204 protein-coding genes, 2 tRNA genes, 3 pseudogenes and 3 riboswitches (2 of these 212 only partly in view) are annotated in these 230,686 nt (G+C 46.9%); of the genes and pseudogenes, 140 read left to right on the plus strand and 69 right to left on the minus strand.

What is annotated here, in order from left to right:
- Positions 1–381 carry the beginning of a LysR family transcriptional regulator gene (locus C1T21_RS23900; RefSeq protein ID WP_103050009.1) on the minus strand. Its footprint begins 525 nt before the window's first position, so only the first 381 of its 906 coding nucleotides appear in the window; it begins with the start codon at positions 379–381; its stop codon lies off the left edge, out of view.
- Between the two features lie 226 nt (positions 382–607).
- On the opposite strand from C1T21_RS23900, the gene C1T21_RS23905 reads away from it, so the two are divergent.
- From C1T21_RS23905 to C1T21_RS23935, 7 genes are all read left to right on the plus strand, one after another.
- The gene (locus C1T21_RS23905) at positions 608–1,282 is read left to right on the plus strand and encodes a succinate dehydrogenase cytochrome b558 subunit (protein ID WP_103050010.1); all 675 of its coding nucleotides are present in this window, start codon (positions 608–610) and stop codon (positions 1,280–1,282) included.
- 93 nt (positions 1,283–1,375) lie between these two features.
- Positions 1,376–3,121 carry a succinate dehydrogenase flavoprotein subunit gene (sdhA, locus tag C1T21_RS23910; RefSeq protein ID WP_061830109.1) on the plus strand — a complete coding sequence of 582 codons (1,746 nt, stop codon included), beginning with the start codon at positions 1,376–1,378 and terminating at the stop codon, positions 3,119–3,121.
- Positions 3,122–3,140: 19 nt separating this feature from the next.
- The gene (gene sdhB, locus C1T21_RS23915) at positions 3,141–3,908 is read left to right on the plus strand and encodes a succinate dehydrogenase iron-sulfur subunit (RefSeq protein ID WP_013311795.1); all 768 of its coding nucleotides are present in this window, start codon (positions 3,141–3,143) and stop codon (positions 3,906–3,908) included.
- A gap of 171 nt (positions 3,909–4,079) precedes the next feature.
- On the plus strand, positions 4,080–4,889 hold the full coding sequence (locus C1T21_RS23920; RefSeq protein WP_103050180.1) for an AAC(3) family N-acetyltransferase: 810 nt from the start codon (positions 4,080–4,082) through the stop codon (positions 4,887–4,889).
- A gap of 65 nt (positions 4,890–4,954) precedes the next feature.
- A complete protein-coding gene (locus C1T21_RS23925) occupies positions 4,955–5,899 on the plus strand; it encodes a metallophosphoesterase (RefSeq protein ID WP_103050011.1) in 945 nt (314 codons plus the stop codon).
- Between the two features lie 105 nt (positions 5,900–6,004).
- Positions 6,005–6,745 carry a metallophosphoesterase family protein gene (locus C1T21_RS23930; protein ID WP_103050012.1) on the plus strand — a complete coding sequence of 247 codons (741 nt, stop codon included), beginning with the start codon at positions 6,005–6,007 and terminating at the stop codon, positions 6,743–6,745.
- Positions 6,746–6,796: 51 nt separating this feature from the next.
- Positions 6,797–7,405 carry a GNAT family N-acetyltransferase gene (locus C1T21_RS23935; RefSeq protein WP_103050013.1) on the plus strand — a complete coding sequence of 203 codons (609 nt, stop codon included), beginning with the start codon at positions 6,797–6,799 and terminating at the stop codon, positions 7,403–7,405.
- A gap of 348 nt (positions 7,406–7,753) precedes the next feature.
- On the opposite strand, the gene C1T21_RS23940 is transcribed toward C1T21_RS23935, so the two are convergent.
- From C1T21_RS23940 to C1T21_RS23960, 4 genes are all read right to left on the minus strand, one after another.
- Positions 7,754–8,632 (minus strand): NAD-dependent epimerase/dehydratase family protein, encoded by an 879-nt coding sequence (locus C1T21_RS23940; protein ID WP_103050014.1) that lies wholly within the window; start codon positions 8,630–8,632, stop codon positions 7,754–7,756.
- A gap of 395 nt (positions 8,633–9,027) precedes the next feature.
- Complete coding sequence (locus C1T21_RS23950; protein ID WP_103050015.1) at positions 9,028–9,768, minus strand: GTP pyrophosphokinase; 741 nt, start codon at positions 9,766–9,768, stop codon at positions 9,028–9,030.
- Positions 9,769–9,923: 155 nt separating this feature from the next.
- Positions 9,924–10,733, minus strand: a complete 810-nt coding sequence (locus C1T21_RS23955) for a histidinol-phosphatase (protein WP_103050016.1) — start codon at positions 10,731–10,733, stop codon at positions 9,924–9,926.
- A 60-nt stretch (positions 10,734–10,793) separates the two neighbouring features.
- Positions 10,794–11,696 carry a LysR family transcriptional regulator gene (locus C1T21_RS23960; RefSeq protein WP_103050017.1) on the minus strand — a complete coding sequence of 301 codons (903 nt, stop codon included), beginning with the start codon at positions 11,694–11,696 and terminating at the stop codon, positions 10,794–10,796.
- Positions 11,697–12,125: 429 nt separating this feature from the next.
- Here C1T21_RS23960 and C1T21_RS23965 point away from each other — a divergent pair, with 429 nt between their 5' ends.
- From C1T21_RS23965 to C1T21_RS23985, 5 genes are all read left to right on the plus strand, one after another.
- Positions 12,126–12,584 carry a chemotaxis protein CheX gene (locus C1T21_RS23965; RefSeq protein WP_061830098.1) on the plus strand — a complete coding sequence of 153 codons (459 nt, stop codon included), beginning with the start codon at positions 12,126–12,128 and terminating at the stop codon, positions 12,582–12,584.
- 39 nt (positions 12,585–12,623) lie between these two features.
- Positions 12,624–13,403, plus strand: coding sequence for an SDR family NAD(P)-dependent oxidoreductase (locus C1T21_RS23970; protein WP_103050018.1), 780 nt, complete (start codon positions 12,624–12,626; stop codon positions 13,401–13,403).
- A 122-nt stretch (positions 13,404–13,525) separates the two neighbouring features.
- Positions 13,526–14,917 carry a DEAD/DEAH box helicase gene (locus C1T21_RS23975; RefSeq protein WP_103050019.1) on the plus strand — a complete coding sequence of 464 codons (1,392 nt, stop codon included), beginning with the start codon at positions 13,526–13,528 and terminating at the stop codon, positions 14,915–14,917.
- Between the two features lie 18 nt (positions 14,918–14,935).
- A complete protein-coding gene (locus C1T21_RS23980; protein WP_013311782.1) occupies positions 14,936–15,682 on the plus strand; it encodes an ABC transporter ATP-binding protein in 747 nt (248 codons plus the stop codon).
- A 2-nt stretch (positions 15,683–15,684) separates the two neighbouring features.
- Positions 15,685–16,908, plus strand: a complete 1,224-nt coding sequence (locus C1T21_RS23985; protein ID WP_103050020.1) for an ABC transporter permease — start codon at positions 15,685–15,687, stop codon at positions 16,906–16,908.
- Between the two features lie 117 nt (positions 16,909–17,025).
- Here the strand turns inward: C1T21_RS23985 and C1T21_RS27585 are convergent, their stop codons facing one another.
- On the minus strand, positions 17,026–17,142 hold the full coding sequence (locus C1T21_RS27585; RefSeq protein WP_023990126.1) for a hypothetical protein: 117 nt from the start codon (positions 17,140–17,142) through the stop codon (positions 17,026–17,028).
- Between the two features lie 206 nt (positions 17,143–17,348).
- Between C1T21_RS27585 and C1T21_RS23990 the strand changes: the two genes are divergently transcribed.
- On the plus strand, positions 17,349–18,626 hold the full coding sequence (locus C1T21_RS23990) for a sensor histidine kinase (RefSeq protein ID WP_028541463.1): 1,278 nt from the start codon (positions 17,349–17,351) through the stop codon (positions 18,624–18,626).
- A gap of 101 nt (positions 18,627–18,727) precedes the next feature.
- On the opposite strand, the gene C1T21_RS23995 is transcribed toward C1T21_RS23990, so the two are convergent.
- On the minus strand, positions 18,728–20,026 hold the full coding sequence (locus C1T21_RS23995; protein WP_103050021.1) for an aminotransferase class I/II-fold pyridoxal phosphate-dependent enzyme: 1,299 nt from the start codon (positions 20,024–20,026) through the stop codon (positions 18,728–18,730).
- Positions 20,027–20,205: 179 nt separating this feature from the next.
- Between C1T21_RS23995 and C1T21_RS24000 the strand changes: the two genes are divergently transcribed.
- Positions 20,206–20,991, plus strand: coding sequence for a helix-turn-helix domain-containing protein (locus C1T21_RS24000; protein WP_061830088.1), 786 nt, complete (start codon positions 20,206–20,208; stop codon positions 20,989–20,991).
- A 187-nt stretch (positions 20,992–21,178) separates the two neighbouring features.
- On the opposite strand, the gene asd is transcribed toward C1T21_RS24000, so the two are convergent.
- Both asd and C1T21_RS24010 read right to left on the minus strand, forming a co-directional pair.
- A complete protein-coding gene (asd, locus tag C1T21_RS24005; RefSeq protein ID WP_061830087.1) occupies positions 21,179–21,976 on the minus strand; it encodes an archaetidylserine decarboxylase in 798 nt (265 codons plus the stop codon).
- An 88-nt stretch (positions 21,977–22,064) separates the two neighbouring features.
- Positions 22,065–23,192 (minus strand): YheC/YheD family endospore coat-associated protein, encoded by a 1,128-nt coding sequence (locus C1T21_RS24010; RefSeq protein WP_103050022.1) that lies wholly within the window; start codon positions 23,190–23,192, stop codon positions 22,065–22,067.
- Between the two features lie 205 nt (positions 23,193–23,397).
- Between C1T21_RS24010 and C1T21_RS24015 the strand changes: the two genes are divergently transcribed.
- Both C1T21_RS24015 and C1T21_RS24020 read left to right on the plus strand, forming a co-directional pair.
- Positions 23,398–24,561, plus strand: a complete 1,164-nt coding sequence (locus C1T21_RS24015; protein WP_103050023.1) for a glycosyltransferase family 4 protein — start codon at positions 23,398–23,400, stop codon at positions 24,559–24,561.
- Positions 24,562–24,674: 113 nt separating this feature from the next.
- Complete coding sequence (locus tag C1T21_RS24020; RefSeq protein WP_103050024.1) at positions 24,675–25,454, plus strand: WIAG-tail domain; 780 nt, start codon at positions 24,675–24,677, stop codon at positions 25,452–25,454.
- Positions 25,455–25,584: 130 nt separating this feature from the next.
- On the opposite strand, the gene C1T21_RS24025 is transcribed toward C1T21_RS24020, so the two are convergent.
- Positions 25,585–27,384 (minus strand): M4 family metallopeptidase, encoded by a 1,800-nt coding sequence (locus C1T21_RS24025; protein WP_103050025.1) that lies wholly within the window; start codon positions 27,382–27,384, stop codon positions 25,585–25,587.
- A 454-nt stretch (positions 27,385–27,838) separates the two neighbouring features.
- A complete protein-coding gene (locus C1T21_RS24030; protein WP_103050026.1) occupies positions 27,839–29,617 on the minus strand; it encodes a M4 family metallopeptidase in 1,779 nt (592 codons plus the stop codon).
- Positions 29,618–30,177: 560 nt separating this feature from the next.
- Between C1T21_RS24030 and C1T21_RS24035 the strand changes: the two genes are divergently transcribed.
- The 18 genes from C1T21_RS24035 to C1T21_RS24120 all read left to right on the plus strand — a co-directional run bounded on the left by C1T21_RS24035 (position 30,178) and on the right by C1T21_RS24120 (position 46,637).
- Complete coding sequence (locus tag C1T21_RS24035; protein ID WP_103050027.1) at positions 30,178–31,116, plus strand: glycosyltransferase family 2 protein; 939 nt, start codon at positions 30,178–30,180, stop codon at positions 31,114–31,116.
- Positions 31,113–32,048 carry a glycosyltransferase family 2 protein gene (locus C1T21_RS24040; RefSeq protein WP_103050028.1) on the plus strand — a complete coding sequence of 312 codons (936 nt, stop codon included), beginning with the start codon at positions 31,113–31,115 and terminating at the stop codon, positions 32,046–32,048. Before C1T21_RS24035 ends, C1T21_RS24040 begins: the two co-directional genes overlap by 4 nt.
- The gene (locus tag C1T21_RS24045; RefSeq protein ID WP_103050029.1) at positions 32,045–32,845 is read left to right on the plus strand and encodes a glycosyltransferase family 2 protein; all 801 of its coding nucleotides are present in this window, start codon (positions 32,045–32,047) and stop codon (positions 32,843–32,845) included. The genes C1T21_RS24040 and C1T21_RS24045 overlap by 4 nt, the downstream gene beginning before the upstream one ends.
- Positions 32,842–33,573 carry a sugar phosphate nucleotidyltransferase gene (locus C1T21_RS24050; protein ID WP_103050030.1) on the plus strand — a complete coding sequence of 244 codons (732 nt, stop codon included), beginning with the start codon at positions 32,842–32,844 and terminating at the stop codon, positions 33,571–33,573. The genes C1T21_RS24045 and C1T21_RS24050 overlap by 4 nt, the downstream gene beginning before the upstream one ends.
- A 72-nt stretch (positions 33,574–33,645) precedes the next feature.
- A complete protein-coding gene (locus C1T21_RS24055; RefSeq protein ID WP_103050031.1) occupies positions 33,646–35,106 on the plus strand; it encodes a glycosyltransferase family 2 protein in 1,461 nt (486 codons plus the stop codon).
- A 119-nt stretch (positions 35,107–35,225) separates the two neighbouring features.
- The gene (locus tag C1T21_RS24060) at positions 35,226–35,513 is read left to right on the plus strand and encodes a hypothetical protein (RefSeq protein ID WP_013311765.1); all 288 of its coding nucleotides are present in this window, start codon (positions 35,226–35,228) and stop codon (positions 35,511–35,513) included.
- Between the two features lie 29 nt (positions 35,514–35,542).
- Positions 35,543–35,875, plus strand: coding sequence for an alpha-helical endospore appendage domain-containing protein (locus C1T21_RS24065; protein ID WP_029518277.1), 333 nt, complete (start codon positions 35,543–35,545; stop codon positions 35,873–35,875).
- Positions 35,875–36,225, plus strand: a complete 351-nt coding sequence (locus C1T21_RS24070; RefSeq protein ID WP_103050032.1) for a hypothetical protein — start codon at positions 35,875–35,877, stop codon at positions 36,223–36,225. The genes C1T21_RS24065 and C1T21_RS24070 overlap by 1 nt, the downstream gene beginning before the upstream one ends.
- Complete coding sequence (locus tag C1T21_RS24075) at positions 36,173–36,532, plus strand: FliH/SctL family protein (RefSeq protein ID WP_180984647.1); 360 nt, start codon at positions 36,173–36,175, stop codon at positions 36,530–36,532. Before C1T21_RS24070 ends, C1T21_RS24075 begins: the two co-directional genes overlap by 53 nt.
- Positions 36,533–36,713: 181 nt before the next feature.
- Positions 36,714–37,805 (plus strand): CgeB family protein, encoded by a 1,092-nt coding sequence (locus C1T21_RS24080; protein ID WP_103050033.1) that lies wholly within the window; start codon positions 36,714–36,716, stop codon positions 37,803–37,805.
- A 33-nt stretch (positions 37,806–37,838) separates the two neighbouring features.
- On the plus strand, positions 37,839–38,972 hold the full coding sequence (locus C1T21_RS24085) for a CgeB family protein (RefSeq protein ID WP_103050034.1): 1,134 nt from the start codon (positions 37,839–37,841) through the stop codon (positions 38,970–38,972).
- A gap of 60 nt (positions 38,973–39,032) precedes the next feature.
- A complete protein-coding gene (locus tag C1T21_RS24090) occupies positions 39,033–40,694 on the plus strand; it encodes a glycosyltransferase (protein ID WP_103050035.1) in 1,662 nt (553 codons plus the stop codon).
- Between the two features lie 121 nt (positions 40,695–40,815).
- Positions 40,816–41,907 carry a non-hydrolyzing UDP-N-acetylglucosamine 2-epimerase gene (gene wecB, locus C1T21_RS24095; RefSeq protein ID WP_103050036.1) on the plus strand — a complete coding sequence of 364 codons (1,092 nt, stop codon included), beginning with the start codon at positions 40,816–40,818 and terminating at the stop codon, positions 41,905–41,907.
- On the plus strand, positions 41,900–42,886 hold the full coding sequence (locus tag C1T21_RS24100) for a polysaccharide biosynthesis protein (RefSeq protein WP_103050037.1): 987 nt from the start codon (positions 41,900–41,902) through the stop codon (positions 42,884–42,886). Before wecB ends, C1T21_RS24100 begins: the two co-directional genes overlap by 8 nt.
- Positions 42,883–43,737 (plus strand): dTDP-4-dehydrorhamnose reductase family protein, encoded by an 855-nt coding sequence (locus C1T21_RS24105; protein ID WP_103050038.1) that lies wholly within the window; start codon positions 42,883–42,885, stop codon positions 43,735–43,737. The genes C1T21_RS24100 and C1T21_RS24105 overlap by 4 nt, the downstream gene beginning before the upstream one ends.
- Positions 43,698–44,696 carry an SDR family oxidoreductase gene (locus C1T21_RS24110; RefSeq protein ID WP_103050039.1) on the plus strand — a complete coding sequence of 333 codons (999 nt, stop codon included), beginning with the start codon at positions 43,698–43,700 and terminating at the stop codon, positions 44,694–44,696. The genes C1T21_RS24105 and C1T21_RS24110 overlap by 40 nt, the downstream gene beginning before the upstream one ends.
- The gene (locus C1T21_RS24115) at positions 44,693–45,409 is read left to right on the plus strand and encodes a glycosyltransferase (protein ID WP_103050040.1); all 717 of its coding nucleotides are present in this window, start codon (positions 44,693–44,695) and stop codon (positions 45,407–45,409) included. Before C1T21_RS24110 ends, C1T21_RS24115 begins: the two co-directional genes overlap by 4 nt.
- A 28-nt stretch (positions 45,410–45,437) precedes the next feature.
- On the plus strand, positions 45,438–46,637 hold the full coding sequence (locus tag C1T21_RS24120) for a glycosyltransferase (RefSeq protein WP_103050041.1): 1,200 nt from the start codon (positions 45,438–45,440) through the stop codon (positions 46,635–46,637).
- Here the strand turns inward: C1T21_RS24120 and C1T21_RS24125 are convergent.
- A complete protein-coding gene (locus C1T21_RS24125; RefSeq protein WP_103050042.1) occupies positions 46,634–47,011 on the minus strand; it encodes a hypothetical protein in 378 nt (125 codons plus the stop codon). The genes C1T21_RS24120 and C1T21_RS24125 overlap by 4 nt on opposite strands.
- Positions 47,012–47,153: 142 nt before the next feature.
- Between C1T21_RS24125 and C1T21_RS24130 the strand changes: the two genes are divergently transcribed.
- The 4 genes from C1T21_RS24130 to C1T21_RS27500 are packed head-to-tail and all read left to right on the plus strand — an operon-like array spanning position 47,154 to position 51,112.
- Positions 47,154–48,428 (plus strand): sialidase family protein, encoded by a 1,275-nt coding sequence (locus C1T21_RS24130; protein WP_258012609.1) that lies wholly within the window; start codon positions 47,154–47,156, stop codon positions 48,426–48,428.
- A complete protein-coding gene (locus C1T21_RS24135; RefSeq protein WP_103050044.1) occupies positions 48,428–49,654 on the plus strand; it encodes a sialidase family protein in 1,227 nt (408 codons plus the stop codon). The genes C1T21_RS24130 and C1T21_RS24135 overlap by 1 nt, the downstream gene beginning before the upstream one ends.
- A 33-nt stretch (positions 49,655–49,687) precedes the next feature.
- Positions 49,688–50,908: a glycosyltransferase family 4 protein gene (locus C1T21_RS24140; protein WP_103050045.1), complete on the plus strand. Its 1,221-nt coding sequence runs from the start codon at positions 49,688–49,690 to the stop codon at positions 50,906–50,908.
- Between the two features lie 30 nt (positions 50,909–50,938).
- Entirely contained in the window at positions 50,939–51,112 is a 174-nt protein-coding gene (locus C1T21_RS27500) for a hypothetical protein (protein WP_180984648.1), read from the plus strand.
- A gap of 88 nt (positions 51,113–51,200) precedes the next feature.
- Here C1T21_RS27500 and C1T21_RS24145 read toward each other — a convergent pair whose 3' ends face one another.
- Together C1T21_RS24145 and C1T21_RS24150 are read right to left on the minus strand one after the other, a co-directional pair.
- Positions 51,201–51,596: a hypothetical protein gene (locus C1T21_RS24145; protein ID WP_103050046.1), complete on the minus strand. Its 396-nt coding sequence runs from the start codon at positions 51,594–51,596 to the stop codon at positions 51,201–51,203.
- A 25-nt stretch (positions 51,597–51,621) separates the two neighbouring features.
- The gene (locus C1T21_RS24150) at positions 51,622–51,969 is read right to left on the minus strand and encodes a hypothetical protein (RefSeq protein WP_103050047.1); all 348 of its coding nucleotides are present in this window, start codon (positions 51,967–51,969) and stop codon (positions 51,622–51,624) included.
- A gap of 236 nt (positions 51,970–52,205) precedes the next feature.
- Here C1T21_RS24150 and C1T21_RS24155 point away from each other — a divergent pair, with 236 nt between their 5' ends.
- From C1T21_RS24155 to C1T21_RS24165, 3 genes are all read left to right on the plus strand, one after another.
- Positions 52,206–52,853 carry a DUF1796 family putative cysteine peptidase gene (locus C1T21_RS24155; RefSeq protein ID WP_103050048.1) on the plus strand — a complete coding sequence of 216 codons (648 nt, stop codon included), beginning with the start codon at positions 52,206–52,208 and terminating at the stop codon, positions 52,851–52,853.
- Positions 52,846–53,472 (plus strand): DUF1796 family putative cysteine peptidase, encoded by a 627-nt coding sequence (locus C1T21_RS24160; RefSeq protein WP_103050049.1) that lies wholly within the window; start codon positions 52,846–52,848, stop codon positions 53,470–53,472. The genes C1T21_RS24155 and C1T21_RS24160 overlap by 8 nt, the downstream gene beginning before the upstream one ends.
- A 131-nt stretch (positions 53,473–53,603) precedes the next feature.
- On the plus strand, positions 53,604–54,536 hold the full coding sequence (locus C1T21_RS24165) for an NAD-dependent epimerase/dehydratase family protein (protein WP_103050050.1): 933 nt from the start codon (positions 53,604–53,606) through the stop codon (positions 54,534–54,536).
- 68 nt (positions 54,537–54,604) lie between these two features.
- Here the strand turns inward: C1T21_RS24165 and C1T21_RS24170 are convergent, their stop codons facing one another.
- The 5 genes from C1T21_RS24170 to C1T21_RS24190 form a co-directional block, all read right to left on the minus strand.
- Positions 54,605–54,931 carry a PTS sugar transporter subunit IIB gene (locus C1T21_RS24170; RefSeq protein ID WP_061830059.1) on the minus strand — a complete coding sequence of 109 codons (327 nt, stop codon included), beginning with the start codon at positions 54,929–54,931 and terminating at the stop codon, positions 54,605–54,607.
- A gap of 32 nt (positions 54,932–54,963) precedes the next feature.
- Complete coding sequence (locus C1T21_RS24175; protein ID WP_103050051.1) at positions 54,964–56,400, minus strand: glycoside hydrolase family 1 protein; 1,437 nt, start codon at positions 56,398–56,400, stop codon at positions 54,964–54,966.
- A 70-nt stretch (positions 56,401–56,470) separates the two neighbouring features.
- Complete coding sequence (locus C1T21_RS24180; protein ID WP_103050052.1) at positions 56,471–57,766, minus strand: PTS sugar transporter subunit IIC; 1,296 nt, start codon at positions 57,764–57,766, stop codon at positions 56,471–56,473.
- An 18-nt stretch (positions 57,767–57,784) separates the two neighbouring features.
- On the minus strand, positions 57,785–58,108 hold the full coding sequence (locus C1T21_RS24185) for a PTS lactose/cellobiose transporter subunit IIA (protein ID WP_250274013.1): 324 nt from the start codon (positions 58,106–58,108) through the stop codon (positions 57,785–57,787).
- A gap of 167 nt (positions 58,109–58,275) precedes the next feature.
- Positions 58,276–60,201 carry a BglG family transcription antiterminator gene (locus C1T21_RS24190; RefSeq protein ID WP_103050054.1) on the minus strand — a complete coding sequence of 642 codons (1,926 nt, stop codon included), beginning with the start codon at positions 60,199–60,201 and terminating at the stop codon, positions 58,276–58,278.
- Positions 60,202–60,359: 158 nt separating this feature from the next.
- On the opposite strand from C1T21_RS24190, the gene C1T21_RS24195 reads away from it, so the two are divergent.
- Positions 60,360–60,758, plus strand: coding sequence for an Rrf2 family transcriptional regulator (locus C1T21_RS24195; protein WP_103050055.1), 399 nt, complete (start codon positions 60,360–60,362; stop codon positions 60,756–60,758).
- 112 nt (positions 60,759–60,870) lie between these two features.
- Positions 60,871–61,776 (plus strand): NAD(P)/FAD-dependent oxidoreductase, encoded by a 906-nt coding sequence (locus C1T21_RS24200; protein WP_103050056.1) that lies wholly within the window; start codon positions 60,871–60,873, stop codon positions 61,774–61,776.
- A gap of 112 nt (positions 61,777–61,888) precedes the next feature.
- On the opposite strand, the gene C1T21_RS24205 is transcribed toward C1T21_RS24200, so the two are convergent.
- Complete coding sequence (locus C1T21_RS24205; RefSeq protein WP_103050057.1) at positions 61,889–62,917, minus strand: LacI family DNA-binding transcriptional regulator; 1,029 nt, start codon at positions 62,915–62,917, stop codon at positions 61,889–61,891.
- A 243-nt stretch (positions 62,918–63,160) separates the two neighbouring features.
- Here C1T21_RS24205 and C1T21_RS24210 point away from each other — a divergent pair, with 243 nt between their 5' ends.
- From C1T21_RS24210 to C1T21_RS24225, 4 genes are read left to right on the plus strand one after another with little or no spacing between them, the layout of a single operon-like run.
- A complete protein-coding gene (locus C1T21_RS24210; RefSeq protein ID WP_103050058.1) occupies positions 63,161–64,441 on the plus strand; it encodes a glycoside hydrolase family 140 protein in 1,281 nt (426 codons plus the stop codon).
- 32 nt (positions 64,442–64,473) lie between these two features.
- Positions 64,474–65,508 carry a Gfo/Idh/MocA family protein gene (locus C1T21_RS24215; protein WP_103050059.1) on the plus strand — a complete coding sequence of 345 codons (1,035 nt, stop codon included), beginning with the start codon at positions 64,474–64,476 and terminating at the stop codon, positions 65,506–65,508.
- A gap of 11 nt (positions 65,509–65,519) precedes the next feature.
- A complete protein-coding gene (gene eutH, locus C1T21_RS24220) occupies positions 65,520–66,626 on the plus strand; it encodes an ethanolamine utilization protein EutH (RefSeq protein WP_103050060.1) in 1,107 nt (368 codons plus the stop codon).
- A 5-nt stretch (positions 66,627–66,631) separates the two neighbouring features.
- Positions 66,632–68,482, plus strand: coding sequence for a beta-glucoside-specific PTS transporter subunit IIABC (locus tag C1T21_RS24225; protein ID WP_103050181.1), 1,851 nt, complete (start codon positions 66,632–66,634; stop codon positions 68,480–68,482).
- An 82-nt stretch (positions 68,483–68,564) separates the two neighbouring features.
- Here C1T21_RS24225 and C1T21_RS24230 read toward each other — a convergent pair whose 3' ends face one another.
- The 4 genes from C1T21_RS24230 to C1T21_RS24245 form a co-directional block, all read right to left on the minus strand.
- Positions 68,565–69,659 (minus strand): glycosyltransferase family 4 protein, encoded by a 1,095-nt coding sequence (locus tag C1T21_RS24230; RefSeq protein WP_103050061.1) that lies wholly within the window; start codon positions 69,657–69,659, stop codon positions 68,565–68,567.
- Between the two features lie 51 nt (positions 69,660–69,710).
- Positions 69,711–70,805 carry a tetratricopeptide repeat-containing glycosyltransferase gene (locus C1T21_RS24235; protein WP_103050062.1) on the minus strand — a complete coding sequence of 365 codons (1,095 nt, stop codon included), beginning with the start codon at positions 70,803–70,805 and terminating at the stop codon, positions 69,711–69,713.
- A gap of 58 nt (positions 70,806–70,863) precedes the next feature.
- The gene (locus C1T21_RS24240) at positions 70,864–71,955 is read right to left on the minus strand and encodes a glycosyltransferase (protein WP_103050063.1); all 1,092 of its coding nucleotides are present in this window, start codon (positions 71,953–71,955) and stop codon (positions 70,864–70,866) included.
- Between the two features lie 179 nt (positions 71,956–72,134).
- Positions 72,135–73,292 (minus strand): NTTRR-F1 domain, encoded by a 1,158-nt coding sequence (locus tag C1T21_RS24245; protein ID WP_103050064.1) that lies wholly within the window; start codon positions 73,290–73,292, stop codon positions 72,135–72,137.
- A gap of 503 nt (positions 73,293–73,795) precedes the next feature.
- Here C1T21_RS24245 and C1T21_RS24250 point away from each other — a divergent pair.
- The 4 genes from C1T21_RS24250 to C1T21_RS24265 are packed head-to-tail and all read left to right on the plus strand — an operon-like array spanning position 73,796 to position 77,962.
- On the plus strand, positions 73,796–74,911 hold the full coding sequence (locus C1T21_RS24250) for an ABC transporter ATP-binding protein (protein WP_246772843.1): 1,116 nt from the start codon (positions 73,796–73,798) through the stop codon (positions 74,909–74,911).
- Positions 74,908–75,630 (plus strand): ABC transporter permease, encoded by a 723-nt coding sequence (locus C1T21_RS24255; protein WP_029518315.1) that lies wholly within the window; start codon positions 74,908–74,910, stop codon positions 75,628–75,630. Before C1T21_RS24250 ends, C1T21_RS24255 begins: the two co-directional genes overlap by 4 nt.
- 5 nt (positions 75,631–75,635) lie before the next feature.
- Positions 75,636–77,027: a GldG family protein gene (locus C1T21_RS24260; protein WP_103050066.1), complete on the plus strand. Its 1,392-nt coding sequence runs from the start codon at positions 75,636–75,638 to the stop codon at positions 77,025–77,027.
- A complete protein-coding gene (locus C1T21_RS24265) occupies positions 77,024–77,962 on the plus strand; it encodes a DUF4340 domain-containing protein (protein ID WP_103050067.1) in 939 nt (312 codons plus the stop codon). Before C1T21_RS24260 ends, C1T21_RS24265 begins: the two co-directional genes overlap by 4 nt.
- Before the next feature lie 78 nt (positions 77,963–78,040).
- Here the strand turns inward: C1T21_RS24265 and C1T21_RS24270 are convergent, their stop codons facing one another.
- On the minus strand, positions 78,041–78,238 hold the full coding sequence (locus C1T21_RS24270; RefSeq protein ID WP_223822138.1) for a YvrJ family protein: 198 nt from the start codon (positions 78,236–78,238) through the stop codon (positions 78,041–78,043).
- Positions 78,239–78,430: 192 nt separating this feature from the next.
- Here C1T21_RS24270 and C1T21_RS24275 point away from each other — a divergent pair, with 192 nt between their 5' ends.
- Genes C1T21_RS24275 through C1T21_RS24285 form a run of 3 tightly spaced genes read left to right on the plus strand, consistent with a single transcriptional unit; the run spans position 78,431 to position 79,686 of the window.
- The gene (locus C1T21_RS24275; protein ID WP_103050068.1) at positions 78,431–78,787 is read left to right on the plus strand and encodes a hypothetical protein; all 357 of its coding nucleotides are present in this window, start codon (positions 78,431–78,433) and stop codon (positions 78,785–78,787) included.
- On the plus strand, positions 78,730–78,972 hold the full coding sequence (locus C1T21_RS24280) for a helix-turn-helix domain-containing protein (RefSeq protein WP_081330688.1): 243 nt from the start codon (positions 78,730–78,732) through the stop codon (positions 78,970–78,972). The genes C1T21_RS24275 and C1T21_RS24280 overlap by 58 nt, the downstream gene beginning before the upstream one ends.
- A gap of 54 nt (positions 78,973–79,026) precedes the next feature.
- On the plus strand, positions 79,027–79,686 hold the full coding sequence (locus tag C1T21_RS24285; RefSeq protein WP_103050069.1) for a hypothetical protein: 660 nt from the start codon (positions 79,027–79,029) through the stop codon (positions 79,684–79,686).
- 89 nt (positions 79,687–79,775) lie between these two features.
- Here C1T21_RS24285 and C1T21_RS24290 read toward each other — a convergent pair whose 3' ends face one another.
- Positions 79,776–81,353 (minus strand): esterase/lipase family protein, encoded by a 1,578-nt coding sequence (locus C1T21_RS24290; protein WP_103050070.1) that lies wholly within the window; start codon positions 81,351–81,353, stop codon positions 79,776–79,778.
- 195 nt (positions 81,354–81,548) lie between these two features.
- On the opposite strand from C1T21_RS24290, the gene C1T21_RS24295 reads away from it, so the two are divergent.
- Positions 81,549–82,526 carry a YhcN/YlaJ family sporulation lipoprotein gene (locus C1T21_RS24295; protein ID WP_103050071.1) on the plus strand — a complete coding sequence of 326 codons (978 nt, stop codon included), beginning with the start codon at positions 81,549–81,551 and terminating at the stop codon, positions 82,524–82,526.
- 105 nt (positions 82,527–82,631) lie between these two features.
- Here C1T21_RS24295 and nagA read toward each other — a convergent pair whose 3' ends face one another.
- Genes nagA through C1T21_RS24310 form a run of 3 tightly spaced genes read right to left on the minus strand, consistent with a single transcriptional unit; the run spans position 82,632 to position 85,445 of the window.
- A complete protein-coding gene (gene nagA / locus C1T21_RS24300) occupies positions 82,632–83,852 on the minus strand; it encodes an N-acetylglucosamine-6-phosphate deacetylase (protein ID WP_103050072.1) in 1,221 nt (406 codons plus the stop codon).
- The gene (gene nagB, locus C1T21_RS24305; protein WP_103050073.1) at positions 83,849–84,577 is read right to left on the minus strand and encodes a glucosamine-6-phosphate deaminase; all 729 of its coding nucleotides are present in this window, start codon (positions 84,575–84,577) and stop codon (positions 83,849–83,851) included. Before nagB ends, nagA begins: the two co-directional genes overlap by 4 nt.
- Before the next feature lies 1 nt (position 84,578).
- Entirely contained in the window at positions 84,579–85,445 is an 867-nt protein-coding gene (locus tag C1T21_RS24310; RefSeq protein ID WP_103050074.1) for a MurR/RpiR family transcriptional regulator, read from the minus strand.
- Positions 85,446–85,802: 357 nt separating this feature from the next.
- On the opposite strand from C1T21_RS24310, the gene C1T21_RS24315 reads away from it, so the two are divergent.
- The 12 genes from C1T21_RS24315 (at position 85,803) to C1T21_RS24370 (ending at position 98,152) form a co-directional block, all read left to right on the plus strand.
- Entirely contained in the window at positions 85,803–86,081 is a 279-nt protein-coding gene (locus C1T21_RS24315; RefSeq protein WP_013311713.1) for an acyl carrier protein, read from the plus strand.
- 49 nt (positions 86,082–86,130) lie between these two features.
- Positions 86,131–87,324, plus strand: a complete 1,194-nt coding sequence (locus C1T21_RS24320) for a radical SAM/SPASM domain-containing protein (RefSeq protein ID WP_061828875.1) — start codon at positions 86,131–86,133, stop codon at positions 87,322–87,324.
- A 52-nt stretch (positions 87,325–87,376) separates the two neighbouring features.
- Positions 87,377–88,753 (plus strand): preATP grasp domain-containing protein, encoded by a 1,377-nt coding sequence (locus C1T21_RS24325; RefSeq protein WP_103050075.1) that lies wholly within the window; start codon positions 87,377–87,379, stop codon positions 88,751–88,753.
- 17 nt (positions 88,754–88,770) lie between these two features.
- A complete protein-coding gene (locus tag C1T21_RS24330) occupies positions 88,771–89,016 on the plus strand; it encodes an acyl carrier protein (RefSeq protein WP_023990061.1) in 246 nt (81 codons plus the stop codon).
- A gap of 37 nt (positions 89,017–89,053) precedes the next feature.
- Positions 89,054–90,139 (plus strand): hypothetical protein, encoded by a 1,086-nt coding sequence (locus C1T21_RS24335; protein ID WP_258012610.1) that lies wholly within the window; start codon positions 89,054–89,056, stop codon positions 90,137–90,139.
- 70 nt (positions 90,140–90,209) lie between these two features.
- Positions 90,210–91,202 carry an ABC transporter ATP-binding protein gene (locus tag C1T21_RS24340; RefSeq protein ID WP_103050076.1) on the plus strand — a complete coding sequence of 331 codons (993 nt, stop codon included), beginning with the start codon at positions 90,210–90,212 and terminating at the stop codon, positions 91,200–91,202.
- Positions 91,192–91,998, plus strand: a complete 807-nt coding sequence (locus C1T21_RS24345) for an ABC transporter permease (protein ID WP_103050077.1) — start codon at positions 91,192–91,194, stop codon at positions 91,996–91,998. The genes C1T21_RS24340 and C1T21_RS24345 overlap by 11 nt, the downstream gene beginning before the upstream one ends.
- A 1-nt stretch (position 91,999) precedes the next feature.
- Positions 92,000–92,812 carry an ABC transporter permease gene (locus C1T21_RS24350; RefSeq protein WP_103050078.1) on the plus strand — a complete coding sequence of 271 codons (813 nt, stop codon included), beginning with the start codon at positions 92,000–92,002 and terminating at the stop codon, positions 92,810–92,812.
- 49 nt (positions 92,813–92,861) lie between these two features.
- Positions 92,862–94,394 (plus strand): hypothetical protein, encoded by a 1,533-nt coding sequence (locus C1T21_RS24355; protein WP_103050079.1) that lies wholly within the window; start codon positions 92,862–92,864, stop codon positions 94,392–94,394.
- 17 nt (positions 94,395–94,411) lie between these two features.
- Positions 94,412–95,572: a UDP-glucuronosyltransferase gene (locus tag C1T21_RS24360; RefSeq protein ID WP_103050080.1), complete on the plus strand. Its 1,161-nt coding sequence runs from the start codon at positions 94,412–94,414 to the stop codon at positions 95,570–95,572.
- Positions 95,569–96,657 (plus strand): Gfo/Idh/MocA family protein, encoded by a 1,089-nt coding sequence (locus C1T21_RS24365; protein ID WP_103050081.1) that lies wholly within the window; start codon positions 95,569–95,571, stop codon positions 96,655–96,657. The genes C1T21_RS24360 and C1T21_RS24365 overlap by 4 nt, the downstream gene beginning before the upstream one ends.
- 82 nt (positions 96,658–96,739) lie before the next feature.
- Complete coding sequence (locus tag C1T21_RS24370) at positions 96,740–98,152, plus strand: type III PLP-dependent enzyme domain-containing protein (RefSeq protein WP_103050082.1); 1,413 nt, start codon at positions 96,740–96,742, stop codon at positions 98,150–98,152.
- Between the two features lie 91 nt (positions 98,153–98,243).
- On the opposite strand, the gene C1T21_RS24375 is transcribed toward C1T21_RS24370, so the two are convergent.
- From C1T21_RS24375 to efeO, 3 genes are read right to left on the minus strand one after another with little or no spacing between them, the layout of a single operon-like run.
- Positions 98,244–100,067, minus strand: coding sequence for an FTR1 family iron permease (locus C1T21_RS24375; RefSeq protein ID WP_103050083.1), 1,824 nt, complete (start codon positions 100,065–100,067; stop codon positions 98,244–98,246).
- A gap of 24 nt (positions 100,068–100,091) precedes the next feature.
- Positions 100,092–101,456, minus strand: coding sequence for an iron uptake transporter deferrochelatase/peroxidase subunit (gene efeB / locus C1T21_RS24380; protein ID WP_103050084.1), 1,365 nt, complete (start codon positions 101,454–101,456; stop codon positions 100,092–100,094).
- Between the two features lie 4 nt (positions 101,457–101,460).
- Positions 101,461–102,339 carry an iron uptake system protein EfeO gene (efeO, locus tag C1T21_RS24385; RefSeq protein ID WP_103050085.1) on the minus strand — a complete coding sequence of 293 codons (879 nt, stop codon included), beginning with the start codon at positions 102,337–102,339 and terminating at the stop codon, positions 101,461–101,463.
- 306 nt (positions 102,340–102,645) lie between these two features.
- Here efeO and C1T21_RS24390 point away from each other — a divergent pair, with 306 nt between their 5' ends.
- Positions 102,646–102,873: a helix-turn-helix domain-containing protein gene (locus C1T21_RS24390; protein ID WP_007431813.1), complete on the plus strand. Its 228-nt coding sequence runs from the start codon at positions 102,646–102,648 to the stop codon at positions 102,871–102,873.
- Positions 102,874–103,466: 593 nt separating this feature from the next.
- Here C1T21_RS24390 and C1T21_RS24395 read toward each other — a convergent pair.
- Both C1T21_RS24395 and C1T21_RS24400 read right to left on the minus strand, forming a co-directional pair.
- The gene (locus tag C1T21_RS24395) at positions 103,467–103,868 is read right to left on the minus strand and encodes a retropepsin-like aspartic protease (protein ID WP_103050086.1); all 402 of its coding nucleotides are present in this window, start codon (positions 103,866–103,868) and stop codon (positions 103,467–103,469) included.
- A complete protein-coding gene (locus C1T21_RS24400; protein WP_023990050.1) occupies positions 103,865–104,125 on the minus strand; it encodes a hypothetical protein in 261 nt (86 codons plus the stop codon). The genes C1T21_RS24395 and C1T21_RS24400 overlap by 4 nt, the downstream gene beginning before the upstream one ends.
- Before the next feature lie 497 nt (positions 104,126–104,622).
- On the opposite strand from C1T21_RS24400, the gene C1T21_RS24405 reads away from it, so the two are divergent.
- The 3 genes from C1T21_RS24405 to C1T21_RS24415 all read left to right on the plus strand — a co-directional run bounded on the left by C1T21_RS24405 (position 104,623) and on the right by C1T21_RS24415 (position 106,281).
- Complete coding sequence (locus C1T21_RS24405; RefSeq protein ID WP_103050087.1) at positions 104,623–105,105, plus strand: hypothetical protein; 483 nt, start codon at positions 104,623–104,625, stop codon at positions 105,103–105,105.
- Between the two features lie 142 nt (positions 105,106–105,247).
- Complete coding sequence (locus tag C1T21_RS24410; protein ID WP_013311697.1) at positions 105,248–105,739, plus strand: hypothetical protein; 492 nt, start codon at positions 105,248–105,250, stop codon at positions 105,737–105,739.
- Positions 105,740–105,894: 155 nt separating this feature from the next.
- Positions 105,895–106,281, plus strand: coding sequence for a hypothetical protein (locus C1T21_RS24415; protein WP_180984650.1), 387 nt, complete (start codon positions 105,895–105,897; stop codon positions 106,279–106,281).
- Positions 106,282–106,353: 72 nt separating this feature from the next.
- Here C1T21_RS24415 and C1T21_RS24420 read toward each other — a convergent pair whose 3' ends face one another.
- The 5 genes and pseudogenes from C1T21_RS24420 to C1T21_RS24435 all read right to left on the minus strand — a co-directional run bounded on the left by C1T21_RS24420 (position 106,354) and on the right by C1T21_RS24435 (position 111,227).
- Positions 106,354–106,968, minus strand: coding sequence for a methyltransferase domain-containing protein (locus C1T21_RS24420; RefSeq protein WP_258012611.1), 615 nt, complete (start codon positions 106,966–106,968; stop codon positions 106,354–106,356).
- A 123-nt stretch (positions 106,969–107,091) separates the two neighbouring features.
- Positions 107,092–107,247, minus strand: a pseudogene (locus tag C1T21_RS28505) (putative RNA methyltransferase); the annotation flags it as partial.
- A 220-nt stretch (positions 107,248–107,467) separates the two neighbouring features.
- The gene (locus tag C1T21_RS24425; RefSeq protein WP_103050089.1) at positions 107,468–108,823 is read right to left on the minus strand and encodes a dipeptidase; all 1,356 of its coding nucleotides are present in this window, start codon (positions 108,821–108,823) and stop codon (positions 107,468–107,470) included.
- Positions 108,824–109,014: 191 nt separating this feature from the next.
- Positions 109,015–109,191 (minus strand): YjfB family protein, encoded by a 177-nt coding sequence (locus tag C1T21_RS24430; protein ID WP_023990044.1) that lies wholly within the window; start codon positions 109,189–109,191, stop codon positions 109,015–109,017.
- 56 nt (positions 109,192–109,247) lie between these two features.
- Entirely contained in the window at positions 109,248–111,227 is a 1,980-nt protein-coding gene (locus C1T21_RS24435) for a methyl-accepting chemotaxis protein (RefSeq protein ID WP_103050090.1), read from the minus strand.
- Between the two features lie 164 nt (positions 111,228–111,391).
- On the opposite strand from C1T21_RS24435, the gene C1T21_RS24440 reads away from it, so the two are divergent.
- Positions 111,392–111,808 carry a hypothetical protein gene (locus C1T21_RS24440; protein WP_103050091.1) on the plus strand — a complete coding sequence of 139 codons (417 nt, stop codon included), beginning with the start codon at positions 111,392–111,394 and terminating at the stop codon, positions 111,806–111,808.
- A gap of 222 nt (positions 111,809–112,030) precedes the next feature.
- On the opposite strand, the gene C1T21_RS24445 is transcribed toward C1T21_RS24440, so the two are convergent.
- Together C1T21_RS24445 and C1T21_RS24450 are read right to left on the minus strand one after the other, a co-directional pair.
- On the minus strand, positions 112,031–113,158 hold the full coding sequence (locus C1T21_RS24445; protein WP_103050092.1) for an SGNH/GDSL hydrolase family protein: 1,128 nt from the start codon (positions 113,156–113,158) through the stop codon (positions 112,031–112,033).
- A 256-nt stretch (positions 113,159–113,414) separates the two neighbouring features.
- On the minus strand, positions 113,415–114,128 hold the full coding sequence (locus C1T21_RS24450) for a GT-D fold domain-containing glycosyltransferase (protein WP_103050093.1): 714 nt from the start codon (positions 114,126–114,128) through the stop codon (positions 113,415–113,417).
- Between the two features lie 215 nt (positions 114,129–114,343).
- Here C1T21_RS24450 and C1T21_RS24455 point away from each other — a divergent pair, with 215 nt between their 5' ends.
- From C1T21_RS24455 to C1T21_RS24475, 5 genes are read left to right on the plus strand one after another with little or no spacing between them, the layout of a single operon-like run.
- Positions 114,344–115,051 (plus strand): glycosyltransferase family A protein, encoded by a 708-nt coding sequence (locus tag C1T21_RS24455; protein WP_103050094.1) that lies wholly within the window; start codon positions 114,344–114,346, stop codon positions 115,049–115,051.
- 19 nt (positions 115,052–115,070) lie between these two features.
- Positions 115,071–116,051 carry a polysaccharide biosynthesis protein gene (locus tag C1T21_RS24460; RefSeq protein ID WP_103050095.1) on the plus strand — a complete coding sequence of 327 codons (981 nt, stop codon included), beginning with the start codon at positions 115,071–115,073 and terminating at the stop codon, positions 116,049–116,051.
- A gap of 2 nt (positions 116,052–116,053) precedes the next feature.
- Positions 116,054–117,403, plus strand: coding sequence for a nucleotide sugar dehydrogenase (locus C1T21_RS24465; RefSeq protein ID WP_103050096.1), 1,350 nt, complete (start codon positions 116,054–116,056; stop codon positions 117,401–117,403).
- Entirely contained in the window at positions 117,396–118,271 is an 876-nt protein-coding gene (locus C1T21_RS24470; protein WP_103050097.1) for a class I SAM-dependent methyltransferase, read from the plus strand. Before C1T21_RS24465 ends, C1T21_RS24470 begins: the two co-directional genes overlap by 8 nt.
- The gene (locus tag C1T21_RS24475; protein ID WP_103050098.1) at positions 118,268–119,383 is read left to right on the plus strand and encodes a tetratricopeptide repeat-containing glycosyltransferase family 2 protein; all 1,116 of its coding nucleotides are present in this window, start codon (positions 118,268–118,270) and stop codon (positions 119,381–119,383) included. Before C1T21_RS24470 ends, C1T21_RS24475 begins: the two co-directional genes overlap by 4 nt.
- Here the strand turns inward: C1T21_RS24475 and C1T21_RS24480 are convergent.
- Positions 119,375–120,253 (minus strand): DUF72 domain-containing protein, encoded by an 879-nt coding sequence (locus C1T21_RS24480; RefSeq protein ID WP_103050099.1) that lies wholly within the window; start codon positions 120,251–120,253, stop codon positions 119,375–119,377. The genes C1T21_RS24475 and C1T21_RS24480 overlap by 9 nt on opposite strands.
- A 339-nt stretch (positions 120,254–120,592) precedes the next feature.
- Here C1T21_RS24480 and C1T21_RS24485 point away from each other — a divergent pair, with 339 nt between their 5' ends.
- From C1T21_RS24485 to C1T21_RS24505, 5 genes are all read left to right on the plus strand, one after another.
- Complete coding sequence (locus tag C1T21_RS24485) at positions 120,593–121,378, plus strand: class I SAM-dependent methyltransferase (RefSeq protein ID WP_103050100.1); 786 nt, start codon at positions 120,593–120,595, stop codon at positions 121,376–121,378.
- A gap of 22 nt (positions 121,379–121,400) precedes the next feature.
- Positions 121,401–122,411: an MBL fold metallo-hydrolase gene (locus C1T21_RS24490; protein ID WP_103050101.1), complete on the plus strand. Its 1,011-nt coding sequence runs from the start codon at positions 121,401–121,403 to the stop codon at positions 122,409–122,411.
- A 75-nt stretch (positions 122,412–122,486) separates the two neighbouring features.
- Entirely contained in the window at positions 122,487–123,122 is a 636-nt protein-coding gene (locus tag C1T21_RS24495) for an NAD(P)-dependent oxidoreductase (RefSeq protein WP_103050102.1), read from the plus strand.
- A 225-nt stretch (positions 123,123–123,347) separates the two neighbouring features.
- A complete protein-coding gene (locus tag C1T21_RS24500) occupies positions 123,348–123,986 on the plus strand; it encodes a TetR/AcrR family transcriptional regulator (protein ID WP_103050103.1) in 639 nt (212 codons plus the stop codon).
- Positions 123,987–124,091: 105 nt separating this feature from the next.
- Entirely contained in the window at positions 124,092–124,883 is a 792-nt protein-coding gene (locus C1T21_RS24505) for an SDR family NAD(P)-dependent oxidoreductase (RefSeq protein ID WP_103050104.1), read from the plus strand.
- Between the two features lie 143 nt (positions 124,884–125,026).
- On the opposite strand, the gene C1T21_RS24510 is transcribed toward C1T21_RS24505, so the two are convergent.
- Positions 125,027–125,464 carry a GNAT family N-acetyltransferase gene (locus tag C1T21_RS24510; RefSeq protein WP_103050105.1) on the minus strand — a complete coding sequence of 146 codons (438 nt, stop codon included), beginning with the start codon at positions 125,462–125,464 and terminating at the stop codon, positions 125,027–125,029.
- A 54-nt stretch (positions 125,465–125,518) separates the two neighbouring features.
- A complete protein-coding gene (locus C1T21_RS24515) occupies positions 125,519–126,076 on the minus strand; it encodes a phosphatidylglycerophosphatase A family protein (protein WP_023990028.1) in 558 nt (185 codons plus the stop codon).
- Between the two features lie 152 nt (positions 126,077–126,228).
- Between C1T21_RS24515 and C1T21_RS24520 the strand changes: the two genes are divergently transcribed.
- The 3 genes from C1T21_RS24520 (at position 126,229) to C1T21_RS24530 (ending at position 128,773) form a co-directional block, all read left to right on the plus strand.
- Positions 126,229–127,287 (plus strand): GerMN domain-containing protein, encoded by a 1,059-nt coding sequence (locus C1T21_RS24520; protein WP_103050106.1) that lies wholly within the window; start codon positions 126,229–126,231, stop codon positions 127,285–127,287.
- Between the two features lie 92 nt (positions 127,288–127,379).
- Entirely contained in the window at positions 127,380–128,141 is a 762-nt protein-coding gene (rph, locus tag C1T21_RS24525) for a ribonuclease PH (RefSeq protein ID WP_103050107.1), read from the plus strand.
- Positions 128,141–128,773 (plus strand): XTP/dITP diphosphatase, encoded by a 633-nt coding sequence (locus C1T21_RS24530; RefSeq protein WP_103050108.1) that lies wholly within the window; start codon positions 128,141–128,143, stop codon positions 128,771–128,773. Before rph ends, C1T21_RS24530 begins: the two co-directional genes overlap by 1 nt.
- Before the next feature lie 169 nt (positions 128,774–128,942).
- Here C1T21_RS24530 and asnB read toward each other — a convergent pair whose 3' ends face one another.
- Positions 128,943–130,787, minus strand: a complete 1,845-nt coding sequence (gene asnB / locus C1T21_RS24535) for an asparagine synthase (glutamine-hydrolyzing) (protein ID WP_103050109.1) — start codon at positions 130,785–130,787, stop codon at positions 128,943–128,945.
- Between the two features lie 163 nt (positions 130,788–130,950).
- On the opposite strand from asnB, the gene C1T21_RS24540 reads away from it, so the two are divergent.
- Positions 130,951–131,310 carry a hypothetical protein gene (locus C1T21_RS24540; RefSeq protein WP_013311672.1) on the plus strand — a complete coding sequence of 120 codons (360 nt, stop codon included), beginning with the start codon at positions 130,951–130,953 and terminating at the stop codon, positions 131,308–131,310.
- A gap of 319 nt (positions 131,311–131,629) precedes the next feature.
- Here the strand turns inward: C1T21_RS24540 and C1T21_RS24545 are convergent, their stop codons facing one another.
- Positions 131,630–131,923, minus strand: a complete 294-nt coding sequence (locus C1T21_RS24545; RefSeq protein ID WP_103050110.1) for a magnetosome magnetite crystal formation protein family — start codon at positions 131,921–131,923, stop codon at positions 131,630–131,632.
- A 174-nt stretch (positions 131,924–132,097) separates the two neighbouring features.
- Here C1T21_RS24545 and C1T21_RS24550 point away from each other — a divergent pair.
- Positions 132,098–132,171, plus strand: a tRNA-Arg gene (locus C1T21_RS24550).
- A gap of 206 nt (positions 132,172–132,377) precedes the next feature.
- Here C1T21_RS24550 and C1T21_RS28365 read toward each other — a convergent pair.
- A pseudogene (locus C1T21_RS28365) lies at positions 132,378–133,294 on the minus strand (IS256 family transposase); the annotation flags it as partial.
- Between the two features lie 264 nt (positions 133,295–133,558).
- Here C1T21_RS28365 and hsdR point away from each other — a divergent pair.
- From hsdR to C1T21_RS24585, 5 genes are all read left to right on the plus strand, one after another.
- Positions 133,559–136,780, plus strand: a complete 3,222-nt coding sequence (hsdR, locus tag C1T21_RS24560; RefSeq protein WP_103050111.1) for a type I restriction-modification system endonuclease — start codon at positions 133,559–133,561, stop codon at positions 136,778–136,780.
- A 154-nt stretch (positions 136,781–136,934) separates the two neighbouring features.
- Complete coding sequence (locus C1T21_RS24565; protein WP_103050112.1) at positions 136,935–138,365, plus strand: class I SAM-dependent DNA methyltransferase; 1,431 nt, start codon at positions 136,935–136,937, stop codon at positions 138,363–138,365.
- Positions 138,358–139,821 carry a restriction endonuclease subunit S gene (locus C1T21_RS24570; RefSeq protein WP_103050113.1) on the plus strand — a complete coding sequence of 488 codons (1,464 nt, stop codon included), beginning with the start codon at positions 138,358–138,360 and terminating at the stop codon, positions 139,819–139,821. The genes C1T21_RS24565 and C1T21_RS24570 overlap by 8 nt, the downstream gene beginning before the upstream one ends.
- A 598-nt stretch (positions 139,822–140,419) precedes the next feature.
- Positions 140,420–140,701 carry a hypothetical protein gene (locus C1T21_RS24575; protein WP_103050114.1) on the plus strand — a complete coding sequence of 94 codons (282 nt, stop codon included), beginning with the start codon at positions 140,420–140,422 and terminating at the stop codon, positions 140,699–140,701.
- A 552-nt stretch (positions 140,702–141,253) separates the two neighbouring features.
- The gene (locus C1T21_RS24585; protein WP_103050115.1) at positions 141,254–142,156 is read left to right on the plus strand and encodes a PhzF family isomerase; all 903 of its coding nucleotides are present in this window, start codon (positions 141,254–141,256) and stop codon (positions 142,154–142,156) included.
- A gap of 41 nt (positions 142,157–142,197) precedes the next feature.
- Here the strand turns inward: C1T21_RS24585 and C1T21_RS28235 are convergent.
- Together C1T21_RS28235 and C1T21_RS24595 are read right to left on the minus strand one after the other, a co-directional pair.
- Positions 142,198–142,425: pseudogene (locus C1T21_RS28235) on the minus strand (IS30 family transposase); the annotation flags it as partial.
- A 560-nt stretch (positions 142,426–142,985) separates the two neighbouring features.
- On the minus strand, positions 142,986–144,329 hold the full coding sequence (locus C1T21_RS24595; RefSeq protein WP_103050116.1) for a 6-phospho-beta-glucosidase: 1,344 nt from the start codon (positions 144,327–144,329) through the stop codon (positions 142,986–142,988).
- A gap of 186 nt (positions 144,330–144,515) precedes the next feature.
- On the opposite strand from C1T21_RS24595, the gene C1T21_RS24600 reads away from it, so the two are divergent.
- The 3 genes from C1T21_RS24600 (at position 144,516) to C1T21_RS24610 (ending at position 147,533) form a co-directional block, all read left to right on the plus strand.
- Positions 144,516–145,490, plus strand: a complete 975-nt coding sequence (locus C1T21_RS24600) for a LacI family DNA-binding transcriptional regulator (protein WP_103050117.1) — start codon at positions 144,516–144,518, stop codon at positions 145,488–145,490.
- A 140-nt stretch (positions 145,491–145,630) separates the two neighbouring features.
- A complete protein-coding gene (locus C1T21_RS24605; RefSeq protein ID WP_374703735.1) occupies positions 145,631–147,067 on the plus strand; it encodes a helix-turn-helix domain-containing protein in 1,437 nt (478 codons plus the stop codon).
- Between the two features lie 298 nt (positions 147,068–147,365).
- Positions 147,366–147,533: an aspartyl-phosphate phosphatase Spo0E family protein gene (locus tag C1T21_RS24610; RefSeq protein ID WP_080682975.1), complete on the plus strand. Its 168-nt coding sequence runs from the start codon at positions 147,366–147,368 to the stop codon at positions 147,531–147,533.
- On the opposite strand, the gene thiE is transcribed toward C1T21_RS24610, so the two are convergent.
- From thiE to C1T21_RS24635, 5 genes are all read right to left on the minus strand, one after another.
- Positions 147,478–148,191 (minus strand): thiamine phosphate synthase, encoded by a 714-nt coding sequence (thiE, locus tag C1T21_RS24615; RefSeq protein WP_103050119.1) that lies wholly within the window; start codon positions 148,189–148,191, stop codon positions 147,478–147,480. The genes C1T21_RS24610 and thiE overlap by 56 nt on opposite strands.
- Positions 148,188–149,018, minus strand: coding sequence for a bifunctional hydroxymethylpyrimidine kinase/phosphomethylpyrimidine kinase (thiD, locus tag C1T21_RS24620; protein ID WP_103050120.1), 831 nt, complete (start codon positions 149,016–149,018; stop codon positions 148,188–148,190). The genes thiE and thiD overlap by 4 nt, the downstream gene beginning before the upstream one ends.
- Complete coding sequence (gene thiM / locus C1T21_RS24625; protein ID WP_180984651.1) at positions 149,015–149,857, minus strand: hydroxyethylthiazole kinase; 843 nt, start codon at positions 149,855–149,857, stop codon at positions 149,015–149,017. The genes thiD and thiM overlap by 4 nt, the downstream gene beginning before the upstream one ends.
- Before the next feature lie 74 nt (positions 149,858–149,931).
- Positions 149,932–150,621: a thiaminase II gene (tenA, locus tag C1T21_RS24630; protein WP_103050122.1), complete on the minus strand. Its 690-nt coding sequence runs from the start codon at positions 150,619–150,621 to the stop codon at positions 149,932–149,934.
- Positions 150,622–150,759: 138 nt separating this feature from the next.
- A riboswitch (TPP riboswitch) is annotated at positions 150,760–150,862 on the minus strand.
- Positions 150,863–150,954: 92 nt separating this feature from the next.
- Positions 150,955–152,676 (minus strand): NAD-dependent malic enzyme, encoded by a 1,722-nt coding sequence (locus C1T21_RS24635; protein ID WP_103050123.1) that lies wholly within the window; start codon positions 152,674–152,676, stop codon positions 150,955–150,957.
- A 397-nt stretch (positions 152,677–153,073) separates the two neighbouring features.
- Here C1T21_RS24635 and C1T21_RS24640 point away from each other — a divergent pair, with 397 nt between their 5' ends.
- From C1T21_RS24640 to C1T21_RS24655, 4 genes are read left to right on the plus strand one after another with little or no spacing between them, the layout of a single operon-like run.
- Positions 153,074–154,195 (plus strand): glycosyltransferase, encoded by a 1,122-nt coding sequence (locus C1T21_RS24640; protein WP_025720385.1) that lies wholly within the window; start codon positions 153,074–153,076, stop codon positions 154,193–154,195.
- Positions 154,196–154,199: 4 nt separating this feature from the next.
- Complete coding sequence (locus C1T21_RS24645; protein ID WP_103050124.1) at positions 154,200–155,465, plus strand: polysaccharide biosynthesis protein; 1,266 nt, start codon at positions 154,200–154,202, stop codon at positions 155,463–155,465.
- A complete protein-coding gene (locus C1T21_RS24650; protein WP_103050125.1) occupies positions 155,449–156,675 on the plus strand; it encodes a glycosyltransferase family 4 protein in 1,227 nt (408 codons plus the stop codon). Before C1T21_RS24645 ends, C1T21_RS24650 begins: the two co-directional genes overlap by 17 nt.
- Positions 156,635–157,546: a glycosyltransferase family 2 protein gene (locus C1T21_RS24655; RefSeq protein WP_013311659.1), complete on the plus strand. Its 912-nt coding sequence runs from the start codon at positions 156,635–156,637 to the stop codon at positions 157,544–157,546. Before C1T21_RS24650 ends, C1T21_RS24655 begins: the two co-directional genes overlap by 41 nt.
- Here C1T21_RS24655 and C1T21_RS24660 read toward each other — a convergent pair.
- Positions 157,514–158,218 carry a response regulator gene (locus C1T21_RS24660; RefSeq protein WP_103050126.1) on the minus strand — a complete coding sequence of 235 codons (705 nt, stop codon included), beginning with the start codon at positions 158,216–158,218 and terminating at the stop codon, positions 157,514–157,516. The two genes, C1T21_RS24655 and C1T21_RS24660, sit on opposite strands and share 33 nt — an antisense overlap.
- A 45-nt stretch (positions 158,219–158,263) precedes the next feature.
- Between C1T21_RS24660 and C1T21_RS24665 the strand changes: the two genes are divergently transcribed.
- The 3 genes from C1T21_RS24665 to C1T21_RS24675 are packed head-to-tail and all read left to right on the plus strand — an operon-like array spanning position 158,264 to position 164,924.
- Positions 158,264–158,713 (plus strand): hypothetical protein, encoded by a 450-nt coding sequence (locus C1T21_RS24665; RefSeq protein WP_103050127.1) that lies wholly within the window; start codon positions 158,264–158,266, stop codon positions 158,711–158,713.
- The gene (locus C1T21_RS24670) at positions 158,710–160,443 is read left to right on the plus strand and encodes an ATP-binding protein (protein WP_103050128.1); all 1,734 of its coding nucleotides are present in this window, start codon (positions 158,710–158,712) and stop codon (positions 160,441–160,443) included. The genes C1T21_RS24665 and C1T21_RS24670 overlap by 4 nt, the downstream gene beginning before the upstream one ends.
- 50 nt (positions 160,444–160,493) lie before the next feature.
- On the plus strand, positions 160,494–164,924 hold the full coding sequence (locus C1T21_RS24675; protein WP_103050129.1) for a hypothetical protein: 4,431 nt from the start codon (positions 160,494–160,496) through the stop codon (positions 164,922–164,924).
- 42 nt (positions 164,925–164,966) lie between these two features.
- Here the strand turns inward: C1T21_RS24675 and C1T21_RS24680 are convergent, their stop codons facing one another.
- Positions 164,967–165,662 (minus strand): response regulator transcription factor, encoded by a 696-nt coding sequence (locus C1T21_RS24680; protein ID WP_103050130.1) that lies wholly within the window; start codon positions 165,660–165,662, stop codon positions 164,967–164,969.
- A gap of 160 nt (positions 165,663–165,822) precedes the next feature.
- Here C1T21_RS24680 and C1T21_RS24685 point away from each other — a divergent pair, with 160 nt between their 5' ends.
- Positions 165,823–167,181, plus strand: coding sequence for a sugar phosphate nucleotidyltransferase (locus tag C1T21_RS24685; RefSeq protein ID WP_103050183.1), 1,359 nt, complete (start codon positions 165,823–165,825; stop codon positions 167,179–167,181).
- A 195-nt stretch (positions 167,182–167,376) separates the two neighbouring features.
- Here the strand turns inward: C1T21_RS24685 and C1T21_RS24690 are convergent, their stop codons facing one another.
- The 4 genes from C1T21_RS24690 to C1T21_RS24705 all read right to left on the minus strand — a co-directional run bounded on the left by C1T21_RS24690 (position 167,377) and on the right by C1T21_RS24705 (position 172,162).
- The gene (locus C1T21_RS24690; RefSeq protein WP_103050131.1) at positions 167,377–167,892 is read right to left on the minus strand and encodes a thioredoxin family protein; all 516 of its coding nucleotides are present in this window, start codon (positions 167,890–167,892) and stop codon (positions 167,377–167,379) included.
- Between the two features lie 134 nt (positions 167,893–168,026).
- Positions 168,027–169,883: a beta-glucoside-specific PTS transporter subunit IIABC gene (locus C1T21_RS24695; RefSeq protein ID WP_103050132.1), complete on the minus strand. Its 1,857-nt coding sequence runs from the start codon at positions 169,881–169,883 to the stop codon at positions 168,027–168,029.
- 231 nt (positions 169,884–170,114) lie between these two features.
- A complete protein-coding gene (gene licT / locus C1T21_RS24700; protein WP_023990001.1) occupies positions 170,115–170,957 on the minus strand; it encodes a BglG family transcription antiterminator LicT in 843 nt (280 codons plus the stop codon).
- A gap of 233 nt (positions 170,958–171,190) precedes the next feature.
- On the minus strand, positions 171,191–172,162 hold the full coding sequence (locus C1T21_RS24705) for a LacI family DNA-binding transcriptional regulator (protein ID WP_103050133.1): 972 nt from the start codon (positions 172,160–172,162) through the stop codon (positions 171,191–171,193).
- 216 nt (positions 172,163–172,378) lie between these two features.
- Here C1T21_RS24705 and C1T21_RS24710 point away from each other — a divergent pair, with 216 nt between their 5' ends.
- Positions 172,379–173,836, plus strand: coding sequence for a glycoside hydrolase family 1 protein (locus C1T21_RS24710; RefSeq protein WP_103050134.1), 1,458 nt, complete (start codon positions 172,379–172,381; stop codon positions 173,834–173,836).
- Between the two features lie 168 nt (positions 173,837–174,004).
- Positions 174,005–174,081: riboswitch (glycine riboswitch) on the plus strand.
- 18 nt (positions 174,082–174,099) lie between these two features.
- Positions 174,100–174,194: riboswitch (glycine riboswitch) on the plus strand.
- Between the two features lie 160 nt (positions 174,195–174,354).
- Complete coding sequence (locus tag C1T21_RS24715; protein WP_308411663.1) at positions 174,355–175,773, plus strand: alanine/glycine:cation symporter family protein; 1,419 nt, start codon at positions 174,355–174,357, stop codon at positions 175,771–175,773.
- A 57-nt stretch (positions 175,774–175,830) separates the two neighbouring features.
- Here the strand turns inward: C1T21_RS24715 and C1T21_RS24720 are convergent, their stop codons facing one another.
- From C1T21_RS24720 to C1T21_RS24740, 5 genes are all read right to left on the minus strand, one after another.
- Complete coding sequence (locus tag C1T21_RS24720; RefSeq protein ID WP_103050135.1) at positions 175,831–177,003, minus strand: iron-containing alcohol dehydrogenase; 1,173 nt, start codon at positions 177,001–177,003, stop codon at positions 175,831–175,833.
- 148 nt (positions 177,004–177,151) lie between these two features.
- Positions 177,152–177,979, minus strand: a complete 828-nt coding sequence (locus C1T21_RS24725; RefSeq protein WP_023989996.1) for a carbohydrate ABC transporter permease — start codon at positions 177,977–177,979, stop codon at positions 177,152–177,154.
- 22 nt (positions 177,980–178,001) lie between these two features.
- Positions 178,002–178,877, minus strand: a complete 876-nt coding sequence (locus C1T21_RS24730) for a carbohydrate ABC transporter permease (RefSeq protein ID WP_103050185.1) — start codon at positions 178,875–178,877, stop codon at positions 178,002–178,004.
- 31 nt (positions 178,878–178,908) lie between these two features.
- Complete coding sequence (locus tag C1T21_RS24735) at positions 178,909–180,192, minus strand: ABC transporter substrate-binding protein (protein ID WP_103050136.1); 1,284 nt, start codon at positions 180,190–180,192, stop codon at positions 178,909–178,911.
- A 229-nt stretch (positions 180,193–180,421) separates the two neighbouring features.
- Positions 180,422–181,294, minus strand: a complete 873-nt coding sequence (locus tag C1T21_RS24740) for a LysR family transcriptional regulator (RefSeq protein ID WP_103050137.1) — start codon at positions 181,292–181,294, stop codon at positions 180,422–180,424.
- Positions 181,295–181,492: 198 nt separating this feature from the next.
- Here C1T21_RS24740 and C1T21_RS24745 point away from each other — a divergent pair, with 198 nt between their 5' ends.
- The 7 genes from C1T21_RS24745 (at position 181,493) to C1T21_RS24775 (ending at position 188,623) form a co-directional block, all read left to right on the plus strand.
- Entirely contained in the window at positions 181,493–182,332 is an 840-nt protein-coding gene (locus tag C1T21_RS24745; RefSeq protein WP_258012615.1) for an ACP S-malonyltransferase, read from the plus strand.
- Positions 182,329–183,975, plus strand: coding sequence for a malonate decarboxylase subunit alpha (gene mdcA / locus C1T21_RS24750; protein ID WP_103050139.1), 1,647 nt, complete (start codon positions 182,329–182,331; stop codon positions 183,973–183,975). The genes C1T21_RS24745 and mdcA overlap by 4 nt, the downstream gene beginning before the upstream one ends.
- A gap of 4 nt (positions 183,976–183,979) precedes the next feature.
- On the plus strand, positions 183,980–184,804 hold the full coding sequence (locus tag C1T21_RS24755) for a triphosphoribosyl-dephospho-CoA synthase (RefSeq protein WP_103050140.1): 825 nt from the start codon (positions 183,980–183,982) through the stop codon (positions 184,802–184,804).
- 27 nt (positions 184,805–184,831) lie between these two features.
- Positions 184,832–185,131 carry a malonate decarboxylase subunit delta gene (locus C1T21_RS24760; protein WP_103050141.1) on the plus strand — a complete coding sequence of 100 codons (300 nt, stop codon included), beginning with the start codon at positions 184,832–184,834 and terminating at the stop codon, positions 185,129–185,131.
- Positions 185,121–186,794, plus strand: coding sequence for a biotin-independent malonate decarboxylase subunit beta (gene mdcD, locus C1T21_RS24765; protein ID WP_103050142.1), 1,674 nt, complete (start codon positions 185,121–185,123; stop codon positions 186,792–186,794). Before C1T21_RS24760 ends, mdcD begins: the two co-directional genes overlap by 11 nt.
- A complete protein-coding gene (locus C1T21_RS24770; RefSeq protein WP_103050143.1) occupies positions 186,788–187,408 on the plus strand; it encodes a malonate decarboxylase holo-ACP synthase in 621 nt (206 codons plus the stop codon). Before mdcD ends, C1T21_RS24770 begins: the two co-directional genes overlap by 7 nt.
- A gap of 87 nt (positions 187,409–187,495) precedes the next feature.
- The gene (locus C1T21_RS24775; protein ID WP_103050144.1) at positions 187,496–188,623 is read left to right on the plus strand and encodes an acyltransferase family protein; all 1,128 of its coding nucleotides are present in this window, start codon (positions 187,496–187,498) and stop codon (positions 188,621–188,623) included.
- A 132-nt stretch (positions 188,624–188,755) separates the two neighbouring features.
- On the opposite strand, the gene C1T21_RS24780 is transcribed toward C1T21_RS24775, so the two are convergent.
- Complete coding sequence (locus tag C1T21_RS24780) at positions 188,756–190,234, minus strand: PTS transporter subunit EIIC (RefSeq protein WP_103050145.1); 1,479 nt, start codon at positions 190,232–190,234, stop codon at positions 188,756–188,758.
- Positions 190,235–190,551: 317 nt separating this feature from the next.
- On the opposite strand from C1T21_RS24780, the gene C1T21_RS24785 reads away from it, so the two are divergent.
- A complete protein-coding gene (locus tag C1T21_RS24785; protein ID WP_103050146.1) occupies positions 190,552–191,376 on the plus strand; it encodes an MIP/aquaporin family protein in 825 nt (274 codons plus the stop codon).
- A 32-nt stretch (positions 191,377–191,408) separates the two neighbouring features.
- A complete protein-coding gene (gene glpK, locus C1T21_RS24790) occupies positions 191,409–192,902 on the plus strand; it encodes a glycerol kinase GlpK (RefSeq protein WP_103050147.1) in 1,494 nt (497 codons plus the stop codon).
- Positions 192,903–192,986: 84 nt separating this feature from the next.
- Here glpK and C1T21_RS24795 read toward each other — a convergent pair whose 3' ends face one another.
- Positions 192,987–194,027 (minus strand): LacI family DNA-binding transcriptional regulator, encoded by a 1,041-nt coding sequence (locus tag C1T21_RS24795; RefSeq protein WP_103050148.1) that lies wholly within the window; start codon positions 194,025–194,027, stop codon positions 192,987–192,989.
- Positions 194,028–194,311: 284 nt separating this feature from the next.
- Between C1T21_RS24795 and C1T21_RS24800 the strand changes: the two genes are divergently transcribed.
- The 5 genes from C1T21_RS24800 to C1T21_RS24820 all read left to right on the plus strand — a co-directional run bounded on the left by C1T21_RS24800 (position 194,312) and on the right by C1T21_RS24820 (position 202,047).
- Positions 194,312–195,640 carry an ABC transporter substrate-binding protein gene (locus C1T21_RS24800; RefSeq protein WP_103050149.1) on the plus strand — a complete coding sequence of 443 codons (1,329 nt, stop codon included), beginning with the start codon at positions 194,312–194,314 and terminating at the stop codon, positions 195,638–195,640.
- A 73-nt stretch (positions 195,641–195,713) separates the two neighbouring features.
- The gene (locus C1T21_RS24805) at positions 195,714–196,607 is read left to right on the plus strand and encodes a carbohydrate ABC transporter permease (protein ID WP_103050150.1); all 894 of its coding nucleotides are present in this window, start codon (positions 195,714–195,716) and stop codon (positions 196,605–196,607) included.
- Positions 196,607–197,425 (plus strand): carbohydrate ABC transporter permease, encoded by an 819-nt coding sequence (locus C1T21_RS24810; protein WP_103050151.1) that lies wholly within the window; start codon positions 196,607–196,609, stop codon positions 197,423–197,425. The genes C1T21_RS24805 and C1T21_RS24810 overlap by 1 nt, the downstream gene beginning before the upstream one ends.
- A 23-nt stretch (positions 197,426–197,448) precedes the next feature.
- Entirely contained in the window at positions 197,449–198,795 is a 1,347-nt protein-coding gene (locus C1T21_RS24815) for a GH1 family beta-glucosidase (protein ID WP_103050152.1), read from the plus strand.
- An 18-nt stretch (positions 198,796–198,813) separates the two neighbouring features.
- On the plus strand, positions 198,814–202,047 hold the full coding sequence (locus C1T21_RS24820; RefSeq protein WP_103050153.1) for a cellobiose phosphorylase: 3,234 nt from the start codon (positions 198,814–198,816) through the stop codon (positions 202,045–202,047).
- A gap of 87 nt (positions 202,048–202,134) precedes the next feature.
- On the opposite strand, the gene C1T21_RS24825 is transcribed toward C1T21_RS24820, so the two are convergent.
- Complete coding sequence (locus tag C1T21_RS24825) at positions 202,135–202,899, minus strand: exodeoxyribonuclease III (protein ID WP_103050154.1); 765 nt, start codon at positions 202,897–202,899, stop codon at positions 202,135–202,137.
- Between the two features lie 404 nt (positions 202,900–203,303).
- Positions 203,304–203,377: transfer RNA gene (locus C1T21_RS24830), tRNA-Arg, on the minus strand.
- A gap of 257 nt (positions 203,378–203,634) precedes the next feature.
- Here C1T21_RS24830 and C1T21_RS24835 point away from each other — a divergent pair.
- The 21 genes from C1T21_RS24835 to C1T21_RS24935 all read left to right on the plus strand — a co-directional run.
- Positions 203,635–204,543, plus strand: a complete 909-nt coding sequence (locus tag C1T21_RS24835) for a hypothetical protein (protein WP_013311626.1) — start codon at positions 203,635–203,637, stop codon at positions 204,541–204,543.
- A 143-nt stretch (positions 204,544–204,686) separates the two neighbouring features.
- A complete protein-coding gene (tig, locus tag C1T21_RS24840) occupies positions 204,687–206,000 on the plus strand; it encodes a trigger factor (RefSeq protein ID WP_028541569.1) in 1,314 nt (437 codons plus the stop codon).
- Between the two features lie 411 nt (positions 206,001–206,411).
- Positions 206,412–207,002, plus strand: coding sequence for an ATP-dependent Clp endopeptidase proteolytic subunit ClpP (gene clpP / locus C1T21_RS24845; RefSeq protein WP_016324659.1), 591 nt, complete (start codon positions 206,412–206,414; stop codon positions 207,000–207,002).
- A 12-nt stretch (positions 207,003–207,014) separates the two neighbouring features.
- Positions 207,015–208,271 carry an ATP-dependent protease ATP-binding subunit ClpX gene (gene clpX, locus C1T21_RS24850; protein ID WP_023989972.1) on the plus strand — a complete coding sequence of 419 codons (1,257 nt, stop codon included), beginning with the start codon at positions 207,015–207,017 and terminating at the stop codon, positions 208,269–208,271.
- Positions 208,272–208,381: 110 nt separating this feature from the next.
- Positions 208,382–209,500: a flavodoxin-dependent (E)-4-hydroxy-3-methylbut-2-enyl-diphosphate synthase gene (gene ispG / locus C1T21_RS24855; protein WP_025718670.1), complete on the plus strand. Its 1,119-nt coding sequence runs from the start codon at positions 208,382–208,384 to the stop codon at positions 209,498–209,500.
- Positions 209,501–209,717: 217 nt separating this feature from the next.
- Positions 209,718–211,445 carry an ATP-dependent protease LonB gene (gene lonB, locus C1T21_RS24860; protein ID WP_103050155.1) on the plus strand — a complete coding sequence of 576 codons (1,728 nt, stop codon included), beginning with the start codon at positions 209,718–209,720 and terminating at the stop codon, positions 211,443–211,445.
- Positions 211,446–211,555: 110 nt separating this feature from the next.
- On the plus strand, positions 211,556–213,892 hold the full coding sequence (lon, locus tag C1T21_RS24865; RefSeq protein WP_103050156.1) for an endopeptidase La: 2,337 nt from the start codon (positions 211,556–211,558) through the stop codon (positions 213,890–213,892).
- 18 nt (positions 213,893–213,910) lie between these two features.
- Positions 213,911–214,522 (plus strand): ribosome biogenesis GTP-binding protein YihA/YsxC, encoded by a 612-nt coding sequence (gene yihA, locus C1T21_RS24870; protein WP_061828820.1) that lies wholly within the window; start codon positions 213,911–213,913, stop codon positions 214,520–214,522.
- 290 nt (positions 214,523–214,812) lie between these two features.
- On the plus strand, positions 214,813–215,400 hold the full coding sequence (locus C1T21_RS24875; RefSeq protein ID WP_103050157.1) for a non-ribosomal peptide synthetase module: 588 nt from the start codon (positions 214,813–214,815) through the stop codon (positions 215,398–215,400).
- Positions 215,401–215,667: 267 nt separating this feature from the next.
- On the plus strand, positions 215,668–216,066 hold the full coding sequence (gene speD, locus C1T21_RS24880; protein ID WP_103050186.1) for an adenosylmethionine decarboxylase: 399 nt from the start codon (positions 215,668–215,670) through the stop codon (positions 216,064–216,066).
- A 249-nt stretch (positions 216,067–216,315) separates the two neighbouring features.
- Entirely contained in the window at positions 216,316–217,710 is a 1,395-nt protein-coding gene (hemA, locus tag C1T21_RS24885) for a glutamyl-tRNA reductase (RefSeq protein ID WP_103050158.1), read from the plus strand.
- A 16-nt stretch (positions 217,711–217,726) separates the two neighbouring features.
- Complete coding sequence (gene ccsA, locus C1T21_RS24890; RefSeq protein ID WP_061828817.1) at positions 217,727–218,554, plus strand: cytochrome c biogenesis protein CcsA; 828 nt, start codon at positions 217,727–217,729, stop codon at positions 218,552–218,554.
- A gap of 8 nt (positions 218,555–218,562) precedes the next feature.
- On the plus strand, positions 218,563–219,210 hold the full coding sequence (locus C1T21_RS24895; RefSeq protein WP_103050159.1) for a precorrin-2 dehydrogenase/sirohydrochlorin ferrochelatase family protein: 648 nt from the start codon (positions 218,563–218,565) through the stop codon (positions 219,208–219,210).
- 1 nt (position 219,211) lies between these two features.
- Positions 219,212–220,138 (plus strand): hydroxymethylbilane synthase, encoded by a 927-nt coding sequence (gene hemC / locus C1T21_RS24900; RefSeq protein WP_103050160.1) that lies wholly within the window; start codon positions 219,212–219,214, stop codon positions 220,136–220,138.
- Positions 220,139–220,142: 4 nt separating this feature from the next.
- A complete protein-coding gene (gene cobA, locus C1T21_RS24905) occupies positions 220,143–221,699 on the plus strand; it encodes a uroporphyrinogen-III C-methyltransferase (protein WP_103050161.1) in 1,557 nt (518 codons plus the stop codon).
- A 47-nt stretch (positions 221,700–221,746) separates the two neighbouring features.
- Positions 221,747–222,745 carry a porphobilinogen synthase gene (gene hemB / locus C1T21_RS24910; protein WP_103050162.1) on the plus strand — a complete coding sequence of 333 codons (999 nt, stop codon included), beginning with the start codon at positions 221,747–221,749 and terminating at the stop codon, positions 222,743–222,745.
- A 30-nt stretch (positions 222,746–222,775) separates the two neighbouring features.
- Positions 222,776–224,080 carry a glutamate-1-semialdehyde 2,1-aminomutase gene (hemL, locus tag C1T21_RS24915; RefSeq protein ID WP_103050163.1) on the plus strand — a complete coding sequence of 435 codons (1,305 nt, stop codon included), beginning with the start codon at positions 222,776–222,778 and terminating at the stop codon, positions 224,078–224,080.
- The gene (locus C1T21_RS24920; RefSeq protein WP_103050164.1) at positions 224,077–224,991 is read left to right on the plus strand and encodes an RluA family pseudouridine synthase; all 915 of its coding nucleotides are present in this window, start codon (positions 224,077–224,079) and stop codon (positions 224,989–224,991) included. Before hemL ends, C1T21_RS24920 begins: the two co-directional genes overlap by 4 nt.
- A 126-nt stretch (positions 224,992–225,117) precedes the next feature.
- Positions 225,118–226,446: a LysM peptidoglycan-binding domain-containing protein gene (locus tag C1T21_RS24925; RefSeq protein ID WP_103050165.1), complete on the plus strand. Its 1,329-nt coding sequence runs from the start codon at positions 225,118–225,120 to the stop codon at positions 226,444–226,446.
- 409 nt (positions 226,447–226,855) lie between these two features.
- Entirely contained in the window at positions 226,856–229,522 is a 2,667-nt protein-coding gene (locus C1T21_RS24930; protein WP_103050166.1) for a valine--tRNA ligase, read from the plus strand.
- Positions 229,523–229,558: 36 nt separating this feature from the next.
- Positions 229,559–230,686, plus strand: the 5' portion of a protein-coding gene (locus C1T21_RS24935; protein ID WP_103050167.1) for a bifunctional folylpolyglutamate synthase/dihydrofolate synthase. The gene runs 249 nt beyond the window's last position; only the first 1,128 of its 1,377 coding nucleotides appear in the window; it begins with the start codon at positions 229,559–229,561; its stop codon lies beyond the right edge, outside the window.

Consider the following 230,686-nt stretch of genomic DNA (forward strand, 5'->3'; position numbering starts at 1 on the left):
TTTACCGGTGAGCAGCTTTAGCTCGGTTTGAGGATGCTTGCTCATGAAAGCTTCGACGAGGGTAGGCAGCGTCGTTTGGAGTGTCGTGAGGCTTGCGCCGAGTGTAAGCATACTCTGGGCTTCATTTTTGTGCTGGGACAGCTTTTGTAAGAAGCGAAGCTGTCGTTGCCGTTGCTCTAGCGCGAATGTATAAACAAATCGGCCAGTGGACGTAATTTCGAGCCGTTTGCCCCGACGATCAAAAAGATTCACACCCAGCTCTTCCTCCAGCTTCGCAATTTTGCGAGACAGGGCAGGTTGGGACAGATTCAGCAGTTTGGAGGCTTTATTCAGGCTGGACTGCTCGACAATGACGGCAAAAGCGTTCAAATCCTCAAACAAATCATCCACTTCCTCTCTATATGCAAAAAAGACATAATAATTAATACGTATATTGCAATTCCATTATAAGCCGAAAAGGAGTAACATGAAAGCGACACAAGATGTTCACACTTTTGTTTTTCCTTATAAGGGACACCTTGTTGGACATTTCCTGTCGGAAACTGTCAATTTATATGTTATATTACTATTGAAAACGCTATTATTGGGAGAAGGGAGCATGACCTAGATGAGAGGATTTTATTCCAGAAAGCTGCATTCGCTTCTTGGCGTCATTCCGCTGGCTCTATTTTTTGTTGAGCATTTGGTGACGAACTTCACAGCGGTGGAGGGCGGCAAGGAAGGGTTTAATCGCAGCGTGGCCTTCCTGAATGGTTTGCCACTGGTTATTGTGCTAGAAACGTTATTCATCTACTTGCCATTACTGTTCCACGGAATTTATGGCTTGTATATTGCTTATCAGGCTGACCCGAATGTCAAAAGATTCGGCTATTCACGTAACTGGCGCTTTCTGTTCCAGCGTATTTCCGGCGTCATTACATTTGTATTTATTATCTGGCACGTATACGACACGCGCTTTCAGGTGGCTCTGGGTAATGTAACCCATGAGGAGCTAGGCGGAGTCATGCATGGCATCGTGACGAACCCGGTTTATTTCATTTTGTATTTAATCAGTGTCGTTTCGGCATCCTTTCACTTTGCTAACGGACTGTGGGCATTTATGGTTAGTTGGGGGATTACCGTGGGACCACGTGCGCAAAAAGTATCTTCTTATATCTGTATGACCCTGTTCGTGGTGGTGTCTATCGGCTTCATCGCTTCCCTGCTTGCATTCCGCAGCGCGGAATTTCAGGAAACGGCAACTGCCTTGGTGCAATGCAGCGCTTTTAAACAGCTACTATAAACGACTCATATCAATTATATATCGTGTTGAGATTCTATTTTCAAACGTAAAAGGGGATTTGGTTAAAATCCTAAAAAAAAGGAGTGAGCAGAAATGGCAGCATCCAACATTATTGTCGTGGGCGGCGGTCTGGCAGGTCTAATGGCTACGATCAAGGCGGCAGAGGCGGGAGTTCACGTTCATTTATTTTCTTTGGTTCCGGTCAAAAGGTCCCACTCCGTTTGTGCTCAAGGCGGCATCAATGGTGCGGTAAATACCAAGGGTGAGGGCGACTCACCCTGGATTCACTTTGATGATTCAGTCTATGGAGGGGACTTTCTGGCCAACCAGCCTCCGGTAAAAGCGATGTGCGAAGCGGCTCCGGGGATCATTCATCTCATGGACCGCATGGGCGTCATGTTTAACCGGACACCGGAAGGACTGCTGGACTTCCGCCGCTTCGGCGGTACCCAGCATCATCGGACCGCCTTTGCCGGTGCGACGACAGGACAGCAGCTTCTGTACGCTCTCGATGAGCAGGTACGGCGCTGGGAATCTGCTGGTTTGGTGACCAAGTATGAAAACTGGGAGTTTTTACAGGCTGTACTGGATGATGAAGGCATCTGTCGAGGGATTTGCGGGCAGGATTTGCGTACGATGGAAGTGAAGACTTTTGCGGCGGATGCAGTTATTTTGGCGTCTGGTGGCCCCGGGATTATTTTCGGTAAAACCACGAATTCCGTCATTAATACGGGCACAGCTGCTGGTGCGGTGTATCAGCAAGGGGTACGCTATGCGAACGGTGAGTTTATCCAGATTCATCCGACGGCTATACCAGGTGATGACAAGTTGCGTCTCATGTCCGAGTCGGCACGGGGAGAGGGCGGTCGTATTTGGACGTATAAGGACGGTAAGCCATGGTATTTCCTCGAAGAAAAGTATCCGGCTTACGGGAATCTGGTTCCTCGCGATATTGCGACACGTGAAATATTCAGTGTATGCGTTGATGATGGACTGGGTATTAATGGCGAGAACATGGTCTACCTCGATCTGTCCCACAAGGACCCGAAAGAACTGGATGTAAAGCTGGGCGGCATTATTGAAATTTATGAAAAATTCGTCGGTGACGATCCGCGCAAAATCCCGATGAAAATATTCCCGGCTGTTCATTATTCAATGGGCGGTATGTGGGTCGATTACAATCAGATGACGAATATACCGGGCCTGTTCGCGGCTGGTGAGTGTGAATTCCAATACCACGGAGCGAACCGTTTGGGTGCGAACTCGTTGCTGTCAGCCATTTACGGCGGGATGGTGGCTGGACCTAAGGCTGTGGAGTATATCAAAGGCTTGAAAAAATCTGCACAGGATATAGCTACCTCCGTATTTGATGCGGCAGTTCATCAGCAGACGGAGAAGTATGAGCGTATTTTGCATATGGACGGAAAAGAAAATGCCTATGTTCTTCATAAAGAACTGGGCGAGTGGATGACGAACAACATGACTGTGGTTCGTTATAATGACAAGCTGGAAGCTACGATCCACAAGATCAAGGAGCTGAAGGAGCGTTACTCTAACATTAACATCAATGACGCTTCACGCTGGAACAATGCGGGTGCGGCATTTACACGGCAACTGTGGAATATGATGGAGCTGGCTGAAGCGATGACCAAAGGTGCGCTGCTGCGCAACGAAAGCCGCGGGGCTCATTACAAACCAGATTTCCCGGATCGCAACGATGAGGATTTCCTGAAAACGACGATTGCGGACTGGACACCGGAAGGACCACAAATCTCGTATGAAGCGGTGGATGTTTCGCTGATCAAGCCGCGTATTCGGGATTATTCCAAGAACAAATAACGGAAGGGAGTGTATTTAGATGTCGGAGCAAGCAGTGAAGTCGAATAAAACAGTGAAGTTCGTTGTGACCCGTCAAGCTGATCCTAAAGCCAGTCCCTATACGGAAGAATTTGAATTGGCTTATCGTCCGGGGATGAATGTGATTAGCGCGCTGATGGAAATTCAGCGTAACCCGGTGGACAGCCACGGTAAAGAGACGGCCCCGGTATGCTGGGAGTCGAATTGCCTGGAGGAAGTATGCGGAGCATGCTCCATGGTGATTAACGGCAAGCCGCGTCAGGCCTGTGCAGCGCTCGTCGATAAGCTGGAACAGCCGATTACGATCGCGCCGATGAGCACGTTCCCGGTAGTTCGGGATTTGGTCATCGACCGCAGCCGGATGTTTAATGCGCTCAAGAAGGTCAAAGCGTGGATTCCGATTGACGGTACCTACGATCTGGGCCCTGGTCCTAGAATGGCAGAGAAAAAGCGTCAGTGGGCGTATGAGCTGTCCAAGTGCATGACCTGCGGTGTCTGTCTGGAAGCTTGCCCGAACGTCAACGAGAAGACGACGTTCATCGGACCAGCGGCGATATCTCAGGTTCGCCTGTTTAACAGCCATCCGACAGGGGAAATGAATCAGGAAGAGCGGCTGGAGGCGTTGATGACGGACGATGGGCTGGAAGGATGCGGGAACTCGCAAAACTGCGTACGCTCTTGCCCGAAAGGCATTCCGTTGACAACTTCCATTGCCGAAATGAACAAGGAAACGACCAAACATATGTTCAAGCGCTGGCTGACTGTATAGCACTAGACAGCGAATAGGTTATGCACAAACAGGCTTCTTCTCAAACTGGAGAAAGCCTGTTTTTTGCGCTCAGGAATGATGGAGGGTAACATGGAGGAAGGAGCGCGGGATAGCAGTTATGGTATAATTATGGTATTGTGTATCGTTTTTGGTGAAAAGGAGGCTGGACAGGTGACTGTGCAACCGATAACGAATCGACCTGTCACTAGGTCGGATGTCATGAAGGGATTAAAGGAGCTGGGAGTTCGGAGCGGCATGACATTGCTTGTTCACTCGTCGATGCGCAGCTTTGGAGGCTTTGTTCCAGGCGGGGCCTCCGCCATTCTTGCCGTGCTAACCGAAGCGGTTGGCCCGGAAGGGACGCTGGTAATGCCGACCCAGTCTCATGACTTGACTGATCCCTCGACTTGGATGAACCCACCTCTGGATGAGTCATGGTGGGAACTGGTACGCGAGGAAATGCCCACTTATGATCCGGCATGGACGCTGACCGGAGGGATGGGCATCATTGTAGAAACGTTCCGTGGTCTGCCAGGAACCAAGCGCAGCGGGCATCCGCATGTTTCTCTGGCGGCACGTGGACCTGCTGCTTTGGGATTATTGGCAGATCATCAGCTCGACTATGGACTGGGTGAGCATTCGCCCTTGGCAAAGCTGTATGAGGCAGATGCCTATGTGCTGCTGTTGGGCTGCGGACATGACAGCAACACGTCCTTGCATTTGGCGGAATATCGAACAGCCTATAATGGACGAGAAGTGATCACGCATCAAGCTCCTATGATGGTGGATGGAGCAAAAGCGTGGGTATCTTTTCAGGATTTTAATATTACCTCAGATGACTTTGAGAAGCTGGGACTTGACTTTGAACGGGACTGTCCCTCAGCTTTTACGCGAGTGAACATTGGAGAGGCTTCATGTTTTTTCGCGAGGCAACGTGATTTGGTAGACTATGCGGAGCAGTGGTTGTCCACCCATCGCTAAAGCTTCTGGACAGTAAGAATTTCTAAAAAGTGAGATCAAGGAATAGATCGCAAGGGGGAACGCATATGGAGAAGACGCCGCACACCCGCCGCGAGAGTCAGGATGGCCCGCATCAGGGGGCCGCTATCCCTCCCGGTTCTTCGCGGCGTTCCATTTCAAATGAACCAGCCAATCCTTCGCGCCGTCATTTTTTGAAAAAGGCGGCTTTAGCCACAGCCGGAACCGCGCTTCTGGCTGGAGGATATGCTTCCTTATGGGAGCCTAATCATTTGGAAATTACACGCTTCAACTTGACTCTCTCTCGTCTTCCGTCTGCTTTCGACGGAATCAGGGTCGTACATTTCAGTGATGTGCACTTAGGCTTTCATATGGATGAGCAGGATCTGCGCGAGCTTGCGGACCGTATAGCAGGTCTGAAGCCAGATTTGCTCTGTTTTACAGGCGATATTGTGGATGACTATGCAGTATCCATGAAGGCTGCTGTTCCAGTTATGGCTTCGATGCACGCCACACTTGGCAAATTTGCTATTCTGGGCAATCATGATTATAGAGGCTTACCAGCCGGAGTACAGGAATTATACCCGAAAACTGGATTTACGCTGCTGAGAAACGAGCATGCGATTGTAGAGCTTGCGGGACAGCGTGTAGCCATGGTCGGTTTAGAGGATAACATCATGGGCAAACCCAATCCGCAGCGTGCCATCCACGGGCTACCTGATGAGATGTGCAAGTTGCTGCTAATGCATGAGCCGGACTATGCAGATGTAGCGGCGCAAATGTCCTTTGATCTTCAACTGTCAGGGCATACGCATGGAGGACAGGTACGCTTGCCGGTCATTGGAGCGCCAATGCCGCCTCCGGGTGGACGCAAGTACATCCAGGGGTTATTTCATGTGGGAACAGAGAGAATGCCGCTGTATGTCAGCCGAGGCATTGGCATGACACATCTGCCGATTCGCGTGCTGTGCAGACCAGAGCTTAGTGTCATTACGCTAAAATCCGGCCAATAGGCCATGATCTTTTTTTCATCTTTATCATATATGTTGGAACTACATAAAGATGGCTTGAATGTAGTGTAGAGATGTAGTCGTTTCGGACAAAGGAGTGAGGTTCAGATGGATCGTATTGCTGTCATCTCAGATATTCATGGCAATTGGCCTGCCTGTGAGGCGGTGCTGGAGGATATTGCTTCCCGAGGCATTAGCCGTGTGTTTTGTTTGGGGGATCTGATCGGCAAAGGGCCTAGCCCGTGCGAGGTTCTGGATGCTGTCCGTCAACGTTGTGAAGTGGTCGTGCGGGGGAATTGGGATGAGCTGGTTAGTATTACGGATGATCTCAATTTTAGCTGGCAAGCCGAACGCTTGGGGGCAGAACGAGTGCAGTATTTGGCACAGTTACCGTTTCATTATGATTTCAGAATGAGCGGACGCCGTATCCGCCTGGTGCATGCCTCGCCGCAAAGTGTGTATCACCGTGTGCAGCCATGGGATGAGCCGGAAAAACGGCTTGCCATGTTCGATCCGTTAGCAGAAGAAAATGGAAAAGTCGCTTTTGCTCCGGATGTTGTGGGATATGGTGATGTGCACAATGCTTTTATCCAGCATTTTCAGGGAAAAACACTTTTTAACGTCGGAAGTGTCGGGAATCCGTTGGATGTTACGCAGGCTTCCTACTGCATTTTAGAGGGGGAGATGGGAGAGGAGCAGCCTACGTCCTTCTCCATTCATTTTGTACGTGTACCTTATGATATAGAACTGGCGGTAAAACAAGCGGAGGAAGCTGATGTGCCTTCTTTGCCGTATTATATTCGAGAGTTGCGCACAGGAATTTACCGCGGGATTCAGGACCTGGATTAAGTATGGAAATATTCATTTCTAAAAGCCAATCCATCCGCAGGGGGGAACATTGTGCTGACCAGAGAAATGCTTCGTCTTGGGCTACCGGAGCTTTACACCCGCCGAGTCCGATTGCGCCAGCTAAGAACGGAGGATTATCCCGCGCTGGAACGGATTCTATCCGATCCATTGGTGATCCAATATGTGAATCGAATTCGCAAACCAGTCTATACACGAATGCGGCGTCTGGTTGCGCAAATTAAAATATCTTCTGATTCACTAGATTCCCTGCATTTTGCGGTGGAATGGCATCCGAGAAATACAGGAGAAAGCAATCTACTTGGTGAATCCAATGAGCTTACCTCCTCACCGTTGCTCGGTATCGTCTCTTTTCAGCAATGGAATGAAAGAACGGGTGAGGCACAACTGGGCTATATTCTGGATCGTCCTTTTTGGGGACAGGGGCTGGCTACAGAAGTGGTAGGAGAAATGCTGAATTTTGGTTTCAGATCTTTGAAGCTCAAGCGAATCGAAAGTCGTTGCCAAGAGGATAATCAGGCTTCCATGCGCGTACTTATTAAAAATAAGATGCGCCTGCTGCGTACAATTGGTGCTTATGATCCCTCAGGAGTGGTACCGAGTGTATTGGTATTTTCGATGACCCAAGGGGATTATGCATAGAAATGGAATTGGAATATTTTGTTACAAAGATGAAATATAACTGCAAAACAACTCTAACACAGGACGGGTACAATACAGACATGACCCCCTTTTGAATAATATATGTTGCTGGGACCCGATGATTCGGGTCCTCTTTTTTTGTTACCCTATAGTAGGGCCTTCTCTATCTCTGCGGAAGCGAGTGGGCTTCTTTCCTTGGCCGCGCTCATTTGTATTTCATTTTGTTACAAAAATGAAACATAACTGCAAAGTTACTTTAACATAGAGTGGGTACAACATAGACATGACCCCCTTTGAATTATATATATTGCTGGGACCCGAAGTTTCGGGTCCCCTTTTTTTATGATTTTAGGAACGGTTCAGGCTAGTTACCAGTTCTGGAAGCCATTCATTTAGGGAGAGAAATGAGTACCCCTCTGACTGGGCTTTGGACGTATCCATGTACCACGATTGTGTAATACCAAATGGAGACATGTGCTCGTCTGCTGTTTTTTCTTTCATCACAGCTTGTTTTCCCGTTACCTGCTCAATGATCGAAATGATCTCTCCAATCCTCACTGTACCGTCGGAGCAAGCATTTACAGGCCCTGTTAAAGGAGTGTGACTAAGCCAAAACAGAAAATCTGCGGCTTCATCGGAACGAATAAATGAGATTTGTGCTGCGGCATTAGGTACTCCGATTTCTGTTCCTTCACGAACATGCTCGATATGAAAATGAAGCCTTTTCGTATAATCATCTGTTCCCAGTACAATCGGAAAACGAACAGCAACTACAGGGAATGTAGCTTGCTGCATAAAAACTGCTTCTGCCTGCCGTTTAGCCTCCTGATATGTAAAATCGCCTTTCCCGCCCTTGTGAACCGGGTAAGATTGAGGGTCAAAGATGCTCTCTGTCAGCACTTCCGGGCTCGAATCATAGACGGATAGGCTGGAGGTGACAATATACCTCTTAGCTTTAGCATCAAAAATGCGGCAGGCTTCGCTTGCTTCATCTGGAGAAAAGCAAATATTATCATAAACAACGTCCCACACTTGCTCACCTACCGCCTCAGCGAGCGCTTGCGGGTCGGTACGGTCTGCACAGATCCGCTGAACGCGGTCACCAAACGAATCGCTTGCTTGGCCTCGTGTGAGGATGGTAACGGAGTTCTCGGAACTCTCCAGCAGACGTTCCACCAGTCTTTTGCCAAAAAAGCGCGTTCCACCCAATACAAGTATCTTATTCATATTTTATCACTCCTTATAAGCTTGTTTTTAATATATTAAGGTAGACGAAATAATGACTATAAAGGATACAGGGCGAATGAAAAGAGCTTAACATACTTTGAAGAAGTGCTCTTAGTGCGGAGCTATTTTGCAATTTATCATATACTTAGTTTATTTACATAGTTGATCTAACAATTAAGTAAAAAGAGGAGGACCATAGGCTGTAGTGGAGTCGCATGTCCTGAGGGGGCAGATGAATTTGAACCGGAGTGGAGAATTTGAATCTGGATAAGCGCAGGCGCTCGCCTTTGCAATGGGATTCTACCCTTTAAAGGGCTTATACCATCCAGTGAATCCCGTTGCAACAGCGATCATAAGATCAAATCATTCGCATAGTGGTGGAGCACCGCCTAATCTTATTCTCCTAGAAGCTTCAAGAAATTGGCCGGCACCGTAATTTGCTGATTATTAATCATAATCTTCCGAAGCTCCTCTATGGAGTCCTCTTCACCTCTAGCGTCTTTAATTTCTTTGATCTCACGATGCAGACGTTCCATTTGGAGATCTAGCGCATTAGCGGAATCCGCTGCGTTCTTTAATTCACGTGTCAAACTTTCGGGAACGGACTGGTTGTACTTATAAAAGATTTTATGCTCCAGGCTGGCCCAGAAATCCATCGCAATGGTTCGAATTTGCACCTCTACGCAGACTAGCTCCTCACAATCCGACATGAATACAGGGACTTGAACCAACAAATGCAGACTTTGGTAACCGTTCGGCTTGGGATTCTTGATGTAATCCTTAATTTCCAGTACCTTCAAGTCACTTTGTCTCTGAAGCATGTTACTGACATCATAAATGTCAGAAATAAAAGAGCAAGTAATACGCAAACCTGCGATATCCTTGATATGATCTTTGATAGCATCGAGCGATAACTCGCTATTTTTACGAATCATTTTATTCATGATGCTCTCAGGAGATTTAAGGCGTGATTTGGTATGCTCAATAGGGCTGTAATCGTGCAATGCTTGAAATTCCTGCTTTAATATTTCAATCTTGGTTTCCATTTCGTCGAGCGCAAATTTATAGATGAGCATAAATCGCGTGATGTCATGCTTTAGCTTTTTGAGTTTGTCCATAGGATCTTCCAAGTGCATATGTAATTCTCCTCACACATAGATGTCATAATCTTGCTAAGCGTTCGCCTTTGCAATGGAATTATCACCTTATAAATTACAATCCCCAACAATCCCATTGCAGCAGCGTTCGTAAGATCAAATGATTTGCGGAGCGGCAATTCCCATCTTGAATTTTAAAGCGCCACAGGAATTTTACGTTTTTCTTTAAAATAGACCCATTCCCGGAAGCCGATATCCTTCAGCATTGCCTTTACTTCTTCCCAGTCATCGCCTACCCGCGAAGGCTTATGGGCATCCGAACCAAAAGTAACCTCCACACCAAAATGGTGCGCTCTTTCTAAAATAGAAGCAGACGGGTACCATCCGCCACTCAGTTTGGTTTTACCCGAAGTGTTAATTTCAATCGCCACATTGGATTCCGCAATTACCCGCAAGGTTTCATCAATGGTTGTATCGGCAGGAATGTCTGAAAAGGCAGGGAAGTTCCCCTTCATTGCGTCAATATGACCTAAAATCTGAAACATGCCGCTTCGCGCAGATTCCTGAATGAGCGCATAGTAGGCTTGTTTGACCTCAATTTTACGAGCGTCGCTTAATTTGTTCCAACGGTTACGGTTAAAAATACTGTCCCCTTCGACATTGTGAATCGACCCAATGAGATAATCAAATGGATAAGGAGCCAGTGTAGAACGATATAATCCAGCGAAATCAGGAAAATAATCCGTTTCCAATCCGAGGAGCACGTCAATACGGCCTTCGTATTCCTTTTTAAGCTGTTGTACCTCTTCTACGTATTCAGCAAGCTGTGACTTAGCCATATAAATTTTAGGAAAAGCCTGATCCTGTTCGCTGCCCAGGAAAGGGGAATGGTCCGAAATACCAATCGCTTGTAAGCCCGACTGAATGCCTGCTTCAATGTAATCTCGAATGTTTCCGTCTGCATGACCGCAGCGGAAATGATGGGTGTGCAGATCAAATTTCATAGCCTGTCTTCCTTTCGTAATCAGGGTTTATAATTCGTATGGTGTTCATAGTGAATTACGTTATTCAGAACTGGTAAAATTGGTCTCCGGCATCCCCTTCAGATCACTTAAAAATTGCTGCATGGCTGAGTTTAGATATCGGCCGGATTTATAAATCACTCCTACCGGATGACTAACTTCCAGCTCGGGAATATGGATCATTTTTAATGTGCCTGCACGCAGTTCAGAAGTGACCGATAGTCTGGAAATAATGGCAGCACCGAGATTAATTTCGACCATCCGTTTGACTTCCTCACTGCTGGACAACTCGATCACGACATGAGGCACGATTTGGTGCTTTTTAAATACATCATCCACGAATTTTCGTCCCACCGTATCGGGAGAGAGCAGAATCAGCGGAATTTCCCGAAGGGCTTCAATGGTAGCATGTGGTTGTGAGGCCAGTGGATGAGTAGGAGACACGACTAGCTCAAAGGAATCGTAGTACAGAACCGAAGTGCTTAAATTAGGATTACGTTCAATTAGATAGCCGATACCAACATCAATAAGTCCGTTCTCCACCTGCTGATAAATCATCGAGGAGGCCATGGATTGAATGGAGGTTTTGATGAGAGGGAACTGATCCTGAAAGTAGGAAAGCACGCGCGGTAAAATTTGAATGGCGATGGATGTTGTGGTACCCAGCGCAATGTGACCCTGCGGTGTTTCGTTTAAATCATACAATTTTTGTTTTAATTCCTCGACAACCTCTAATATGCGCTCGGCGTGCTCCAAAAAAACAGCTCCCCGGTCGGTCAGGGTGACAGGCTGGTTGCGGTCAATCAGAATGGTTTTGAACTCATCTTCAAGACTTTTGATTTGGGCGGACACCGCCGGCTGCGTCAAATTGAGAAGTTCTCCGGCTTTGCGGAAGCTCATCGTTTTGGAAATCATGATAAGTGTTTCAAGTTGACTGATGTTCATGAAGTTCCTCCTCTCTTTTCTTAATTTTGTCGCAGCTGTATAGAATGAATATTTTTAGCCAATCCATAGGTTCATATGTAAAACCGTCGTTATGCTTTATTTCATTAAATTATAGGTTATTCGGGCAGGAAGGGCAATGAATCGAAGCAGAGCACCTTAAAGTGTGGTATATTGGGAAATAAAGACTAAAGTCCTGATATACTTCAAAAATAATCAATCTAAAACCGGTAAGAAGTAAAGATATAGGACATTATTCACATTTTTTGTGATTTAGCTATAAAAAATTTCCGGGTAGCTGTCGATAAGTGATATAGAGAGCATTTTATTGAGGATCGATTCGTTTTACAGTAATATTTAATTAAAAAATTCTAATTTAAATGGGACTTTTGTTGTATGTCTAAAAGCCCATCGCAAAGGGGCGCTTTGATCGTGAAGGCAGAAGTGATAAATCCTTTTTTGGAGTCGGCGCGACGGGTCATTGAACAATTGATCCAAGTATCTCCTTCACCCGGAAATCTTGGTGTGAAAAATGTCGAGCTGGTGGACGACCACATCTGGATTATGATCGGGATGACCGGACAGCTTAGCGGAAATATTGTGTTCGGCCTGAATGAACAGGTGGCGCTACGTATGGTATCAGCGATGATGGGCGGATTTGTGTTGACTGAAATTGATGAGATGGGAAAAAGCGCAATTTCAGAATTGGGCAATATGATTAGTGGTAATGCCAGTACGATTTTGTCCAGTCAGGGAATTGTCGTGGATATTACGCCTCCGCAGGTCATGAAATCAGAAAACTTGACCACTTTTGTGCCTCAGCGTGCCCTTTATATTCCGCTTACGGTGGAAGGAATCGGTGAGCTGGATATTCAGGTGATGATCTCTTAATATTAAAGGAACAAGTTTCTTTAATGTGGAGGGATGACCGTGAATATACTACAGGACAAGATAGTTGTGATTACAGGTGCATCTAGTGGGATTGGCGCCCTTTGCGCTCAGTTGTTAAGCGAAAAGGGCGCGATTCCTATTTTAACAGCACGCTCGCAGGAGCGACTGAAGCAAGTATCTGCGGGAATCAGCGGCAGACATGAGCTTATCCAACTGGACGTCACCCGCCAGGAGCAGGTAGAGGCTGTTGCTGCACGAGTATTGGAACAGTACGGACGGGTCGATATATTGCTTAACAATGCGGGCTACGGAAAGTTTGAGTATTTTAATGAAACCGACCTGACGGAATTTGAACAAATGATGGACGTGAACTACATGGGTGTTGTTCGCTGCATCAAGGCGTTTCTGCCGCAAATGACGGAGCGGGGCCATGGACAGATTGTCAATGTAGCATCGATGGCCGGGAAAATCGGGACAGCCAAATCTTCTTCTTACACGGCGACGAAGCATGCGTTGCTCGGTTTCAGCAATGCGCTTCGGCAAGAGCTGCGCGGGAGTGGAGTGACTGTAACGACGATTAACCCCGGGCCGATCGACACACCGTTTTTTGAACTGGCAGATCCTTCAGGAGGATATGTTCGAAATGTAAGCTGGTTTATGCTACAACCAGATAAGGTAGCACGGCATATCGTAAGAGCGATGGAGCTTGGCAAGGAGGAGGTTAATCTGCCACGGTGGGTATCTCCTTTTCTCAAGCTGTATCAGTTAGCTCCCAGACTGACCGACAGGCTGGGGCATGGTGTGATGAATAAGAAATAAAAGATGTCCCGTAAGCCATTAGCTATGGTGAGGGACATCTTTTATTTTTGTGATTTGGTAACAGGGCTATTTTCGCATATAATGGAGAGTAACGAATTTACGTATAGGGGTTGGACCTTTTCATGACATTGAATTTTGAATCGCTCGGCGTTGAACAAGATCTGTTGGACAAACTGACTGAGCATGAAATTACACAGCCTTCGCCAGTGCAGGCAGAGGCTATACCGGAAATAATGAAGGGAAAGCATGTATTGGCGCGCTCACAAACTGGCACAGGCAAGACACTGGCTTATTTGTTGCCGCTGTTGCAAGCGATTGATCCACAGAAAAAGGCTACGCAAAAGCTGATACTAGCTCCAAGCCAGGAACTGGCCATGCAAATTGTACGTGAGGGTCAGCGCTACGGAGAGCATCGCGGAATCCGTGTACTCGGTCTGATTGGTGGGGCGGCTATCAAACGTCAAATCGAAAAGCTCAAGGATCATCCACAGCTTGTCGTGGGCACACCAGGACGTGTACGGGAACTCATCGCTTCGAAAAAGCTGAAAATGCACAATATTACAGCCATCGTCATCGATGAGGTGGATCAGATGTTCCAGCTCGGTGGAGCAGGCGATGTAACCAACATATTGGGCACCGCCCAACGTGATCGTCAATTGGTATTCCTGTCCGCAACGCTGAACGATGAGATCCAGTCGCTGGCGAAACGGGAGATGCGTGAATACGTAGAAATTGGGATTGATCCCGACCAAAAGACGGCCAGTGGACTGGAACACTATTACTTTGTATCTGAAGAACGGGATAAGGTGGATATGCTGCGCCGTCTGGTGCGTCATTTTAATCCGAGAAAAGCGCTGGTGTTCGTGAATACGACCAATGCCATCGGGGAGATTGAAGCCAAGCTCAAGCATATGGGGCTGACTACGGCGTCTTTGTATGGAGATGCGGATAAAGTTACGCGTAGCAACGTGTTGGCCAAATTCCGCGAGGACAAGCTCAAAGTACTGGTCGCTTCGGATGTGGCGGCTCGTGGTCTGGATATTGAGGGACTTGAAATGGTCATTCATTTTGACCCGGCTACGGATAGTCAAGCTTATGTTCACCGTGCAGGACGGACAGGACGGATGGGACGCAAAGGATTAGTGGCATCGGTTGTCACCGACCGTGAAACGTTCATCATGCGCAAGTTCTCCCGTGAACTGGGCATTGACATCGCAGAGCGTGCGTTGCACGGAGGTCGAGTAGTCGTGCCGCGTCCGGCGGATGCCAAGCGTGCACCTGTAAGACCATCCGAGTCCAGATCCACATCTGACGGAGCACTGACAGAAAACCGTAAGGCACCTGTCCGCAACGAAAACGGACGTCCTGGCAGGAATTCCGCGAACGGTTCAGCTCCAGGCAAGAGCAAAGGAGCAGCCTTGTCCAAAGCAGGAAAAGCACAGCGCGAGCGTGATCGCAAAAATAAGGGTGCACCAAGATGGCTGAAGGAAAAAGGATCAAAACCGAACGAGTAAGGGAGAAGAGGGGGAGCCATGGAACAACAGCCTGTGTTGCAAATTAACGGACTGACCGGCGGATATAGCGCCAAGCGCCCGGTGCTGCATCAGATTTCGCTGGATGTGAAACCGGGCGAAATGGTAGGACTGATCGGTCTGAACGGGGCCGGGAAAAGTACGACCATGAAGCATATTTTGGGCCTGATGACACCGCAGGCCGGAGAAATTCGTGTGCAGGGGCATAAGCAGGATGAGAATCCCGAGGAATATCAGGGAGCCATTGCTTTTGTACCTGAATCTCCAGAGCTGTATCCTGAAATGACGGTGATGGAGCATATGGAATTCACGGCCAGAGCGTACGGAGTTAGTGAAGCAGATTTCCGCACGCGCAGTGATCAAATGCTGGACTTGTTCCGTATGCGGGATAAAAGTGGAAGTATGTCGATGCACCTGTCTAAAGGGATGCGCCAGAAAGTGATGATTATGTGCGCATTTTTAGCGGGACCGCCGTTGTATGTCATAGATGAACCTTTTTTGGGTTTGGACCCGCTGGGTATTCGTTCCCTGCTTGACTTTATGTTAGAGATGAAGCGTTCGGGTTCGTCCATTCTGCTCAGTTCTCATATTTTGTCCACGATTGAAAATTATTGTGATCGTTTCATTGTACTTCATCAGGGTGCCATCATTGCACAGGGTACGCTGGACGAAGTGACAGCACAGGCGGGTAAGCCGGGCATGCCGCTGGAAGATGCATTTTATGAGCTGGTACAGGGCAGGGAATGAGCATGGATTTGCAACGTTTGCATAAAGAAAGACGTGTAGCGTTCTGGGGACAGGTGCTGCCCTATCTGGGCTATGTCATTCAGAGCGGTCTGGCGGTGGTCTTCGGCTTTGCGCTGATTGCCTTTGCCGCATGGTACACGTCGCTACTGATGCATACTCCACCGGATTTGCCCATCCGCTGGATCATGCTTATTGTGGCTATACCGATTGCTCATGCGAGCTTTCGTACGTATTTAAACGCGGCGGATATTGTTTTCCTCCGTCCACAGGAGCACGCGATGCACGATTATTTTAAGGCCAGCCGGATTCGGGGTGTGGTGTATAAAATATTCGGCTTGCTATTGCTGTCTATTATTGTGTGGCCGCTGTATATTCGCAGTGATGCCGCGCCTAAGCCGTTGCTACTGACCCTGCTACTGTTTGTTCTGTTAAAGCTGCTATTCAGCTACGGCGGCTGGCAAGAGCTTCGAATGGTATCGATTGGTGGGAGTGTAGGCTATCGTCTGCTTCGGTGGGTGTTGGCTGTGCTGATGGTAGCCGCATGGCTATGGCAGCCTCCACTACACAGCGTGCCTTTTATCATATTAGTCGGTGTGGTGTACGTGCTTGTTCTGCGTTTTCCGGTCAAGCTGCTAGTGGCTTGGGAAAAGCTGATTCGTACAGAGGGTATGCAGGCTGCTCGGGTGATGCGCACTTTGGGCTGGTTTGTCGATGTGCCCGCCCTTACGCAGAGAGTGACGCCACGTCGTTGGCTGTCCTGGTTGGGAGGTAATATACCTTGGAACAGAAGGGGAGCGTATCGTTACCTGCTGTTTAAGACATTCCTGCGTACAGAGCCAGCAGGTATTGTCATTCGGCTTGGAATTCTGGGGTTGTTAATTATATATATCACCCATGCTAGCTGGATTGGGATTGCAGTATATTTATTTTTTATATTCCTCATTGGTGTACAGGTCACTTCACTACGGCAGTATCACAAGGATTCGTTATGGCTTCAATTATATCCGATTCCTGCGCATAGTCGTCGTGCGTCTTTTCTCGACTTTGTTGTTCGGTTGACGTTGCCGGCTGCTGTGGTTCTGTGGCTTCCTTTTCTGGCAAAAGGAACGGAAGATCTACTGTCTACACTGCTCACGTTGCTTGGGGGAGTTGCAGTAGTGTTCCTGTTACGAGGCGCTCAAGCCAAAAAATGGCGTTTGGACGGTCAGGATGAGGAAGAAGTGTAATTTGTATCTATGTGAATAAAGTAAAGGCTAATTCGCAAACAGCAAGAGCTGTCTGCGAATTAGCCTTTTTTTGTACGCTCACTGCTATCGTAGCCGTGGGTGCAGATATCCGTTTGCTTATATAAAGATCGTTTTGCTGATGATAACTAATAAAATGAACAGTACCAGAATTGTTCCTGTGCTTGTGAATGCGCCGTAACCACCGTAACCGCCTCTTGTTTCTTCTGCTCCCATGCTCATTCTCCTCTCGGTCATTGTGATAAAGGATACATCGTATCTTATGAAGTGGATTTTCAGATTGCGTGGGCCAATGCTCAGGTGTGTTGCTGAATCGCCTTATATTTTTCATCAGATGTAGGGGGGGATAGAGGAAAAGACACGTATTATCGAGAATAGAAGAAGTACGTAGTCATTATCACTTGGAAAGTGGGAAAGACGAGATGCTGGTAGATAAGCTGCTCGTGAACATATTTCTTGTGTTTGTACCGTTATTGGTATATAGCGCTTTGTCAGATCATCGGCATAGGAAACATACCCCGTTGCTTATGGGAGGGGTGCTGGGTGTGTCTTCTGTGCTTTGCCTTATGTTTTCGTACATTTGGTATGGATTATATTGGGATCTCCGATATGTTCCTTTGATCCTCTCTGTTTTATATTTTGGTCCTAAGGCAGGGCTTCTGAATATAACGCTGATAGTGATGGCTCGTATGTATATAGATCCTGAGTCTATGGTGGTGAGCTTTCCCAGCATGATGTTGTGTTATTTGGGCCCTCTCTTGGTGAGAAAAAAGTTTATGCAGCTCAATAGTATGTTGCTTCGGGTGGGCATGAATATGCTAATGAGTATATGGACCAATATTGCCATGCTTATATTTTTGTTAATACATTCCTGGGCCAATGGCAGGCTGGATAAGGATGAGGTCGAGCTGATCCGGGCAATACTCTGGTTCGGTGTGATTCAATTCCTAAGCATTGGAGCCTCCTCTTTCTGGATGGAGTTTAGTTTGGAACGGGAAGAAATGAGAAGAAAGATTAAATATGCTGAGCATCTGAATACCTTAGGTGAACTGGCTGCCTCTATGGCTCATGAAGTACGGAATCCGTTGACCGTGGTTAAAGGGTTCCTGCAAATGGTTCAGTCAGGGCTAGAAGGGAAAAATCGCAGATATATTGCTTTGGCACTAGCAGAGGTCGATCGGGCTGAAAGAATTATTAGCGACTATCTGAACTTATCCAGACCGCAGATTGGGAACACAGAGCTGATGGATCTGTCTGGCATGGTTCAACAGATTGTTTTGCTTTTGAAACCGATGGCGACCAAGCAAGGCGTAAGACTGTATACTGAGCTAAGGAATGAAATATACGTACATATGGATCGTAATCAGCTGTTACAGGCGTTAATACATGTGACGAAAAATGCGATCGAAGCTGCGGATGATGGAGGCAGGGTATACATAAAGCTGGCGATTCAGGAAGAGAAGGCATGTCTGCATATTAGGGATACCGGAAAAGGCATGAGTCAGGAGCATCTGGAGCGAGTGGGTACTTTGTTTTTTTCAACCAAAGAGGTCGGAACGGGACTGGGAACGGTCGTCTCCTTTCGAATCATTGAAGCCATGAACGGAAGTATACACTATGAGAGTGAGCCCGGAGTCGGAACCGAGGTAGTCATCCTGCTGCCACTCGCACAGAAATCTTTGCTCGCTGCTGAAGGATAGTTTGTTGCGAAGTGTGACTTACAATGGTTCAGCCCATTAAAAAGCGGTATGCCGCAACATCCGGCATACCGCTAATTATGCTTTATTTAATCTGTTACATATTAGGCGTTCAATAAATCTTGTGCGCCACGGTAAACAATGTCATACAGGTCTTCCAGATACTCTTCCTCGATACATGAGAATGCGATTCGGAGATCATATTCACCCAGCGCAATCGTTCCTACCCCATATTGTTCCAGCAAATGTGTGCGCAGTCGTTCAGCGGACAAGCCGTTCAGCTTGAGGCACATAAAATAACCCGAATTGAAAGGATAGTAGCTCCATACATCTCCGTATTTTCCACTATCGAGCAACGCTTTGACTTTATTAGCCCGCCCCTTCATAATTTGGAACTTTTCTTTCTTCTGTTGTTCAAAGTCTGTTGACTTGAGGGCATCCAGGACGAAGGTTTGAGATGGGTGAGGACCGCTGGAAATCGTTGCCCGAATAATCCCTAATGTTTTTTGTTCCAGTGCGCTCAGTACATCCTGATGTTCCGAAGCAAAGGTAATAAATCCGACACGGAAGCCCCAAACGAATTCTTCCTTGGTAGCTCCGTCAATTTTGACTGGTAGAATTCTCGGATGGAGTCCAGCTAACTGACCGAATAGTGATTCATGCAGGGAGTCCTCGAAGAACAGACCAAAATAAGCGTCATCCGTCACAACTACGACATTGATGCCTGCTTCCGCGGCTTCCTGGATAGCAGCAACAATCGCTTTACCCTCTTCGACTCCCGGTGTGTAGCCCGTCGGGTTATTCGGGAAGTTCAGCACAACGATCGCTTTGCCGTATTCTTTCTGTGCCAGTAGAGCGTCGCGTAATCCATCACTATTAAAACGTTGATCCTCTGTGAACAACGGGAAATTCACCAAACGTCCATGACGGCGAATACCGAAAGTCAGCTCATAGTTTTCCCAGTTTTTGTCTGGGTAAATGACAGCATCCCCTTCATCCGTGAACAGGTCGGCAACGATGCTCAAACCGTGGGTCAGCGCGTTCGTAACTACGGGAAGGCCATAACTTTTTCCAGCCAACGAAGGGTTTTCCTTCAGCATTTTGTCGCGCCATACACTACGTAGTTCAGGTTTGCCCGCAGGGGGAGCGTAAGGGTATAAATCCTTGGGATTGTATGCGGACAGCTTCTCCTGAATGACCTCCAAATGCATAGGACCGTTGCCTTCTGTAGCAATGCCAATCGTAGCGTTGTACTTTTTGGCAAGCTTCCCTGCCTCTGCGGATTGACTCAAAATCCCTTCTTTTGGGAAATAAATTTCTTTCCCTAAAAGAGATAGCATTTGATATACATGCTCGTTGCCTGTCTGAATGTTTTGGTTTAACTGCGCTGCCAGTGGATTCATTCCCGTTTCATCCTTCCAAGTCATTTTGATTACATATTATAGCATTACACACGGTAAGCGTCACGCAAAAGCATCTGGAACATAAAAGCGCATTTTTTTGCTTAATGACGGCGCTGAGCTTATATTATAAATTAACGGGATAAAGGACAACCAAAGATTAACAAAAGGAGGTGCAGATTTTGCTGGATACATCTGCGTCATCGTTTATCCTGTTGTCGGCCTTCGCCAAAATTGTGTGCGAGCCGGGCTGGAAGTGGCAGGTACGCGAGAAGCCGATGCCAAACTATGATTTATTTTATGTATGGAGCGGAGAAGGAACAGTGGTCTTAAACGGGACGTCGTATCCGGTGAGCAAGGGGAGTTGCTTCCTGTTCAAGCCGGGGGATGATACCCGTGCCACACATAACCCGCAAAAGCCGCTCATACTTACCTATATTCATTTTGATCTCATCGAACAACCAAAGCTTATCCCTGCAAGCTACCGTATGCTGGAGGAAACGTTCGAGGTAGAGCATATGCTTGCCAGATATGTTCGACTACGCCTGGAGCGTGCTTACGGAGCTGACGAGGAAGGCAAGCTGATCCTGAAACAACTGATGATTCATCTGTTGCGTGCGGACCGCAAGGAGCCTCAGGAGCAACAGGCCAGTAACCAGCTCACCGAGGTCATTCGGGAAACGGCCAACTACGTGCGTCAGCATCCGGGACTTCCTCATCGCGTCGAGGATTTGGCTGCACGAGCGGGGCTGTCACCGCGTTATTTTTCGATTAAATTCAAGGAGCTGCTGGGTGTTTCCGCGCAATCTCATATTATCAGCATGCGGATTGAGCGTGCACAGCATCTATTACTACATGCCGGAATGAATGTGACCGAGGTGGCAGAGGCTTTGGGATACCGTGACATCTTTTTTTTCAGCCGCCAATTCAAGCAGTACACGGGGAAGAGTCCGTCTGAGATCCGGTAATGCTATGGATGGTGGACAAGCTGTTTCGGATTTAGGCGTAATGGGATTAACGCATGAAGAATATAAAGGATAAATTCCAAAAAAGGACCCGGGCAGTTACGCCGGGTCCTTTTTTATATGAGCAATTTAACATCATCCCATCCCAATGCTCATATGTGTAGCTATAATCCTGTTACGATACATTCACTTATGCTTTGGGATCATGTCGAAAGCAACCCAGACGTTGCCCCATTTTCACCGCATCCCCCAGCTTCAATGCGGGGTCTGGCTCAAACGTGCCGTTTTCAGTTAGCAAAACGACAGTTGATCCAAATTCGAAATAGGCGAGATCGTCTCCTTTTGTCCATGAGACGGCCTTATCATCCGTATATTTGATGCTACTCACATTCATTGCGCCAACCTTGACGACCGCCACCTCACCATATTCGTGGGCAATGTACGTAATCTGTCGTTCATTGCGGCTAAGAACTGCTCGCATATGTTGCAAGCCGAAGTCATTCACTGGGTATACCTTGCCGCGCAGATGCTCTTTTTCTACCAGCGTACCGGATACTGGTGCATGAATGCGATGATAATCCGTCGGGCTGAGATAGAGCACAAAAGCATAGCCGTGTGTGTATTTTTCAAGACGCGGAGAGCGGTTAAGAAGCTCTTCCAGCGTATAGTCCTGCCCTTTGACATTCAAAAGAGTGCCGGACGTAATTGGACCAGTAAAAGTAATCCGTGCATCCACCGGACTGGTCATCACCTCGGCGTTCGTATCAATCGGGCGCATGCCCGCTTTTAATTTGCGTGTAAAATAGGCGTTTAGGGAACGGTATTCCTTCCATTCCTGTTCCGCCTCATGCGTCTGGATCTGGTACGTACGTATAAAGGTGGGGATAAAAAGTCGGCTTGCACCGCTTTGCGCGAAGGAGCCTACAATCCGGCACACCCACTTGCGCGATGATAGCTCCGTCATGAGCCGCAGCCACTGTTTTGCCATTACAGATCCCCCTTGTTCATTTCCGAGCCGTCTTGGCCGGAACCTGTCCGGCCGCTCTGAACTATATTGACACAGAATGTGACGTAAATCAATACAGTGGACGGCCTGCTGAACGTTCGGTGTCTGACGAAGGCATCCGTTCGAGGAGCCAACGAGCGTAAGCCATCGGCTGAGAGTATGTTTCTTTCCAGACATTGTGCATGCCCGCCTGGCTGAAGCCATAGCGCTGGTCACGACCGTTGCATTCGATAAAAACAATCTTGCCTTCATGGGTAATTCCCAGATCCAGACCGACGTCGGCGAGACGGGGAAGGGTTTGTGCCAGTCGGTGCACGATTTGTAATGAGAGTCGCTCCAGTTCATTCATCAGCCGAACTACGTTCGAAGTCTGAACCGTCTCTGTTTGTGATAACACTTCCAGTAAGGAACGGGCCGTACCGCCCTGTGCCACATTGGAGACGAAGGTGTGGGAAGGAGCAATTTTAGCATACATGCCTGTCACACCCCAGATACCGCCATATCCGCGCTGAACCGACACACGGACATCAAACGGACGATTGTTGTACAAAGCAAGCGGTATGGTTTCCTGTACGATATGAGGCACATGCAGCAGTCGCTTGTGCAGAAATAATGGGAGTTCTCCGACATTCAAACGTAGGGTGGACCAACGCTCAGGTATAGCCGGATGAGCGCATTGCAAAGTCCAGCCTCCGCGGGAATGTCGCAGACGCATAATTCCTCTACCCACGCTACCGCTACTGGGTTTAATTACAATATCTCCGGTTTCCTCCATCAAGGTATGGATGGAGGACAGGCTGCCTTGCAATGTTTTGGGGAGGTGGATGCGTAGCAAAGGGTCTTCCTGCAGAATTGCATGTATATGGTCTTTGTGGAAACGGTTTTGTTCATTAAAAATATAGAATCCCTTTTGTACAAGCTTGTTGATATCTCTAGCATTTTCATTTTGCCGATAGAGAGTCCGATTGTGGATGACCGGCGGCAACGGAAGAATCATCTGCCGATACTCGTTGCCGTGTTTAACAAAAGCCCGGCATGTTCCGGTCGCTATATGAATATCCTCCAGACGAAGAAAGCAGGGGATGAGCTCGTAGCTTAACCCGGCGTCCTCGTAATTGGCGATAGATTCATATCGCGTCCTCATGGCGGGAATGCCCCGGTAGGTTGCCGGGTTGAGCATGACGCCGACATGCAACATGAGTATGTCCGCCCTCCTTGTAGTCACTCCAACTGATCATACTGTGATTCTAGTCCATCATATGTATCAAAGATCGGCCAGGCATGGACGCTCGCCTTGCGGTAAGCCCAAAGTTAGAAGCCAGGCACCTTTCAGGGAGGCAGACGATATGATGCAAGATGAGTGTTGAAGAGTGTTGGAATAAGGGCAGAAAGTAGGTGAGGTGATGCAGAGGCCGAAGGTAGCAGTCGTTACACCGGGCTCCTTTGTTATACCTTCGCCCCGCAGCAGTTCTGTGGAGCGGGTAATTGCCCGCATGGTACCGCTGGCTAGTCATGAGCTTCAAGCGCAGATCTATGGCATAAAGGGAGCAGAGGCACCAGATCATGGCGATGTCGACGGAATTCCCTGCATGCGTTATAAGCGGGGAGCAGGTTATATTTCTGAGGTGATTGCCGATTTAAAGAGATGGTTACCAGCGGTAGTAGATGTACACAACCGCCCGGCAGTTGCGTATGCAATTCGCGAGGCTTTGCCCGATAGCCGAGTTGTGCTGACTTTGCATTCGACCACGTTCATCCGGGAGCCCCACCTCAAACGGGAGGAGATGGGTAGGCTGCTGGCCTCGATGGATCGTATTATCGTGAATAGTGCGTATTTGGGGGCAATCGTAGCTTCTGACTGTCCCGACGCGGTCAGGGAACGCATCGTCATAAACAAGCTGGGTATCCATCCCGGCGATTTCCTGCCAAGGTGGACTCCAGCAGCAGAAGCGGCCAGATCGGCGCGATTGGACGATTTCGGCTGGTCAGGCCGCCAAATCGTGTTATTCGCGGGCAGACTGATGCCAGGGAAGGGCGTTCACCGGCTGCTCAAGGCCCTGCGGCATATCGTCCGCGCCTGCCCGGACGTACTGCTGCTCATTGCAGGTAGTGCCTATTACGGGCATGACCGCCTCACGCCGTACACGGAGTCGTTGCATCGGCAGATGCGTAAACTAAGGTTGGGAAAGCATGTGCAATTCCTGGACTATGTTCCGCATCCAGCATTGGCCTCGCTATATCAGCTAGCCGATGTGACCGTTGTTCCTTCAGTCAAGGATGAGGCCTTCGGGCTGGTCAATCTGGAAGCCATGGCGGCAGGAGTGCCTGTGGTCGCTTCACGAATCGGCGGTATTCCAGAGGTTGTACAACACGGCGAGACAGGCTGGCTTGTGTATCCGTCTCACGGTGAGCAGGAAATGGCCGATGCCATCATCAGGCTGCTCCAGCAACCTGGCTTGCGACGACGGATGGGAGAAGCTGGGCTTGGCGAGGTACGGAGACGATTTTTATGGCAACACTCAGCACAACGCTGGGCACAAATCATAACGGACTGCGCAACGGAGTGACGTGGGCGCTGTTACGTGCATAGGCTATCTTATAGGCATTAGCCATGATTCCCAGCCGGGTGAATGAAGCGGAGCGACCGCTGGTTCACTCCTGTGCCAAAGGAGCGGTCACCATGAACCATCGTACGAACCATAGCCCTAAGGATAAAAGAACAGCGCGGCGTAACATTCCCAATGCGGTTCCCTCCCCCCGTGTTAACAAGGAGAAAGCGGCTTCGACTTCCGGCAGTCATAGACCGAGCCAGCGCGGGATGGCAACGGTCCCTGCCCCTGTAGAGAAGGATACCTCGGTTCAAGCTGTAGAGGAAGCGGCATGGAAGAAGCATAAGCTTCCCAAAACGCTAGAGGAAGCGATGCAGATGAATCGAGCATCTGTACTGCTGTTGTCTGTGCCTGAGTCAGATACGGAATACAGGACGGATAACGACAAACCGTCTATTACGACGGAAGATCAGGCAGAGCAAGATTCGTTACTGGATTGTTCCATAACCAGTATTCACATTGCGGAAGGAAGACACCGCCCAAAGCAACGCGTGGTCTTGCCTGAGCAAGATATCGATCTAGCTTTCGATACGGAGAAAGAATTAGACTTGAATGCCATTCACCACGGATCAGCGACCAGTGACGAGGCTTCTGACGATCATATAGCTTCACCTCAATATGGGAGCATTTCTTTTCACCTCCCCGCACAAGCGGATAGGGGTGAAGTGAGCGTTGTATTTGAGAAACCTTTTGTAGGTACACAGTATGTAATCACAGCCAATGCGAGTATACCGGGAGTGATGGTATCCGTCACACAACGTCAGAGGTATTCAGCAGTACTTACTGTGGAACGCATACACTCAGGTCCGCTATGTGAAGGGTTGGTCCTTTGGATTGCGATGGGGCAATAATAAGAAGCCGGAAATATAATTGCCAATAATCGACTTTATACTAGAAAAAAGGCGTCCCATAGTGGGACGCCGTATACATAAGAGAGAAGGGGGGAGACTTGTAATATCGGGGAAGTTTATATTATTTCACTTATCTCACACCTACAGCGTCAAAAGACTTAATAGCAGAGGTTACTGCTATTGAATTTTCACCATAACCATCTTTGGCCGCTTGGATAACAGCGGCACGCGCGGTGGAGAAGTTAGACGTGGAAGTCAGATAATTGGTGAAGGCATTATAATAAATATATACGGCTGCATCACGTCCGATTCCATCTACCTTGACACCATGAAAAGTGCCTCCTTGTGCCAGTAGATAGTAGGCTTTATTAATAATACCACTATTAATATGGGCTCCACCATAATCCTCGTTGTTAGGATCAGGATAGAGATTGCTGTAGTGATCGACTTGACCGTATTTGACAGGATCGGAAAGGGAGCGAATGGCGTCGCCCTTAATATTAGGGGTATAAGCGACTTTGCCGAAATCCCAATTGGTACGCTCAATGTCGTTACCTATAATATCTGAGATGGCTTCACTTAATGCACCAGATTCAGCGAAATACACGAGCCCTGATGAATGCTCGGTTACACCGTGTGTCAGCTCATGGGCAACAATTTCAAGGTCGCTGCTAAAAGGGGCAAATAACGTGCCGTCTCCGTCTCCGTAAAGCATATGAGTGCCGCCCCAGTGGGCATTATTGTAGTTCTTTGCGCCGTAATGGACTGCCGAAGCGATGGCCATGCCATGCCCGTCAATGCTGTCGCGTCCAAATCTATCCTTGTAATAATCGTAAGTGCGGATAGCGTAAGCGTGGGCATCCACCGCAGCCGGATCTTCCCATACGTTATCGGAATCTGTATACAGGGTGCCGGGGAGCGTCTCGGTGTTGTGGACGTTATAAGTTAGGATTCCTTTACCACGAGTCGTATCTTTTAGTTGATACTTCTTGCCCGAAGCTGTTGTTTCAAATGTTTTGGTATCACCGAATACACCGCGCCCTGTGCCGATCACTTCGTTAAGAATGTCATACTTGAATACGATTTTTCCGTCATTAGCGTCAATAAAGTAACGTGTGCGCAGTAGAGCGGGCTGTAAAGTATTAACTTCGGTTACATAGACGAGACGTGTTGAGTCTCCATCGGGATAGATGTACAGTTCTGCTTTAGGGTCCACGCTTGGTTCCAGATTGGCAATCTTGGGGATAGAGGATGCAGGCTCTACCACTTCCAATTTACTGTTCTCCAGTTCAGCTGCTTTATCCAAATCCAAGGAGTCCTTATCGACAGAGATTGATAGTTCATTGTTAGATGCCTTTTCGTAAGTGTCTTTACTTACACTACTTGTATCCTCGTAAGGTTCAGGAACGATTTGAACGGAGGAAGAGAGAGATTGAACCCGTATAGCTGCATCTTCATATGCGGTATATACAGCCTCAGTAGCACTGATTTTTGGAGTTGTATTTTCTTTAGCATCGGCTTGTTGATCTTCTGAAATGACCGCTCCCAAATAAGAGGTGATTTGACCAGACTTGTTTACATGGATGGTCTGTTCGGCTCCGAATACGGGGATTCCGTCTACGTATTGTTTTAACCGATAGTGCTTTGTACCAAATTTGTCACTTGTGCGATCCACGATACGAAATTGCTCATGGACATTGGTGCCGCTGTTGGTATTGTCCAGACTTATTAATGTTTTCTGTTGTCGATTTAAAAAGCTCCAGACCAGATTGTCGCCTGTTACCGTTGAAGGAGACTTCCAGTTGACCGTTTGGAATGTTGGCGTAAACTGAGTCGGATCGGAAACAGAATTTTCAGCTGCGGAGGCCCCCGGTGCTATAGATCCTAATAACATAGCTCCTCCTAGAAGTGAAACCCATACTTTTTTCAATTCATACTCACTCTCCCTAGTTAATGTTGAGGTAAAAAACACCCTGTTTGCAGAAGTCTTGCGTCATATATGTAAGTCTTGTTGCTCCTTTGAAACGTGAAGAGGCTGGATAAAAATGACCTTATGTAAAATATTAAGGTTTATTTTTTTTGCAATTTCATCGTCTCGGCTCTGATATTAGCACAGAGGTTGTCGAACGAGAAGATTAATTTTACAAAATACCCCAAAATGAATCTTTAGTCCCTGATTTACTGTTTATTTGTCTTATTTAGTCGAAAATGATCGAAGGGACCCGGTGAACAAGAAAAGGGCGCCCCTTTGAGGGGACGCCATAAATAAGGGGGGAAGGGGCGCAGACTTGTACACTGCACCCCTATTTTTTCGTCCATTGAAGTGACAGTTGCACAACGGCAAAGGTCTATGGACGGGATATGAGGATTATAGCGTATATGATTTAGTTTACGCCTACAGCGTCAAAAGATTTGGCAGCTGCAGTTGCTTCTGCCGAGTTCGCACCGTACAGATCTTTTGCCGCTTGGATCACAGCAGCGCGTGCGTTGGAGAAGTCGGAAGAAGAAGTCAGGTAGTTCGTAAAGGCACTATAATAAATTTGCACCGCTGCATCGCGGCCAATTCCATTTATAGTTACACCATGGAACGTACCACCTTGTGCTAACAGATAGTAGGCTTTATTGATAATTCCACTGTTCGTATGAACGCCACCGTTATCGGAGCTGCCTGTATACAAGTCGGAATAGTGATCTGGTTGATCATACAGCGTAGGATTGGACATAGAGCGAAGGGCATCGCCTGCAATGTTTGGCGTATAAATATCATCACCTACAAGCCAGTTTTTACGCTGAATGTCATTGCCGATGACGTCCGAGAAAGCTTCATTCAATGCACCGGACTCTCCGTAATATTCCAAATTCGAAGTATACTCTGTGACACCGTGCGTAAGTTCATGACCTACCACATCGGGGTCCCCGCTGAATGCGATAAATGTGCTACCGTCTCCGTCTCCATAAGTCATTTGGGAGCCATTCCAGAAGGCGTTGTTGTAGCGGCTACCGTAATGGACTGTCGAACGGAGTTGCAGCCCGCGTCCGTCAATGCTGTTGCGTCCGAATTTGGCCTTATAGTAATCATATGTTTTGGCAGCATATGCATGGGCATCCACGCCGGCTGGATCATTCCATACATTATCGGCATCGGTCAGAATGGTACCTGGGATGCTTTGACGGTTGGAGGCCGTGTAGGTCACAACCCCGTTACCGCGTGTTGTATCTTTTAACTGGTAGCTACTGCCGGAAGCCGTTGTGGTGAATGATTTGCTATCACCAAGCACACCTTTACCTGTGCCTGTCGCTTCATTAATGATGTCATACTGGAATACAATGCTGCCATCATTGGCATCAATAATGTAGCGAGTACGCAGTGGGGCAGGTTCTAAAACATTGACTTCTGTTACATAAACCAGCTGCAGGTCATCCCCTTTAGGGTAGAAGTACAGATCGGCTTTAGGATCTACTTCTGGCTGCAGATTAGCGATTTTGGCAATGGAACTTTTTTCTGCCTCCACCGCTTCAATTTTGCTATCTTTCAGGGCAGATGCTTTATCAAGACTCAGCTCGTCCTTATCAGTAGATAGCGTTTTTTCGTTGTTAGCTGCTTCGGCGTAAGTGTCTTTGCTTACACTGCTTTGTTCCTCAACATCTTTAGAAATCGTATCGTCGGAGGTAGGGAGGGCTTCAATCCGTGCAGCTGCTTCTTTATATGCAGTGTAGACTGCTTCAGAAGCGCTGATTTTTGGAGTTGTACCTTGCGTAGCTTCAGCTTGCTGATCCTCAGTAACCACCGCTCCTAAGTAAGAGGTGACCTCACCAGATTTGCCCACATGAATAGTCTGTTCAGCTCCATATACGGGAATCCCATTTACATACTGTTTCAGCCGATAATGGCTCACACCGGACTTGTCGCTTGTGCGATCAACGATTCGGAATTGTTCACGTACACTAGAGTCGTCCGCACCCAGTAACGATTTCTTTTGCCGATTCAAATAGCTCCATACAATGTCGTCCCCGGATACCGAGGAAGGGGCTTTCCATTGCTCGGCGTGAAAGGTCGGTGTAAGCTGAGTTGGCCCCGAAACGGAACTCTCCGCTGATGCACCAGACGCGACAGACCCTAATAACATAGCTCCTCCAAGAAGCGAAACCCATACTTTTTTCATTAAAAATTCACTCTCCTCGATTAATGTCAGGATGAATCATCCTGTCTTGAATAAGGCATTGCGCCATTTATGTAGGTCGTGTTGTCGTCTGGAATAGAAGAAAATGGAACATGAAGAGAAATACCGAAGTGTTTTTCATGAAGCGTACGTGAAAAGAGGGTACTGCAATATGAAGCATGTAGCCTAAAAAGGTGACAAACTCCTCCTTTCCTGTCGTATATAAAGAAAATAGAATAATGGTGGATAATGGAAAAATGTTGCCTTATGCAAAAAAAACAAATGTTGATTTTTTGAACTCCCATCATCTGGCTCTGATATTAGCACAGAGAATGACGGACGAGAAGATCTATGTCACAAATTTATCCAAAATGATTCTTTAGACCCTAATAACTCATTTATTTAATAGGATTAATAAGTTATGTAAAATAAAGTCGAAAATTGCTATGTCGAAAAGACTCCACGATTGCCGTTACACACGGCTTTTGGACCGCATAGGTTATGTTGAACTGTCCTAATCATGCTGTCCATCTATACAGCAGGAAGGGAGGTGAGACGGGAGCATGAAGAAGCAGGGAAGAGCTGGATACAAGATCAAACGGAGGCGGCATTCCGGCGCTTACTATCATTCTAAGATGTGGCTGCCGTTACGAATGCCGAACATGCATAAAAATCCGGTAGCCCCTGCCATGAGGGAGGTACTCGACACGGAGAGAGGGGCACAGATCGGCGAAGAGCAACCATCTGAACCATCATCAGTGGGAAAGTTTTTCGTATCTGTCATTATTCCGGCCATGAATGAGCAAAAAACAATCGGAGCTGTGATTCGCGAAGCGCGCCGTGTCCATCCACATACAGAGGTTATCGTCGTTGAGAACGGATCACACGATAGAACGGCGAAGGTGGCAGCAGCGGCGGGAGCTCGTGTACTTTCCTTCCCGGAACCGCTCGGACATGATGTTGGCCGTCGTATTGGAGCGGAGGCGGCATCCGGACAGATCCTGCTTTTCCTGGATGGGGATATCGTCATTCCCTGCGTTAGACTCCGGCCGTTTATACACGCCATATGTGCAGGGGCGGATGTGGTACTGAATGATTACCATGGACCTGTGAATCGTACGCCCGTACACCCTGTAGTGGAGGCAAAGCATGTATTGAATATCTTGTCGAATCGTGCTGATTTAGGGGGAGCATCTATGACTGGCATTCCACACGCCATAAGTCAAAAGGCTCTAAAGAAAATAGGTCTAAAGCCCTTGGAGAAGCCTCCTTTATTTCAAGCTATGTCCATTGCCTCCGGGTTACGAGTGGTGACTGTATATGGAATAGCTGTCGGTAAAATAAATGCGACACGTAAAAAACAGAATGGCAAGGACCCGCTGGCAGGTGTAATTGTTCAGGATCATCTGGATGCCATTGCCTGGCTTACATCGCGTCTGGGAACGCGTGCGGGATATACGGATTTGGAGCGCAAACGGATCAGAGACGAGGTGAAACTGTGAGTAGACCGTATCGCAGAGGGAAGCGTGAAGAACCGAGCTGGGGGATCAGACGTGTTCAGCGAAAACGAGGAACGACGACTCCAATGCATAGCCGTAGGGTGAGAAAGCCCACGCCTCGGGCGAAAGGAATGACCGGAGTGACTCCGCCTGTGGAACGCGAAGTTCCGGGAGATATTGTGTTACAGGGAACTGCAGCGGCCGTGGTCAGCGCCTGTAATGAAGAGTCAACGATTGACCGGGTACTGGGCGAGCTGGAAAAACTTCCGCTTACGGATATCATTGTCGTATTGAACGGCTGCACGGACGGCACGCGCTCCACCGTAGCCAAACATCATCCCAGTGTGACTCTCGTCAACGTGCCGGATCGACTGGGGCATGATGTTGGCCGTGCAGTAGGCGCGCGTATGACGCAGGCTGATATTGTGCTGTTCGTGGACGGAGATTTGCCGATTCCAGCATCTGATTTGCTGCCCTTTCTCCACGCGGTGGATCAGGGAACAGATGTTGCGCTTAATGATCTGGGCAGACATTTGCCGCCCTATGCCCAGCAGGACAGCGTGACACGGTGCAAAGCATTCCTGAATCGCGTACTGCGCAGGCCGGATTTGGGAGCAAGCTCATTGACCGCCGTACCGCATGCATTATCTCGGCGTTTACTGGATCAGCTTGGCTCAGCCGTGCTAGCCGTACCGCCAAAAGCCCACGCCATGGCAATTCTGCATGGCATGATCGTGGCGGCAGTACATGCTGTCGATGTCATTAAAACGAACCGTAAGCGGACCTTCAATGTTGGCAAAGGGAACGCTATGGAACAGTTGATCGTCGGTGATCATGCAGAGGCACTGACGGCGGTGTTTCAGGTAGCTGGGTATTCCCCGCTCGGGCCTGTTCCAACACGGGTAGACGTTGCCAAAGGGAGGAATGCACAATGAGTCTGACGAGCATCATTATTCCGACTCATAACGGCCTACATCTGTTAAAGCCGTGTATTGAGGCGATTCGGACACATACGATAGATGTACCGTATGAAATCATTGTTGTAGACAACGCTTCGAATGACGGAACGGATGATTTTTGCGCATCTGAGCGGCTGATCAGCATACGTCTTCCTGAAAACAGGGGCTTTCCAGCAGCATGTAATATGGGGCTCCGGCTGGCTTCGGGTGACCAGCTCGTCATTTTAAACAATGATGTGACGGTTACGCGGGGATGGCTATCGAATATGTTGGCTGCATTGCAGAGCGAAAGCATAGTGGGACTGGTGGGACCGGTGACGAATTACGTCAGCGGTATTCAGCAGATACACGGATTGGAAGGAGATTTGGCCAGCTGTCTGAGATATGCGGAGCAGAATAATGCAAGTAATCCCTCCAGATGGCAGGAGGTCAAGCGGTTGGTCGGGTTTTGTTTGTTGTTCCGGCGCGAGCTGATGGAACGGATCGGATTGCTGGATGAACGGTTCAGTCCCGGACATTATGAGGATGACGATTATTGTCTGCGCGCACGCGTGCATGGCTACAAGCTGCTCATGTGCAACGACTGTTTTGTCTATCACGAGGGGAATGCGAGCTTCTCGCGCTCGGAGACTTCCTGGATTGAAGAGCTGATCGAGCGGAACTATCGTTTGTTTATAGAGAAATGGAGCATAGATCCCAGAATGTTCATCGAAACTGGAAACACTGGGGTTGCATGCACTGAACATGCTGTCGAAGGAGGAAGGAAGATATGAAAGGGATTATTCTCGCAGGAGGAACCGGATCGCGCCTTCATCCGTTGACTACATTACTCAACAAGCATCTGCTTCCGGTCGGCAAGTATCCCATGATCGTATATGGTATCGAGAGGCTACGACAGGCTGGAATTACCGATATGCTTATTATTATTGGTAAACAATCGGCCGGTCTGTATACCGATTTTTTGGGCAGTGGCAGTGATTATGGTGTCCAACTGACATACCGGATTCAAGAAAAGGCGGGGGGCATTGCGGAAGCACTCGAACTGGCAAGAAGCTATATGCAGGCAGAAGAGAAGTTCACTGTTTTGTTAGGTGATAATTTGTTCAAGGAAGACTTGGGACCTGTGATCGAACGGTTCAAGCAACAGCCCCCGGGGAGCGCCAGAGTGTTATTGAAAAAGGTGGCAGATGCTCGTCGTTACGGGGTACCCGTATTTGATCCTGAGCGCCCGGAGAGCATTACGCGGATTGAAGAAAAGCCGCAGCATCCCCAATCCAAATATTGCGTTACGGGTATCTATATGTACGATACTGCCGTGTTCGATAAGATCCGGCAAATTACACCTTCGGCACGCGGTGAGCTTGAGATCACGGATGTTAACAACTGTTATGCCGCTGAAGGCAAGCTGGAATATGATATTTTACGGCGCTATTGGAGCGACGCAGGAACCTTCGATTCCCTTCAGGAAGCTGGAGTGAAAATGAAAGGACTTCTACCCTGATCTCAACGAAACACCATCCGGCCGGGCCAGGCATATAGTATAGGCATAATGCCACCCGGAGGAGTGAACGGCATGAAACGCCTGAGTATGCAAAGGAAACACAGCAAGCGGCTCGGAAAGAAAGGCTATTGGTCAGGATATAAAAGGGGCCATGAGCAGGGAAACAGGTTGGGCCAGGCTTCGTTCGGCAAGGTTTTTGAAGGTGTCAGTATTATCATTCCGTCCTGCAATCAGCTTCAGCAGCTCCGTGCATGCATTCACCGTATTGAGGAGAATACGAGCCATCCTCACGAAATTATTGTGGTGGACTGCGGATCGACAGACGGGACATCCACCTATTTGCTCCGTAAAAGCATCGCTGTGCGTTATGCGCTGTTAAAAAAGGATGTTCAAATGATAGGCAGTCTGAATCAGGGACTGATGATGGCAAAAGGTACAGCTATTGTGGTACTGGATCAAAACTCTATGGTGACCCCCGGCTGGCTGGATCGGTTGTTAGGGTGTTTATACAGCGATCCGCGTATTGGTGTTGTTGGGGCTGTAACGAATGGTCCATTCAAAGAACAGCAGATTGAGGTTCCTTATATGAACGAAAATGGAGCTCGTCAATTTGCCATGGCCTTCAATATTCCCAATCCGGATGCATGGCGAGAGACCGAAAGCTTAGCCGGATTTTGTTTATTGCTGCGCAGAGAGACATTGGAAAAAACGGGCTACTGGGACGAAGGTTGCCACAGTACTGAGGAAGCCCATGCAGATTGGCTATTGCGTGTGCGTTTGTTGGGGATACGTATGGCAATTGCCGGAGATGCTTTTATCCATTATGAAGAAAGAGATCGGGATACGGTGTATGGTTTTCCTCAAACGACCGAAAAAAGCGGTTCAATGGAGGAAAGCAGCCGGAACCGATCCTTTTTTGTACAAAAGTGGGGAGACGCGGATAAGCTGTTCCGCAATCTGGAATTCAGTACAGCGGAGACGGACGGCCAGATATCAACAGGTAAGGAAACACACGTATCAGCGGCAAGCTTTTATCCCATCGGAGCGGTTGTTCAGGGACCGTCCGGGGCAGTATTTCGGTTAGAGCCGGGAAGAAGGCGGTATCTGCATGGAGTCAGTGCTGCGGGAGGTGAAAATGTGCGCCCTGTTAGAGTATCTCAGCTGGATTTGTTGGTGCTTCCCTTGGTAGGGAAGCCGGAGGCCACAGTTTCCGGCAACATTGATGCACCTACAGCTGAGCTGCCAGAGGAACCCATTCCTGTACTGGCGGCTCCCGATCTGGAGAACATGTCCATGCTGCCCACACTGAATATACCGGCTCAACGCAAGCGATGGATCGAGGTATTGTATGCTGAGGGCGGGCAACTGTATCAAATCGGTAACGGCTGGAAAAGGCCGTTCCTTACTCTGTACGCTGCGATGAGCTGGCGGGCAGAGGACTACCGAATTCAGTTTTTGTCTCCCGGAGATTTGTCGGCTTTGGTGGAGAAGCAGCCTATTATTGCTCCACCGGTGCTGCACGGGCATCTGTAATGATCTGAATAGGCGCTTTTAGGCGGAACCGACTACTCGCTGCGGCATACGCTGTAGTAGCGGAAAGCCCGTAGGTATTTCGTGCGTTCCGCACGGCGGAGCACATAAAGGAGGGGCTTATGCATAACGAGTTAGATGATTTGCTGATCCACATTTCGCACTCGCAGCAACAGATGTCAAGGTTGTTGGATGCGGAACGGCAGGTGGTTGTGCGCATGGCGCAGATCATACATGAACTGCCAGATGAGGAGCCGCGTTTTGATGGAATTCCGGGCATTCTCGACAGCTCGGGACAAGTAAACAAAAGCATTGTGGCCTATCTGAACGGTATTGCCGATCTTCAGGAAGCAATGGCTGAAATGCTCGTTCGTGTCGTGAAAGAGACGGCATACCCGGAAGAGGAGTAACGTACCAACCGAGGGCAGGGAGTGAACACATGAGTAGGGAACAAGCAATGATTCACATGCTGGACGCAGCCTCCAAAATGCAGCGGAATGTGTCTATGATCCTGGAGGCCAAGGCGGTCGAAGCAGAAAAAGTGCGTAATTGGGCGTTGAACCATCTGGCCCCCCACGCATTTGACACCGATGAAGAGCAGTTGGGACGGCCTTTGGAAATTCACGAGCAGATGGTGGAAATGTTGGAGGGATTAACGCGGCTTCAGACTGGACTTTGCAGCAATCTCAAAGCATTGCTGGATCAGGATGAGCAGCAGGGTGGCGGCATGGAAGGGATGATGGGAGGAATGGGCTCGGGGGATATGAACTAATGAGCATGAGGCGTGAACGTGAGATCAAGCTGGATATGATGGAGTCTATTGCTGCCAGCCAGCACGCCGTTGCTCGGATGCTGACCAGTCTTGCGGACTTGACGCCCTATGCGGATATGTCGGCTACCCGTCTGGAAGAAACCATTCGTATACTCAGCAACTACCAGGGAGAAATCACGCAAATGTTGGCGGGTATTCCATTAAGGCGGCAGGTATATGGAAAACCGACTAAGCCGTGGCTCCATGTGCCTGTTCAGAAAAATGAAACCACCACGAGAAAGCAAAGGAGGAATGAAAATGAGTACAAGGTGGGAACGCGCCACTCGGGACAAAGCCCGCAAAAGACGTAAAGATGCCCGGCGTTCCAGCATTCGCAGATTAAAACGAAGAAGAAGACGTCTCCTTGCTCTAAGACGCCGTAAAAGGGGACTTTATTCTGAACGTAGAAGACATCCTCATTTGCGGCGGCGGAAAAAACCTCAAGCTAATCCGGTGGCAGCCCCTTCTGCGGAGAATCCACAGCCCGGGACTGTTGCATTGGAGCATGATCCGCAGGCATTTCAGCAGGGATATGATGCAGCTTACAACGAGGGTTTCAATTCAGGTTTTGCCAAAGGTTATGAAGATGGACACCAGCTCGCTTACAAAGCCCAGTAAACTGGGCAAATCATTCTATTACTGTTCACCCCCGAAGCTAACAGCTTTGGGGTTATTTGCGGTTCGGCAGTTGGACGGGCAAACGCCAATTTTGTCCGGGCAGTGGCAGTCGTCCATGATGCGTTTGACCCCTCCGCATATAGTTTAGGAGTGACAGAAGTTTATCCTACAACAGGACAGGGTGAAGGATGTGAACGATCAACAAAGCGGAAATGAACGCGAAGCGTACCGATGCGGCTATCGGGAAGGACGCAGAATGGGCGGTTGCACGGCTGCTCTGTCACAGGTCGTGGCAATACAGCCTGCTGTTCGTCATTTGAAAGTGTTGTATATTCCGCAAGGTTTCGCAGCTATAGACACAGGTGTGCAAGAGGCATTAGGCCAAATATGCAGCTCATGCGCCATCGGTACACCTGCTACGATGCTAGCTGACGCCGAGGCTCAACGTCCAGACCTTGTGCTGGTCATGAACGGGCTGCATGTTTTTCCGGCGGATCATCTGGAGCAGGTGCAGCAAATACGAGCCCTAGGCATTCGGACGGCCATATGGTTTGTAGATGATCCTTACTTTACGGAGGATACGGCGTTGATTTGTCAATCCTACGATGTCGTATTTACGCACGAAATTTCTTGCCTGCCGTTTTATCGCGATCAGGGAGTAACGAGGGTTCACTATTTGCCGCTGGCTGCGTCAGCTCGTATTTTTTATCCCCGAAGGGTAGAGCGGGAGCATCAGCATGATATTTGCTTCATTGGAAATGCCTTCTGGAACCGTGTGAAGCTGTTCGACTACCTTGCTCCCTTCTTGGCGGACAAAAGAGTGCTGATCGTAGGTGGACACTGGGATCGGCTGACCCGGCGGGATGTGCTGGAACGCTTTATCCGTCCGGGTTTTATGGAGCCGGAAGAGACCGCTCGATATTATAACGGCTCCAAAATTGTCATCAATATGCACCGCCCGACAGACCCCGGACTGGATAATCGGAATACACACCAGCTTTCAGCGGAGTCCATCAATCCTCGGACATACGAAATTTCTGCTTGCGGCACGCTTCAAATGACGGATGTTCGGAAGGATTTGAGCCGTTATTACCGACCAGGCTATGACATTGAAACCTTCTCTGGAGCAGAGGAACTGAAAGTGAAGCTGGACTACTATCTCAAGCATGACTGGGAACGCGAACGCATGGCCTGGCGCGCATTGTACACGACTATGCAAAAGCATATGTACTCCAATCGCATGGAAGAACTGCTGGACAAGGCGATGGCCTAAAGTAAACACCATAAACAGTGAGGAGTGAAAGTGATGACGATATCTACGACAGGACCGTATGACCCGGCTGTTCACCAGACGGCGGCAGCCTCCTGGGAAAGGGGGAGAATTGCGGGAGTGCATGACGGATACGACGAAGGATATCTGCGCGGACGTGCTAACGCAATTGTTGCACGGATGAAAGCAGTTTTCCCTTTTCGACAAATCCATGTACTGTATGTCGTCTCAGGCAAAGGCCTTCCGTACTCTCCGCTAGATGAGGCGGTCATTACCACGTTGCAAAGCATGACGGCTCAGGTTACCGTAACAGACCCACGTCAGCCGGTAGGAGATATTGCCGCTCAGCTCCGTCCGAATCTGATGCTGGCACTGGATGGAATGGATCTTCCGTTGGAGCAAGTTACTGCGGTACGCCAGTTGGGCATCCCCACCGCCATCTGGCTAACGGACGATCCATATTACACCGACACGACGACCAAAATTGTTACGAATTATGATTATGTGTTCACGTTAGAAATGAACTGCATGGAACTGTACCGTCAGTTGGGTTGCACGTCTGTGCACTATTTGCCCTTTGGAGCATTTCTGACTCACTATTTCCCACTCAGCTCACCCGCTTCGGTACGACGTGAGATTGGGTTTACAGGCTCAGCCTACTGGAACCGCATCTATTTCTTCAATCCCATTATGCCGCAGCTCATGGCTCGTAAAATTAAAATCAACGGAATCTGGTGGGATCGTCTCCCGGATTATCAGTCGTATGGTGACAAAATTGAGCTGGGTCGCTGGATGTCTCCGGTCGAAACCAATGATTCGTATAACGGCAGCAAAATCGTAATTAATCTTCATCGTTCCCATCAGGATGATTCGGTGAACAACAACTCACTGAAAATTCCGGGGGCTTCGCCCAATCCGCGCACGTTTGAAATTTCTGCCAGTGGCACGTTGCAACTGACAGATACAAGAGATGATCTGGCTCGTTTTTATAAGCCGGGGGAAGAGATAGAGACCTACAGCTCTCAGCAGGAATTGCTGGAGAAGGTTGAGTTTTATTTGACGCATGAAAAAGAGCGCCGTGAAATTGCCCTACGTGCTCTGGAACGAACCCTGCGGGAGCACACGTATGGTCACCGGATTGACCAACTGTTGTCGGTCATATTTCCATAAGGTGATTCACACGTCCGATGGTTGCTATTTTAAAGGAGGTGAACTCCGATCAAGCCGAAAATGATGCTATTCAGCCATGTTAGCAACGTCCGCAGTATTACAGGGGCAGAGAAGCTGCTATTGCAATTTTGTCTAGACATGCGTACGTACTTCGATTGTATTCTCGTAACGCCTGGTGAAGGGCGGCTGACCTCAATGGCCCGCAAGCGCGGAATCACCGTTCTGACACAGAACCTGTTCATGCTGCATGGCATGTATACCCCATATGAGGGATTGGCGCAGGATGCGGAGAATTTGCGGACCCATGTGGCGTATGCACCGTTGTTCCAGATGCTTCGGCATGCTCGACCTGATGTGGTGCTGGTCAATACCTGTGTGAACGTCATGCCTGCAATGGCTGCCCAAGAGCTTAATATTCCGGTGATCTGGAAAATAACCGAGGTCATTAACCAGAATGCGCATACGCCAGTTTCTGTTTCTATCATTGAGCGCTATAGCCAATGGGTCATCGGCATTTCGCAAGCTGTAATGCGTCCTTTGCATGGTGGGGGACTGACACGTCCGCATACGGTGTTGTCTCCCTGCCGGGATATGGATATGCCGTCTCCCAAAGAGCATGTGTTGGAACGAAAAAGGAAACGTGAAAAACTAGGGCTGCGGGATTTCCATATTTGCATTGGTTATATTTCTTCCTTTATCTACGAAGCCAAAGGGCTGTTGCCTTTTGTCCAAATGGCTCTAAAGCTGTGCGAAACCAATTCGCTGTGTCGTTTCTGGATCATCGGCAGCTCGGTGGACTCGGAATATTACGTAAAATGTGTCTCTTTAATCCGCCAATCTCGTTATAGCCGCCGCTTCCAGTTCAATTCATTCGAGGAATCCGTATCAACGGCCTATAGCGCAATGGATATTGTTGTAATCCCAAGTATGGTGGAGGAAGGCTTTGGCCTGACTGCCCTGGAAGGGCTGGTATACGGTAAGCCCGTGGTAGCCTTTGCGCAGGGTGGACTTGTGGAGTTGATGGAGGCGACCGGAAATACAGATTTTTTGGTAGAGCCGGGCAACAGCGACATGCTGGCGCAAAAAGTGGGCTATCTGCTCGATCATCCCGAGGAAGTGGAACGGATTGGTGTGCGTAACAACAGTGCGGCTACACGTGTATACGGACCTGATTCCTACCGAGGTAGTTTACACCTCATGGTAAGTCAATGGGTATGTCATCAACCGCATTGGTTCCCGTTGATTCAGCAGCCGGGTGGACCTGTATGGACGAGGGAAGGCGAAGGGTTGCGTCAGGTCACCGCTATACCGGAGGGATATACCAGCACGATTCGAGAATTTCCCGAATCGGTGGTGTGTCAACTGCCTGTGCTGGGCCTGCCGCCAATCGAATATGCAGCTATTCAAGGCTTGCCACAACCAGTATCCCCTTTACCTGACTCACCACCCGAATTGCCCCGCGGCAAGCGTAGTATTCGGGCAAGATGGCCAAAGGGCCGCAAGCGTACCCGACTGCGGAATCGCAGGTATAAGAGAAGCGGCGGCAAGAGTCGCCTCAAGAAAATTCACGGATCCCCGTTGTCGAAGGGACTTTATCCGAAAACCAAGTCCAGACAGAAACTCAAGCGGAAATTCAAGCACCGGTCACGGCGACACAACACGCACAAGCAGAAGCGAGTCACGCTCAAGGCTGGACAGCATACAAAACAACGGTCCGGGTGAACCTACGCCGGACCGTTGAGATGAACGTTAAGCTGGAGCACAGCCAGTCTGCTGGATGGCTATCCTTCATTGAACGCCACAATTCAATGAAACAACGACAGCAAAGGTGGGTTCCAAAACCATGAAAATATTGACCGTGCTCGGCACAAGACCGGAGATTATACGGCTCAGCCTGATCATTCCGAAGCTGGACCGCTATGCAGATGAACATGTGCTTGTGCATACGGGCCAAAATTACACCGAAAGCCTGAGCGGGCAGTTCTTTCGCGAGCTGGGACTGCGTGCCCCGGATTATGTACTTCAGGAGAAAGCGGGGACACTGGGCAAACAGTTGTCCGCCATGTACTCGCAGATGGAGGATATTTTAAACAAGGAACGCCCCGATCATGTGCTATTGCTCGGTGATACGAACAGCGCTTTATGTGCCTTACTTGCGGAACGTATGGGTTATCCGGTCGTGCATATGGAGGCGGGGAACCGCTGTTATGATCTGGATGTGCCGGAGGAGAAGAACCGGCGTGTCATTGATGCGATATCTACCATTAATATGCCTTATACGGAGCAAAGCAAGCAGCACCTACTACGCGAAGGCTTCCCAAGCCAACGAATTATACTGACTGGAAATCCGATCTACGAAGTGATGCAGCACTATAAGAAAGAGGTATCGAGCAGTGGAATTTTGAAAAAGTTGGGACTGTCGCCGGGAGAATATTTCCTGGTCACTGCCCACAGAGCTGAAAATGTGGACCATCCACCGCATTTGCTGGCTATTTTAGATGCTCTTAACCGGGTAGCCCAGCGGTTCGGGCAGCGGGTCATTTGCAGTATTCATCCCCGCACTGCCGCCCGAATCGCAAGCCATCCGCCGATCCAGCTTGATCCGCTAGTGGAATTTCACGAACCGTTCGGTTTTTTTGACTTCGTTCTGCTGGAGCGGCATGCCCGCTGCGCTTTGACGGACAGTGGTACCGTACAGGAAGAATGCTGTGTCATGGGGGTGCCGACGGTTACGATGCGCCGGACGACCGAACGGCCGGAAACGGTAGATTGCGGCAGCAATATCGTGTCTGGTCTTGATGGCGAGGTTATAGCAAATGCGGTAGCCATAATGACCGGGATGACCCATAAGTGGCAATGTCCCGCGGGCTATCTGGCGGAAGATGTGTCGGATAAGGTAGTTAAATTTCTGCTTGGAGGGAAACGGCATGTTTGAAAACCAACGTATCTTGGTTACCGGCGGTACCGGCTCCTGGGGACATGAGCTGGTTACCCAGTTACTGCCGCGTAACCCCAAAGAGGTCATTATCTTTTCACGCGGAGAATCCAGTCAGGTTGCCATGAACAGGCAGTTTGAGGATGAACGGCTCAGCTTCTGTATTGGAGATATTCGGGATAAGGATGCGCTGACCACCGCTTGTCAAGGAGTGGACTATGTATTTCATTTGGCAGCGCTCAAACACGTTCCCGTCTGTGAAGATCAGCCCTACGAGGCACTCAAAACCAATGTCGTAGGCACCCAAAACGTGATCGAGGCCGCTGTGGCCAATCAGGTAAAGAAAGTCATTTATATATCGACTGACAAGGCAGCGAATCCGTCCAATTTTTACGGCATGACGAAGGCGATTGGAGAAAAACTGATTGTTTACGCCAATCTGCTGAATAGCGATACACGTTTCGTGACGGTGCGCGGCGGTAATGTTTTGGGCACCAACGGAAGCGTGGTGCATCTGTTCCAAAGCCAGATTCGCCAAAAAGGCAAGGTTTCGATCACAGATATGAACATGACCCGCTTCTTCCTGACCTTGCGTGATGCGATCAGTCTCCTGTTCAAAGCCTCGGTGGAAAGTGTCGGCGGGGAAATTTTCATCATGACCATGCCAACCTGCCGTATTGTGGACTTGGCTGAGGTGCTCATTGAGGATTCAGGTGTGGAAAACGTAGAAATTGTAGAAAAAGGTGTGCGTCCCGGCGAGAAAATTCATGAGATTTTGATGAGTGACTTTGAAAGCCTGACGACGGTAGTCTATGACGAGCAATATTTGGTCATTCTCCCAACGCTGAATATTCCTCAATTAAAGGACCGCTATAATCAGTGCCCTCCCGTGTCATTCAGCAGCTTTAGTTCGGAGTTTAATTTGATGTCAAAAGAGGAGATTCGCAGCATTCTCCAAAGCGGGGGGTTCATCAAATGAAGCTGCTTATTTTGGGTGGTAACGGCATGGCAGGCCATGTTCTGGTTAAGTATTTCCAAAACCAGAGCGGGTATAACGTGTTCTACACCACCCGTGATCCCGAAAATAAAGGCGGCCTGCTGCTGGATGTAAAGGACAGCTTTATGGTGGAGCAACTGGTACGGAGTGTACGGCCAGACGTTATGATTAACGCGGTAGGCGTACTGAATCAGCATGCCGGGGAGGATCAGATTGCAGCATACCAAATCAATGGCTTGCTGCCACATCTTCTCCGGCGGATAGCGGACAGTATTGGTGCCCGATTGATTCATATCAGCACGGATTGCGTATTCGAAGGAAATCGGATACCTGGTTTATATAAGGAGACGGATCAACCCGATGGGACAAGTGCCTATGCTTTGACGAAAATACTCGGAGAAGTAAAGGCCGCAGGGCATCTGACCATCCGTACCTCCATTATCGGGCCGGAAATTCGGCCCGGTGGCATTGGTCTGCTGCACTGGTTCTTGCAGCAGAGCGGAGACGTTAACGGGTATCGCCGAGTCTTTTGGAACGGGGTTACGACGCTGGAATTAGCGAAGGCGATACAGGTGCAGATGAATGAGCCGCTGGACGGACTCATTCATCTGGTTCACCCTGAACCGATCAGCAAGCATGATTTGCTGCTGCTGTTCAAAGACATCTGGAAAAGGGAGGATATTCGGATCGTGCCGAAAGATGAGCCGGTGCAGGACCGGACGCTTCGTTCTACCCGGGCCGATCTGCTCTACGATGTTCCTCACTACAGCATCATGCTGAAGGAGCTGCTGGAATGGACGGAAGCACAGCGGAACAACGTCGGCCTGTCATAGTCATTACCGGAGCGGCGGGCTATACCGGGATGCATGCCTGCCGCCATTTTGCAAAGCTTGGTTGGGAGGTAGCGGCGCTGACTCGCACTGCCGCTTCCGTATCAGAACTGATCTTACTGGCTCACGATGATGAAAATAACAGCCCAGAGGCGGAGACCCGTAGCAGTATTACGCCTTATGTGTGTGACTTGCTCGACAAGAAACGTCTAGGCGAAGTCATTAGACAGATTGCTCCGGATTACGTGCTTCACCTAGGTGGTAAAAATTCCGTCCCTGAATCTTGGCAAAGCCCCCTGCTATACATGGAATCCAATGTACTGTCCACTCTGTATCTGCTCGATGTACTGCGACCTTTCCCCAAAGCCAGAATTGTCGTGGCGGGTTCTCGGCTAAAGACGGCTTTGCAAGCACCGTATCATCCAACGCATCCATACAGCCTTAGCAAAAGCCTTCAAGAGGCAGTCGCGCTCTCGTGGGGCGCGCTGTTCGAACAATCCGTCATGCTGGCAGAGCCTTGCAACTTAATCGGTCCGGGTCCATCTACCGGATTTTGTGCATTACTCGCGGGGTATATCGTTCAGACAGAACGTCTAGAGGGGCAGTCCGTAACTGAAACTGCCCCGTTCCGGGTATCTTCCCGACATGCGCAACGTGATTTCCTCGACGTTCGTGATGCCGTTCGCGCATACGGTGTGCTATTGGAACAGGGTATGCCAGGCCGAGTTTACTCGGTCTGCACAGGCCGCATTGTGGAACTGGGCAATATCGTGGAACGTATGGTTGCGCTGGCCAAAACATCTATTCCCATACAATGGGGGGATGTGGAAGAGTTAGCATCCACCGAGGCATACCGTGCGAAAGAGCTGGAGGACATGGGCTGGAAGCCGACCATACAGCTGGGGCAATCTCTGGAGGATATGATTCAATACCGCCGAGCTGGAAAGGAAGGAACGATATGAGACCGAAAGTAACGATCGTCATTCCCTTTTATAACTGTGCATATGTGGATCAGGCTTTGCAAAGTGCACTAGAGCAAACTTATGGACCCCTCGAGATTATTGTCGTCGATGACGGGTCCACGGAACATGTTGATATGCTTCAGCCCTATCGTCCATATATACATTATTTAGGAAAATCCAACGGTGGAACAGCCAGCGCCCTGAATCATGGTATCCGACATGCCAGCGGGGAATATATTGCGTGGCTCAGCTCCGACGATACCTATCATAGGGACAAAATTAATAATCAGGTTTCTTTTATGGTGGAAAACGGTGCGTACATCTCCCATACCAATTTCAATTTCATTAATCAATACAGCCAAGTTACAAGCTACCAGGCAGCTGCCGTGTTTCCGTCTATGACGGAGTTTTACCGTTTTTTTCAGCAAGGAAATCCGGTCAATGGATGCACGGTTATGTTTAAAAGGGAGCTGTTTGCACATATTGGTTTGTTTGATGAACTGCTGCCGTACACGCATGATCTGGATATGTGGTACCGAGTAATGCTGGCGGGATATCCATTTCCTTTTCTGAACGAGTCCTTGGTTAACTACCGCTGGCATGATGAAATGGGAACCAAAAAACATTGGCCCGCTGTGGAGCGGGAGTACAACATAACCCAAGCACGTTATCGAGATCGCTTCAGTCAGCTGTTGAGTGGTTTATCCTCATGAAGCCGAAAGTCTGTCAGGGGGGATTGATATGGTAGATACGGGGATTGTTATGCCACTGTACAAACAGGATATCGGCTATCTGCAAGCCGCGATCTCATCCGTACTAGCCCAGAGCTACAGGGCATTTCGCTTCATCATTGTTATTGACGGAGCGCCGGAAATGGTGGGACCAGCGCTCCACGCAGCAATGGGAGACCCGCGCGTTCAGTTGGTTACACTCCCTCAGAACAAAGGAGTATCCCACGCCCTTAACTGGGGATTCGATGAGTTGTTTAAAGATCCAGCGATCAAGTATGTGACCTGGGTATCCAGCGACAATGTTTATAATTCTTCCTTTATTGAACGATTGCGGCAGGAGCTGGAGCAGGGGCCGGACTCACTCGGTCTTGTGTTCTCTACCTTCCGCCAGGTTGACGCATATGGGAACCCGTTGTATGACGAGCAGCATCAACAAGCTTTGATCCGGTACCAAGGCCAGCCGCATCATGAATTGCTGAATGCCAGCATTGTCGGGGTTTCATTTATGTACAAAAGCAAATATGCCCGCCAGATTGGCGGCTATCGGCTGCAACCAGTTGAGGATTATGATTACTGGCTGCGGCTGACCGAGACGTGCAGCATGAAATTCATCCCGGAGATCCTGATGGATTACCGGGTGAATTCCACATTCAGTGTATCGGCTGGTTTGCACAGCCAGAAGGAGCACCGACGCTGGCGGCGCGCATTCCAAATCGCCAAGTATGAGGCAAGAGCACGCCGGGGCATCCCACTTGAAATGACCATTTTAATGCCTGTCACAGATATGGCTCAAGCTGAATCATTGCTGGATAATCTGCTGGAGCAGCACTACAGCAATTGTGTGGTACGGTTGCTGGATTTAACGCCAGAACAGGGAGCCAGCGCTTTCCTGTCGATGATGCTCGATCCTCGGTTAATCGTAACGCCACGTCAGCATTATTCGGTCCAGGAAGCACTGGTTCAGGCTATTGGTGAAACCACGACCCGCTTTGTTGTATGCTTCGGTGTCAAACCTTATATTGCTGTGACGGATCTACTGTATCTGACGGATTTGTTGCGCCCATTACAGGATACACATGCCTTTTCCTACTATACAGATGATCATTCAACCATCGGCAGCGGTCGAGGAGTGCAGTCCATACCGCCGGAATGGAATTACGTGTATTACACGCACAGATTGCATCAGGCCCTGGAGCAGGGCTGTTTTTAGCTGACAGGAGACAGCGCCGGAATTGTGGTCAGCTCCGACTGAAGAACACGATGCTCCTGTACAACATTACCAAACTGATCCAGTCCAAAGTTGGAGAGCACAACATTGGAAGGTGCAGCGGAGACTACGTTGTATTGTACCTCATAGGCAAGTACCCCTTGCACAAAGAAGGTGCGTCGGGCAACGGAGTTTGCAGGTAAGTTAACCGATGTCACGTATAAGGGGATCTTGGTATCCGGTACAAGCGAGAAAAAAATTTGGATGGTCACGGTTGCCGCGTTCACTGTATCCTCGTTGACCAAATTTACAACGACATTGGAGCAGGCAGTACCGAAATCTCTAGTGTTGGTCATATATCCGGTTGTAAAAGCCAATCGAATCATCCTCTCAAAAAACAGAATATTGGAAAACCCCTGAAGGGATGCTTCTATACTATGAATCTATCGAAAAGAAAGCTTGTATGGTTGTCTGTAGGCTGTGCTGAAAAAAGTACATTTTAATAGAAATACTTCAGGCATGTCTATTTATATAATGAAGGGAATGCTCGCGATGCCTTTGAATTTTCAGGTGACACCCAGCGGGTTGCCCAAATTTGAGCCCAGTGTCGCCGTTAATTTGTTGAATCCGAATATTGTTGTGGCTGTCGCTGTTGACTTTAGCAGCGGGCCCCCGCTGATTGGACTGTATCGTTCCTTGGACGCTGGGGCGAACTGGACTGATACTTTACTGCCAATTCCACCGGGATATACAGGAGCTGAGGCAGGAATGGTAGCCTATCTGTTCCCCAATATTTTTATCATATCGGCACATGTGTTTCCGGGAAATGAGAACGGGGCTGTCGCGATCTACCGTTCTACGGACGATGGAGCAACCTTTGATCCTCCGGTGGTCATTAATTCGGGCTTTGGAGATTACATTAATAATGACTGGACCAATATTACGACGGATAATGCCGGGGCAAGTCCCTATCTTGGGCATGTCTATGTCACGTATAACCGTCAATATAATGTGGATTTTAATGCTCGTTCTGCGGCGTTCTACCAGCGTTCCACCGATGGAGGACTAACTTGGGACCGCCCGTTATTGCTTTCGAATATCCAATCCTCCACGGAACGACCTGAGCCTGCGGTCGACAAATTTGGAAGTGTCTATGTCAGCTGGATTCGTACGGGTCCGCAAACACCGGCTTTTTTTATTCGGCGCTCCTTTGATGGAGGTGCAACTTTCAGCGGGGATATTCTTGTATCCAATATAACGCTTGTGCCCAATCCTTTGCCCGTTCCTGGTTATGACTTTCGGATATTGAATTTCCCCAGCTTGGCCGCGGACTGCTCGGGTGTGCCTTCCACAACAAATACGCTGTATGCCGTTTGGCAGGACTTTGGTCAGGGATACAGCAATATTTTGTTGTCCAAATCAAGCGATTTTGGCGGTACTTGGAGTGCTCCGATCATTGTGACAGACAGCCCGCCTGGCTCGCAAAATTTCTTTCCTGCGATTTCGGTGTCGCCTAAGACGGGATTGGTCGTTGTCGTGTACTATACCAATCGCCTGGACGGCTTTAATCTGGATGTGTTCGCCGCCCAATCGTCAGATGGAGGCAACACCTTTACGAACAGCCGTCTCACGACGACCTCCTTTAATCCGAATGTCGGTGGAGGCGAATCAGAGCTAATCGGCGACTATATTGATGTCGCCATTGTACCGCCGAATAGCTACATTTCCGTCTGGACGGATACGCGCACAGGCAGTTTGACAATTTTTGCTGGTGTACCGGGAGGGGGGTCCTGATGCCGAACGTACAGCTTACGCCTAACGGAAGGCTGGCGCAGGAACCGAGTGTAGCTTTCAACCTGCTCGACGGTACCATTGTGTCTGCGGCTATCGATTTTACGACAGGGCCGCCGTTGACGGCGGTATACCGTTCAGGTAACGGCGGTGTCTCCTTTACACAGCAGATTTTACCGCTACCAGCCGGCTATGTAGGGGCGGAATCCCATAGCGTCAGCTACGGTTTTCCCAACTTGTTTGTCATAGCCTGTCACGTATTTACCGCAGACGGTTTGAGCGGTACTATCGCTACCTATGTATCTAGAGACAACGGTAATACATTTGATCCGCCCGTGATTGCCCAGCGGGGGTATGGGACATTTGTCAATAATGTTGAGGTCGGCGTGAAATTTGATACTTCTCAGGTCAGCTCCTATACCGGAAACATCTATTTATGTTATACGCATCAATACAATCCTGACTTTTTTGGCGGATCCGTCATGTTTTTCCAGCGTTCGCAGGATGGAGGGATCACGTGGGATACACCCGTGGTGCTCACCGCTGGCTCCAATCAGATCACGCGGGGGGAAATCACCGTGAGTATTACTGGGGTGATTTATGTCGGGTACATTGTAACTAATCCGGTTAACCAATATCAGGTCATTGTGTCCTTCAATGGGGGGACAGCATTCAGTTCTTCGCTGCCTGTGTCTTCTGTTGTCCCGGTTCCGAGTCCGTTGCCCGTGGCCGGCTTTGGCTTCAATGTGCTGCCGATGGCCAGCATTGCGGTGGATCGCTCTACTAGCCCGAATCAGGGAACACTTTATGCGGTCTGGCAGGATAATCGGGCAGGATATGCGGATGTACTGCTCGCCCGGTCGGTGGATGGTGGATTAAGCTGGACTGCACCGCAATCGGTGACAGGAGCCAGTGCCGGGGCACAGCATTTTTTCCCGGCCATTGATGTTTCGCCTGTGACCGGCGTGATTAAGATCGTATATTATACCAATCAAATAACGACCTCTTTATTAGACGTATTTGTGGCCGAATCAACGAACGGAGGGAATACATTTACGAACCTCAGAATAACAGACAGCTCCTTTAATCCTAACGGGATTAGTCCGGTTCCCGTCGTTACGATCGGTAATTTTATTGATGTAACGATCGTGCCGAATAATGGATTTTTTGCGGTCTGGACAGATGCGTTATCGGGTTTCCAGCAAATTTACGGAAGTAACGGAATGTAGCTCAGCGTACGAGACAGAGGAGGTGAGGCTGTTTTGAAAATTTTGTTGGCTACGTACTGGCCGATTCCTCATTTGGGTGGCGTATGGCCCTTTATGCTGCAAATTAAACGGAGACTGGAGCTACTGGGTCACACGGTAGATTTGATGGGGAACGGACCGGATACACCTAAATACCATATTGTTTTTGAAGATAGGGAGCTGCTGAAGGATCAACTGCTGCCCCTGCTGCATACGAAGCTGAATGAATCGGCTGTCCCTGTATTACATCTGAATTCATGGGTGCAGACGGTGGAAAAGGATCGATACTGTATGGAGCTGGCAGCAGCGTATTTCGGGGTTGAGCAGTATGATGTTATTCACACGCAAGATGTTATTGCGACGCGTGCTCTAAGTCGGGTCAAACGTAAGGACAGTGCGTTGGTAGCGAATATTCATGGCTCGCTGGCTCGTGAAGTCATGATGGCTCTGGAGCGGGATCATGAGGAGGGTTACCGTGAGACGCTGATGTGGAAATATTATTGGGCGCTGGAGCACTATGGCGCTCTATCCGCGGATATTACCATTACGTCTACAGAATGGATGAAACAGACGCTTGTGCGTGAGTTCGAAGTGCCTGAGCAGCAGATTGTCACTTTCCAATACGGATTGGATACCGAGCACTTCTGGGAAGTCCACGCCCGGGGAACGGACGTAGTACGACCTGAGGGGAAAAAAGTTATAATTTGTCCTTCACGGCTGGTCTATATCAAAGGGCTGCATTATTTAATAAGCGCTCTTGGCCTACTGAAAGCAAGTCGTACGGATTGGGTTTGCTGGATTGTCGGGGAGGGAGATAAAAGGGAAGAGCTTCAAACACAGGCGAAGGAGCTAGGGCTGGAGGAAGATGTGGTTTTTTTGGGGCATCGTGAAGATGTACCTGCTCTTTTACAACTGGCGGACCTTTTTGTTCATCCGAGCATACAGGACAATCAGCCGTTTTCGGTCATGGAGGCGCAGATTTTGGGGCTTCCGGCAGTGGTATCGGATGCGGGCGGACTGCCGGAAATGGTGAAGCATGAACACACCGGACTGGTCTCCCCGGTTGGCGATGTGGAGGCACTGGCAGCTCATTTGCAGCATTTGCTGGCTCAGGATGAAGTGCGGATAGCTATGGGAAAACGTGCCAAAGCATGGGGGGCCGCGCATTGGTCTCTGGATGTTATGATTGAGCGGCTCGTGAATATTTATGGGCAAGCGCTGAATCAAGTACGTTGAATACGTTGATTCTTAGTTAGGAGGGAGAGCATGACTTTTCCTGTCGTTGGAGACTTGTACAACCGTATTTTTGAAATCCAGCAGTCGCACCCAGATCTGAAGGTCGATTACGCAATATGGAACCGAATTAACACTTCGTTGCCGGAAGATTATAAGCTGCCAGACGCTGACATTTTGGAACGTCTGAGACAATCCGCACCATGAGGGCACAGACCATATAAAAAGGCAGGTCGGGATTAAAACTCCCACCTGCCTTTAGTTTATTTCAGCTCATTGTCCATCCAGGTTTTCGTTAATCCTCATAAACGAAGCCTCGAATTATGAGCGGCCCTGTAACAACGGCACGGCGGTCAGCTGATTGTACGGTCAAGCAGTATACATAAGGCTCTGCCTGTTTTCCCGTTTCCTCATAGCTTAACTCGGCAAATCCCTCCTGATAACAGGAATCCTGCAACCAATCCAGCATAGGTCCCCGCTCATCATTGCGACGCAATCGAATGTCTAGCTCCCCGATATCCCAGTTGAGCAGCGGATTTTCCCATGCCAAAGAGACTTCAATGACAATACGTCCTTCAGATTCACTTGCAGGAATGATTAATGTAGAGAGCACGCTCTCCTGTTCGGTGACCTGAAAAGGCAGTGCATATGTGCCTGGCTCAGCTTTATTTTGAACTGAATATTTCAACATACCTTCTTCCTCCTCTACCCGTTCATTAGGGCGTCACGGTAAAATGACTGGCTGTACGCTTAGCGACAACGTTCCCGTTTTCCAAAAATTCAGCCAGGATAAACAGCGTTTCCGGATTGTAAATACTCGTCACCACTCGCAGGTAAAAAGGATTTTGGGCGGTCTCCATATCCTTGAGTTCTAGCACGGAGCCAGCTTCGGGAGAAGGGCTCAATCGAAGGAGCTGCCGTCGGAAAACACCACTGTCATTTCCCATTTCCAGCAACACATCGACGGCTCTCTTTTCACGATTGAAAAAGGTCACATGGCAGCTTTCTATATGGGCGCTGTGATAAGCGAGATGGTGATCGACGGTTAAAAGAAACACGGACATATGATGATGCCTCCTTGAATTCCGTTAGGTTACCAGCCTTAATATGATATGAAAAATAACCGGGATTGGACTGGATAGTTGTACGCCTCTTTGACAAAAAGCGCATCGGTGTCCAACCCTTTTCACCGTGCTGTGCATGTAATGTAGAGTGGAACATACTACGGCCTGAAGTCCCTTTTCGACTACAGAAGAAGGGTCGCTGAGGGAAGGGGCGTATTAAAAAGGGAGGCACGGCTATGAGACTCGCACAGCTGGCAGGGGAATATGAAGCGGTCTTCAGTCTGGGACAAAACTGTACACCTGCCATTCAATTGGAAAAGAACCGTTTGCGGCCGTTTGCCGGGGTACTGGATTGGATGATGTCTGACACGCTGTCCGATGTGAGCCGCTTGCTTGAAAATCGGTTTGCCGGATTTATGGATTTGCCCAATTTGAGTGTCGTTGGTACGAGCCAACTGAATTATATGGTCAGAGATATCGCTTATAATGTGATCTCGGTACATGATTTTCCGCAGGAGCGCAATACGTCCTCGGATCTGGTGACGTATCCTGAGTTCAGGGAAAAGATTGACCGTCGTATCGAACGTTTTTTTGCAAAAACACAGATGGCGAAGCGCAGCTTGTTCGTCCGTATGCTGGGAACCTATGAAGAAGTAGAGGAACTGGAACGTATTTTGTCAGGCATGGTAGCGAATGAATTTCGTTTGTTGGTGGTGAATTGTTCCGGCGTAACGGAGTTGACGGAGGTGGATTGGCAGCTTCCGCATGTATGCGCGGTGGAAATGCCTTTTGACGATGTATGGAATTACAAGAGTGATCCGCATTGGCGTACCCTTTTTAAAGGGATGACCTTGTCTTCGGAAAGGGGAGGGCGTCGTGCTTGAGCGGTTGCAGGGGGATTATGATGCTGTATTCAGTCTGGGTGGACATTGCTTGCCTTCCATTCAGCTGGATAAAAACGGACTGCGTCCCTATGCGGGTCCGCTGGACTGGATGATTTCCGGTAACTTGTCACAGATCAGTCGCTTGCTGGACGCCCGTTTTGCCGGTTTTATGGATGTTGACAGTCTGCGTGTCACGGGGCACGATTACGGCGAGCATAACTTCATGGTCGAGGATGAAAACTATGGGATTACAGCGGCACACCATTTTCCGGTTAGCGAGAATACATCGGAGCAGCTGACTTCCTATCCTGCATTCAAAACGACGCTTGATCGCCGCATCGCACGTCTGCTGGATCAATTCACGCTTGCATCCCGTCTGCTACTGGTTCGTCTCGGGGGCAGTCGGGAGCAAGCGGTGGAACTACATGATGTGTTATTACAGAGGATTACACACGATTTTCGCTTGTTATACGTGGATTATACAGGGACTGATGGTGTGACGGAGCTGGATTGGGGATTGGAGCGGCTGGTTTCAGTGGAGCTGCCGCCTGAGGATATATGGAACGGTCAGGATGAGATGTGGCGTTATATGCTGGAAAATGTCAGGCTGCATGTCTGAGGTGCTGAGATTCCAGAGACACATTATAGATTGTCTTCGGCCTGTGCTTGTGCCTGCGCCAAGCTATAGGGAGTCGCATAACATGATGCGAAGGGAAGTCATATGCTTCGGTTCAAAAGGAGGGTGAGCTAGTGAAGGCTTTGGTCACCGGGGGAGCCGGATTTATTGGTTCTCAGCTGGTACGTGCGCTTGCTGATTCGGGCATCAGAGTGCATGTGCTGGATAATCTGACGACCGGGAATATCGCAAATGTGGACCCGCGCGCAGTCATGCATATTGCGGATATTCGCAGCTCTGAAGCTAGGACGCTGCTGATTCGGGAAAGCCCGGATATTGTGTTTCACTTGGCCGCACAGGCTGATGTGCAGCAATCCATCCATCAACCCGATGAGGACGCGGATGTGAATGTGCTGGGGACGATTCATTTGTTGCAGGCTTGTCATGAAGCCGGTGTGTCAAAATTTATATTTGCGTCCACGTCCGGTGTATATGGAGAGCTGCAAAAGCAATGTATACAGGAAGACGATCCCGTGGAGCCGATTTCAGGCTACGGACTGTCCAAGCTGACCGCAGAATCGTATATTCGACTTTTTTATCGGCTGTACGGTATGAACTACACGATTTTGCGTTATGGAAATGTGTATGGTCCCGGTCAGGCCGCGAAGGGAGAGGGTGGTGTAGTCGCTCTTTTTATGGAGCGGCTGAAAAAAGGAAGTCCCTTGCTCATTCACGGCGATGGGACGCAAACCCGCGACTTTGTGTACGTCAAGGATGTAGTTCGAGCGAATATGGCGGCTATTCATGCAGCGGATCAACGCACAGTACATGTAAGTACGGGACGAACGACGTCCATCAATCGACTGGCCTACGATTTACTAAAGCTACATGGTTCGTCTGTCCGCCCTGTATATTCACCGGCGCGAGCTGGAGATATTCACCATAGCTGTCTTAGTAACGCAGTCGCCAGACATTGGCTTCGTTGGGAACCGCTATACGGCATTTCTGCCGGTTTACAGGAAACGTATGTGAGCAGTATGGGCTTAGGCAAAGAAGGTATGTCTTGATCAAAAGCGCGCGGATATCAAGAAAGAGACTGAGGAAATACTCAGCCTCTTTTTCATTTGAATAGCAATTAGATGTTCTCGCCAGCCAGCTTCAAGGCTTGATCCAGGACAGCTGCACCGTTTCCTCTACCATAAGCCAACGTGTCAATGACATCTACAGGAATGCTATAGGGAGCAGCAATTTCGGTTACTGCCTTTTTACGCATCCGTACTTGAGGTCCGAGCAAAATAGCAATCACAGAATCTGTAATGCCTTCCAGCTCTTCCTTAATGGTGCTTTCGGGGATGGCTTCGATGTTCAGCTCTATGGATCTTGCTGCTGCTTCTTTTTTCATTTTAGAAACCAAAATGGATGTGGACATACCCGCAGCACATGCCAGAATAATTTTTTTCATCGTTGAGCGCCTCCAGAAATTCATTTTTTTAACTACTTATACTCTTCATCCAGATCAGCAACAAACGAGCGTTCCTTGATAGCAGCTTGATACCAGTAGCCAGATTTCTTCAAATGCCGACTTCGATCATTGTCTAGGTTAATTTCCACCAGTCCATAGCGATTTTTAAAAGCATTCATGGGAGAAACGTTGTCTGTAAAGGCCCACAGCATATAACCTGTACAGTTGGAGCCTGCTTCTACAGCTTGTAACGTGTAGTATAAGTGCTCCGTTATAAAGTCAATACGATAGTCGTCCTGAATGATGTGCTCCTCATTTTTGAAAGTAACCTCATTCTCAATGCCCATACCATTTTCTGCGACAAACCACTCGATATTGTGATATTCGTTCTTGATACGCATTCCCATATCGTAAATGATCTTGGGATAAATCTCCCAACCCCGTGACTTGTTCATTCTTTTACCCGGAAGATCAAAATGCTCATAGTAGTAAGAGGGGTGGAAGGGGGTGTTTTCGTTCCACGCTTTACTCTGCGCTTTGACCCGATGGGGATAATAGAGATTGATCCCGACGTAGTCAACGGTATTTTTCTTAATCACGGTCAGCTCTTCCGTTGTAGCTTCAAATGCAATATCATGCTTGCCCATGAGATCGAACAATTCTTGAGGGTACTCTCCTTTAATAAGCGGATCCAGAAATACTCGATTGTAAAATAAATCATACACATGCGCCGCGTATTGGTCATGAGTGGAGCTTGATCGGGCATACGTGACTTCGGGATTCAGAATAACGCCTATTTTAGCCCCGTGCTGACTATAGTTTTTTGCTTTGAAAAGCTGTACGCACTTCGCGGTAGCCAGCGTTTTATTATAGTTCCATTGCATCCACTTCCGCGTATTTTGTTCATAGGGATAGCGAAGGGCATCTAGATAGACACGAGTCTGTACAACAATGGGCTCATTAAACGTAAACCAGTGCTTGACCCGATCGCCGTACCGTTCAAACACTTTTTCCGCATATTTTACAAACAGCTCCACTACATGCTTAGAGGACCAGCCCTCATATTTGTCCAGCAAATAGGCGGGTACCTCATAGTGTTCCAGACAAATCATCGGCTCGACTCCGCTTGCAATCAGCTCATCAATGACCCGGCCCATATAATCCGCATACGTTTCATCCACCACTACATTCTCATAATCCGTTAAGAAGCGGGACCAATTAATAGAAGTACGATAATGGGTTAAGCCAATCTGCTTCATCAGCGCAATATCTTCGGTATAGCGATTATAAAAGTCGGTTGCAACCGCGGGTCCATATCCATTGTGCCAGACATAGCGGTCATTTTTGTACCATTGGTCTAGGTATGAGTCCTGACCTTCTTTTTTACCGCTCCAGCCCTCTGTCTGCCAGGCGGAAGCCGCTGCACCCATGATGAAATTCGACGGAATTTGTATCGTATGTTTAGCCATGACATGTTTCTCCTTTTCATTGTATAAAGAATGCGTTTTCAATTAATTGATGTATTTCTATAGTAACGCATTATTCAGCCGTTCGCTTGTTGGCAATTTTGACGAACGGGAAATAAATGATAATGGCTACCACAATACAAATGATCTGAGTTACGACGGCGCCAATACTTCCACCTGTAGACAGATAGGCATTAATAATAGGCGGAGTAGTCCATGGAACCATGACGACGGCTTTACCTGCAAATCCAAGCAACGTCGAGAAGTAACCGATCGTTCCTGTGATGAGTGGAGTGATAATGAAAGGGATAGCCATCAATGGATTCAACATAATCGGAAGTCCAAAAATGACAGGCTCATTAATATTAAACAGACCTGGGCCGAGCGAAAGCTTTGTTATTTCCTTCATATCTTCACGCTTGGAAGCGATCATAATACAAATCAAGAGGGCTAGCGTAATCCCTGAACCACCGATACTCATGTACACGTCCCAGAAAGGCATCGTAATAATGTTCGGAATGGGCAGTCCTTGCTCATAAGCAGTCATGTTGACGGTAATCGCGCCAAGTAGCAGGGGTTCACGAATGGGCTTTACCATTTGGTTCCCGTGAATACCGATCACCCAGAAGATTTGCGCAACCAGCATCAGCACCAGTATACCTGGCAGTCCCTGTACTACGGTCTCCAGAGGCTTTTGCACCACATTATAGACGGCATCGTACAGGTAGAGACCTGTAAACTTATGAAAGAAAAATCCGAGCATTGAGAAGACAGTCACCGTAATAATAGTAGGAATGAGTGCAGAGAAAGAAACGGCCACATTGCTGGGGACACTTTCAGGCATTTTGATTTTTAGCTTATCGGACTTGCCCAGCTTACTGTACAGCTCAACGGATAGGATGCTTATGAAAATACCTAAAAACAAGCTCTTGGTATCCGTAAATTGACGGGCTATGACGTCTGTTACTTTTTGCATTTCACCGTTAACCATCAACTCTATCGTGGTTGGTGTCACAGAGATAAAACAGATTAAAGCAAGCAAACCGGGGAAGAGATTTTTCTCTCCATTAATTTTTCCTAGCTCCAGACCAATCATGAAAATAGCCAGAATGGTAAGGATATTCAAGCTGGCATAGTTAATGCCCGAGAAAATCGGTTTGTACTCAGCCAGGAATGAGAACGGCTTAAAATGCGCAAGGCCATTGACCGGGTCCATGACCATATTAGAAATCAATACAGCAAAGGCACCGACAATAATAACAGGCATCAATGTGATAAAAGCTGATTTGATCGCTATAATATATTTAAAATTATTGATTGCATTTGCTACCGATGTGAGGCCGTCAACCAGTTTGTCTTTGAATGCCATGGGATAGCGTCCCTCCCTCTACGATTTCGGTACGAATTGATCAATGCGTTCATACAGGTCTACAAACTCTGAGGCCATATCGCGAATGGTGATGGCATTCATCAGATGATCTTGAGCATGCACCATCATGACGGACATCTCTGTTTTTTCACCCGCTGCTTCCTTGCGGATGATTCTGGTTTGAATTTTGTGGGAGGACACCAGTTCTTTTTTTGCTGAAGCTAATTCATCTTTGGCTTCCTGAAATTTCCCGGCCTTTGCAAGCTCAATCGCCTCCATGGCCGAGCTGCGTGCATTCCCTGCGTATAATATAATTTGGAATACAATCTCTGTATCATCCATGTCCTCCATGTTCACGTCGTGCTCTGTAGATTCATCATGATTCACGTGACCTTCTCTCCTTTCAATGATCCCTTCGTATGGATATTATAATTTGGAATCGCTTTCAACATAACGCACATTATTTCCTCTTCTTAACGGAAATAATTCGTTCTTCATACTCCTCATGTTCAACCATTTTTGTGCAACACTTCTATGAATTCTGTATACGATTTGCAGCGAATAAGCTGCTGGACGAGCTGTTCATTATTTAAAATATCAAGCAAGATATGATACATAGTCTGTAAATCTTCTGATTTCGTACGCTGTATACAGAGCATACAAATAAACTGTACCGGCTTGCCATCCCAATCGATTGCTTTTTGTAATGTACAGATGGCCCAAAACGTGGAATCTGCGAAAGGTTCCATCGGATGCGGGATCGCGACAAAGTTGCCAAATGAAGTGGGGGAAACGGCTTCACGCTCTATTACAGATTGCAGCAGGGGGCCTTTTACAAGATCTGCTTCGTGTATTTTTTCGGCTATAAATTCAAGCACTTGGAGTTTGTTCTCAAACTTCTGCTGAAGAAAGACCAATTTTTTTCGTACATACTGCACAGCAGGAAGTCTGGCCTCAGAAATGGCTTGCTCAATTTTAGTAATATCGGAACTGCCCAAAAATGTATTCACATGGATCATGGGGATAGAAAGCGGTTCTGAAATGGGGATCGTGCTAATGACAAAGTCCAGTGTATCCAAAGGCATTTGTTTCAGCTTATAAAATTCAGTGGTTCCCACGATATCCAACCTGGAACCGAAGACCGATTGAAGCTTATAATACAGCAGCTTAGCACTGCCGAGTCCAGAAGCACATACGATCATACATCTTTTGGGTGCGTCCTCCATTTTCTTTCTTTCCATCGCGACTCCGATATGAATGGCTAAATAACCAATTTCATTTTCCTCAATGTGTATATGAAGCCGCTGCTTGATGACCTCCGCAGCAATGATACCTGCTTCAAAGGCAAGCGGGTAATTGGCTTTGATTTCATCCAGCATAGGATTACGCAAATTCATTCCGTATTGATAACGGTTGATCACTGGTTTGAGGTGAAGGCAAAATGCAATCAGCAATTCTTGATCGTTATGAATGTTCATCTTCAACTGCTGATCAATTTGGTCCAGTATTTCGATAGTCAGTTCGTAGATATCTTTATCAATGATCTTTTTAATCTCCACTTCATCCATATGCGCACTAACGACTGTCCTTACACCCAGCAGGTGCACAGCAATGTACGCAACTTCAACAAGTGGAAAGGAGTGCTCCATGTTTTGTTCCAAAGCAGATACGATCTCAGTCGCCACCCTAAACTCTTTTTGTGCTTCAATTTTTTTCATCTCTTGCGGATAATACGACACATACCTTTCTTCGCGAATACGCTTACATGCTATAGCAATATGAATGACCAGATTGTTCAGGGCAATGTCCGATAACTGAATATCATGGATCTCAATACGATCCAGAATCACTTCTCTTATGAATTCCATCTCTTCGTTAGAGATCAGAGGAGGGTGGGACATCTGCTGCTCGCCTATTTCATCTGTCCTACTGAATATATAGTCGGAAATGCAATAACGCAGCTTGGCCTCATTCCCTTTGACTCGAATCCCATGATAAGGTCTGTTTTCCAGGGATAGTCCGTAAGTTGCCAGCAGCTTGCGCAGTTCTTTGAGGTCATTCTGTAAAGTAGATCGACTAACATACAGGGTCTCGGCTAAATCATCAAGTTTGACATATGCATTGGTAAGCAACAGCTTTTTCATTAAAAAACGATTTCTGGCTTCAGACGAATTCGCTAATGGATAGGGCACATTATTTTCATCATCCTTTAATTGCTTCAGCAGATGATGAAATGCTTGTTCGTCCCGAATCTCTAACTTGTAGCCTGTTCCTTTAAGGGGTTTAACTGCTGCTCCATGCTTTGACAACAGCGCACCCAATTCCTTTAAATCCGTTCGTATCGTTCGAGAAGATACCTTTAATGCATTTGCCAAGTGTTCTCCTTTGACCATCTGTTCAGCAACCAATATACGAAGAATATCAAAAATACGCACAACGAGCCCCCTTTCTTAGCTGTTCTGATGAACAGTATACAACGGTTAGAGCGTAACCAAAAGAAGGATTAACAACAGCGTGAATGCTAGATGACCTTGACACACTGGCAGATTCGGGGATATAGTGGATACAATAAGTCTTTGATTGAGGTGTAGTTATGAAATTTACAAAAGCAACGAATTATGCTCTGCACACTATGCTCATGCTTGTTACTGATTCGTCGGTTAAGCCGGTAGGTGTTCAGCAACTGGCTGAATCCCAAAATGTTTCACCAACTTATCTTTCGAAAATTTTGACAAGGCTTGTGAAGGCTGGGATGATCGAATCGGTTTCCGGAGCCAATGGAGGCTATCGCCTATCCCGTCATAAAGATGAGATTACCTTTTTGGATATTATCCATGCCATTGAAGGAACCAATTCTTTGTTTGAATGTGATTTTGTCCACGGCTCCGAGTGCCTGATTCAAGCTGTAATGAGGGAAGCAGAGGAGAAAATGGAACGACATCTAAAAAATACGAAATTGGTCGATTTGGCGCAAAAGCAAACACAAGTTTAAAAGTAAGCGACTTTATATAGAAAGAGGGTGGTTGCCAGTTATGTAAAGCGTTTTTTTTGTTTTATTGCAGATATAAAGAGTCTTTAATATCTTTTAAAAGGAGTTGGGTGTTATGCTGTACGATTGCGCTATTATTGGCGGAGGACCCGCCGGATTGAATGCAGCCCTCGTGCTTGGCAGGGCCAGAAGAAGTGTGGCTTTGATTGATAATAATCGGCCCAGAAATGCGGTTACGCATGCGTCGCACGGTTTTATTACGAGAGACGGCGTAACGCCGGCCGAGTTCCGCCGTGTAGCTTATGAGGAAGTGTTGCGTTATCCATCTGTCCATCATCTGCAAACCGAGGTTGTTTCGATTACAAAAAACGAATCTGGATTTGAGGTACTTGATTCGTCAGGCCTTCGCGTTCAAGCCCGGAAATTGATATTGGCGACGGGCGTAAAGGAGATATTCCCCGAGATTGAAGGTTTTTATCCGTTATATGGGAAAAGTTTATTTAATTGCCCTTATTGCGACGGCTGGGAGTTGCGGGATCAACCGCTTGTCCTCGTCTCTGAATCGGCAGCTATATTTCATACAGCCAAACTACTCTTTAACTGGAGTAAGGATTTGATCGTTTGTACGAACGGTCAGGCATCCCTGTCGGACGAGCAAAAAGAACGGCTCTATTCTAAAGGAATCATCGTAATGGAGCAACCTGTTGCGGCGTTCATCGGTCACAATGGAAAGCTTGAGCATGTGCGCTTTACGGATGGCACTCAAGTCCCGAGGGTCGGCGGCTTTGTATCTCCCCAGTTTGTACAAAGTGCACCGTTTGGAGAACGTTTGGGCTGTGAAAGAACGGAGTCGGGCGGGATCAAGACGGATGAAGCGGGGAGAACCTCCATACCTGGTGTATATGCTGCCGGGGATTCATCGTACTTCATGCCTTCCCAGTTGATTTTTGCCGCGGCCGACGGCAGTCGAGCCGCTGCGAGCGTAAATATGGATTTGACAGAGGAAGATTTCAACGAATGACGATAAATTGGAATATCCCACATGGAGTCCGATAATAGAAAAGGCCGCCAACATGGCGGCTTTATTCTAAAATCATAGAGACAGTAAGCAATAATAAACCAATGATCATAGGTTATTCTGAGGCTAAACAAGATCTTCTTTCAATAACCTCCGTATTCACAAGAACCTGAGTATGATGCCCCTGATGATTGTTAAGCCTCTCCATAAGCAAGTTGACAGCAGTTCGGGCCAAAATATCCTTTTTCACATGAATGGTTGTGAGTTCCGGGCTAATGACCTTGGCTTCATGAATATTATCAAATCCCATGATGGAAATTTGTTCAGGCACTCGAATGTTCATCTCCTGAAACGTTTTAATGGCACTGATCGCCATATAATCATTTTCGCAAAATAGGGCCGAAGGTAGCTCATTCAATTCATGAATAGCTGTTTTAAATGCGTCCTGTGACATTACAAGCATGGGATGCATATCAAATGTAAGCCCATTTTCTATGGAAAGATTGTGCTCCTCTAAAGCCGCCATAAACCCTTCCTTTCGTTTTGTAAAGTTAAGAATCCTGGTACTGGATTGTACGTATCCTATCTTTCTGTGTCCTGACTGAATTAAATATTGGCCTGCCTGATACCCACCAAGATAGTTGTTAATAGATACGAAACTGGCATCGACCTGTTCAAAGCAAGTATCCAGAATCACAATATTGGAATGAATGGATTGTATGGAATGAATAATCTCAGAAGTTAAATTGGTACCAAGTAGAAGTACGCCTGAAGAAGGCTGATCTTTTTCCAAAGCAGATAATTCTTCTTCGAGGCTATGGCTATCAAAAGACGAAAAAATCAAGGTGTTTCCATGTTCTCTCACCTGATTGGTAATATGATGAATTAACTCATTGAAAAATGGAAGTGAATCATAATGCTCTGTTACGATGTCTGTATTTTTACAGGCCACAAAGCGTATCACATGATGATTTTTAATAACTTCCTTGCTTGTCTTCATGGTGCGTGGTTTATATCCATGCTCTTGGGCTATTTTTAGGATTTGCTCCTTGGTTTCTTCACTGACTCCGGGTTTGTTATTAAAAGCAAGAGAGACAGCAGACTTCGAAACACCTGCAAGCCTTGCAATATCATCAATTTTCAATGTGGAACCCCCTATTGAACTAAACTACATAAATTATATCATTACTCTGCAAGAAAGTTTAGCTTATAAACTAAACTAAACTAAATAACTAAAAGTAAAAATTTGTTGACCATTTATGATTTATAGTGTTAATATTCAAGTGTAAAGCGCTTTAATTTAGTTTATTTTGCGAAAAAATCATATAAATTTAGTTGTTTATTTAGTTTTGTTTAGAGAATTTGTGAATACAGCAAGAGAGGAATGGTGATTTATTTGAGTTTAAACATGGCTGAAAATCAAAGAAGTTTTACAAAAGAGGAAAAACCTTTTTTTTATTTGGCAGATACGGTTTGGAGTGTATTTACCAACGCGACGATAGAGGAGTGGAGCGACTATCTTGATTATCGGAAGATGCAGGGTTTCAATGTGTTGCAAATCAACATGCTCCGACAATGGGACGCAAGTGAATCGGATCTGAATCTACAGCCGTTTGCATTACTGGAAAATGGGGATTTCGACTACCATACATTAAACGAAGCTTATTTTGACCGGGCAGAAATCATGTTGAAAATGGCTGTAGAGCGTGGATTTGTTCCGGCCCTGGTTCTATTGTGGTGTAACTATGTGCCGGATACATGGGCTGAAATGTTCCAAAAGGGTAATAAAATGCCGTTTGAATGCGTTGAACCCTATGTAACGTACGTCGTAAACCGTTTTTCTCCATTTGATCCTATTTTTCTGATCAGCGGGGATAGTGATTTTCCGACCGAACGTGCCAATTCCTATTATCTAAAAGCACTGGATATTGTACAACAATTAAGCCCGACAAGCTTAACTACACTGCATATTCAAGGGAGATTGAGGGAAATTCCTCCAGCCTTTGAGAAACACCAGGGTCTTGGATTCTATATGTATCAATCAGGACATAATTCAGAGTTTCAGCATGTGGGCCATGAGATTGCTCAACATTTCTACCATAAGCCGGATATACGGCCTGTCATTAATGGTGAGCCATGTTATGAACAAATTAGTTATAGCCGCAATGTGTATGGCAGATACACTGCACTGGATGCCAGAAAAGCGGCATGGCAAAGCCTCCTTGCAGGCGGGGGAGCGGGAATTACCTACGGGGCGCATGGGATTTGGAGCTGGCACAAAAAAGGAAAGAAATTCGGCATTGTAGAAGGGGAAGGATTCGATAGTCCCTATGATTGGAGAACAGCATTGCGATTTGAAGGTGCATGGGATTATTCCTTTATTAAATATTTGTTTGAAATGTATAACCTTATTGGCGTAAAGCCATTGGATATTGTTTTAAACAAGACAGAGGAAATCAGAGCTGCGGGGAACGAGAATTCCATTATCTTGTATGTCCCATTTAACACGAAGGTACGACTAAGTATCAACGTGCAGGATTACAAGTTTACAACGATTGATTTAGACGGGAAGCGGTTTGCCCAAACCGACGTGTCCGTCCAAAAGGATCAATCGGTGCTAGACATGCACAGCTTTGAAAGTGATGTTGTCATCATCGGAACGAAATAAAAACAGAGAAGAATGTGGATGGAGTGAGCAACATGTGGAAAATCGGCGTTATTGGAACGGGATATTGGTCGGAAAAACATATAAAAGCATGGCAGTTTATCTCGGATGCAGAAATCAAAGGATTTTGTGATCGAAATAAAGGCTTACTTTTTGAAAAAGCAGCTCAATTCCATGTACCTACTGAATATTGTTATACCAGCCTGGAGGAGATGCTAAGCGAAGCGGATATTGATGTCGTGGACATCATTACACCTCCTGAGACACATCTGGAACTGGTTAGACTGGCGGCCGCAGCCGGAAAACATATTATGTGCCAAAAACCTTTTGCACGTTCTGTTGAAGAAGCTGAGCAGATTGTAGGTATTGCTGAAGCCGCAGGAGTCAGACTTATGGTGACGGAAAATTGGCGTTGGCTTGAACCTTTTCAAATTATAAAAAAGTTGTTGGCAGAGAATATCGTTGGGAATATGAATGTTATACGTTATACGCATACCGATTTTTATTCGCCAAGGTTTGCTCCGGAAAAAGAGCTGCCGCAGCCATTTTTCAGAGATATGCCCAAGCTCTTGTTTTATGAAATGGGAGTTCATTGGCTGGATACTTGGCGTTTCTTATTCGGTGAACCTCAGCGTTTGTATGCGGAAACCAAGCGGGTCAGCCCATACACACAGGGAGAAGACACGGGCATTATCATGTTAGGTTATGAACATTATTTTGGTCTTATGGACATGAGCTGGGCGACTCGTAGGGAACTGAATGGGCAGCTTCCAGAGCAGGTCCTTCCCGATCATAAAGAACAGCTGGTGATTGAAGGCGATGAGGCCACCCTAAAACTGTATAACACAGGTAAATTATGTCTCATTAATAATCAGGGAGTCGAAAAAGTATTGGTTGAAAAGACTGAATTAAACTATGAGGAAAGCCATAAAAAGCTACAGGCTCATTTTATAGATTGTCTCAACACGGGAAAAGAATTTCAAACGAGTGGTCACGACAATATCAAGACACTTCAGCTTGTATTCGACACCTATGACAGCGCAGAAAATCATAAAGTTCATGTGTATTAAGAGGCAACAGGATGTCCATTAACGATATTGTGATGTATGTTATTGCTCTTTTTTTAGTGCTAGGTGCATTGGATCAGTGCTTGGGAAATCGCTGGGGATTGGGACAAGCCTTCAACAATGGGCTCATGACCATGGGCTCTCTTGCTCTGGTCATGATAGGAATTGTTTCCTTGGCTCCTGTACTCGCCTCATGGTTGATTCCCATTGTTTCACCGTTATATGTGGCAATAGGTGCCGATCCGGCATCCTTTGCTAATACGATATTGGCGGTAGATATGGGAGGATACGCACTTGCGGCGGAAATGGCGCACAGCCAGCAAGCGGGCGTGTTTTCCTGGGTTTTTCTAGGGACCATGTTTGGCCCAACGCTCGTATTTACGATTCCGGTTGCCCTCGGCATTTTGGAAAAAGAGGATCATCCATATTTTGCAAAAGGTATCTTGATCGGTATTAGTACAATTCCCGTTGGTTGTTTCATAGGGGGAATAATCGCTGGTTTTGACGTGATAATGATTTTAAAAAATCTGATTATTCCCATGCTTCTTTCATTAATCATTATGCTGGGTTTACGTCTATTTACGGAGCTTACGATCCGATTGTTCAAGTGGTTTGGTAACGGCATTAGGCTTCTATCCCTTGTCGGTTTGGCAGCGATTGGGGTCGAAACCTTAACTGGATTTGTTATTATTCCCAATATGGCTCCGTTGTCTGTCGGTGTGCAAACGGTTGGAACGATTGCTATTGTATTGGCTGGTGCGTTTCCGTTGGTTGCTTGGATTACAAAAATATTTAAAAATCCGCTTCAACGGGCAGGACGTTTGCTAAGCATAGATCCATCGACTACTGCTGGTCTTGTGGCTAGTCTTGCTCATAACATTCCTACGTTCACTTTAGTCAAAGAGATGGAGCCCAGAGGCAAAGTGATTAGTATTGCTTTTGCTGTCAGTGGATCTTTCGTTCTGGGTGGACATCTTGGCTTTGTAGCAGGAATGGACAAGAATATGGTGATTGCCATGATCGTGGGTAAACTTGCAGGCGGAATAAGTGCCGTAATTGTCGCAGTTATTGCACATCCGACTACTACGAATAGAATAGAAAGCGCATCCAAGAAGGAGTGAACATGATGGATCATAAAAAAACAGCCAAAGAAGTATGGAGTGCCGTGGGCGGAAATGAAAATGTAAACAGTGTAATTCACTGTGTAACCCGATTGAGGTTTAAATTGAAGGATAATCAATTACCTGATAAGGAACAAATCAAGCAGATTGATGGCGTCATTACTGTCGTAGAAAGCGGCGGACAATTTCAGGTGGTCATTGGTAATGAGGTTCCTAAAGTATACGAAGCTCTTTTGGAGACGATGGGAGTAAAGCCGGATCAAGCGAGTCAAGAAGAGCAAAACAATGAGAAATCCAGTTTATTCAGCCGATTTGTCGATGTGATCTCAGGCGTGTTTATGCCCGTTATAGGCGTACTCGCCGCTGTGGGGATTCTAAAAGGACTGCTGGCCTTATGCACATCCCTGGGCTGGATGACGGATCAGATGGGCACGTATAAAATTTTACACGCGACAGCAGACGCTATGTTTTATTTCTTTCCGATTATTCTAGGATTTTCAGCAGGTAAAAAATTTGGAGGCAACCCGTACCTGTCTGCTGTTTTGGGGGCCGCCTTGGTGTATCCGACCATGACTTCTGCCTTTACGGATAAAACGGCGCTGTCCTTTTTGACCATACCTGTCGTTCTGATTAATTATACTTCTTCTGTTATACCTATCATTATTGGAGCGTTCTTAGCAGCTAAGGTCGAAAAAATGATAAGTAAGTATGCACCTGCATCCATTAAAATGTTCATTGTGCCTTTGCTGACCTTGGTCATCATATCACCGATTGTTTTTCTGGTTGTCGGACCGATATCAACTATAGTCAGCGATGGGTTAGCCAAAGGCTCTATGTGGATTTACCAGTTAAGTCCAGCTGTAGCTGGTCTCGTTCTGGCCGGGTTCTGGCAGGCCATTATTATCTTTGGTCTGCATTGGGCATTCATTCCAATTCTCCTGAATAATGTAGTTACGAACGGTTTTGATCCCATTAACGGAATGCTGTTCTGTACTACTTTTGCTCAAACCGGTGCGGCCTTTGCCATTGCTTTGAAATCACGTGACCCTAAATTAAAGCCGATTGCGACTTCCGCGACGATTGCAGGCTTGATGGGGGTTACTGAACCAGCTATTTACGGAGTTACGTTACCCGCCAAAAAACCATTTATTTTAGCCTCGATCGCTGGAGGTATAGGAGGAGCTGTAGCCGGTTTTCTGGGTTCAACGGCATATGGATTTGCCGGGGGCGGCATTTTTGGTATTCCTCTGTTCATTAATCCAAAAGGCATAGATGCAGGTTTCATCGGCTTTATCATATCTTTGGTTGTGGCTTTTGTACTCGCATTTATCCTGACCTATCTTTTCGGCTATAAAAATGCTAAACCTGCGCCTGAGATTAAGGTTGCAGATGAAAGCAAAGAGGAGGACAAAGTGGTATTCAGTCCTCTAAACGGTGAATTGATTCCTTTAACCGCTGTAAATGATGAAGCTTTCTCAAGTGGTGCGATGGGTCAGGGGGCTGCTATTATTGCGAAAGATGGGGTAGCCTACGCACCTTTTAACGGAACTGTTGTTACCGTTTTCAAAACAAAACATGCCATCGGGCTTATTTCTGAGGATGGAGTTGAACTGCTCATTCACATTGGAATTAATACGGTCAGCTTGAAAGGAAAACATTTCACCTCCTTTGTGTCTGAAGGGGATACGATTCAAAAAGGGGACAAGCTGGTTGAATTTGATCCCAAGGCTATAGAGGATGAAGGTTATGATATTACCACATCCGTCATTGTAACCAATACAGCCGTGTACACGGATATTTTAGTTGAAGGCTCCAAGGATATTCATGCAGGAGACCGCTTACTAAAGATTAGATAGATTCCAATATTCAATAATAAAAGGCAAGTTAAAGCTGACGATGGCCCGTGTATAAAAAGGGTTGTCGTCAGCTGTTTTTTAGTTACCTCACACCCAGCGTGTTCATCATCTGCCGGAAGGAGCGCACATATTTATCCGGTGCCAACAGGCTGACGATCCGTGCCAGCCCCTTCTGGCGGATAGATTCGCGTTGAGGTATGTTGTTCATCAGGTCTAGTCCTTCCAGTATCGCCTGTAAGATGTCTCCCTGCTGATAAAATTTACCAGTTTCGTTGTGGTCAATGAATGCCCGTACTCCGTCTGAATCAGAGCTTAATACCGGGCAACGACAGGCCATCGCCTCAGCTACCGCATAGCCAAATCCCTCCACCAGAGAAGTCGACAGCAGGTAGCCACCTGAGTCGCCAATCATGGAATAATACAGAGGCATTTTGGCATGAGGCACGCTTTGAAAACGCTCGATTACTGAGGACATGCCGAGCTGAGTAAGCATTTTTTCGAATTGTATTTTATCCTCTGGCTGTGACAATGTGTCATCATAAAACATCCAAATCCGAAGATCCGCACGATTTTGTAGCATCCAGTAAGAAATGTCGATAAAATGCCTCCAATTCTTATTGGGCTCCAGCCGCCCAACCCATGCAATAACCGGGTTGGTCGGAGGAGTGTTAGGTACATAATTAAATACGCTGGTATCCAGTACGTTGGGAAATACATAACGATTAAGCCATGGACACGTGTTGGTAAATAGCTGCACCAGATGAGTTGTATTGGGCAAGAGCACCGCGTTGGCATGTCTCTGAAGATACGGAACGGCATCCGCGACCACCCAAGCAGCCTCTTCGTGAGAACCAAAGCCCTGCGATTCATAGATTAATATCCCCTGATAGCCCAACATTCGCAATCTGGCGAGCATAGGATAATCCGATGAGACGATAATTGCATCATAGCGATTAGTAATTACCAGCATTCGAATTTCTTCTTCAGATGAAGTCATGAACACAGGAATATCGCCGTGCAGGTTTTGCATCCCCGTACCCTGCTGATAATAGAGAAGATGACATTCAATCCCGTCCTGCATGAGCACTTTACAGCGTTGGCGGTTCAAGGTTTCCACGCCGCCGCTAGGTATATAAAAAGTAAATAGAACTTTGATCTCGATAACCTCCTTTGCCAATCACAAGCTCCTATACCAAGTTATTCAACCTACAGGACGGGGTGTGGGTTTCTATGGAAGCCTAGATTGAATTAGCGCATAATTATGGCTAAGGCGAGAATCGTCCGGGGAGCGCTCTGTTGCTTCTTTCGCAAATTCACATGCTTTGTGCAGTAGACCCAACTCGTAGCAAGCGAGGGCTCCGAGATCATACAGCGTAGCGTCCCAGCAAAAATCCTCTTGCATGTACGTATCCGGTCGTGTTGAAATACGCAACGCTTCTTCAACCATATGATAGACAGCGGGCCAGTTCCGTGTATGATAGGCCAGCTGAGCCATTTCCGTGTAAGGTTCACGTAAATACGGTGCTTCCGCAATAGCCCGGTATAACCAACGTGTTGCCTCCTGCCATTGTTCACTTGCTTTATAGGCTCTAGAAATAAAGCGCATCGAAGCGCTGCGCTCATCTGCCCAGCGTGCCTGCGGCATGGCAAGATGTTGTTGCAGTGTAGCAATGCACTCGTCCCAACGACCATGATACATATATTCCCGCCCCAAGTAATGCATGTTGCGGTCATCCTCGGGAAACTCGCGCACAGACTGTTCTAGAAGTGGAAGGTATTGGCTGCGGGATTTGTGCGGATCGGGATCATGATACAAGCGGAGCTGACCGGATCGAATGCTACGTTCTTCACCCTCCCCGATATATTCAAGCACCTCGTGAACCGGGCGTACCCAGCGGTAACCGTGACGAGTGTGTATTTTTTCTTTCCAGAACCATGTATAACCGGTATCTTGCCCCGGCTGTCCATGCGTAAAGGCATATAGCATCCGGGTAGTTCCTTCCTTCCAGTTACGTTCCAGCCGCGACCGCCAACCTTCCTCCCAGACTTCGTCCAGATCCGTACAGACACAAATATCTACATCGTCGGGGACCAGCCGCAGGGACTCATTGCGAGCCTTGTCAAAACGCCAAGGGGTTACCTGAATACGATGCACCTCTGCACCCGCCTCGCGTAGCAGGGGAACGGTGTCGTCTGTAGAGCCGGTGTCCGCTACAATGACAACATCGGCTTCCCGCATGGTGTGCATCCAGCGCTTGGCGAATCGGGCTTCATTTTTGCTAATGGCATAGACAGCTATCTTGTACCGATTCGATTGTTGCATTCCGCTTGCTCCTCCTTTGACTTACTTAAAGATTGAGGGGTGAGTATGGGAGACATCTCTATTGGGAAGGGTTCAGGATTGAGCTGAAAAATTGTCGATTATGCAGGACATGCGGGTCGTTGGGAACGTACGTGGCAGCTTGCTCGTTGTGCCAATTCGCACGTGTGTAATCCTTCATTCGAGAATGGCAAATGCATAGCTGGATATGAGGAAACCACGTTTGGTACGCGTCTTGTACCGGGCCCATCGTGTCGGGAGGATTCAGAGTGGTAGCCATGTCGTACCAATAAATAGCTTTGGAGATCTCATTTTTATGCAAAAAATAATGACCTATCCGACAGCATAGATCTGCCCTGGGCGTATCGAAGGTCAAACTATGGAGAGCCGCGGTAATACTTTGCTCCAACTTGCCAAGTTGTTGCAGACAGTCGGCCATTTTGCTACATGCACTAATCGCATCCTCTACCCAGCATTGTCCGGTATCCAGAAAATCCCGGTAAGCCTGCACGGCCTGCTCATATCTTTTATTATCTCTTAACTCGTTAGCGTAATAGTAGAGGTCACGAGGAGAGAAGGCATGACCTTGAGCGAGCAACTTCTCATAAATTCGCAGATTTCTTCCTGGAGAGACTGTATGTGTTCTGGTGTGAGTTATGGCGATATCGGCATGTTGAATATTCCCGTCTACGGCGAGGTACTCATGCACGGCTCCGTGCCAACGGAATCCGGCTGACCTTCTGATCAAGCGGTTTCGGCGAAAATGTAGGGTGACATTGCCATGATCATCAAAGCCATAATGATAATTCATAGACACGGAATCGACGGTTGGTACGGCTGAGGAATCAAGGGTTTGCTTCAACTCAAGCAGCTTGACGGCATCCTGCTCCTTCAAAATATCATCGGCATCAAGCCAGAGAATGTACTCCTGCGTAGCTTGCTCAAACGAGTAGTTACGTGCAAGGGCAAAATGATCTACCCATTCAAATGGAAAAATTCGATCCGTAAAGTTGCGACATATGTCAATGGTCCGATCCTGTGAACCTGTGTCCACGATGTTGATTTCATCCACAATATGATGGACCGATTCCAGGCAACGGCCAATAGTATTTTGGTCATTTTTGACGATCATGCACAGGCTGATACTGATCAATTGAGCATCACTCCTTTGGGGAACCATCTAAGGGTTCAGATCAAACATAAAGTTGGATTTAAAAAGGGGCTGAGTTATAGAAGCCCTGCCGCAATCGCGGCAGGGCATGGATGACAAAGCCTTAATGTGCTGTGGCTTTGTCGATAGGGTAGGGTACATCGCTTAAATCCAAAAGGAGGTTAGAGTCCGGTAGGTCCCGTAGGTCCAGTCGGCCCTGTAGGTCCAGTTGGTCCAATCGGGCCAGTCGGCCCTGTAGGTCCGACAGGTCCAGTAACACCAGTGTCCCCCGTGGCGCCTGTAGGTCCGACAGGTCCAGTAACACCAGTGTCGCCTGTGGCTCCCGTAGGCCCGACAGGTCCGGTAGCACCTGTGTCGCCTGTAGGTCCGACAGGTCCGGTAAATCCAAGGCCAAATGGTCCGGTCGGTCCAGTCGGCCCCGTAGGCCCGGTATCGCCCGTAGGCCCGATAGGTCCGGTAGCGCCAGTGTCGCCCGTGGCACCCGTAGGCCCGACAGGTCCGGTAACGCCAGTGTCGCCCGTAGCGCCAGTAGGCCCGACAGGTCCGGTAGCGCCTGTGTCGCCTGTGGCACCCGTAGGTCCGACAGGTCCGGTAGCGCCTGTGTCGCCTGTGGCACCCGTAGGTCCGACAGGTCCGGTAGCACCTGTGTCGCCTGTGGCGCCTGTAGGTCCGACAGGTCCAGTAACACCAGTGTCACCTGTGGCACCCGTAGGTCCGACAGGTCCGCCAATGCCCGTGGCGCCTGTGGCACCCGCAGGCCCCGTAGCACCTGTAGCGCCACTAGCGCCTGTAGCACCAGTCGGCCCGGCAGGTCCGACTGGACCCACAGCTCCAGCTGCACTTGCTTTAACAAGAGCAATGGAATCAATAGCTACATCAGCGGTGTTAGCCATGGCATTTTTACTAATAATCAAAAAGGCATAGGCTGCGTTGGCTGGTACAGGAGCTGTTACTTCGTATAGGCTTTGCCATGTCCCATTCACAGCGTCTGGCAATGTACCTGCACTCAAATAGGTAGTTAGCCCCGTGCCAAGGAAGCTAAAGGTTGCGTCATAGTAATACAGAAAAATGTTAACTTGAGGACTAGATAGGCTTCCTATTTTTGCAGCTGAAAGGCTTAACGTATAACTTTCGCCTGGTGCAGCAAAAACGACCTGGGAAAGAGATGCATCTACTGCGCCTCCTGCCAGGATTGCACTATAAAAGTTAGTCTTTTTTACAGATAAGTTAGTGACAGTCACATTGACAGAGCTCCAAAAAAGGGTGGATCCGATCTCGAAGTCGCCGTTAGAAACTAGATTGGTAAACAATACACTCATCGCTTTTATACACTCCCCTCACACGCTGTAATGATAGTAGATGCGAATCCATACCTTAGCGAACCGTACAAGTTTCCGAGGGTAGATGTGTAATTTTGTGTTCACATTTCAGACACATTATTTTAAGCTTCTATTTAAGTGACGTTAAGCTGGAGTTATATGTGGGGGATTATTATTAGAATTTAAAAGTATAGCATAAGGTGCGAGGAGACCGCTCCGCGAAGGCTTTGGGCTTCCGATCGCTGTTGCCGTGGGATTTTTTTGTGATTAAGTAAGACATGTAAAGGTAAAAATCCCAAGGCAAAGGCGAACGCTGGTGCTTCTACAGCTCCAAATCCTCCGCTCCGCTGCTACCCACTACTGATGCAACATTTGGGAGGGAAGTAGGAGGAGGCCGCTTCGCGAAGGCTTTGGTCTTCCGAACTTATCGCTATGGAATTCTTTTGATATGTGTGTGTAGTTCGAAATGATTTGTCAATACGATAAAGGAAAGGGTGGAACATGTGCTCAAAGTGCAGCAGGTGAGCAAGTGGTATGAGGGCAACCGGGGTGTACATAAGCTGGATTTTGAAATGCAGCGCGGTGAAATTGTTGGTTTCCTGGGGCCGAATGGTGCGGGTAAAACGACGACGATGCGCATGATTACAGGATATCTTCAACCCAACGAGGGAGTGATTACGATTGATGGTATCCCGATTCAGGATAAGGGCAGACAGGCCCGTTCCAAAATCGGTTATCTGCCGGAGACTCCCCCTTTGTATGAGGATATGTCCGTAAGATCCTATTTGAAGTTTGTAGCTAGTATTCGGGACGTGCCTGCGAGAGAGCAGAAGCTGCGTATTTCGGAGATGATTTCCAGGCTAGGACTGAATGGGCGGGAAAAACAATTAGTCCGCAGTTTGTCCAAAGGGTATAAACAGCGCTTGGGACTGGCAGGTGCGATTATTCATAACCCGGATTTACTGGTGCTGGATGAACCGACTTCGGGTTTGGACCCCAATCAGATTTTGGAGATTCGTCAGCTCATTCAGGAGATTGGCGAAAATCATACGGTATTGCTAAGTACGCATATATTGCCTGAGGTGGATGCGTTATGCAATCGTGTTCTCATCATCCATGAAGGGAAGCTGGTCATGGATGGGCGCCCTGACGCGCTCGGCGGTTCGATGGAAGATGGATTTAAGGTGAAGGTGGAGGTCAGAGGGAAGCGTGAGCAGGTGCTGGATGTCCTGCGTACTTGGGGAAAAGTAGAGGTTGAATCTATGGCGGCCACGCAGCCTCCAGCGAACACGAAGCTGACTGCCGCAGAGCCAGATATGACCGGATTGCTACTCACAGGAGCCTCCGGTGAGGATTTTCGCGAAGAACTATTTTATGTGCTGTCTGATGCGAAGCTTCCGATTTTGGAGATGAAAAAAGAAAGCCTTAGCTTGGAAAATATCTTCCAGCAGTTAACGACCCGCGAGACGGAAGAAGGTCAGGCCAGCGATCCAGCAGTACAAGACCTACATTCCTCGGAGAATGCAGCCCCTACGGCTATCACGGTGGAGCATGGAGATGCTGCGTCCGGCGACGATAAGGCTGAGGAAGATAAGGATACAGGAGGTAATCGGTCATGAGGCGTTTGTTCGCGGTCTGTCAAAAAGAGCTGCAAGCCTATCTGTGGACACCAACGACCTATTTTGCGCTTGCAGTGTACATGCTGCTGACGGGGTTACTTTTTTATACAAATTTTGTTATGTATCAGCCTAGCATTCTGGACTATCGGCTGGTACTCGGTGACACCTTGTCCATGCTGGTGTTCGTCGTCCCATTACTCACGATGAGGCTGGTTGCGGAGGAATTCAGGCAAGGTACCGATGAACTGCTGCTTACCTCACCTGTGAGTGTGACGGAAATGATCGTGGGTAAATTTTTGGCGTCGCTGGGTATGTTGCTCATATTAGTGCTGTGCAGTCTAGCGTATCCGGTCGTGATGTCCTTTTATGGGTCGCTGGATTGGACGCTGGTATTAACATCTGTGATCGGTCTGTTCATGCTTGGGGCAGCCATGATGGCGATCGGCTTATTCGCTTCAACGCTTTCACAGCATCAGATGATGTCAGCGGTCGTCAGTTTTATTATTTTACTTGTGTTCTGGATGCTGGATTCGTTTGGTGGACAAACGGGTGCATCTGCGGCGGTACAGCAATGGCTGGAACCTTTTTCACTAACCGCACGGTTTGACAGTTTCACCAAAGGATTGCTGAATGGAGCCGATGTGATGTACTACGTGACGGTGGCGGTGCTCTTTTTGCTATTCAGCATCCAAGTGGTTGAACGGAAACGGTGGAGGTAATGAATATGAAAAAATGGCTGGGTCATACCAATAGTGTGGTACTATCGATTGCTGCTGTAGGGATTTTTATTTTATTGACGTTATTTCTGCGTTCGCTGGGTGGCTTTCAACTAGATCTGACGGCAGGCAAGCAGTATACGCTGTCTGACCAAACGTTGACGACCATTCAGGGAGTAAAGGAAGACGTACGGCTCATTGCTTTTACCGTATCTACTTCGCAAAATCAGAAGCTGAACCGGGATGTTACGGACATGCTGAATGAATACGCCAAGCGTAACAACAAGCTCAAGGTCGAGCAATACGATCTGAATCAGGAACCGATACTGGCCAAGCAATATGGTGTTACTGCAGCGTCTATTGTGTTGGTGCAGGGAGAGAAGAAGCGGGTTATAGATATTGGGAGTCTATTTACGCAAGCTCAGGGGAGTGGCGAAGGGGCATACCAATTTACCGGGGAAGAAAAGCTGACTAGTGGACTGTTGGGATTATCATCTACCCGTCAAGGGAAAGTGGTCTTTCTGACTGGACATGAGGAAATCCCATTGTCCCAAATGACTGAATTAAGCAACTCACTTTCACAAGATAATGTGAAAACAGAGGAAGTTCAGCTTAATCAGGCGGGTAGCGTGCCCAAAGATGCGTCTGTATTGGCTATTGTCGGACCAGAACGTGATATCAGTGTAACGGAACTGAAAAGTATTCGTACGTATCTGAATGATGGCGGAAAGCTTTTTATGGCACTAGGCTTTCACCCGAACATGGGGTCCGATTGGAAAAACCTTGATGCATTAGCAGCTGATTATGGAGTGAAGGACACTCATGCCATCGTGGTGGATCAGGAACAGACGAATACACTTGGACCTCTATGGACGGTTCCTACCTTCGGCAGTCATGCGATCACCGATAAGTTGGCGGCTTCCAATCTGTACCCTGTTCTTTCACTGTCTATTGCTTTGCAGGCAGGAGAGCAGAAGGATTGGAAGACGACGCTTTTGATGAAATCTTCTGCAGCCAGCTATGGTGAAACGAATATCCAAGGGCTGCTGAACAACGAAACGCAGAAGGATGACAAGGACCCGCAGGGGCCGCTGAATCTCGGTTATGCGGTAGAAGGGAAAGACGGCAAGCCCAAAGCCGTTATTCTCGGAACGTCGGCCCTCTTAAGCGACACTGAGATCAGCACAGGAGGCAATCGAGACTTTGTGCTAAACAGTCTGAATTATGTGCAGGAACACTCTGATGGGCTCACCATTCGTCCTCGTCAGGAGCAGGATTATAAGGTAGCTTACTTGACTCCTGCACAAGCGAAAACGATATTGACCATATCTGTCATCGGATTGCCGTTGCTGTTCGCGGTCATCGGAATCTTATTATGGTGGAGGCGAAGAAGAGCATGAGAAAATGGATACCCACAGTGCTACTGTTAGTTGTATTGGGAGCGGGTATGATCTATGCGAAGAGCCAAAACTTCTTTCGTGAACAAGCGCCGGCGGCTCGCCAGCTGGTTCAGCTTACGCAAGGGGATATTACGTCTTTCGCGATCACTGGAAAGGACGGCAAGTCGGTGGAACTTGAACAAAATGATGGTCAATGGAGTATGAGCAAGCCACGGACTTACCCATTAAACCAATATACAATAGACAATTGGCTAGCAGCGATTCAAAATGTAAAGTTGGGTGAAGTGGTGGAATCTTCTCCTACAGACGTAGCCAAATATGGGATCAGCGCTACCAATGATCAGATTGAGATTAAGACCAAGAAGGGTGACGTTCGTACCTTTGCCTTCGGTGAAACGTTGCCTTCCGGAGATGCTGTTTATGTATTATCAGACAAAAAAGAAATAGCTTCTGTACCTATCGATACACTTTCAGGGTTGTTGCTGGGTGCTGATGATTTTATAGATACAACGCCGTTCGATTGGGACGATACCAAGCTGAGCGGAATAGAGTGGGAAGGCCAAAATGCTTCATGGATGCTCAAATCCTCCGGTAACAGCGGAACCGGAGACAGTGCTTCCACATCTTGGACGCTGAACGGAAAGTCAGTAGCCAGTGACACGGCGACTTCCCTCTCGCAGCAAATCAAAAACCTGGCCAGCAGTCAGACCTTGCGCAAAGCCTCTGAGCTGAACAAGCCTGTTCACCGCTTTACGCTGAGCATATCGCTGGGTAAGGATGATTCCCAGCTGGTCTATCAGGGCTGGACGCTTAACGATGATCCAGATACCGTATGGATTGTACCGCCACAAAGTAACTGGGCTTATGGTCTGTCAGTATCTGACGTGAACCGTGCTGAACAGAATGGACACGACCAAGCTCAGACTGGAAAATAATCATTAGAATTAAATTAAATTAGCGCACAAAGAGGCTCCAACGGCGGATGATCGTCGTCTGGAGCTTCTTTGTGTTCGTTACTCGTCAGGTTTGCTGCTTTTGGAAGAAGAATTGTTAGTGTCGTTTAATTCTTGGATAACCTGAATCAGCTCATGAAGTGAGAGATCCAGCTTGTCCAGCTTTTCCTCCATCGTGTGCAGGATGTGCCGCAACAAAATAAAACAAAGTCCAGCCGGAAAGCCTACGTTGGTAACCAGAGAAAGAGCATCATCCATTTGCAATGTATTCCCTCCTTTTTAGCCATATATAAAGGAAGGTAAATTAAAAGAACCATATACAACTGATTGTAAAAATAGTATAATAAATAAGAACAAGTGTTCTGATTTTGGTTGTAAAATAGGTTTGGAAATTACCCTATAGTATGAGGATTAGAAAAAGTCAAATCCAAAGAGAAAGGGTGATTTACAATGGATCAGTCTCAGCTAACATTGGTGGAACAATATCGAAAGAAGCTGTACCGCATTGCCTGGAGAATCCAGTATCGTGCTCGAGTACAAACCAATCATGAATTTGTAATGGAAAAGAACGAAGCCATCAGCGCCCCATCCTTTACAGAATCTTCAAACTCTAATATGTACACACTACAGCTTATCAACTCTCTATCTTCTGAGATCGGAAAAATGATCATCTTTGACCTTTACATACTAGACAAAACCGAAGCACAGATTGCAAAAGAGTTAAAGCTATCCCAACAGGCGGTGAATAAATGGAAAAAGAAAATGCTCAAAGAGTTATTTCGGATGCTGAGTTCGTCCAATTGCTAAAATTAGTACGAAGTGGAGATCAGGAGGCCATGTATAGGATACTTCAATTGTTCGAGGAAGACATTCAAAAGACCAGTCGGTATATTCGTATGTCCCGTGAAGATGCTGTCCAAAGCATTGTGACTGATTTTATAGAAGAACTGCGACAAGAGTTAAAGACAGTAAAAAGTGGACAATGGATATAGCCTTGGCTATCCTTATCCGTAGGTTTACTTATTTAACGGAGGGCTTATAAGTTTATGAGTGATAACAGGGCTTCTTTTGAGAAAAGTATGAAGATGTACCCAGTCAACAGTATTCGTTCCAATGTCATCATTCTTGTTTTATTACTGTTAGATCTGTTTCTGGTTATCCCCTTAGTGGGAAATCCATACATTGCAGTTTACGTTTATGTACTGTTGCCACCGATTGTTATGATAAACATTTGGGCTCTAGTACTGGTCATCATGCCACGCAAATTGCAGTTGAATTACATTTTATTCCGTGGTGTATTTGGTTTGATTTGTTCTATGGGCTTCATGATCATGACACAAAAGTTTGCTTATGGCATGTTGGGTCTGGATACTTCATGGTATTTTATAGGTTCTTTTGCCCTTTATGGAGTCGCCTTGTATTCCTTTATAAAATATAATTTGGCGAAATTCAAAGATCCTTCAAAACATAAGAAGAAACCAAAAGTTAAGGAAAAAAACAAGAGAGCGCCTGTAGTGACGATCACCACATTTACTGGGGCTGGTTATCTGATAGCTAATGTTTCCCTCGGATTTGCTACACAACAATTAGTTGCCACAGTATTGATCAGTGTATACTCCATGCTGGCATTTGTTCTTTTTCATTTTATTATGGATTTACACCGCTACTATTGGCTTCATAAGCTGAGGAATCAGACAACGGATTGAATACTATCAAGAAGTTTTGTAATGAATAATAGCCTGCAAACGCCCCATATATGTAGGGGTTCGCAGGCTTTTTGGGTTGATAGATTTATTTAGTCAACATACTTATTGCCGTCAGCATCAATATAGATGGATTGAACAGCTGTGCGACGGTACGGATAACCTGCCTCTGTGGTGCCGCTAATTTCATAGGTTACAGAATAGATGCCGGGCTTGTCCGCTTTGGATAGCTCTATTTGTCCGGTAGGGTTAACGTTTTTTTGCTGTACCGTCAAACCTTTGGAGGCAGAAGTGACTCCTTGCTGCGGATCACCATAATATTGAACTTGGTAGGTAACTTGTGTAACGCTGTCCGGGGAATCCTGTGGTTTCAGGTTTAGCTTCGGGCCCACTGCATTCAGATTGTATTTCAGCTCTGGAACTTGAACAGCCTGGTAACGTGCAATCAGGAGATATGCTCCTTGATCAGGAACTGTGACGTTCAGTTTATAGGTGCCCGGTTTTGGATTTTGAATGACGGCGTTATGATGCCAGGCACCAGCAAAAATATCGTCATCATAGCCTGCTTTCAGATTAATAATTTCACTGGTACCGTCAGGCTTGGTTAGTTCCAGCTTACTCACACGTTTATCGCTGATCCAGTCCAGATCAATGGATTTGACACCATTTTCAACAGTGAGGGTTTCTGAGGCTTTTCCATTATAATCGCCGCCTCGGATAAAGTAAGAATTATCGATCTCGCTATAGGTGGATTGTACAGCAGAAGCAGTTAGGGAAGAAGCTGAAAGTGCTTCAGTTTCCTGATTTAATGCTGGAGTGTTCGCTTGGAGGTAGGGTTGAATCAGGGAGAAGACGTAAGAACCGGTACGAACCTTGGCATGATCCCAAGATCCGATTTTAACTACACGTCCGCCGGGGAGCTTAGCGTTGTCGACTGCGACCACTCCATCATTTTTACCAAAGGTTGAGAGGTAAAGTCCGCCCAGTATGTAGGAAGCAGTACCGTCAGACCAGTTATCACCAGCAAACGTGAAGAATGGAATTGTAGTCGCGTTGCTGAGTGCATCGGTCTTGGTTCGGAAATACTTCATATAAGATGTTTGTAGAGTAGAGGTGCCGGGATTCTGTGAGCCGACGATGTCTGCCAGCCATCCGGCCCAGCTGCTGTAGGCGAGATCTGCAAGTTGTGAGCCATGATGGGGACTGCTGAGGGTGATGACACGTTGAACATAAGGAGCGGCTCCGTTATATACGAGAGCGGTTTGAGTATCCACTCCACCTTTGCTGTGGGCGATGACAATGAGCTTTTTTCCAAAGTGATTACTGATGACCTTGATTTTGTCGGCTAAAAGCTTACCATTGTCCCACATATCCTGGGATGTACCATTTGTATCGTACAGATTAATGGTGGCCGTCTGGTATCCGGCGTCACGTGCGCGCTGAAGCATGTCGTTATTATTTTTGGTCCAGACTTCAGCGCTACTGTTCAAACCATGTACGAACAATAGTGCGGGCTTGGCAGGATCAACGCGATTAGGTGGTGGGCCTTCTGCCCAGCTTCCGGCGGGATCTTTCGGGGGGTGGGGGGTAGTGGAGCCTGCAAAAGCGCCGACGGGTACAAGGGTAACTGATAACATAAAAATGAGCATCAAAACAGTGATCTTTTTCAAACTGAAAATCCTCCTTTGTAAAATAAAGTATTTTTCAAGCTTATTATACATGCCATCTTGTGGTAAATCATCAATTGTATTTCATATTTACATTAAAATTTTATTTTTTTAGTCATTTTTTAGTCAGGATATCCCTATGATTCATAGCGCATGATAATCTCGTCACACATTTTATAATGTATGGAGGATGAGTTCATGCCAGGAACTAAGAAGGTCATCAGTTTTACGATTTCTGCTGCTTTACTCGCCAGTATGGCTGCTTTGACCGGGTGCGGAAATGCCGATCATAACGTTCGTACGAACAGTACACGCTATAACGCGCAAAGCACACATCATATGGATGGTGTGAACCGTAATGGTATGGATGGTGTGAATCGTTATGGGGTTAAGTCCAATGGTATGGACGGGATGTCATTGAATGAAAATGGCAACCGAACCGGACATCCAGTCCGTAATCTGCAAGTCGATCGCAGTTTGTCCAAACGTATATCTGAGATGCCGGATGTAAAGTCTGCGACAGTGCTGGTCGGTGAGCGACATGCCTATGTTGCCGTTTCCTTGAAAGACCAAGCAAACGGAACAGGTGTCGGTGCTCCAAGTATTGATGGTACTCCAAGTGCTAATAGTATTGGACGTAACGGTAATGTACCGAGTGTGAATGGCGTTAATGGCACTAGAGGAAACCGTACTACGGATACTACGACGCCTGGAATGACAGACAATGGAGTTGCCGGAAATAGAGTTACCGGGAATGGAACACCTGCGCGTCGTGATGACGGTTTATTCGGTACGATGGGTACAGGCTCGTACGGTATGTTGCGTGGCTTGACGGACAACAATCGCGGAGATAACGGAAACACCACAATCGAGGGAGCAAGAACTGCATATGAACCAAGTGATGCAGTCAAGAGCCGTATCGCGAATAAAGTTAAGCAATTTGCACCTTCGATTGAACAGGTACATGTATCCGCTAACCCGGACTTTGTCAAACAAGCCACTGACTTTACACACAGTGTGCAAAATGGTCATCCGATTAGAGGCTTGAGCAATGAAATGGTGGATGTGATTGAACGTGTATTCCCGACCTCGGCGGCTGATACAAACCGTCCAATGGAAAATACAGCACCCACACGCCCACAAAATCATACGCCCGCGCCGATGAATCATCGCTAATTCAAACCCTATAAGTGTGTGCAATGCCAAAGAAAGAGCTATCCATCTCAGCGAATACGCTGGTGGATAGCTCTTTAGTTTTGGGGAATGATAACTATAACTGAATTATTTGCGCAATCCTTTAATCCATACGCCTTGCAGCTTTAAGTCTCCATCCAGTAACAGGATATCTGCTTGTTTACCTGCTTCAAGCGAACCTGTACGATCAGCAATGTGCAAGGATCGAGCCGGATTTAGGCTGGCCATTTGTGATGCCGCGGGAATACTCATACCCACATGTTGAATCAAATAGCGGAAGCCTTCAATCATCGTTAGTGTGCTTCCTGCCAAAGTGACCCCATCCTCCAGTCGCGCTACACCGCCCTGCACGATCACCGGCAAATCGCCGAGCGTATATTTCCCGTCTTCCAGACCAGTAGCAGACATGGCATCTGTGATGAGAATGAGATTATGATCCTGCTTTAACCTAGCGAGCAGGGAAATGGCGGCGGGATGCACATGAATGCCGTCCGCGATGATCTCTGCTTCAATGCGCGGATCAGCGAGTACGGCTCCGGCGGCTCCCGGCTTGCGATGATGCAGCGGAGTCATAGCATTAAACGCATGCACCGCATGGTTCAGCCCCGCCGTCGCTGCCTGTTCAACCTCTTCATACGTAGCATCTGTATGACCGAGAGCCGCGGTAATGCCATGGCTGCGCAGCCATGCAATCAGTTCCAGCGCTCCTTCCCGTTCGGGCGCAAGCGTGAGCTGGCGAACAAGGCCTGGATAGCGCTGCTCCCATTCTGCCACCCATGAGAGATTCGGTGGCACGATATGTTCCGGGTTTTGCGCTCCCGGCCAGTTCGGACTGATGAACGGCCCTTCTAGATGTACGCCCTCCAACTGAGCATAGGGCATAGGTAGTGCCATATAAGCGTGAACTTCACTCAATACTCGGTCAATCTGTTCCTTGGGCGCGGTCATGGTGGTAGCCAGCATGGCCGTCGTTCCTTGTGAACCGTGAAAGGAGGTGATCGTATCCAGCACCTTTGGACTGGAGTCCATAAAGTCCTCACCGTTACCGCCGTGAACATGAATATCAATAAAGCCTGGCAGCAGATAACCTCCTTCCAAACGCACAATGTTTGCGGTTTTCGCTGCACTTTCTTCCTGATTTGCCAAGACTACCGATGTCCAATCAGCGGGCAAATTTCCCTCGGAACCAGCATAAACAATGGACTGCCCCTCAATGACGACAACCCCTTTTTCAATGATGTCATTTCCAACGACAACTTGCCCATACAGTAACTGGGGTACGTTACCACTCATTTCATCTGACTTCAATTGAACCATCCTCCCGCTTTCTGATCCAGTAAAATAAGTACGTTGGGGTGACATTGCAGCAGGGAAGCCGGACACGCTGTCGTGACAGGTCCAGTTAAAGCCTGCTTTATAATGTCGGCCTTATCCGCACCAAAAGCTACCAGTATAATTTGCTTCGCCTTAAGAATCGTGCCTACTCCCATCGTAACTGCTTGCCTGGGTACAGCATCTATTTCGCCAAAAAATCGAGCATTCGCCGAGCGCGTACTTTCTTTCAAATCTACAACATGTGTGGCTCCAGCCAAGCTGTGACCGGGTTCGTTAAAGCCGATATGCCCATTATGACCAATGCCAAGCAACTGCAGATCCACGGGGCCATGATCCAGAATAGCCTGCTCGTGCGCTGCACATTCTGCTGTCAGATCTAGTGCATTCCCGTCAGGAACACGTGTATGGGATATGGGAATGTCGATATGCTGGAACAAGTGCTCATTCATAAAGCTTCGATAGCTCTGCGGATGTTCTGGGGGAAGACCAACATATTCATCAAGATTCACGGAGTAGGCTCGTGCAAAACTGACCTGTCCTTTGCGGTACATATCTGCAAGATGTTGGTAAATGCCAATCGGCGTACTACCGGTGGCTAGGCCAAGCATGGCCTGTGGTTTGGATAGCAGCAAGCTGGCGATCACAGCGGCGGCAGTAGCGTTCAGGTCTTCACGGCTGTTCAAAATGCGTATGCTCATCTTAGTGACCCCCTGGTTGTTTTTTGAGCTTGCTCACTTGTTGATATGAACCTTCCAATCTTGGAATATATTTGTCAAAATCCGCGCTCACCATACCTGTAAACAGAATATCTATAATATGAAGCTGGGCGATGCGGGAGGCCATATCCCCACGTCGCATTCCTTCCTCCAATGAAGAGGAAAATAGCGCAATATCCGCAAGGCCTGCCAGCGTATTGTTTCCGAAGGAGGTCAAGGATAATGTCTTGGCCCCCTGTTCCTTTGCACAGCGTAGAGCCGCAATGGTCTCCTGGGTTTCCCCTGAATAAGAGACGGCAAAGGCGACATCTTCCGCTTCGAGCGAGGAGGCAGAGGTGATCTGCATATGGGAATCTGCAAAGGCAGTGCTGTTCTTGCCAATACGGATGAGCTTCTGGTAAAAATCTTGGGCCACAATCGACGATGTCGCCATGCCATAGAGATCAATTCGGCTCGTGGCTGACAGCCATGCAATAGCCTGCTCCAGCTTGTCGAAATCCAGCAGTCGGGTCGTGTCTGCAATGGATGCGGTATGGTTCGCCTGAATAGCCTGCACGATTCGGGAAAGTGAATTTCCGGCGACAATATCCTGATAGGATTCTTCACCATTACGGTTAGCATGGGACAACTCGGCGGCCAGCTTCATTTTGAAATCGGGATAGCCTTTAAAATGTAGTGATTTGCAAAACCGCGTAACGGTCGCCGCACTTACACCACAACGCTCTGACAGCTCCCGAATACCCAGATGCAGCACATCTTCCGGGGATTGCAGGATGGATTCCGCCAGCTTGCGCTCCTGTACGGGAAGCTGCTCCAATCTATGGGCTAATGTATGAAGAATGGGGGACATGAGCTGTGCTCCTTTGGCTGTAGAGTGTTTGCGTGAAAATAAGTATCGTATATAAGGAGGATATAAAGAAAAACATTTTCACGTGTATTGTAAAATAATTCTGCTGCTCATGCAAGAGATGTGAGAAGAATTTTTATTAGATTTTGCGAAAAAATAGCCAGCGAAAATTGTAGAAGTTATCATACATTAATTTACATTTTGCGAGTTTTACTTACAAAACAACCTATTGACTTGTCTCTTCATTGGAGGAGTATAATTGAATAAAGTTCCAGTGAAGGAATTTTTCTAGGAGCTTTCTTTGCAGAGGGCATCGTTGGGTGGAACGAACAGAATCTCATTCACAAGGAGGAGTTTGCTATGCAAAGCCAAGTGATTGAAATGATCAGCGCGGTTAAGGAAGATCCTGAACTGGTCGCTAAGCTGGATGGACATTCGGACATTATTCATGATGCGGGACTGGATTCGTTGCAGTTGGTTCATTTCATGCTGCAAGTGGAGGATGCGTTTGATGTGGAGATTGATTTTGATTCCTTTGAGCTAGAGCATTTGAGCTCGGTAGATGCGTTTTGCAGCTACATTCAGGGGATCAGCGATGCGGAACAAGCGCCGCATCTGGAGGGAATGGAGACGGTCTGACGTACAGCTAGGTACATGTGCCTGAAAATCCATTAAACGAGGTGTTAGCATGCAGCCCAAAAGCAATGTGCTGATTGATGAGAAAGCGTTCAAGCTCATCAAGCGTAACCTGAAAAACGCTTCTGTATCTTACCGTAACGCCACACAGGACCCTACTTTCAAAACGGACATGCCCCAGACGATCGGCATTAAGCTGACCAACCGCTGCAACCTGAGATGTACACACTGCTTTGAATGGAACGAGGAAGGCTACCATCACCAAATGGATAAAGAAGAACAAAACATGGATCTTGCTCCGGACATGCTCCGGCAAATTTTGAGCGAAACCAAGGAAGCCAAGTCCAGACTGTACATGTGGGGCGGCGAACCGATGTTTCATCGACGTTTTGATGAAATTTTGGACGTGCTGGCGGAGGATCGGCGCGAAATGACCTTTTGTACAAATGGATTACTTATTGATAAATATTTGGACCGGATTTTGGATTTGTCCGAAAATCTGGAGTTATTAATAGCGATTGAAGGTTTTGAAAGAGAACACGATCTAATTCGCGGTAAAGGCACCTTTCAAAAAACAATGCGGCAAATGGATAAGCTGATTGAACTGCGCGACCAGGGATTGTACAAGGGACGGGTAACTGTCCATGCGGTCATTAACGATAACATGATCGGACGGATGTACGAATTTCTGCAAATGCTGGAGGACAAAAGGCTGGATCTGGTGCTGCTGACGTTCCCCTGGTACATTTCCAAAGAAACCTCCCTCAAAATGGATGAATATTTTACACGTAATTTCTCCTGGCTCCGACAACTTGAAGAAAAAAATATTAGTAGCTGGCATGCTTTCAAATATAAAATCAACCCGGATAACATCGATCCTCTGATGCAGGAACTACAGCGGATCAATGAGCGAGTATGGAACATTCGCGTGCGCTATCAGCCCGGTTTGGATTACGAGGAAATTGATAAATTTATACATGGCGAGGAAATGGTCAGCCGTTGTTCCAATCATTGTTTGGCGCTCACCTCCAGAACAGATATTTTACCAGACGGGAAGGTCATGCCTTGCAAATTTTTCAGTGAGTTCACGATTGGAAGCATGCGTGAGCATAGTCTGAAGGAGATATGGAACTCGGATGCGTATGAGAAAACCCGTCAAAAGATTAATCACGAAGGATTGACTCCGGTGTGCTCCAAATGTAGCGTATTGTATCTGCACGGGGCAGGCTCTCTGAAATACATTTAGTTTTCTATGGATGTTGATTGTTACTGGATGGAAGAGAGAGGGATGACAAGACGTGACGACTAAAACGATTAACCTTGTGGAAGCGCTTGCGCATGAACGGGACCATGGAGTCCTGATTTGGCTGTTTAATATCGGCGCAGAGCAAGTGTGGCATCCATCCCCCCGCAAGGGGGGCATGGTAGACCGGGATGAACAGCAAGTCGTAAATCGGATGGAGGAAATGAATCTCCTGCTATGTCGAAGTCAGGATGTTATTGTACTTCGGGAACAGCCGGATGAGGCGTTTCTGGACATGCTTCTACGGTTGGGCTTTAGCCTGCCGCGTATTGAGGTGCCGGAGCCTTCTGATCCGCTAACGCCGATTTCAGAGCTGGTGCTGGCGGATGAGGCGCTTTTGGCACGACTGCGTACGGTTGCAGATGCAGGCCACAGCAGCGGCGGAGCCAAAGCGTGGCTCGTCCCCTATGCGGTCACACCGCAGGAGGAAGCGATTGCGGAGCTTTGCGGGCTGGAGCTGATCGGCGCTCCATCCGCGGTTAGTGCTCAGGTGAATGATAAAATATTCAGCCGCCTGACCGCACAAAAGCTTGGTTTTGCTGTCAGCGAAGGCGCCGTATGTGCAGACGAATCGGCGATCCGCAGGGAGTGTGCCAGACTGGCTGACTTATCGGATGGACCTGTGAAGCTGATTATCAAGCAGCCGCACGGTGCCTCGGGACAAGGCATGTATATGCTGGACGAGCTGTCCAAGCTGGACACGCTGCTGAGTGTGATGAGGCGCTTTGGCGGCTCGTCGCCATCTTCCGGCGGCTGGCTGGTGGAGCGCTGGCACAATAAGCAGATGGATCTGAACTACCAGCTCTGCATTGACGAGGGCGGTGGTGTGACGATGTTTTCGCTAAAAAGGCAAAACGTGGACGGCACCGTATATATCGGATCTCAAGTGCCGGCTGAGATTGGTGATGCGCTGGAGGAAGAAGTGAGACGTTGCGCCTATCAGCTGGGTACGTATCTCTATTCCATTGGGTACACAGGAATGGCCTCTATTGACGGTTTTGTTGACGAAGAAGGTTTGCTGGTTCCAGTCATTGAGATTAACGGTAGGTTTACGTTGTCTACCTATATTTCATTCCTGTCATCCGTCCTGGGAGAACAGCATAAAACATTATCCCGTTATTACCGCAACGTTACCGCTACACCTCTCACTTACAGCCGCTTGTGCGGGTTGCTCGCGGAGGAAGGCTTGCTCTATACGCCCGAACGTCCAGAAGGGGTGTTTGTGTATACGGCGGGTACATTGTCTGGTATTCCTGTGAAGCGGGGCTATGTGAACCGGATTTTCACACTTATTTTGGCAGACGGCTGGCAGGAAGCTGATGCTTATGCGCACAAATTGGAAGGTATCATTGCTGGATTAGGATGCTCATAAATTGGAGGGAATCAAAAATGAAAACAGATGTATACCATGTAGTACCCTTGCTGGAAAAGATTTTGAAGCTGGCTCCGGGAGAGCTGGAACAGTTGACTCCGGATCAGGATCTGCGAACCTTGGGGCTGAATTCCTTATCCGCTGTGGAATTAATTGTAGAGTTGGAAAATGAGCTTGATATTACGATGGAGGACGACGATCTAGTGCTGGAGCATCTATCTACACTGCAAGGCATTGAGCGTCTGCTGGGCAAATATGCATAAGGGCGCCGAAAAGACAAGGTTGATGCAGGGATCCGATATGGAGACTCGTCATGATTCCGTTGTGGACTATGGTGCAGAAGAAGTGGCAAACGCTCTTCCAGGGAAACATTGTGTATATTCTTCCCTGCGTACCTCGTTGCGGAGGTACGGAGTGACCATGGCCGAATCCGAGCTATTCATGCTGTGTGGGAGTATGTGCGCAGAGTATGGTGGAGATTTGAAGCGCTTCGGACCTGAGAAATATCCAGAGCAGCTTCAAGAAATGGCAGCCAGTGGCGGACCTGTTATTCGGGTGGAACCGTGGGTCGCTGGTGTCAGTGATGAAACCGACCTGTTGCGGGTACTCACATCGGGCTACGGTACCATGCTGCATACGTCGAGCACCGCTTTAACCTATCACGATGTATATGTGAAAAATTACCCAAGGGGCCACGTGATTGAGTTGTGCGGGTTGGACTTGCAAGAACGGACAGCACAGGTGAATGATAGCTTCCTGCTCGATTCCTCGGGACATGCCATGACTTATGTGGGCTCAGCTCGGCTCGACGATCTGATGCAGGGCATTATTGAGTATGCATGGCTGGTGGAGCAGCCTGCCCCGCTTTCGCCAAGTGAGATGCATGCTGCGTGTGCTCATCATATTCGACAGTATTTGACTGGACACGAAGCCATCTGGAGAGGCGTACCTACGTCTAATGAGTCGGAAACCCAAACGGGGAAAGCTGTAACAGGCAAGCAGGTCAAGCGGGGAGATGAAGGGTACCGGGCATTTGTCGGTGACTTCCGTCTGTTGGCAGACATGGAGGATCAGGATTTTCGGACATACTGTCATGAAATCTATTACAATCTGCGATTGGGCAGTGCCCTTCATTTGACGGATTATACAGCTGATTATTGCCTGCTGCATCAAGCCACGCTGGGGCCACAAACACAGCATGTAATTGAATTGGCACAGGGGCTGTACGCGGATTGGCACAAGCTTAATCTGCATATTTACAAAACAGGGCTTCAACTCCGCAAGCATCGGATGCCTGAAATTACGGAACGAGCTTTGCATTTAATTGAAAGACAGCGGCATATGCTGGAGGAACTGATGATTTTAGCAGAGCAAGCAGCCGAGTAGTCCAAGCATTCGGCCGTATCAGACACGTTCATCCAGGTGTCCTGCACAGAGGAAAGAGGAGGGGAATTGATTGCCGTCCATTACATTAAACCAATTGTCGAAAACATTTACGTACTACAAAAAGGAGCCGGGCGTGCGCAAATCGTTACAAAACTTGTTCAAGCGTGAGCAGCTGACCAAAGAGGCTGTGCAAAATGTCAGCTTTAGCATTGAGGAAGGCGAAATTGTCGGATTTCTCGGTCCAAACGGGGCGGGCAAAACAACGACGCTCAAAATGCTGTCTGGCATTCTCCATCCCACGGACGGGGAGGCATCGGTACTCGGCTTTACCCCGTGGAAACGACAAAAAGAGTTTAAACGTCAGTTTTCCATTGTAATGGGACAGAAAAACCAGCTCTGGTGGGATTTGCCTGCAAGCGAGTCATTCGAGCTGAACAAGCTTATCTATGAAATCGATGAAAACCGTTATAAAGAGGCGCTGGATGAACTGGTCACTCTGCTTGGGGTGGAGGAACAGCTTCATGTGCAGGTTCGGCGGTTGTCTCTCGGCGAGCGTATGAAAATGGAACTGATCGCCGCGCTGCTGCATCGTCCACGGGTCATTTTGCTGGATGAGCCGACCATCGGACTGGACCTTGTTTCTCAGCGGCGGATTCGAGAGTTTTTCAAAGCCTATAACCGCACGCACCGGACGACCATCCTGCTGACAAGCCACTATATGAAGGATATTGAGGATTTGTGCAGTAGATCCATCATTATCAGCGGGGGCAGATTGGTCTATGACGGAGACTTACACAAGGTGAATGAGGTCATCGGTGCCCGTAAATTACTTAAGGTTCGACTGGAGACCCCCGTATCCAACCTAACGTTGGCGAGCCTCGGCAAACTTCGCTCCAACTCGGAGATGGAGGCGGTATTTGAGCTGGATGCAGAAGATACCTTGGCTTGGTCCAAAAAGATTTTGGACGCACTGCCTGTCGTTGATTTTACGATTGAGGACGTCCCGCTGGAAGAGGGGATAGCCAATTTGTACGATGGGGGCAGGCTGGCCGATGCGAAATAACAAATATGTGAAGGTACTCCAGCTTGGTATGCAAAACGAAATGGAGTATCGGGCTAATTATTGGCTCCAAATGGCGGGATTCATGCTGCCGATCATGACGCAAATTTTTCTCTGGCTAGCTGTATTCGGTTCTTCGGGACAAGCAAGAGTGCTGGGCTACTCACTGCCAGAAATGCTGGTGTATGTGGTTATGGCGGGAGTAACTGGAAAACTGATTGCTACGGGCTTTGAATACGAAATTGCTACAGATATCAAGGAAGGTGGACTGGCAAAATTCATGGTACAGCCTGTGCATTATTTTGCTTACCGTTTTTGCCGATTTATCGGAGGCAAAGTAGTACAGTCCGCAGTAGTGCTGCTGGCGGCTGCTATTTTGCTGTTATGTCTTAGCCTGGAAGGACAAATTAGCTTCGGGCTGTCGTATATCCTGCTTTACATATTGGCGTTGCCGGGAGCGCTTGTGCTTAATTTTGTGGCCTATTACGCGCTGAGCGGCATAGCCTTTTGGGTGACGGAATCGGCGGGACTATTTTATACGCTCTCGCTTGTCATTTATGTAGCTAGCGGTACCGTATTTCCGCTGACGATTTTTGGAGATGTTTTGGCCCGCTTGTTCAGTTTGCTACCTTTCAGCTACACCGTATTTTTTCCGGTAAATGCGTTGACGGGCAAGCTGACTGTACTGGAAGCCGCTGAAGGCATTGGCGTGCAATGGCTCTGGATTGTAGTGCTGACGGCCGTATCACGCTGGGTGTGGCAAGCCGGGGTCAAACGCTTTGTCTCGGTGGGGGGTTAACATGAAAAATGTTTTCCGAAACGTTGGGCGCTACATCAGACTGTACTGGAAGTTTGTCCAGTTTTCCGTTATGTCGCAGATGGAATATCGTATTAATTTTATAACTGCGTTCCTGGTTGAAACGGCTTATTTGCTCATCAAGCTGCTGTACGCTTCGGTTCCATACCGGGCCGGGACGGACATTAACGGCTGGTCTCCTGACGCCATGCTGTTATATATCGGCGTGTTTACGATGATGAGCGGATTTTACAGTGGATTGTTCTACAGTAATTTTACAAGCCTGCCCGACAAAATTCGTACCGGCTCACTGGACGTGCTCATGACCAAACCGGTGTCGCTGCAATTTATGGTGACACTGCGTCAGTTTGAACTGGGCTATACCGTGCCGAATGTAGTTGGTGGCGGAATTATGACGGGGATCGGCTGGTACCGAGTCGGATTACCGTTTAATTTGGAAACCGTAGGAGGGTTCTCTGTGCTGCTCGGATGCGGAGTACTTACGGCATACTCCGTGTTTTTGCTGCCCCAACTACTGGCCTTCTGGATTATCCGCACGAACGGCATCACGGAGCTGTCCAACAGCATTTTCGAGACGAACTATGTGCCGATGGCCGTGTACAGTAACCTGATTCAGCGTATCGGTTTGTTCGTGCTTCCGGTGTTTGTCATTTGTAATTTCCCGCCCATGTTCATTCTCGGCAAAATGGAACCCGGTTTGATTGTATGGGCATTTCTCGCACCTCTCTGGCTGCTGGCGATCATCCGCCTGATATGGCAGTTTGCTCTACGTGATTATACGAGCGCGAGCCAGTAGCGCTACCGTGTAGTGGGCCAATAATGAAGCAGGAAAGGAAGCGAATCATATGAATGCGATACCGAATCAGCGTCATTTGTATATGGGAACGTTCGAAGCGGAGGCTTACTGGCGGGATGCCCAGTTAGCTTCCCTGCCAGCCCTGCCAGACCGGGCTTCTTCTGCGATTGTAGCAGCCATGGATGAACTGCTGTTCAGCTTTTGCCAGCCAGGAGATGCGTTATTGACCCGTTATGCTATTTCGCCTGTACATCGTCAGTATATCGCGCAGTTGGGCTTTCATCCGGCTGTCAACGAACGAGATTTGACCGACGGCATGGAGCGTGCAGGCAACGTATCGGCCGCTTCAGTATTCGAACTGCTGGGCAGTCGCAAGGCCGATGCCGGAGAGGGGTTTCCTCAACTGGAAGGCTGTGTACTTAGCCCGTTTGCGGGTTTACCGCATGTGGAGGAGGCTGCACGTGCTTGGGGTATAACACTACATCAGCCGCCGCTGGAAACGATTCGCAAGGTAAATGCCAAAACGTATTCCTCTGATCTGAAACGCAGCCTTGGTCTGCGCAACCCGGGCTATATCGTGACTTCGTTTGCAGATGTCGCTGAGGCGGGGCGTAAGCTGCTGCGGGATGGAAGCTTTTTAATCAAGGATGATTTTGGCGTATCGGGCAAAGGAAACCTGCACATTACCTCGACACAAATGCTGGACCGGATCGTATCGTATTTGCGTGGACAGGAGCGCAAAGGCAAACAGGTGCTTTTCCTTTTGGAGCCTTTTCAGGAGAAAGAGCGGGATTTTTCATGCCAATTTACGATTGGTGATGATGGAAGTGTCGATATCCTATCTGTACAATGGCTGGCTAACACACAATTCTCCTATCGGGAATCCTTGTCGCCGGACGGGGCTTTTTTAGAGCGGCTGGAGCGCGAGGGCTATTTTAGCTTAATGCAGGATGTGGGACGGCAATTGTATCAGGATGGTTATTACGGCGATGTATGCATTGATTCCATGACACTTCGTGGTGGGAAGCTGGAGCCTATTATCGAAATTAATGCCAGAAAGTCGATGAGTTTGATCAAGCATCAGCTCGATACCTTTCTGGCCGGGAAAAATATGCGTGGCACGCTGACGAATTATTCACTGTCCCATGATGGCAGTCTATCCTATGAAGAACTGCTGGAAGGGCTGAAAGGTGAAGGATTGCTGTTCACAGGTGAACGTGAAGAAGGTGTCATGCCTCTGGGTGCCAATACATTATATGTGAACACAGGTGGACGAGATGGCGAGAACAAGATTGTGGGCCATACAAGCACGCCAAGCAGAAATGCAACCGGGCGCGGAGGCAGATCGCCTGCCAAGCAGGTTCGTGTGAGCGGGATTGGGGCCAGCGATGGCGGATCAGAAGGGAACGGCATGGCTAAGCCGGACTTGATTGGTGAAAAAGAAAGCGCTGGAAGCGAACGGGCACGAGGCAAGGGTCGTCTTTATTTAGAGCTGGTTGCTGCGAGCGATGAGGAAAAAATGCGATTGACTACAAAGCTGGAGCGTTTTTTGGCAGAGCATCATTTTACAGTGCTGAATTAAACGGGAGGCGTATGAGCATGCGTAAGAGTACGGATAAGCTTATGAAGGTAACGATTTTGTGTTCCGGTTTCGGATTGGGCTTTTATACCCCTGGCTTGTTGTTGCAAGCGGGTCTTCGCAGGCTGGGCGTGGATACGGCGATTCATGTATTTGAAAATGTGCTGCCAGAATCGGCTCGTCTCAAGGTCGATAAAAGCCGCAAAGCTTACCATGACAATTTTGCGGTGGCCTTAATGTCACAAAAGGTTCCACAGGATATGCGTAATTCACTGGATCTCGCTGCGATGGAAGTGCTGCTGAACCAATGGATGGAGGAGGATCGGCGGTATTTTATATGCTTATCCGGTCATTGGATGTATGTACTGGAGGAGTATCGCAAGCGCAGAGAACCGGAGTCGGTGCATGTGGACATCGTGTACATGGATTCGACACCTTCTCCTTCCTGGAAAAATCTAGCCAAGCATAACCCACGTTTTGCGGATGGCTGTGGAGAAATGACCTTTTTTGAAAATGATAAGAATAGAGTCAGCCACTATATTGATGTACCGGCCGTGGAGTATGTACCGTTTGAAGCACGGCAATCCCGCTTATTCGTACATGGCGGCGGTTGGGGGATGGGGACATACCGTGACAAGGTTGGGCGGCTGGAAGAAGCGGGCTGGGAGCTGGATCTGCTGTTGTATGATCAGGATCAACCGGATGAACAGCGGGACAGTATACGCTATTTTCAGATGGATCCGCAGTGGAGGACATGGCAGCGTAATGAAGCCGGGGAGCATACATTTCCGCCTTTCGGAGAGGTGAAAAAGGGCGAGAAGACAGTGTATCAGGTCGGACCGGATTACCATAACATGCTGGACCAAGCATGTCGTGTCCAGGCCATTGTCAGCAAGCCAGGTGGTGGAAGCCTAACCGATTCGTTCGCTACAGCCACTCCACTCATTATGCTGGAGCCATTTGGTGTGCATGAAAAGCATAATGCAGATCTATGGGAACGGCTGGGACTTGGTATGCGGTACGATACGTGGATACAAACCTATGACGGCAGTGCTCAGATCCTGGAGGATATGCATCGCAGGATCGTAGAGCTGCGTAGTCGAACGCCGCGTTATATAGAGTCCTATGTGAATAGCATCCAAATGCCAGCAGGCTCACCGGGAAAGGAGCAGGGGTCATGAACGCTGCCGCGGCTGCGCAAGAGCCTGCGATGCGAGATATTCGCTTTGGGATCATTGGCTGTTCTGCCATTGCTCCCCGTGCGTTGCTGGAACCGATCCGACATGTTGCAGGGGCACGCGTGACCGCGCTTGCGAATCGCACGGTTGCCAAGGCAGGAGAAATGGCAGATCGTTTTGGCGTCAGTGTCGTTTATCGGCATGCTGAGGATATGCTAAAGGACCCGGAGATCGATGCTGTATATATTGCGCTCAGCAACGACTTACATGCCGAGTGGATTGACAAAGCACTACGGGCTCATAAGCATGTGCTGGTGGAAAAGCCGTTATGCCTGAATACGGCCGATCTGGCTCCCTTGGCAGCAACAGTCGAACAGAGCAGCGCTTACCTGCTGGAGGGAGTCATGGTGCAGCACCATCCTTGGCAGCATGAGCTGCGGAGGATCGTAGAATCGGGACGTTATGGTCGCTTATGCTCCATAGAGACGAGTCTATGCATTCCGGCAAAAGAAGGACATGCGGACAATTACAGATCTCGTCCGGAGCAGGGTGGGGGATGCTTTTGGGATCTGGGCGTGTACTGGCTCCAACTGCTTCAAGCCGTCGTTGGATTGGAGCAGGCGGAATTCCACAGTCAATCGGATTTCGATGGTCCTCATGGCTGTGACTGGACATTTCGTGCGCAAGCCCGTTATCCGAGCGGATTGGAGGCATCTGCCCTCTTTTCATTCGAGCGCCCTTATCGCTGTGCTCATGTACTAACCTTTGATTCGGCAGTGGTCACCTTGAAGGACTGCTTTCGGGCAAATTTAGGTTTTTATAAAATGACACTCAGGACGGAAATAAAGAAGGATATCATGCCGAATATAACAGATGTGGACGCACTGCCTGTGTTATCACAGACATCTTCACATACCAAAACGGTTTTCGAGCCTATGAACTATTATGTCAATCAGTTGAATACCTTTTGTAGCATCATCCGGGGTGAAGCGGAGCCCATTCCATTTCGCGAGGCTGCTGAACGCGTCAGACTGCTGGCAGCCATTCATGAAGCAGCACGCTCGGGCGAGACGATCTATGCAGTATGAGTATGATTGTGTTTTCGAGCGGTGAGGAGCGAATGATGCAAAATACTGAGTATCAAGGCAAAGAGAGGAGGGGGTTCAGGTGATGGATAAAAAGGACGAAGCCTTACTGGAGCGTTTCGGCGAGCATTCGACACCATTTTACTATTATGACGGGGACGCGCTGCATGCCCACGTCAGCTCGTTGCTATCCCGATTGCACCCGGCCGTGCGTGTACATTACGCGCTCAAGGCTAATGGTAACGTAGCCTTGGCTGGGTTGCTGCGCTCGTTAGGTTGTGGTGTTGAGATTGCTTCGGCTGGAGAAATGTTCGTCGCTATGGAGGCCGGGTATGCTGCGGAAGACGTACTGTACGCCGGACCGGGAAAAACAGTAGCCGAGCTGAACGAGGCGGTAGCCTGTGGAATCGGCTGTATTCATGTCGAATCGGTGAGGGAGCTGCGTCTGTTGGAGGACATTGCCGCCCAAGCGGGCCAGCTTGTTAGGGCAGCGGTTCGCATCAATCCCGATAACGATCTGTCTGGAGCAACGATTAAAATGGGTGGTGTTCCGCGCCCCTTTGGAGTGGATGAAGGGCAGCTGGATCACTTTTTTAAGGTGCTGGAAGATTGCCCACACGTCCATTTTCAAGGTATTCAGGTATATACAGGTACGCAAATGTTGAAATCGGATCAGATTTTAGCTTCATTTGCGAATACGCTGCAGTTGGCAGAACGGGTACAGGCTCAGTATGGTGTGGCGATGCATACGGTCAATTTGGGCGGCGGGTTTGGTGTACCTTATTTTGCTCATGAGGAGCCGCTCGATATGGATCACGTCATTGACGGACTGAACACACTCGCGGAGCAGACCCGAACCCGCATGCCCGGGGTTAAGCTAATCATCGAAAGCGGCAGGTATCTAGTTGCTCAATCGGGCATGTATGTCTGCCGAGCATTGTATACAAAGGAATCCAAGGGAGAGAAGTTTGTCGTGGCTGATGGTGGCATGAATCACTACGCCGCAGCTACTTTTCGAGGACGCCGCATTAGGGACAACTACCCGGTGCGAATTATGCGCAGGCAAGCGGGAGAATCGAAAGAACCCAAAGAACGAGAAGTGGAACCAATCCTACGGATGGGACAGAGAGACGCTTCTGCTCAAACGGCTGTTGCTGTCGAACAATCACTAGAAGAGGTTGCAAACCGAGTAGGAGGGCCTCTGGAAGAGGCATCCATAGAGCTTGAGACGGTAAGCGTTGTTGGTCCGCTTTGTACACCCGAGGATTGTATTGTGAAAAAAGCGCAGCTTCCCCCGATTCACGAGGGCGATTATATTGTTTTTCCGAATGCAGGTGCCTATGGATTAAGCTATAGTCCACTACAATTTCTGGGACATGCTACCCCGGCGGAGCTGCTCGATTTTCGTGGGGAGGTGCATGTCATTCGTGAACACGGTGACCGCACAGACCTGCTGCATCATCAGCGCATGATTCCGTTGCCTGAGGATGTGTTGTAAGTATGTAAAAAAAACGCCAAACTCATGGGAACCGATACAAATCGGACCTGTGATTTGGCGTTTTTTACATGATGAGTAGGGTAGTATCGACTCAATGTTGCTTGGAGCTGCGCATTTCTTGACGCACAAGCTGCCATACCATAAAGATCAGTACAGCGATTTGTGGGACAAAGGTTTCCCAAGTTGGATACATTCCCAGCCAGCTAATGGACGGAAGCGAGGAGGCAGTGTGCCCCGGAAGCCTGCCAGCCACCTGAAGCGAATGAATACTTTCGCCCAGAAATCGGAATACGAGATAGTAAATCAGTACAGTCGCTGTCAGGAAAAAGGCACGAATCGGCAATCGTACACTGAACTTAATGATCGCAAACGCCAGAATGACTAGAACAACCGTCGCCGAGCTAATGCCGAGCAGCAATTGCGAGGTTTCGATGGCTGGAGCCATACCGACATAAAAGATAGCTGTCTCGGCTCCTTCACGCAGAATTGCGAGCGCAGAAACCGCAAATAGCGACCACAGGCTTCCCCGTGCCAGCGCGTTGCCCACGCTGTTTTCCACAAAGCGGTTCCACGCGGCAGCATTGGATTTGCTATGCAGCCAGCTACCAACGGTCAGCATCAGCACGACCGCCACCAGCCCGGTGACACCCTCCAGCAGCTCACGCATGCTGCCCGATGCGGCTGCTGCCACTAGTGTGGTGAACAGCACTGCCAGAATTCCGCTCAGCACCAGCCCCGTTCCGGCTCCTGCCCATATCCACCGTCCAGCCACGGCTTCGCCGCTTTTTTTGGCATACGCCAGCAGAGCTGCGAGCACGAGAATGGCCTCCAGGCCCTCACGTAGCAAAATCAGCGCAGCATCCCACGCAGTGTAAGAACGTTCTTCCGTCAACGGACGGAGTCTGTCCAGCATCTGATCAAGAGTCTGAATGGCTTTGTCCGTATTCGGTGGAGAAGACAGCAGATATCCTGAAGTCTCGGTCATTTCATTTTCAATTGCAGTGTAAGACGTCGGATCGGCAATTTGTACATGTCCTTCGACAGAAGGCCACAGAGCGATAAACTGTACTACCTTGTCAGCCGCTTGCTCTGATTGATTAGCTACAGCATCTTGGCGTGCGGATTCAAGCAAGGTGACTGCATCGCTCAGGGAAGCTACCGAACCATTCGCCATTCCGGCAGCCGTATTGCCTGCATTCGTTCCTTGACCTGTTTTCACAGACTTACCCTGACTATAATCAGACAACAGAGTCGTTAATTCCTGCATTTCCTTAAGAGCCTGTTCTTGGCGAATGGGCTCAGCTTGCATGGAGATGCGAATGAGACTGATTTTAGTTTCGAGCGAACTGTATACCGGAAAATTGTCCAAACGAATCGGTGTTTCTACCTGATACCAGGCTTTGACGATTCGGTCGTAATCCACCCGGGCAGCAGCCCAATCGCCTTTTTGCATGGCGGCTAGACTGCCCTTCGCCATGGGAAGCAGTTTTTCCGCTGCTTTGGCTCCAGCCGGGGCTGGTTTGTCCCCTTCGGCCGCAGTGACGTACTCATTGACCGAGCGCGCCAGCACGGATAAGGCAGCTTTCGCTGGTTCCCCGCCGCCACTGGCGAGTGTCTGCTCCGCATCGGTGAGTGCTTGATCTACAGCCGTGATGTGAGCTGAATCTCCGCCATTTGTTTTGGCGGTCTCCCACAGCGTGCGGAATTCTTTCAGATCCTTGGAGGCTTCCGTCCATTGGGCTTGTCCCGCCTCTACTAGTGCTCCCCCCACTACAGGCATTAGCTGATCATTGGTGACAGCTTTGGCATCTGTTTGTGCAAAAGCGACCGACCCGGAAATGAACGGAGCTACGGTCAGCAGCAGAGCTGCCACCAGCACAAACACCCATCCCAAGCTTTTATTGCGCCGATTCATATAAATCCCCTTCCTTGCCTGCTGCTAAAATAACGTATCCCCGATGTAGCCGCCTTGCGATACACCTGGGAAGCAGGCGAACACCGCACTGCCTTTGTGTACAATGTATTCGTTCAGCTTGTCATTGCGTGCAAGCTTCTCCTGAATATGAACGAACTGCTTGAACAGATCACGCTGGTAGCTGATGAACAGCAGCCCAGCATCCAGCTGTCCTGTTTGCTTGTCCAATCCGCTTGAATACGAATAAGACCTCCGCAAAATATTGATGCTCCCGTCCCCATGAGCCAAAGCCACATGAGAGGTGGGAGGCGTAACCGGCTTGCCTTCCGGATTTTTGGCCGCCAGATCGAGCTTGTCGAACTCCTTGACCTTGCCGAGTGGGGCCCCGCTGCTGCGATGACGTCCAAAAGTATCCTCCTGGTCGCCCAATGTTGAGCGATCCCACACCTCTACTCGCATGCGTACACGGCGTACAGCCATATAGCTGCCGTTGCCCATCCATGCTGGTCCGTCACTGGTCTGTGTCCACACCAGCCGATTCATTTCGTCTGCCTTAGAGGTATCCGGGTTCCCCGTACCATCCTTGAAGCCCAGCAAATTGCGCGGTGTGCTTCCCGCAGGATCGGCCTGTGCTGTCCGCTGGAAGCCTTCCTGCGTCCAGCGAAGCACCGCCATTCCTCTGGCGATACGTGCCAAATTACGCAGGGCATGGAAAGCTACCTGCAAGTCATTGGCACATACCTGCACTCCGATGTCGCCGCCGCACCATTGCTCCTCCAGGGCATCCCCTTGAAAACGGGGCAACTCACGGAACCCGGCAGGTTTAAGCCCTGCCAGGCCGTATCGTCCATCAAAAAAGGATGGGCCCACACCAAAGGTGATCGTCGTGCGGGATGGCGACAATCCTGCCGCCTCGCCCGTATCGGAAGGAGGGAGGTTGAGGTTTTCATTATCGTTGCCAAGCAGCACGCCAGAAGTCATTGTAGCGCTTGCTTCCGTCCAAGCTTTGAAAAGGCTGCGTACCTGTTCCTTGTCGCTGGTTGTTAGATCGAAAGCGGCGAAGCAGATAAAATCCTGCGCCGGAGTCACAATACCTGCCTGATGCTTACCGTAAAAAGGGATTACATCTTTGGTGTCCGCATCCGTCATCATGCTTTCGAGACGTTGACCGGCTGACAGCACGGCTCCCACGCCCCCGCCGCCAAGCAGGAGGCCTAGTCCACCTACCCCGGCCAGCTTCAATAGGTCTCGGCGTGATACGGATTTGCTTTTTCCTGACGGATCATCTTTCACTAGCTTCGCATCCTTTTTTACCAGATCGCCCTGTTCATTATGGGATTCCGCATACTGCGGCTTTTCTTGCCCTTTTTGCCGCTTAAAGCCTTTCATATCATTACACTCCTAACAATTTCCCCATTTGGGACAACGGTTCTGCCAAGGCATCGAGGTTTTGGCTCAGCTTTTTAACTTCTTCCGGTTTCAGTTTTGTATATGATACATAGCCTTCTCCGTCCTTAAAAGGAGCCAACTCTTGCTGTAAGGCCGTAAAGCGCTCACCAATTTGTTTTTCCAACGCCGCATCTTTTTGGTTCAGATCTGTTTTCAAAATGTCATATATCTTTTGCGCGCCTTCTACATTGGCAGCAAAATCGTACAAATCCGTATGAGAATATCGCTCCTCTTCACCCGTCACCTTCGAGGTAGATACTTCATTCAACAACTCGACTGCACCCGTTACCATCAGGCTGGCGTCAATATTAACTGTTTCTACTTTGGCACGTAGCAGCTTGGCATCACTCAGCAGTCGGTCGGAAAACTCGTCCATTCCTTTGGTTGTGTTTTCTTCCCATAATGTTTTTTCAATACGGTGAAAGCCGCGCCAATCCGCTGCATCCACATCACCGTCACGTGCATCAATATTCGGGTCAAGATCACCCAGTGCTTCTGCAATCGGTTCAATCCGTTCATAGTACATACGTGCAGGAGCATACAGCGCCTTGGCTTTATCCAGCTCGCCAGCTTTGACCGCGTTCGTGAATTCTTCTGTCTTCTTCACAAACGTATCGCATTGCTCGATGGCATAGGTGCGGTAAGCTGCTACCGCTTGATCAAAATTGGGAGCAGAAGCGGCAGGAGTCGTTGTCTGTGTTGTGGCTCCTGCATCTTTGGTCGTTGCAGCAGGCTGCTGAGTAGTAGTTCCGGTTTGTCCGCAACCTGTGAACAGAATAGAAGAGACTAGCACTCCGGCCGGTACGGCATAACGTAGTTTCATTATCAATGAACACCCTTTCTGGCCAAACTGGCCCTGAACCATAGTCTGTTGCGCGATATCTATATCGAATTTTTATTTTGATAATGATTATCAGTCGCGGTTTTTCTTATCATAAGGCTGGCCCATATGCCTGTCAATACATAAATTAGACGCAGAGTCCAACCCTCCATCGAAGGGAGTTAGTAAGGTGCCTATGCCCATTTTTATCCGCATATTGAACCATACCTGAGCACATGACATAAAATGTGTTGACTGTATCCCTTAACCTTGTTACACCACACAAAACCCGAGCAAGGAGGGGTGAAATTGACGAAGGGTAACGACCACAAAAACAAGTTTTTGTTAACTCACCGTGAACGTGAAGTATTTGAACTGCTCGTGCAGGACAAAACAACACGTGACATCGCCGGACAGCTATTCATTAGCGAAAAAACGGTCCGAAACCATATCTCCAATGTGATGCAAAAATTGAACGTAAAAGGTCGTTCACAGGCGGTCGTGGAATTAATCAGGCTTGGAGAATTAAAAATCTGACCTCTCGTTCCTTGCGGGGTACAAAGTCTTCTCGATGATCCTTCGACAGTGAAGGGTGGTCGGGAAGGCTTTTGTTTTGTGGTATGTTAGCTGATCAAACCTAGTAAGTTTATTCTATATTTCAAATTGAGGAGAGAAGCTGGAAAATCTATTGTAAACGTAAAACAAGCGAGTGTCATAGCAATGGACATTCGCTTGTTTTGATCGTTTTTTAGTTTAGAAACTATAATTCTGAAGCTGTTCCTGGCAGTTATCTATTCTTGCTAGCTCTGATTTGGGATAGCCCAGTCGTTTTGTTTTATTACTGCACATCCAGCAGGAACAATGTATTTTTCCTTTGGAGAATACACCATCGAATTTGACGACCCATCCCCGGTGTGCTGAAAGCCGTTTTTTAAGCTGAATAACACGTTTTCTGTGGTGCCTAAAATAAGCTCGATTACGATTTTTTTGATTAGGTTTCATTACCATCACGCTCCCTTGGGCAAAGGCTCAGCCCGCAGGAGAAACCAAGGGTATAAGTAATACTTCTACGGGCTGAGCATGATGGTAATCAGATTTAAAGGAAGAGACATGTGGCCACCTGCTTGGAATTATTTTAAAGGTGAAAGTGGGGAGTGGATGTTCATTAAATCAAAGTCAACAATTAATTTTGTTTTTAGCATAAAATCAATGCCTAATATGCCATCAAATCCATACGGCTCTTGAATAGAGCTTAGTTGAATTGGAAATGTATCTAATTGAATATGCCCGATTTTTAGATGAGGAATTACCTGTTCGTAGCAAATTTCACTTGTACCGCCCACCCCGTACATCCGCTTTGCTCTCCCGTTAATAAAATCAATGTGAATGCCGATTTGGGCAAGTAAATCCGTATCAAACACTGTTGCAGCGCACCCTGTATCGAACAATACGTTTGGTAATAGAGCAGTTTGGTCGTGATGTCTCAAAGTTAAGGAAACAATTGGCAAACCATTATGGAGGTTAATCTTCATGTACGCTGCCGTACTCCTGAGAAAAACTCTTCTACAACCTCGACATCGGATCGACTGGTATGGAACACATATAGTTCGCGTGACGGATACAGTTTGTGAAAATGTTTATACCCGCTCCAAGCATCTTTCGGGTTATCGTAATCCTGAATAACCGCCATGTCTTCAAGATTGCGCACGCGATTATTGGAACTGGCTTTTATAGCCTCAACCAATACAAATCGCCTCGGATGTGATTCGGCAATTTCTTCCCATTTCATCGACTTCACCTCGCTCTTTTTGCTTTATTTTATTATAACATAATCGGGAGGACGGCAAGGAAGCAGTAGTAACCTCTCTCCATGTGGTCAGTCTCGTAACCCTTTTAAAAAGGATGAAGGCTTTTGTTTTACAGAATAACCGCTGAAATATGTGGGAATTTGCGTGTAAATGATGTACTATATATAGAAGGAAGAAACTACCATTAGAGATCATGGTGCAACTAACAGGAGTGATCAAAACATAAGACTGTACCACAAAGTTATACTAAGATAGAAATGCATCTGGTGGTAGTCTAAGAATATAACTCCTCTGCAAAAGCAGTATTCAGCATGACGACAGGATGGAAGATGGTTTAGGTTTTGAGCTATACTTTTATATATAGGTGTTGAAGAAGAATCACAAGGCAGAAAAAGCTCATTGCTTCAGGTAGTAGGAAGTAGCTTTTGCCTAGAGCTACCTGTGGTATATTCTTGATCGGAGGTGAATGTTAAGACATATGACACCCAACCAACACTTGATGACTTATACGCTGAACAGCGGTATAAAGGGAACTGTCGACCTAACCAGTAAGCAGGTGCAGGAATGGATCAAAGCATATCGAATTGGCAGCAAGTTTGTAACGGTTGTGGGGAAACAGTATTTTGGTTTAAACCCTGAGTTAGTAGCAGATTTCAAGGTACATAATGAATACTCGGAGCAGAGAGAACACATATCCATAATACAGCCTGTAATAGAACGCAAAGCTGTAGAACTGGGCCCACTGGTAGAGGCGTACAGTCAGTATAAAACATTAATTCAGGTAGAATGTAAATGTGGTGCTTCCTATATAGAAGAGTCACCGCACAAAAGAACCAAGTGGTCATGCAAGGAGTGTAATAACATTGTGTTCCTGGATCGTAAAAAGGGCATGGTGGATACGGATAAAGGCAAGGCATGGTACATGACCAACAAATACTATGTGGAAAGACAAAGCAACTGACAGATTGTCAGTTGCTTTCTAACTATACACTCACACCTCTTGTGTGCCTACCAAAATGATATTAGGTCTTTTGCCAAATAATAAAATTGATGTTTTTTACGCTTTGTAGTACATTATCAAGTGTATTATAAGGAGGCTTCTCATGTACGGACATAGACAAGATGATACTTTATACATCATGACTTACACATTAAATAGTGGTATCAAGGGCACAGTGCCTTTGTCTAATCAACAGATACAGGAATGGCTTGAGTGTTACAGAATCGGCAAGAAATTTGTAACCGAGATTGGCAAAGAGTACTTTGGACTGCATGCGGAACTGGTGGCTGATTTTAAAGTGCATAATCAGTATTCAAGCTATCAGGAGGTTATTATCCCGATTCAACAGCCGGATACTGGCCTAAAAGAGTTGTCCCAGGCTTACAAATCAACTGAAACCTTAATTAAAGTAGATTGCAAATGTGGTACATCGTATGTAACAGAATCTCCCTTTAAGCGGACCAAGTGGTATTGCACCAAATGCCGGGAGATTGTTTTTCTCGACAACAAAAAGGGAATGGTGGATACTTCCAGAGGCAAGGCCCATTATATGACCAATAAGTATTTTGTGGAACGGGAAACAACTGGCGTATAAGCCGGTTGTTTTTTTATTCGCAAGGTTTGTATAGGTCCTGACTTTTTAAAGCCGATTGCGCTATAGTGAAAAAGGGGAAAGATAAATCTTGAAATAACGATAGTCAGGTGGTGAACGTCATCCGGGAAGATCATACGAATGGTGCAAGAAACCGCATGAGCACAAACAATGTGTACATAAACGAAACGCTTCATTTGGAACAAATCATAAGTGACCTGCGGGTGATGGGTTATGTGGCTTTTCATCATCATCCGCAAATCACAGGTGAGATTGAAGAGCTGGAGGCGTTAAAAAAGCAACTATTATCGTTTTTTCAACAGCATCATGTATTGTGGATTGAGCTTGACCCGCTAACGCAATATGTGGTGGTGAATAACATGGGGAAGGCAACGGTGCTCAAACTCATGGGTCGGAAAATGAACCCGCTACGGGATCTGAGAGCAAACGCTGCTTTGGCTGGACAGCCGCTGCATGAGTTGGATCGGGAGATAGAACGGCTCAATCGGCTAGCTCACCTGTTACGCTACACCCGTTTTTCTTAAGCGACGGCATTAACGTAAAAAAAGCATTCACGAAGCATGGATGATTTCATGCTGTGAATGCTTTTTGGTATTCTATTTTTTACCGCATAAGATGAGCAAATCTACTGTGACATACGGTAAATGTATTTCCTGCACTCGCTGCCAGCCTGCTTCCGTAGCTCCCCACGATAAGGGAGTCATATGGAGCAAAGGTTTCAAAAGGTCGGCATTTAACATAAAACGATAGGTTACCCGTTCGGCGGATAGAAGTTTAAAATGATCTTTAAATCGGCTTAATATATTATCATTCGAATAAGCAGGCTTATTCTTTTTCTGTTCATACAAGCATCTCAATTCCCGAAGATAATATTGTTCGGGAATGACCTTCAGGACGCAGCCGTCCTCCGAAAGAATTCTTGTAAATTCAGCATAATTAGAAGGGGATAAAATATTGAGTACACCGTCAAATTGTTGATTTGAAAACGGACAATGAGCCAGATCTGCAACACACCAGAGGGGATGAGGATATTCTTTGGCTGCGGCCACAATACCTTCTTTAGACAAATCCATACCTACGCTTGTTAGCTCGGTGATTCCCTTCCAGGTCAGCTTATCCTGAATGTGGCTCAAATGAGTACCTTCCCCGCAACCTGCATCGAGCAAATAAAGGTGTGATTGTTGATCAAACAGCGGCTTCATAAATTTCATTATAGTGCTGCTTATCATTTCATTTAAGGGATCAAAAAATCCGCTATTGCACATCATTCTTCTGGAGGAAAATAGTTGTTTATCATATTTGGTCTTATAGGACCGGGCGGCTAAATGTAAATACCCGTTTTTTGAAAGATCATAGCAATGATGATTCGTACATAGGAGGCTTTTACCTTCCACCATTCGCATTGGTTGAGAGCATAGAGGACACCTAAAGAGATGTTGATGCTTCCCAATCAGGCCAGCCTTTATCTCGTGTTTATTCCATTTGGACACAGAAAAGCACCCCGTTCATTCGTATTTGGTGAATGAAAAAGGCACAGCCAAATAAACCCAACGCATTTTTCGAAAAAATGGTTGAGTTTTACATGAACTGTACCTCACATTACCGTAAACGAATGAACTGAATAATCATATTGTGCAGCGCTCCTCTAAAAAAATAGAAAGGGCTTTCGCCCTCTCTAGTGTAACTTAGTCATCAGAAGTTGTCATGTGCTTACACCGATTTTAAAAACTCTACAATCGTCAGCAGACCCTTGTCGAAATTCTCCAAATTAAAATGCTCGTTTGGCGCATGCAGGTTCTCATCCGGCAAGCCGAAGCCCATCAATACAACTGGAGCAGTCAGCACACGGGAGAAGGTTTCCACGATTGGGATGGAGCCTCCATCCTTGGTAAAGAGGGCACGTACACCGTATACCTTCTCAAAAGCATCGGCTGCCGCTTGCAGAAACGCGTGTGACGGGTCGATGTTAAAGGCGTTCGCTTTCTCACCCTGTTGAATATCCAGAGTAGCTCCTGCCTGAACATGGGCGCGCAAATGGCGCTCGACTTTGTCCAGAATGTCTTGCGGGTTCTGGTTAGCCACCAAGCGGCACGTGATTTTAGCATGAGCTTCTTTTGGAATGACCGTTTTCGTGCCTTCCCCTTGGAAGCCGCCGTATACGCCGTTCAGCTCCAGTGTCGGACGCGCCCCAACACGCTCAACGAAGCTGAATCCTTCTTCGCCATAGAGGGAATCAAGTGCGAGATCTTGTTGCAGCTTGCTCTCATTGAAGCCTTGCTTCACGAATTCTTCTCTCATCTCTGCCGATAATGGAGCAACATCGTCGTAGAATCCTTCGACGCTTACGCCACCTTTGTCGTCATGCAGGGTTGCCAGCAAGGACACCAGAGCATGCAGGGCATTCGGCACGCCGCCACCGAAAGAGCCGGAATGTAGATCTGTGTTCGCCGTGTGAATGGCGACTTCCAGTGAACATAGTCCACGCAAACCTGTGCAAATGGCAGGCTTCCCTTTTTCGATCAAGGAAGTGTCGGACACCAGTACAGCATCGGCAGCCAGACGTTCAGCTCCAGTTTGCAAAAACTCAAGCAAGTTCGGACTGGACACTTCTTCCTCGCCTTCAATGCAGAATTTGATGTTCAGCGGCAATTTGCCTTCCTGCTTCAAAATGGCCTCAACTGCCTTTATGTGCAAGAAAACCTGTCCTTTATCATCTGTCGCTCCGCGCGCATACAATTTTCCATCACGGATGGATGGCTCAAACGGCGGCGTTTCCCACAGGTGAAGCGGGTCTACGGGTTGTACATCATAGTGTCCATACACAAGGATCGTTGGTTTACCAGGTGCGTGCAAATGATCGGCGTATACCAGCGGATGCCCTTTGGTTGGAATGATTTCAACGTTTTCCAGACCGGCAGCAGTCAGTTTGGCAGCCAGCCAATCAGCTGCTTGGTTAATGTCCTTTTTGTGCTCCGATAATGCTGAGATACTCGGAATGGACAACCACTCCTGTAACTCGCCCAGTTGTTGCTCTCTGGCTTTTTCAAAATATTCAGAATAACTCATAAACTATGTATCCTCCTTTTTCAATGTAAATCGTGTGAATGTTGGCGCTATCCTCCGAACCGAGGTCGTGGACGATATGTCTAGTTTACTACGTTTTCTGCTGAACGAAAAATAGGGAGATAAAAAAACGATTCTACCCGGGTCTGTTCAGACCTGAGCAGAATCGCCCTTAACCAAGCATATGGATGCACTTATGCGCGAATGTCCAGTTGACCCCCGAGATGAGGCTGTACGCTTTTTTCCATCATCTGCACTAAAGCCTGTCCTTGTTCACTGGCCTGATCCTTAGCCATACTTAATACTTTCACACTTACGGCTTGAGCTAAGCTGGCCTGACTCATACCTGTGGATAATGCTGCGATATCCATGTTCCAACCCTCCTTCATTGTGAAGACTCTTTCTCTGTATTTATCGGTTGGAACGGTTATTTTGTTTCATCCAATTGGAATTGTGTCAGTAAATCTTGAAGCTGCTCTGCCAGACGGGTCAAATCTGCGGCAGACGAACCGATCTCTTCCATGGAGGCGAGTTGCTCCTCTGCGGCTGCGGACACGGTCTCTGTATGGGATGCCGCTTCTTCAGCGATGCGTGTAATTTCCTCCATGCTGCTAACGACTGTGCTCGTACCATCTGCGACGCCAGCGGTAGAAGCTGCGACGTTATCAAGCTGCTTCGCTGATTTGGCTACCGCTCTACGAATGCGAGAGAAGGAGCGACCGGATAGGTCAATGGAATTGATACCTTCACTTACGCGTTCCTTCGCTGATTCCATAGCAACCAGAGCTTCAGACACACCGTTCTGTATCCCTTGAATTTGTTCACGAATTTGTTGTGCGGAATGAGCTGAGTTTTCAGCCAGCTTGCGGACCTCTGTCGCCACGACAGCAAAACCTTTGCCATGCTCTCCTGCGCGTGCTGCCTCAATGGAAGCATTCAATGCGAGCAGATTAGTCTGGCTGGCAATTTCCGTAATGACAGTGACGATCGTTCCGATTCGTCCAGATCGGTCACTCAAAGCACCGATAATCGTGTCCAGTTCTTCCACGGTAGTACGAATGCCGTCAATGGAGACGACGCTGTTGCCGATATGCTCACTGCCTGCATCCGACGCCTGAATGGCCTGTGTGGAGTAAGTGGTCATTTCAGCCATAGTTTCAGTCATCGCGGTGATGTCTGTTGCCATGTCGCTAACCCGTGTCTGATTAGCTTTAGCGCTGCCCACTTGGCGTTCGCTGCCTGCAGCCACATCTTGAATGGCTATGGTCACATGCTCGATAGCCCGGGTCGTTTGTTCTGCACCTGCTGCAAGCTCTTGCGAGGATGCCGACAAATTGCCTGTCATCGCTTGAATTTCTTTAATCATGTTACGCAGGTTATCTACCATTTGTTGAAAATATCTTGATAATTCACCAATTTCATCTGTGCTGGTCGTAGCTACGTTAATCGAAAGATTACCTTTGCTGATGGCATCCATAGAATTACGTAATCTTTGGATGGGCTTAAGTATACTGCTGATTAGCCACATTGCGAGTACACCAATGATGATGGCTGCAATCACCAACACGATGATCGTCGTGATAAGAATCGGCTGGGCGGAGGCACTGGTTTCTGCTTTGTCCATCGTTCCGGCAATTTTCCAGCCCGTCAGCGCATTAGTTTTGAAAATCAGGTGTTTGTCTACGCCATTAAAATCGTAACTAAAGCTACCTTCCTCGGAGGCAAACAGTTTGGGTATCGTTTCCCCTATTTTGGTACTTCCGCTGACTTCTGTCGGGTGGGTTACGATACGTTTGGTACCATCCAATATCATAATAAAACCATTTTGTCCTATTTTTAACTTTGTGATTTCTTTTAAATTATTCAGGTTCAGGGAAAGACCGAGAACGCCGCTGTTGTCGGGAAGTGTGCGTGAAATATACACAACGGGGACCTTAGCTGTATTGAGTCCGACAGGGCTGATTACGGTTTGTCCGGGTTTCTCCATGGCCTGTTTGTACCACGGACGCTCACGAGGATCGTTTGTGGAGCCTACGGCTTTGCCAATAATGAGTTTTCCTTCGGGAGTTCCTACAAACATATCAACAGCTTCTGCATGCATTTTTAAATATACTTGTAATTTTTTCAGAATGGCATCATCTGCTTCAGCACTGTCATCACTAACCGTCATCGTTGTAGAGTAATATTCGAGATCAGCGATTTTGGCCTGAATCGTTTGAGTAACAGCACGATCAGATGCGGTAACGCTAGACGTTGCACTGTCCAGTAATTGGCGATCTGTCTGGTTGTACGCTGCCTGATAGGAGAAAGAGCCCACAATAATACTAGGAACAAGCATGACCAGTAGAAATGCTGCTGTCAATTTCTTGCGTAATGTTAATGTTTTCAGTCGTCTCAGTTGTTTCATCAAACCCCTGCTTTCTATCTACATATTCATTTCTGATATTTATAACATATGTATTTACTATCGGTTATTTTGAGCTGAATTGATAGATTTATTACTAATTTGTCCAATACGCTAAAGAATTTCTTGCATAGCATGGAGTATCTTGCAATTTGGAGGGATAAGGTATGGGTTTTTTTCTGGATATGAGAAGCTCCACCAATTCATCAAAAACAGGTGAGGGTCCCGATATACAGCTGGGTCCTATACCGGAGCGGTTCGGTTTGATCACCCTGCGAACCTTTCTTGTGCCGGGTCCGATTGTAACTTTTAGTGGTTCCATTGGTCTGATCGGTGAGCTTGGCGATACGTATGCGGTTGAAATCGTGCGTGGAGCCGACTATGATCCGAGCGAGGTAGTCTACCGCGCCGAGGGAGTACTGGGCGTGACTGGATCTAATGAAACGCAAGCTTTTAATGCACAGGATCTGTCCGCTCCCTGGGCAATACAAACAGTATATTCTTCTTATATTTCTGGTGTATCGACCACTGTTCGTAATGGTCCAGAGGTATTCACGGGTATTGCTTCGACTCCGTTTTTGTAAATATATCAGGTGAATATTTCTTTAGGAAATGCTCGCTGCCTGTTCGTGGTTCTCCTAGGATAGGCCGCTGCGCCCAAGCTTAACTAGCCACGAGCATAGACAGACATCTGCTGCAGACTCGTGGCTATAATTCTCAACAACAACACCCAGAGCACAAATGACCTAGTTGTTATAATTTCCTTTATGAGCGTGTACTAGAAAGTTGATTGTGCTTCTCGGATTCTATCTCTTTAGAATCTCTCGCAAATACACTGTCAACTCATCTGCTGCTTTGTCATGGGCGGAGAACCCGGGATGGCTGCGAGATCCTATCGTTTCTACCGTCGTGTTAGGCAGTTGGAATACCGACACATTCCGATCTCTCGTTCTTTTCTTGTACGCGTCTACCGCTCGGTAGATTGAGGGCATCATCGGAGTACCCAGCATCCCATAGGCCCACACAATATGGGCAGCAGGATTGCAGGTCCGAAGCTTAACAAGAAAATATTCGACAGCGCTTTCAAAAGCTTGTAAATCTTCTTCATTGAATGTGCCGTCCTCGTTCAAGCGTTGCTTGTACACTTTCCCGCTTGCTGGGTCCGTCCATGCAGGAGAATAAAAGGCTCCCCCGTCATTAGTCCCCAAATTCACTACGACCACGTCCGGCTGCCATGAGGTAAAATCATGATCTGAAAATGCCCCTAATGCTTCATTTCTCTCACCGGTCAGCACACCACACACCTGCTCATAATACGCTGGTATGTTCGCGTGCGGATTATTATCCCAGCTTGTTAGGACACCCCATCCGCTTTGTGATAACACTCGGTAGTCTGCATTCAGTGCTTCGGCTGTTATGGCTGTATAATTGCGTAGTGCTGTGAACAGCATGGGAACCCAGTCTGTCTCCTCCTTTGCTCCAATCGTTCCTTCTCCCGAGGTAATGCTGTCACCGATAAATTCCACCTTGAAGGGCTTATCAGTGACTGGCAGCAATTCCCCGTCCACCTTCAGGGCATGGATTTGCAACAAGCAGCGCGAGTCCGAACTCATAGGCTGGACATCCTTGACTATACGGACATTTTTGACCGTGTCAGGGTTCAATCCTCTCAAAAGACAGATCCAATGCCGTCCTGCGGTCACCATCAGGCGACTTATCGGGACACCATTGATGACAATACTGATCCAGGACTCATACACCTGGTAATCGGCCTCAATTTCAATCCACAGCTCTGAGCCTTTGATATTCAATTCAATGCCACTGCCTGTCCAAAACAGAGTAAGAGGTTTACGTGTTTGCGTAGTTCGACCATGAACCTTTACATGCTTTGCTTTAGCAAGTGGGTATGTCTTCAATCTCTTGTTATGTGACATTTTCGATATCCTCCTCATAATTTCTAAATGAATGCTAGTTTCTGTAATATTGTAAAAGAAGTGACAGGGAATCTCAAATTCTATTTCTAAACAAGCAAGGGTCCAAGGCTTAATATGGATTATTCTTTTCGATCATGGACTTAGGACAACATATGATATCAAAAAGCACCCGCAAATTGAAATTTGCGGGTGCTTTTTGATATACGGAGCAAAGATTACTTACTAAGTAGTTTTTTCACAAATATTATTTTATCTATTAATTAGCTTTGCCGAACATGACGATATTAATCGCCTTGCCGAAGTCTATACCTATTTTGCCAGTTAGCTCTGCTGTTTTTTGTGCTAACACGATTGCATTGACACCACAAGAGAACAGCGCAATATCGAAGTCATCTTTGTGTGCTGAGATCCATTGGAGTGTTTCAGGCATTTGTTCATATTGATGAAATGCCAGCGTGTGGGCGATATGCAGCCTGTACGGATCAGCCTCAAGAACAGGCTTTGCTTCAGCGGCCGTCCGGGTGACCAGCAGAATGCGTCGATTTTTCAGCATGTCCCAGAAAGCGGGTGTCTCAGCCAAATACCGATTCAGGCAGGCATGGCAGGTCAGCGCGGGGGAAAGAGCATAGTGAGCAAAGATCTGATCGGTCAGCTCCCGCTTCATATAGGATGGTGCTTTAATAGATTCGTCATCATATGGCAAAATGCCAGCGATGCTGGCTTTGTTTACTGCCTCAGCCACCGCGTCTCGCAGCTCCGTATTCGGCAGAAATAGTCCCTTTTGACCGAGATTGGCTTTGACCGCCCAACGTTCCTGTAACACCTTTTCCATCGGCCAGACGGTGTCCTGCGCCAACACCAAATTTTCACCATCTCCAATACGAATCAGCGAAAAGGGCTGGTGTTGATCGAGTGCCAGCTTCAAACGTTTCAGTACCTCGTCAATCTCCAGATACTTTGGATTAGTCATATCATGTTTCCTCCCTGTCGTTCCTGCTTGTTCAACTTTTCAAATAGAGCAAAAAACTTTGTATTCTATTATATGTCGAAAGCGAAAAGGTTTTTGTATGAACGGCTATTCTTTTTGGATTCTACCTATTTTTGCAAGAGTTGTTGCATTTGTACATGCCGTTTCAGGGGCGTCTTCATAACTTGAGAGAAGACGGTTGAAAGGGAGGAAGATACATGAATCGCAAGATTGTCATTGAAATTAATTTTAATAACTATGGGATGAATCCCAACCGCCTGACACGTGAGTGGATCAGCGAGCGACTGGATATATTCAGAACCTTTACACTGCGTAGTTTGCTCAGTCAGACGAATGCGGATTTCTTATCTGTCGTCAAGCTGGCGGGCGGATGCAGTGACATCGTGGAAGAGGAGCTGGCCAAACATGAGCCCATTCCCGACCACATTCGCTTTGGCACGAGCATCGAAAGCAAACGCCGTATTAATGCGTACATCGAAGGCGCGGACGAACTGCTCATTGCTCGAATAGATTCCGACGATTTGTATCACCAGTCATTTGTACAACAGTTGCATGATTACAAGTTTCAACCGGAGACAGTTGCGCTGGTGAACCAGATGGGTTACCTGTGGGATGCGGTTGAGGGGCAGATGGCACCGGTGTTTCACCGTTCGCCTTCCTTTTATGTGTTTCGCTATCAAGTGGAGGATTTTCTGAATGATTACCGTGTCGTCATTCCTGGGAAGGGCACGCACGGATATGTAACGGAGCTGCCGCATGAGGTCATTCCACTTCGCAACTATGTGAACGTCATCCATGCCGCAAATACTTCGGTGAAAAAAGTACCGGCGAAGGATCGGCTGTCAGAGAATGAAATGAATGCCGTACTGGCTGAATTTCTGGGAACAGGCATTGCCAATTCGTAACGGTCAGGAGGAGATTATATTGTTCAAAGGAAAAAAACTGCTGGTGACCGGAGGCACGGGATCTTGGGGACAACGCCTAACGGCTGAATTGCTGAAGGAGGGACCGGCGGAAATTCGTATTTTCTCACGCGGTGAATTTGCACAGATTGCCATGCAGCGGCAATTTCAATCTGATCCTCGGTTGAATTTCATTATTGGAGATATTCGGGATCTTCAGGCATTGCAGGAGGCATGTCGCGGGGTGGACTATGTATTCCATTTGGCGGCGTTAAAGCATGTTCCCGTGTGTGAGAGACAGCCGGAAGAGGCTTTCAAGACGAACGTACATGGTACGGAAAATGTGATTCGGGCCAGTATAGAGCAGGGAGTCGCCAAGGTAATTGATGTCTCTACAGACAAGGCGGTAGACCCGGTGAATGTATATGGCATGACGAAGGCGATAGGTGAGAGACTGATGATCCGCGCCAACGCTTTAAGTGAGCGTACTCGCTTTGTGTGTATTCGCGGCGGCAACGTGTTAGGGACGAGTGGAAGCGTCGTGCCCCTGTTCAAGCGCCAGATCGCGGAAGGACAGGATTTAACGCTGACGAGCCCAGATATGACACGCTTCTTCCTTACGCTCGGAGAGGCGATTGGCTTGCTGCTGAAGGCTTCTGTCACGGCGATTGGTGGAGAGACGCTAGTGATGAAAATGAAGGGCTGCAATATTGCGGATTTGGCAGAAGTAATGAAAGAACAGGCGGGTCAGCCTGGATTGAAAGTGAAGGAAATTGGTATACGTGGTGGGGAAAAGCTGCATGAGGTGCTGATTTCACCCTATGAGGTGCCGAACACGTATCGCTACGATGATCGTTATTTTGTTATTCTTCCCCAGCAAGCAGACAAGCGCTTACTGAGCCAATATGGTGGACTAGAACGGGTGAGCTTCGATCAATATCGCTCGGACGATGAGTTAATGGATCGTGCGGGAATTGCTGAGTTACTGCGAGGCATGGAGTAACGATGAAAGAGGTGGGTATTTTGCAGCTTATGGAAAAAATAACTAAAGGAACTGTAAAAGTTGCGGTGATCGGCCTCGGTTATGTAGGGCTGCCCATGGCAGTGGAAATGGCACAGGCTGGTTATGATGTATATGGTGTGGATTCCGATCCCGTCAAAGTAGCCAAGCTGCTTCAAGGAAAGTCGTACATCATAGACATTGGCGATGATGCATTGGAAGGTCTGATCGGGCAGCAATTGCATCCGGTTACGGATATCAAGGTGCTGGAGCATGCGGATATCGTCGTGATCTGTGTGCCTACGCCGCTGACGGACGGACATCAGCCGGATACGTCCTATATTGAAACGGCTATTGATCAGGCCATACCTCATTTGCGTAGACAAACACTGTTGATTCTGGAAAGCACCACCTATCCGGGAACGACCGAGGAACTGATTCGGCCGGTGATAGAGCAGCGTAGGGGCTGGACAGTAGGTAAGGATTTTTATGTGTGCTTTTCACCGGAGCGTGTTGATCCGGGCAGCGTTCATTTTAACATTCGCAACACACCCAAGGTGATCGGCGGTTGCACGCCGGATTGTCTGGCAGCAGGAGTAGGTTTTTATGGGTCCTTTTTGGAACAGATTGTTCCAGTCAGCTCGACAACCGTGGCGGAAGCCGCCAAGCTGTTCGAGAATACGTTCCGCAGCGTCAACATTGGAATGGTCAATGAGCTGACAGCCGCCTGTGAGAAAATTGGCATCAATATATGGGAGGTACTGGATGCAGCGGCAACCAAGCCATTCGGCTATATGCCTTTTTATCCGGGACCTGGGATCGGGGGGCACTGTATCCCGGTTGATCCGCTATACTTGTCATGGAAATCCGAGCAGCATGGTTTTCCACTGGAATTCGTGGACTTGGCAGATCGCATGAACCGGCGTATGCCGCTGTATATCGCGGAGCGAATTGAAGCCATGCTCGCTCAGAAAGGTAAAGCCATAAACAAAGCCAAAATTATTCTGGCAGGTGTGGCCTACAAAAAGGACATTGATGATGTTCGGGAATCCCCAGCTCTTGTCCTGTTTGAACATCTAATAAAAATGGGAGCTTCGGTGAGCTTCACCGACCCATATGTATCGAGCTTTAAGCTGAACGGTGAAGCAATCCCATCTCGAACGGCAAATGCCCAGCTATGGGAAAGTGCAGATATCGTAGTCATCACGACAGACCATTCTGTGGTGGATTACCAACAGCTGGTCGACCATGCCCCGCTGGTCTTCGATACACGTAATGCGACTGCACATTGTACGGGTGGACATGTTGTGATCTTGGGGCATCCCGGTGATGGAGGGGGCGCCGCTGTTGGCTAACCGTGATCAGGTAAATGAACGTTATTACGGGCAAATCAATTCGGAGGAGTCCCATGAAGCCACCCGCAATAGAATTCACTGGATTTGCCGCCATGTACAGGGCCATACCGTGCTGGATGTTGGGTGCAGTCAGGGGATAACGTCCATTTTGCTTGGGCGGGAAGGCTTTAAGGTAACGGCCATTGATTTGGAAGAGGGCAGCATTTCTTATGCAAAAAAAGAACTTCGACAGGAATCCGCACCCGTCCGGGGAAGAGTCCACTTTCAGTTAAAGGACATTTCACAATTTGAGCGTCCTCCCGGTGGATTTGACACCATTATTTTAGGGGAGATTTTGGAACATTTTGCGCATCCCGACACCCTGCTGGCTCATGCTTATCGCTTGTTGAATAAAAAAGGAACGCTCGTCTTGTCTGTACCTTATGGATACCATCCGTTTCATGATCACAAGCGGACTTACTATGCCGGGAGCCTCTCCCGTGTGTTGTATCCTTATTTTGATGAACAAGCGCTGGAGGTGCATCACAAATATTTGTGCTTTGCCGGCCGCAAGAAGTCGAAAGAACTGCGTGAGGCCAAACCAGGGGTAGAGCATCTGAATGAGTGGATGAAACTGGACGAGGATCAATTTCGACTGGTGGAGCAGCAGCATGTTCGCAAAATGAATCAGCGAAAGGCCGCACTCGATAAGGCGGTACAGCGAATCCGGCATATGGAGGAACAACTTTTGCCGTTGCAAAGGTATTCACGTGTCGAACAGCTAGACAAGACGCAGGCTGAAAGGAGAGGTGCATATACTGATGGCGAGTCTACCGGAAAAACGACGGCAGAATCAGCCAAAGGTAAAGGGGATGACGTGAAGTCATGACTGAGCATCTAATGACCATCAGCTTGTGCATGATCGTAAAGAACGAGGAGCAGACACTTGCACGCTGTCTGGATTCGGTCGCAGACCTGATGGATGAAATCATCATTGTGGACACGGGATCGACGGATCAGACGAAGACGATAGCAGCCCGATATACGGATCGGCTATATACGTTTGAATGGAGGGATGATTTTGCAGCCGCACGTAATGAATCGTTTGACAAGGCGACGTGTTCCTACATCATGTGGCTGGATGCGGACGATGTGCTGCTGGAGCCGGACCGTGAGCGCCTGCGTGCCTTGAAGCAGCGTTTGTCTAAGGATATCGACGCAGTGGTAATGCCACTTCATTTGGCAGAGGGGGAGCAGGGTGAACTGTTGTTCACCTCACGCCGTATCCGTCTCGTGAAGCGTGAGCGACAATACCGCTGGGAAGGGCGTCTGCATGAAGATCTGGTGATACCTCAGGGACAAATCGTGCATTCGGATGTGGCAGTAACTCACCGCCGAATGCAAGATCATACGCTCCGTAACCAACGTATTCTCGCCCGGTGGATCAGCGAAAGCGGCAAGCTGGAGGGGCGTCTGCTATATTTGCACGCCAATGAATGCTTTGACCGTAAAGAATATGCCGAGGCGGCAGAGGCGTTCAACCATCTGTTGGAGGAGCCGAGCGGCTACCGTGAGGATCGGATTACCGCTTGTGCGCGGTCGGCGGAATGCTATCTTCACCTCGGGAAGCCGGAGCAACAGCTGGATAGTCTGTTACGCTCCTTTCGATACGGTGTGCCGCAATCAGACTTGTGCTGCATGATCGGTGACTGGTTTTTCACAAGAAACGAATGGGGCACTGCCGCATACTGGTACGAAAAGGCATTGGAGCAACAGCATCACCTTCCGGGTATGCGACCTGTTCCACTACCATGCTACTCCTGGTTACCTCATGTGCGGCTTAGCCATTGCTATGCCCATGTAGGTCAGCTGGACGCTTCGTATGAGCATAACCAAACCGCTTTACGCTATTTACCTGACGACCCACATTTACTGGATAATGCACGCAAGCTCAAGGAGGCTATTTCTAACTCCCTACCCTCAGCTCATTCCTCAAAATAGTTCAAGCTGTTCCGGTCCGTTATCCTCTTCGGGTGGCTTGCGAAGGGGAAAAGGTTTAGGGTCCATGCCAAGCATGGTCATGAGCTGCTTGGCGTTAGCAGCGGCGTCTCCACCTGAATTGTTATTGAAAATAACACACACCTCACGGCTTTGCTGTTCCAGCTCCAGCAATCTGTCTCTCCATTCGGTCAATTCTTGTTCATTGTACCGATACAGATAACGAACCTCCCGCCAATTAGGCGCGGAGCTTTGATTCCAGCCCGATATGTTCCGTCCGTGGAGACGTACGACTGTCAGATTGCCGTCTGTAGCCAACGGCACAATGGGAACCGACCCCGATCCCGCCTGCGGCTCGTCGCATACGCTGTGTATCCAGCCTTCTTCACGCATGAATGCCAGCGTTTGTTTCCGAAAATCGGGTGTGAACCAGCTTTGATGTCTGAATTCAAGTACGGATGGGACCTCTCCCATCCTTTTTTTCGTGTCTCTCAATACAGCGACATTCTCACGTGTACAGTCGAACCAGGGTGGGTACTGAAACAGCACGGCTTTGAGCTTGCCCGCTTCGCGAAGAGGCTGTATAGATGCATGCAGTGCTTCGTACATGGCATCTATTGTTTTGAAGTAAGGCTGCTTGCCGCGGGTATGTCCAGTCATGCCTTGATAGGCTTTGATGAGAAATGAAAAAGAGTCAGGGGTTTCCGCCGCCCAGCGTGCCATACGATCTGTGGGCTGCACCGCATAGAAAGAACTATCCATCTCTACTACCGGAAAATGGCTTCCATAGACGCTTAGTTTTTGGTTAGCTTTGGTGCCGGTTGGATACAAGTCATCATGATCGCCCCAACCCGTAAGTCCAATTTGAATCATAACTTCCCCGCTCCTTTCTCTTATGAATACTTCTAAAGGCGTTCCCATGAATCATTTTAATGATAAAATGGGGTGAATCACATGAAGTTGGTATGAAGTTCCTATGAATATTTAAGCTCAAATGAATCCATTTCATAAATTATTAAACCATTTTGATCTATATGTACTCTTTATTAAAGCTACTGAAGTATTATGAAATGGATTCAAATAACGGTTATTGTAACATGTTTGTTGTTCAGGTTTTGTAAAATCCTTATTCGTAATGCTTTTGAGTTTCCAGTTTGAAAAAGCTAATATAGTATGTAATAGAGCGAAATGATTTCATGGAGGAGAAACGATATGGCAGAATGGTACGAGCAAAGCTTTGGGGAAGATTATTTATTGGTATACAAGCATCGCGACTTTCAGGGAGCCTATCAGGAAGTGCAGAAAATGATCTCCTGGCTCAAATTACCGCAAGGCTCCAGCGTATTGGATTTATGCTGTGGGATGGGACGTCATTCGCTTGCGCTCGCAGATGCAGGTTATAAGGTTACAGGTGTAGACCTTTCCAATGTGCTGCTGAGAGAGGCTCGTGCAGCTGATTCCGAAGGGCGGGTAAGTTGGCATCAAGGGGATATGAGAGAGGTGCCGCTGGATGAAAGCTATGACGCGGTGATGAATTTGTTCACCTCCTTCGGTTATTTTGAAAAGGATGAGGAGCAGCTTAAAGTGCTAAAGGAAATATATCGGCTGTTGAAGCCGGGAGGACGCTTTATCATAGATTATTTGAACCCTGCTTACGTAACCGCTCATTTGGTACCGCATTCGTCACGGGAGGATGAAGGGAATTGGATTGAGGAGCATCGGGTCATTGAAGATGGCTTTGTGAAAAAGCAAATTGCGATTCGGTCAGCCGCATCCGTTACGGCCACTGAGGCAGCCTCTGCTCTGAGCACGACTCCTACTGAGGGAGAACCTGCGCGCGTGTATCATGAACGAGTGAAGCTATATCCATATGAAAAGTTTCGTGGATTGCTAGAGCAAGCCGGACTATCTGTAGAGCAGGTACACGGAAGCTATAATGAAGATCAATATATCGAAGATGCTTCGCCTCGAATGATTTTTGTCGGCGTGCGGGCTTGAAACAGAAAGGCGGATGGAAGCCATGAAAATGCCAGAGCTTACACCGTGTGAGCGAATAGACGGAGGCTTTCAGGTCAAAATATCCATGTCCTTTCCGCTGCGCTGGGTGAATAGCTATGTGCTCAAGGGACAGCACGGTTTTACGATTGTAGACCCGGGGCCGCGCAATATGGACACTGAGGCAGAATGGGCGCATGTCTTCCAACAGCTGGGGATGTCCTTTGGGGATATCTCTGACATTGTGGTGACTCATCATCACCCCGATCATTACGGATTGGCGGGCTGGATGCAGCAGCAAAGTCAGGCTCGTGTACATATGTCAGCTCGAAGCCATAAGGAAGCGATGATGATGTGGGACGCTCCAGAATCGACGGTGGCTATGGAGAACAGGCTTCCCAGCTTTTTTGTCCAGCATGGCTTTCCTTTGGAGCAAGTGTCGGCCTTGGAATTACATATGCGGCAGGCATATTTGCAAGTGAATCCACAGCCTGAGATTACCGTTATTCCTACCGGAATGGACGCTCGTCTGGAATGGGGTGGACGCAGTTGGCTGCCCGTCGAGACAGGAGGACATGCGCCCGGACATGTGTCCTTATATGACCCGAATAGCGGCGTTATTCTCTGCGGTGACGCAGTTTTGCCGCAGATTTCTCCTAATATCAGTCTGCTGCCGGGCAGTGATGCCCAGCCGTTGAAGTCTTATGTAGACGGCTTGCAGCGTCTAGGCGAGCTGGAGGTAGCGTGGGCATATCCGGGGCACCGCAATCCGTTTGGTTATTTTCGGGAGCGGACGCAAGCGTTGCTGGCGCATCATGAAGAACGGCTGGATAAATTCCAGCAGCTGATCCAACCGGAGGGCAGCACAGCCTACGAGCTGTGCATTGCCATGTTCGGTGGCAAGCTGGGTATTCACCAGCTAAGGTTTGCCATGTCCGAGACGCTGGCTCATCTGGTGGAGCTGGTGCGCCGTGAACGGATCTCTATGAGCGAGACGGACCCAATCACGCGCTTCTATCCGCTTTGCCGTCAATAGTCGCGGAAAGTTATCCAACAAGTGACATGACGAAGCAACATGACTAGCGGCATTCATGCCGGAAAAGAGGATTTTATGAATTTGCTGCTGCTGGGAGCTACCGGACGCGTAGGACGGTATATATTAGATTATGCATTAGCGGACGGTCATGCCGTTACTGTCCTTGTTCGTTCACCGGACAAGCTGGAGGATTACGCACCCGGATACGGGAATCAGCTGCAAATCGTACAAGGCGATGCCACTAATGCAGAGGAAGTAGCACAAGCACTGAAGGGTGGGGCGACGGTTGTGATCAGTTCGCTGAATACAGATGGAACGACTACCTTATCCGTTAGTATAGGCCTGCTGATCCGGCTCATGCAGGAGCAGTCTATTTCCCGGCTCATTACGGTAGGAACGGCAGGGATTTTGCAAAGCCGGACCGAACCGGACCTGTATCGATATGAGTCCTCCGAGACCCGGCGACGCAGTACTCGTGCGGCCGAGGAACATCGGCGAGTGTACGAATTGCTACGTGAATCGGCACTAGACTGGACAATTGTATGTCCAACCTATCTGCCGGATGGAGCGCGGACAGGGATTTATCGTGTGGAAAAAGATTTTTTGCCTGAAGGCGGCTCACAAATTACCACCGCGGATACGGCTGATTTTACCTATCGTCAATGGAATAGCTACGAATTTATCCGTACACGGGTAGGCATTGCCTACTGATCGTGGAACGCCAAACATTGCTTCAGTTTTTAAGCATTCAACCAGAGCGCAGTAAGTGTACCTGCTTATTTTGCGTTCTTATTTTATTTGACAAACACGCTGGCTTGGAATACTATGATTCTTAACGGAAACACCGTTTCTTGAAAATCTTGTGTAGATCTCTTTAATTTATTATAGTAGCAACAAGCAACAGTTTTTAATAAGCAAAAGGAAGTGTATTCAATCATGTCCGAGCCATCGCATCCCTATAAAACCTATTCGGAAGTGAAGCTACAGCAGCAGCAATTGTTACGTAAAAATGTCATCGATGCCGCATGCATCCTTCTTGCGGAAGAAGGGCCAGAGGCCGTGACCGTGCGGCGAGTTGCGCAGAAATTAAGCTGTTCCACCAAGATCATTTACAGTATTTTTGGCAGTAAGGATGGTCTTGCCAATGAGATGTACCTGGATGGATGTCGGCTATTGGCTGAATCCTTCCAGCAAGTACCTGTTACCGAAAGCGTACTCGCTGATCTTGAAGCTCTATGCTGGGCGTACTGGGAATTTGCGCAGCTTCATTCAGCCTATTACAAAATGATGTTTGGCGGGGCGTTATCTGATTTCAAGCCGGATGAACAGAGCTTGGAGGGTACCACAACGGCATTGTCACGAATTCTGCACACCGTCACACACGCTATGGAGCTAGGGGCACTGAAAGAGCAAGATCCGCTGCTTGTTGTCCGAATGTTGTGGTCTGCTTTACATGGAGTCATACATCTTCAGTTTGCAGGTCATTTTTCAGATGTAGATATGGCTCAAGGAGTGTATGCATTTACACTGAAGAATACGCTCGTAGCATTTAAAGCATCCTCATCCCCATCGTAAATATGAAGTGTGCTGAGGTCGTCATAGTAGATGACTTCAGTTCATTATAGAGTAGTGGTAACAATGTTTCTAAAATAAAACAACGATACTATGGAGGTTATCATCATGTTTATGTACGCAAATAAAACAGCTCTGATCACAGGGGCTTCATCCGGGATTGGCGAGGCCTTTGCCTATTCGCTCGCAGCTAAGAAATGTAATCTCATTTTGGTAGCACGCAATGAAACCAAATTAGAGACGCTGGCTAAAGAACTCTCAGCTAAATATAACGTAAAAGCAACGGTGATTGCGATGGATCTTTCCACACCAGGAGCACCACAAGCATTGCATCAGGAGGTTCAAAAGCAACAGCTAAAGGTAGATCTCTTGATTAACAACGCCGGTTTTGCCACCTATGGATACTTTGAGCAGGTTTCAGGAGAACGACAGCATGAGGAAGTGATGCTCAATGTGGCTGCTTTAGTCGACATCACACATGCATTTATGCCTGATTTATTGCGTAAGCGGGATGGTGGATTAATCAATGTTTCTTCCACAGCTGCATTTCAGCCCGATCCTTATATGGCGGTGTATGGAGCAACCAAAGCATTTGTGCTTTCTTTTACTGAAGCGCTATGGGCCGAAAATCGGAAACGGGGGCTTAAAGTTCTGGCCCTTTGTCCAGGCTCAACAGAAACGCCTTTTTTTGATATTGTTGGCGCAAGTGAAGCGTCAGTTGGAATTAGGGAAACTCCCCAAACCGTTGTGAAGAACGCGTTGAGAGCATTTGAAAAGGGGCGTAGTCACATCATTTCCGGTCGCCAGAACTATTGGGTAGCTCAGGTGTCCCGGTTATTCTCTCGTCAATCCACGCTGGGAATTGTAGAACGTGCACTGCGTCCAAAAAATGGATTGTAATTTATGAATGAAGGTAATCTGGGCTTGAAATGTCAGGATTGCTAATCAATATGTTGTGAGTTTTATGCACCGGGTCTGATCGTTTCTAACTCGACTTGAATCAGACCCGGCGTTTCTATTTGTACAGAGCAAGCACTTAGACCCTATTCCAGCCCTCGGGAATATAGTAAAATTCCATCCCGTTTCTCCCAGCCGTTAGCTGACCAGAAGCGTTGACCCCCTGCGTTATGCTCCATTACAAACAGATGACATTTATCAATGCCTTCTCTCAGCAAAGCAGATAACGCCTTATCCACCAGTCTGGGCGCGATCCCTTGACCACGATGTGCTGTGGCTACACCCAGATGATACAAAAACCCCCTGCGACTATCGTGACCCGCTAAAATCGTGCCTATGATGTTTCCGTTGTACTCACAGACAAAGCTAAGTCCTTCGTTCCGTTGTAAAAAGCGTGCAATCCGCTCCGGTGAGTCGGCCTCGCTTAATCCCAATCCGTCTAAGCCATTCCAAAGGTCAATGGCCTGCTCATAATCGTCAGCCTGCATCGTACGGAATGTATATCCTTCAGTTACGTTTGCCATGTCTAGTTCTCCTCTAACCTTGTCTATATCTGTTGTATTCCAACGCGTTGTTGTTTAACGGGTTGTATTCGGTGCACTTTCTTCCCCAAGCTCCTGTTCGCGCTCTGCCTGTTTGCGATGGGCGATACGACTGCTGGCGGAAGCTGCAATAGCACCTACAATATCGTCCAGAAACGTATGGATCGGCCCAAGGCTTTTATCGTTCAGGCGTTCCAGCACACCCGGTTTGAGTTTATCAACATAACCGTAATTGGTAAATCCAATGCTACCGTACACATTTACGATGGAGAAGGCCAGAATCTCATCCACCCCGTATAATCCCTCATCATTCTCAATCATGTCCTGCAATGGGGGCAGAAGAGCGCCCTGTTCGGCAAGGATATCCAGTTGGATGCCCGTGAGCACGGCATTTTGAACCTCGCGCTTCATCAGCACCTTATCCACATTCTCCATACATTCTTCCATCGTTAGGGTCGGGTAATATTTTTTTTGTAAAAGCATGACCAGTTCTGCAATTTCAGTCAGGTTTACACCACGCTTGTGCAGCAACTCGCGGGTGGCATCGGCTACCTTTTTACTATTCAGGCTGTATGGTGCTTTTTTCTTGTCCATAAAGTTGAAATTCCCCTCCTCGTATAGATCCTGATTTCTACTGCAATTATGACCAGTGTGTCCAGTCTGCTGAAAAAGTAGTTATTTTTTACGCGGGGCTCGTATACATATTAGTACAATCTGTACAAAATTGTTAGGGAGGAACTTCACTTATGAATATAAAACACCCATGGCGTATGACCTCTGTAGCTGGACTGCTATCCCTACCCCTGTTGTTGTCAGGCTGCAGCCTTTTCGGCAACGAATCGGCATCCATTGACCCCCCGCCGTCTACGACAGAGCAGTCCATGATTAAGGCTGTAACCGGAAAAGCACCGGCCAGTACAGGGCAACTGAGGGCTGTTTTTTTGCAAGATCATAACGGTTTGCTGGCCCCGGTATCTTTACCGATTGCTACAGGTGATGTGCAGGCAGATGCTAAGTCAGCGCTGGAAACATTGGTTGAAGGCGGGCCGTATGCTGGATTATTACCAGAGGGATTTAAAGGGGTAATCCCCCAGGGTACGGAAGTGAAAAGTGTGACAGTGGACAAGAACAACAAGCTGGCTGTTGTCGAATTCAACAAATCTTTCGCCAACTATAAGCCACAGGAAGAGCGCAAATTAATGGAGAGCTTGACCTGGACCCTGACCGACCGTCCCGATATTGAGAGCGTACAGATCTGGGTGGAGGGCAAAAAGCTGAACGAAATGCCTGTTGGCGGCACACCACTGGATCATCCGTTGACGCGTGCAGTAGGTATTAATCTGGAGATTGGTCATGGCGTGACACCCCTGGATTCCAGTCCAGTCACTGTGTATTTCTCTTCATCTTCTCCTGCTGGAGTTCAATACTATGTACCTGTAACACGGTTGGTTAGCCCTGAAAAAGATCGTGTCCAGTCAGCGCTGCATCAATTGATTCAAGGGCCGCAGACCAAAGATGGGTTACAAGAAGTGATGACAGGGGAGACGGCGCTGAAATCGGTAGAACGCTCCAAAGATAACGTCATTACGGTATCTCTCTCAGATGATATGTTTGCTAAAGGAGAAGCGGTGCCTGCTGAATTTTTGGAATCGGTTGTGCTGACAGCGGCAGACAATTCAGATGATGCGGTCAAAACAAAAATTCGGATTGAACTGAATGGTGAAAAAAGCGTGATTGGACAAAATAATCAAAATTATGGAGAGCCTGTAGCCAAGCCGCAACATATTAACGAAATCCCTCTTTAAGGGCGGGAATCGTCCTTGGGGTGCTTTTGCCTGCACACTTTGGTAAAATAAACATATAAGAACAGGTTGCATACGACGTAGGAGGAAAAAGCATGAGTAGATCTAACGGACGAAACGGTGATGAGCTGCGCCCGATGAAATTGACAGCAGGAGTAAATAAATATGCGGAGGGCTCTGTTTTTATAGAGGTTGGCGAGACGAAAGTCATTTGCACGGCTACTGTAGAAGAACGCGTACCTCCCTTTATGAAGGGACAAGGAAAAGGCTGGGTGACCGCAGAGTATTCCATGCTTCCGCGTGCGACTCATAGCCGTAATCAGCGTGAAGCTGCGCGTGGCAAGCTGACAGGCCGTACCATGGAAATTCAGCGTCTGATTGGAAGAGCGTTGCGTTCAGTGGTCAATTTACAGGCGCTTGGTGAACGGACGATTACGTTGGATTGTGACGTCATTCAGGCGGACGGTGGAACACGCACAACCTCAATTACCGGTTCTTTCGTAGCGTTGGCGATTGCGGTCAATAAAATTGCCACCCAGCACAAGCTGCCTGTTTTTCCAATTACCGATTTCCTGGCTTCCGTCAGCGTAGGGGTTGTTGGTGAAAAAGCGTTGCTGGATCTGAACTATGAAGAGGATTCCAAGGCCAAAGTGGACATGAATCTTGTCATGACTGGCAGTGGAAAATATGTTGAGCTGCAAGGTACAGGTGAAGAAAGCCCATTTGACCGTAACGAATTGGATCAACTGCTTAGCTTGGGCGAACAAGGGATTCTGCAAATGATTGAGCGCCAAAAAGAAGTGCTTGGATCGATTGCTGATAAGATCGGTGCTGGACGTACAGGAGCTGGCGCCTAATGCGGCTGGATGGCCCGGTCGTCATTGTCGCTACGAAAAATAAAGGAAAGGTGCGGGAATTTGCGCATGCCTTTGCGCCGTTTGGCAAGGAAGTCAGAAGCATGTACGATTATCCCGACATTCCTGATGTCGTTGAAGATGGCAAAACCTTTGCCGAAAATGCACTGAAAAAAGCTAAAGCGGTTGGAGATGTCCTCGGATTGCCCGTACTGGCCGATGATTCCGGCCTCTGCGTGGACTTGCTGGACGGTGCGCCGGGGGTATACTCTGCCCGTTATGCTGGAGAAGGTGCCAGCGATCACGAAAATAATATTAAGCTGCTTGACGTTCTGGAATCGAAGCAAATGGGTGATGATACGGGACAGCCTTTGCTAAGCCCGGCTCAATTCGTCTGTACCTTGATTCTATATAATCCGCAGACTGGCGAGACGTTGGAATCGACAGGCTCTGTGGAGGGCTGGATTACTACTGAAACCGCCGGCAGCGGCGGGTTTGGGTATGATCCGCTGTTTTATTTGCCAGAGTTTGAAAAGACAATGGCCGAGCTGACGTTGGAACAAAAGCAGGCTATCAGTCACCGAGGGATAGCTCTCCGTGATTTGGCAACAAAGCTGCGTAATCCACAGGCATAGCATTGGTAACAGGGGCGAAATCATCCCCCATCACATAACGAAAAAAAAGGCTATCCGTCAGTCATGAGCTGCGGATAGCCTTTTTGGTACTTTCTGTTCCCCATATAGTACACAGCGAAAAATTGCCGCAACCGCTTAGAAGCTCTATTGCTTCAGCATTCAGTGTAGCTTATCGAATAGCTACCTTGTAAGTGCGCAACCAGTTATCCACTTGAGCCAAGTAGGCAAACAACTGGGGACCCGACATCAGCTGACCAAACCAAGGCAGATTGGTGGATGCCTCCGGTGAGGCGGCAATATCGCGTACCTTTTGCGCATCGATCAGCTTGAGCAGTGGGGAAGAGGAATCATCCAGTAGCTGCAGCGCCTGCTTTTTCACAGCCTCAAGATAGGAAGGGTTATGCGTTTTGGGATATGGGCTTTTTTTGCGATACAGCACATCATCCAGCAATACGCCCTCTAGCGCCTTGCGCAAAATACCTTTTTCACGTCCGCCTGTCATCTTGATACTCCACGGAATGTTCCATACATATTGTACCAATCGATGATCGCAATACGGCACCCGCACTTCGAGTCCGGCTCCCATACTCATTCGATCCTTGCGATCCAGTAGAGTAGGCATAAAGCGGGTGATGTTCAAATAGGACATGACGCGCATTTGCGCAGCTTTTCCTGTTTCCCCCGGTAGCTTCGGCACTTCTCCTACTGCTTCTGAGTAGCGATCGTTCAAATACTCCAGCGGCTTGATCCAGTCACGCACCTCGGGAGACAACAGACTGGCTCTCATATCGGGTGCAACTGCCCACGGGAATGTACCTGAATTCAGCATATCCTCCCGGTGGAACCAAGGATATCCGCCAAAAACTTCATCCGCAGCCTCGCCGGAAATAGCGACCGTAGCTCCTTTTTTAATCTCCCGGCAAAAGAGATACAGCGACGAATCCACGTCCGCCATTCCGGGTAAATCCCGCGTTAGCGTGGAGTTGTTCAGAGCTGCTACGACTTCTGGCGTATCGAATTCAATCCAGTGATGATTTGTCCCTAATTCATCGACCATCCGCTGAATCCAGGGGGCATCGGCTCCGGGTTGAAACGCATGGGCTTTAAAATGCTTGTCGTTATCCACATAATCGACCGAATACGTATGAACTTGTCCCTGCCCGGTACGTTTGTAATAATCGACAGCTAATGCGGATAGAGCGCTTGAATCCAGCCCGCCAGACAATAAGGTGCAGACTGGAACATCCGAAATGAGCTGCCGCTCCACCGTATCCAGCAACAGTTCTCGTACCTTAAGTGCTGTTTCTTCGGTGTTATCCTCATGCGCAATGCTTTCCAGTGTCCAGTAGGCTTGAATGCGCACGCCGTCGCGGCTGTAGGTTAGCGTATGCCCGGGGCGTAGCTCCTTCATGGACGAATAGACGCCGTGTCCGGGGGTACGTGCAGGCCCGATGATAAAAATTTCGGCCAATCCCTCGGCGTCTACTGCTGCCTCTACCGCTGGATGCTGGAGCAGTGCTTTGGGTTCTGAGCCAAATACGAATACTTCTTCGGTCTGGCTATAAAATAACGGCTTCACTCCCAGCCGATCCCGTGCCAGAAATACCTGCTCCCGCTCACTATCCCAGACCGCAAACGCAAAAATGCCGTTTAACCGATCCACACATTCGGGGCCCCATTCGATATAGGATTCGAGCAGCACCTCCGTGTCGCATTGTGTACGGAAAAAATGCCCGCGCTGTTGCAGCTCTTTTTTCAGCTCAGGCGCGTTATATATTTCCCCGTTATATACAATCGTATAAGTGATATCCTCTAGCTGCCGGATCATGGGCTGAGCGCCATTTTCCGGGTCCATAACGCTCAGTCTTCGGTGTCCGAAGGCACACGGGTTGGATATCCAGGTACCCGCAGCATCCGGTCCGCGATCAGAGAGCGTCTGTGTCATATTCAGCAGCAGCTCAGATTGATGCATTAAGTCTCCGTTCCACTGTATGAAACCTGTAATTCCGCACATGTCTGTTCATCCTCTCTTTGTCGTGTTCATCCAGTGTTGGAATGAATCAAAAACTAAATCCCCAGTTCATCAGTATATATGCCGAAATGAAGCATAAAATGTCTGTCCGTTCCGAAAACTACAGATGGGGCAACCCGTCTACTCGCAAGGAAGGAGGGAGACCATGTACTACATCAAGGATGCCAAAATACGCCGCTTCACTGAACTTGACGGAGTGCGCTGCGCTGAGGTAGAGGTGCGGCCCGGTGCCGCAGATGACCCGGAACTGCTGGTCTATATCACGGCCAAGGATCAGACGGATGGTCAGCATGACTATGACATGGTACGGATCATCCGCAATGACGCCGATCTGGAGCTGGATTGGTACGACAATAATCTGCATTCGGCATTTGAGGAAGTGACAGACAAGGCTTTTACCGACTCTACACACATTACTGCTGGTGAGGAGCGAGAGAAGTTTAAAAAAGAACTGCTCTCCTACGGGCAGCTCAGCACAGAGTTCGCCAAGGAGTTCGGGGCATGAGGATATGGTGTGCTATGCCTCGGCTTTTGTTAATTTGGGCCCCGGCGCCATCGCCGGATCAGCGTGAAAGGAGGGGGAAATCATAGACGGCAAAGCGAATTATAAGAAAAATAAAGGCAGCAGTTATATTCATAACAATGAGTTCGCGGAAGAAGTGCTGGAGAAAAACGTAAGACATGAAGTACGGAGAAGTCCTAAACGCTTTGGGAATAAATAAGCAGCCATTGAACCAAATAGCAACAGCAACTCATCAAAAATGACCCTAAAGAAGCCTCCGTATCCCGCCAAATTAGCGGTATGTAGGAGGCTTCTTTTTGAACTAAGCCGCTTCACGCAGCGTCATAATCCCTTTGTAGATGTTATAAACAAAAACCCCGAGATAGACCACTACGAATAGCAGCACAAAACCGATCACTGAACCTGCATGATTCGCCGTAATAATAAAATACACTAGCGGAATTGCCGCAATAATGGGGAAAATATGCGATAAAATAGCTTTTTTTGCATATCCCTGAACATATTCGTCCCGTACTGCAATCCACACAATGACAGGCACTAGAAAAGGTGCGAAGAAAATGCTGAAATAACAAAGTGACGACAAAAGACCTCTCACAGATTAACCCCTCCTTTATGCATGGTTCTTTGTACATAATACCCCGTTAGCGTCCAAATGATTCCTTTTGCAGCCCACTTCCCTATATCATAAAAAAATGCTTTTGACAGTTGCCCGAAATGTGATATAATAATCAATGCGCTGAATACATAAGGTTTTATTGATCACCATCTTGTCCCAGTAGCTCAGCTGGATAGAGCAACGGCCTTCTAAGCCGTCGGTCGGGGGTTCGAATCCCTCCTGGGACGTAATTAAATCAGTCACAAACCGTTGATAAATGGATTTGTGAGAAATTAGGGCTTCGGTCAGGGCTTCGGTCACTGATGCAGAATCCCTTTTTTTTATATTACGGATTGTCAAGCTAAGTGGGACAGTTCCTCTGAAAAGGAGGGTCTGTCAAAAGTTTTGTGAAAACTCTTTTAGGCACAGATTCCCCCGAGGGGGAAGTAGCGATTTATCGCAAGTGTTGACCGACCCGATCGGGGAAAAAGACCGACATCTGGAGCAACATTTGGCCTCAGTTTTGGACACGACCTGTCCATTTTTGAGTGACGTCGATGGTAGCCATATAGAGCATCTTAAGTAAGGCTTCATCGGTAGGAAGGATGCTTCTTCCTTTCGTCACCTTAAGAAGTTGGCGATGGTAACTCTCAATCCTATTGGTGGTGTAGATGAGTCTGCGAATCTCTAGCGGGTATTTAAAAAAGGTAGCGAGCTCATCCCAATGGGTTCGCCAAGAACGGATAATAAGGGGATATTTGGCTCCACAGACCTGCTCAAAACGGTCGAGTTTAAGTAAGGCGCCTTCTTCGGTAGCTGCCTTGTAAATGGGCTTTAAGTCGGCAGTTACTTTCTTAATATCCTTGTACGAAACTACCGAGTGGAGCTACGGATTTGGCGAATGACACACTTTTGGATTTCAGTTTGGGATAGCAGACTGCAATTGCCTGAGAGAACCCGAACAAGTTATCCACGCAGATAATGAGAATGTCTTGAACTCCACGATTCTTGAGTTCATTCAGCACACTCAGCCAGAATTGAGGACTCATTTTCACCAATCCACATGCCTAGCACATCCTTGTTTCCGTCCAAATCGATGCCAATGACCATGTAGGCGGCCTTGTTGATCATGGCCCCGTCTTGTTTGACCTTGAAGTGGGTGGCATCCAGATAGACGACTGCATAAACACCTTGAAGAGGCCGATTCTGCCATTCTTTAATGAGAGGGACAATCTTATTTGTAACATTGGAAATAAGCGTAAGAGACACTTCAATACCATACATCTGTCCTAAATGATCCTGAATTTCTCTGGTACTGATGCCTTTGGCATACAGAGCAATGATTTGCTCTTCGATGCCAGTTACGTTCGATATCTTGTGTAGTGATTAAGTTGTTCACCTTAATAAATTTCCGAAGTTGCTCCTTTGACCAAAGTCCTATGTGTTTCTCTAACCTTCCCTTACTTCCATTTTAATGGGTTTGAGAGTTTACACAATATATTTTACAGACTCGCTCTGAACACATACTACGACTAAAATTTCGAAACGATAAGCTTTATTGAAATGTTTGTTCTCCTAGTCCAATAATTCCTATTATAGTACAATTAGATCAAATACTTAGAAAAGTGGTGGATGATGATAATGAGTAACTTTTCTTTTTTTAAAGGAGAATGGGAAGTATTAGCGAAGCTTGGAGAAAGTGCCGAGCATAATTTATATAATGATCCGCATACTTCCATTATGAAATTACGTTTATTAGGTGAATCAATTGCAAAAGCTGTTTTAGCATCTGATAACATTCGTGAAGCGTATGATACAAGGCAAGTAGACCGTTTAAATACAATGAAAAAAGAAGGATTAGCAGAGCCAGAAATGTTAGATATATTCCACACGTTACGCAGAAAAGGGAATACCGCTTCTCATGAAGCATCCTATGGTACGACAGAAGAAGCAAAACAGTTACTAGCATTAGCGTATCAAATCTCGATTTGGTTTATGGAAGTATATATTGATTGGGAATTTGTCGCACCTACATATAGAGAGCCAGAGAGAGAAGAGAGTTCTAAGGAGCTTCAATTGAAGGTGCAAGCTTTAGAAGAAGAAATTGCTAAAAAGGAAAAAGAACTTCTAACGCAGCTTGATACAATTACAAAGGATGAAATTACAAAAGATGTACGTGTAAGACGTAAAGAAAAATCAAAGCTACATATTCAAAAGCATCGTTTATCAGAAGCTCAAACACGTATTTTAATTGATGATAAATTACGTGCAGCTGGCTGGCTTGTTGATACAGAAAAATATAATCAAAAGAAACATAAAACGATGCCCGAAAAAAATAAAAATATGGCGATAGCAGAATGGAAAGTTGGTTCGAAATATGCGGATTATGCTTTATTCATTGGGCTGCAATTGGTCGGTATTGTCGAAGCAAAAGCAAAGCATCGTGATATTCCATCGGCACTTGAAAGCCAAGCAAAAGTATATGCACGTGAAGTACAAGCAATAGAAGGTATTGAATTATTGCCACCAAATGGAGAATATAAAGTGCCGTTTATTTTTGCTTCTAATGGTAGACCGTATTTAAGACAGCTTGAAGATCAATCGGGTATTTGGTTTTGGGATGCACGTAATCAAACGAAGCGATCTCATGCTTTAGAAGGTTGGCACTCACCATCAGATTTAAAGATGCTATTAGACGTGGATGATAGACGAGCAAATGAAAGCTTAAAAAACGAGGATATTACGAAGTTTGGTTTACGTGATTACCAACAAAAAGCGGTATTAGCAGTAGAAGAAGCATTAATGCAAGGAGCTAGAAAAATGCTTGTTGCAATGGCAACAGGTACAGGGAAAACACGTACAGCAATCGCTCTTATGTATCGTTTAATTAAAGCGAAGAAATGTCGTAGAATATTATTTTTAGTCGATCGTAATTCATTAGGTCAACAAACGGCAGACGCTTTAAAAGATTCTAAGATGGAAAATGGTTTACCGTTTTCATCGATTTATGATGTGAAATCACTTGAAGATATGACACCAGATGTGGAAACAAAGGTGCAAATTGCAACAGTTCAAGGTATGGTAAGACGCTTGTTTTATAACGATCAAGAGCAATTACCTTCTGTTGGACAATATGATTTTATTATTGTCGATGAAGCACACCGAGGTTATACAAGTGACCGAGAAATGACAGATGATGAGCTACTATTCCGAGATCAAAATGATTATGTAAGTCAATACCGTAGAGTTATTGATTATTTCGATGCGGCAGTTCTTGGTCTGACAGCTACACCAGCACTTCATACGACAGAAATTTTTGGTTCACCGATTTATAAATATTCTTATACAGAAGCGGTTTTAGATGGCTATTTAGTCGACCATGAGCCACCTTATTTATTCGAAACGGAATTACAACAGCATGGTATTTCGTTTGAAAAAGGCGAAGAAGTAGAGGTTTATGATCCAGAAGAAGGCGAAATCATTTTAGAGCAGCTAGAGGATGAACTGAAATTTGAAGTAGAGCATTTTAACAAACGAGTGATTACAGAAGGCTTTAACCGGGCAGTTTTAACAAAATTAATTGATTATATTGATCCAGAAAGCGAAGAAAAAACATTAATTTTTGCAGCAACAGATCAACACGCTGATTTAATCGTTCGTTTACTAAAGGAAGCATTTGCAGAAAATGGTGATGATGTATCAGATGATGCAATTGTTAAAATTACAGGTTCGATTTATCAACCAAATGAAATGATTAAACGTTTCAAAAATGAACGCTTACCAAATATTGTCGTAACAGTCGATTTACTAACGACAGGTATTGATGTACCGAAGATTACAAACATTGTTTTCTTACGCCGTATAAAGTCACGTATTCTATACGATCAAATGTTAGGGCGTGCTACTCGTTTATGTCCAGAGATTGAAAAATCTCATTTCCGTATTTTTGATGCGGTGGGAATCTATAATCAGTTACAGCAATATACAGATATGAAGCCTGTTGTGAAGCAGCAAAAGGTAACAATAGGAGAGCTGCATGAATCCTTTATACAAGCAGAGACGCAAGATGAGGCACAGCACTTTTTAGATCAATTAGTGGCAAAGGTGCAACGTAAGAAACAAACATTCAATGATGAGGCAAAACGACAATTTGAGCAGCTTTCAAAAGGTGTAACAGTAGATGAATGGGCGAAAGAATTACAAACCTACACACCTGAGCAAGCACAGAATCATAGCGTATTGTTTGATTATGTAGCGACATATAAAACGAAGAAAGAGCTACAAGTCATTGCAAATCATGAAGATGAAGTGACGGATGTAAAACGTGGGTACGGGGAAGGTAACGAGCGACCAACCGATTATTTAGATGGTTTTGTACAGTTCATTCGAGAAAATATGAATGAAATCCCTGCACTTCAAATTGTGTGTACACGACCGAAAGACTTAACTCGTAAAGACTTACGTGAAATTGAAGTTATTTTAGCAACAAAGCACTTTAAGCAAGATCATTTACAAACAGCATGGAAACAAGCGAAGAATGAAGAGATTGCGGCTGATATTATTAGCTTTATTCGTCAAGCAGCATTGGGAGAGGCATTAGTATCGACTGAATCACGTGTGAAAAATGCGATGAAAAAAGTGTATTCGATGCATGATTGGACACCTAGACAGCGTAAATGGTTAGAGCGTATAGAGAAGCAATTAATTGAAATGCCTGTTCTTTCACCTAATCCACAAGATGCTTTTTCAGAAGAGCCGTTTAAAAGTCAAGGAGGATATAATCGTTTGAAGAAAGAACTAGGTGAAGAAGTCGATCAAATTGTGAAGTTAATTAATGAGAGTTTATATGCTAGTTAAAAAGCTGTGGTAAATTATTTACCATCCTGACAGCTAAACGGATTATTTAATGATGTGTTAAGGAGTTCTAATATTGGAACTCCTTTTCTAATAGAGCAATTAACCTAGAAAGGTTATAATGTACAAAGATTAAAAAGAAGTATGGAGGAAAAACATGAATAACACAGAAATCGTCTCAAAACTTTGGGGCTTAGCAAATGTATTACGTGATGATGGGATTACATATCAGCAATATGTAACTGAACTAACATATATCTTATTTTTAAAAATGATGAAAGAGCAAGAAATGGAAGAGGTTATCCCTGAAGGTTACCGTTGGGATGATTTACTTTCGAAAGAAGGAATTGAATTAAAAGAGTTTTATCAAGAGTTACTATTAGAGCTTGGAAAGAGTGAAGTTAAAAATGAACGTTTACGTCAAATTTACAGCGGTGCATCAACAAGTATTGATGAGCCAAAAAACCTCGAGAAATTGCTGAAATCAATTAATGAGTTAGATTGGTACAACGCAAAAGAAGAAGGTTTAGGAGATTTATACGAGGGCTTACTTGAAAAAAATGCGAGTGAGAAAAAATCGGGTGCAGGACAATACTTCACACCACGTGTACTAATCGATGTAATGGTGAAGCTGATTGATCCAAAAATCGGGGAACGATGCAATGACCCAGCAGCAGGTACATTTGGTTTCATGATTGCAGCAGACCGTTATTTAAAAGAAAAAACTGATGATTATTTTGATCTTTCACCAGAAGAGGCTGAATTCCAAAAGAAAGAAGCTTTCACAGGTATGGAGCTTGTAAAAGATACACACCGTTTAGCTTTAATGAATGCGTTACTTCATGATATGGAAGGACGTTTAGAACAAGGCGATACTTTATCTGCAAACGGTAAGTGGATGAAGAATTTTAACGTTGTATTAACAAATCCACCATTTGGTACAAAAAAGGGTGGAGAACGTGCAACACGTGATGACTTAACATTTGAAACATCGAATAAGCAGTTAAACTTCTTACAGCTTATTTATAATTCGCTTGTAACAGATGGTACAGGACGTGCGGCTGTTGTATTACCTGATAACGTATTATTTGAAGATGGTGTAGGTGCTAAAATCCGTCAAGACTTAATGAATAAGTGTGATCTTCACACAATTCTTCGATTACCAACAGGGATTTTTTATGCGCAAGGTGTAAAAACGAATGTCCTATTCTTCGAACGTGGCACAAAAGATGAAGGCAATACAAAAGAAGTTTGGGTATATGATTTACGTACAAATATGCCATCATTCGGTAAACGTACACCATTAACTGAAAGACATTTTGATAGGTTTGTTGAAGCTTATAAATCAGAAAAACGTGCAGAAGTACAAGATGAACGATGGAATCTATTTACTCGTGAAGCGATTGCAGCAAAAGGTGATAATTTAGATATTGGTTTAATTGCTGATGAATCATTATCAGCTTACGATAACCTACCAGATCCACTTGAATCAGCAGAAGAAGCAATTGATAAGTTGCAACAAGCAATGGATTTATTAGGTGAAGTTGTAGCTGAATTGAAAGCGATTGAGGTGAAGGATCGTGAGTAAGAAGAAAAAGAATTTGGATGAGTTGTTAGAAGAGGCGTTAGTGCCAGAAGATGAACAGCCTTATGCGATTCCTGAAAATTGGGTTTGGGTAAAATTAAAAGGTATTGCAAGTGTAAAAGGTGGGAAAAGACTACCTAAAGGGCATCAGCTTACAGATGAAAAAACTGATTATCCTTATATAAGAGTTACAGATTTCGGTGAAAGTACAATAAATATTGAAAACGTCAAGTATTTACAGGAAGAAACGGCGTCTAAAATCTCTAGATACACTATTTCAACAAAAGATATTTATATTTCTATTGCGGGTACTATTGGTAAAACAGGCATAATTCCAAAAGAATTAGATGGAGCAAATTTGACAGAAAATGCAGCTAAAATAGTGTTAGGTAGTGGTGTATCAAATAAATTTCTACATTATTTATTTAGAAGTAGTGAGATACAAGAACAAATATTTCTCTCGACGGTTTCAAGCTCTCAACCGAAGTTAGCTCTATTTAGAATAGAAGAATTATATATACCGCTTCCTAATAAAAGTGAACAGGTTAAAATAGCTGATAAAATTGAAATTTTATTTGCTAAAATTGATGAAGCGAAACAATTGATTGATGAAGCAAAAGAAACTTTTGAACTTAGACGTGCAGGGATTTTAGAAGCAGCCTTGAAAGGTGAACTGACAACTTCATTTAGAAAAAATGAAATTGTAGAAGATGCACATAGTCTATATAAAAAATTGAAATCAGAAACCACTTTTAAAGCAAAAATTAATCCCGAGATTCTTGAGACTGATATTAGACATTCTATCCCTTCTACATGGAAATGGGTTAAGCTAGGTGATGTTTTGAAAATAACTTCTGGTGGTACACCAAAAAAGGCATTTAAAGAATATTATTTAGATGGTAAAGTACCTTGGATAAAAACAGGTGAAATTAAATGGAATAGAATTTCTCAAGCAGAAGAACATATAACTCAATTAGGTGTAGAAAAAAGTTCAGCTAAATGGTTGCCAAAAAATTCGGTATTAGTGGCGATGTATGGACAAGGTTTAACCAGAGGCCGAGCAGCTATTTTAGATATTGAAGCAACATGTAATCAAGCTGTTTGTGCATTATTACCTTCTTCTTATATAACACCTGAATATTTATATTACTATTTTATGGAGGGGTATAATAGATTTAGGAGTATTGCTAAGGGTGGGAATCAAGAAAATTTAAGTGCTACTATGATTAGTGAATTTCTATTACCATTACCTCCTTTAGAAGAACAATTGAAAATTGTAGAATTATTAGACGGATTCTTTAATAAGGAACTTCAAGTTAAAGAATTATTGAATATAAATGTCGATGAAATCAAGTCTGCTGTTCTCTCAAAAGCCTTCAAAGGTGAGTTAGGTACAAACGATCCAACAGATGAACCAGCAATTGAATTGTTAAAATCTATTCTTCAAGAGAAGTTATAGTTGTTGTTTATATAACAGATACACAGGCGGTATTTTCCGATATATTGGTGTTTTCGGAATTAAGAATGATTGTACCTGACACCATTATGAAAAGCGGACGTTAAAACGAAACGATTAGTATTGATTAAAATGTCAAATAGAGTTATTGTATTGATTAAGATACTTTCAGTCTTAGAACGTAATTTGACCGAATCCCTAGTACGAATTGAATACGTCTCAAACACTTGGTGTGCCTAGTATAAGTAGTGAAAACTATAGTGGTAAGCTAAGCCGTCGGTCGGGGGTTCGAATCCCTCCTGGGACGTCGAAGAGTTCAGATATGTAAAGTTTGAACGAAATTAAAAATGCTTCAAATCCTTGATATATAAGGGTTTGAGGCGTTTTTTATTTTATTGGGGTTACGATAGAAAACGTTAGAAAAAGGTGTGATTAATACACCTGTTTACACAAATTATACACACGATTTTTACACGCTATATAAACTAATACCCCTATATTGTAGCACGCCTGTTGAATAACCACAAAATGGCAGAAAAAAGATCGTCTTTTCTGCAGAATCGTTGGTACCATCCAAACGAATCCGAAAGAAGACGAACTTATGAGAAATTCTATCACGATTACATCTATCCTTCAATCCATGCTGACTCCTGAAGAAGTTCAAAGGGTTGTGAAGTTAATAGGTTATGAAGACAAAGCCCGCAAGTTTACGGTGTACCATTTACTCCAATACTGGTGCATGGCTGCGTTGGAACAATGGGGTAGCTATCGATCCATTGGGCTCCTTATCACGGAGAGCGTGCAGCTATTAAACTTCATGTCGCTTTACGAGCAGAAAATGGGCAACCCCTTCAGGGGGTCGAAACAGATCAATAAGGCTTGATGGCAGATTGAAGTCTTCTTTCGTTGGATCAAGCAACATTTGAATATTCCAACGCTGTTGGGCATGACTGAAAATGCGGTCTATGGGCAATTATTCTGTGCTCTAATCGTCTATGTCCTGCTCAATTGGCTATTTGTTGCTGATCAGACCTCATGGCCCCAACATGCCGTTCTTTCCTTTGCGCGATTTTCTCGTCTATTTCTTCTTCAAAACTTACCTGTTGAATGGCTGATTCAGATTCAGCACGTTCTTCTTCAGTGCACCTCTTGTTTTATGAATTGAGTTACTCAACAGGCGTGGCATAATCTAAAAGTATCTATAATCATAAAATATTTTTTCCATTTTTAGATAAGGATTGAGAAGACCATTTCAGCTAACTCCGGCTTTAGTTTAATAACAATCTTCCATAAAAGAGCGCGATTCTATAATAAGGATCAGTTCGTTTTCATTAAAGTGCCATATTATATCTTTTAATTTAAGTGAAACTGCCTAAAAAGTATGTTAATATCAGTTTTAACAGACAGACAAACTAGTATTTATAGAGGCGAAATTATGAAAAAATATAGAATATATCAAGTAGACTCATTTACAAAAAATAGATTTCATGGCAACCCTGCTGGGGTTGTTCCAAATGCAAATGGACTTACAGATGAGCAGATGCAGAGAATTGCAAGAGAATTAAATAATTCGGAAACTGCATTTATTTTTGAAACAAATTCTTCAAATTATGATGTTGGAGTAAGATTTTTTACTCCAACAACAGAGGTTCCAATTTGTGGTCATGCAACAGTAGCAGCACATTATGTTTATGCAATTGAGAGAAAAGCTGAAACTGGAAGAATTATTCAGAAAACAAAAGCAGGTATATTGCCTGTTGATGTTATAAAGCATGAAGATGACTATTCTATTGTAATGACACAGGGAGAACCTTCTGTATCAGAGCCTTTAAATGATGAAATAAGAAGTCAGATTGCAAATGCGTTAGGTATTTCTTGTAAAGATATTTGCATGGAATATCCAGTTGCAATATCTTCAACAGGTCATTCTAAGGTAATGGTTCCGATTTACTCCAATGAAATACTACATAGTTTAAAACCTGATTTGCAGAAGCTTACAGAAATCAGCAAGCATATTGGATGTAATGGATATTATGTTTTTACATTACATCCACAAGAGGATATATTGGTTCACGGAAGAATGTTTGCTCCAGCAATTGGAATAGCTGAAGACCCGGTGACAGGAAATGCAAACGGACCGCTTGGAGCCTATTTGGTACACTATAACATTTTGCAAAATAAGAATGAGCAGTCTTTTGATTTTAATATTTTACAAGGTGAGGCAATCAAAAGGGAGGGAACAATGCATGTCCATGTGAAAAAGGAACAGGGAAAACCCGTATTAGTTCAAATTACGGGGAAAGCGGTTATTGCTTTTTCAACGGAGATGATACTTTAAAAAAGTCTAACAAATTTATCAATAAGCTTAATGACGGATTGTCAAGCCAAGTGCGACAGTTCTTCTGAAAAGGATTCGTGAGCAGTTCTCCAGCCCAGACACTTACGTGGTCTGTGGTTAATTAGATCCAGAGCATGGTGTAAGGATTCATCCGTAACTTGAGCGAGATCGGTTCCTTTAGGAAAGAACTCTCGCAAGAGGCCGTTGGTATTCTCGTTTGAGCCTCGTTGCCAGGAGGAATAGGGGGCTGCAAAATATACCTGTACACCATGAGTAGCTTTCAGATTGGCGTAACAGGCGTGTCTCAGAGGGCTTCTGACGCTTGCCTTTGTGCCGGAGAACAGCCAGCGATAGATCGTTATAAAGCACACGAACTCCTGTCCTTCTTGACGGTGTCGTTCTGTAATTTGCTCAGGAGAGCAGGTCGCTTGAAGCTTGTCTTCGATGATGCCAGCAAGCTCTGGCACTTTTCCCTTGTTAGTGGAGGATTTCTAGTTTGCTGCGCTCAATTATGCTAAGATGACTGTAGCTCCTGGTGGATTCTCCTTGTGTGAATGGTTGTGTGAGAATGGACCTTTATTTATAAGAGCATCTTTAACAGTCAAAAAGCCTATTAAATGTTGAAATAATAAGGTTTTATGATATTAGTAACACTAGGTGGCTTTAAATGTGGAATTATAAAATTAAGGTATTCTACACATCCTCTACACATAAATTTGACAAACCCAATAACACCAACGTCCCAGCAAGTACTCCTGGGACGTATAGCAAAAAGCTTCCTACATGTAGGAAGCTTTTTTGTGTTCCAGCAGGATGATTGCTGCTAGCTTTATACCGTCGCCTTCTCCTTATGAGCAAAGAATTGAGGTAGATGCTCTTTGTGTGCTTCTAGCAATTCATCCAGTACGGTTTGAGCAATGTCCCCGCTTGGTACGAGCGGATTCAGGGTGAAGGCTTGCAGTGCTGTTGCATAGTCACCGGTGACCGCCGCTTCAATCGTCAGCTCTTCCATTGCCTTCATTACTTGCAGCAAGCCTCGCTGTGCAGGTGGGAATTTACCAAAGTTGACAGGTTCAGCACCATGGGCGCGAATGACACTGCTCACTTCAATGGCGCTATCATAAGGAACATCATCAATGGCCCCATTGTTACGTGTACTAACTACCATCAATGTGCCTTTGTTGTTATAAATGGAATTAATGATCTCACAGGCTGCATCGCTGTAATGCGCACCACCGCGTTTGGATAGTTCCTCTGGTTTGTAATCCAGATTCGGATCTTTATACAGTTCGAACAGACTTTCTTCCAGACGTTTGACCACTTGGCCCCGAGTTCCTTCATTTTTGGCTTCCTCTAATTCTTCCTTGAGCATATTATCCGTCATATAGTAATACCGATGGTAAGGACAAGGCAGCATTTTCAATTGACGAACTTGATCATACAGGAAGCGCATGTTCTTAATATTTTCAACGACCTTCTCTGGCTTTGCACCCGGAGCGTACAGTCCTTCAATGACTTGCTCTGTTAATTCGGCCCCTGTTTTGTCATAAACTTTGTGCCAATGAAGGTGGTTAATCCCTGCAAATTTAAAGAACAGCTCTTCTTCCGGTTTGTCCAGCACAGCTGATGCACTCTTGATCGCGCCGATTGGAACATTACATAATCCGATGACTTTATCCCACTGACCATAACGAAGCACGGCTTCGGTGACCATACCCGCAGGGTTGGTAAAATTAATCAACCATGCATTCGGACACAGTTCTTTCATATCTTCGACGATACTGAGGATAACGGGTATGGTGCGAAACGCTTTGAACATTCCTCCGGCACCATTGGTCTCCTGACCGATCATGCCATGTTTTAACGGAATACTTTCATCCTTAATCCGGGCTTCCAGCAAGCCTACCCGAAATTGGGTCGTTACAAAATCGGCGTCCTTCAACGCTTCCCGACGATCCAGCGTCAAATGTACCTCACAATCAATGCCTGCGGCCTTCACCATCCGTTTGGCCATAGCACCTACGATTTCCAGTTTTTCACGTCCTGCCTCAATATCTACCAGCCACAATTCCCGAATGGGAAGCTCTGCATAACGTTTGATGAAGCCTTCTACTAATTCTGGTGTATAGCTGGAGCCTCCGCCAATGGTTGCAATCTTTATGCCTTTTTTCATAGTTAGTGCCTCCTAAGTATGTTTTGTAAACCGCTTTCTTAAGCACAAATTCACTGTAATCCCTGTAATGCATTACAGGTCAAGCGCTTTTAAAAAACTTATTTTGGGAAGGTGACAATTATAGGGCGGACGCTACGAACATGCTAAACACGAACATGCTAAAATAGGAAGAACGAGGTGAGAAAAATGGCGAATATTCATGAAATTGCAAAGCTGGCAGGTGTATCCTCGGCTACGGTGTCCCGTGTCATTAACAACCATCCGTACGTAAGTGAACCGACAAGACAGCGTGTGCAGGAGGTCATAGACCGACTGGATTATGTACCTAATTTAAATGCGGTATCTTTAAAAAAAGGCATGACCAAGCTTATAGGGATTATTTCACTTTCTTTTAATGACTCATTGGGTTTATTTGTACGTGGATTTACAATGTATGCCCAGGAGCATGGCTTTAATATAGCGCTGTTTATTACGAATGGGGAGAAAGGCCGAGAACTTGAAGCGCTGGAAATGTTGCGGAGAAAGCAACTGGACGCCTTGGTCTGCATGATTCGCGTTAATGAGTGGAGTGTGATTGAGCATTATACAAAATATGGTCCGATTGTGACCTGGCAGCGTGTAAACATTGAGGCAATCCCGTCTGTATTTATGGATCAGTATCAGGGCTATACGCTGGCGTTGGAACATTTGTACGCCCGAGGATATCGGAAAATTGTGAATGTGTACGGCAGCATGCGGGGGTTGAATACAAAAGAACGCATTCGAGCTTATCATGACTTTTGCGAAAAATATGATTTGGATGCTGAGGCCTTCCCACATTTTTATGATTTAAATTCAATAGAAGCTGGTGAACAAATAGCTCATTGGTGGGCAGAACGAGCACAAACAGACAGGCCGGACGCCTTTGCCTGTTCTACCGATTATTTGGCAGCAGGTCTTTTGACTGAAGCACGGAGACTCGGTGTTTCTGTGCCAAGCGATTTTGCAGTAGTAGGCTTTGATAACACCGAAATATCGCATTTGCTTGATTTAACAACGATTCATTATCCGATAGACAAGCAAGCTGAGAATGCGTTCATTATGATTTGCAATGCCCTTGAAGGGCTGGATGAAACGATACATCATCTGGAATTCAAATTAGTAGAGCGAGCGACCACCTGATTCCAAAAGGGACTTCATGTTAGTGGTTATTAATTTCCATATTCAAGTTTATATAGTAGGAATAATGGAAGAAAAATGTTGACACATGTTAAAACTTGGTGAATAATTTGAGGTGAAAGTATAAAATTTGGATTTTTTGTATGAAGGGTGGTTATGACTTGGGACATACACCTACGATTTTGACGAAGTTAGAGGATTATTTAGGGGAAAACAATTTGACGCTGGCACAATTTGCCGAACATTCAGGTGTTCATCAAAGAACACTTAATAATTGGATTGCCAAGGATCGTCCTGTTGCTATACATCAGCTTGATCGGATCACTTGGGCTATGGGACTACCAGAAGGTTTTTTTTACGAACTATACATAGATAACTACATCATTGAGCGTTCCCCGGATTGGAGGCGAATTGAGCCGTTGTTGTTTCGCTGTGCGGAACTGGACAAGTTGGATGCTATCCAGCTTGTAGTGGGACATATTATGGACAACCTTCTATATTCCCCAAAGTTATTTGATGCAGCAGAAAAATTATTCGCACAAGGTCAGCACAATGCTGCATTGTTGCTCTACGAAGGGATTGCGGAAGGCGAGAAGTACCAGCACTCTGAACGTTTGGCTATCTGTCAGTATCGTCTGTTTACCATTCAGGTGGGTAACAATCAGATCCGAAATCTCAAGGCGGCTACACGATTTGAACCCTTTGTCGAACGTCTGAATGAAATAGATCAACTCGATGCGTTAAAAGATTTGGCGAATGTGTATCGTTCTCTGCGTGAATGGGACAAGCTCGATGCAACTGCTCGAAAAATGAGAGCCAAAGCGGAGATCCAATATTCTTTGAAACATCAACAGAAAAAGCGAGAGTGGGAGGAGTCTGAAAAGAGGCTGAGTCGCCCGATGTTTGTGTACATTACCTATGCTGATTTACTGTGTGCGAGTGTCTGTGAAGCCCAAGGCGATTATCAGCAAGCATTACAATTTACAAATGCCTACGCAGATTTAGATTGGGTGATCGAGACAGACCAGAAAACTCAACACTGGGTCAACTTGTTCAAGCATTGGGCAGAAGGTAATATTTATGTAAATAAACTCCTATCTGGAGATACGAATGTGCTTCCTCATTATGTTGAATATATTGCATCCACATCAATCACTACCGAGAATGAAAAGCTATCCAAGTTGCTGAACGTTATGATAGCTGCTAACCGATATGCAATAGATATCAATGATGTCCTTTCACGTTTTGAAGTGGAGATTAATTCTTTTGCTCTGCTATCACAATCTACTGATATGTACACCCAACAAGTGATGCCGGATTATTTTGCATGGTTTGGTTATGAACTGGCTTATTACTATTTAAGACGGGGAATGTTCAATGATGGCTTTAAACACTTAATATATGCATTGGTAAAAGCCCACATACTAAATAATGAGACTTATTTTATAAACTGTACGGGACTTTTTGCACATTTCCAAGCACATGCGCTTCCCGAAACAAGGGAAGAGTATTTCAAACTATTAGAAAAGGTGTGGTTAGACAATGTTGAAAAAAATGATTCTGCTGGTCATCGCAGCTAGCTTCTTGTTTATTTTATCAATGCCTGTTCAGTCGCATAACCAAAATCAAAGAATAACGCCTCAAGTACAAATTGGAGGTGCTTAAAACGGTTAGGTTGTATGTTCTAATATTCATTGAATCTTTTTATGAAAAAGAGCCTCGGTCCCGCTTTATTAGTGGAGACGGAGGCTTTTTTACGTGGATTTTGGGGCTTCGCTGTTTATGCAAACTTTTGGGATGTTCTTTTTTTGTTAGGCGCATCATTTGAAAATCCAAAAAACGTCTTTTTGTTATAAAATATGACATATAGGAGGGATCATGCTGATGAATCAAAGTGTGACTTTACTTTGTGTCGAACGAGCTAGGAAGAAACTGTACCAGGTCCAGAAAAAGTATGGATTTTTAACACATCCCAAAGTAATAGAACAATCTAAAAAGCTGGATGATTTGTTGAATCAATATCAAACATGTAGATCGGATCATTGAGAAATGAGACCATATTTTTCTTTAATTCCTTGACCGCACCTCTAACCTGCTCTGTCTGTGTCACGGCTGAAATCACCGCTACACCATCTGCACCTGCACGTGCGACTTCCTCAACACGGTCCACTGTAATACCTCCGATCCCAACAATCGGCACATCAATTCCCGCTTTACGCATCTCATATAAAATTGCCGGTCCCTGTACGGCATGGGCATCATCTTTCGAGATGGTGGGATAGATTGGCCCGACGCCGAGATAATCAGCACCTTGCAGGATGGCTCGACGTGCTTCCTCAATGGTATGGGCGGAGACGCCTAAAATTCGATTTCCGATCCGCTCGCGGACGGAATCGGCGGATTCATCGTCCTGACCGATGTGAACACCGTCGGCGTCGAGTTCAAGAGCCAACTCCACATCGTCATTGATGATGAAGGGGACACCAGCGTGACGGCACAGTTCCTGTAGCTGGCGCGCAAGTTCGAACATAGGAACGCCCGTTAACGCGCCGAGACCCTTTTCTCGGAACTGGACCATGGTTGCCCCGCCAGCCAGAGCCTCCTGCACGACCCAGCCTGGTTCCGCGAGGCAATTCACGCTTCCAAGCACCAGGTATATCTGTAGATGGCGGCGCACCACCTCTGACAATATTCTGCCGCTCATAGAAGCATCTCCTGACGACGTCGGTAGGCCCAATGATTGGTTGGGCCGTGTCCCTGTCCCAGAGACAACGTATTCTCAATCGCCGCCTGGATGAAGGCTTTACCATTCGAGATAGCCTCCGGTACAGACATCCCTTTCCCTAATTCCGCGGTAATCGCTGCCGAGAAGGTGCACCCTGTTCCGTGTGTATGGACAGTCCGTACTCGCTTGCCGCTCAGCTCTATAAAGGCGGTTCCGTCAAAAAGCAGGTCAACAATCTGTCCGCTGTTCTCGCTCTCGTCAGCGTGGCCGCCCTTGATCACAACGAATTTTGGTCCCATACTGCTAATATGTCTCGCAGCCTCGCGGCGATCCTCCATCGTATGGATACTGATCCCTGTCAGGGCTTCCGCCTCCGGGATATTCGGTGTAACGACCAGGGCCAAGGGGAGCAGGTCGTCCTTCAAAGCCTGCACCGCTTCCAGCTGCAGCAGTTCAGCGCCTCCCTTGGCAATCATCACGGGATCGACGACGACCTTTTTCCAGCCGAACTTTCGGATCTGCTCGCTCACAAGACGGATGATGCCGGCATTAAACAGCATGCCAGTCTTCAGGGCATCCACTCCAAGGTCTAATCCTACGGCTTCGATCTGTTCCGCTGTTGCTTCCTCTGGTAGCGGATATACGCCGTGGACTCCTAAGGTATTCTGTACGGTAACGGCTGTAATAGCCGACATGCCGTACACGCCAAGTTCTTGAAAGGTTTTGAGATCAGCTTGAATTCCAGCCCCGCCGCCACTGTCCGAACCAGCAATCGTCAGCGCTCTGGGTACACGAACGTCTGTCATCGCGCACCACCTGCTACTGTTGTTCCGGCTTCATGGATCGAGACATGCCCCTCTAGTGAACCTGTATGCAGTTTGGCCAGCTCGTCGAGAAAGGCAATCTGGAAGCTACCGGGCCCCAGCTCTGCGGTACGTGCTGCGGCTCGAGAAGCTGCTGCACCGTAAAATGCCAAACCTGCTGTACCTGCGAGCAGCAGGTTGGGTTCAACAGCTGCAAAGGCACCTAAAACAGAGGTCAGCAGACAGCCTGCTCCGGTTACCTTCGTGAGGAGCGCGTCTCCGCCGCTAATCATTCGTGCTTCGGCCCCATCGGTGATGACGTCCTCTTTTCCAGTAATGACAACCATCGTATTGAGCGTTCGAGCAGCCCGAATTGCCAGATCGACATGGCCGCTGTCAGCACTGTCACCGGCATCTACGCCTTTAATCTCACGCGCTTCTCGAACAAGATGTGCGACTTCGGCTGCATTGCCCCGCACCAATGAGATTTTGACTTCACTCAGGATTCGCAGTGCCGATTCAGTTCTAAAGCTCGTTGCTCCCGCACCGACCGGATCTAGCAGCACCGGAACACCGTGTGCATTCGCCGATTGTCCAGCAATGATCATGGCATCCACCAGTTCGCGGTTCAGTGTACCGATGTTTAACACGACGGCGCCTGCTATTTTTGCCATATCTGCTACTTCCTCGGGTGCATAGGCCATCACCGGGGAGGCGCCCAATGCATACAGACCGTTGGCCGTAAAGTTGGTGACTACCACATTGGTCATATTGTGAACGAGGGGTTTGCTGTTTTGTACCTTCGTCAGGAGATCCGAATAACTTTTTTTCCATGTACTCATAATGATTATCCTCTCTATAGTTGGTGGTTCAACAGGGCATTAAACGTACTTCACACATCGAATCGCCAGGCTGACTATTCCAAGACCGCTGCCTGCATCTGGACCGGCCATTCTTCCTGCTTATAAGCCATGTCCCAGAACTTATATTCCAGCTGGCAGCTCAGTATAAAATGCTCAATCATCCGCTCCCGCTCAGCAGCCGTTGCGTCTTCCGCCCAAGCATCTACACGTTCTCGGAACTTGAGTGTTGTATCATCAAGCTGGTCTCCATAGAAGCCAATCCATTCATAGAACGGATGAGACTCATCCGGCTTTACTTCATCCAGCAGCCTGCGACCAATCTCGGCATACGTCCACATACATGGCAGCAGCACAGCCAAGATCTCGCCCAGGCTACCCTCATGCGCAACCGTCAGCATGTGACGGATATAGTGATGAGCCGACGGAGCGAGCGGATATCCCTGCAACTCTTCATAGGTCACCCCTGCGACAGCACAGAAATTTTGATGCGGATGAACCTCGCTGTGGAGAATAAAAGAGATTTGTTCATTTAATACAGCCATATCCTCCCGATTCGTGCATTTGGAGATTGCGATGCCGTATATCCGCATGTAGGCGTTCAAATATTCAAAGTCCTGTTTTACATAGTGAATCAGCTGTCCCCTTGTCAAACTTCCTTCAGCAATACCTCTCACAAAGGGGTGCTCAAAAATCGCTTGAAAAATGCCGTCCGCCTGCCGACGGAGTTCTTCTGTAAAACTCAATTTCCCCACCTCCATCTAATTGAAGAGCAAGAAGTCCTGTAAGAAAACAATTCCGGAAAACGCTAAAAAGCCGCCCCGGAAAAATGGGAGCGGCTTCAACAATAGGTCCAATTCGCAAAAAAAGCGTTTGAAACCTTATATACGAAGGCTCCACTTTCCTACGCTAGTACGAACTAGATCAGGTTCAAAGGGTCCAAGATACGTTCTTGTCTCAGCCATAGCGGCTCCCCTAGTGGACTTCTATTCTTTTGACTATTACTGTACATACGTTCATACGCTATGTCAAACATAGTGTGCAAAATATGAAATTTCCTCTAGTTAGGTGTTTTGGGCTTAGTGAGGGTGATGAATTACATTTTCCACTGCTTTGACCTTGGCATATTCCGGTTTCCACATTGCATCTCGTATAGCTTGTTCCACATCTGAAATGTGCGCCTGGGCTACCTGATCCTGTATCGCGGCTTTTGCAACCGCAATCGCAACAGCGTACGAAACTTCGCGTAATTTTCGGATATGAGGGAGTAGCGCACCGCCAGGCGTATTCGAATCTACACCATTGGCAACAGCAACTGCTGCCGCTGTAAACATCGCAGGGGTAATCCTTTTGGCTTTAACCACAATCGCACCCAGACCCAGTCCCGGAAAAACAAAGGCATTGTTCGCCTGTCCAATCTCAAATTTCGTACCGTTATAGGTGACGGGCTCAAAAGGACTTCCGGTTGCAATCAGTGCTTTGCCATCGGTCCACCGGATTAAATCCTCGGGTACTGCTTCTGCAAGGTTTGTAGGATTGGACATGGGCATAATGATCGGGCGTTCTACATGTTTCGCCATCTCCTTGATGATCTCTTCAGAAAAGGCACCTGCTACACCGGAAGTTCCAATCAATATCGTAGGCTTCACCTGACGAATGACCTCTAGCAGTGGTATTTTGCCGTCACCCGACCGGGTCCATGAGCTGACTTCATCCTTTTTGCGCACATATGGTTTCTGATACTCCAATACGTCTTCCATATCTTCCATTAACAGCCCGCGATAATCAAAGGCCCAAAAGGACTTGAAGGAATCTTCTGCGGAAAGGCCGTCCTCGATCATAGCACCCCGAATTTGATCAGCATTACCGATTCCTGCAGCCCCTGGGCCGAAAACAAGTATTTTTTGTTCACGCAGCGGGGTCTTGGTGACACCCACCGCCGAAAGAATCGCAGCCAGGGTCACCGCTCCTGTACCTTGTATATCATCGTTGAAGGTGAGTATGCTTTGACCGTATTTATCTATAATATGGCGCGCATTTACGCTACCCACATCTTCCCAATGTAAAAGCGCCTTCGGGAATTGCGCTAACGTTTTGCTGATAAAAGTATCAATAAACTGGTTATAGGCTTCTCCGCGAACCCGTTTATGGCGGTTTCCGATGTACAGTGGATCATTCAGCAACTTTTCATTATTTGTGCCTACATCCAGTACAATTGGCAGCACCCGCCCGGGATGAATGCCTGCCGCAGCCGTATACACTGCAAGCTTGCCGATAGCGATGTTAATCCCCCCGACGCCCCAGTCACCAATCCCCAAAATACTTTCGGAATCTGTCACGACGATCAGATCTACATCATGGCCGCTCAAACCAGAATTATGGAATGCTTGTCCAATACCGTTCGGGTTATCTATCGACAAATATACGCCTCCAGGGCGGTTGTACTCGTGACTATATTCTTGAATCGCGGTTCCTACGGTCGGCGTGTAGACTACGGGCAGCATTTCACTCAAATGATCGGTTAGCAGCCGGTAGTAGAGTACGACGTTTCGGTTGTGAAGGTCGTTGAGAGAAGCATTTTTACGCAACATGGTGGGTTGTGCCAGAAACTGCTGATATGCCCGTACGCTCTGTTTCTCCAATGAAAGGACGGTTGGAGGAAGGATTCCTTCCAAACCCAGTTCTTTGCGTTCTTCTTCTGTAAAAGCGACACCTTTGTTCAAAAGGGGATTTGCCAACACATCCTTTCCCCGTAATGGAGTAGATAATGACCCATCGCGATTGACATAAAATGCTTCCATAGAAAGACCTTCCTTCTCTTCATTTTCATAACTATTCATAACGAAAGATGACATGTTGTCCATAGTATGGACGTGCAAATCTGTTTTATTCTTGCATTTATCTATGACAAAATAACCATATATATTTCCTTCTATTGATCTAAAAGAACTAATTTTCAATATAGATGCGCTAACTAATTCTGATGGTTTTGGTTCTGATGTATCAGGTCTAAATACTCTGTTTTTATTAAATATGAAAATCAGTTTTTCTTCTCTTATCTCCTTATATATCATGGAGTGTCAGCTATTTTGTTAAGGAAATATGAAGTATTTGGACATTAATTTAACTCCTATAAGCAAACATTCTTAATTCTTTTTCAACAAAATAGAACTATTCGGAGGAAAAGGAGAGGTTTGTGTGCAGGGACCTATAGCCATTTTTAGCGATAACGACAGGGCTATTGATTATCCCAATGTGATTTGTTTTTACCAATATATACAGTGCGAGGACACGGAGGCAGCTTCAGTCTACGAGAACGCATGTTGTTGCCTGATTGATTATAGGGAGCCGGGGCAGGCGGTGCAGAAAGCCAATCAGATCCGTAGCCAATTTCCGCAAATGCCATTGTTATTGGTGACGGATGTAACAATTCCGTTCAGTGATCAGCATATGGTGCAAATCACCGGAGTAGGCCGTTTGCGCCTGCTATTTTGGCAAGCCAATGACACCGAAGAAATGCTTTCGGAAATACAAAGCTTGCTCTATCCCGAGTATTCGACCAAAAGCCAACATATTGCATTTATCTTGTCTGTATATAACGAAGAGCAACGTTTTGTTCATGTCAAAACCTTTGCTGAACGACTGCAAGCCTTTATCCGCAGCCATATTATTGAAGGTTCGATTTATCTCATTGATGATGGCAGCCACGATGGTACGAATGCCTTGATTAAAGCGCTGGAGGCAGCCACGGACTTGTCCGTAAACCGGATTAATCAGAATCTTAGCCCGCTGCTTCAAACAAGGGAATTGGGACGCAATACACGTAAGGCAGGGACGTATCTGGAAGGGATGCGGACCATTGGTGCGGATTACTATGTATTTGTGGACGCAGATGACTCCTTTTTTATTGAGGATATTGCCAGAATGATTAATGTTGTTCAGCAGGGCTATTATGATGTCGTGATCGGAACCAAGGATATGACCGCTGAGAATCGATCTTTATTGCGATCTGTCGTCAGCTTTGGTAAGCGGGTCATTTCCCGTCCTTTTTTACCCACAGGTGTGGTGGATTCCCAGACTGGGCTTAAAGTGATGAGTTCGGTTGCAGTGAAACGGATGTTTCCGCATTTAAAGGAACAGCTCGGACTGGCGCTGGATCTAGAAATGATGTTTATTGCCAAGCGACTCCAGCTTCGTGTGCTGCAATTACCCGTCAAATGTATTGACCGGGATGGCTCGCACATCCATGTCTGGAAGGATTCTATTCGTTTTTTGCGCTCCATCATTGATATTTGGCGACTGGATCGGCGGGTGAGATAACAACGTGAACAACCGATTGCGATCGTTGATGTTTCCTCTCTTTAATGTGCTGCTTAACGGATTTAATTTTTTCTTCCACATTGCAGCGAGTTGGTATCTTACCGGACAAGCTTATGGCCAGGCGAATGCGCTGCTGGCACTTTTTGCACTTTTATCCGTTTTGGGTTTATCCATCCAGCTATTAACCGCCAAACTGGTCTCTAAGGGAGACCAAAAGCTTGCGCTACGAAGCTTACCGCTCGGTTCTCTATTACTCAAAGCACCTCTGGTGCTAACCGTGCTTGCCATGATCATTTTACTCATCTTTCATCCGTTACTGCGTTCGCTATTAGGCGTCGAATCCGGCCCGCTGTTCATGCTGTATGGCTTGATCGGACTGCATATTCTTGTGAGTTCGTGCCGCGGAGATTTACAAGGCAGGGAACGCATGTTGGCGCTCAATGTGAACTATTACATTGAGGTATTAGGGAAGTTGAGCCTGTTTTTTGTTCTGGCTGCACTAGGGTTAAAGCTGGAAGCGCTACTGTTAGCGAGCTGTGGAGGAATGTTGCTGTCGCTGCTCCACGGCTGGATCGTTTCGGCTCGTGGCTTGTCCCTTTTCACATACAGTGGAGAACATATCCCTTCTGGGCTATGGAAATCATTGGGTCAGGATTTCACCGATAGCCTTGTGACGAATTTATTTATTTTGTTTTGTATCTCCATCGACATGTTGTATGTACAGCATTACTTTCCCGAGCAGGCTAGTAGCTATGCCATTGCGCTGAAGTACAGCCAGTTGGTCTATTACGTTTCGTATAGCCTAATTGCTGCCTTTATTCCAAAGATCGGTGCGCAGGGGCATGACCGCCAAGCTTTGGGCAAGTTGATTGCCGTCTATGCCGGTTTAATGGTTATAGCTGCAATCTGTGTATATGTGGGCACGACCTTTGTGTTCCCTTCCTCTATTCCCATATTATTCGGAGTCTCTTACCAATCGGCCGAGGCCTATATTCCATGGGGAGGATGGGTGTACTGGCTATTTTCCATCGTGCTGTTTTTTGTGCATATGCACGTATTGGTGGGCAGACGCAAATTTATGTTCAGTCTGATGGCAGGAGCCGCTGCTTTATTAGTAGCCTTTCATATTGCCCACACAGATCCGGTAGATTTTTTGCTATCTGAGTTCATAGTTTACGGGGCTATGGCTCTCTACTTTGTGATAGACGCCTATGTGCATTTGTTCAAAATAAAGATAAAGGGGGATTTACCCCATGAATACCATACATGAACAGGACGGTAAAACCGTAGTTCTATTGCTTTCCTGGCGTGACATTCGTTCACCTAAAAGCGGGGGAGCAGAAATTTTCACCCACGAAATGCTTAAACGCTCACAGCAAGGCCGCTTCCAGTTCATTCATTTTTCACCCCAATTTGAGGGGATGCCTGAGCATGAAGTTATTGACGGTATTACGTATATTCGAAAAGGGAACATATACAGTGTTATTTATTATGCGATGCGCTATTACCGTCGTCATCGAGGGAAGATCGACTATGTGATTAACCAGGCAAATACGCATCAATTCTTTACCCGATTTTGGGTGGAGGCATCCAAACGAATTTTTTTCATACATCAGCTAACAAGGGAAATATGGTTTGAGAACGCCAAATTCCCGCTAAATGTTATTGGGTTTCATATGGAGCCTTTGATGCTTAAGCTGGCTCGTAAGGATCGGACGCTTACGGTATCTCCGTCTACTCGATATGATCTACTTAAGCTGGGCTTTCACCCGGATTGTGTCCATCTTTTACCGGAAGGCATTGAGTTTGATCATTGGCCGCGTGAACAATTTTTAACGAAGGAGCCTAATCCGACCTTTATGTACGCTGGGCGCTTCGTCAAATATAAAGGCATTGATCTGGTCGTTGAGGCCTTTGGTCAGCTCAAGGAAAAGTTCCCTCAGGCTATGTTATGGATTGCCGGAAAAACCGATAAAACCTATGTGGCAGAACAATTGTTGCCGATTATGAAACGATATGGATTGACATACGGAGAACCGGATGAACAGGGGCGATCGCAAGCCGATATTACCTTTTACGGATTTGTTTCAGCAGAGCATAAGCTGGAGCTGATGAGTCGTGCCCACGCGCTGGTGTTTCCTTCCTTGCGTGAAGGCTGGGGGTTGACGATTACCGAAGCGGCAGCCGTTGGAACCCCCAGCATTGTCAGCAATTCGCCGGGTCTGGTGGATGCAACGGATTTCGGGAAAAGCGGGTATCTATGCTTTCACGGCGACATCCGGGGATTATCTGAACAAATGGAAAGAGCAGCGAAGGGCGGCGAAGATTACATGGCCATTCGTGAGCGGGCGTATCAATATGCGTTAAGATTCCATTTTGATCATACGGCTGCTGCGTTTGAGCAGTTGATGGAAGATTGGGTAGAGGAGGCGGAACAGAGTGGACAAAGTGGTCATTCTCTTCTCCACGTACAACAATGAACGGACGATAGAGCCTTGTTTGCGAAGCTGTATGGGGCAAAATTACAAGGATCTGCATATTGTAATTGCTGATGATGGCTCCAATGACCGGACCGTTGAGACGATTCGTATGCTGTCGGCAGGGAGTTCAGTACCCGTAACGGTATTGGAGCTTCCCCATGGGGAGCGGGGAGTCGCTAGGGTCAGGGCGGTTGAGGAAGCGAAACGCTTGGGTGCCGAATACATATTTGTATTGGATTCCGATATGATTTTAGCCGAACATCTGATTCAGCAGAGCATTGACTTTTTTGACGATCATCAGGATATTGGCGCCTTGGTCGTTCCGGAAGAGGCGTATTCGGAAGCAAACAATTTTTTTTCCAAAGTGAAAGTTTTTGAGCGAAATGTGATTAACAACGCGGGTGAGACCTTGGGAAAACGCTCCATTGAAGCCGCACGCTTCTGGCGAATGAGCGCTTACGAATCGACGGGCGGGTTTAATGCGGAGCAGATTGCTTTTGAAGAAATACAGCCGACCTTGCGTTATATAGAGTCTGGCGGAGTCATTCGCCGGGCGGTATTTACACGGGTATACCATGATGAAAAACAGGTGTATCTGCACGATGTATTACGTAAAAAAGCCTACTACTTTTCGGTGATGGATCGTACGATGTCATCTGAAGAGGGAGGATTGCGAAAAGCGCTGGAACGTTGGTACTTCTTCCGTCCGGTGCTGTATACATGGGGGAATATGAAAAACTATATCCGTCACCCGTTGCTGACGATGGGGATGTTGTGGATGTATGTATGCCTGACTGTGATTGGGGTAGCCGCCGTGTTAAAGGGCGGCACCCGTCACTCAGGCGATCTCGCTAAGGCGGATAAGGCGTAAGGATGAATGGCCGAGGGTCAGTGTATCCAGCGTGTACAAGTCGGGATTGGAAGATTCCGACTCCTCATACGGTATATATAATGAATGCGTGGTTAACTGAATACCTTCCCCGTCAGGATGACGTAGTGAGCAGCCGACAGGATACAGCTCAGCGAGTGCAATGTGTACAGCGGTTACGATATCTTGTTCATTCAGCAGCACATAGGGTCGGTACGGTGCATTCAAAATGCTGTCTATAAAAACTGACAGGTCGGAAGCTACGTTCTGGTCTACATGTAGGTTGTTTCGGTTGAGTTTGGCCTGCTCAAGCGCCTCATACAGTATTTTTTTTAGCGTATCATCATCCAGTTCCAGCGGTTTCGTCAAAAAACGGAATACACCGACTTGATTAATCGCCGATAAAATGGACTGCGTATGCAGGTGACCAGACAAAATGATTCGTACGATATGTGGATAATCCTTCTTAATCATGCGAAGGAAGGTAATCCCATCCAGACCAGGCATGAGCAGATCGGAAACGACCACATCAATCGGGTGCTGTTCCAGCACTTGTAAGGCTTCTTTGGGCGTGTGAGCGGTATGTAAGGTGAAAGCTTCTTGCGTCAGGGTCCGTTCAAGCAGGGACAGAACCATAGGGCTGTCGTCAACAAATAGAATGTTTTGGGGTGTCATAAGAACTGCGCAACTCCAATCAGGAAGTAAGAAATGAGGAACTACATGTATAATATCAGCGTTTTGGCATTTTTGAAAGATGTCAATACAGAACGGGCGTTGCGTCTTTTTTGTGAACGATTTGATTCGGCTGAACATGCCCTCTGGGAAAAAGGTATGCGTCTCCTTCATCAGTATCATGCTGCACGGCATACAGGGGTGACCCTGGCTGTCTCCAGCGCACTTCAGCATATGGACGATCGTCATGATATTTACGTTGTTGATCTGCGAGAATACGGCGAGGAAGAGCTGGATCGCTTATACATCGCAAAAACATGCGAGTTGATCCTACTGACGGACGGGGCAACGGAAACCGCTGCGAAGTTTGCTGCCCTCCAGCGCCGCACTCCCCGGTTGCTATGCGCACGGCTACCGCTGGTCAGCTACGAGCTGGAATGCCTGATGCAGGCTATTTTGAGCCGTCTTGAACAAAATGGAGGGGACAGGGAAGCATGAAACAATGGGCTTTGTTGAAACCAGGTTGGCAAAAGCTGATTCTGTACCTGATCGTTCTGGGTGTGACAGTGTTCTTGGCCGCTGTGCTTCAATGGTTTGTTGTGCGGCAATTCAGTGGTCACTTGGCGGAGATTCAGAACGAGCAGCTCCAGTATGAGGTACAGGAACTTTCCAGCAGCATAACCGAGCGTTATGGCGCATGGCAGGCTGAACTGAAGGAGCTGTCGTCCAGTCTGGGCAGAGATATGCTGAATCAGGGAACACGTCAGTATCCTGAGGGGTTTAAGCGTGAAAGCGGGGCCTTTTATGTGCTGGATGAGCAGTATCATGTGATGGTCGGACGAGACAATCGTGAGATGAAAAGTGCGGTCCAGCAGATTAAATGGCTGCAAAATGGTTGTGCAGTAAGCTCTTTTGTGACAGAGGATCATCAGCCTGCCCAGTATATAGCATGCAGGATTCAAGGAGCGCAGATGGGCGGTTTTATGGTGCGCACGGTTGACGCTGATATGCTCAGTGGGATTATTAAAAGTAAACCGGTTAACCAGCATGAGACTTTATTTTATAATGGTCAATTTAAGGTCGTAGCTTCCCGAAGTACTTCGGATATTAACCGAACGGACATCACGGGCGTAACCCGTAGGCTGCTGGAGGGCAATACAGGTATCATCGAAGATGGCGGAGAGAAACACGGAATAGGATTCAGCCGCATTGGGGAAGAGGCCCTTTACATATCGGTTAAGGATGTCAGTGAGGATACAGCTCAGCGAATCAGCTCCTTTCGCAAACAGTTATGGATGGTCATGGTTCTGATATTGTTCATTTTGTGGGCCATGCTCGTACAGTTCCGCAAACGGATTGTAAAGGATGCCATCGTGAACAATCAGGTGCGTGACCAACGGCGAGATGAAGATATGCGTCAGCAGCAGGACACGTATTATTTGCCGTTAATGCAGACGATTGAGCAGCAGCTGCAAGAGTTGCAAGAGCAGACTAGCCGTCTCACGGGCGGCGACGATTTGAAACTGCTGGGATTTTATCATGATCTAGCAAACCGCTTTGAAGCGGCTTCGAGTCAGGGAAAAGGAGCCTCTCATGAGGAACTGGAGTATTTTCGCGAGTTGAATGAAAATTTCATCCAGGGTCGTCTCAGACAGGAATCCTCATTGGGAGAGTTACTGACAGGAGTCCGTAGCTTGCGCGATGAGCTGGAAGAGAAGATGCATGATAATAGTGGAATTAGCTTTACAGATATGAATGAAGTATTGTCTGAGTCGCTGAAATGGGCGAACCGCTCATTGAACATGAAGAACATTCAAGTGATCTTGCGGCAAGAGCCTGTTCCATCGATTGCAGCACAAGCACCCATGCTGTACAAAACGATTCAGGGGCTGCTGGAAAATGCAGTTCAGGCCATGGGCCAAGGTGGAGAGCAGCCTGAGGATCAGGAAAAGAGCCGAACAGGTCTGCGGTCCAAGCGGCAATCTCAAGTGCTTAAGGTTAGCTCACGGCTGGAAGAAGGAGAAATTATTATTAACATTGAAGACACGGGCGGCGGGATTGATGATAAAATGCGTTGGAGCTATTTCCAGCCAGACTATTCCCAAAACTCGCAGGAGCATGCGTTCAGCCTGTATCATATGGATGCATACCTGAAGACCATAGGCGGTCGTTTAAAGCTGCGTAATACCGATCAGGGCTTGCAGGCAATCGTTCGTTTGAGAAGATAGGCCCAAGATAACCGACAGATATACGAGAAGTTCAAGAGAGGGGGACAAGCATGAAAAAATGGATATTTCGCTACCGCTACGATATGGCGGCAATGATGTTGATGCTGATTGCGATTGTTGCATATCTTGCACCCATCTATGGACCAGGGCAAATTGTGTTTAGCGACATTGCTTTTGGAGCCACCTCTCATCGGTATCTGGAGGAAATAACCGGGGTATGGAACGAGCGATGGTCTACCTCGACCTTGTTCAATGCTCCACGTATCCTGTACATCTTGCCCTTCTATGGACTGTCACTCTTATTTGACGAAAGCGGCCCGGTCTTGCTCAAGTCGTTTATTACAGGCTTGTTATTTGTTTCGGCATTTTCGATGTATGCCTTTGCCAAGCGTCTGGTTAGCGTGTATTATTCACCAAGCTTTACGAAAACACGTATTTTTGCCATCATGGCCGGCTCGTTGTTTTATGCGCTGAATCCATGGGTTATTTTCCGCATTCAGCATATTTATTTGCTCTGTGGATATAGCTTGTTTCCGTTAATGCTGCGATTCTTTTTCAGTGCGGTGGACCCCAAGTTTCAAATTCAACAAATTAAAAACTATCATCCCCACAAGTTGTATCAGCGAAACTGGATCGACCTGTTCCTGTTGGCTGCGGTATTCACCGTTAGTGCTGCGGCCATTCATTATTTTTTCTTCGGCATGATTTATTTGGGATTGTTCACCTTGTTGCTATTGATCAAACTAACCTGGACCCACCGTAAGGCTGGTCGCAGCTATTTGCAGCCGTTATACGGCAATTTTTTGCGTAAAGGGATCATTTTTGGCGTGTTTTTCGGTCTGCTCAGTTTTTATTGGTTGTCTCTATATGTCGGTAGCATGTTGATGGACGCTCAAGCGTCTCAGCATAATATCAATGTCGTGGATACGTTATCTCTGTTCAGCCGCAACAGCAGTTTATATAACGTAGGTTATTTACTGAGCTATTGGTGGCCTATGTTTTCCTTTTCCTCACTGCCTAGCATGTTTTATGTAGGAGGAGGATTTTTGTTGCTATTGATCGGGTATGCAATGGTGACACGTTCACATAAAAATCCGATTATTCTGATCTTCTCGCTACTTACGCTGCTGTTTCTGGTTGCAGCTACCGGGACGACGTTCCCATCCATTGCCAAGTGGTTTGTCATTTTGGTTACGAAAACCCCTGTGATTGGTTCGGTTTTCCGTGATCCTAACAAATTTATTGGACTGATTGCCCTTAATTTCGGGGTGTTGCTGACCTTTGGTGTCATTCAATTTATGGAATGGTTCGGATCATCCCCGTTGCAGCGTGTATATAAAAGGCTGGCGGTAGTTATCGTTGTCTTGTGCCTCGGGGTATATTTTGCTCCCTTGCGTACTCAGTTTATTGAGGGGTACTACAAGCCGGTACAAGTGCCGGAGGCTTATAGTCAAATGGCTGAAAAGCTGACTGACCCCGATCGTTTCGATAGCAAGGCATTATACTTTCCGATTGCTGACAATATGATTCAGAGCTATAACGGAGTAGCCACGCCCAAATGGAATAAAGGGAAGACCGCAAACGAAAAGGCAACCGGAGATTTTCAGGTATACTCTTCTCCTAAAAATACGATCTTTCATCATGAGGGGAATGATCCCGGCATTACATACTATATGAATTTTCTGCAGTATGTTATGGACAACGGATTAAGCTCCCGATTAGGCTGGCTGTTCTCTACCTTTGGGGTCAACCAGTTGGTCTATCATGATGAATATGTGGGGCAGGAGAAGCGGCAGGATTTCCACCTGTCTCAGCTGGAAGGTCAGACCGGGTTGAAACGTACGTACCAAAACGGGCTATTTTCCATATTCAATCTCGATCAGACACCGCCCTATATGAACATCCTTGCGAGTAAAATTGTAACACCTTACGGTTTTAGCCGACTGGAGAGCTACAGTCATCTGCCTGGTTTTGATTTTAACCGCTTTGGAGTGCTGTTCAGTGCGCTAAGGCCTGAGCTAAAAACCATCCAGACGATTAACAAAGGGGATTATGTGGAAGCGGCGTCCTTTAATGACTTGCTGTTGTCACAGCTTCCAGCAGAGGATTACTTACGGCCTTTTGATGCCATTGAGGATGGTAATGCCTTTTTAAAATGGTCCAAAACCTTTGCCTCGACCAACGATTGGTTATGGTATTTATCCTCCCAAAATATACGGAACTTTCCGTTCGATATGGAAATGGATGCAGGGATTGCGGTCACCTTTGCCAGTAAGAAGCTGGATGTGGCCCCGTATCAGATGAGCAGCATCGAAGGGAAGACGGTCGTAGACTTTGATTCCATGTTGCGGACCGAAACCTTCTTCAAGCCGGATAATCCGCAGTTGTTCAGTGTGCAGGCTAATCCCCGTGAGGAATTGAATGATGTGCCAACTCTGCACGGCGAAATTATGAAGGGAGACCCGAGTAATATATGGCAGGTCGCTAGATCGGGTTTGCTGGAAGCCAAGGAAAATAATCCGTATCAGTTCCAAATCACTGTTTCTGGCCGCGGGACGAACAAAATGCATGTGAAAATGAGATTTTACGATAAGCAAATGCGTGAACTGGGGGTTAGCTATGTCGTGGCGCCTTCGGAGGGATATAATTTTGACAGTGTGAAATTTTACGGGGAATACGTGTCGCCGCCCGGCAGCTATTGGATGCGAATGGATTTGTTAACCCTACAGCGTCCACAGCAAAAAAATTACTGGTGGATTCATGATATCCAGCTGCGTGATTTGGGGCAATATAGCAAGCCTAACACGTTTACGATGCACAAAAAACTGGATCAACCTCAAACCTCGCATGTATATGCCAGAGTGTTTATGAATAAGGCAGGCGGGAAATTACAAGTCACACTGCCGGACAAAGAGGTTAGTATCAAGACTCAGGATGATGGTTTAAACCAATTTCAATGGGTGGACCTGGGAGAACATGTTTTTCCCAAAGGAGATACTCCAGTCACGGTTAATAACCTGCAAGGCTTTAATGCGATCAATCAATTTGCGATTGTGCCTACAGACCAGCTAGATCAGCTATCTTTTCCCGTGGAGCAGGCATTGAAGCGGGGCAAGCTCTTTTTCACCTTGGAGGCAGAGAACGATTTTAACGCCGAAGGGAATGTGCAGACGGAACGTGCTTTACCAAGACTTAGTATGGGGCGGGGGATCAGCTATCAGAAGGGGACGTTAAGCAGGGATGTGGAAGTCGCCAAAACGGGAACCTATGCCACAGCTATTTTGGCTAATCTCCCCGCTGGGTACCAGGGGTCATTAACGATGAAGTGGACGAATGAAGAGACCGGAGAGGTGTTGACCAGAACGATTCATACAGGGGAGTCTTATAAGCGGTTACCTACTACCTCTTTATCCGAAAAGCAGGTTATTGAAACGGTGCCCAATCAGGATGGTTTTTCCAAGAAAATCATACAGATTCCCGGTCTGCTGAATGACTACGGCCGAGTCGAATTTAAAAATCTGTTCCTAACCAAGGGGAAGTATCGCTTAACCCTTGTGCTGAATAGTCAGGTGCCGTCATTGAGCCGTTTTGGAGATATTCATCGAATGGCTGCGCAGGAAGTGACGGTGATGCCGGGGGAGGATACGAAGGAATCATTGAGCACGACGGATGTCGGATGTGTGGCGGATATTCGACCTGGGCAGACGAATCTGTCAATCAAGGACACAGGATTGTCTATCCGTTACGCACCTAGCTATTCCTGTGACTGGAATATTTATGCGTCCAAGAAAATGAAGGCAGAGCCGCTGCAAGAGTATGCCGTTCAGTTAGATGCGCGATCAGAACAAATTGGAAGTCGGCATATGAAGGTCATTTTTTTGAATAAAGCGTCCCAGGTTCTCCAAACCTCCTATATTGATGAGGTGGAGGAGAGAGATAAGGAACAATGGAATCATTATGATCAAATAGTGAAGGCTCCGGCAGGAACTGCCTTGATGCAGTTTCAGATTTTGGCGCATGCGCACAAGAAGCAGTCAGGCTTATTTCAAATGAAGCAATATTCCATCATCCCTTATCAAGCCATGATTACAGTGGATCAGTTTACGTTGTTTGAGGGAACGGATATGGATACCTTTTTTATGGCTCCACATGCTTCGGAAAGCATTCAGGCTACTCGTGAAAATTCCATGGAACGCAGTTTTACGCTATATAATCCAACGCATGAGCAGGTGCTGATCCGGGAGACCGAATCACCCAATCCACTGTGGGAGTTCAGGCTGGGTAGCGAAAATCAGCGAGCCCGTCTGTCCGTCAATGGAGTGACTACCGGATTCATTACCAATGGTAACGGGAACGGGAAAGTCGTCGTTATTCTGGCTTCCGCCTACCGTTTCGGCTGGGTACTGTTCCTCATAGGGATACTGGGTGGAGCAGCTTGTTTTCTTCCTTATCGGCGATGGAAGAAGCGAAATCTTCCATAAAAAGCAAGCTGCTCAGTGGGGAAATGGGTAGCCATGATACGGCTACATCTCATATTTGTAGCCTCTGCCCCAGACGGTACGGATATGCTGAGGATTTTTAGGGTCACGTTCTATTTTTTTGCGAAGGCTGGAAATATGTACGTCGATGGTACGATCCAGATAAGCGCCATCTCCGCCTTTGATCCGATCCATCAGCTCGCTGCGGGTAAAGACTTTACCTGGATTGCAGGACATCTCTTTTATAATGGAAAATTCAATTTGAGTGACTTCTATTTCTTGGTCATCGACTAACAGGCTATGACGGTAATCATTCACCCAAACCCTTACCTTTTTAAGCTTTTGAGTTACCGTTTGCGATTCAATGGGCATGTTGGGGCCACAGCGGCGCAGCAGGGCTTTGATGCGCGCATTTAGCTCTATCAGACTGAACGGCTTGCATAAGAAGTCATCTGCTCCGTCATCCAGAGCCTTTATTCTTATATTCAGCAGGGTGTTATTAGAGATGACCAGCATAGGGACCGTGGTAAATTGACGGATTTGGCTGATCAGCGCACATTCGACTTTACCGGAAAACATCAGAGCGGTCACAATAATATCCGGCTTAAAACGCATAAGTGTAGGAATTGCAAGTTTAGAGTCATAAATAAGCTCGATATGATAGCCTTCCTCCTGAAGATGAAGAGCAATCATATCTGCCAAACTTTTTTGATCTTCAATGACGAGTATTTTTATGGGCATGACTGACATCTCCTGTACAGACAAAGATACAATAGCAGTGCATAATCATGTATTTGCCACGATAATACATACTTATGTATTCGGCAGAAATGCGAAAAATGAACAGTCTTATAATGTAAGAAAAATATTAATTTACAGGAAGAAGGTTGCATCTTTGCGAATGATTTTATTATCTGGAGGTTCGGGTAAACGTCTGTGGCCCTTATCCAATGTGAACCGTCCCAAGCAGTTTCTTTCCATACTACGTCACGACGAACGGCCCGAAAGTATGCTGCAACGAATATGGAGGCAATTAGATGAGGCGAATTTGGCAGATGAGGCCTATTTTTCGACGAGTGGAACTCAGGCCGAGCTGATCCGGGGGCAAATTGGCGGAGATGCTGTAGTCATTGAGGAGCCGACTCAGCGGGATACCTTCCCGGCCATTTCCCTAGCTACGGCCTACTTGCATGACGTTACAGGCGCATCACGCGACGAGATCGTAGGGGTCATGCCTGTGGACGGATATGCGGGGGATGAATTTTTTGAGCATTTGAGCAGGCTTCCTTCAATATTAGAGCAATCAGGAAGCCATATCGCATTAATGGGGGCTGCTCCAACGGAGCCATCTGATAAATACGGATACATTGTGCCTTCATCCTCTTCTTCACTTGACCAGCCATATTATAGAGTTAGTTCATTTGTAGAAAAGCCGGATCTGATCCGTTCAGAAGCGTTGATCCGTGAAGGGGCCTTATGGAATTGCGGGGTGTTTGCTTTTAGACTGGGCTTTTTGTTGGATATTCTGGAGCAAATGGGTTTACCAGCCGACTACAATTCTCTTTCGACAAATTATGCAGACTTGCCTAAAACTAGCTTCGATATTGCGGTAGTAGAGCATACTCATAAGCTCTCCGTGCTTCCATATCATGGAGAGTGGAGAGACTTGGGCACATGGGATTCGTTGGTGCGGGAAGTAAGTTCGAAGCTAAGTGGCCCAGGATATATTTCAGAAGCTTCACATAACTCGCATATCATCAATGAACTGGAGATTCCGGTTAGCATCTGGAATGTTCCAGACATTATCGTCGTTGCTGGTCCAGATGGCGTGTTGGTTACGGATCGACAGTCGTCAACAGGAATTAAGGATATGGTGGCGGAAATTGAAATCGGCCCGCGTTTTGAGGAGCGTTTCTGGGGAAAGCAAACTGTATTATCCCATCAGCAGGCGGCAAGTGGATTGCAGACAGTGACCAAACGCGTGGTCATTTCGAACGGGAGATTTATCAGCTATCATGAACATCAGTTCCGTAAAGAAGTTTGGACCATAGTTTCAGGAACTGGAAGTGTCTCTATCAATGGCGTGACACAGACAGTCAGCCCAGGTGAAGTCATCGTAATAGAACCCGGTACAAAGCATTTTATAGGGGCAGTAGAGGGAGATTTAGAATTCATTGAGTCACAAATCGGACATATCGTATCCGAAACAGATATTATCCGATATGAATTTCCTGATTCGATTGACGACCATACTCTATGAAGTGTCTACAATATAGGGACTGATAGATACGAACGAGGTTTATCAGAAGGCAGTGAAGAGTAGTAGGAACTATTTTTTATTAGAGCTTAGATGACCTGTACATTCCTAAAAAAGGTATTCATGCATTATACACATGGATACCTTTTTTGCATAAACAGTTCTTTGTGTTTGTAATAAAATGAATAGAAAAGAGACTTATAAAATAATTTTCTTGGAAGTCAGCCACTCTTTTACAGCGTCCGTACTGAGGTCTCTTTTAGGCGTCCATTCTATTTTATCAACCAGCTTGCCGTTTCTGAATTCTGCAATGGTGGGGGTGTATTTAACGTTGTAATCCTCTTTGAATTTATTCCATTGGGGCTTGTCCTTATGGATTTTGTGAACGTTCAAAAAAGTAATTTTAGAGCCTAGATTATACTGTTCGATCATCTTGTTAAAGTTAGGCTCAAACCGATTGCAGTCGCCACAACTCGGTCTGCCGACATAGACAAATACACTTTGATCCTGTTGAATCAAACTCTTAAAACCATCAAATGTAACCGCATTCAAGTGGTCATATATTTCTGGGTAATTGCTTTTGCTCGCTTGAATTTCTTTTTCTTTTTGTTGAACAACCTGCTCCAGGTCTTGAAATTTAACTACAGCTGAAATAGCGATACCAATGACAAGCAACACAATGACACTTAACCCGGCGATATATCCTTTTTTCACAGAAATCCTCCTTTTTTTACATTCTTACACTTACAATAAATGATATTTCCATTTTTCGCTGTAACACTTGTCTCATTATGTATAAAAAAAGAAGCTTTCCATGGGGAAAGCTTCTTTAATCTGAAAGTTAAACGTTAGACCACAACAGTCAACAAGTAATCCTCACGCTTCACTTCAGTTTCCATTGTGTTCAACACATCCAGGTATTGAGCGGAATTTGTTACGATAATCGGCGTAGCCGTAGTATAGCCTGCTGCCTTAATTTGCTCGATATCAAATTCAAGCAACAGTTGTCCTTGCTTAACTATATCGCCTTCCTTGACGCGTTTGTCAAAGAATTGTCCTTTCAACTTCACTGTATTAACACCCACGTGAATCAGAATTTCTGCTCCGTCATTGGAAGTAATACCGATTGCATGTCCGGTCGGGAATACTGTCGTAATCGTTCCATTGACAGGAGATGTCAGCACACCCTCTGTAGGATCAATGAGGATTCCTTTCCCCATAGCACCTGAAGCAAAAGCAACATCAGAAGATTGTTCCAAAGGCAATACTTTACCTTGCAGTGGGCTTACGAGAATTTCTTTCTCGATGGCCACTTCTTTCTTTACGGGTGCAGCTTCTGTTTTTGCAGTTTCTTCTTTTGGATCATCAAAGCCCAAAATCATAACCAATACAACTGCGAGTACAAAGGCAACGAGCAAACCGATGACTACCCACAAGAATCCAGGTCCGAAATAAGTCGGTAACGCCAGTAGACCCGGTAATGCAAAGGATTGTGCGTGCGCTCCGCCAGAAGCGATAATCGCCCCGCCGATTGCCCCGGAAATACAAGCATAAATGAACGGCTTTTTCAATTTCAAAGTTATGCCATAAATTGTTGGTTCTGTAATCCCGAAAATAGCGGCCAGCGTAGAGGAACCTGCCAAAGCCTTCATCTGAGTGTTCCGGGATTTCAGGAATACCCCCAATGTTGCACCAGCCTGAGAAAGTACGGCTGCTGTAAGCATCGGAAGCATTGTGTCATAGCCCAATGTTGCAATATTCGACAGCATGACCGGAACGAAGCCCCAGTGCACGCCGAAAATAACAAACACTTGCCAGAATGCCCCGGCAACAGCCCCGGCAATTAGTGGGCTCAAGTTGTATACCCATGTAAAACCGTTTGCCAAGCCCTGACTGATCAGGTTACCTACTGGACCAAAGGCCAGAAATGTTAACGGAATAACGACTAGGAGCGAAAGCATCGGCACGATAATGTTTTTAACCGATTGATGGATAAAGGAATTGAACCAGCGTTCCACATAGGACTGAACCCAGACCGCGAGAATAATTGGAATGACACTGGAACTGTAATTAATCAGAATGATCGGAATACCTAGAAACGCCAATCTTTCTGGGTTGCTTACCGCCGCTATAACTGCTGGATAGACGAGAGCTCCGGCGATTGCCACCGATACAAAGGTGTTTGTCTTAAATTTACGGGACGATGTAATAGCCAAAAACACAGGTAGAAAATAGAAAACACTGTCGGAAGCTGCACTTAGGATCAGGTACGTACCGCTTTTATCATTAATCCATTGAAAAGATAAAATTAACGCCAGTAGCCCTTTAAGCAAACCTGCCCCGGCAAGAGCACCGAGAATGGGAGAAAAAATGCTGGAAATGATATCGACCGCTTTGCCAAGAAAATTCGTTTTTTCAGAAGATTCTTCTCTTGTGGCATTAGGATTGTCTGCATCCTGCAAATTCGTTTCTGCCATCATATGCTCAAACACTTGACCTACATTGTTACCGATGACCACTTGAAACTGGCCGCTGCTTTCCACTACTGTAATGACACCAGGGGTTGCTTCCAGTGCGGCTTTGTCTGCTTTTGTACGATCATTTAATTTAAATCTCAAGCGTGTAGCGCAATGGAATACCGAATTGACATTCTCTTCGCCACCAACGAGGGTCACTATTTTTTTAGATAGTTCTTTATCACTCATGTTCAGAACTCCTTATGGGTTATTCTTGCTACTGATAGGATTTACTGTTTACATCTGTTGCTAAGATGCGCCGGCGTGCACCTTTTTAAACTTGTAAACAAGAAAAACCTAAACTCGTGGTGAAAACTACGCACTCTCCTATAGAGGAACGTCGATTTCACCATCAGTTTAGGTTTTGCCTGCCTTACCAGTCACAATCCATGAGTGATGAGAGATATGAAGTTGTTAGTGTTATATGTTATTACGCTCAGTTACCCGATGAATATGGATAGTTAGATATACGTATTCATCCTTGCTTAAATATTGATCGTATGTTTTTTCCAGATACTCATTGATCTTTTGGGCACAAGCAAAAGCTTCGGTATACGTCTGCTTCACCTGGTTGTACAAAAATTCTTCACCACTGTGAATGACTTCTTTGCGAATCACTCGCATCGCAAAATATTGCAAATGTGTCAAAAATCTCGAATAGCTAAAAGAAGACTCATCCAGCACAATTCCGTAATGATACGTAATAATGTTCAAGATATGTTGGACAATCTCAGTCATTTTCAGTGTAGACTTCATTTCGTTACCATCGATCCGTGCATTCACCATATGCAATGCAATAAATCCCGCTTCATCTTCGCCCAATTTTACTCCGAGCGTATTTTCAATTTTTTGGAGAGCATCCAGCCCAACGGCAAATTCTTTTTTGTAAAAGCGTTTAATTTCATACAGCATCGCGTTTTGGAGTGCCAGTCCTTTTTCTTGCCGTTGTATGGCAAAATGAATATGGTCGGTCAACGTTAAATAAATATTATCGCTTAACTCCGTATCCAGCACTTCCGTTGCATGGGTTACGATTTCATTCACGACCTCCAGATGAGACACTGGAATATCGTTCAGCAGCTCAGTTAATTTAGCCGTGAACTCGTTTTCATTTAACATGAAAATCTTATCTATTTTATCATCATCGACTTGATCGCCAGCCACCTTTTTGAAGGAAATACCTCTTCCCATCACGATGACCTCTTTGCCTTTATCGTTTTTAGTCAATAGGACGTTGTTATTGAGCACCTTCTCAATAATCATTGAAGTTCCCCCTCCCATCCTTTACCAATAAAAAATGCCTAAGCACAATTCAACACTATTGTTAGCAATAGCACTCAATTGAACTCAGGCATTGCCCGCATCACCGGTCACAATCCTTCGATATAGTGCTATTGTAGCACAAAAAAAAGCGATTTCAACATATTTTATTCTGATTCGACAAAAAATATTTCATATCAAGGCCCTTTTGCCTAATTTGCAAGTAAATCGTTACCTTACGTGGTCGTACGTTCAATGAGGCTGTACTCTAGCGAATGAAGCTCCATTTGGCGTCCAATCAGCTGAGGAGAAAGCATGAAAAAAGCATTTTGTGCTTGAGCCATGATGGGATTTTGAATCGTTGTAATCCCCATCGTATGTGCCAGCTCCGTGTTATCGAATCCGACAATCGCCAGATCTTCCGGTACGTTCAGCCGTTGTCTGCGTGCTTCGCAGAGAATACCCACTGCTACATAATCGTTAGCACATAAAATAGCCTCTGGGAATTCTTCCCGACGCTGTAACAAATCCCGTACGACCTGTTCGCCATCACGGATATTATAAATAGAAGAGTGATTCCAGTGTTGCAACACTGGCAGATTGTGCTCACTCATGATCTGTTCGTAGGCTCGTTGTCTGCTATGGGTATTGATGCTGCTCGGACGACCAAAAGCATTGGCTATACGAGTATAGCCTTTTTGTATCAAATGTTTGAGTGCTAACATATATCCTTCATACTGATCCATAGCGACGGAGCGAATATCGGTATGCTCCATTCGTTGCCACGAAACGATCGGGCCATATTTGCAATAGGTACTCAAAAAATCAGTGTCATTCACGCAGGAAATGATGACCAGCGCATCGACTCTTTTTCTTTTTAAATCCTCAAAGGCTTGAAGCTCTTTCTTTTTGTTTTCTCCAGAAGTATAAATAATGGTTTGAAATTCATATTGGCCCGCTACTTCCACAAAGCTGTCCAGAAAAGCGAGAACAATTTCATTAATAGTTGAAGTAATGATACCGATCTGAAGCGTCTGACCCTTGGATAGAGAAATAGCATTCCGATTAGGAACATAATCTAATTCCTGCATGATTTTCAAAATCTTAGCTCTTGTTTCGTGACTGACATGGGGGGACTGATTTAATACTCTGGATACCGTAGCTTTGGAAAAGCCCGCCAGTTTTGCAATTTGATCAAGATTCGACATGGTGCTTCTCCTCACATAAGAAAAAAATAAATTCTTGACATGAAACGCGTTACAACGATTAGGATGCTTATGAAGGCATTACGTCTATTTTAAAGCAACTGTCAATGCTTTTCAAAGGAGAACGGTTATCGTTAGGTATGGATTCATATTTGCAGCACTTGATGGGATTACTTGGCCAAAATAAAAATCTTAAATACGGAAAGAGGTCTTTATACTATGACTAAGACGCTAAAAGGATTTCCGAAAAACTTCTTGTGGGGCGGGGCAACGGCAGCCAACCAATTGGAAGGTGCTTTTGACGTAGATGGAAAAGGTTTGTCCAGCGCAGACATGATTGCCTATGTACCCAAAGCGGAACGTAAGAACGATCATGCTATAGAGATTTCGTCCGAGCGACTCGAAGACATTTTGGCAGGCAAAGTCAATGCCCGTTTTCCAAAACGTGAAGGGGTAGACTTTTACCACCATTACAAAGAAGATATTGCATTATTCGCTGAAATGGGCTTCAAAGTATTCCGTATGTCCATCCATTGGTCGCGGATTTTCCCGAATGGCTATGATGCCGAGCCGAATGAAGCAGGATTGCAATTCTACGACAATGTATTTGATGAGCTGCGCAAGTATAATATTGAGCCGCTGGTAACATTGTCACATTATGAAACACCGCTAGGTCTGACGCAGAAGTATAATGGCTGGCTGGGACGTGAAGTCATACAGCATTACGTAAATTATGCCGAAACGGTGTTTACGCGCTATAAGGATAAAGTAAAATACTGGCTGACCTTTAATGAAATCAATGTAATGACCATGAGTCCGTTCACCGGTGGCGGTGTGGTTATTGACCGTGTAGAAAACAAACAACAAGCGATATATCAAGCATTGCATCATCAATTTGTAGCTAGTGCACTGGCGACCAAACGGGGACATGAGATCATCCCGGGCGCTCAGATCGGCTGTATGCTGGCACGTATGGAAAGCTATCCACATACGTGTAACCCAGAGGATATACTGAAAGCCCAGCATGAAAATCAGATGAACCTGTTCTTTACGGATGTGCATGCCCGTGGGGAATATTCCAACTACATGAATCGTTATTTTGAAGAAAATAATGTTGTAATACACACAGAACCAGGCGATGCCGAAATATTGAAAAATAATACGGTTGATTTTATCTCATTCAGCTACTATATGACCTTGACCGTATCTGCAGGTCCAGAAGGTGAGAAAGCAGCAGGAAACCTGATTGGCGGCGTGAAAAATCCATATTTACAGTCCTCTGACTGGGGATGGCAAATTGATCCGATCGGTCTGCGTGTTACGCTGAACACGTTATATGACCGCTACCAAAAGCCGCTGTTCATCGTGGAAAATGGCTTGGGTGCTTATGATAAGGTAGAAGAAGACGGTTCTGTGCATGACACATATCGTATTGATTACTTGCGTCAGCATATTGTTCAAATGAAGGAAGCGATTGCCGACGGTGTTGATCTGCTTGGCTACACCAGCTGGGGTCCTATCGACCTTGTGAGCATGTCTACTTCCGAAATGTCCAAGCGCTACGGATTTATTTACGTTGATCTGGATGATGACGGTAACGGAACGCTCAAACGCTCCAAAAAGGACTCATTTAACTGGTATAAAAATGTGATAGCAACCAATGGTGAAGAATTGTAATTCCATATTGTCTCGGGCGGGTATAGCAGAGGACATCCTAAGGATGCAATCTGCTGTACCCGCTTTTTCGATAGACACAATAATAATATTTCAGAGGGCTTCACAAACTTTTCACTTGTAATAAGCTGAAAGTTTTCTGTATAATGAATAAAAATTTCATATGTCTGGTTGATGTTTGCGGGAGATGGAACGAAAGTTCCGACCGAAGGGGCAAAACTCTCAGGTGCTTAGGCTGATTACAGCAACAAGCGGGGACCGTAAACGGACAGAACTCTGGAGAGACCCTTAATTGGGCGCCGAAGGTGCACCGCAGAGAACATCTGCTTAAACTCTCAGGCAAAAGGACAGAGACGCGAATAACCTGTGACAGGGAATGCCCTAGGCTTTTTTATGAGCTATTAGTGGCAGAAAACCTGCACAAGATGGTTGTATTTTTTCGTGCCTTTAACCTCTCCAGGAGTCGAATCAGCGGATTTGACTCTTTTTTGTTTTCTAATATGCTGGAGGAGCGGGTTGAAATGAATTTGGTACATGTGTTAGAAGCGATTAGTAGCTGGATATGGGGGGCGCCTCTCATCATTCTTGTCATGGGAACGGGGTTGTGGCTGACCATACGTTTGAAGATGCTGCAGGTATTCCGCCTGCCCCTGGCGATCAAGCTGATCGGTAAGGCCCCGAATGAAGGCAGCGGGGATGTAAGTAGTTTTGCGGCTTTGAGTACAGCGTTGGCGGCTACAGTTGGCACAGGAAGTATTGTCGGCGTAGCGACAGCCATTAAGCTGGGCGGGCCGGGTGCCTTGTTCTGGATGGTTGTTGCAGCCTTTTTTGGGATGGCGACGAAATATGCGGAAGGTGTACTTGCGGTAAAATACCGGGTGAAAGATCGGAATGGACAATTTTCCGGCGGCCCGATGTATTATATTGAGAAAGGTCTTGGACGCCGTTTTAAACCGCTGGCGATGCTGTTTGCTTTTTCGGGCATGCTGGTAGCGTTGTTCGGGATTGGAACGTTTCCGCAGGTCAAAGCGATTGTATCTTCGACTGAAAACAGTTTTGGCGTTCCGCCTATTGTAACGGCACTGATTATTGCGGTCCTTACAGGACTGGTTACTATTGGAGGACTCAAAAGCATTGCCAAGGTATCGACGAAGGTCGTTCCTTTTAAAACAGGCTTGTACGTACTGATCTGTCTCATCGTACTGATTCGGTTTGCTGACCAACTTCCTGCCGCAATTGCGCTGGTGCTCCATTCGGCATTTTCAACTACATCTGCAACGGGCGGATTTGCCGGAGCTACGATTATGCTGGCCATGCGTAGTGGGGTAGCCAGAGGTATTTTTGCCAATGAGGCCGGATTGGGGAGCGCACCGATTGCAGCTGCAGCTGCCAAAACCAAATGGCCTGCGGAGCAAGGGCTAATTTCCATGACAGGCGTGTTTATTGATACGATGGTTATTTGTGTGATGACCGGGTTGACGCTACTGGTTAGCGGTGTGTGGAGCGGGCCTACCGATGCGGGCCTGATGACTCAGCAGGCATTTTCCAGCGCATTCCCGCTGGGGGCAGAACTGCTCACAATCATTCTGATTATGTTCGCCTTCACCACTATGCTTGGCTGGAACTACTACGGGGAACGCTGTGTTGAATACTTGCTTGGGGTTAAGTGGATTAAGCCATACCGTTATCTGTTCATCGTACTGGTTGCCGGGGGCGCGTTCATTAAACTGGATGCGATTTGGTTGCTGGCAGATATCTTTAACGCAATGATGGCTTTCCCGAACCTGATTGCACTGCTCGGCTTATCAGGAATTGTAGTTGCAGAAACCCGAACCTATATGGATTCTCTGAATTCTAGTAAGAAAAAGGGCATTCTTGCAGGTGCCAGTGTAGGGGCAGCTATTCAAGTAGAAGAAAAGGGACAAACGGTTAATTCATAAATTCCAAAAGGGAGTGCCCTCAGCCACCATAGGCTTGAGGACACTCCCTTTTAAATGTTATAACGATGCACGTAAAATAGCTAAAATATCTTCTTGATTCAGCTTTTTATAATTACCAAAGCCTCCGTATTCCATTTCACGGGCTGCAATGATTGCGACTTTTTCCAATTGCTCATCATTAATATTGTAATCGGCCAGGGTGGAAGGGGCACCGAGACTTGTCCAGAATGCACTCAGGCGATCAATCCCCTCCAAAGCAATTTCCTTATCCGTTTTACCAGTGGTATCTAAATCAAACATACTGAGCATCAGCCGCTTCATGCGTGCAGCATCCTGATCCACCGTATGTCTCATCCAGTTGGGGAACAGGATCGCCAGACCGCCAGCATGAGGAATATCATATACAGCGGATAATGCATGTTCAATCGTATGCGAAGCCCAGTCCCCGAAGTAGCCCATTTGCAGTGTTCCGTTAAGGGCAATCGTTCCGGCATATAAAATCGTTTCACGATGCTCGTAGTTGTGCAAATCTTCCAGCAGCTTAGGTGCAGTTTCGATCACGGTTTGCAGCACGGAAAAGCACATACGATCTTGCAACGGTGTATTTTTAACATTGTGAAAATATTGTTCAAACACATGGCTCATCATATCCACCATGCCATATACCGTCTGATCACGTGGCACAGAGAAGGTGTTTTTTGGGTCCAGAATCGAGAATTTCGGATGTGTCACCGCGCTGCCCCATACGTATTTTTCGTTCGTTTCCCAGTTGGTGATAACAGAATCCGGATTCATTTCTGAACCGGTGGCGGCGAGTGTGAGGATGGTGCCGAATGGCAGAGCCTCGGTCGGCATGTGCTTTTTGTTGATAATATCCCACACATCGCCGTCATATTCAGCCCCTGCTGCGATGGCTTTGGTGCAATCAATAACGCTTCCACCGCCTACTGCAAGTAAGAAGTCGATTTTTTCGTTTCGGCAAATGTCGATGCCCTTCTTAACGGTGGACAAGCGCGGATTCGGTTCTACGCCGGACAATTCATGAATGTTCAGATGTAGCGGCTCTAACGCGTCTAATACCTGGTCATACAGACCATTTCGTTTGACACTTCCACCTCCGTATACCAGCAAAATGTTTTTGCCGTAATTCAGCAGTTCCTGCTGAAGTTCTTCAATTTGATTGTCTCCAAAAATTAATTTGGTGGGGTTATAATATGTGAATTTGTTCATCTGGTAAGTTCCCCTCAGTTCATAGTTCATGTTCAAATCGTAAATCGCTTATCCTGATTGCCTGTCGGATACCTAACTTCATCATGTAAGCTATTTGAAATGACGATTAACTATTATACATGAAATGAATAAGGGAATTCAAGTGAATCTAATCTTTGACCGCTCCGGCGGCAAGATCGGAAATAAACTGACGGCTAATGAAAAGAAACAAAATAATAAGTGGCAGTACAGCCAGCAGGGTGCCCGCAATGACCATCGCATAATCCGTATTGTAAATCCCGTTCAATTGTGACAGTGCAATCTGGAGCGTGAATTTACGCTCATCCGTTAAGACGATTAGCGGCCATAAATAATCATTCCAGGCTCCTATAAAGGTAAACGCGCCGAGAAAAGCGAACGCAGGACGTAGAATAGGCAGTGCTACATTCAAGTACAGTCGAAAAAAGCTGCATCCGTCCATCCGGCCCGCATCCAGCAGCTCCTTTGGAATGGATTCTTCCGCATATTGACGAATCCAGAAAATGCCGAAGGCATTTACCATCCCCGGGATGATAAGCGCTTTGAACGTACCTACCCATCCAAAGGAGGCCATCATGACAAAGGAGGGGACAAGCGAAAGTTGTGAAGGGACCATCATCGTAGCTAGCAGAACGATAAATAGCACTTTTTTGCCCGGAAAATCAAACTTGGCGAATGCAAAACCTGCCAGTGAATCGAAAAACAGAACCAATAGGGTAACAGAACCAGCTACAAAAAGGGTATTAAAAAAGGCTCCGGCAAAATTAATCTGTTGTAATACTCTCGTTATGTTATCCAAGAAGTGGCTGCCAAACCACAATTGCGGTGGAAAACGATAGATGTCTGAAGTGGTACGGGTTGCCATGACGATCAGCCAGTAAAATGGAAACATCGACAGGATGATTCCCACCAACAATCCGGCATATAAAACAAAGGATTTTGCGCGTGTCTGCATCATGTTGTGAAGCTCCTTCCCATCGTTATTTTTTACCTTGAACGAGTTTCCAGTTTATGATGGAGAATAGAGCAATGATGAGGAACATGCCCCATCCGACGGCTGCACCATATCCAAAATAGTTGTTAATGAACGACTCGCGGTACAGGTATAAAACGATGGTCATGCCACTTGCCCCGGAACCGCCGTCATTACCGACCAGGACCTGTGGCTCGGTGAAGAGCTGCATACCGCCGATGGTGGACGTAATGACCGTAAACAGAATGACTGGGCGCAGCATGGGGATGGTGATGCGGAAAAAAGCTTGCGCTCCGGTTGCCCCATCCATTTTCGCAGCCTCATACAGCACATGCGGAATACTCTGGAGTCCAGCCAGATAGATGATTGCGTTATAGCCCATCCATCTCCATACGACCATAGAAGAAATGGCAATTTGGATACCCCATGGCACATTCAGCCATTGAACCATCGGCAGCCCCAAGAGTTGCAGAAGGTAGTTGAGAAATCCGAAATTGTTGGCAAATAAGGCACCAAATATGATGGCGACAGCCACAATGGATGTCACGTTCGGCAGAAAGAATCCAACTCTCCATAAGGTGCGCATTTTCACAAAAGGTGCATAAAGGAGAAATGCAATAATCAGTGCGAAGAATAGCATCGGAATCGTTGAATACACCCAGATCACAAAGGTGTTGCCTACAGCCTGCCAAAATTCGTTATCTGTCACAAGATAGCGAAAGTTGCCCCAGCCGTTGTAGGTCATGTCTCCGATCCCGTCCCATTTGTGAAACGCCAGGTATAATGAAAAACCAATCGGAAACAATCCAAAGATGCCAAACAACAGATAAAACGGCGAGATCGCAGCATAAACAGCACGGTGCTTCCAGATTTCTCTCAGCATATGGTCCACACGCCTTTTTTGAATTTTATTTTTACCGCTGTAATTCCCGTTCAATTCGTTGCATCGTTTCCGTCCATAGTGCATCGGGATTAGCATCCTGCTTGGCGACATTGGAAAGGCGACGGGTCACAATGCCGTGGATGACAGGATAGCGCTCGCCGAAATAGCTGCTTTTGACATTACGTGCGGAGGCGGCAAAGATGAGCCCGGTGGCCTGACCACCAAAGAAAGGCTCGGGTGTCCCCATGATAGGATCGTCATAGACGCCGGGAGTGGACGGGAACAGCCCGATTTTATGGTAGGCATCCAGCTGGTGTTCCGGGTTTTGCAGCCAGGTCAGGACTTCAAAGGCTTCTTTGGGATGTTTGCTGGATTTGAGGATAGAAATGAAAGATCCACCCAGATTACCGTCCCCTCCAGGAGCACGGGCGACTCTCCATTTGCCCGCTGTATCCGGTGCGGCCTCCGTGAGAACTTGCTTCATCCAGACTGCCCCTACAAAAGAGGCTATTTTGCCGTTATTGACCGAAGCGTTCCATTCGGGAGTCCAGCCATCCGCATTGGCGAGCAGATGCTTCCTGTGGAAATCCACAGCGGTATTCCAGCCCAGACGGATGTCAGGAGATTGATTGCCGATGTAGCTTCCATCCGGCTTGAAGTAAAGGTTTGTATGCTGAGCGAGTACCTGATTGTAAACGTTTACAATATTATCAGCCAAAAACGAACGGCTTCCGAATTTCTGCTGAAGTTGTTCTCCGGCCGCCATGTAATCATCCCATGTGCGGATGGAGGCACTAACCTTTTCAGGATCACTAGGCAAGCCTGCTTGTTCAAACAGATCACTTCGGTAGAAGAGGGCGGTAGGTCCTGTATCCATGGGAAATGCAATCATTTTACCATCAGGAGTGATCCCCTGATTCCATTTCCATTCCAAATATTGATCCTTTAAGCGGTCTGCTCCGAGTTCCCTTAAGTCATAAAAACGATCCGCACTGGGGAACAGCTCCACCATCCAATCGTTCAGAGCTACGATGTCTGGTTCACCGGAACGTGCTGCGAGCGTTGTCTTCAGTTTGGCTTTGAAGTCACCGCCTATTTTTTGAGTTTTTAATTCAATGTTGGGAAATTGTTTTTCCGCTTGGGCGAGTAGTTCATCGTCAATAGAACGGTTCCAGTACCACAATGTAAGCGTTATCTTTTTTCCGTTTGACAAATTAGTTTCAGATGATTGACTTTCAGAGGACGAGGGTTCACTACAAGCACTGAACATCGTGAGAAAAGCAAGACATAATACCAGCCATTGTACTGTCTTCACATCATTTCCCTCCTTGCTGTCTGAGATAATCTGCCTGTTAAACAAGTTGTAAATGGTTTAGCTCCATCATATGAAGCTGTTACCCATTTATGTGCATTGACTTAACCAAAAACAAAAAAATTGAAACAAAGCATGTATAGAAATTAAATACTCTAAAGATATTGATCCTACTAATTCGAAGGATGATAAAACAATAAGGCAGATATTATGTCAAAAGGAATCTAAATCGTCAATGCTGAGCAATATCCTGGAAAAATCCAATGATGAATTCGAAGAACGATTTCTCTATATCGGTGTGCAGTTCCCCAGCAGGATAGGACAGATAGATTGTTCGCATACATCGAGGCTCCCTGATTTGAAGCAGCTTGATGTCTTCGGTTACGACGTTCCTCCACAGGATAGAAGGAATAAAGGAGATGCCAAGTCCTGTTTGAATCAACCCTCTTACCGTAGCCGGATCATCACTTTCAAAGACGATGTTCGGTTCAAAAGGGATATGAGTAAAAAAGCGGTCCGTTGTTTTCCTAAGCGAATTACCAGGTGTAAGGCTGATAAACTTCTCATGCTCTAGATCTTTCAGTAATACGGTGTTCTGAGCGCTCAGAGGGTGAGAATTTGGTACGCCAAGCAAAATTTCCTCCTCCAGCAGGATCGCATGCTCGTTGTCTGCCAACTCTTCGGACGTAATCGCAAAATCGTACGCCAGTCCTTTCTTCACCATCGCAGGGTGCTGGGTCAGGTTGAATCTAATTTGAGGGTAGAGATCGCGAAACTTACCGACAAGGTTGGGTAATAGCATAGAGCCAACGGCGACGTATAACGTGATTACCTCTACCTTTTCATTCTTCATTTCTTTGACTTCGGATATGCCTTGCTCTAACGCTGAGAGCGACTGATTCACTCTTTTCAGAAATTTCTTTCCATATTCATTCAGTACGATATGTTTTCCTTCGCGGTCAAATAGCTGCACACCCAATTCCGTCTCCAGGTTTCTAATCATTTTACTTAAGGCAGGCTGTGAGATAAACAATTCGTTCGCGGCACGTGTGACATGTTCATACTTCGAGGTCACTTGAAAATACTTAAGCTGCAAATAATCCATTATGGAGTAGCTCCTTTATAACCATTAGGTTATCGATTATATGTGAATATATATATTTTACAGGTATTTGCTCACTTATTACAATTGACAATGTAAGAAGTTGAATCCGCTAAAGGTGGTGAGATTCTGAACATCGTTTTTACATTTCCCGGCCAGGGGTCACAGGTTCCTGGAATGCTCCAAGATGTGCCCGAGTATGTGAAAAAGGCAACAAGTATCATCGGAAATGAACTGCGTGATGATGAGAAGGCTATGGGCTCAACGGTCTGGATTCAGACGGCACTCTTCGTTAAGGAGACGGCAATAGCCTATCGGTTGATCGAGCAGGGTATCCGGCCCCAATTCGTGGCAGGGCACTCCATTGGTGCATTTCCTGCGGCGGTCATCGCGGGAGTTCTTTCGTTCGAGGATGCGCTTCGGATCGTATGGCTCCGTGCCAGGTTGATGGAAGAAGCCTTCCCTGAAGGCTATGGAATGGGTGTGATTATGGGGCTTACGAAGGCAGAGGTTCAACAAGCCGTGCTTCTCTCCCATAGTGAGGCGACGCCAGTCTATCTCTCGAATATAAACGCAGAGCAACAAATCGTCGTATCCGGATCATTGGTAGGGTTAAATAAAGCATTTATGCATGTGAAAGAGCTTGGGAGCGCTAAAACGGCGCTTCTGAAGGTTCCGATTCCTTCACACTCCCCGCTGATGTCAGAGGTAGCCAATAAGCTATTGCTGAAAATACACACTTTTTCTTTGCGGGACGCTCAAATACCATATTTGGTGAATCATACGGGCAGAAAGACGAAAGCCAAGGAAAAAATTGCTGAGGACCTTGCCCTAAACGTAGCAAATCCCGTCCAGTGGATGGATATGGCGGCTGCCTGCGTCGAATCGGGAGCTGACTGTTTCATCGAAATGCCGCCGGGCCATACTCTTTCCAGACTTGTTAAGCAAGCCCACAAGAGTACCCGGCAAATGGCCGTGGACGAAATCGGTCTGGAAGCGACTCAGTATCTGATTAGAAAATGGAAGGAGCAAGAAGAATGAATAAAGTACTGCGATCCTGGTCACAAAAACGTGATAAAAAGCAGGAAAAGTTAGGAAAGGTGGAAAAGTGGCTCGACGGAAAATACATCGACTCCTCCCGAATTGTCGACCTGATGGAGGTGCTAATTGATCCAGGCGCGAAGGTCGTCCTGGAAGGAGATAACCAGAAGCAAGCGTCTTTCCTTTCCCAGAAGCTGCTGGAAGTCGATCCTGGCAAAGTGCATGATTTGCATATGATTATGTCCAGCATTTCAAGACCCGAACATTTGGATATTTTCGAGAAGGGCATCGCCGGGAAGCTGGACTTCTCCTACAGTGGCTCCCAAAGCCTGCGTGTTGCGCAAATGATTGATGACGGGATACTTAAGCTCGGTGACATCCATACGTATTTGGAATTGTTCGGACGTCTCTTCATTGACCTTATTCCAGATGTGGTGCTGGTAGCGGCAGACAAATCAGATCGCGAGGGCAATCTGTATACCGGAAACAATACGGAAGAAACTCCGACGATCGTGGAAGCGGCGGCTTTCAAGGATGGGATCGTAATCGTGCAGGTTAACGAAATCGTGGATGAGCTACCGCGAACCGATATTCCAGCGTCCTGGGTCGACGTCATTGTACAGGCCGAAAAACCGTACGCACTGGAAGCACTGTTTACCCGTGATCCGCAGAATATTACTGAACTGCAAATCCTGATGGGCATGATGGCGATCAAGGGTATTTATGGAAAACATCAGGTGCAGTCGCTTAATCACGGCATTGGCTTTAATACTGCAGCGATTGAGCTTTTGCTGCCGACCTATGGTGAACAGCTTGGCCTGAAAGGGAAGATTGCCAAGCACTGGGCCCTGAATCCGCATCCAACTTTGATTCCGGCGATTGAATCGGGTTGGGTCGAAAGCATTCACAGCTTTGGAGGCGAGGTTGGTATGGAGAAATACATTGCGGCTCGTTCAGATGTGTTCTTCGTCGGCAAGGACGGATCTATGCGCTCCAACCGCGCGATGTGTCAGGTTGCAGGCCAGTTCGCTGTAGATATGTTTATCGGATCAACGCTACAAATGGACTGTGCAGGTAATTCGTCTACCGTTACTTCCGGCAGATTGTCCGGTTTTGGAGGAGCGCCGAATATGGGGCATGATCCTCGGGGGCGGCGACATGCGACTCCTGCCTGGCTTGACATGATCGAGCGCCCGACGGAACTCTCCAAAGGCCGGAAATTGGTCGTGCAGATGGTTGAAACATACGGTGCCAACAAAAAGCCAGTATTTGTAGATTCGCTAGATGCCATCAAGGTGAAGGATGAATCTGGTCTCGCCATTACGCCAGTCATGATTTACGGGGATGATGTCACCCACGTCCTTACCGAGGAAGGCATTGCATACCTCTACAAGACGGACAGCATAGAGGAGAGAAAGAAGGCTCTCGCGGCAATCGGAGGCGTAACACCTTTAGGAATGGAAAGTAATGAAAGCGATGCAAGCCTGTTGCGTGACAGAGGGATCGTGGCCTATCCGGAGGATCTTGGGATCATGCGCAGACAAGCCAAGCGCTCGATGCTGGCAGCACAGACGATTAACGATCTCGTAGATTGGTCAGACGGATTGTATGATCCACCGGCTAAATTCCGGAGCTGGTCTTAAAGCCATGCTCACGATGAATCATTCAGCTTTCGCGGCTTCTCTGGCTGCCAAAGCTGTAAAGGCACTGATGGAAGAGGCTCTTCTTACGCCCAAGCCTGGACTTGTCGATGCCAGAGACAATGGCTCGCATACAGATATGTCCATCGATCTAATGCTTGCATCCGCAAGAGTATTGGAGGATACGTTTCGGGAAATAGCCATTGTGTCATACCTTCACCCGGTGGACCAGACTTTGCGTGAGCAGATCGCTCTAATCGGGCGGGAGGGCGAGAAGGTGATGCTCAGTGCAACGAACGGTGTCAATACACATAAGGGTGCCATTTGGGCCCTTGGGCTTTTAACAAGTGCACGGGCAGCCTTTCCAAGGGAGCGGGACCCACATCAGATTATGAGCATTGCAGGAAGAATCGCATCGTTCCATGACCGATACCGTCCGATGCAGCAGACGAATGGACGAACGGTTAAGAAAAAATACGCGGTAGTGGGGGCAGAGGAAGAAGCGAAGCTAGGCTTTCCGCACATCCGGGACGAAGCTTTACCTGCTTTGCTGCGCGCTAGGGCTTGTGGGAAGACAGAGGTCGAAGCACGCTTAGAAGCTTTATTGGCCTTGGTGGCATGTGTGGATGATACCTGCATCCTACACCGCGGTCAGTTGACGGATCTGATGGCGATTCAGAGTATGGCCGCAGCCTTCCTTGCAGCAGATGGATTAAGAACCCAGTCGGGCAGAAAGCTGCTCTACCGCTTGTCCGAGTATTGTAATGTTAGACAACTCTCACCCGGAGGCAGTGCCGATCTGCTAGCTGCCACATTATTTCTAATCGATTGATACTTTAATTGGAGGTGTTTCTGAAGGATGGAAAAATTACAGTTTCAATACCAGACTACGAAGCCCATCTGTAAGCCGGCACATATAGGTGTTGTCGGTTCGGGAGATTTGGAGATTATTGTAGAGCCTGTAAAAGGCCAGACCACCAACGTCAGCATTTTAACAGGCAGTGAAGGATTTGGACAAGTATGGGAGAATGTTCTGACCCGTTTTTTTAACCGTTATTCAATTACTGCTAATATTACAGTTCATGACTTCGGAGCTACTCCGGGTGTAGTAATGCTTAGATTTACGCAAGTGCTGGAGGTGCTGGATTATGCAGAATAGTTTTGTGGAGCTGAATGGACGCGAGAGAGCTAAAGCGCTGCTGGACGAAGGGACTTTCCGTGAGATACTTGGGCCGTTAGACAAAATCCAATCCCCCCACCTAGAGCCGCAAGGCATTGTTCCTCAGAGCGACGACGGGATCATTCTGGCTCTTGGCGAAATACACAAACAGAAGGTCTTGATCATTTCGATGGAAGGCGCTTTTCAAGGAGGGGGGATTGGAGAAGTCAGCGGGGCCAAAATTTCCGGAGCGCTCGAACTGGCACTGGAAGAGAATAAGAGAGGGAACAAACTATATCCCGTCATGATCTTCGATACAGGAGGGGTTCGGCTACAGGAAGCGAACTATGGGTTGTTGTCGATTTCGGAGGTTGCCACCCAGATCGTTGCCCTGCGTAAATACGTTCCTGTTATCGGATTGATCCCGGGCCGCGTAGGGGCATTTGGGGGAATGTCCATTACTGCAGAATTGTTTACCACTCTGATTGCTACGAAGAAAGCGCGCCTCGGTCTGAACGGGCCGGAGGTCATAGAGCAGGAAGCAGGGGTTATGGAGTTCGATGCAAGCGACAAAGCCTTAATTTGGAACACAATCGGAGCCAACCAGCGCTTCCAAACCGGATTGATTGACGAAATGGTGGAAGACACGACGGATGCAGTTGTCGAAGCGATTGATACTGCGCTCAAGGCACCGGCGAAGCCTGCTAAAACAGAGCAAATCGATTTCTATCTGACCCTGTTGAGCAATCTTGATCCTACAGAATCTTGGACACCTGAGCGTTATCGCGAATTTTACCAGCAGATACAGCCTGTGCAGCAGCATGTTCCGCTGGCAAAAGAGGGCGCAACCGACATGTCGGATAGTAGAGGTTATCGCTGGTTCTCCCGCTTGACGGGCATTGCTCACCCAATCAGCGATGTTCCTTCAGTGCTTGCGGCAGACGTGGATAAGAACGGGAAACTGTGCAGATATATCGCCATTGTTCCGGATGCCTCCAACCGATTCCCGCGTGTCAGAAACGGCGAGGTTGGTATGCTTGAAGGCTGGACGGTGGCTCAAATTATTAGGGACGCAATCCGTCAAGATGAGAAAAAAGAAACGAAGCGTCCGATCATTGCCATCATTGATGTACCGAGTCAAGCCTATGGCTATAAGGAAGAAATGGTCGGTATCAGTCTTGCACTGGCTGCAAGTGCAGATGCTTACGCAACCGCTAGATTAGAAGGTCATCCAGTCATCGGTGTGATTGTCGGTAACGCGATTTCCGGAGGCTTCCTCGCGCATGGGCTGCAATCGAATCGTTTGATCGCACTGGATGACAGCAAGGTCAATATTCAGGCCATGTCCAAGGCTTCTGCTGCTCGAATTACCAAGCGGACGATTGCCGAGCTTGATGAAGCTACCAAGAAGGTTCCAGCTATGGCCTACGACGTTCGTAGCTACAGTACTCTGGGGGCATTATATCAGATGCTGAGCGGTATCCATGCAGACGATCCACAGAGCAGCGATGTAGCCATCGTGGAAAAGACCGTTTCCGAGGCTATCGAGAGTACGAAAGGAGCGCCCCGTGACCTTAGCTTCCGATTACAGACCAAGGAAGCTATGGCGGGCGGGCGGACTGCAACCCGTAGCGTTCGAGATGCGCTTTTGGAGCAATGGTAATCCATCCACATGATCTGATTGAAGTGTCTAATTTGAAATATCTCTCCTTAAATGAAGACAAGGAGTGGGTAACCGCCTCGCTGAGGCGGACCCCCTTTGTGGTCGTTCGCCGATCTGATCCGTCGGCGGATGGTTATATTCCCGTCGGAGTACGTGGACAGGAACGGAATCAACGGGAAGCTGCATTTCTGGACCCGAAGGGGGTGTGCCAGATCGTGTCTCCCTACGCGATAGCGAAACATCAGATGTGGAACTCCTTGTCCACAAAGAGACGACAACAGCCTGTTCTTCAGTTGATGGACGTTGTAGCAGAAATGATGGCGGATTGGCGCTGGGGACCAGCAGGAAGTGCAGGATTCGAAATAGTGACGGGATATCCCGCTGTGAAGGCAACCAGTGATCTTGATCTCGTAATAGATGGTTCTGAGGCTATTGATTATTCTACAGCTGAAGGCCTCTTGCGCAAGCTGGAGCAGTTGGACGTTCGAATCGATATTCAATTGGAGGTGAAGGACGGCACCTACGTCTTGCGCGAGATCCTTGAGAGACGGACCAGCACCGTGGTGCTGCGAACTTCTTCAGGTCCGAAGCTCGTCCGCAATCCTTGGCAATGATGGATGTACTATACCAACGGCAAAAGGGAGGAATGCACGACCATTTGACGTAAGCCAACATAAGCTCTCAAAGGGGAAGTGCGTATTATGGAAAACACTACCGGCCCAAAAGTTAATATTAATGAAAGCGACATCTTAAAGGTGTTTGCCGTCAGCGGAGCGATCCTGCAAAGCGTTCTGGGCATGTTACTGAAGTATGCCCACACTAACACGGATCTGGCCTTACTAGGCGTTATTTATAATTTAGTGAAATATACCGCGCCAGTCTTTATTTTTGCCATCGTGTATGGAATGGTGATGAATAATCAGCATACCAGGGTATCACATTTTTACAAGGAAAAATTCAGCGAGCTCGTGATTCCTTATTTTCTGTGGGCGTCAGCCAGCTTGCTCTTCTTCCCGCACATACAGGTTAATCAACACGTTACTTCGTTTTGGACGCTCATTGAGTCTTATGTGCTCGGTAATTCATCACCGCAATATTGGTACACAGTGATGATGCTGCAATTTCAATTACTGATGCCAGTCATTATTTTCGTCTGCTATAAGTACCTGGCTAAGCCTTTACGGGTCATTCCGTTGCTTATTGTGAGCTTTATAATCTTCGGCGCCTGGGTATGGATGTATTATACCTATGTATTCCATGGAGCTTATGCGTCCAGTTTGCTATACCTTGACCGCTTTTTCGTCAGCTATTTTATATATGCTCTACTAGGCGGAATCGCTTGGGTGTTCAAGGGAAAATTCGACGGGGTGCTTCGACGGATTCAGTTCATACTCATTCCGGTGATGCTACTTATTCTCATTTGGATAAATCGCGAATTTTTCAGCTTTGGATTCAAGCATATGTCATTTGGCAATCTGATTTATCTGAAGCCGTCCATGACCTTGTACAGTTTGGTAGTGATTTTCCTGATTTACATGCTGGCAAGACATTTGATCAGCGTAAATTCCCGTTCACTTCCCTATTACAAATGGTTCTCTACTTATGCGTACAGGGCCTTTACAGCGAACGTATTCATTCTGGTCATCGTGCTGCGCTTGGTCGGTGACTTGGTAAGTCAGCTTCCTTTATTTGTAGCGTTGCTTTTGGTTTATCTGACGACTGTGGCCTGCTCCTTCGGCGTCGTCTATGCCTTTGCGCAGATTAAGGTAAAGGTATGTCGTGAACGGTTATTCTTAAAACAAAAAAGAGCGCACAGCATCAATCACTAAGATAAGTGCTTAAAAGAAAACATTACATGTAACATCCTGTATATGACACTTTAATTTAGGTGTATCCAAGTTATTGGCAGATTGACGGCAATCAAAAAGGGTATCTCGATGATTGAAGAGATACCCTTTTACTTACATCAACCGCTGTATTTCATCTTTCAGAATTTCGGACCGAGTCCCGAAAATAACCTGCAGGGTACCATTACCAAGCCTGATGATTCCCGATGCTCCGAGATGCTTGAGAGCTTGATCGTTAACCGCTTTGTCGTCTTTGACGACAAGACGCAACCGTGTGATACAGGCATCAATGCTTTGAATATTGTCTGAACCGCCGAGATAGGTTAGTATTCTGCCTGCCTGACTGGACTGATTGTCGGATGTGGCACTTGCCTTTCCAATGGGTACAGATTCGTTAGCCTCAGACAGGAGACTGTCTTCTACATCATCTTCACGCCCAGGAGTTTTTAGGTTGAATTTGAGAATGATAAATCGGAACAGAAAGTAATAGATGAGGGCGAAGACAAGCCCGACCGGGATCATTCGCAATGGGTGGGTGGAGAGTTTCATATTGACCAGATAGTCAATGAGTCCTGCTGAAAAAGAAAAGCCGAGTTTGACATCTAGTAGGTATACAACCAGGCCGCTCAGGCCTGTCAGCAGAGCATGAACGCCGTAAAGCAATGGTGCAATGAACATAAACGAAAATTCGAGGGGCTCGGTAATTCCGGTCAGGAACGATGCCAGCGCAGAACCGATGAAAATGGAAGCGACGGCTTTACGTTTTTCCGGTTTGGCCGTATGGATGAATGCGAGGGCTGCTGCTGGCAGAGCGAACATCATAATGGGGAAGAAGCCGGACATGAATATACCCGCCGATGTATCGCCTGCGAAAAAACGCGTCAGGTCACCATGAACGACCTCACCGGCAGCATTGGTGTAGTCACCAATTTGAAACCATGCGATCGAGTTCAACACATGATGCAAACCGAGCGGGATCAGCAGCCGATTGGCAATCATGAATACCATTGATCCGATTCCGCCAAAGCCGACAATCCAGTTGCCGAAGACTGCAATCCCATCTTGTATCGGACTCCAGATCATACCGAGCAGAATGGCCAGAATCATGGTCGTGAAGGCGGTGATCATGGGGACAAAACGTTTGCCCGAGAAGAAGCCAAGCCAATCTGGAAGTTGAATATTATGATATTTTTTAAACAGAAAAGCAGACCATCCACCGATAAAAATACCACCCAATACGCCCATATCCAGCTTGACGTCGTCTGGAATATATGCAAATATACCCGGCACTGCCGCCAAAATACGGGTCAGCACCATATAGGCAATGACTGCCGATAATGCGGCTACTGCGTCGCCTGCCAGACCAATGGCAACACCAATGGAGAAAATGAGCGCAAGGTTACCGAAGATAGCCCCCGCCCCCTCGTTCAGAAAAGGTGTGACATAATGATTCAGAAATCCGCCAACTCCAGGACCAAGCGGTATATCCGTTTCATAATTAATCAGGGCTAATCCTTGCAAAATCCCTGCGGCGGGTAGAGTGGCTACTGGAAGCATTAACGACTTGCCGATTTTTTGCAGAAATTTCAGCATAACATTCTTCCCTTCTTCATCGAGTTTGGGAGTGTCGTATTCGTCCTGAAATCCTTACAATCGCCCATTTTTTTACATCATAAATCGGAGAATCTAACATGGTCAACGATTATTTTAAGCTATGAAAAGACGTAAATCCGCAGTTGACATCGCTTACATGCTTATATAGTATCAAATTTAAGTTAATAATCGTGACGGAGACAAGAGAGCCACGCAGACATCCCATGGTACAGCACAGGGTTGGTTTGTGATGGCTTTTCTTTTTTTGCGCGATGAAAGCGATCGAAATCGGATGATCTATTGAGGAGGTAGGTTGTATGTCGCCATACGCAGCCGAATTCATAGGGACAATGATTCTTATTGCCCTAGGTGGCGGAGTGTGCGCAGGGGTGTCCCTGAAAAAGTCATTTGCTCACGCTTCCGGCTGGATTGTGATTGGAATGGGATGGGGGCTCGCGGTTGCTATTGGGGTGTATGCAGTGGGTGAAATCAGCGGAGCGCATTTGAATCCGGCAGTGACACTGGCGTTGGCATTTCAGGGCATTTTTCCATGGCAGGACGTTCCCGGCTATATTGTGGCTCAGCTTCTCGGGGCCATGGCGGGTGCGATAATCGTCGTTTTGCATTATTGGCCTCACTGGAAAGAGACGGAGGACACAGCAACCAAACTCAGTGTATTTGCGACAGGACCGGCTATTGATCATCCGTTTGGCAACGTGCTTAGTGAAATGATAGGTACTTTCATCTTTGTTCTTGCTCTGCAGTCATTTGGTGCCAATTCATTTACAGGGGGCTTGAAACCGCTGATTGTGGGTTTTTTGGTTGTCAGTATCGGTTTATCCTTTGGAGGCACAACGGGCTATGCCATCAATCCAGCGAGAGATTTCGGGCCGCGTCTGATGCATTATCTACTACCGATTCCCGGTAAGGGAGCATCCAATTGGAAATATGCATGGGTGCCAATTGTAGGGCCGCTGTTGGGTGGATCTTTCGCAGGGCTATTTTATCAGGCTGTTTTTAAGGGGAGTGTGACTCCGGCTTTTTGGATTTTACTAGGGGTCATCGTGGTTGTACTCTTGATTACCTTCCGTATGAGTCGAACTTATAAAAATCATAAAATGGATCACAAACTTACAGCGTAAAAACGATGGATTGACACGGGGAGAGATGAACAATGGGAAAATATATTTTGTCACTAGATCAGGGAACGACAAGCTCAAGAGCGATTTTGTTCAATAGCGAAGGAGATGTAGTGTACTCGGCTCAGCGAGAATTTCCGCAGTATTTTCCTCATCCCGGCTGGGTAGAGCAGAATGCGAATGAAATCTGGAGCTCTATTCTCGGAGTCATTGCCTCCTGTCTTTCCGAATCCGGTGTAAAAGCAAATCAAGTGGCTGCCATCGGCATTACCAATCAGCGAGAATCGGTGGCTGTATGGGACAAAAATACAGGAGTGCCCGTGTATAACGTACTCGTATGGCAATCACGCCAAACTTCGGACATCTGTGAAGAATTGAAGCAGCAAGGGCACGAGGAGCTTTTTCACAGCAAAACAGGCCTGTTGATCGACCCGTATTTTTCAGGCACTAAAGTAAAGTGGATACTGGACCATGTGGAGGGTGCACGGGAAAAGGCAGAACGAGGTGACCTGTTATTCGGTACGATTGACTCGTGGCTGATCTGGAAACTATCCGGCGGAACGGCACATGTAACGGACTACTCCAATGCAGCCAGGACGCTGATGTACAACATTTATGAACTAAAGTGGGACGAAGAGCTGCTGGACATTCTGGGTGTTCCGAAAATCATGCTACCTGAGGTAAGACCTTCTTCCGAGGTATATGCGCACACCGTGGATTATCATTTCTTTGGTCAGAATGTACCAATCGCCGGTGCAGCAGGTGACCAGCAGGCAGCCTTGTTCGGTCAGGCATGTTACGAAAAAGGGATGATCAAAAACACTTACGGCACAGGCTGCTTCATGCTGATGAATACGGGGGATCAACCAGTGGAATCCAAGCACGGCCTGATTACGACCATCGCTTGGGGACTGGAGGAAGGCAAAGTGCAATACGCACTCGAGGGGAGTGTGTTTGTAGCGGGGTCGGCGATCCAGTGGCTGCGAGACGGGCTACGTATGTTCCGTGAAGCGAAGGACAGTGAACCTTATGCCGCCCGTGTTTCGTCTACGGAAGGAGTGTATCTTGTACCCGCTTTTGTCGGACTGGGCAGCCCCTACTGGGATAGCGAGGTGCGCGGAGCGATGTTCGGTTTGACACGCGGGACCACGAAGGAGCATTTTATCCGCGCCACATTGGAGTCACTCGCTTATCAGACCAAGGATGTGCTTACAGCCATGGAGATTGATTCAGGTATTGCAGTGAAATTGCTGCGGGTGGATGGAGGAGCTGTATTGAACAATTTTCTGATGCAATTCCAGAGCGATATTCTGGATGCAACAGTGGAGCGGCCAGTTATCCATGAGACGACGGCACTGGGAGCTGCATGTCTGGCAGGTTTGGCTATTGGATATTGGAAGAGTACGGATGAACTTCGCAAGCGGGTGAGAGTGGAAACCTCTTTTGCCCCGAATATGGATGAAGCAACACGTGAAAGCTTGTATAAAGGCTGGAAAAAGGCTGTGAATGCGACGATGGCCTACAAGTAATAGATAAGCGATGGGTCTCTGAATATTAAACTGCAAAAAGATGACTTCTGAATTTATCAGGAGTCATCTTTTTTAAGGCATGTGCTAACTCTTGGCCTTCGTATGGTTCCAATGTTGCCGGGCTCCGCAGGAGCTACGAATGACTAGTTCCGGCTCTACTTTAATACATTTCGTATCCATTTGTTTATTCATCAGGTCAAATAGCACCATAGCGGCTAGACGGCCTATTTTTTGCTTGTCTTGTTTTACAGTCGTCAGTGGAGGTTCGGTATAACGACAGGCTTCTATATCATCACATCCCACTACAGCAATATCCTCGGGTACCCTCAAGCCGCTTTCCTTGAAAGCACGTATGGCACCAAAAGCAAGCAGGTCAGTCGCCGCAAAAATAGCTTTTGGTAAATTTCCTTGCTGTATCCACGCCTTCGCGACCTGGTATCCATCTTCTGCCGCGTAGTCCTTACCATACACGACCCATTCAGGTCTAACGTCAAGACTAAACCGTTTTAGTGAGGCGATAAAGGCTTCCTCTCTCTCTTTAATAACCAAGGAGGGGCGTTCAATACCTATAAAACCCATTTCGCGGTATCCATTCATGTAAAAGTGCTCAACAACCTTCATTGAAATCTTCTGATTGTCGGACATGATATAGCAGGAACTAGCTCCGGTTAGCTCAATATCGACACCGATGCAGGGGATAGGGCTGGCATCGAGATCAAAAACACTCTTCTCCACCTCATCTCCAGCAATAATAATGCACCCGTCCACTGAAAAATATTTCGAGCGTGCCAAATAGTCCTCTCCATTATCCAGAAATTTCTCATTTGAAAAAAACAGCAGATCGTAACCGAGCAAGCCAATCTGTTTTTTGAAGACATTAATGATATCTACAAAAAAAGGATGACTAAAATCAACATTCAGCTTGCCAGCAAATATAACGCCTACCAGATTAGATTTTTTGGTAGCAAGCGTTTTAGCTGAGGAGGAGGGTCTATAGCCTGTTTCCTCCATGATTTTAAGTACCCGCTGCCGGGTTTCCTCACTGATGTCTGTGTAATTGTTAATGATTTTCGAAACCGTTGCTACTGAAACGCCTGCCATGCTAGCTATTGTTTTTATATTCATGGAATCCTCCGCAACTAAACTGATTTAGTTAAATTCACTTTTCTTTTCAAACTTAATGATTACTCGTATTCTATGCTACCTCATAGAAGTGAGTCAACAGTGTGAATAAAGGATGTTGCCTAATATTTCAAGGAGTAATAACGGTGATTTATGTTTTATTTGATAATTTACAATTCTCTATTTACAAATACAGGCTATCCGATACATAATAGTAGCTGTAATTAACTAAAGCGCTTTCGTAAAAGTAAATGTATTTATTCTAAGAGTACAGGGGGAATTTTGCAATGCTGAAAAAGTGTTTTTCTTTACTTATTGTAACCGCTTTAATAGTGGTATTGGCTGCTTGCGGCAAAGGTGGTGAAGCTGGACAGAACGGGAATAAAAAGGTCACGTTAAAGATTATTCATTGGCAGCAAGAAAATATTAATAACTATATAAAGGAATTTAATAAAAAGTTTGAAGAGAAGTATCCCGATGTTCAGGTGGAGTATACGACGGTTCCTGCTGATTCAACGTATGATCAACTGATGCAAACGCGTATGAATGCTGGTTCAACCGGTGATGCAGACATTATTCCTTTGAAATTCAGCTTCGTAGGCGCACCGCAGGAATGGTCTAAGGGAGCAGCTGATCCGATGTGGAAGCAGTGGATTGAGGGAGGACTCATTGCAGATCTGTCGGATCAAGCTTTTATCAAAAACTATAATCCTACAGATGTCAAAAATGCCATGACCTACAACGACAAAGTATACGGTGTAAACATGGGAAAGGTGGCCCTGACAGGTCTGTTTTACAACAAAGAGATTTTTGAAAAATATAATCTTGCTGTGCCGACGACATGGGACGAACTGGTGAATGTGATGAAGGTGCTCAAGGATAATGGGGTAGAACCGCTTGGTTTTGGCGGTAAGGATGTATGGCCTATTAACCTTGCTGTCCAAGGGCTTCAAGCCTCTATCCATGATGATCAGCTGGAATATATCAAAGGGCTGTGGACAGGTAAGACGAAGCTGACAGACCCCGCCCAGCTTGAAGTGCTGGAAAAAACACAAGTTTTGATGAACAACGCCATTAGTGGATTTATGGGGATTGACTATGGAACCTTGCCAAGCTTGTTTGCTTCAGGGCGTGTAGCTATGATTGCGGATGGTACGTGGGATGCAACTACGATTCAGACAGCCAATCCAGAGCTGAAATTTGGATATTTCCCAATTCCAGGTAGTAATGATCCTGCCAAAAATAAAAATCTAGCAGGCAAGTACGATATGACCTGGCTGGTATTGGATAAATCGCCAAACAAGGATTATGCGATCAAATGGCTTGAAATGCTCTCCGAGAAGCAGAACTATACCGATTTCGTAAACGCTGCTGGATTTTTGCCAACACAGTCTGATGTGAAGATAAGCAGCGACTTTGTTAATGAAATCCAGCCTTCACTGGAAAACTTCAAGCTCTCTTGGGATCAGTTGTTTATCAATCGTAAGAATGTTGGACAGTACATTAAGGAAGCCAGCGTACATGCGGAATTTTTGGCACCTGCCGGTCCGTTAAAGACGCCTTTGGAGCTTGCCCAGAAATCTCAGGCAGACTGGGATGCGGCAGCCCCTAAATAAATCTATAGATTTTACAGGAAAACAAATGGGCAACTGCAAAGCTCCCATAATAATGTAAAAAGGTGTGAGACCCATGTATCCCTTCGGAAAGGGTGCGGCACGGATAATGCCCTATCTTTTGCTGAGTATTCCGGTGCTGCTCTATTTGCTTCTTGGTTTTGGACCCTCTATGGTAACCGTGCTTTTTTCCTTTACAGATGCTACCGGGGTTCCGGGGCAGACGTGGCATTTTATCGGATTCGAGAATTACACGACCTTTTTCACCTCCTCCGACTCTGGAGATCGCATCGCTTCCATTGGCCGTTCCTTATATTTTGCCGTAGCGGTGGTTGTGATTCAAAATGCAGTAGGGCTGTTCATGGCCATCCTTATTAATAAAAAGCTCAAAGGGGATATGTTGTATCGCTCTGTATTTTTCCTGCCGGTTGTGCTCGGGGTAACGGTATCCGGCCTGATCTGGCAACTGCTTGCCAATCCGCTTGGGGGTCCTGCGCAAGCCTTGATGAACTTTTTTGGAACCAGCTCCAACTTCTTCGGGGATTACGATATTGCATTTGAGTTAATTATTTTTGTGCAAATTTGGATGTACATGGGTTACTCGATGACTATTTTCTTAGCCGGACTCCAATCTATCCCCAGTGACTTATACGAAGCAGGGTATATGGACGGTGCCTCTGGATGGAAAGCGTTCAAAAATATTACTTTTCCGATGATTGCTCCTTCCTTTACCGTCAATATGCTGCTGTCCATTATCGGCGCATTGCAGACCTTTGACATTATTTATGTGCTGACAGGTGGTAAATTCAACACGACGACACTTGCGTTTGATGTATATGCGACTGCCTTTGGTACTGGGACGTCAGATTACGGCCTTGCTTCCGCAGTTGCTATGATCCAGTTCGTATTCGTGTTTACGGTATCTATGATTGCCCTGTATTACTTACGTAGAAGAGAGGTGGAAATGTAATGAGCAGTACCAAAGGAGCCAAAATACTGAGCTACATTATCGTACTGCTCATGCTTTCGTTGTATGTGTTCCCGCTTTTCTACCTTTTTAATGTATCGATGAAGACTCAAAGTGAGTATCTGATGGACCCTGTAGCTCTAGCCAAGAGTATACGCTTGGAGAATTTCATGGATGCTTGGGAAAAAGGAAACTTCTCTCAATACATGTGGAACAGCATTTTGTATACAGGCGTATCTACGTTATTAACGCTGATTATATCCGTGTTTGCGGCTTTTCCGCTGGCGCGGGGATACGTTAAGTACAGCACCTTCTTTTATGTGTTTTTCCTGATATCCATGTATCTCCCGAATCCGCTGATTCCGCAATTTGCTCTCATTAATAGCCTGGGACTTTACAATACCCAGCTTGGTTTTATTTTGCTGAAAACAACAGGTACCGGTATCGCTTTTCTGATGTTTGTGGGGTATATCAAGTCTGTCTCCCGAGAGCTGGATGAAGCGGCTGCCATGGACGGGTGCGGATATTCACGATATTTGTTTACAATTCTTGTCCCGCTGATGAAGCCGGTGTTGGCAACAGGCATTATTTTGACAGCGATTGGGGCGTGGAATGACATTATAGGTCCTACTATTTATTTGTCTGATCCTGCTTATCAGCCAGTGACCAAGGGATTGTTCTCCTTCTACGGACAATACATGAACAACTGGCCGCTGCTCGCTTGCGGCATTCTGATTGTTACACTACCGCTCGTTATTTTGTATATTTTCCTCCAGCGCTTTATTGTCGGCGGTGCAATGGCCGGAGCTGTGAAGTCTTGATTCCTGAAAGGATGATACCGAGTATGAGTGAGAATACCTATACATTCCCCACCACGTTTATGTGGGGAACTTCGACCTCTTCTTATCAAATTGAAGGTGGCGTGGATGAGGAAGGAAGAACGCCTTCTATTTGGGATACTTTCTGTCGAGCACCCGGGAAGGTGATAGGAGGGGACTGCGGAGATGTGGCTTGTGACCATTTTCACCGCTTTAAGGAAGACGTGCAATTAATGAAGCAACTTGGCTTTTTACATTACCGTTTTTCCGTGGCCTGGCCGCGCATTATTCCCGCACCCGGCGTGGTTAACGAACAGGGGTTGCTCTTCTATGAGCGTCTGCTGGATGAGATTGAGTCGGCCGGGCTAATTCCAATGCTGACGCTGTATCATTGGGATCTACCGCAGTGGATTGAGGACGAAGGCGGTTGGACGCAGCGAGAGATTATCCAACATTTTAAAACGTATGCTTCTGTAATCATGGATCGATTTGGACAACGTATAAGCTGGTGGAATACGATAAATGAGCCCTACTGCGCCTCTATTTTGGGCTATGGCACAGGAGAGCATGCCCCCGGCCATGAGAACTGGAGGGAAGCCTTTACTGCCGCTCATCATATTCTGATGTGTCACGGGATAACCATGAACTTACACAAGGAAAAGGGACTGACGGGCAACATCGGTATTACGCTGAACATGGAGCATGTCGATGCAGCCTCTGAACACCCCGAAGATGTAGCCGCTGCTGTCCGGCGGGATGGTTTTATTAATCGATGGTTTGCCGAACCATTGTTTAACGGGAAATACCCTGAGGATATGGTGGAATGGTACGGGGCGCACTTGAATGGATTAGATTTTGTACAGCCTGGTGATATGGAGCTGATTCAGCAGCCAGGGGATTTTTTGGGCATCAACTACTACGCCCGCAGTATCATTCGAGCGACTTCAGACGCTTCGTTGCTTCAAGCCGAGCAGGTTTCCATAGAGGAACCGGTAACGGATATGGGATGGGAGATTCACCCTGAATCCTTTTATAAGCTGCTAACGCGGATTGAGAAGGATTTTTCCAAGGGATTACCCATCCTGATTACGGAAAACGGAGCAGCGATGAAGGACGAACTGGTGAATGGAAAGATTGAGGACATTGGACGTCAGTATTACATTGAGGAACATTTAAAGGCATGCCATCGCTTTATTGGGGAGGGAGGTCAGCTTAAGGGCTATTTTGTCTGGTCATTCCTCGATAACTTTGAATGGGCCTGGGGATACAGCAAACGTTTTGGTATTATACACATCAATTACGACACGCAGGAACGGACGCCCAAACAAAGTGCGCTGTGGTTCAAGCAAGTGATGGCGAATCACGGGTTTTAAATAGAAAAGGGGTGCACGATGCAGCAGTATTATTTTGACGATCAAGGACGTTTTGTGATTGAGAATTATGCGCAGGCCAAGCCCTTTTCCAGTTTTCTACCCGGTATTGCTGGTGTTCAGGGAATTCCGCTGTGGGCGTATTATGTTAATCGTGGACAAGGAATTGCGAGCTTTGGTGTGGAGGATAAGAATGGAGCAATCATGGAGTTTTTTCCGGCCAACCGCAGCTATAGTCTCGTGCCGATACATGGCTTTCGAACGTTTTTAAAGGTGAAGATGCAGGGGGAGTGGAGCTATGTGGAGCCATTTTCAGCTGTGCATCCTGTGGAGCGTGAACAGCAAAAAATGCTGATATCCCGCCATATGCTGGAAATACACAGCTCTAATCCAGACACAGGGCTTGAGGTGCGTGTGCAATATTTCACACTTCCTCATGAAAGTTACGCTGCTTTGGCGCGCAAGGTGGAGATTGTCAATCATTCCGATCAAGAGCTTGAACTGGAGGTGCTGGACGGCATGCCTGCCGTGCTGCCCTTCGGTATTGATAATGCGGCATACAAGGAGCTTGGACATACACTGAAAAGCTGGATGGATGTGTATAATCTCAACAATAGCATTCCTTACTATAAGGTGCGTGGAAGTACAGCAGATACAAGTGAGATTCATCAAATTGAAGCGGGACATTTTATGTACAGCTTTGTGGAGGAGGAGGGCAAGACCAGGCTATTGAGTCCAATTGTCGATCCGTCCGTAATATTTGGTGAAAATACGGCACTGACCTTCCCGGATCGCTTTATCCAAACACGCGTCGAAGACTTGGTTTCACAGCAGCCTGTGACGACGAATAAAGTGCCTTGTGGGTTTAGCGGCTACACAGCACGACTAGCGGCAGGTACTGCCGTCAATCACTGTACGATCATCGGGCATGTGAATGATATTCACTCTATCAATGAACGGATTACGGAAATCGCGACCATACCTTATATCGAGCGGAAGGCGGAGGAAGCCAAAGCGTTGATCGAAGAGTTGACGGATGAAATGGCAACGCGGACATCCATTCCGTTATTTGACGAATACTGCCGTCAGAACTATCTGGATAACCTGTTACGTGGTGGTTATCCATTGCTGCTGGACAACGGCACTGAGCAACCGTTTGTATATCATGTATTTTCACGCAAGCATGGGGATCTGGAACGGGACTATAATTTCTTTAAGCTCCAGGCGGGATATTATTCTCAAGGAAATGGTAATTTTCGCGATGCAAACCAGAACCGGAGAAATGATGTGTGGTTTAACCCCGGCATAGGAGATTTCAATATCCGTTTGTTTATGAGCCTGATTCAGCCGGACGGCTATAATCCGCTTGTTGTAAAGGGGTGTAGCTTTCAAATACGAGGGCTGGAACCGTTGCTGGGACAGGTGGAGGTGGCAGATCATTCGTCTTTGCGTGCTTTTTTTCAATCGTCGTTCACCCCGGGTGAGCTGATTCAACATATCATTCATGACAACATCGCGCTAAAGCAAGCGGTTGAGACGTTTGTAACCGAAGTTCTCAAGCATTCCGAACAATGCTATGAGGCTGATTTTGGTGAAGGTTTTTGGATCGACCATTGGACGTATAACATGGATCTAATCGAAAGTTATCTAAGTATCTATCCGGACAAACAAGAGGAACTCTTGCTCGCGACCAGAGAGTACATGTATTACGACAGTCCGGCATGGGTACAGCCACGTCGAAACAAATACGTGCAGATGAAGGACGGACGTATCCGTCAGTACGGGGCGGTCGTAGAGAGCAAGGAGAAAGAAGCTCAGCTGCACGCCCGGGATCGCGATGTTCATTGGGTTCGAACCGAACATGGAAGCGGAGAGATTTATAAGTCCAATTTATATGAAAAGCTGCTGTCATTGACAGCCATCAAGCTGTCTACGCTGGACCCGGAGGGCTTGGGAATTGAGATGGAGGCGGGCAAGCCGGGATGGAATGATTCCATGAACGGACTTCCGGGGCTGTTTGCTTCTGGATTCAGTGAACTGTGTGAATTACAGCGACTTGTAAGATTTTTAATACATGCACAGGTGAAGCTTTCGGGCAATTCTGTGCTACGGCTGCCGCGAGAAGTTGCTAAGTTGATCCAACAGCTGAGGCTCACAATGGAGGAATACTACCACGATTCTGATGAGGCTGATTACAGGAATGAAAGCAAGGATTACAGCTTCTGGTCACGAATTTCGGATGCTAGAGAAGTGTACCGCGAATCGATTCGTTTTGGATTTGAAGGAACAGAAATACCACTAGCGTTTGAAGATGTACTGGTGTTTTTGCTCCAGGTTGAACGTAAACTCCAACAGGGGATGGATAAGGCTCTGCTTATCGGTGAGGGGATATACCCAACCTTCTTTTATTATGAAGCCAGAGAATTCGAGGTACAGGAGGATGACTGCGGGGGCAAGCTCGTAAACATACATTCCTTCGAACGTAAGGATACACCATATTTTCTAGAGGGACCGACCCGGGCTATGAAAGTGGTTGGCGACATTGTAAATGGGCAGAAGCTGTATCGGCAAATCAGGCAGAGCGGGCTTTACGACAGGAAGCTGGGCATGTATAAGGTGAATGAAAGTCTGGCAGAGCAGCCGTTTGAACTCGGTCGTTCCAGAGCTTTTACGCCGGGTTGGCTGGAAAATGAATCTATATTTATGCATATGGAATATAAATATTTACTTGAGTGTTTAAGGGCGGGTCTATACACTGAATTTTTTTCAGACATTAAAAAAGCGTTTCCGCCTTTTATGGACCCAGAGGTCTACGGAAGAAGCACGCTGGAGAACAGCTCCTTTATTGCTAGTATTGCTAATCCTGATGCAAGTTTGCATGGAACGGGATATATTGCGAGGCTGAGCGGATCTACGGCAGAATTTATTCATATGTGGATATGGATGATGACGGGCGGGCAGCCGTTTGGCTATGATCATAGGGGCCTATCCTTGAGGCTGGAGCCCAAGCTGCCAGGCTGGCTTTTCACAGCTACAGGTGAGCTATCTTTCTGTTTTCTCGGAAGCTGCCAGGTGACTTATTTTAATACGGATCGCAAGGATACTTATGCACCGGAATGCATAGTGACCCAGTATGTACTGCATTACGCCAGTGGCGAAAAGAAGACGATAAGTCAGGCCGTATTAGATCAAAAAGAGGCACAAGATGTGAGAGAGCGGTTGATTTCCCGTATCGAGGTATATTTGGGGACATAGCTCCATTAATTAAAGCCGTCATGCTGCCATAACAGAGCATGACGGCTTTTTAAGATTTCATAAATCCTTGTGTCAGGGCAGGGGGACCTATGCTGAAATATCTTGCAAATCCAATATCACAGGGCAGTGGTCACTGCCTGTAATATGACAATCAATGCTCGCATCCATCAATAGCGGACGAAGTCTCTCCGAGACGAGGAAGTAATCAATCCGCCAGCCGATATTCCGTTCTCTCACCTTTGGCATGTAGGACCACCAGGAATAAACATCCGTCCGGTCAGGATAAAAGTATCTGAAGCTATCTATAAATCCGGCGTCTAGTAGCTGTGACATACGTTCCCGTTCCTCAGGCGTAAATCCGGCATTTCCGTAGTTAGATTTGGCATTTTTGAGGTCGATCTCCTGATGAGCTACGTTCAAGTCTCCACAAACGATGACAGGCTTCAAAGCGTCCAGTTGTTGCAGGTAGCTGCGAAAACGGTCTTCCCATTCCAGTCTGTAGGGCAGTCGGGATAAGTCCCGTTTGGTATTCGGTGTGTACACATTGACGAGATAAAATTTTTCGAATTCCAGAGTAATGGTTCGGCCCTCCGGTTCTTCATTTTCTTCAAGTCCATAATGCACAGAGAGCGGCTTGATTTTGGTGAAAATAGCCGTGCCGGAATATCCTTTTTTCTCAGCATAATTCCAGTATTGTGTGTATTCCTCCATGTTCTCCATGAGGATTTGACCTTCTTGAAGCTTCGTTTCCTGTACGCAAAAAATATCGGCATTAGTTTCTTTTAGATAAGTATAAAACCCTTTGGTCACACAGGCTCTTAAGCCATTTACATTCCAAGATATTAATTTCATTTGACTAATCTCCTTGCTAATTCACGCGGTCAAGCGATGTGATTTGTATATCCTTTGTTGACATAAGCTTATAAAATCTTCTATCGGACTTCATAGGTTTTTCATCAAAATGGTCCTGAAATGGTGCAACATGATAGATGATAGCAATTTCTGCGTTTTATTGAAAGAGTAGAGACTTGAAACTAGCGCCTAAAGTAGCGTGGGGCAGACTACTCTTTCTACATTATTTATAATGAAAAAAAGCTCCCTTGCGGAAGCTTTTTTTGGTGTAATTTATCAAGAGAGATACTCTCCCTATGGTCGACTACGAAGTATAGGCTAACGATGCCGATGGCCCGACGTTCCCCCGTGGTTTATCTCATGAGAACAAAAAAAGCCTCCATTATGGAAGCTTCTTGTTATGACGTCCCAGGAGGGATTCGAACCCCCGACCGACGGCTTAGAAGGCCGTTGCTCTATCCAGCTGAGCTACTGGGACATAAAATTCAAGCGAATATTAATATATCATATGGATAAAAGAAATTCAAGTCTTATTTTGCATATATCGCTTGTTTAGGCTTTGTACAGCATAAATTCTGAGTAGACGTAGTTTTTTTTGCCTTATAAAAGGGTATGTTAGAATACAGGTGAATATGTGTAAGACGAGTGGTTGGACTTCGGCTACTGTTTCTCATATAATCTACAAATACTTGAGCTTGCGAAGGAGAGGGGGTGCCTTGAATAAAGGACTCCAAGGTGACGACAAAAGAAAATAATATTGTATTGTTTCCGAAGACACTGGACTATTATCAAATTCAACTTACTGTGATGCTTGAAAACGAACGTTACGGAGAGGCGATGGCGATGCTGCGTTTTTTAATGCAGTGTCAGGGACAGGAGCAGAAGCAATACGATGAATGGAACGCTCTATTACAATGGCTGGAAGCTGCATTTCCACAGTACGCTGACAGCGGAGCGGTAACGGACGCTGTGGAAGAAGAAGTCAGTGAAGTAGAGTTAGCTCGCCGTCATGCACGCTTTAAGCAGGAGCAGGATGCAGGCTACGGCAACAAACTGTTGCGGATGGCTATGGATGAACCCTTATCCGAACAGACGATTTTAGCGTTGGAGCAGTTGTCCTATCTGGAACTGCCAGAAATCGACGATGCCTTGCTTCGCTGGATTACGGAACGGGAAATCCATCCTTTACTTCAATTCCGTGTTCTACAGACAATGCGACGACGCGGAATGGAAGGGACGATAGAAATCAGACGGGGTGATGAACAAGCGGAAATCGATATTGAAACGGTTCCGTTACAGCCAGGTGATTTTCCAGAGTCGATTATGCGTATTTTGGAACGGGTGGCTGATCAGACTGAGGTGCACGAGCCTACACTATTCTATTTTGCACAGGAGCTGTGGTCACAGTTTGTGATGGCAGTATACGGTACGAAAGATTATAGATCAATGTTGGTGGAAGAGGACGGAATGCCGGATATTTGGGCTGCAGCACTCCACCAGACAGTTTCGGAAAGTTTGAACGGAAATAATAATGAGGAAGAAACCCGTGCTATATATGGTATTACAGATGCGTTGCGCTTCCGTTTTGAGCAGGCGTATCGGTCGATGCGACTATTCGTAGCGGCGGGAATGAACACTCCTTAATGACCGGAAACGTTTACCTGTGAAGCATTCAAAGGGCTGCTCTTGAAAAAGACAGTAATGTTAGATATACTATAGTGGTTATTTTGTGTGCGTTGATTGTAATGAAAACTAAGTGAAGATTTTGTTGGAGGGGAAAGCATAAAATGAAAGCAACTTGGGAGAAAATAGAGAAGAACCTTGGGGTTCTTGAAGTTGAGGTTGACGCGGATCGTGTAGCCGCTGCACTCGACAAAGCTTTTAATAAAGTGGCAAAACAAGTAAGTGTACCAGGATTCCGTAAAGGTAAAGTACCACGTCCTATTTTTGAAAAACGCTATGGTATTGAAAGTTTGTACCAGGATGCAATTGACATCCTGTTGCCAGAAGCTTACAGCCAAGCTGTAGAGCAAACGGACATCTTCCCGGTTGACAGCCCTGACGTTGAAATTGATCAATTTGCTAAAGGCGAATCTTTCAAGTTCAAAGCGAAGGTTACTGTTAAACCTGAAGTAACTTTGGGCGATTACAAAGGCGTAGAAGTGCCTGTAAGCAAACTCGAAGTAAGCGACGAAGAACTGGCTCAAGAACTGGAGCGCCTGCAACAACGTCATGCTGAATTGGTTGTCGTTGATGAAGATGCTGCTCAATCCGGTGATACAGCTATTATTGACTTCGACGGTTCCGTGGACGGTGTACCGTTCGAAGGCGGACAAGCCGAGAAGTATTCTTTGGAACTGGGCTCTAACACATTCATCCCTGGTTTTGAAGAGCAAGTGGTTGGTTTGCACACTGGCGATTCCAAGGACGTTGAAGTAACGTTCCCTGAGAACTACCATTCTGCTGACCTCGCTGGCAAACAAGCGGTATTCAAAGTGAAAGTTCACGAACTGAAACGCAAAGTTCTTCCTGAACTGGACGATGAATTTGCTAAAGATGTAAGCGAATTTGACACACTGGCTGAATTCAAGGAAGACTTGAAAAAGCAATTGTTGGATCGTAAGGAAAACGAAGCTAAAGCAGCTCGCGAGGGTGCTGTAGTGGAGAAAGTTGCTGAGAATGCAACAATCGACATTCCTGAAGCAATGGTGAAGAGCGAAGTGCAAAACATGGTTCGCGATTTCGACAACCGTTTGCGTAGCCAAGGTATGAACCTTGAAATGTTCCTTGGATTCTCTGGTCAAAGCAAGGAAGACCTGGAAGAGCAAATGAAAGCTGATGCTGAGAAGCGCGTACGTAACAACCTCGTGCTGGAGCAAGTGGCTAAAGCAGAAAACATCGAAGTTTCCGAAGCGGAAATTGATGAAGAACTGAAAAACATGGCTGAAGCTTACAAACGTTCAGTTGAGGAAATCCGCAGCATTCTGGAAGGTAACGGCTCGTTCGCTAACCTGAAAGAAGAAATTTCACTGCGCAAAACGATTGCTTTGTTGGTGGAAAACAGCAAAGAAGTAGAAGCGCCAGTTGAAGCTGCTGAGTAATTCAGACGATAAAATATACGGAGTATGCTGTAACAAGCTGCAACGTAGCAATTAGATAGGGATAAGGCACGTAGTGAAAGTTACGTGCCTTATTTTTACCTTTGGTAACCCAAATTTTAGTCGTTTATGGAAAGTGCTGTGAGTCGTGTTTTTTTGTTTTACATAAGTCACTACCGTATATTTGCACATACATACGAAACATGGTTAAATATGAGAAGGTCTCGGCAGAGTGCACTGTAAACAGCCCGCACTGCATATATGAGCGCATGCAAATATGACACGAGACTCTGAACATGTTAAAATATTTTGTAAGGTGTTCACGTTTCATGCTTGCTGCTTCCGTTTTAATGGGACATAAGGAAGCGGATGAATACAGGTGTTCATTTTAATAAAGAAAAGAGGTTGGTCGTGATGAGTCTCGTCCCTATGGTTGTGGAACAAACGAATCGAGGAGAACGATCTTACGATATTTACTCGCGGTTGCTTAAGGATCGTATTATTTTCCTAAGTGGCCCGATTGATGACGATGTCGCCAATCTCGTCATTGCACAGCTATTGTTCCTTTCTGCGGAAGATCCAGAGAAGGATATTAATTTGTACATTAACTCGCCAGGCGGTTCTGTAACTGCGGGCATGGGTATATATGATACAATGCAATTCATTAAGCCGGACGTATCGACGATCTGTGTAGGCATGGCTGCAAGTATGGGTTCGTTGCTGCTCACAGCGGGTGCGCCAGGCAAGAGATACGCGCTTACCAACAGTGAAGTCATGATCCATCAGCCGCTCGGTGGCATTCAAGGGCAAGCCTCCGATATGCTGATTCATGCGGACTGGATTATCAAAACACGTGCTAAGCTGAATCAAATCTATGTAGAGCGTACGGGTCAGCCCCTCGAAAAAATCGAACGTGATACTGACCGGGATTTCTTCATGGAAGCGGAAGAGGCAAAAGCATACGGTATCATAGACCAGGTGCTGTCTAAACCGATTAATCTGTAAAGGGGTGGCTCTATGTTTAAATTTAATGATGAAAAAGGACAATTGAAATGTTCTTTCTGCGGTAAATCTCAGGATCAGGTTCGCAAGCTTGTTGCTGGACCGGGCGTATATATATGTGACGAATGCATTGAGTTGTGCACGGAGATTGTAGAAGAGGAATTGGGTCATGAAGAAGAAGTAGATCTGAAAGACATTCCGAAACCAATGCAAATCCGTGACATTCTGGACCAATATGTCATTGGTCAGGATCAAGCGAAAAAATCGTTGTCTGTAGCGGTATATAATCACTACAAACGTATTAATACTCAAAACAAAATTGATGATGTGGAACTGCAAAAAAGTAACATTTTGATGCTTGGACCTACAGGTTCGGGTAAAACGTTGCTTGCGCAAACCATGGCTAAAATTTTGAACGTCCCTTTTGCTATCGCCGATGCCACTTCCCTTACGGAAGCAGGTTATGTGGGTGAAGACGTTGAAAATATTTTGCTGAAACTGATTCAAGCTGCTGATTATGATGTGGAAAAAGCCGAACGCGGCATTATCTACATTGACGAAATTGATAAAGTAGCCCGCAAATCCGAAAACCCGTCCATTACGCGTGACGTATCGGGTGAAGGTGTACAGCAGGCGTTGCTTAAGATTTTGGAAGGCACGGTTGCTTCTGTACCTCCGCAAGGCGGTCGCAAGCATCCACATCAAGAGTTTATTCAAATTGACACCACGAATATCCTGTTCATTTGCGGTGGTGCCTTTGATGGTCTGGAGCAAATGATCAAACGCCGTATTGGTAAAAAGGTTATCGGCTTCAACGCTACTAGCGAACAAAAAGATCTGAAACCAGGCGAATATACTTCAATGGTATTGCCTGAGGATCTTTTGAAATTCGGTCTGATTCCGGAGTTTGTAGGACGTTTGCCGGTTATTTCTACGCTGGAGCCGCTTGATGAGAACACATTGGTTCGTATTTTGTCTGAGCCGAAAAATGCGTTAGTCAAGCAGTATCAGAAGATGCTTGAACTGGATAATGTTACTTTGGAGTTTAAGCAAGATGCTCTGGAAGCCATTGCCCGTGAAGCCATCAAGCGTAACACGGGTGCCCGTGGTCTTCGTGCGATCATTGAAGGCATTATGCTGGATGTGATGTATGAGGTTCCTTCCCGTGATGATATCACTACTTGCGTCATCAATGAGCAGGTTGTAAAAGACAAAATCGCACCGGAACTCGGTGGTACAGATAAGGATAAAAAACAAGAAGAGAGCGCCTAAGGATTGATACTTCGCGATCTCTACAACATGAGAAGCCGGATCTCCACTTCACTAAACCTGTATGAGGTTTTAAGGGGTGGAGGTTTGGTGTTAATGGGAGAGAAAAGTACATGTTCTTAAGACAAGACACACGTCCCGTTAAAGTCGGGAATCTGACGATTGGCGGCAGCAATGAAGTCATCATCCAAAGTATGTGTACAACCAAAACAGCAGATGTGGAAGCAACTGTAGCCGAGATTCTTCGCTTGGAAGAAGCTGGATGCCAACTGGTGCGGGTTACCGTCAACAATGAGGAAGCTGCTGCAGCCATTAAGGAAATTAAAAAACGGATTCATATTCCGCTGGTCGCAGATATTCACTTTAATCACAAGCTGGCTCTACTGGCCATTGAAAATGGAATTGATAAGGTTCGCATTAATCCAGGTAACATTGGACGGCGTGAAAAAGTGGAAGCTGTCGTGAAGGCGTGCAAGGAAAAAGGGATTCCGATTCGGATTGGTGTAAACGCCGGGTCATTGGAACAGCATTTACTGGATAAGTATGGCTACCCTACGCCAGAAGCGATGGTAGAAAGTGCGCTGTATCATATCGGGATACTGGAAGAACTTGATTTCCATGACATTATTGTGTCACTGAAGGCGTCTGACGTTCCTATGGCGATTGCAGCTTATACGAAGGCCGCTGAAATTATTAAGTACCCGCTCCACCTGGGTATTACCGAAGCGGGTACGCTCTTTACTGGTACGGTTAAAAGCGCGGCAGGTATGGGTGCTTTGCTGGCCTCAGGCATCGGCTCTACAATGCGTATTTCGCTCAGTGCTGATCCGGTGGAAGAAGTGAAGGTAGCACGTGAGTTGCTCAAGACGTTTGGATTGATCACAAACGCAGCTACACTGATTTCTTGTCCGACTTGCGGACGTCTGGATATAGATCTGTTCTCTATTGCCAACGAGGTGGAGGACTACATTGCAAAACTCAAGGTACCGATTAAAGTATCAGTACTGGGTTGTGCAGTAAATGGCCCGGGTGAAGCGAAGGAAGCTGATATCGGAATTGCTGGGGCGCGCGGTGAAGGCCTTTTGTTCCGTTATGGAAAAATGATTCGCAAAGTACCAGAGGCTGATATGGTCGACGAATTGAAAAAAGAAATTGATATCATCGTCAAGGCTTATGAGGAAACAGGGAAAATCCCTGGACGTGAAGAACGTCATACCGCCGAGAAGGTGTAGGCAAAAGCAGTTATTATAAAGAGGCATAGTCATAATCTATTGTCATCATTTAAACGCCGTGGAGAGCAGCTCTGCTACAGAACTGTTCTTCGCGGTGTTTTTGTATTTCTCTCTGATCTTTTGAAAGACCGCCGTTTAGCTATCGCGGAAAAGGAAATACTGTTTTTCATAGAGCGGCATTTTTCAAATTGCTGAGATGAGAAACGGAGGAAATACGATGGACTTGACTATGATTTTGTTATTGGTGCAAATGTTTTTCGGGATTGTTATTGGTCTGTATTTCTGGAACCTCCTGCGGAGCCAGAAAACGAACCGTAGTGCGGTGGATCGGGAATCCCGCAAGGAATTGGATAAGCTGCGCAAATTGCGTTCTATTTCACTTACCAAGCCATTGGCTGAACGCACACGTCCTGCCACATTACAGGATATCGTGGGTCAGAAGGACGGACTGCGCGCACTCAAGGCAGCGTTATGTAGTGCGAATCCGCAGCATGTCATTATTTATGGCCCGCCGGGTGTAGGGAAGACGGCTGCTGCACGCGTGGTGCTGGAAGAGGCGAAGAAGAATCTGTCCTCCCCGTTCAAGGGAGATGCCAAATTCACGGAGATTGATGCTACGACGGCCCGCTTTGACGAGCGTGGTATTGCGGACCCGCTGATAGGTTCAGTGCATGATCCAATCTATCAAGGGGCAGGAGCGATGGGGGTGGCGGGTATCCCGCAGCCTAAGCCCGGTGCTGTGACGAAGGCGCATGGGGGTATGCTGTTCATTGATGAGATTGGTGAGCTGCATCCGACGCAGATGAATAAACTGTTGAAAGTACTGGAGGATCGCAAGGTATTTTTGGAGAGTGCGTATTACAACTCGGAAGATTCGAACACTCCTGCTTATATCCACGATATTTTCCAAAACGGTTTGCCAGCCGATTTTCGTTTGGTAGGTGCGACGACCCGTTCGCCGCATGAACTGCCACCTGCGATTCGCTCCCGGTGCATGGAGATTTATTTCCGTGCCTTGCAGCCACAGGAGATTGCTCGTATTGCAGAGGATGCTGTCCACAAGCTAGGCTTTGGCCCTTGTCCTGAGGCGGTAGAAGTTGTACAGCGTTACGCAACGAATGGTCGGGAGGCGGTCAATATGATCCAGCTGGCTGCTGGTTTGGCACTTACCGAGAAAAGGGAGCGTCTCAATGCTTCCGACGTGGAATGGGTAGCGGGCAGCAGTCAAATTCAACCGCGTCCTGACCGAAAAATACCGGGCTTGCCGCAAATCGGATTCGTTAACGGATTAGCTGTATACGGCCCAAACATGGGGATGCTGCTAGAAATTGAAGTTACAGCAGTTCCGGTTCCTGAGGGAAAGGGAATTTATAATATTACGGGGGTCGTGGATGAGGAAGAAATTGGAGGTGGGTCCCGCACGCTGCGCCGTAAGAGCATGGCTAAAGGTTCTGTGGAAAATGTTCTAACCGTTTTGCGTACGCTCGGATTATCTCCGTCGAATTACGATTTGCATATCAATTTCCCCGGGGGTACGCCGGTAGATGGCCCGTCCGCAGGAATTGCGATGGCAACAGCCATTGCTTCCGCGATGAGGGGAATTCCGGTGGATCATGAAATTGCTATGACTGGCGAAGTTAGCATCCATGGTCGTGTCAAACCGATTGGTGGTGTATTAGCCAAGGTTGAAGCCGCTTTTCAGGCGGGAGCCAAAAAAGTGATCATTCCGCAGGATAACTGGCAAGCTCTTTTTGACAGCATTGAGGGTTTAAAAGTCATCCCCGTACAGTCGGTTACCGAAGTGTTCCGACATGTGTTTGGGGAAGAGATGACGTCAGATTTGCCTGTGCATGCGCCAATTGAGACTTTTCGCCCATCCCAATCTTCCTTGTTACAGGCTGATGGAACGCATAACGGGACGATATCAGATACAGGATCTTGCTGATAAACCACCCTTTCATTGGTTTTTTCATAAAACATTTGATAAAATATGAAAGATAACAACGTGAGGATTGTAAAATCCGGAACCTGAGAATCACTGGAGGTGCGAAAGCGATGGGACCCACCAAGACAAAAGGTCGTCGTTTTCCTTTGCTGCCTTTAAGAGGACTTCTGGTCTACCCGAGCATGGTTCTGCATCTCGATGTGGGCCGGGAAAAATCGGTCAAGGCTTTGGAAAAAGCGATGGTTGAAGACAATTTGATTCTCCTGTGTTCTCAATCAGAAGTAAATATTGAAGAACCCACACAAGAGGACATCTTTCGAGTCGGCACGGTAGCCAAGGTACGCCAGATGCTCAAGCTTCCTAATGGAACTATTCGAGTATTGGTGGAAGGGCTGGAACGTGCCGAGATTATTCAATATACGGACAATGAAGAATATTACGAGGTAATGGCGAAGGAGCTGCACGAGGCAGAAAACGTACAGCCTGAGACGGATGCGCTTATGCGCACTGTATTAACTCAGTTCGAGCATTATATCAACTTGTCCAAAAAGGTAACACCGGAGACTCTCGCTGCGGTATCCGATATTGAGGAGCCGGGACGGCTTGCAGACGTGATCACAAGTCACCTGACGCTCAAAATTAAGGAAAAGCAGGATATACTGGAGACGATCGACGTTACTCAGCGTCTGGAGAAGCTTCTGGATATTCTGAACAATGAGCGTGAAGTACTGGAGCTGGAACGTAAAATCAACCAGCGTGTGAAGAAGCAAATGGAGAAGACGCAGAAGGAGTATTATCTGCGTGAACAAATGAAGGCGATTCAAAAGGAACTTGGCGAGAAGGAAGGCCGCGCAGGAGAAGTTGAAGAACTGCGCAACCAGCTAAGTGAACTGGAGCTACCTGTTCCGGTGAAGGAGAAGGTCGAAAAGGAAATCGATCGTCTGGAAAAAATGCCGGCAAGCTCTGCCGAGGGTGGCGTCATCCGTAATTATGTTGATTGGTTGTTAAGCTTGCCGTGGAACAAGCTTACCGATGATGATCTGGATATCGTCAAAGCTGAAGAGGTACTCAATAACGACCACTACGGACTCGATAAACCCAAGGAACGTGTATTGGAGTATTTGGCTGTGCGCAAGCTGGTGAAGACCATTAAAGGACCGATTCTGTGTCTCGTAGGCCCGCCAGGGGTCGGCAAGACCTCGTTGGCCCGTTCGATTGCCAAATCCATGGGTCGGGAATTTGTCCGCATTTCTCTCGGAGGTGTGCGGGATGAAGCGGAAATCCGTGGTCACCGCCGGACTTATGTTGGCGCGATGCCGGGGCGGATCATTCAAGGGATGAAGACCGCAGGAACGTCTAATCCGGTATTTTTGCTGGATGAGATTGATAAAATGGCTTCCGATTTTCGAGGGGATCCATCGGCAGCATTGCTCGAAGTGCTTGATCCTGAACAAAACAATACGTTCAGTGACCATTTTGTCGAGCTACCGTTTGATCTGTCCAATGTGATGTTTGTAACGACAGCCAATGCTGCACACAACATCCCGCGTCCGCTAATGGACCGCATGGAGACACTCTATATTCCTGGCTACACCGAACTGGAGAAGCTGGAAATCGCCAATCGGTACCTATTGCCCAAGCAGAAGAGAGAGCATGGCTTGAACGAGGAACAGTTGGTCATCGGGGAGGATACGCTACTGCGTGTCATTCGCGAATATACCCGTGAATCCGGTGTACGGAATCTTGAGCAGCAAATGGCTTCTCTGTGCCGCAAGGCGGCGAAGTCCGTTGTATCTGGTGGCGAAGGCCCGATTCAAATCACACCGGATAATCTGAAAGATTATCTGGGTATCGCTAAATTCCGTTACGGTGTTGCAGAACTGGAGGATCAGATCGGTACGGTTACAGGCTTGGCATGGACAGAGGTCGGTGGTGAAACACTGATGATTGAAGTGACAGTCGTACCTGGTAGCGGTAAACTGATTCTTACGGGTAAACTGGGAGACGTTATGAAGGAATCTGCACAGGCGGCATTCAGCTACACTCGTTCGAAAGCAGTTGATCTGGGCATTGAACTGGACTTTTATGAGAAGAATGATATCCACATTCATATTCCTGAGGGTGCGATTCCGAAGGATGGCCCATCTGCGGGAATTACTATTGCTACCGCATTAATTTCAGCTTTGACCAACCGTCATGTATCCAAGGATGTGGCTATGACGGGCGAAATTACTCTGCGCGGCCGTGTATTGCCGATTGGTGGTTTGAAAGAGAAGTCGCTGGCTGCCCATCGGGCAGGCTACAAAAAAATTCTGCTTCCCAAAGATAATGAACGGGATTTGAAGGATATTCCCGACAGTATCCGGCAGGATGTTGAATTTGTCCCCGTTGCCCATATGGATCAGGTGCTAAAGCATGCTTTGGTTGAGCAGGCAAGGGTACATTAGAGAGGAATTAAGAACACAATGAAAGTAACAAAAGCAGAATTTATAATAAGTGCGGTTGGCCCCGATCAGTTTCCTGTGGACGCTTTGCCAGAGATTGCTCTGGCGGGGCGCTCCAATGTAGGAAAGTCTTCACTGATTAATCGGTTGATTAATCGTAAAAATTTGGCGCGTACCAGTTCTACGCCAGGTAAAACCCAGCAACTCAATTATTACCGGATTAATGATGATCTTTATTTTGTCGATTTTCCCGGTTATGGTTATGCCAAGGTATCCAAAACGTCCCGCAAGGCTTGGGGGCAGATGATTGAGTCTTATTTGCTGGAGCGTGAGCCACTCAAACTGGTGCTTCAAATGGTAGATTTGCGCCATCCGCCGTCCAAGGACGATATCATGATGCACGACTGGCTGCGACATCACGGGCTTCCGGTCTGCGTTGTAGGCACTAAGGCAGATAAAATCCCTAAAACGCGACGAGAAAAGCATTATAAGGTAATCAAGCAGGAACTCGGAATACTTCCCGGGGGATTGTTTATCCCCTTTTCATCCGAAGAAGGTATGGGCAAGGAAGAGCTGTGGTCTGTCATCTCCAGCTATATAGAGAATGACGACGAAGAGCAGACGGAATTGTAAGGTTAGGGACGTCCTTGAGGGCGTCCCTTTTTCATGATTCGGGCTTCAAAAAATATTAAACTCACTAAATTGGTGGGAATAATATATAATAACTAAAGGAACTCATGGAATTTAAGCAGAAAAGTGAGTATATGAGGGATAATGCAGTCTCAACCCCATCATTTTCTGTTTATTTCCGATGTATGGCGGAAATTTATGATTTGATGAGCAAGAAAAGCGCTGTAGGTCTGATGTATAATAAAGCATAAAGCTTAAACTTATAGGTTCAGGAAAGAATTGAGGAGATTGGTATGGCTCAGCGGTTAGCCACAGAGTATGTTAAAACCACTTTGACCTTGTCGGAAACTCAAATGGATGAATTTTTGCGGGCAGTGGATGATCCCCAGGTGCATTACTATATTAAAATTCTAGATAACGGAAGACAGGAAATCGTTCTGGAGCATAGTGCGGGTGAGGAAGTTCATTTGTTTTTTGAAGCCCAAGAGGGAGCGTTTGTGTGTGAATTGACTTGCCGCTTAATTCATCCGCAACTAACCCTGTTCATCCGCAAACTTTTTGTTCGTTTTAAGGGCGAAGGCATCGTTTACCGAATGTATCAAGGATTCACTATGGTGTATTTTTATAATGAAGGTACGGTTCGTAAAATTATGGAGAAGAATGCTGTAGGCTCCAGGCTGGTATTTGAATATAAAAATACGGTGCAGGAACTGCAACAGCTTTTTCAGCATCAGAACGTCGAAAATGAAATATCAGACGTATATCATCTCATTAATTCGTTGCTTGACCAGCGGAATTTGGCGCGTACTTTCTCGGAGTTGGAACAGATTGACCACAAGCTCCGAATGAGTTGCTCGAAATTATTTGCACTGGAAGCTTAATAAGGCAGAATATATGGAATGAATCGTTATGCAGTATAGTCCCTTTCTTTACCGAAAGGGGCTTTTTTTATTCCAAAAAAATGATTGCATTTGCTGCACATAGATGTTATTTTTAATCTCGTTGAAAATGAATATAGGAACCAGGATTCACTCAGGACATTGAATGTTGCGAGAGGTTATTCCCTCGGGAAGTGAATGACGTAGGTCCTAGCGGATGAAATTTTTTCAAACATTTTATTCCTAGGAAGGGGGAACCGAAAGATGGAATTGGAGTACTCAACTTTCGGAAGACACGTTGCCGTAGATACTTGGGGTGTTGAGTTTGAATTACTGAATGATGCGCAGTTTTTGGAGGCTCAATTAGTTGAAGCAGCTGAAGCTTGCGGAGCAACGGTGATGTCCGTTCAATCCAAGCAATTCGAACCACAGGGAGCTACCGTGCTTGTACTGTTGTCGGAGAGTCATCTCTCTATTCATACGTATCCTGAGAGAGGATTTGCCGCTATTGATTGTTATACTTGCGGTGAGACTGTCGATCCGCAGCTGGCTATTGATTACCTGGTATCCGTTCTAAAACCGAAAAAAACATATGCGAAGAAGCTGATTCGCGGCTTGGGAGAACTTCAGGTGGAATCACCGGAGTGCAAGCTGGTTGAGTTGGTGTAAATCGTTCTTTTATGGAGCCATTTGTGCGCCCTATATTATAACCATGGAACATTTCCATGGTTATTTGTTTTAAAAGTGGTCTACACTAAATCAAATCATATAGAACGTGCTAGATGTTCATGAAAGCCATCCAATTTTCATAAACAATTCATAAAACAGCCGGAGGAGATTCGGACTTCTGTGATATAATTAACATAGTTTATGATAACAGTGTATATTCTTATTACAGTTTAGGCAGGTGAATTTGCAATGCACATCGTCGTTGTTGGGTTGAATTATCGTACGGCGCCTGTGGAAGTCAGAGAGCGTTTTACATTTGCAGAACAAGATTTGCCAAAAGCGCTGGAACAACTCAAACTTACCAAAAGTGTGTTGGAGGGCGTAGTTGTCGCAACCTGCAATCGGACTGAAATATATGTTGTGGTGGACCGCCTTCACATGTGCGGTTATTTTATACGCAGTTTTATGGAGCAATGGTTTGGCATTCCGCGTGATCAATTTACACAACATTTATATATATATGAGGACGAGCAGGCGATTCGGCATTTGTTCCGTGTGACTTGTGGTCTTGATTCTATGGTAATCGGAGAAACACAAATTTTGGGACAGGTAAAGAACGCTTTTCTTCAGGCTCAATCCCAGAAAATTACGGCAACGTGGTTTAATATGTTGTTTAAGCAGGCCGTCACATTGGGCAAGCGTGCCCATTCGGAGACGTCTATTGGAGAAAGTGCCGTATCTGTCAGCTATGCAGCAGTTGAGCTAGGCAAACGGATTTTCGGGATGTTTACCGATAAAAAGGTACTGATTCTCGGTGCTGGTAAAATGAGCGAGCTTACTGTTAAGCATTTGTACAGCGGTGGAGCAGCTGAGGTTATTGTAGCAAACCGAACCCTGTCCCGTGCGGAAGACCTTGCCTCCAAGTTCCATGGAACGCCGGTTACGATGGAGGAAGGCATGAATCGGTTGGCGGATGTGGATATTGTCATTAGCTCGACAGGTGCCCAAGGTTATATTCTGGATCGGACTCGGGTTGAAGCAAGTATGAAACGTCGACAGTCCCGTCCTTTGTTTATGATTGATATTGCGGTTCCGCGTGATCTCGACCCGGCTATTGGTGAATTACAGAATGTTTTCCTGTACGATATTGATGATCTGGAAGGGATCGTGGAGAGCAATTTGGAAATGCGCCGTACCGAAGCTACAAAAATCGAGCATATGATCGAAGATGAACTTAGCGAGTTTTATCAATGGTTGAAAACGATGGGAGTGCGTCCGGTGATTCGTGCATTACAGGAAAAAGCGGAGTCTGTACATCAGGATACATTGGAAAGCTTGTTCAATAAGCTTCCCGAGCTGGATGAACGGCAACGCAAAGTGATTAGCCGCTTGACGAAAAGTATGCTGAATCAGATGATGCATGATCCGATCAATCGGGTAAAAGAACTGGCTGTTCAAAAGCAGGGAAATGAGGCCCTAGACATGTTTAGCCATATTTTTGCTCTGGAGGATCGTTTGGATGACGCCGCTCAGAAAGTAGATAAAAGCGATGCATCTGCGTTAATGAAACCGGAAGCCGGTGTTCATGAAAAAACCATTCAGGCTCAGGCTTTGCCAGCGTCGTTTGCGCCGGCCAGCCTGTAAAGGTGGGTGAACAGAAGTGGCTTCAGGCATGCTTATATATGATTCAATGATTTATGTTTTTGCCCTGAGCCTTCTGTTTGTATTCTCGGATGGGATTCGTCGCAATGCGAATGCTAAACGGACAGGTACAGGGCTTCTTGTTGTCGTTCTGGTGCTCCAGCTTGCTTATATGGGGATAAGAACCTGGAATGAAGGGCATCTTCCTATTTTCGTGACCTACGATTTTCTATTTCTGTTCTCAGTTATTTTGGTACTGATTTCTTTGATTCTGACACGTTATCAGCGATCCGAATTTGCGGTATTGTTGCTTAATATTATTAGTTTTGCAGTGCTAGTGCTCAACAATATATGGATGGAGCCTCTCGATAACCCGCTTGGAAATTGGCATACAGTGCATGGACTGCTCCTGATTCATATTGCGCTGGCTAATCTTGGTTTTGTAGCGATGACGGTAGCAGCTGTATTTTCGGGGTTATATCTGTTTTTGCATCGTAAATTGAAAGTAAAGAAATGGAATGACACGATCAGACGCCTGCCGAGTCTGGAAATGATGGACCGGTATACGCATATGGCGCTGTTGATTGGCACTCCTTTGTTGGGAGTCTCTATTGTAGTTGCCGTTATTTCTATTATTGCCGAGGAACGCTGGCGTCTCTTGCTAGATACCAAGGTGCTGATGACAGCGATTGCCTTGTGCGTGTATATTATATTTTTAGTGAGCAAAAGATTGAATCAGCGTTCAGGGCTTGTAATGGCAAAGTGGGCATTGGTGGGCTACACGCTATTGATTCTTAATTTTTTGCTGAATTCCTGGTCTGTATTTCATCAGTGGACGGGAGAGTGAAAAGCCTTTTGCAGCATTTTGTCCCGATTTCGTTGAATTGTAAGAATAAGATCTGTTGTGTTGTAGGTGGCGGTAGGATTGCGGAACGAAAGGTAAAGGGGATGATGGAAAGTGGGGCATTCATTACCGTCATTAGCCCGAATATAACGCCGGATTTACAGGTTCTGGCGGATCACAAGCAGCTCCACTGGGTAAATCGCGTATATCGCGAGGGTGACCTCCAGGGAGCCTTTCTTGTATATGCGGCGACGAACCAGAGAGAAGTGAATTATGAGGTTGCGCATGAGGCCAGACAAAGGGGTATACTGGTAAATGTGGCGGATCGATCGGAAGAGGGAGACTTTATAACGCCGGGAATCATTCGACGAGGGAGACTGACGATTAGTATTTCCACAGAAGGGGCTGGCCCTGCTGTGACCGCTGATATTACATCAGCTTTGGATACGTTGTTTGGTAGCGAATACGAGCCATATCTGGATTTCATGCACGATATGCGACAGATCATCAAACGTAAGATAAGTTCCCCGCAGCAAAGGACCAAACTACTGAGGCGCTTGGCGAGTAGTGGAATTTTGGATCAAATACGCCGTCATGAATTTATGGCTTGGACCGAAAAAGAAATAGACCTATGGATTGCGCAAAATCAGGAGGAATAACATGCGAACAATTGTGGTAGGCAGCAGACAGAGTGCGCTGGCGTTAACTCAGACCGGGCATGTCATTGAAGATTTGAACGCGCTGTGCGCGGAGTATGGAATGGATTTGCAATTTGTCGTGAAGAAAATCCTGACCAAGGGTGATCGAATATTGGATGTAACCTTGTCCAAAGTGGGTGGCAAAGGGCTTTTTGTCAAAGAAATTGAACAGGCCATGCTGGCTGGTGAGATTGATATGGCAGTACATAGTATGAAGGATATGCCTTCCGAATTGCCGGAAGGGCTTGTCAACGGCGCTGTGCCGCGCCGTGAGGACCCGCGTGATTGCCTGATCACATTGGGCGCCAAGAGCCTGGAGGATTTGCCTCAAGGGGCAAAGGTGGGCACGAGCAGCCTGCGCAGAGCCAGTCAAATCAAGTCCATGCGACCTGATCTACAATTGGAGCCTGTGCGTGGTAATATTGATTCCCGTCTGAAAAAGCTGGAGACGGAAGGTTTTGACGCTATCATTTTGGCGGCAGCAGGCTTGCATCGGATGGGCTGGAAAGAGCGAATTACGTCCTATATACCGGAAGAAGACTGTTTGCCGGCGGTTGGGCAGGGAGCGCTAGGTATTGAATGTCGTGCGAGCGATGAAGAGCTATTGGCCTTGCTGCGCCTTTACAACGACCGGGATACCTCGGCTACCGTTGCGGCAGAACGAACCTTTCTGGGCGTGTTAAATGGGGGGTGCCAAGTGCCGATCGGGGCTCATGCGGTATGGGCTGGTCAAGAAATCAGCCTCACGGGCATGGTAGGCTCGCCAGATGGCGAGGTTATTTTGAAGGAAACGCTCCAGGGAAATGATCCGCAAAAGCTGGGAGAAGCGGTGGCGGCCAGTTTGATAGCCAAAGGAGCGGAACAGATTCTGGCGCAGGTGAGGGGATGATAGCATGGCAGGAAAAGTATATTTGGTAGGTGCAGGACCCGGAGACGCAAGATTAATTACGGTCAAGGGTTGGGAATGCATTCAATTGGGCGATGTCATTGTGTACGACAGACTGGCAAGCCCGCGTCTCTTGGGATTAATGAAGCCAGGTGCCCAAAAAATCTATGTCGGCAAGTTGCCAGATCGTCACACTATGAAGCAAGAGGAAATTAATCAGCTGCTGGTGGATTTGGCCTTGGAAGGCAAAACAGTTGTTCGTCTTAAAGGGGGAGACCCCACTATATTTGGACGAGTCGGCGAGGAAGCTGGGCTACTGCGTAAACATGGTATTTCCTATGAAATTATACCCGGCATCACATCAGCAATCAGTGTGCCCGCCTATGCGGGCATTCCAGTCACACACCGGGATATGGCCTCATCGCTGTCTATCATTACAGGTCATGAAAGTCCCGATAAACTCGACAAAAGTATTCATTGGGATAAAGTGACGAACGCAACGGGCACACTGATCTTTATGATGGGTGTAGCAAAGATTGGCTATATCAGTGAACAGCTGATAAAACACGGCAAGCCGTCAAATACTCCTGTTGCCTTGATCCGTTGGGGGACCCGCGCCGAGCAGGATACGCTGGTGGGTACGCTGGCGGATATTGAAGCTAAGGTGAAGGCTGCGAATTTTCAACCTCCCGCCGTCATCGTTGTCGGAGAAGTGGTCAATCAACGTGAACAGTTAAAATGGGCTGAGGACATGCCTTTGTTTGGCAAGCGGATTTTGGTTACTCGCGCGCGTGCGCAGGCCAGCAGTCTGGTTCACCGGATTGAGGAGCTTGGCGGCGAGCCTTATGAATTTCCAGTTATTCAGACGGTCGCCCCTTCGGACGAGTCAACCAAACAGGAAATTAAAGAGGCATTTGCGCGACTACCTGAATATGATTGGGTGTTTTTTACCAGCGTTAATGGAGTTGAATACTTTTTCACGCACTTAAAGGAACAGGGCAAGGACGTACGCATGCTGTTCAAAGCACGTATTGCCGCAGTCGGACCGGCTACAGCAGCCGCGCTTCGGACGCACGGAATTGTGGCAGAACAGATCGAAGGCCCTTTTCAGGCAGAAGGCTTGCTCGAAGGGTTTGAGCAGGATTTGCAGGCAGGGCAGAATGTATTTCTCCCAAGAGGTGATCTAGCTCGGCCTTGGCTGCCAGAAAAGCTGAGAGAGATGGGGCTTCATGTGACCGAGGCTGATTTGTATCAAACTGTGCTGGCAGCCAACACACAGGATGACGAGCTCCTCAAGCTGCTTGAGGAACGAGCCATTCACGCGATTACGTTTACGAGTTCCTCAACCGTCACCTTTTTTCTGGAAGCGCTCAGACAAATGGGAATCCATGATCCGTTGTCGCTGCTGGAGGGAGTTACGATTGCTGTGATAGGTCCTTTGACCGGTGAGACAGCTACCCAAGCCGGTTTGACTGTGAGTTTTATGTCAGAGAAGGCAACCATTGAAAGTCTGATCCAATCGTTATGTGACTGGAAACGATCAAGTACTCTTATGACATTATAATTTTTTGTTTTTGCTAATGAATGTATAAAAAATGGAGGTTTGTATTCATGAGTGTTCCTTTTACTAGACATCGTCGTTTGCGCCAGTCAGCTGCAATCCGCAGTATGGTGCGTGAGACGGTATTGAATCCCGCTGATTTTATCCAACCGATCTACGTAACATTTGGCATTGGGGTGAAACAGGAAATTAGCTCTATGCCAGGTGTATACCGTTTTTCTCTGGATCGGCTGGAGGAAGAACTGAAAGAGATTAGTGAGCTTGGCATTCCCGCCGTGCTCCTGTTTGGCATACCGGAAACAAAAGACAGTGTAGGGACTTCGGCTTTTGTGGACGATGGTATTGTTCAGGAAGCTACTCGTTTGATCAAGTCGCGTTATCCCGAACTGCTGGTTGTGGCTGACACTTGTTTGTGTGAGTTTACGGACCATGGACACTGCGGTATGGTACACATGCATGAGCATGATGGTGAGATATGCGGTGAAGTATTGAATGATGAATCTCTAGAGGTGCTGGTACGTACTGCCGTTTCTCAGGCCAGAGCTGGTGCGGATATTATCGCGCCATCTAATATGATGGACGGTTTTGTACAGGCGATTCGGCAGGGGCTGGATCTGGAAGGCTTTTCACATATTCCGATTATGTCGTATTCCGTCAAATATGCGTCTGCTTTTTATGGTCCTTTCCGGGAAGCCGCAGATTCTGCGCCGCAGTTTGGTGACCGCAAATCCTATCAGATGGACCCTGCCAATGCACGTGAAGCATTGCGAGAAGCGGAGTCTGATGTGCTGGAGGGTGCGGATATGCTGATGGTGAAGCCTTCTCTTTCTTACCTGGATGTGATGCGCACGATTAAGGATCAATTTGATCTGCCTATGGTGGCTTACAACGTTAGTGGTGAATATGCCATGGTCAAGGCAGCCGCTCTTCAAGGCTGGATTGATGAAAAAGCAATGGTGCTGGAGATTCTGACAAGCATGAAGCGTGCGGGTGCAGATATGATTATTACCTATTCGGCCAAGGATGCGGCAAGATGGTTGAAGCAATAAGTCTATTTTCAGAAGATAGGAGTGGTCAGATTGATCGACGAACAACGAAAAGTGCGCAAGGATGCGCATTCCAAAGTAGCCTTTGATGAGGCAAAACAATACATTCCAGGTGGCGTAAACAGCCCGGTACGGGCTTTTAAATCTGTTGGGATTACACCTGTATATATCGACCATGGCGAAGGATCGCGCGTATATGATATTGATGGTCAATCCTATTTAGACTATGTATGTTCATGGGGACCGCTTATTATGGGCCATGCACATCCCGAAGTGGTTAAAGCTTTACAGGCTGCTGTTGTAAAAGGAACCAGCTTCGGCGCACCGACGTTGGCAGAAACCGAAATGGCCAAGCTCGTATGTGAGCGTGTTCCTTCTATGGATATTGTACGTATGGTTAACTCCGGAACTGAGGCGACTATGAGTGCGATTCGACTCGCACGCGGATTTACGAGCCGTAGTAAAATTCTTAAATTTGAGGGGTCATATCACGGTCATGCGGACAGCTTGCTGATTAAAGCAGGCTCTGGTGTTGCGACATTAGGCTTGCCCGATAGTCCGGGTGTACCTGAAGTCGTGGCCACCCATACCATCACCGTCCCTTATAATGATTTGGCTTCGGTGAAGCTAGCTTTTGAGAAATTTGGCGAAGAGATTGCCGCAATTATTGTCGAGCCAGTAGCAGGCAATATGGGAGTTGTACCGCCACAGCCTGGATTTTTGGAAGGTTTGCGTGAGGTAACCCAGCAATACGGAAGTCTGCTGATTTTTGATGAAGTGATGACTGGATTCCGGGTTGGACTTCATTCGGCTCAAGGTCGCTTTGGTGTGACGCCGGATCTTACCTGTCTGGGTAAAGTGATTGGTGGTGGACTCCCTGTAGGTGCTTACGGCGGACGTCGCGATATTTTGGAGCAGATTGCTCCATCGGGACCAATTTATCAAGCGGGTACGCTTAGCGGAAATCCGCTGGCTATGGCAGCAGGTTATTCGACACTTAAATTGCTGACGCCAGAAGTATACGATCGCCTGGAAGAGCGGGCAGCAAGGCTTCAAGCCGGATTCGAACATAATGCGAGCGAGCTGGGGATCCCTGTCACGATCAATCGCGTGGGTTCCATGGTTTGTCCATTTTTTACAGAAGAAAAGGTTGTCAATTTTGACACAGCTAAAACGAGTAATCAGGACCATTTCCGCCGTTACTTTACTGAAATGGTAAATGAGGGAGTCAGTGTGGCACCCTCTCAATTTGAGGGGATGTTTGTGTCGGGCGTGCATACGATAGAGGATATTGATGCCACCATTGAGGCGAACTATCGCGCGCTCAAACGTCTATGAGCTGGCAAGGTGGTTGGAAAAGAAGAGGACCGTGGCTGGAAGTCACGCCAGGACGGGAAATCACAGACGGGGAAAAAAACCGCACTGATGCTGTAGATCAGTGGTTGCTGAATCGTTTGGAATTACCGGAAAAGCTGTGGCGCAGACTGCGTCATGAAAAAGAGATTGAACTTACAGGGGACCGGCTGCGGCTGGCCCTTTTTCCTGTAATGAATCTTGGCATCACCCCTCGTTGGTATGATTTAAAGGTACTGTATGAAGATGATTTTTGCCTGGTAGTGCATAAACCAGCAGGTATGGCAGTACATCCGGACGGAGCTGTGCAGGATGGTCCGCTGACGTTGGATCATGCTGTCGCATCCTACTATGAGGTGAATGACATTCATGCGGCGGTACGGCATGTACATCGTCTGGATGTGGATACGACGGGCCCAGTGCTATATGCCAAAAATGAATTTGCGTTGCTCAAGCTGGACGAGCAAATGAGAGCTAAGGATATCGGCCGCAGGTATGTAGCTTTGGTACGAGGGAAAGTACCTCCATCGCTGCGAACGTTGGATTGGCCGATTGGCAAGGACAGGCATCATAAGCAGCGCCGTCGTGTATCTCCGACTGGGCAAAAGGCGGTTACCCATATTGAACTCGGGGAAGTATGGGGAAGCGGTCCAAGTGCAGTGAGTCTCGTATATCTGACGCTGGAGACAGGCCGGACGCACCAGATTCGCGTACATCTTAGTCATGCTGGCTACCCGTTGCTTGGGGATGTATTATACGGGGGTCGTGCTACTGATTTTGGCAGGCAGGCGCTGCACGGAGAGCGTCTTACCTTCTGTCATCCGCTGAGTGGCGAAACGATTACCGTGGAGGATGCTTGGCCGGATGATTTTCAAAAGCTGCACAAACAGCTATAAAAGATGGCATGCCTTCTATTTTGGCGCATATACTTGAACCTAGAAACGGTTTGCAATATGGAGTTTCCGTGCGCCTGACCAGAAGTCAGAGGATGTGCGGAGACTGCCCAAAGGAGGATGCCATCCTTGAACAAACAACAGAATGATCAGCCGCAAGGCTTGCGTTTTGATATTTATGAACGCATTCATTTGACGGAGGAAGCTGCCGGGATTGCTGAGTTGGAGGAAATTGAGCTTCTGCCACGCATTCAGGTTGTAACCCACGGCGACCATGCCGCTTTGCGAGGGCATTTGCTGCTGGAGGGCGTGTACCGCACACCTGAACAGATCACGAGCGAGCTTCATCATTTGATCCCTGTGGAAATTACCATTCCGCTAAACCGCGTAGGGAGATTGGAAGATATCTCTGTCGAGATTGAAAATTTTGATGTGGACCTGCTTTCTTTACGTAGTCTAAACATTACAGGCGTTCTTTCTTTGCATGGCGTGGAAAGCTCGCACGCGGAGGAGACGGCGGTTTGGCTGGATGAGGAATTTACCGTAGTGCATGCACCTGAGCATCCGGTTCAATCCCTTTCCGCCGATGGAGAGCATCATGCAGAGGCCTATTCTACCAATGACTCGTCCTCCGATTACGTTACAGATCCTGAAACTTCCTACAGAGCGCCAGCACAACAGGAATCCGTTTCTTGGGAACAGCCGTCTGAGCACCATGAGGAACAGAAGTCATCGTCGGAACAGCAAGCTTATGAGTCGGCAGTAGATCCTAACCGATTCTATGAACCTTGGACGGGCAAAGCAGTTGAAGACAGCTCTCCCGAGGTCAAGCATGAGCATGGGTCTCCGGAAGTGTGGGGATTTCAGCAAGAGGAAGCATGGGCAGGTGGGAATGAGCCCAAAGTATCTTCCGCATCTCCTAATGTAGTATATGATCCTTTGCTGTCTGAACCGCATCCTGACACAGAGTCCGAGGTCTATCTGGAGCCACAGTTGGAAGCGAGTCAAGTAGATAACTTCGACTTCAGGCCTGAAGCGTCAGAACAGGTGAACCACGAGGCCCATGACACCTTTACTGAGGATAAGCCAGAGATGCGTGTAGCGCTCAACAGTAAAAAGGATGAAGGGGCAGACGAGCCAGACCCGGTAGTCTACTCATCATTGCTCCAATCCAGCCGTTCGGTGAAGGAAGCCGAATACCAACAGCAGTTGGAGCAGGAGCCGCAGGATCAGGATCAGAAAGCCGAAGAAGAGCGGGAGAATGCCAAGTGGAAGAACCTTTTTTTTCATACACAAGATGAAACACCTTTTCGCAAGGTGCGGTTATGCATCGTACAGCGCGAGGATACACTGGAAACCATAGCTGACCGTTATCAGCTCAGCACACGTGAGCTTCAACTGTATAACAGATTGGCGGAGCATCATGTGGAAGAAGGACAGGTATTGTACATCCCTTGATCCGGTTGCTGAAAAATGCACAGCGGGTGTTGACTATAGTCAATGGGAAATGTATGATGTGGTATAGTTATTGAAAGACTGAGATCGGGAAGAGTAGGCAGCAAGCCCTTCAGAGAGTGGAATTGCAGCGCTGTGAGGTTCCGCAGGAAGCTACTGGCCGAAGTCACCCGGGAGTCGCCTGTTTGAACGGTTCCTCATTTAATTCCTACGGAAGATAAGAGGTTCACGGTAGAATAAGGCCGGTCCGCAACCGTTATCTGCATAAAGTGTCACACCATGTGTAATGGATCAGGGGATACATACACTAGGGGTGAAACAAAGGTGGTACCGCGAGAGAACAGCCTTTCGTCCTTTGAGGATGAAGGGCTTTTTTTATTTGCCAATTGAAAAATCATGGAGGTATCCTGATATGTCAGAACAAGACAACAAGACAACCTTGGAAATGCCAACAACGTACGATCCAAAATCAGCAGAGCAAAAATGGTACAAAACGTGGATGGAAAAGGGCTATTTCCGCGCCGGGCAACATCCAGAGGCAGAGCCTTTTACAATCGTTATTCCACCACCGAATGTTACAGGTATGTTGCATATTGGACATGCTCTTGACTTTACTTTGCAGGATATTATTATTCGCGCCAAGCGGATGCAGGGTTATGATGCCTTGTGGCTGCCAGGGGCAGACCATGCGGGTATTGCTACCCAAACAAAGGTAGAGCAAAAGCTGCGTGAAGAAGGCCTGACACGTTATGATTTGGGCCGCGAGAAGTTTTTGGAGAAAGTGTGGGAGTGGAAGGAACTTTATCTGGATAATATCCATAACCAATGGGAAAAGATGGGTTTTTCTCTCGATTATTCTCGTGAGCGTTTTACGCTGGATGAGGGACTGTCCCAAGCAGTACGCGAGGTATTCGTTACACTGTACAAGAAGGGTCTGATTTATCGCGGTAAACGCATCATTAACTGGGACCCTGCTGCACGTACTGCATTATCGGACATTGAGGTGGAATACAAAGAGGTGAACGGAAATCTGTATCACCTGCAATATCCACTGAAAGACGGTAGCGGATTTATTACGGTAGCCACTACACGTCCTGAAACGATGCTGGGCGATACAGCTGTAGCTGTACACCCGGAAGATGAACGCTACAAGCAAATGATCGGCAAAACGCTTGTGCTCCCAATCATCGGACGGGAAATTCCGGTCATTGCGGATGACTACGTTGATAAAGATTTCGGTAGCGGCGCGGTTAAAATTACACCGGCTCACGACCCGAATGACTTTGAAATGGGACAACGTCACCAGCTGCCACAAATTACGGTGATGGACGAAACGGGAACGATGAATGCCGAAGCAGGCAAATATCAGGGCCTTGATCGTAGCGATTGCCGTAAGCAAATCGTCGCTGATCTGAAAGAACAGGGCGTACTGATTCGTATTGAAGAGCACGTACACCAAGTAGGCCACAGCGAGCGTACAGGTGTAGTTGTAGAACCTTATCTGTCCACACAATGGTTTGTGGAAATGAAGCCTCTGGCAGCTAAAGCCATTGAAGTGCAGAAGGCTGGCAACGGCGTAAACTTTGTACCGGATCGCTTTGAACGTACTTATCTGCATTGGATTGAAAATGTGCGTGACTGGTGTATTTCCCGTCAATTATGGTGGGGACACCGTATTCCGGCTTGGTACGATGAAGAAACCGGAGAAGTTATTGTATCGGCGGAGGACCCTACAACTTTGCCTGAGTATGCTGGCAGAAAGTTAAAACAGGATGAGGATGTGCTGGATACTTGGTTCAGCTCGGCTTTGTGGCCGTTTTCGACACTGGGCTGGCCTGAGCAGACAGAGGACCTCAAACGCTACTATCCGACTAATGTCTTGGTTACAGGCTATGACATTATTTATTTCTGGGTATCGCGTATGATTTTTACCGCGTTGGAGTTTACGGAAGAGATTCCGTTCAAGGACGTACTTATGCACGGGTTGGTTCGTGATGCGGACGGTAGAAAAATGTCCAAATCCCTCGGCAACGGTGTCGATCCGCTCGACGTGATTGACCAATATGGTACCGATGCCATGCGTTATATGATATCCACCAGTAGCACGCCTGGGCAAGACCTTCGTTTCCGCTGGGAGCGAGTGGAGCAGGCCCGTAACTTTGCCAATAAAATCTGGAATGCGTCACGCTTTGCGCTGATGAATCTGGAAGGCGTCACATCGGCAGATATAGACATTACTGGTGACTTGAGTACCGCTGATCGTTGGATCCTGCATCGTCTAAACGAAACTTCACGCGACATCACGCGTCTAATAGATGCTTATGAATTTGGCGAGACAGGCCGCCTTCTGTATAACTTTATTTGGGATGATTTGTGCGACTGGTACATCGAGTTTGCGAAGCTTTCCCTATATGGCGACAATGCAGAGGCGAAAAAGAAAACGCAGTCCGTACTTGCATATGTATTGGATCGGACACTGCGCATGATTCATCCGTTCATGCCGTTTATTTCTGAGGAAATATGGCAGCATCTTCCGCATGAGGGAGAAACGATTACACTGGCAGCTTGGCCTGTTTATGATCCGGCTTTTGAGGATAAGGATGCAGTTGCAGAAATGAATTTGCTGATCGACGTAATTCGCGCTGTGCGCAATATCCGTGCTGAAGTCAACGTGCCGATGAGTAAAAAAATTGAATTACTCATAAAACCCGGTGATCAAGCCGTTCTCGATATCATTAACCGCAATGGGGAATATGTACGTAGATTCTGTAATACGTCTGAATTCGACGCGGGATTAGAATTCACCGTTCCAGATAAAGCGATGACATCTATAGTTAGCAGCGCAGAGCTATACCTGCCGCTGGCCGGACTGCTTGATATTGCCCAGGAAATTAGCAGACTGGAAAAAGAACTTCAGCATTTGAACAGTGAAGTGGAGCGCGTGGAGAAAAAGTTATCTAACCAAGGCTTTGTGGCGAAGGCACCAGCTAAAGTCATCGAGGAAGAGAAGGCCAAGCAAGCCGATTACTCAGATAAGCGCGCTAAAGTTATCGCACGTATTGAAGAACTCAAGGGATAATTTCACTCACAATAAAATGACCTGAAGGTGAAGAGGATGTCAGATACGATCAGGGGCGGAGACACGGCTCCTTTACAAAGCTATGATGAAGCAGTGGAATGGATTAACGGCTTGATTCCGTTTGGTATCAGACCCGGATTGGAACGAATTGAACAGCTAATGAGTAAGTTGGGTGATCCGCAACGACATCTGAAATTTGTGCATATTGCGGGAACCAACGGTAAAGGCTCAACTTGTGCCTTTCTGACCTCTGTGCTACTGAAATGTGGGTACGATGTCGGAACTTTTACGTCTCCATACATCACGCGATTTACGAACCGCTTTCAATTCAATGGGACCGATATTCCCGATGAAACGCTGGTTTTGCTTGCCAATCGCTTGTATCCGTTGGTGAAAGAAATCGCAGATAGTGAATTGGGATCACCTACGATGTTTGAGGTATCGACAGCGTTGGCTATTTTATACTATGCTACGGTATCTTTCCCAGATGTTGTGGTATGGGAGACAGGTCTCGGGGGAAGGATGGATGTAACTAATATCGTGAATCCAATCCTCTCGGTTATTACGAATGTCGGCTATGACCATACGGATATTTTGGGAGATACGCTCGAACAGATTGCAAGGGAAAAGGCCGGTATCATCAAACCGGGTGTACCTGTCGTCAGTTGTGTTTCCCAACCCGAGGCTATTCAGGTCATACGTGAAACGGCGACAAAGCAAGGAGCTACCTTGTACCTAGCAGGAGAACAGTTTACGTATGAACGGCTAAATGGGGATGAAACAGCTCAGACCTTTTCATTTGCGGGGCCCTTCCGACATATGGAAATTGACATCACGTTGTTAGGAGAGCACCAATGTTCTAATGCGGCAGGAGCTATGATGGCACTTGAGGTCCTACGTCAGTATATGGCTTTTGTGTTGGATGATGCAGAATTGCTGGAGGGCTTTAGGCAAACTGCCTGGGCAGGGCGTCTCGAACAAGTCAGTACCTCGCCGAGGATTGTCCTTGATGGAGCTCATAATCCAGAAGGAGCACAGACGCTGGCCAAGAGTCTTCCTCAAGTGTATTCGTACAAAAAATTGGTTTTAATGATGGGGATGCTGTCAAACAAGCATCATGAAGCATACTTGCAGCATATACTGCCACTAGTGGATACGCTTATC

Source organism: Paenibacillus sp. F4 (genome assembly GCF_002894905.1).
In the GTDB taxonomy this organism is placed as follows: Bacteria; Bacillota; Bacilli; order Paenibacillales; family Paenibacillaceae; genus Paenibacillus; species Paenibacillus polymyxa_B.

Bases quoted from the DNA above. Each gene is read 5' to 3' on its own strand.
- C1T21_RS24575 (WP_103050114.1), top strand. From the start codon at position 140,420: ATGAGAAATTCTATCACGATTACATCTATCCTTCAATCCATGCTGACT.
- C1T21_RS24650 (WP_103050125.1), top strand. From the start codon at position 155,449: ATGAATACCATACATGAACAGGACGGTAAAACCGTAGTTCTATTGCTT.
- C1T21_RS24350 (WP_103050078.1), top strand. From the start codon at position 92,000: ATGAAAAATGTTTTCCGAAACGTTGGGCGCTACATCAGACTGTACTGG.
- licT (WP_023990001.1), bottom strand. From the start codon at position 170,957: ATGATTATTGAGAAGGTGCTCAATAACAACGTCCTATTGACTAAAAAC.
- C1T21_RS24610 (WP_080682975.1), top strand. From the start codon at position 147,366: ATGCTGATGAATCAAAGTGTGACTTTACTTTGTGTCGAACGAGCTAGG.
- C1T21_RS24015 (WP_103050023.1), top strand. From the start codon at position 23,398: ATGCAGAGGCCGAAGGTAGCAGTCGTTACACCGGGCTCCTTTGTTATA.
- C1T21_RS24530 (WP_103050108.1), top strand. From the start codon at position 128,141: ATGCGGCTGGATGGCCCGGTCGTCATTGTCGCTACGAAAAATAAAGGA.
- C1T21_RS24670 (WP_103050128.1), top strand. From the start codon at position 158,710: ATGAAACAATGGGCTTTGTTGAAACCAGGTTGGCAAAAGCTGATTCTG.
- C1T21_RS24605 (WP_374703735.1), top strand. From the start codon at position 145,631: ATGAAGGGTGGTTATGACTTGGGACATACACCTACGATTTTGACGAAG.
- C1T21_RS24310 (WP_103050074.1), bottom strand. From the start codon at position 85,445: ATGTCCCCCATTCTTCATACATTAGCCCATAGATTGGAGCAGCTTCCC.
- glpK (WP_103050147.1), top strand. From the start codon at position 191,409: ATGGGAAAATATATTTTGTCACTAGATCAGGGAACGACAAGCTCAAGA.
- C1T21_RS24715 (WP_308411663.1), top strand. From the start codon at position 174,355: ATGAATTTGGTACATGTGTTAGAAGCGATTAGTAGCTGGATATGGGGG.
- C1T21_RS24420 (WP_258012611.1), bottom strand. From the start codon at position 106,968: ATGAAATTTATGAAGCCGCTGTTTGATCAACAATCACACCTTTATTTG.
- C1T21_RS24810 (WP_103050151.1), top strand. From the start codon at position 196,607: ATGAGCAGTACCAAAGGAGCCAAAATACTGAGCTACATTATCGTACTG.
- thiM (WP_180984651.1), bottom strand. From the start codon at position 149,857: ATGAGTACATGGAAAAAAAGTTATTCGGATCTCCTGACGAAGGTACAA.
- thiD (WP_103050120.1), bottom strand. From the start codon at position 149,018: ATGACAGACGTTCGTGTACCCAGAGCGCTGACGATTGCTGGTTCGGAC.
- C1T21_RS24875 (WP_103050157.1), top strand. From the start codon at position 214,813: ATGGCTCAGCGGTTAGCCACAGAGTATGTTAAAACCACTTTGACCTTG.
- C1T21_RS24070 (WP_103050032.1), top strand. From the start codon at position 35,875: ATGAGCATGAGGCGTGAACGTGAGATCAAGCTGGATATGATGGAGTCT.
- C1T21_RS24200 (WP_103050056.1), top strand. From the start codon at position 60,871: ATGCTGTACGATTGCGCTATTATTGGCGGAGGACCCGCCGGATTGAAT.
- asd (WP_061830087.1), bottom strand. From the start codon at position 21,976: ATGGCAAAACAGTGGCTGCGGCTCATGACGGAGCTATCATCGCGCAAG.
- C1T21_RS24400 (WP_023990050.1), bottom strand. From the start codon at position 104,125: ATGAAATGGGAAGAAATTGCCGAATCACATCCGAGGCGATTTGTATTG.
- C1T21_RS24540 (WP_013311672.1), top strand. From the start codon at position 130,951: ATGTACTACATCAAGGATGCCAAAATACGCCGCTTCACTGAACTTGAC.
- C1T21_RS24075 (WP_180984647.1), top strand. From the start codon at position 36,173: ATGAGTACAAGGTGGGAACGCGCCACTCGGGACAAAGCCCGCAAAAGA.
- C1T21_RS24115 (WP_103050040.1), top strand. From the start codon at position 44,693: ATGAGACCGAAAGTAACGATCGTCATTCCCTTTTATAACTGTGCATAT.
- C1T21_RS24245 (WP_103050064.1), bottom strand. From the start codon at position 73,292: ATGAGTGTATTGTTTACCAATCTAGTTTCTAACGGCGACTTCGAGATC.
- C1T21_RS24800 (WP_103050149.1), top strand. From the start codon at position 194,312: ATGCTGAAAAAGTGTTTTTCTTTACTTATTGTAACCGCTTTAATAGTG.
- mdcD (WP_103050142.1), top strand. From the start codon at position 185,121: ATGCAGAATAGTTTTGTGGAGCTGAATGGACGCGAGAGAGCTAAAGCG.
- wecB (WP_103050036.1), top strand. From the start codon at position 40,816: ATGAAAATATTGACCGTGCTCGGCACAAGACCGGAGATTATACGGCTC.
- C1T21_RS24720 (WP_103050135.1), bottom strand. From the start codon at position 177,003: ATGAACAAATTCACATATTATAACCCCACCAAATTAATTTTTGGAGAC.
- C1T21_RS24825 (WP_103050154.1), bottom strand. From the start codon at position 202,899: ATGAAATTAATATCTTGGAATGTAAATGGCTTAAGAGCCTGTGTGACC.
- C1T21_RS23960 (WP_103050017.1), bottom strand. From the start codon at position 11,696: ATGAACATCAGTCAACTTGAAACACTTATCATGATTTCCAAAACGATG.
- C1T21_RS24265 (WP_103050067.1), top strand. From the start codon at position 77,024: ATGAGAAAATGGATACCCACAGTGCTACTGTTAGTTGTATTGGGAGCG.
- C1T21_RS24710 (WP_103050134.1), top strand. From the start codon at position 172,379: ATGACTAAGACGCTAAAAGGATTTCCGAAAAACTTCTTGTGGGGCGGG.
- C1T21_RS24430 (WP_023990044.1), bottom strand. From the start codon at position 109,191: ATGGATATCGCAGCATTATCCACAGGTATGAGTCAGGCCAGCTTAGCT.
- C1T21_RS24450 (WP_103050093.1), bottom strand. From the start codon at position 114,128: ATGACTAATCCAAAGTATCTGGAGATTGACGAGGTACTGAAACGTTTG.
- C1T21_RS24035 (WP_103050027.1), top strand. From the start codon at position 30,178: ATGAAGAAGCAGGGAAGAGCTGGATACAAGATCAAACGGAGGCGGCAT.
- C1T21_RS24050 (WP_103050030.1), top strand. From the start codon at position 32,842: ATGAAAGGGATTATTCTCGCAGGAGGAACCGGATCGCGCCTTCATCCG.
- C1T21_RS24320 (WP_061828875.1), top strand. From the start codon at position 86,131: ATGCAGCCCAAAAGCAATGTGCTGATTGATGAGAAAGCGTTCAAGCTC.
- C1T21_RS24285 (WP_103050069.1), top strand. From the start codon at position 79,027: ATGAGTGATAACAGGGCTTCTTTTGAGAAAAGTATGAAGATGTACCCA.
- hemC (WP_103050160.1), top strand. From the start codon at position 219,212: ATGCGAACAATTGTGGTAGGCAGCAGACAGAGTGCGCTGGCGTTAACT.
- mdcA (WP_103050139.1), top strand. From the start codon at position 182,329: ATGAATAAAGTACTGCGATCCTGGTCACAAAAACGTGATAAAAAGCAG.
- C1T21_RS24930 (WP_103050166.1), top strand. From the start codon at position 226,856: ATGTCAGAACAAGACAACAAGACAACCTTGGAAATGCCAACAACGTAC.
- C1T21_RS24775 (WP_103050144.1), top strand. From the start codon at position 187,496: ATGGAAAACACTACCGGCCCAAAAGTTAATATTAATGAAAGCGACATC.
- C1T21_RS24405 (WP_103050087.1), top strand. From the start codon at position 104,623: ATGACACCCAACCAACACTTGATGACTTATACGCTGAACAGCGGTATA.
- C1T21_RS24465 (WP_103050096.1), top strand. From the start codon at position 116,054: ATGAAAGAGGTGGGTATTTTGCAGCTTATGGAAAAAATAACTAAAGGA.
- C1T21_RS24685 (WP_103050183.1), top strand. From the start codon at position 165,823: ATGATTTTATTATCTGGAGGTTCGGGTAAACGTCTGTGGCCCTTATCC.
- C1T21_RS24195 (WP_103050055.1), top strand. From the start codon at position 60,360: ATGAAATTTACAAAAGCAACGAATTATGCTCTGCACACTATGCTCATG.
- C1T21_RS23995 (WP_103050021.1), bottom strand. From the start codon at position 20,026: ATGAATCCACTGGCAGCGCAGTTAAACCAAAACATTCAGACAGGCAAC.
- cobA (WP_103050161.1), top strand. From the start codon at position 220,143: ATGGCAGGAAAAGTATATTTGGTAGGTGCAGGACCCGGAGACGCAAGA.
- C1T21_RS24100 (WP_103050037.1), top strand. From the start codon at position 41,900: ATGTTTGAAAACCAACGTATCTTGGTTACCGGCGGTACCGGCTCCTGG.
- C1T21_RS24410 (WP_013311697.1), top strand. From the start codon at position 105,248: ATGTACGGACATAGACAAGATGATACTTTATACATCATGACTTACACA.
- C1T21_RS23925 (WP_103050011.1), top strand. From the start codon at position 4,955: ATGGAGAAGACGCCGCACACCCGCCGCGAGAGTCAGGATGGCCCGCAT.
- C1T21_RS24215 (WP_103050059.1), top strand. From the start codon at position 64,474: ATGTGGAAAATCGGCGTTATTGGAACGGGATATTGGTCGGAAAAACAT.
- C1T21_RS24020 (WP_103050024.1), top strand. From the start codon at position 24,675: ATGAACCATCGTACGAACCATAGCCCTAAGGATAAAAGAACAGCGCGG.
- C1T21_RS24510 (WP_103050105.1), bottom strand. From the start codon at position 125,464: ATGGCAAACGTAACTGAAGGATATACATTCCGTACGATGCAGGCTGAC.
- C1T21_RS24705 (WP_103050133.1), bottom strand. From the start codon at position 172,162: ATGTCGAATCTTGATCAAATTGCAAAACTGGCGGGCTTTTCCAAAGCT.
- C1T21_RS24055 (WP_103050031.1), top strand. From the start codon at position 33,646: ATGAAACGCCTGAGTATGCAAAGGAAACACAGCAAGCGGCTCGGAAAG.
- C1T21_RS24255 (WP_029518315.1), top strand. From the start codon at position 74,908: ATGAGGCGTTTGTTCGCGGTCTGTCAAAAAGAGCTGCAAGCCTATCTG.
- C1T21_RS24490 (WP_103050101.1), top strand. From the start codon at position 121,401: ATGAAAATGCCAGAGCTTACACCGTGTGAGCGAATAGACGGAGGCTTT.
- C1T21_RS24275 (WP_103050068.1), top strand. From the start codon at position 78,431: ATGGATCAGTCTCAGCTAACATTGGTGGAACAATATCGAAAGAAGCTG.
- C1T21_RS24330 (WP_023990061.1), top strand. From the start codon at position 88,771: ATGAAAACAGATGTATACCATGTAGTACCCTTGCTGGAAAAGATTTTG.
- C1T21_RS24415 (WP_180984650.1), top strand. From the start codon at position 105,895: ATGAGCACAAACAATGTGTACATAAACGAAACGCTTCATTTGGAACAA.
- lonB (WP_103050155.1), top strand. From the start codon at position 209,718: ATGGACTTGACTATGATTTTGTTATTGGTGCAAATGTTTTTCGGGATT.
- C1T21_RS24680 (WP_103050130.1), bottom strand. From the start codon at position 165,662: ATGCCCATAAAAATACTCGTCATTGAAGATCAAAAAAGTTTGGCAGAT.
- C1T21_RS24270 (WP_223822138.1), bottom strand. From the start codon at position 78,238: ATGGATGATGCTCTTTCTCTGGTTACCAACGTAGGCTTTCCGGCTGGA.
- C1T21_RS23950 (WP_103050015.1), bottom strand. From the start codon at position 9,768: ATGCACTTGGAAGATCCTATGGACAAACTCAAAAAGCTAAAGCATGAC.
- C1T21_RS24335 (WP_258012610.1), top strand. From the start codon at position 89,054: ATGGAGACTCGTCATGATTCCGTTGTGGACTATGGTGCAGAAGAAGTG.
- hemB (WP_103050162.1), top strand. From the start codon at position 221,747: ATGAGTGTTCCTTTTACTAGACATCGTCGTTTGCGCCAGTCAGCTGCA.
- C1T21_RS24440 (WP_103050091.1), top strand. From the start codon at position 111,392: ATGGGTTTTTTTCTGGATATGAGAAGCTCCACCAATTCATCAAAAACA.
- ispG (WP_025718670.1), top strand. From the start codon at position 208,382: ATGTTCTTAAGACAAGACACACGTCCCGTTAAAGTCGGGAATCTGACG.
- C1T21_RS24375 (WP_103050083.1), bottom strand. From the start codon at position 100,067: ATGAATCGGCGCAATAAAAGCTTGGGATGGGTGTTTGTGCTGGTGGCA.
- C1T21_RS24785 (WP_103050146.1), top strand. From the start codon at position 190,552: ATGTCGCCATACGCAGCCGAATTCATAGGGACAATGATTCTTATTGCC.
- C1T21_RS24085 (WP_103050034.1), top strand. From the start codon at position 37,839: ATGACGATATCTACGACAGGACCGTATGACCCGGCTGTTCACCAGACG.
- nagB (WP_103050073.1), bottom strand. From the start codon at position 84,577: ATGAGCATACGCATTTTGAACAGCCGTGAAGACCTGAACGCTACTGCC.
- C1T21_RS24155 (WP_103050048.1), top strand. From the start codon at position 52,206: ATGAGACTCGCACAGCTGGCAGGGGAATATGAAGCGGTCTTCAGTCTG.
- thiE (WP_103050119.1), bottom strand. From the start codon at position 148,191: ATGAGCGGCAGAATATTGTCAGAGGTGGTGCGCCGCCATCTACAGATA.
- eutH (WP_103050060.1), top strand. From the start codon at position 65,520: ATGTCCATTAACGATATTGTGATGTATGTTATTGCTCTTTTTTTAGTG.
- C1T21_RS24010 (WP_103050022.1), bottom strand. From the start codon at position 23,192: ATGTTGCATGTCGGCGTCATGCTCAACCCGGCAACCTACCGGGGCATT.
- C1T21_RS24150 (WP_103050047.1), bottom strand. From the start codon at position 51,969: ATGTCCGTGTTTCTTTTAACCGTCGATCACCATCTCGCTTATCACAGC.
- C1T21_RS24795 (WP_103050148.1), bottom strand. From the start codon at position 194,027: ATGAATATAAAAACAATAGCTAGCATGGCAGGCGTTTCAGTAGCAACG.
- C1T21_RS24110 (WP_103050039.1), top strand. From the start codon at position 43,698: ATGGACGGAAGCACAGCGGAACAACGTCGGCCTGTCATAGTCATTACC.
- clpX (WP_023989972.1), top strand. From the start codon at position 207,015: ATGTTTAAATTTAATGATGAAAAAGGACAATTGAAATGTTCTTTCTGC.
- C1T21_RS24755 (WP_103050140.1), top strand. From the start codon at position 183,980: ATGCTCACGATGAATCATTCAGCTTTCGCGGCTTCTCTGGCTGCCAAA.
- C1T21_RS23980 (WP_013311782.1), top strand. From the start codon at position 14,936: ATGGAACAACAGCCTGTGTTGCAAATTAACGGACTGACCGGCGGATAT.
- C1T21_RS23985 (WP_103050020.1), top strand. From the start codon at position 15,685: ATGGATTTGCAACGTTTGCATAAAGAAAGACGTGTAGCGTTCTGGGGA.
- C1T21_RS24180 (WP_103050052.1), bottom strand. From the start codon at position 57,766: ATGGCATTCAAAGACAAACTGGTTGACGGCCTCACATCGGTAGCAAAT.
- C1T21_RS24130 (WP_258012609.1), top strand. From the start codon at position 47,154: ATGTCTATTTATATAATGAAGGGAATGCTCGCGATGCCTTTGAATTTT.
- C1T21_RS24425 (WP_103050089.1), bottom strand. From the start codon at position 108,823: ATGAGTTATTCTGAATATTTTGAAAAAGCCAGAGAGCAACAACTGGGC.
- C1T21_RS24595 (WP_103050116.1), bottom strand. From the start codon at position 144,329: ATGAAAAAAGGCATAAAGATTGCAACCATTGGCGGAGGCTCCAGCTAT.
- C1T21_RS24505 (WP_103050104.1), top strand. From the start codon at position 124,092: ATGTTTATGTACGCAAATAAAACAGCTCTGATCACAGGGGCTTCATCC.
- C1T21_RS23990 (WP_028541463.1), top strand. From the start codon at position 17,349: ATGCTGGTAGATAAGCTGCTCGTGAACATATTTCTTGTGTTTGTACCG.
- sdhA (WP_061830109.1), top strand. From the start codon at position 1,376: ATGGCAGCATCCAACATTATTGTCGTGGGCGGCGGTCTGGCAGGTCTA.
- C1T21_RS24065 (WP_029518277.1), top strand. From the start codon at position 35,543: ATGAGTAGGGAACAAGCAATGATTCACATGCTGGACGCAGCCTCCAAA.
- C1T21_RS24295 (WP_103050071.1), top strand. From the start codon at position 81,549: ATGCCAGGAACTAAGAAGGTCATCAGTTTTACGATTTCTGCTGCTTTA.
- clpP (WP_016324659.1), top strand. From the start codon at position 206,412: ATGAGTCTCGTCCCTATGGTTGTGGAACAAACGAATCGAGGAGAACGA.
- C1T21_RS24520 (WP_103050106.1), top strand. From the start codon at position 126,229: ATGAATATAAAACACCCATGGCGTATGACCTCTGTAGCTGGACTGCTA.
- C1T21_RS24315 (WP_013311713.1), top strand. From the start codon at position 85,803: ATGCAAAGCCAAGTGATTGAAATGATCAGCGCGGTTAAGGAAGATCCT.
- C1T21_RS24435 (WP_103050090.1), bottom strand. From the start codon at position 111,227: ATGAAACAACTGAGACGACTGAAAACATTAACATTACGCAAGAAATTG.
- C1T21_RS24920 (WP_103050164.1), top strand. From the start codon at position 224,077: ATGAGCTGGCAAGGTGGTTGGAAAAGAAGAGGACCGTGGCTGGAAGTC.
- C1T21_RS23930 (WP_103050012.1), top strand. From the start codon at position 6,005: ATGGATCGTATTGCTGTCATCTCAGATATTCATGGCAATTGGCCTGCC.
- C1T21_RS24585 (WP_103050115.1), top strand. From the start codon at position 141,254: ATGAAAAAATATAGAATATATCAAGTAGACTCATTTACAAAAAATAGA.
- C1T21_RS23955 (WP_103050016.1), bottom strand. From the start codon at position 10,733: ATGAAATTTGATCTGCACACCCATCATTTCCGCTGCGGTCATGCAGAC.
- sdhB (WP_013311795.1), top strand. From the start codon at position 3,141: ATGTCGGAGCAAGCAGTGAAGTCGAATAAAACAGTGAAGTTCGTTGTG.
- C1T21_RS24480 (WP_103050099.1), bottom strand. From the start codon at position 120,253: ATGATTCAAATTGGACTTACGGGTTGGGGCGATCATGATGACTTGTAT.
- C1T21_RS24175 (WP_103050051.1), bottom strand. From the start codon at position 56,400: ATGGCTAAACATACGATACAAATTCCGTCGAATTTCATCATGGGTGCA.
- C1T21_RS23905 (WP_103050010.1), top strand. From the start codon at position 608: ATGAGAGGATTTTATTCCAGAAAGCTGCATTCGCTTCTTGGCGTCATT.
- asnB (WP_103050109.1), bottom strand. From the start codon at position 130,787: ATGTGCGGAATTACAGGTTTCATACAGTGGAACGGAGACTTAATGCAT.
- lon (WP_103050156.1), top strand. From the start codon at position 211,556: ATGGGACCCACCAAGACAAAAGGTCGTCGTTTTCCTTTGCTGCCTTTA.
- C1T21_RS24280 (WP_081330688.1), top strand. From the start codon at position 78,730: ATGGAAAAAGAAAATGCTCAAAGAGTTATTTCGGATGCTGAGTTCGTC.
- C1T21_RS24235 (WP_103050062.1), bottom strand. From the start codon at position 70,805: ATGCAACAATCGAATCGGTACAAGATAGCTGTCTATGCCATTAGCAAA.
- C1T21_RS24090 (WP_103050035.1), top strand. From the start codon at position 39,033: ATGATGCTATTCAGCCATGTTAGCAACGTCCGCAGTATTACAGGGGCA.
- C1T21_RS24105 (WP_103050038.1), top strand. From the start codon at position 42,883: ATGAAGCTGCTTATTTTGGGTGGTAACGGCATGGCAGGCCATGTTCTG.
- tig (WP_028541569.1), top strand. From the start codon at position 204,687: ATGAAAGCAACTTGGGAGAAAATAGAGAAGAACCTTGGGGTTCTTGAA.
- C1T21_RS24185 (WP_250274013.1), bottom strand. From the start codon at position 58,108: ATGGATGATACAGAGATTGTATTCCAAATTATATTATACGCAGGGAAT.
- C1T21_RS24135 (WP_103050044.1), top strand. From the start codon at position 48,428: ATGCCGAACGTACAGCTTACGCCTAACGGAAGGCTGGCGCAGGAACCG.
- C1T21_RS24485 (WP_103050100.1), top strand. From the start codon at position 120,593: ATGGCAGAATGGTACGAGCAAAGCTTTGGGGAAGATTATTTATTGGTA.
- C1T21_RS24805 (WP_103050150.1), top strand. From the start codon at position 195,714: ATGTATCCCTTCGGAAAGGGTGCGGCACGGATAATGCCCTATCTTTTG.
- C1T21_RS27585 (WP_023990126.1), bottom strand. From the start codon at position 17,142: ATGGGAGCAGAAGAAACAAGAGGCGGTTACGGTGGTTACGGCGCATTC.
- C1T21_RS24455 (WP_103050094.1), top strand. From the start codon at position 114,344: ATGAATCGCAAGATTGTCATTGAAATTAATTTTAATAACTATGGGATG.
- C1T21_RS24370 (WP_103050082.1), top strand. From the start codon at position 96,740: ATGGATAAAAAGGACGAAGCCTTACTGGAGCGTTTCGGCGAGCATTCG.
- C1T21_RS24225 (WP_103050181.1), top strand. From the start codon at position 66,632: ATGGATCATAAAAAAACAGCCAAAGAAGTATGGAGTGCCGTGGGCGGA.
- C1T21_RS24360 (WP_103050080.1), top strand. From the start codon at position 94,412: ATGCGTAAGAGTACGGATAAGCTTATGAAGGTAACGATTTTGTGTTCC.
- yihA (WP_061828820.1), top strand. From the start codon at position 213,911: ATGAAAGTAACAAAAGCAGAATTTATAATAAGTGCGGTTGGCCCCGAT.
- C1T21_RS27500 (WP_180984648.1), top strand. From the start codon at position 50,939: ATGACTTTTCCTGTCGTTGGAGACTTGTACAACCGTATTTTTGAAATC.
- C1T21_RS24820 (WP_103050153.1), top strand. From the start codon at position 198,814: ATGCAGCAGTATTATTTTGACGATCAAGGACGTTTTGTGATTGAGAAT.
- hsdR (WP_103050111.1), top strand. From the start codon at position 133,559: ATGATAATGAGTAACTTTTCTTTTTTTAAAGGAGAATGGGAAGTATTA.
- C1T21_RS24145 (WP_103050046.1), bottom strand. From the start codon at position 51,596: ATGTTGAAATATTCAGTTCAAAATAAAGCTGAGCCAGGCACATATGCA.
- C1T21_RS24725 (WP_023989996.1), bottom strand. From the start codon at position 177,979: ATGATGCAGACACGCGCAAAATCCTTTGTTTTATATGCCGGATTGTTG.
- C1T21_RS24770 (WP_103050143.1), top strand. From the start codon at position 186,788: ATGGTAATCCATCCACATGATCTGATTGAAGTGTCTAATTTGAAATAT.
- C1T21_RS24695 (WP_103050132.1), bottom strand. From the start codon at position 169,883: ATGAGTGATAAAGAACTATCTAAAAAAATAGTGACCCTCGTTGGTGGC.
- C1T21_RS24260 (WP_103050066.1), top strand. From the start codon at position 75,636: ATGAAAAAATGGCTGGGTCATACCAATAGTGTGGTACTATCGATTGCT.
- C1T21_RS24500 (WP_103050103.1), top strand. From the start codon at position 123,348: ATGTCCGAGCCATCGCATCCCTATAAAACCTATTCGGAAGTGAAGCTA.
- hemA (WP_103050158.1), top strand. From the start codon at position 216,316: ATGCACATCGTCGTTGTTGGGTTGAATTATCGTACGGCGCCTGTGGAA.
- C1T21_RS24815 (WP_103050152.1), top strand. From the start codon at position 197,449: ATGAGTGAGAATACCTATACATTCCCCACCACGTTTATGTGGGGAACT.
- C1T21_RS24395 (WP_103050086.1), bottom strand. From the start codon at position 103,868: ATGAAGATTAACCTCCATAATGGTTTGCCAATTGTTTCCTTAACTTTG.
- C1T21_RS24740 (WP_103050137.1), bottom strand. From the start codon at position 181,294: ATGGATTATTTGCAGCTTAAGTATTTTCAAGTGACCTCGAAGTATGAA.
- C1T21_RS24475 (WP_103050098.1), top strand. From the start codon at position 118,268: ATGACTGAGCATCTAATGACCATCAGCTTGTGCATGATCGTAAAGAAC.
- C1T21_RS24635 (WP_103050123.1), bottom strand. From the start codon at position 152,676: ATGGAAGCATTTTATGTCAATCGCGATGGGTCATTATCTACTCCATTA.
- C1T21_RS24045 (WP_103050029.1), top strand. From the start codon at position 32,045: ATGAGTCTGACGAGCATCATTATTCCGACTCATAACGGCCTACATCTG.
- C1T21_RS24730 (WP_103050185.1), bottom strand. From the start codon at position 178,877: ATGCTGAGAGAAATCTGGAAGCACCGTGCTGTTTATGCTGCGATCTCG.
- C1T21_RS24660 (WP_103050126.1), bottom strand. From the start codon at position 158,218: ATGACACCCCAAAACATTCTATTTGTTGACGACAGCCCTATGGTTCTG.
- C1T21_RS24495 (WP_103050102.1), top strand. From the start codon at position 122,487: ATGAATTTGCTGCTGCTGGGAGCTACCGGACGCGTAGGACGGTATATA.
- C1T21_RS24600 (WP_103050117.1), top strand. From the start codon at position 144,516: ATGGCGAATATTCATGAAATTGCAAAGCTGGCAGGTGTATCCTCGGCT.
- C1T21_RS23975 (WP_103050019.1), top strand. From the start codon at position 13,526: ATGACATTGAATTTTGAATCGCTCGGCGTTGAACAAGATCTGTTGGAC.
- C1T21_RS24120 (WP_103050041.1), top strand. From the start codon at position 45,438: ATGGTAGATACGGGGATTGTTATGCCACTGTACAAACAGGATATCGGC.
- C1T21_RS24445 (WP_103050092.1), bottom strand. From the start codon at position 113,158: ATGTCACATAACAAGAGATTGAAGACATACCCACTTGCTAAAGCAAAG.
- rph (WP_103050107.1), top strand. From the start codon at position 127,380: ATGAGTAGATCTAACGGACGAAACGGTGATGAGCTGCGCCCGATGAAA.
- efeB (WP_103050084.1), bottom strand. From the start codon at position 101,456: ATGAAAGGCTTTAAGCGGCAAAAAGGGCAAGAAAAGCCGCAGTATGCG.
- C1T21_RS23940 (WP_103050014.1), bottom strand. From the start codon at position 8,632: ATGAATAAGATACTTGTATTGGGTGGAACGCGCTTTTTTGGCAAAAGA.
- C1T21_RS24565 (WP_103050112.1), top strand. From the start codon at position 136,935: ATGAATAACACAGAAATCGTCTCAAAACTTTGGGGCTTAGCAAATGTA.
- C1T21_RS24060 (WP_013311765.1), top strand. From the start codon at position 35,226: ATGCATAACGAGTTAGATGATTTGCTGATCCACATTTCGCACTCGCAG.
- C1T21_RS24355 (WP_103050079.1), top strand. From the start codon at position 92,862: ATGAATGCGATACCGAATCAGCGTCATTTGTATATGGGAACGTTCGAA.
- C1T21_RS24365 (WP_103050081.1), top strand. From the start codon at position 95,569: ATGAACGCTGCCGCGGCTGCGCAAGAGCCTGCGATGCGAGATATTCGC.
- C1T21_RS24515 (WP_023990028.1), bottom strand. From the start codon at position 126,076: ATGGACAAGAAAAAAGCACCATACAGCCTGAATAGTAAAAAGGTAGCC.
- C1T21_RS24780 (WP_103050145.1), bottom strand. From the start codon at position 190,234: ATGCTGAAATTTCTGCAAAAAATCGGCAAGTCGTTAATGCTTCCAGTA.
- C1T21_RS24030 (WP_103050026.1), bottom strand. From the start codon at position 29,617: ATGAAAAAAGTATGGGTTTCGCTTCTTGGAGGAGCTATGTTATTAGGG.
- C1T21_RS24170 (WP_061830059.1), bottom strand. From the start codon at position 54,931: ATGAAAAAAATTATTCTGGCATGTGCTGCGGGTATGTCCACATCCATT.
- C1T21_RS24665 (WP_103050127.1), top strand. From the start codon at position 158,264: ATGTATAATATCAGCGTTTTGGCATTTTTGAAAGATGTCAATACAGAA.
- C1T21_RS24675 (WP_103050129.1), top strand. From the start codon at position 160,494: ATGAAAAAATGGATATTTCGCTACCGCTACGATATGGCGGCAATGATG.
- C1T21_RS24760 (WP_103050141.1), top strand. From the start codon at position 184,832: ATGGAAAAATTACAGTTTCAATACCAGACTACGAAGCCCATCTGTAAG.
- C1T21_RS24345 (WP_103050077.1), top strand. From the start codon at position 91,192: ATGCGAAATAACAAATATGTGAAGGTACTCCAGCTTGGTATGCAAAAC.
- efeO (WP_103050085.1), bottom strand. From the start codon at position 102,339: ATGAAACTACGTTATGCCGTACCGGCCGGAGTGCTAGTCTCTTCTATT.